This is a genomic window from Nocardioides malaquae, from assembly GCF_015070385.1.
Lineage (GTDB): Bacteria > Actinomycetota > Actinomycetes > Propionibacteriales > Nocardioidaceae > Nocardioides > Nocardioides malaquae.
On the sequence record NZ_JADCSA010000002.1, the window covers coordinates 57,672 to 281,506 of the forward strand.

The window sequence follows — 223,835 nt, forward strand, 5'->3', positions numbered from 1 at the left end:
ATGGCCGAGGTCCGCGACGCCGTCCTCTCCACGATCAGGAGCAACTGATGAACCTCGACCCGGCCCTGCTCGACATCATCGTCTGCCCGGCCTGCCACGCCGACCTGGCGGTCGAGGGCGAGGAGCTGGTGTGCACCGGCTGCCGTTACGCCTACCCGGTGAAGGACGACATCCCCGTGCTGCTGGTCGACGAGGCCCGCAAGCCTTCCTGACGCCCTCGAAGGGACGACGCGATGACCCCGTGGTTCGACGAGTCCCGACTCGACGACGAGCGCGCGCTCGCCGCCGCTGACCCCCTCCTGCGCTCGCTGGCGGAGGCCGGGGCGCGCGTGCGGCGCGACCGGGTCGAGGCCGACCAGGCGCTCGACGAGGTCGTGGCCCGGGCCGCGACCGCCGACCGGCCGCGTGCCGTCGTGGCCGCCGGCCCCGACTCACGCCTCCTGCGCGCCGTGCTCGAGCCTTGGTGCCCGGTGCCCTTCGTGGCCTGGCCCAACCCCGGCCTGCCCGGATGGGTCGGCAGCCTGGACCTGGTCGTCGTGCTGGAGCCCGTCGGCGCCGACGAGCGGTCGGCGCTCGCCGTCAGCGAGGCGCTGCGTCGCGGAGCCCAGGTCGTCGTGGCGACCCCTGCCGACTCCCTCGTCGCCCGACACGCCGAGGGCCGCTGGTGCCAGGTGCTGCCGTTGGTGACCGGTGACCAGTCCGCGGCCGCGGTCGTCATGCTCGAGTTCCTCGACCGCGTGCACCTCGGGCCGCGCACCGACGTCGAGGACGTCGCGCGCGCCCTCGACCACGTCGCCACGCTCTGCTCGCCGCACCGCGACCTGTCGGTCAACCCCGCCAAGATGCTCGCCATCTCGCTGGCCGACCGGACGCCCGTGGTGTGGGGCGGCTCCGTGCTCGCCGCCCGGGCGGCCCGACGCGTGGCGGAGTCGCTGCGTCGGGCCTCGGGCGTGTCGGCGATCGCCGGCGACGCCGAGCACCTCGTGCCCGTCCTGGAGTCCGCGCCCGTGCGGGACCTCTTCGACGACCCGCTCGAGGACGAGTCGGCGACCCTGCCGCCGGTCCTGGTCGTGCTCGACGACGGCCACGACGACCCCGCCGTGCACGAGCAGCGCGACCGCCTTCTCCGCACGGCGCAGGAGCGCGGGGTGAGGGTGGAGACCCTGACCTGCGAGCAGGGGGCCGAGAGCGAACTGGCACGCTACGCATCCCTGCTCCTGCAGGGGCGGTACGCGGCCGCGTACCTGCAGATCGGACTGACGGGGGGAGTGACGCGATGAGTGGTGGCCTCTTCGCCCTGCTGGACGACGTGGCGGCGCTGGTGCGGTTGGCGGCGGCCTCCGTCGACGACGTGGGTGTGGCGGCCGGTCGAGCCGGCACCAAGGCGGCGGGCGTCATCATCGACGACGCCGCCGTGACCCCGCAGTACGTCCAGGGGCTCGCGGCGAAGCGCGAGCTGCCGATCATCAAGCAGATCGCCGTCGGGTCGCTGCGCAACAAGCTGTTGCTCATCCTGCCTGCGGCGTTGGTGATCAGCCAGTTCGCCGAGTGGCTGCTGCCCTACATCCTGATGCTGGGCGGCGCCTACCTCTCGTTCGAGGGCGCCGAGAAGATCTGGGAGAAGCTGCGCGGCGCCTCCCACGACAAGGCCGAGGACGCGCCGGCGATCCTCGACCCCGACCACGAGAAGAAGGTCGTCGCCGGGGCCACGCGCACCGACCTCATCCTGTCGGCCGAGATCATGGTGATCGCGCTCAACGAGGTGAAGGAGGAGCCCTTCCTCACCCGCGCGATCATCCTGGTGGTCGTCGCGATCGCCATCACCGTGCTGATCTACGGCGTCGTGGGCCTGATCGTGAAGATCGACGACATCGGACTGGCGCTGACCCGCAAGGCCCGCTCGCAGTTCGGACGCTCCTTCGGGCGCGGCATGGTGAAGGCCATGCCCTACGTCCTGATGGTCATCGGCGCGGTCGGCACCGCGGCGATGCTGTGGGTGGGTGGACACATCCTGCTGGCCCAGTCGGCCGAGGCCGGGTGGCACGCCCCCTACGACCTCGTCCACGACCTCGAGCACGCCGTGCACGAGTGGGCCCCGGCCGCCGCAGGGTTCGCTGCGTGGCTGGCCAACACCCTCGTCTCGGCGGTGGTGGGACTCGTCTTCGGTGCCCTGCTGGCGGTCGTGGTGCACTTCCTGCCCTTCGGTCACCACGGGGCGGAGGAGGAGCAGGGCGAGGCTCGAGAATTGCGCGATTGAACCGCGCGAGTCCTACGCTCGTCGTCGGAGGGACGCCCGCCCATCGGGGCGGAGCATGCAACAGCCACTGACGAGGGGTAGTGATGGACTACAAGGTCGCAGATCTGAGCCTGGCCGACTTCGGCCGCACCGAGATCGAGCTCGCCGAGCACGAGATGCCCGGCCTCATGGCGATGCGCGAGCGTTACGGCGACTCCAAGCCGCTCGCCGGTGCGAAGATCGCCGGTTCCCTGCACATGACGATCCAGACCGCGGTGCTGATCGAGACCCTCGTGGCTCTCGGTGCCGACGTGCGCTGGGCCTCGTGCAACATCTTCTCGACCCAGGACCACGCCGCCGCGGCCGTGGTGGTCGGCCCCGAGGGCACCGTCGAGTCGCCCGCCGGTGTGCCGGTCTTCGCCTGGAAGGGTGAGAGCCTGGAGGAGTACTGGTGGTGCACCCAGCAGATCCTGCAGTGGCCCGGTGGCGAGTTCGCCAACATGATCCTCGACGACGGTGGTGACGCGACCCTGCTGGTCCACCTCGGTGTCGAGGCGGAGAAGACCGGTGTGGCCCCCGACCCGGCCTCCGCCACCTCCCACGAGCAGCGGATCATCTTCGAGACCCTCGTCGCCTCGCTCGCCGAGTCGAAGGACCGCTGGACCAAGATCGCCAACGAGATCAAGGGCGTCACCGAGGAGACCACCACCGGTGTGCTGCGTCTCTACGACATGATGAAGGAAGGCTCGCTGCTCTTCCCGGCCATCAACGTCAACGACTCGGTCACCAAGTCGAAGTTTGACAACAAGTACGGCTGCCGCCACTCGCTCATCGACGGCATCAACCGCGCCACCGACGTGCTCATCGGCGGCAAGGTCGCGGTCGTCTGCGGCTACGGCGACGTCGGCAAGGGCTGCGCGGAGTCGCTGCGTGGCCAGGGTGCCCGCGTCATCGTCACCGAGATCGACCCCATCTGCGCGCTCCAGGCCGCGATGGACGGCTACCAGGTCGACACCCTGGAGAACGTCCTCGGCATCGCCGACATCATCATCACCGCGACCGGCAACAAGGACGTCGTGATGGCCGAGCAGATGAGCCGCATGAAGCACAACGCGATCATCGGCAACATCGGTCACTTCGACAACGAGATCGACATGGCCGGCCTCGAGTCGTGGGACGGCATCGTCCGCAAGAACGTCAAGCCGCAGGTCGACCTCTTCACCTTCCCGGCCGGCAACGCGGTGATCATCCTGTCCGAGGGTCGCCTGATGAACCTCGGCAACGCCACGGGTCACCCCTCGTTCGTGATGTCGAACTCGTTCACCAACCAGGTCCTCGCGCAGATCGAGCTGTTCACCAAGCTCGAGGAGTACCCGGTCGGCGTCTACGTGCTGCCCAAGCACCTCGACGAGGAGGTCGCACGCCTCCACCTCGACAGCCTCGGCGTCAAGCTCACCGAGCTGACCGCCGACCAGGCGGCCTACCTGGGCGTCGACGCGGCCGGACCCTACAAGTCCGACCACTACCGTTACTGACGACCCACCCGGGGACCGTGTGGCTGGCACAATGGCCGGTATGACCCAGCAGATCCAGGAGGCCCCTGCCCGGGGCCGCGTCCTGGTGGTGGACGACGACGCCTCGTTGGCGGAGATGTTGACCATCGTGCTGCGTCAGGAGGGTTTCGACTCCCACATGGTCTCCCGGGGGGACCAGGCGGTGGCGGCGTTCCGCGAGTACCGCCCCGACCTGGTGCTGCTCGACCTGATGCTGCCGGGTCGCGACGGCATCGACGTGTGTCGTGAGATCCGCGCGGAGTCCGGCGTGCCCATCGTGATGCTCACCGCCAGGGGCGACACGCTCGACGTCGTGCTCGGGCTGGAGAGCGGCGCCGACGACTACGTCGTCAAGCCGTTCAAGCCCAAGGAGCTCGTGGCGCGGATCCGGGCCCGCGTCCGTCGACTCGAGGCCCCCGGCACCGAGACGTTGGTCGTCGGCGACCTGACCATCGACGTGCCCGGCCACCAGGTCCTGCGGGGGGAGCAGGAGATCAACCTGACCCCCCTGGAGTTCGACCTCCTGGTCTGCCTGGCCCGGGCGCCGTGGCAGGTCTTCAGTCGCGAGGTCCTGCTCGAGAAGGTGTGGGGATACCGCCACGCGGCCGACACCCGGTTGGTCAACGTCCACGTCCAGCGCCTGCGGGCGAAGGTCGAGCACGACCCGGAGAACCCGGAGATCGTGCTCACCGTGCGGGGCGTGGGCTACCGGGCCGGCAAGTCCTGACCGGTGACGACACCCGCGCGCAGAGCTCTGGCCCGGCTGGCGGGCGGGATGCGCCGCTTCCTGACGGCCTGGCGCCGCTCGATCCAGGCCCGGGTCGTCACCAGCACCGTCCTGCTCTGCCTCGTGGTGGGTGGCGCCACCGGATGGTTCCTGCTGCGCACCACCCGTGACGGCCTCGTGGAGCAACGCGTCGAGCGGGTCCTGGCCGAGGCGTCCGCCGAGACGGCCCAGGCCCGCAACCGGCTGAGCTTCGCCACCGGCACCGACGTCGACGCCTCCGGGCAGCGCGACGACCTGATCGCGCCGATCATCGCGCGGGGTGCGGCGAGCGGCTTCGCCGTGGTGCTCTCCCCGCCGGTCGGCGAGCGGACCGGGTTGCGCGCCGGTGGCGTGCGCTTCACCCAGAACCTCGACGTGGCCAGCGTGCCACCGAGCCTGGCGCGGCAGTTCGACCGGGTGGCACCCACCGCGTGGACCTTCACCGAGATCCGCACCCGCGGTCCCGTCTCCCGCGTCGACCCCGGCCCCGGCATCGTGGTCGCCTCCCAGGTCACCCTGCCGGCGGACGGCCGGACCTACACGCTCTACTACCTCTACCCCCTCAGCGAGCAGGAGGCCACCCTCGGCCTGGTCAGCCGCGCCCTGCTCGGGGCGGCGGCCTTCCTCCTCGTGCTGGTCGCGGGTGTCACGTGGCTGATCACCCGTCAGGTGGTCAACCCGATCCGTCGGGCCCGCCGGGTGGCCGAGCGGCTCGCCTCCGGGCACCTCCAGGAGCGACTCCGGGTCACCGGCGAGGACGACCTCGCCAGGCTCGCCGTCTCGTTCAACCAGATGGCCTCCAACCTGCAACGCCAGATCCGTCAGCTCGAGGAGCTGTCGCGGCTGCAGCGCCGGTTCGTCTCCGACGTCTCCCACGAGCTGCGTACGCCCTTGACCACGGTGCGGATGGCCGGCGACGTGCTGCACGACGCGCGGGACGAGTTCGACCCGGTCACGGCGCGGGCCGCGGAGCTGTTGCAGACCGAGCTCGACCGCTTCGAGGGGTTGCTCGGCGACCTGCTGGAGATCAGCAGGTTCGACGCCGGCGCCGCGGTGCTCGACGCCGACGACGTCAACCTGGTCGACGTGGTGCACCGGGTCGCCGACACCACCCGGGTGATGGCCGAGCGGCGCGGCACCCGTGTCGTGGTCCACGAGCCCGACCAGCCCTGCCTGGCCCAGGCCGACGCCCGCAGGGTGGAGCGCATCGTGCGCAACCTCGTGAGCAACGCCATCGACCACGCCGAGGGCGGTGACGTCATCATCCGCCTGGCAGCCGACCAGGAGGCCTCGGCGCTGACGGTGCGCGACCACGGCGTCGGGCTCAAGCCGGGGGAGTCGGCCATGGTGTTCAACCGCTTCTGGCGCGCCGACCCCGCCCGCGCCCGTACCAGCGGAGGCACCGGCCTGGGGCTCTCGATCGCCCTGGAGGACACCCACCTGCACGGTGGCTGGCTGCAGGCGTGGGGACGCCGCGGCGCCGGGGCGCAGTTCCGCCTCACGCTGCCGCGTACGCTCGGGCGACCGCTGCGGCACAGCCCCCTGCCGCTGGTGCCGGAGGACGCGGAGGTGGGGACGTGAGGTGTCGACACCGTCGGTGGGCCGGCGGCCTGCTGGTCGCCCTGGCGCTGGCTCTGGTGACCGGTTGCGTGCGGATGCCCACGCAGGGGCCGGTGGTGCAGGCCGACCCGTTGGTGACCGAATTCGACGACTCCGCCGCCTACTACGACCCCCGGCCTCCCGAGCCGGGTGCCGACCCCGAGGAGATCGTGCTCGGCTTCCTCGAGGCGATGAAGGCCACCCCGGTGCGCACCAGCGTGGCCGCGGGCTTCCTCTCCGAGCAGGCGCAGCGGGCCTGGCGACCGGAGGACGCCACCCTCACCTACGTCGACCACGGCACGCCCACGGGGGCGACCCAGCTCGAGCTGCAGCTCGTCGGCGCCCAGTCCTACGACACGCGGGGCAGGTGGCTCACTGAGCTGGAGCCGGAGGAGGCCACCCTCGACTTCCCCATGACCCTCGAGGGGGAGGAGTGGCGCATCGACGCCGCGCCCAACGCCCTCGTGGTGCCCCGGACGTGGTTCGAGGAGTGGTTCGAGCGGGCCTCCCTGCACTTCCTCGACCCCACCCGCAAGCTGCTGGTGCCCGAGCCGGTGGTCGTGCCCAGCGGCGACCAGATGGCGACCGCCCTGGTGCGGGGCCTGCTGGCCGGTGCGCCGCGACCGCGCCTGTCGCGCAGCGCCTTCCCCCAGGGCGTACGCCTGGCCCTCAACTCGGTGCCCATCGAGGACGGGGTTGCCGACGTGGTGCTCGAACGGATGCCCGGGCGTCCCGACGAGGTGGCGAGCGGCGAGATGGTCGCGCAGCTGGCGTGGACGCTGCGGCAGGTGCCGCGCCTCACCCACTTCCGGCTCACCGTCGACGACCGACCGGTCACGCTCTCGGAGGGGCCCCCGGAGATCTCGCTGACCGCCGGTCAGGACCTCAGCCCGTTGGGGCCGACCCCCGAGCGTGACCTCTTCGCGCTCTCCGACGCTCGCCTCCTGCGCGGCGGCTTCTCGAACTTCAGCCCGGCTGGGGGTCCGTGGGGCACCGATGCGCCCGCGCTCCGCTCCCTGGCCGTCTCCCTCGACGGCTCGACGGCCGTGGGAGTCAGCGAGGACGGGACCGGGGTGCTGCGCGCCCCGGTCGACGACGAAGGAGAGACCGTCACCCTGGTCTCCGGGGCCAACGACGTGCTGGCGCCGTCGGTGGACTTCGCCGGCCGCACCTGGCTGGTCGACCGCACCGCCGCGGGGGCCAGGGTGCTCCTGGCCGACGCCCGGGGTGTCGTCGAGGTCGAGGTGCCCGGTGTCTCGGGACGCAACGTCGTGCACGCGTTGGTCTCGCGTGACTCCTCCCGGCTCGTCGCCGTCGTGCGCGGCCCGGGCCGCGACCGGCTCATGGTGAGTCGCATCGCCCACCGAGCCACCGGAGGTCGCCCGCGCCCCCTGCCCGCTCGTGAGGTCGACGCCGGGATCGAGCCTGCCCGCCGCATCGTCGACCTCGGATGGCGCTCGCCGGTCACCCTGGCGGTGCTCAGCAACGTGACCCCCGAGGTGGCCCAGGTGCGGGTGGTGCCGGTCGACGGCTCACCCGGAGAGGTCGACGGGCCCGGCACCACGCGGATCAGGGGGCGCGCGCTCGACCTGGCGGTCTCGCCGGCCGAGGGCGACGGCATCTACGTGGTGACCCGCGGCGAGATCCTCGACCTGACCCGCCCCAGCCGCGAGCTGCCCACCCCGGGCGAGGAGCTGACCTGGCTGGGGTTCGTCGGCTGACCCGGTCGAGTCCCCAGCCCAGTCGCGTCCCCAGCCCGCCCGGTCCCCACGTCCTCCCCAGGCGCGCGTCGCCGCAGTGGCGGTCGCGGTGGCGTTGCGCTGGAGTCGTGGGGTGCGACCCGATCCCCAGACACCCGCGGCGGCCTGGCTCGACCTGGTGCTCGGCAGCGCCTGCGCAGGGTGCGGTCGGCCGGGGGCGGGGGTGTGCCGCGCATGCCGCTCCGGCCTGCCGTCGGCCGGTGAGGCCCGGCCCTCGCCCGCGCCTCCCGGGCTCGGTCGCTGCTGGGCCTCGGGGGAGTACGAGGGCGTCCTCGCCCACGCCGTGGTGGCCCACAAGGAGCGAGGGCGTACGTCCTTCGCACCGTTCCTGGGCGACCGCCTCGCGCTCGCGGTGGCGGCGGCCCTCGACGGCTGCGGAGCCCCAGGCGGGGCGCGGGTCGTGCTGGTGCCCGTGCCGTCGCGCCCCGGTGTGGTCCGGGCGCGGGGCGACGACCCGCTGGCACGGGTGGTGCGCGTCGCGGCCGCCCGTCTGCGACGCGAGGGCCGCGACGTGCGCGTGCAGGCCGTCCTGCGCAGCCGCCGCGGGGTGGTGGACCAGGCCGGGCTGGGGGTGGCCGCACGGGCGGCCAACCTCGCGGGCTCGATGACGTGCCCGTCCCCCCGGTTGCGCCGGCTGGCACGCTTGGGGCCGGTGCTGGTGGTGCTCTGCGACGACGTGATGACCACCGGCGCCACTCTCGCGGAGGCGGGCAGGGCCCTGCGCGCCGTCGGCGTCCGGCCGCAGGCGTCGGCGGTCGTCGCGGCGGTGGCCCGCCGCTCCGTGGGCGGTGCCGAGCAGGCCAAGCAGGGGCGCCGGGCACCGATGTGACCAACGGATCGCGGTGGGAACCCGGGTGTGCCTTACGCCGTCACCGGAAGAGGGCTAACGTCTGTGCATGGAGTCCGTTCGGGTCCGTGGTTGCGTCGTCCGGGTCATCCCCGGCGACAAGCCGATGCCAGTCGCAGGCAAAACGGCCCACGTAAGGTGCGCCCTCGTCGAGGGCGGGCTGATCACGGTGCGGCTTAGGAGTAAGTCCTGCCTCGACCCCGTCGTCAGACACGACGGACGTCGGGAGAAGGTGGGTAGTGGCACTGAGCTGCGAGAGCCTCAGCAGGCGGCTGTGGGGACGAAGACCAGGTCGGCCGGACGGACTCCACCTCATGCCCATCCCCGTACCCGTCAGGGTCCGGGGCACTGGGCGTCATCGCAGGGTGCAGCCAACTGAATCGGGAGGTTCACAATGGACGTAGTGGTCACAGGCCGGCAGATCGAGGTCTCGGATCGATTCAGGGAGCATGCCCAGGAGAAGCTGTCCAAGCTCGAGAAGCACGACCACCGGATCATCCGCGTGGACGTCGAGGTCTCCCGCGAGCGCAACCCCCGTCAGGTGGAGCGGGCCGTCAAGGTCGAGCTCACCGCCTTCTCCAAGGGGCCCGTCATCCGGGCCGAGGCGGCGGCCGAGGACAAGATGGCCGCCCTCGACCTGGCTCTCGACAAGATGGCCTCCCAGATGCGCAAGGCGGCCGACCGGCGCCGCGTGCACCGTGGCCGGCACACCCCGGTCTCCGTGGCCGAGGCCCTGGCCGACGCCACCCCGCCGGAGCCGCAGGAGGAGTCCGAGGAGGTCGTCGAGCGTCAGGTCGGACCCATCACGGTCACCGGTGACGGTCCGCTGGTGGTCCGGGAGAAGTCGCACGACGCGACCCCCATGACGCTCGACCAGGCCCTCTACGAGATGGAGCTCGTGGGCCACGACTTCTACCTCTACGTCGACAAGGAGTCGGAGCGTCCCTCGGTCGTCTACCGGCGTCGCGGCTACGACTACGGAGTGATCGCGCTCAACGTCGCCGACTGACCAGGAGATCTCCCCCGGGGCGTCGGACAACGCCTCGGGGGAGATCTGTGTCTGCCATGATGGCTCCTGTGAGTGCCGAGTCCACGCAAGCAGGAGCCGTCCGCGTCGTCGTCGCCGACGACCAGGAGCTCTTCCGTCGCGGCCTGACGATGCTGCTCACCCAGGAGCCCGACATCGAGGTGGTGGGGGAGGCCGCCGACGGCATCGCCGCCACCGACCTCGCGGTCGAGCTGGCCCCCGACGTGGTGCTGCTCGACGTGCGGATGCCACGGCGCACCGGCATCGAGGCCTGTCGGGCGATCAAGGAGGCCGCACCCACCGCCAAGATCATCATGCTCACCGTCTCCGACGAGGAGTCCGACCTCTACGAGGCCGTCAAGGGCGGCGCCGCCGGCTACCTGCTGAAGGACTCCTCGATCGAGGAGGTCGCCCAGGGAGTGCGCGTGGTGGCCGAGGGCCAGAGCCTGATCTCGCCGTCGATGGCCGTCAAGCTCATCGACGAGTTCAAGCAGATGTCACGGCCCGACCACCAGCAGGGCCCGCGTCTGCGCCTCACCGAGCGTGAGCTCGAGGTGCTGCGCCTGGTGGCCCGCGGGATGAACAACCGTGAGATCGCCAAGGAGCTCTTCATCTCCGAGAACACGGTCAAGAACCACGTGCGCAACATGCTCGAGAAGCTGCAGCTGCACTCCCGGATGGAGGCCGTGATGTATGCGGTCAAGGAGAAGATCCTCGAGCTTCCGTGACGTCACGGTCGCTCTCCCTCCCCGAGGCTCGTCGGGTCGCGCTCGCCGCACAGGGCTTCGCCGACCGCCCGCACGCGGTGCCCACGCTGCGCACCCTTGACCGGACCCTGCGGCGGGTGGGGCTGCTGCAGGTCGACTCCGTCAACGTCTTCGCGCGGGCCCACCTGATGCCGCTCTACTCCAGGATGGGGCCCTACGACCCCGAGCTCCTGCGTCGGGCCGCCAGCGGTCCGCGGCGACGGCTCGTCGAGTACTGGGCGCACGTGCAGGCGTTCATGCCGGTCGAGCTGTGGCCCCACATGCAGCACCGCCGCGACCACTACCGGGCCCGGCGCGGCAAGTGGGGGATCAGCGTCGACTCCGACCTGGTGCCCCGGGTGCTGGCGGCAGTGGCCGCCGACGGTCCGTTGACCGCCCGCGACCTCGACGCCGAGCTGGGGGCCGCGCGGACCCGCGAGCACTGGGGCTGGAACTGGTCGGAGGCCCGCAAGGTCCTCGACTTCCTCTTCATGGTGGGTGACGTCGCGATCGAGGGACGCACGCCCTCCTTCGAGGTCCGCTACGACCTGCCCGAACGCGTCCTTCCGGCGGCCGTGCTGGCGCTGTCCACGCCGTCGCAGGAGGAGGCGGAGCGCGAGCTGGTGCGCCGCGCCTGCGTGCACCACGGTGTCGCGACGGTGGCGACGCTGGCCGACCACCACCGGATGTCGGTGGCCGCCACGCGCCGGGCGGTGGCGTCGCTCGTCGAGGCCGGTGAGGTGAGCGAGGTGCAGGTGCAGGGATGGTCCCGGCCGGGGTTCCTGCACCGGGAGGCACGTCTGCCGCGGCGGGTGGTGGCGACGGCGCTGCTGAGCCCCTTCGACCCGGTGGTCTGGCACCGCGAGCGTGCGCTGGAGCTCTTCGACTTCCACTACCGGATCGAGATCTACACGCCGGCCGCGCAGCGCGTGCACGGTTACTACGTGCTGCCCTTCCTGCTGGGCGACCGGATCGTGGCGCGGGTCGACCTCAAGGCCGACCGGGCGCGCCGCGTGCTCGTGGTCGCGGGCGCCTTCGCGGAGGCGTACGCCCCGGCGGAGACCGCGGAGCAGCTGGCCGTCGAGCTGGTGCGCGCCGCGCGGTGGGTCGGGTGCGAGCGCGTCGAGGTGCGACCTCACGGAGACCTCGCCCAGCCGTTGGCCGCTGCGACAGCGGTCCTCGGGGCCGGTGGGTAGCATGGCCGACGGTCCTCGGACCGGTTGACCCGCACGCTCCGCCCACCCGCCCGCCTCGTCCCCTGGGAGTTCCACCCCGTGCCTGCCATCTTCGACAAGCTCCTCCGTCTCGGCGAGGGCAAGATCCTGCGCCAGCTCGAGACCATCGTGAAGGCGGTCAACGCCATCGAGGACGACTTCGTCGCGATGAGCGACGACGAGCTGCGGGCCATGACCGAGGAGTTCAAGGAGCGCCTCGCAGCGGGCGAGACGCTGGACGACGTCATGCCCGAGGCGTTCGCGACGGTGCGGGAGGCGGCGAAGCGGGTCATCGGCCAGCGCCACTACGACGTGCAGATCATGGGTGGCGCTGCCCTGCACCTGGGCAACATCGCCGAGATGCGCACCGGTGAGGGCAAGACGCTGGTGGCGACGCTCCCGGCCTACCTCAACGCCCTGTCGGGCAAGGGTGTCCACGTCGTCACGGTCAACGACTACCTGGCCAAGTACCACGCCGAGTGGATGGGTCGCATCTACTCGTTCCTGGGTCTCACCACCGGCGTCATCGAGCCGTCGATGCGACCCGCGGAGCGGCGGGCGGCCTACGCCTGCGACATCACCTACGCCACGAACAACGAGCTCGGGTTCGACTACTTGCGCGACAACATGGCCGACGCGCTGGAGGACTGCGTCCAGCGGGGCCACAACTTCGTGATCGTCGACGAGGTCGACTCCATCCTCATCGACGAGGCGCGGACGCCGCTGATCATCTCCGGCCCCACCCAGGAGGAGGTGCAGTGGTACGGCGAGTTCGCCCGGATCGCGCGCACCATGGTGCGTGACACCGACTACGAGGTCGACGAGAAGAAGCGCACCATCTCGGTGCTGGAGCCCGGCATCACCAAGGTGGAGGACCAGCTCGGCATCGACAACCTCTACGACTCGGTCAACACCCCGTTGATCTCCTTCATGAACAACTCCATCAAGGCCAAGGAGCTGTTCCGCAAGGACAAGGAGTACGTCGTCATGAACGGCGAGGTGCTCATCGTCGACGAGCACACCGGCCGCATCCTGTCGGGACGTCGCTACAACGACGGCCTGCACCAGGCGATCGAGGCCAAGGAGGGTGTGCAGATCCGCGAGGAGTACCAGACCCTCGCCACGATCACCCTGCAGAACTACTTCCGCCAGTACACCAAGCTCTCGGGCATGACCGGTACGGCCATGACCGAGGCGAGCGAGTTCGACAAGATCTACAAGCTCGGCGTGGTGCCGATCCCGCCCAACAAGCCGCTGGCGCGCATCGACCAGCCCGACCTCGTCTACCGCACGGAGGAGGCGAAGTACGAGGCCGTCGTCAAGGACATCGCGGAGCGGCACCGCAAGGGCCAGCCGGTTCTGGTCGGCACCGTCTCGGTCGAGAAGTCCGAGCTGCTCTCCGGTCTGCTCAAGAAGGCGGGCGTGCCGCACAACGTGCTGAACGCTAAGGTGCACGCCGACGAGGCGAAGATCGTCGCCATGGCCGGCCACAAGGGTGCGGTCACCGTCGCCACCAACATGGCGGGTCGAGGCACCGACATCATGCTCGGTGGTTCGGTGGAGTTCCTCGCCGACCTCGAGCTGCGCAACGCCGGCCTCGAGCCGACCGGTGAGACCGCCGCGGAGTACGAGGCCAAGTGGGACGAGACCGTCGCCCGCATCAAGCACCAGGTCGCCGCGGAGCACGACGAGGTGGCGGCCGTGGGTGGCCTCTACGTCATCGGCACCGAGCGCCACGAGTCGCGCCGCATCGACAACCAGCTGCGTGGTCGTTCCGGTCGTCAGGGAGACCCCGGTGAGAGCCGGTTCTACCTCTCGCTCCAGGACGAGATGATGCGCCTCTTCAAGGGCGAGATGATCGACCGCATCCTCACCGCGATGAAGGTGCCCGACGACGTCCCGATCGACTCCAAGCGGGTCACCAACTCGATCGCCGGCGCCCAGGCCAACCTGGAGTCGCAGAACTTCGAGTCCCGCAAGAACGTGCTCAAGTACGACGACGTGATGAGCCGTCAGCGTGAGGTCATCTACGCCGAGCGGCGTCGGGTCCTCGAGGGGGCCGACCTGGAGGAGCAGATCCGCGGCTTCATCGACGAGGTCATCACCGGCTACGTCAACGGCGCCACCGCCGAGCACGCCGAGGACTGGGACCTGCCGGCGCTGGAGACCGCCCTCAAGCAGCTCTACCCGATGAGCTTCACCCTCGAGGAGTACGTCACCAAGGTCGGTGGTCGTGCGGGTCTCACGCGCGAGGCCCTCGCCGAGGAGCTGCGCAAGGATGCCCACGCCGCCTACGACGCGCGTGAGGCGGAGTTCGGTGAGGAGGTCGTGCGCGAGCTGGAGCGGCGCGTGGTCCTGTCGGTGCTCGACCGCAAGTGGCGCGAGCACCTCTACGAGATGGACTACCTGCGCGAGGGCATCTACCTGCGGGCGTACTCCCAGCGCGACCCCCTCGTGGAGTACCAGCGCGAGGGCTTCGACATGTTCTCGGCGATGATGGACGGCATCAAGGAGGAGTCGGTCGGCTTCCTGTTCAACCTCGACGTCGAGGTCGAGGAGGAGGTTCCTGCGGTGGAGGTCGTCGCCGACCCGGCCGCGCCGATCGACATGGACGTGGCGGCCGCGCACGCTCCCCACGTGAAGGCCAAGGGTCTCGACGCTCCCAAGAAGCCGAAGAACCTCACCTACACCGCCCCCTCGGAGGACGGGGAGGTCGAGGTGACCGCTGCCCCGGCCGAGGCCGACCCCTACGCCGGCGTGGGCCGCAACGCCGACTGCCCGTGCGGCTCGGGCAAGAAGTTCAAGAAGTGCCACGGCGCCCCCGGTGGCGCCTCGGGGCACACCGCGCGCATCGGCTGACCTGCTCCGCGCCGCCCTCAGCAGAACTCGAGGGCGGTGCAGATCCACCGACCGCGGTGCACCTCGAAGCGGGCGGCGAGTGCCCTGGAGCGCTCGCCGTGCCGCAGGTGCACCGCGGCCTCCACGGTGGTCGCCGACAAGAAGCTGAGGCGTACACCGTGGACGCGCGGCCGCGTCACGCCCGGCGGACGACCGCGACCCGGTTCGCGGCGCCCGGCCCGAGCCACCAGGACCGCGCGTCGCACCAGGTCCTGGTGCACGTCGGCGTGGTTCCAGCGCACCAGCTGGGTGGCCGGTCGGTCACCGGCCACGATCTCGACGGCCGCCTGCGCGTGCCGTTCCACCCACCGCTCGAGCTCCTCGCGTGCGGACGAGGTGACCTCGACGAGGTCGCAGCCCTGCCGCGCCGGTGCCGTCCGGGGTCGGGGCGGAGCCAGGCAGGGAGCGAGCGTTCCGCTGCGCCGCGTGGTGGCGGACGGTGCTGGGGGAGCCATGGAGCTCATCGAGGGTCCTCTCGGTGGGTGGTGTCGTCCAGGGACAGGTCGAGACGTTGGCCGGGCACGATCAGGTCGGGGTCGGCCCCGATGACTGCGCGGTTGGTGCGGTGCAGGTGGGCCACCGCGGCCGCGACGTCGCCGTCCGGCGCGTCGGACTCGGCGAGGGCGGAGGTCGCGAGCGACCACAGGGTGTCGCCGGGGCGTACGAGATGGGTGCTCTGGGGCGACGTCGTGGCGGCGACCGGACCGCTGACCGGTGCGGCAGGGGGTGGCGCCCCCGCGGCCGCGCGGTCGGGGTAGGGCAGTCCGTGCAGCAGTGACAGGGAGGCGACGTCGGGCCGCTCCGGGGCCCGGGCCGTGTCGGCGTGCGCCGGCAGGGCGACCGAGAGGCTCACCGCGCACCCGCAGGCAACCATGGTCAACCGACGCCAGCGGCCGGCCTCCCGCGGGACGACCGTGCCACGCAGGGCGTCGGCGACGCCCCAGGTGGTGAGCACCCAGAGCCAGGCGCAGGCCAGGGCGGCGCACAGCCCGGCCAGCCCGACCAGGGCCTGCTCGAAGGGCATCGTCCCCGGCGAGGCCGTGGCCGCGTCGAGCGCCGCCTGGATGCCGAGCGCCCCCACCGCTGTTGCGGCTGCAGTGCTGGCCGTCCAGACCGCCAAGCAGCGCCACCGGGGCGCACGTCGAGAGTCGGCCCGTGCCATTGCTGATCCCTTCGTTTGCGTTTGTTTGCTTCATTCAAGAGAGGTTTGGTCGTCTTGGCCATCCTCAAATGAGGGCAAACGCAGGCAACTGCACCCCGACCGGCTTGTCGCGGGGCGCGCTGTCCGCTTGGCTGTCGTCGGGATCGTCCGGACGTGGCGACGAGGAGGGTGCGGGTGGACGAGTCAGGACGCTGGGCTGAGCACGAGGTCTTCGACGTGCTCGCCGACCTGGAGGCCCAGGCGGAGACGGTCCACCACTGGGCTCGCCTGGCCGAGGTCGACGACCGCAGCCGCGCGGAGTACCACGAGGTCACTCTCGACGCTCGGCTCATGGCCTCGACGGGCCTGCCCGTCGTGCTGGCCGTGCGTGGGGCGGGCCACGTGCGTGGCCGTCTCGTCGGAGTCGGCGAGGGCTGGTGTCGTCTCGAGGACGACCGGCGCGCCTGGGTCGTGCGTACCCCGGCGGTCACCACGGCCCAAGGGCTCTCCTCACGCGCGGTGCCACGGGTGGCGTGGAGCCGCCTCGACGCGGTGGGGCTGCGAGCCCCCCTGCGTCGCCTGGCCGACGCCGCGGCGAGATGCGACCTCGTCCTGGCCGACGGCTCTGCGGTCGCGGGCCGGGTGGCGCGCGTGGGTGCTGACTTCGTCGAGGTGGAGCAGTCGTCGTCGCCCGGGGCGGAGACGAGGCACGTGCTCGTCGCTCTCGACGCGCTGGCCGTGGTGCGTCACGAGCTCTGAGTCGGGTCCGGAGGTGCTCCGGGTCAGGTGGCCTCGGAGTCGTAGGGCGGCACGACCCCGGCCGGCAGACGCGGCGCCGGGCGGAACGCCGCCTCGTCGGCCTTCGGGTCAGCGTCGTCGTCGGCCTCGGCCAGCACCTCGCTGATGTGCTTGCGCACCAGCGCCCGCGGGTCGAGGTCGCGCAGCTCCAGGTCGGCGTACTCCGGGCCCAGCTCCTCGCGCAGCTCGTCGCGCGCCGCGTGGGCGAACTGACGCCCCTTGCGCACCATCTGCCCGGCCTGCTTCGCCAGCTCGGGCAGGCGGTCGGGGCCGAAGACGAGCACCGCGACCAGCGCGATCACGGCAAGTTCTGTCAGCCCCATTCCGAACATGGTCAGAACCTACCGAAGATCCTCAGAACTTGTTGCTGGGTGTCAGACCCAGCTGCATGCCTGCGAGTCCACGGCCGCGACCGCTCAGGTGGCGCGCGATGTCCTGCAGCACCTTGGCCGCCGGCGAGGTCGGGTCGGACTCCACGATGGGCTTGCCGGCGTCTCCGCCCTCGCGCAGGCTCAGGTCGAGCGGGATCGAGCCGAGCAGCGGCACGTCGTGGCCGAAACGCTGCGACAGGGTCCGGGCGACGCGCTCACCACCGCCGGATCCGAAGACCTCCAGGCGGTGCTCCTTGCCCTCCTCGGTGCAGTGCGGGCAGGGCAGGTAGGCCATGTTCTCCACGACCCCGACGACGCGCTGGTGCATCATCGACGCCATGGTGCCGGCGCGCTCGGCCACCTCGGCGGCGGCCTCCTGGGGCGTGGTGACGACGACGAACTCCGCGCCGGGCAGGTGTTGACCCAGCGAGATCGCCATGTCGCCGGTGCCCGGCGGGAGGTCGATGAGCAGGTCGTCGATGTCGCCCCAGAAGACGTCGGCGAGCATCTGGACCAGCGCCCGGTCCAGCATCGGGCCACGCCAGGCGACCACCTGGTCGCGGCGGGGCTTCAGCATGCCGATCGAGATCACCGAGACACCCGAGGCGGTCGGCACCGGCATGATCAGGTCGTCGACCTGCGTGGGACGGGTGTCGGCCAGGCCGAGCATGGCGGGCACGGAGTGGCCGTAGATGTCGGCGTCGACGATGCCGACCCGGCGGCCCTGGGCGGCCAGGGCCAGCGCCAGGTTGACCGTGACCGACGACTTGCCCACGCCGCCCTTGCCCGAGGCGATCGCGTAGACCTTGGTGAGGTTGCCGGCCTGGGCGAAGGGGATCTCGCGCTGGGCCTGCCCGCCGCGGAGGGTGTCACCGAGGGCCGAACGCTGCTCGGGGGTCATCACGCCGAGCTCGAGGTCGACTCCGCTCACCCCGGGCACGGCCGTGACGGCCGCGGTCACGTCGCGGTTGATGGTGTCCTTGAGGGGGCAGCCGGCGACGGTGAGGAGCACCTTGACCTCGACCAGACCCTCGGGGCTGATCTCCACGCTGTCCACCATCCCCAGCTCGGTGATGGGGCGCTTGATCTCCGGGTCGTTGACCTGGGCGAGTGCGGCGTGGACCTGCTCGAGGGAGGGGGTGCTCATGGCATCCGAGTCTACGGACTGCCCGGCCAGGTCACGATTCCGGCTGCTCGGCGCTCTCGGCGACGCCCTCGACCGGCGGTGCCGCGATCGAGCGACCCGACTCCTCGAGGTCGTCACGCAGTCCGCGCAGCTCCGAACGGATGAAGTCGCGGGTGGCCATCTCGCCGGTGGTCATCCGCAGCGAGGCCACCTCGCGGGCCAGGAACTCCATGTCGGCGTGGGCCCGGGCGTTCGCGCGGCGGTCCTGCTCGGCGATCACCTTGTCCCGCTGCTCCTGACGGTTCTGGGCGAGCAGGATCAACGGTGCGGCGTAGGAGGCCTGGAGGCTGAGGATCAGCGTCAGGTACATGTACGGGTACTGGTCGAACTGCCACTGCTCGGGCGCGGCCCAGTTCCACACCACCCAGAAGACCACGAAGAGGGTCATCCAGATCAGGAAGCGGGCCGTGCCCATGAAGCGGGCGAACCGCTCGGCGAAGACGCCGAAGCGGTCCTCGTCGCGGCCCCGCCGACGACGCAGGGAACGCCGGTGCTCGCGCGGCTGGTCGAGCCGGTCGCGGGTCTCGCTCATCCGACACCGTCCGTCCGGCGGGCCGCCTGGTCACGCCACCCGTCGGGCAGCATGTGGTCGAGCAGGTCGTCCACGGTGACGGCGCCGAGCAGGCGCCCGTCCTCGTCGACGACCGGAGCGGCGACGAGGTTGTAGGTGGCCAGGTGGGCCGCCACCTGGTCGATGGAGGCGTCGGGACGCAGCGGGTCGAGGGAGTCGTCGATCACGGCGCTGACCAGCGTCGAGGGCGGTTCGCGCAGCAGTCGCTGGATGTGCCCCGCGCCGAGCAGGCGCCCGGTCGGGGTCTCCAGCGGTTGGCGGCAGACGTAGACCAGCGCCGCCAGCGACGGGGTGAGCTCGGGGTTGCGCACGTGGGCCAGGGCGTCGGCCACGGTGGCGTCGGGCGGCAGGATGACCGGCTCCGGCGTCATCATCGCGCCTGCGGTGTGCTCGGCGTACGACATGAGTCGCCGCACGTCCTCCGCCTCGCCGGGGTCCATCGCCGCCAGCAGCGTGGCCGCGGTCTCCGGGCTGAGGTCGGCGATCAGGTCGGCAGCGTCGTCGGGCGACATCTCCTCCAGCACGTCGGCGGCGCGCTCGGTGTCCAGGAGCTGCAGGATCTCGACCTGGTCCTCGTCGGGCAGCTCCTCGAGCACGTCGGCCAGACGCTCGTCGTTCAGGCCGGCGATGACGGCGGTGCGTCGCTCGGCGGGCAGGTCGTGGATCACGGCGGCCGCGTCGGCCGGCCGCAGGTCGGTGAGGGCCGCCAGCAGGTGGGTCGCCCCCTGGGTGTCCTCGCGACGGGTCAGCCCGTCGACGTCGCGCCACTCGACGATGTGGGTCTGGCCACGGCGACGCAGCCCCTTGCCGGGCTCCTGGATCGCGACCCGCGAGATCACCCAGTCGCGGTTGCGGGCCTGCTCCATGCCGACGTCGTAGACGACGCCACTGATGCCGGTGGGGCGGATGGTCACCTGCCGGTCCAGCATCTGGCCGATGACCAGGGTCTCGGCCTGCCTCAACTCGAAGCGGCGCATGTTGAGCAGGCCCGTGGTGTGGACCTGGCCACCCTCGATCGCGGTCACGCGCGTCATCGGCACGAAGATGCGCCGTCGACCGAGCACCTCGGCGACCATGCCGAGGACGCGTGGCTGGTTCGACTCCGAACGCAGGGCGACCACGATGTCGCGCACCTTGCCGACCTGGTCGCCCCGAGGGTCGAAGACGGGCAGGCCCACCAGTCGGGCCACGAAGACGCGGTGTGGGGTGGCGCTCACGCGGCAAGGTTAGCGTGCGCCGGTCTGTATGATGCCGCACATGGGTGCTCTCTCGTGGCTGCGTCGTCTGACGTCGGGACTCGTGGCCGTCGGCGTCGTCACGCTCGCCGGCTGCGGCGAGGAGAGCTCGTCCGAGGGGTCGGCCACGCCCGAGCCCAGCGTGGCGAGCAGTCCCACCGCGTCCGGCAGCCCGACCGAGTCGGCAGGTCCGGGCCTCCCCGCCTGCGACGAGGTGTGGCAGACGGGCGAGACCCTCCGCCGCGGCTACGCCGGGTGCGAGCAGGACGGCGAGACCGTCCCGGTGGACGCCCTGCGCTGCTCGTCGGGGCAGAAGTTCGTCACCTTCCTCTCCAGCCACTACGCCGTCGTCGGTGGCCTGGTGCGGGAGGTCGAGGGCGACATCGACTCCGACGAGAAGTACCGCGCGGCCGTCGAGAGCTGCCGAGCCTGACCCAGCGTCGGGGCTGAGCGCCACGTGCTGCTGTCCCACGCCCGCCCCACCACTGACCAAGGGAACTTCTTCATGCTTGCCAGGACCGTGTGCGTCCGCGTCGTCGCGGTGCTGATGGTCGCCGCCGTGCTCTCCGTGCCCCACGAGCGCGTGACCCCCGAGGCTGCGGCAGCCAACCGATCCTTCACCCCCGCCCGGGGCGTGACCTTCAACAACCCGATGGGTGACGGCGCGACCAAGCGGCGCATCGTCACGAAGCTGATGAAGTCGATCCACCACAGCCCACGCGGCTCGGAGATCGACATCTTCAGCTGGAACTTCCTCACTTCGCAGGGCACCCGCGCGCTGCTGAAGGCGCAGCGGCGCGGAGTCCGGGTGCGCGTCATCATGGACGACGCGAACCTCGAGAACATCGACAACCGCCCCTTCCGTCAGCTCCGCAAGGGCCTCAAGGCCGGCAACAAGGGGCGTGCCAAGGCGCGGCGCAGCTGGGCGCGGGTCTGCGTCGGCACCTGCCGGTCGAAGGGCGGTGCCGCGCACTCGAAGTACTACCTCTTCTCGAAGGTCGGCAAGGCCCGCTGGGTCTACATCCAGGGGTCGGCCAACTTCACCAACGCTGCCGCCCACAACCAGTGGAACGACATCTACACCCACCGCGGCAACAAGAAGATCTACCGCTGGGCCCTGCGCTCGTTCAACCAGGCGGCCAAGGACAAGCCGATCCGGCCGCCCTACCAGCGCAAGAAGTTCGGCAAGGTCGAGCTCATCATGTTCCCCGCGACCGGTCGCAAGACCAAGGACCCCGTCATGGGGCTGCTCAACGGCGTGAAGTGCACCGGCGCGACCAACACCGCCAGCAGGCGTACGGTGATCCGCCTCGCGCCCGACGTGATGCGCCAGGCTCGCGGCCTGCGGTTGGGCAAGAAGCTCCGGTCGTTGTGGGAGCAGGGCTGTGACGTGAAGATCGGCTACACCGTGATGGGCATCGACGTCGGCCGCATGCTGCGGGCGCCCGGTGGCCGCGGCCCCGTGCCGGTCAAGCACCTGGCGATCGACTCCGACTACGACGGCCAGTTCGACAAGTACTTCCACCTCAAGGCCATGACGATCGTGGGCAACGTGCGCGGCAAGCGCAACAACCACGTGGTGCTCAACGGCTCGGCCAACTGGTCGGGGTTGGCCAAGGTCAGCGACGAGAACCTGGGCATCTACTGGCAGAAGCGGCTGACACTGCGCTACGAGGAGCACCTCAACTACTGGTACGACAACTTCGACCGCCACGCGGCCGCGGCCCGCAGCGCCAACTCCCGGTTCAACACCCTCGGCGTGAGCCCGGAGCGCGACCAGCGGCTCGTCTTCGGTTCGGGTCGCAACGCCGTCTACGAGGACGGCGAACCGGTCAGCACCGACGGCACCGACCCGTTCGCCCTGGTCGAGCACTGAGGCCGGGGGCGCGCGGGAGCATGGCGAGAGGCATCCACGTCCACCGGGTGGACGACACCGGAGTGCGGCTGGTCGCGCTGAAGGACCTGCCGCTGGACGTCCGGATCGACGGCCGTCGCGTGTGGACCTTCTGGTCGCGTCGCGACACCCGGGAGGTCGCGCTGGGTCCCGCCAGCCCGGTGCGGCACGTCGCGTGGCCCAAGCAGATGGTCAAGCACCTCGACGGCACGGCCCGCATCGAGGTGGCCGAGTCGGCGACGGGCGCGGTCCGCTTCGACGCGCGCGTCGCCCTGGGCTCCGGCCAGGGTGAGATCCAGGTGCGCAACGCCCAGGGCGTCGAGCTCGGCATCGACAAGTCGGGCAACCTCGTGCCGACCTTCGCCGGACGTTCGGAGGCGGACATCGCCGACCTCCTGAACGCGACCGAGTCCGCGCTCGAGGCGCTCCGGTCGGTCGGTGTGGAGGCCTTCATCGCCTACGGCACGCTGCTCGGCGCGGTGCGCGAGGGACGGGTCCTGGGCCACGACTCCGACGCCGACCTGGGCTACGTGAGCCGGCACAGCAACCCCGTGGACGTCGCCCTCGAGTCCTTCCGCATCCAGCGACGCCTCAGCGAGCAGGGGTGGAAGATCACCCGCCACAGCGGGGGCGCCTTCAAGATCAGCGTGACCGAGGGAGGCATGACCCGAGGGCTCGACGTCTTCGGTGGCTTCCTCGACGACGGCATGCTCTACCTCATGGGCGAGATCGGCGTGCCCTTCCGTGAGGAGTGGATCTTCCCCCTCGGCACGGCCACCCTGCACGGCCGCGAGATGCCCGTGCCGGCGAAGCCGGAGAAGCTCCTCGAGGTGACCTACGGCCCGGGGTGGCGAGTGCCTGACCCGGCCTTCCAGTTCACCACCCCCGCGCGCACGGTGCGAGCCTTCAACGACTGGTTCCGCGGCAACCAGCCCAACATCCGTCACTGGCACCGGCAGATCAAGCCCAACCGGTCCCGCCCGCTGCCCGAGCACTCCCCGCTGGCCGAGGTGGCGCTCACCGAGGCCCGGGCGCTGGGCGCCGAGGTGCTGGACGTCGGCGCGGGCCGGGGCCAGGACAGCCTCTGGCTGGCCCGGCAGGGCGTCGAGGTGACCGCCCTCGACTACGCGCCGGAGAACCTGGTCCACCTCGAGGGTCCGGCGGCCGAGGAAGGGCTGCCGCTCACGGTGCGGCACCTCAACCTGACCGACCGACGGGTCCTGCTCGCGGAGGGCGCGCGAGTGGCCCACATGCCGCGTCCCCGGGTCGTCCTGGCCCGCCACCTGCTCGACTCGACCTCGTTCGAGGGTCAGCAGGGGTTCGCCCGGTACTGCTCGATGGCGTTGCGGGCCGGGGGAGTGGTGCTCGCCGAGGTCGCGCTGCGGGGCGAGCTCGACCCCGACGAGCGGGTGCCGGCCTGGATGGTCGGGCGTACGAACGGCAATCAGGTCGCGCGTCTGCTCACCGAAGCGGGCGCGACTAAGGTGCAGGTGCAGCGGATGGGTGGGCGCGGACGCCCCGTGGCCCGGGTCCGCGCGGAATGGTCAGAACGGTGAGGTCCAAGGTGAAGAAGTCTTTGCGGCAGTGGTCGCCCCGGCGCATGGCGCAGCTGGAGCAGCGGGTGACGGACCTGGAGGCCGACCTGGCCCAGGTGCGTCGGCACAACCTCCGGCTGGCCGAGCTGACCGACGTGGTGCAGGAGCTCCTCGTCCCGATGGCCTCGCGTGACGAGGCCGCGATCGAGGCGGCCCTCGAGCGTTTCCGCGAGAGTCTGTAGTGGTCGAGCGCACGATCGTCCACATCGGTCTGCCGAAGACGGCGACCACCTACCTGCAGACGATCTTCTGGGGCAACCGCGACCTGCTCGCCACCCGTGGCCTGGTGATCCCCGGCGTCGAGCGTCGCGACCACCTCTGGGCCTCGCGCACGGTCCGTGAGGACCCGAACCACGCCAAGGCCTCCGCCCACCAGCGCGGCGCCTGGCGGCGGGTGCTCGACGACCTGCGTTCCCGCCCGGGCACCGGGCTGGTGAGCCACGAGTTCTTCGCCGCTGCCTCCGCCGAGCAGGCCAGGGCGATGGTCGAGGCGTTGCCGGGGCAGGTGGAGGTCGTGGTGACCGCCCGCGAACCGTTGGGACTCTTCGCGGCGAGCTGGCAGGAGAGCCTGAAGAACGGTGCCACCGCGCCGATGCCCGACTACGGACGCACCGAGTCCGACCGCTCCACCGACATCTGGGACTGGCGCACGCTCGACCTGCGCCTGGTGCTCGAGCGGTGGGGTGCGGCCGTGCCGCCGGAGCGTACGCACGTCCTCGTGCTCGACCCGACGGCCCCCCGCGACGACGTGTGGCACCGGTTCGTGGAGATCCTCGGTGTCGACGCCAGCGGCGTCGACCTCTCCGGGTCCTTCGCCAACAGCTCCATGGGGGTGGTGGAGGCGGAGGCGCTGCGCCGCGTGAACATGCACCTCAAGGGCTTCCGCAAGGCCTTCGACAAGGGGGTCTACATCCGCACCTACCTCGCCGACGAGCGGCTCGTGCCCCGACGCGGAGCCCGTTTCTGGCCCGAGCCCGACCAGGTCGAGGACTGTCGCCGCCGGGGGGAGCTGGCGGTCGAGGCGGTGCGCAGCGGCGGACACGTGGTGCATGGCGACCTGGCCCACCTGTTGGTGCCCGACGAGCTGGAGGAGCGTCGTTCGACCCTGTCGGTGACCGACGCGGAGGTTGCCGACGTCCTGGCGTCCCTGACCGCCACGATGCTCGGCGACGTGCGGCGCCTGCGCCGTCAACGACGCGGCGCTGCGGAGCAGGCAACCGAACCCGGGGTGCGGGAGGCCGCGGCGACGCTCGTCCGGGCCCTGCGTCGGGGTGCACGCCGTTCCTGACCGGTCGACGAGCCGGAGCGGAGGGCCTCAGTCGAGGTCCTCGACCTCCGGGTGCGGTGCACCGTCGCCGCGCAGCACCCGGCGAGCCTGCTGGCGCACCCGCCGGCCGAAGGGCACGACGATCTTCGGGTCGGCCACGTAGTAGTCCCGCTTCTCCAGCGGGCGCATCTCGCGCATCCGCGCGGCCATGGCCTTGCGCCCGCCCGCCGGGAACTTCGTCGGGGTGCGGGGCGAGGCGAGGGGGTCGACGTCCACGAGCAGGCCCAGGTCGGAGAGCGTGGCGATGTCGTCGGCCACGGTCGACTCGTAGATGCGGCGCAGGTAGTCGGCGCGCACCTCGGGCGCAAGGTCGCTGTTGACCAGCAGGGTGAGCGCGCGGGCCGCCGGCATCCGGGAGGCGCGGAAACGCGGCTCGCCGGCGGTGGCGAGGGCCTCCCACTTGCGCACGAACTGGGCGCCGGAGACCGCGTCGTAGTGGAGCAGGGACAGGCGCTCGTCGGCGTGCAGGTGCACGGGGTGGCCGTCGGTCGCGATGGCGTTGTGCAGGGCGAGCGCCACCGGGGCGGAGGGGCGTACGCCCACCTTCCCGAGGACGTGGCCGTGGAAGTAGTGCTGGTTGCTGGGCTCGTCGACCACACCGAGCACGTGCAGCAGGTTGAGCTCCTCCTCGTCGAGCAGCCGCTTGAACCGCGTGGGCCGCGGGCTCTCCGGCTCCAGCTCGCTGACCGACTCCAGCGGTCGCAGGGCGACGGTCGAGGCCTCCGCCGGCACCGCGGCCAGGGCGTCGTCGTCGATGCGTACGACCTCGTCACCGTCGATGTGGAAGAGCCACTCCGCGAAGTCGAGCGGAGCGAGCAGCTCGCGCACCCAGTTGGCGTTGATGCGCTGGCGCACGTTGAGCTTCGACGGACGTCCGGAGACCCACCAGGAGCGCCCGGCCCTCAGGCAGGTGACGTTGCGATGGGCGCCCAGCATCTCGGCCACCTCGTCCTGCCCTGGCTGGCTGGGTGCGTCGAGCAGCACGAACATGTGGTCGATCCCCGAGGCCAGGTTGGCGCGCACGAAGAAGTCGACGTTGTCCGCGGTGTCCTTCACGGTGGAGACGGAGAAGCGCATGGTCGAGAGCCTAGACGTCGCCGGCCGTGGGTGGGTGTTCCGGGAGTTCACGGGTGCCTGCAACAAGTCGTGGGGGAGCGGTGCTGCGTGCTAGCGTGCGCGACGTGGCTGGGGCACACAGGCAACCACCTCGGCGTCGGGCGGCAGTGTCGCCAGCACGGCGCTGGTTGCCGCGCGCCGTCTCGGTCTCGCTGGTCGTCGTCTTCGTCCTGACCGGTCTCGTGCTGTCCGACCTCCGGGCCCCGAGTGACAGCAGCGACAGCAGCACCACCGACGTGCCGGTGGTCCCGGCCGTGGCCGAGCGAGCCACCGTGGCCGTCCAGGAGACGGCGACCGAGGTCTCCACCCGCCGGGTGCAGAAGCACGCAGTGAAGCTCATCGAGCGCCGCGAGCGGATCCAGCGTCGTGCCCAGGCGCGCGCGGCCCGGCTCGAGAAGGAGCGCCGCGAGGCGCGCCGCCTCAAGAAGCTGCAGTCGACGCCCTTCACGTTCACCATCGGCTCCTTCAACGTGCTGGGCTCGCAGCACTCCACCAAGGGTGGGCAGAAGCCCAGCTATCCGTCGGCCTCGGTGCGCACGCCGCGGGCGGCCAGCCTGGCCCGGAGCCACGGGGTCCACATCCTCGGCACGCAGGAGCTGCAGGAGGACCAACTCAACGGGCTCACGGCCCAGACCGGGATGAAGGCCTACCCCGGTTATGCGTGGGGCGCGGCGGAGACCGACAACTCGATCCTCTACGACCCGGCGGTCTTCGACTTCGTGTCGGGCGACAGCTTCCACATCACCTTCATGGGGCGCTCGCGACCCCAGGCGGTGCTGCGTCTGAAGCACAAGAAGACGCAGCGCGAGCTCTACGTGGTCAACGCCCACCCCTCCGCCGGTGGCGGCAAGTACGCCGCGGAGCGGGCAGCGGGTCACCACACGATCGCGGCGAAGGTCCGTGAGCTCCGCGCCACCGGCCTTCCCGTCCTGCTGACCGGCGACATGAACGACCGCGAGCAGTTCTACTGCCGGGTGGTCGCCACCACCGACCTCACGGCCTCGAACGGCGGTGGCACCGGGTGCGCACCGCCCCCGCAGCCCATGCCCGTCGACTGGGTCGTCGGGGCGGGCGTCTCGTGGAGCAACTACCACCGTGACACGACTCCGGTCGACCAGAAGACCTCCGACCACTTCTTCATCAGCGCGACCGCCACAGTCGACTGACGACGTGTGCTGGGGGCCCACGAATTACAGTCGTGTAGTTCACCGGACCCGGTTGCGTGGGGTAAATGTGAATGATGTGATGCGTGGGACTTCCCCCGCACCACCCCCCAGGAGAGCTCTGTGAAGCCGTCCCTGCGCCGCACCGCGCGACCCCGCCCCGTCCTGCGACTCACCGCTGCTGCGGCCGTCGTCACCGGACTGGCCCTGGTCGCGGCCTCGGTGGCCCACCCCGCCGGCGAGGGAGCCCGGGCGACCCTGGCCGCCGCCCCCGTGGCGGCCGCAGAACCCACGGTCGTGCCGACGCCCGCGCCGACGAGCGAGCCCGTGCCTGAGGTGCCGGGCGAGGAGCCCGGTCTGGGGTCGGTCCGCCTCGTCCAGGCCAACATCAAGACCGGGATGGCGGTGCGCAAGTTCAACGCCGACGTCGCCACCGTGATGGCCGAGCAGCCGGACTTCATCACCTACAACGAGGTCCACCACCGCAGCGACGACCTCGTCGTACCACCCACGTCGGGCTACAGCATGTGGCGCGACACCTCCAACCGCTACCGCGCCGAGACCCCTGTGGCATGGCGTACGGACCGCTGGACGCCCGTGGCGCAGGGCACCCAGATGCTCACCAACTGGCGCGGAGTGCCCAAGGGCAAGAAGGTGGAGCTGGGCCGTCGGTTCGCCAACTGGGTCACCCTGACCGCTGCGGACGGTCGCGCCGTCTCCGTGGTCTCGGTGCACCTCGCCCCGCCGACGCGGGGCATGCCCGAGCTGCGGCGACTCGGTGTCGAGCGGCTCGTGACCCTGGTCTCCACGCTCTCCGCGCAAGGGCCGGTGCTCGTGGGCGGTGACTTCAACTTCCACTACGGCGCGGCCGCCTACCCGGCTGACCTCTTCGACGCCGCGCAGCTGGAGCCGACCTTCAAGACCCTCGGCACCGTCTTCCCCACGGGCGACAAGCGCGGCGCCACCATCGACTTCATCTTCAACCACGGCGCCGGACAGCTGACGGCCACGTCGCACCACCCCCTCGAGCTGCACTCCGACCACGACGCGGTCGTCGCCGACCTGGCCTGGACCGTCGACGCCCCCGTCGCCGCTCCCGAGGTGATCACCAGCAATCCCTACGGCACCGGGGCCGAGCGACGTCGCGCCGCCCGCGAGCTGCGGCGTACGGTGCTGGCCGCCCAGCCCGGAGGCATGGTCGAGGTGTTTGCCGCCGACCTGCGCCACGCGGCGCTCTTCCGCTCGTTGCGCGACGCGGCCACTCGCGGCGTGGCGGTGCACTTCGTCACCAGGACCAACCGCCTGACCGGTCGTGAGAAGAAGCTGCGCAAGCACCTGCGTGCGGCGACGACCCCGGTGGGCAGCAGCTTCGCCCGCTGCCGCACCGCCTGCAAGGCCGCCTGGCGCTCGAACGGAGCGCCGCAGGGCACCATGCTGGTCACCGAGCCGGGGCAGGTCGAGCCCTCGCTGCGGCTCGATGTGGACCGCCGCCTCAACGCCAACCTCTTCAAGCAGCCGACGACCGTGGTGCGGCACACCGGGCCGCTGGCGATCGCGGAGGCCGTGCAGTCGATGCCGCGGCGCCGCAACCGCTGAGCGTCCTCAGCGGGCGAAGGCTCCGCGGGCGCGGGCCCAGACCTTCTGCGCGAGTCCGCGCGGGGCGACGGGGTCGGCCTCGGCGAGAGGCCGGGGCAGTGCCGTGCGGCGACGGGCCTGGGCGAGCTCGTCGCGCAGGTCGCGCAGCTCCCGTCGGCGCGCCACGTCGGTCTCCACCAGCCGGGCGATGACCGCAGGCGCGAGCGCGGCCGTCTCGGCGTCGCTCACCACGTCGGGCACACGTCCGGCCGGCGGCTCGGCCGGCACGAGGAGGTCGTCGAGGTCGCCGACGACGTGCAGGTCCATGGCCCGCAGCTCGTCGACCATCCGCTGGCTACGGCGCACGAGCCACTCGGTGGCCTCGGCGGGCAGCGTCAACCGCTCGCGCCGGGTCTCGTCGGCGAAGACGCCGGCGCCGATCAGGGAACGCATGGCGCGCTTGGTGGCGAGCTCGCTGCGGCCCTCGCCCATGGCGAGGTTCATGCGGCGGATCAGCTCGACCTGCACCGCGTCGAGCGACTCGTTGGTGCGGGCCACGGGGCCGAGGAAGTCGGGCTCGATGCCCAGCACGCTGCACATGTTCAGCCAGAGCTCACTGTGGGGGGTGCCCGGCCGCCCGTGGACCACCACGTGCACCCGCTCGCCCGGCAGGCTGCCGCCCCACCGCTGCAGCAGAGTCGGAAGGTCCTGGTGGAACCAGAACGTGGTGCGCTCCTTCTCCGCCAGGTTGCGCCAGAACTCGTCGAAGGTGCTCACGCTGCCCTGCTTGACGGTCTGCTGCCAGTCGGCGGGGATCTGACGGGCCAGGTCGCGGGCGCCGGCGAGGAGGTGCACCTCGTCGGCGACGGCGTGCAACCGCTCCATGATCGGCGCCACGGCGGCGGTGCGTCCCAGCGCGTAGTGCTCGCTGCTGAGGAGGGCGTCGCCCTCCCACTGCTCGATGCGACGGGTGAGGCGGTCCCAGGCCCGCAGGCCCTCCGGCCGCATCTGGTCGACGACCGTGCGCTTGCCGACGGCCACGGCGCACGCCTGGAACTGCTCCTCCCGCGCGACGCCGGGGTAGAGCAGCCCTCGCTCCGCCATGTCGGACCGGTGCTGGTACCACGCCTGCTGGAGGAACGAGGTCCCCGTCTTCGGGGGTCCGATGTGCAGGAAGACACGACGAGCCATCAGGCAGGATCCTTTCGATCAGCGCCCACTGTAGATGACCTCTCCTGTGTGGTTCGCGTCACGGCCCCTGCCTGTCGACGGCCTTTGTTACTGGACAGTAGTGTGGGGCGCACTTCCGTGCGTGGTCGGGCCGTTCCTACACTGTCCCGGACCTCGCCCCGGGAACAGACACGCCCGCCCGACGGCACTCACGACCGAAAGGGATGCCCCATGCCCCGCCTTGCCCAGACAGACGGCCTCACCGAGGACCAGCAGGAGATCCTCAAGGCGGTGCGCCAGTTCGTCGACGAGAAGATCATCCCGGTCGCCCAGGAGCTCGAGCACGCCGACGAGTACCCGACCGAGATCGTCGAGGGCCTCAAGGAGCTGGGCATCTTCGGCCTCATGATCCCCGAGGAGTACGACGGCCTCGGCGAGTCGCTGCTCACCTACGCGCTCTGCGTGGAGGAGATCGCCCGCGGTTGGATGAGCGTCTCCGGTGTCATCAACACCCACTTCATCGTGGCCTACATGCTGATGAAGCACGGCACCGAGGAGCAGAAGCGCAAGTACCTCCCGCGCATGGCGACCGGCGAGGTCCGTGGCGCGTTCTCGATGTCGGAGCCCGGCCTCGGCTCGGACGTCTCCGCGGTCTCGACCAAGGCGGTCAAGCAGGACGACGGCTCCTACTCGATCACCGGTCAGAAGATGTGGCTGACCAACGGTGGCTCCTCGACCCTGGTGGCGGTGCTGACCAAGACCGACGAGGGCGCCGAGTCCGTCTACAAGAACATGACGACCTTCCTGGTCGAGAAGACCCCCGGCTTCGGTGAGGTCGGCCAGGGCATCACCGTGCCCGGCAAGATCGACAAGATGGGCTACAAGGGGATCGACACCACCGAGATGGTCTTCGAGGACCACAAGATCTCGGCCGACCAGATCCTCGGCGGCGAGCCCGGCAAGGGCTTCTTCCAGATGATGGACGGCGTCGAGGTCGGCCGCGTCAACGTCGCCGCCCGCGCCTGCGGCCTGGCGATCCGTGGCTTCGAGCTGGGCATCGCCTACTCGCAGCAGCGCGAGACCTTCGGCAAGCCGATCGCCCAGCACCAGGCGATCCTCTTCCGCCTCGCCGAGATGGCCACCAAGGTCGAGACCGCCCACCAGATGATGGTGCGCGCCGCCCGCCTCAAGGACACCGGCCAGCGCATGGACGTCGAGGCCGGCATGGCCAAGATGCTCGCGAGCGAGTACGCCAACGAGGTCGTCGAGGACTCCTTCCGCATCCACGGTGGCTACGGCTACTCGAAGGAGTACGAGATCGAGCGCATCATGCGTGAGGTCAAGTTCATGCTGATCGGTGAGGGCACCTCGGACATCCAGAAGATGATCATCGGTCGGGCGCTCCTCAAGGAGTACGCCCAGCGCTGAGTGCGAGATCGTGGTGGCCCGGACCGACGGTCCGGGCCACCACGGCATTTGGGGGAGTCGAGCAGGCGGCGGATCGGCCGTGCGAAGGTGGTGGGATGAGCGTGGGCGGTGACGGACGACGACTGGTGCTGCACGTCGGGACGATGAAGTCCGGCACCAGCCACCTCCAGGGGCTCCTGTTCACCAACCAGGAGCTGCTGGCCCGCCGCGGCGTGCTGGTGCCCGGCCAGGTCTGGCGCGACCAGGTGGACGCGGTGGCGGAGGCTCTCGGGTGGACCGGACGCCGCGCCGAGCGACGCGGCGGTGTCTGGCCCGCCATGGTCGAGCAGGTGCGCAGCCACCCGGGCACCTCGATCATCTCGATGGAATACCTGGCCCGCATTCCGGTGGCGCGGATCGAGGAGCTCGTCGCCCACTTCCCCCAGGTGCGGGTGGAGGCCGTGCTGACGGCGCGCGACCTCGGGCGCAACGTGCCGGCGATGTGGCAGGAGCGCGTCAAGAACGGCTCCACGACTTCCTTCGACGACTACGTCCGAGCCGTCCGTGAACGCAGCGAGGGTGAGGGCAAGGCCTTCTGGCGTGAGCAGAACGTGGTGGCCGCCACCCGCCGGTGGGTCGAGGTCCTGGGGCCGGACGCGGTGACGGTGGTGACCGTCCCGGCGCCGGGCGCTCCCCGCGACGTGCTGTGGCGGCGCTTCGCCGAAGCGGTGGGGGTCGAGGCCACTGGTCTCGAGGACCCGCCGCTGGGCAACGAGTCGCTGGGGGCGGCCTCGGCCGAGCTCCTGCGGCGGCTCAACACGCGGTGGGACCCGTCGGCCGGACCCACTGCCGCCGAGGTGCTCAAGCACCGTCTGGCGCGGGGCATCCTCGGCCCCCACCGCAGCCTGGAGCCGGCCATCGGCTTCGAGGTGCCCGACTGGCTGGAGGAGATCAGTCGGCGCACCGTCCGCCGCCTGCCGGAGCTGGGCGTACGCGTCGTGGGCGACGCTGCTGACCTCCGTGCCGTCCCGTCCCCGGGCACTGCGCCCCACGAGGTGGCCCTCGCCGACCAGCTGGAGGCGGCCACCGTGGGGCTGCAGGGGTTGGTCCTGAAGGTGGCCGACCTCCGCGAGGAGCTCCGGCAGGAGCGTGCCCGCGCCGGCCACGGCCCGAAATCCTGCTGACACCAGCCCCCGTGCCGTGACATGGTGGCCCTCCGGCTACGTGAGGGAGGTCACCATGACGAACGAGGACCTGAAGGCGAAGATGCGCGAGGCGCTCGAGCGCAAGAACGACCACGAGCAGGGCGTGCACACCGATGGGCCGACCCGGGAGAAGGCCCACGGGTCGGAGGTCGCCGAGCGCAACGTCGGCACTCCGATGCACCGGCGCAAGGCGGGTGGCGGGGGCTCCTGACACCACCCCGGCCCCGCCCGCCCCGATCCGCCGCGGCGTCCGGCCCGCGACGTTCGCCGGCGCTGGCTACCCTGTGGCCGTGCGCATCGACCTGCACAGCCACAGCACCGCGAGCGACGGGACCCAGAGCCCGACGCAGGTGGTGCGTGCCGCTGCGGATGCCGGTCTCGACGTGCTGGCGCTGACCGACCACGACACCGACCGGGGGTGGGCGGAAGCTGCCGAGGCGGCTGCGGAGGTCGGCATCGAGCTCGTGCCCGGCATCGAGGTCAGCACCCTGCACCACGGGCGCAGCGTGCACCTGCTGGCCTACTGGCCCGACCCCGACCACCCGCCGCTCCGGGATGCCCTCGAGGAGATCCGGGCGTCGCGTCGGGCCAGGGTCCCGGTGATGCTGGCGCTCCTGGCCGAGCACGGCATCGAGCTCTCCGAGGACGACGTCGCGCGCGCGTCGGTCGGGACCTCCGCGCCCGGCCGCCCCCATGTGGCCGACGCCCTCGTCGAGCGCGGCGTCGTGGAGCACCGGGGTGAGGCGTTGGCCCGCTACCTGCAGCCCGGTGGCCCGGCCTGGGTGCCGCGCACGGGCATCGAGCTGGTCGACGCGGTCAGGTGGATCCGCGAGGCCGGCGGCACCAGCGTCGTGGCCCACCCCTGGGGGCGCTCCGCGCGCGATGTGCTGGGTCGTGACACCTTCGCGGCCCTCGCCGCCGAGGGGCTGGCCGGCATCGAGGTCGACCACCAGGACCACTCCGAGCAGGATCGCCGCGACCTGAGGCGCCTCGCCGACGAGCTCGACCTGGTGGTCACCGGGGCCAGCGACCACCACGGCCGCGGCAAGCGGGGCCATGCCCTGGGGTGCCACACCACGCACCCGGAGGAGTACCAGCGCCTGCGTGCCCGCGCCCGCCGACTAGGGTGAGCCCCGTGCGCGCCCGGGTCGTCCTCCACGTGGGGTTGATGAAGTCCGGCACCTCCTTCCTGCAGCACACTCTCTTCGAGCACAGGTCCGAGCTCGGGACGCACGGGATCCACGTGCCCGGGCGCAGCTGGCGCCACCAGTTCAACGCCGCCCTCGACGTCCTGCGCCACGGCGCCCACGCCCCGGAGTGGCGAGAGGTGGTCGACGACGTCGCCGCCGAAGGCACCAGCGTCATCTCCTCGGAGTTCCTCGCCCCCGCCCGCCGCGAGGCGGTCGAGGCGGTGGTCTCGTCGTTCCCCGACCACGACGTCGAGGTCCTCCTCACCGTGCGTGACCTCAACCGCAACCTGCCAGCGATGTGGCAGGAGACCGTGCAGAACGGACGGACCTGGACCTGGCACGACTACCTCGCGGGCGCGTACGCCCAGCGACCGGGCGCCGCCGAGGCATCCCAGCCCCACGACGCGGGCCGCCGCTTCTGGCGTCAGCAGAACGCGCTGCGTGTCGCCCGACGGTGGAGCGCCGCGGTGGGTGTCGACCGGGTCACCGTGGTGACCGTGCCGGGCCCCGGAGCGCCGCGCGACGAGCTGTGGCGTCGCGTCGCGTCAGTCCTCGGCGCGCCGTCCCGGCTGTCGCCGCCGACGCCCGGCCGGGCGACGACCACGACCGGGGCCAACGAGTCGGTGGGCCTCGCCTCGGCGCTGGTGCTGCGCCAGATCAACGAGGTGATGGCCGAACGGGGGCTCTTCCTGCCCGGGGGCCAGAAGCAGCGCAAGACCTACCTGGCCAAGCGGGTGATGGCGACGCGTCGAGGCAGCGAGCCGACCCTCGGGCTCGAGGTGCAGCCCTGGGTGCGGGAGCAGGCGGAGCGTCAGGTGCACGGCCTGCAGGCCCTGGGCGTACGCCTCGTGGGGGACTGGGCGGACCTGGAGCCCGTGCCGGTGCCGGGAGTGCAGCCCGACGACGTCGACGACGCAGAGGTGGCGCGCGCGGCCACCCTCGCGCTGGCCGACGTCATCACCGACCTCGTCCAGCGCGACCTGCGCCCCTACGACGACCGGCCGGCCACCGCCACCTGACCGGGGGCGCTGCTCACTTGCGTCCGAGCGACTGGAAGAGCTGGAGCACCCGAGGCGGCACCACGCGCACCAGCGCCACGACGGCGCGGTATCGCCGGCTCGGCACCGAGATCGCCTTGCCGGCGTCGTGGTGGGCGAGGGCCTCGCGCACGAGGGCGTCGGCGTCGAGCCACATGAAGCGCGGCGCGGAGCCGCGGGAGACGTCCATGCGGGCGTGGAACTCGGTGCGGGTGAAGCCGGGACAGACGGTCGTCACGGTCACTCCGCGCGGGCGGTACTCGTTGGCCGCCCAGCGTCCGAAGGAGTTCACGTAGGCCTTCGCGGCCGAGTAGGTGCCGCGGGGGAGGAAGGCGGCCACGCTCGAGACGTTGATGATCCCGCCATGCCCGCGCTGCGACATCGGCCCCAGGGCGGCGTGGCTCAGTCGCATGACAGCGGTGACGAGCACGTCGAGCATCGCCTGCTCGGCCTCCACTCCGTTGTCGGCGAAGCGCCCCTTCAGCCCGAAGCCCGCGTTGTTGACGAGCAGGTCCACCGGGCGGTCGGGGTCGGCCAGGCGGGCCTCGACGCGGGCCAGCTGCCCGCGGTCGGTCAGGTCGGCAGCGAGCACCTCGACGTCGACGCCGTGGCGCCGGCGCAGATGGTCGGCCTCCTCCTCGAGCCGGGCGGCGTCGCGCGCCACCAGGACCAGGTCGTGGCCGCGGGCCGCCAGCTGGCGGGCGAACGACCGCCCGATGCCTGCGGTGGGGCCGGTCACGAGCGCGGTGGAAATTCCCATGGTCACCTCTCGGGTCTGCGTGGAGTCTCCTCGGGGCTCCGACGTCTCTCGGGCATGATGTCAGGACCATGACCACGACACTTGCGCTGGCCAACCAGAAGGGCGGGGTGGCCAAGACCACCTCCGTCGCGACCCTCGGGGCGGCCCTGGCGGAGATGGGCCACTCCGTCCTCCTCGTCGACCTCGACCCGCAGGCGTGCCTGACCTTCTCGCTCGGCATCGACCCGGAGGACCTCGAGACCTCGCTGCACGACGTCATGGTGGGCGGTGCCACCGCGGCCGACGTCCTGGTCGGCACCGAGGACGGGCCGGACCTGATGCCGGCGGCCATCACCCTGGCGCGGGTGGAGACGGAGTTCGCCCAGGTCGCGGGACGCGAGCGTCTGGTGGCGACCGTCCTGGACACGCTGGCCGCCCAGGGGCTGGACTACGACTGGGTGCTTCTCGACTGCCCGCCCACGCTGGGCGTGCTGACGGTCGCTGCGCTCACCGCCGCCGACGCGCTCGTCGTGCCGCTCCAGTGCGAGACGCTGGCCCACCGCGGCGTCGGCCAGCTGCTCGACACCGTGCACGACGTGCTGGAGCACACGAACCCCGACCTGGAGGTGTGGGGGGTGCTGCCGACGATGTTCGACGGGCGCACCACCCACGCCCGCACGGTCCTGGAGACGATCGCCGAGACCTATGACCTCGACGTGGTCAGCCCGCCGATCCCGAAGACGATCAAGTTCGCCGAGGCCCCGGCCGGGGGTCGGTCGATCCTGACCACTGCGCGCACCAGCAAGGGCGCGAACGCCTACCGCGAGGTGGCGCAGTGGCTGGAGCGTCGCCGGGTCAGGCGCTGACGGGAGCGCTCGGGGCGCCGCCGTCGGAGCCCTGACCCCCGCCGCCACCGGAGCGACGACGCCGGCGACGACGCGGCTTCGAGGCGCCGCCCTCGGCGGGTGCTGAGGTGTCGGACTTCTCGGCAGGGCCGTTGCCCGACGCCTCGCCGGCGACGACCGCGCCGCCGCGGGTGCGCGTACGCGAACGCTCGCGGTTGCGCGGAGCGCGCTCGCGCGGCTTGTCGTCGCGCTTCTCGCGGGGCTGCTGCGGGGCCGGGTCGACGATGCGTCCCTTGGTGCCCGGGGCGATCCCCTGCTCGTGGTAGAGGTGCTCGGAGGAGGAGTAGGTCTCGACCGGCTCGTCGAAGGGCAGGTCGAGGGTCTTGTTGATCATCTTCCAGCGGTGCAGGTCGGCCCAGTCGACGAAGGTGATCGCGATGCCCGAGGCGCCGGCGCGACCGGTGCGGCCGATGCGGTGGACGTAGGTCTTGTCGTCCTCGGGGCAGCTGTAGTTGATGACGTGGGAGACGCCGCGCACGTCGATGCCGCGGGCCGCGACGTCGGTGGCCACCAGGACCTGCAGCTTGTCCTCGCGGAACTTGGTCAGCGCCTTCTCGCGCGCCACCTGGGCCATGTCACCGTGCAGCGGGGCGGCCTTGAAGCCACGCTCGGCCAGGTCGTCGGCCACTCGCTGGGCCTGACGCTTGGTGCGGGTGAAGACCACCATCTTCTCGATGGTCTCCGACTGGAGGATGCGGCCGATCATCTCGGGCTTGTCCAGGTCGTGGGCCTGGTAGACGAACTGCGCGGTCAGCGGCACGGTGGCGTTCTCGTAGGAGGACTCCGCGCGGATGTTCATGGGGTGGCGCATGTGGGTGCGCGCCAGGGCCACGATCGCCGAGGGCATGGTGGCCGAGAAGAGCATCGTCTGACGCGTCTCGGGGGTGAGCTTGAGGAGGCGCTCCACGTCGGGCAGGAAGCCCAGGTCGAGCATCTCGTCGGCCTCGTCGAGCACGAGCGCGTGCACGTGGGAGAGGTCGAGCACCTTGCGGTTGGCCAGGTCGATCAGGCGACCCGGGGTGCCGACGACCACGTCGACGCCTGCCTCGAGCGCCTCGAGCTGGGGCTCGTAGCCGACGCCGCCGTAGACGGTGAGGATCCGCAGGCCGCGGTCCTCGCCGGCGACCGTGAGGTCGGAGGAGACCTGGAGCGCCAGCTCGCGGGTCGGCGCGACGACGAGGGCCTGGGGCTTGCCCTGGGGGATCTCGGCGTAGTCGGGGTCCTTGGGGGAGATGCTGCGCTGCAGCACCGGGATGCCGAAGGCCAGAGTCTTGCCGGTGCCGGTACGGGCCTGGCCGATGAGGTCGGTGCCCATCAGGGCGACCGAGAGGGTCATCTCCTGGATGGCGAACGGGGTGGTGATGCCTGCGCGCTCGAGGGAGTCGCAGATCTCGGGGTGCACCCCGAGGTCACGGAAGGTGGTCACGCGTGTGTCGCTTTCGTCGAAGTTCTCGCACTTGCGGCTGACTCGACTGGGCCGGGACTTCTCCTGGCGCCGGCGATCTGCCGCGCACATGCCGGGCGGCGGTTGACCGCCCCGTGAAACTGCGGTCCGGCGCGCTCTGGCGCGCACGGATCACCTCCACTGTATCGGTAGGGTCTGGCCATGACCGAAACTCAGCCGGGAGCGTCGCAGCCGGACGCCTCCCAGGGTGCCTTCGCCGACCCCGACTACCGCGCTGCCGTGGTCGACCTGCTCGGAGCGATCGCCTACGGCGAGCTCGCTGCCTTCGAGCGGCTGGCCGACGACGCCAAGCTCGCTCCCGGGCTTGCCGACAAGATCGCGCTCTCGGCCATGGCGGCCGGCGAGTTCTCCCACCTCGACGACCTGCAGCGCCGGATCTCCGAGCTGGGCGCCGACCCCTTCGCCGCGATGGAGCCCTTCCGTCAGGCGCTCGACGACTTCCACTCCCACACCGCGCCCGCGGACTGGTACGAGGGACTCGTCAAGGCGTTCGTGGGCGACGGCCTCGCGCGCGACTTCTACCGCGAGATCGCGGCCTACCTCGACCCGGAGACCCGGGCGCTGGTCACCGACGTGCTCGACGACTCCGACCGGTCCTCGTTCGTCGTCGACCGGGTGCGGGAGGCCATCCGCGCCGACCACCGACTGGGTGGGCGACTGGCCCTGTGGGCGCGGCGGCTGATGGGGGAGGCGCTGATCCAGGCGCAGCGGATCGCTGCCGAGCGGGACGCGATGACGGCCCTGGTGGCCGGCGGTGTCGACCGGCCCGGGCTCGACCTCGCGGCCATCGGGCGCATGTTCACCCGGCTCACCGAGCGCCACGCCGAGCGCATGGGCGAGCTCGGGCTCGACCCGTGACCGCGCCCTGACGTACGCGACGGCCCCACCCGCCTCGGCGAGTGGGGCCGTCGTCGTGCGTACGGACGTACGGGCGTGTCAGCGGAAGCCGACGGCGCCGACGGTGGCGTTGCCGACCTCGACGTAGGCGATCTTCTCGCCCGGCACCAGGACCATGCGGCCCTTGGTGTCGGTGAGGGAGAGCGCGCCGCCCTTGAGCGCCGCCTCGACCTTCTGGGTGATCTCGTCGTGCGACGCGGTGACGTCGACGACGAGCTCGCGCGGGGCGTTCTGGATGCCGATCTTGACCTCCACGGGAGGCTCCTTCCGTACGGGGTGCCGGTCGGGCCGGCGTGGTGGTGGTGCGTGGGGGAGTCAGGACTCCTTGGGGTAGCCGCGGATGCCGCGCCAGGCGAGGCCCGCGACCAGGGCGGCTGCGTCGTCCTGCGTGATGGTGCCCTCGGTGCCGGCGCCCGAGAGCCAGAACCGCGCGCTGACCTGTCCCATTCCGACGAGGGAGACCGCGAGCAGGAGGCTGGCCTCACGGGGGAGCCCGGTGTCCTGCTGGATCACCTCGGCGATGGCCGCGGCGCAGTCGTCGGTCACCCGGTCGACGCGGGACCGGACGGCAGGCTCGTTGGTCAGGTCGGACTCGAACACCAGGCGGAAGGCGCCCGTCTCGTTGGCGACGTAGGCGTAGAAGGCCGCGATCGCGGCGGCGACGCGCTGCTTGTTGTCGCTGGTGCTCGCCAGGGCGTCGCGGATGGCGTCGGTGACCGCCTCCGCCGACTGGTCGAGCAGCGCCATGTAGAGCTCGAGCTTGCCGGGGAAGTGCTGGTAGAGAACGGGCTTGGAGACGCCCGCCCGGTCAGCGATGTCGTCCATGGCCGCGGCGTGGTAGCCATGGGCCACGAAGACCTCCAGGGCGGAGGAGAGGAGCTGGGCGCGCCGCTCGCGCCGCGGCATGCGAGCACCCTTGGCGCGGGGCTCCACGTCGTACCGTCCAACGCTCACAGGCTGTCCTCCTTGAAGTCTGGGGGCGATGTTACTGGTCCGGAACCCCCGGTGCCTCTCCGGCGGCTCCCGGTGGCCGTGTGTCGCTGTCACCGGAGGCGGGGAACAATGGCCCACGGCGCGGCGTTGCCCGACCGATGGGTGGCGCCGTCGCGCCCCCGCCCCCGTATTCCGAGCCGAGGAGCCCCCGTGTCCGTCCCGCCGCTGGTCGAGCCGGCAGCCGACCTGACCGTCGACGAGGTCCGTCGCTACAGCCGTCACCTGATCATCCCGGACGTGGGCATGACCGGGCAGAAGCGCCTCAAGAACGCGCGGGTGCTGGTCATCGGTGCCGGTGGTCTCGGCTCACCCGCCCTGCTCTACCTGGCCGCGGCGGGCGTCGGCACGATCGGCATCGTCGAGTTCGACGAGGTCGACGAGTCCAACCTCCAGCGTCAGGTCATCCACGGACAGTCCGACATCGGGCGGCCCAAGGCCGTCTCGGCGAAGGAGTCGATCGCAGAGATCAACCCGCTGGTCGAGGTGGTCGTCCACGACACCCGTCTGGACAACGACAACGTCAAGGAGATCTTCTCCGGCTACGACCTGATCGTCGACGGCACCGACAACTTCGCGACGCGCTACATGGTCAACGACGCGGCCTACTTCCTCGGCATCCCCTACGTCTGGGGTTCCATCTACCGCTTCGACGGGCAGGCGTCGGTCTTCGCCCCCCGGCTGCGCCGGAAGGAGGACGCCGGGTTCGACGTTGTCGCTGACGCTCCCTGCTACCGCTGCCTCTACCCCGAGCCCCCGCCGCCGGGCATGGTGCCGTCGTGCGCCGAGGGCGGCGTGCTGGGCGTGCTCTGCGCGTCGGTTGGGTCGATCCAGTCCACCGAGGCGATCAAGCTGCTGACCGGGGCCGGCGAGCCGCTGGTGGGCAAGCTGATGATCTACGACGCCCTGGAGATGGAGTACCGCAAGCTCAAGGTGCGCAAGGACCCGAGCTGCGCTCTCTGCGGCGACAACCCGACGGTCACCGACCTGATCGACTACGAGACCTTCTGCGGCGCGATCTCCGACGAGGCCGCCGAGGCCGCGGTCGACGCCACCGTCTCCGTGCGCCAGCTCGAGACGATGCTGGCCGAGCGTGAGGCCGGCGCGCGCGACTTCGAGCTGATCGACGTCCGCGAGCCCAACGAGCGGGAGATCAACGAGATCCCCGGCTCGGTGCTCGTGCCGCGCGGCGACTTCCTCACCGGTGCCGCGTTGGAGCGGCTGCCGGAGTCCAAGCAGGTCGTCCTCTACTGCAAGACGGGGGTCCGCTCGGCCGAGGTGCTCGCGATCGTCAAGGGCGCCGGACACGCCGACGCGATCCACGTCGGCGGCGGCGTCGCCGCCTGGGTCAACCAGGTCGACCCGAGCCAGCCCGCCTACTGACGGACGCGCCGCGTGCCAGACCTCGACCCGAAGGACTTCGCGGGCCCGGAGGGGTACGCCGAGCTGGTGCTGCGGTGCGTCGAACGTGTCCCCCGCGGTCGCGTCACGACCTACGGCGCCGTGGCGGACGCGGTCGGCGCGGTGCTGGGCCGGGGCGGGCCACGGGTGGTCGCGTCGGTGATGCGGCGCGACGGCGTCTCGGTCTGCTGGTGGCGGCTGGTCCGGGCCGACGGGTCGATGGTCGCCCACAAGGCCGACCTGGCGCGCGCTGCGTGGTTGCAGGAAGGCACTCCGCTGAGGTCCGACGGGCGCGTGGACATGGCCCGGGCGCTGGCTCCCGTCACCCTCGCGTGAGCTCCGTCGGGCGCCCGGGTGAGAATGGCGCCATGCTCTACGAGGCGCTCGCCCGCGTCGTCCCCCCGCTGGCCCGGGCCGTGTGGCGCCCGGAGGTGGTCGGCCTCGAGCACGTGCCCGCGAGCGGCCCGGTGATCCTCGCCAGCAACCACCTCAGCTTCGTCGACTCCGTCGTGATCCCCGTGCTGGTGCCCCGCCGGGTGGTCTTCCTGGCCAAGTCGGACTACTTCGACGGCCCCGGCCTCAGGGGCGCGGCGAGCCGCGTGTGGTTCGAGAGCCTGGGCATGCTTCCGGTCGACCGTGACGACACCAAGGCCGCTCTGTCGAGCCTGGACACCGCGCTGGAGGTGCTGGGCCGGGGGGAGGCGTTCGGCATCTACCCCGAGGGCACCCGCAGCCGGGACGGGCGGCTCTACCGCGGGCGTACGGGGGTGGCCCACCTCGCGCTCACCGCCGGCGTCCCCGTGGTGCCGGTGGGCCTGCGCGGCACGGAGCGGATCCAGCCCGTCGGGGCGAGGTTGCCGCGCCTGGCCAAGGTGCAGGTCGCCTTCGGCGAGCCGATGGACTTCACCGACCGGGTCGGCACGGCGCCGACCGGCCGGCTGCGTCGCCAGGTGACCGACGAGATCATGGCGCAGGTCCAGCGGCTCAGCGGCCAGGAGCCGGCCGGCGTCTACAACGAGCGTCCCGTCGAGGCGTGAGGCACCCGATCCGGGCGCGGACCGAACATGTCGGAGCCCTGTGATGGGGTGGTCGGCATGAGTTCCTCCGTCCGTCTCGTCCGGCCGCCCGTCGTCACCACGCCGGTGCCGACGCTCGACCCGGCGCAGCAGGCGGTGGTCGACCACGTGGCCGGCCCGCTGCTGGTGCTGGCCGGCCCCGGCACGGGCAAGACCACGACGCTGGTGGAGGCGATCGTCGACCGGATCGAGCGCCGGGGCGCCGACCCTGCCTCCGTGCTGGCGCTGACGTTCTCCCGCAAGGCCGCCGAGCAGTTGCGTGACCGGGTGACGGCCAGGCTGGGGCGCACGGTCGCCAGCCCACTGGCCATGACGTTCCACTCCTTCGCCTACGGGTTGGTCCGGCGGTTCACCCCCGCAGAGCTCTACACCGCGCCCCTGCGGTTGCTGACCGCGCCGCAGGCCGACGTGATGATGCACGAGCTGCTCGAGATGCACCGTGACCGGCTGGGGTGGCCGACGAGCCTGGGGGAGGCGGTCCACACCCGCGGGTTCGCCCGCGAGGTCGCCGCTGTGCTGGGGCGCGCGCGGGAGAAGGGCGCGGACCACGAGGAGCTGATTCGACTGGGGCGTGAGCACGACGCCGCGCCCGAGCTGCTCGCGGCCGGGCTCTTCCTCGAGCGCTACCTGGAGGGTCTCGACGACCACGCGGCCACCGACTACCCGGACCTGGTGCGGCGGGCGGTGATCGAGGCCCGGGCCCACGGCCACGACCTGCGTCGGGAGTTCCGCCACGTCTTCGTCGACGAGTACCAGGACACCGACCCCGGCCAGGTCGAGCTGCTGCGGGCCGTCGCCGGTGACGGCGCCAACCTGGTGGCCGTCGGTGACCCCCACCAGTCGATCTACGGCTTCCGCGGCGCCGAGGTGCGTCACATCCTCGACTTCCCCGAGACCTTCACGACCCGGTCGGGGGAGCGTGCCCCGGTGGTCGTCCTCGACACCACCCGTCGCTTCGGTCCGGCCGTCCTGGAGGCGGCCGGTCGGGTGGCGGCCAACCTCGCCCTGCCGGGGGCGCTGCCCGCGCAGGCCCGGGAACGGTTCGCCCGACCCCGGGCGCTGCCCGATGCCACCGAGGGGCGCGTCGAGGTCCTCACCTGCGACACCGAGCGTGCCGAGGCCGAACGGATCGCCGACCTCCTGCGGCGTGCCCACCTCGACGACGGCGTCGCGTGGTCCGACATGGCGGTGCTGGTCCGGTCGGGCCGCAGCACCCTGCCGGTGATGAGGCGCCTGCTCGCTGCGGCCGGAGTGCCGGTGGAGGTCGCGGCCGACGAGATCCCGCTCGGTCAGGAGCCGGCTGCCGAACAGCTGCTCGCAGCGCTCGAGACCGTGGTGCATGCCGAGGAGGACGAGTCCTGGGCGCCCACGCAGGAGCGGGCCGAACAGCTCCTGCTGTCGCCCCTGGGTGGGTTGGGGGCCACCGAGCTGCGCACCCTGGCCCGGACCCTGCGCCAGCGCGAGCTCGCCGAGGCGGCGACCGAGCGACGCTCCGCCCGCTCCTCCGGGGAGCTGGTGGCCCGGGCGCTCGTGGCTCCGGGCGCCCTCGACGGCCTCGAGGCCGCCGGGATCGACAAGGCCCGGACGTTGCGGACACTGCTCGACGACGCCCGCGAGGCGTTGCGTGGCGGCGAGGACGTGGAGTCGCTGCTGTGGCGGCTGTGGGCCGGCACGGAGTGGGGGCCCCGGCTGCGGGCAGCGGTGCTGCGCGGGGGTGCTGCGGCGCGTCGTGCCCACCGCGACCTCGACGCCGTCTGCGCGCTCTTCGACACCTCCGCCCGCCGCGAGGAACAGCGGGGACGGACCTCGGCGCGCACCTTCCTCGAAGAGGTGCAGGCGCAGCAGATCCCGGCCGACACCCTGGTCGACAAGGGCGTCCGCGGCGACGCGGTGCGACTGTTGACGGCGCACCGGTCGAAGGGGTTGGAGTGGCGCCTGGTCGTGGTCGCCCACGTCCAGGAGGGCAACTGGCCCGATCTGCGGCGACGGGCGACGCTGCTCGGCGCCGACCGCATCGGTGCCATCGACTACGGCCGGCTCACGCTTGTCGAGGACTCCTCCCGGGCGGAGATGCTGGCGGAGGAACGGCGCCTCTTCTACGTCGCCTGCACCCGGGCCCGCGAGCGGCTCGTCGTCACCGCCGTCGCGTCGGTGCACGAGGACGGAGAGGTGGCCTCCCGGTTCCTCGACGAGCTCTGCCCGACCCCGGACGAGGTGGCGGCGGGGGCCCGCCCCGTGGCGGTGCAGCACCTGCAGGGCCGGCCCAGTCGTCCCCTGACCCTGGCCGGCGTCGTCGCCGACCTGCGCCGCACCGTCGCCGACCCGACGCTGGCGGAGCCCTTGCGGGACGCCGCCGCGCGCCGACTCACGGCGTTGGCGCGCGAGGAGCACGAGGGGCGTCGCCTCGTGCCGGCGGCCGACCCGCGCCACTGGTGGGGCACCCACGGCGCCACGGCCGCCGCCACGCCGGTGCGTGACGCGGAGGCTCCGGTGAAGGTGTCGGCCTCGACCGTGCAGTCGATCGCGGAGTGTCCGGCCAAGTGGTTCCTCGAGCACGAGGCGGGCGGGGCGACCTTCTCGGGGCAGGGCGCCGCCTTCGGCAACGTGGTGCACAAGATCGCCGAGCACGTGACGCGTCCCGAGGTGGGGGAGGCATCCATCGACGACTTGATGGAGCTCGTCGACGGGGTCTGGGACCGCCTGCCCTTCCGTACGCCCTGGTCGCGGGAGAAGGAGCGGGAGGAGGCGCGCAGGGCCATCGAGCGTTTCCTCAACCACCACCGGTCGAGCAGTCGTCGCCTGGTCGGCACCGAGGTGCCCTTCTCGTTCACCGCGACGCTGCCCGACGGCTCCCAGGTGCACCTGCGCGGCTTCGCCGACCGCCTGGAGATCGACGGTGACGGGCGGGTCGTGGTGGTGGACCTGAAGACCGGCAAGTACCCGCCGACGGACAAGTCCTTGAAGGAGAACCCGCAGCTCGGGATCTACCAGTACGCGGTGGAGCGCGGTGGCTTCGCCGACGTCCTGGATCCGGGCGCCCTCTCGGGGGGAGCGGAGCTCTGGCAGCTGCGGGCCTCCACCAAGGACGTGCCGAAGATTCAGGCACAGGCTCGCCAGGATGCCGACGCCGACGGGTGGGTGCTGGCCGAGCGCCAGCTCGCCGAGACCGTCGACGTGATCCGCCGGGAGGACTTCGCCGCGGTCCCCGGCAAGCACTGCGACTTCTGCGCCTTCGCGGCGCTCTGCCCGGCCGTCACCACCGCGGGAGTGATCAGTTGAGCGCCATCGCCACCACCACGCCGCCGACACCCCGCATCGGGTCGCCCGAGGACCTTCGCGCCGTGACCGGCGCCAGCTTCACCGTCTCCGACCAGCAGTGGGCGGCGATCAGCGCACCCCCAGCTCCCGGCGTGGTCATCGCGGGCGCGGGGTCTGGCAAGACCGAGCTGATGTCGGCCCGGGTCATCTACCTGGTCGCCAACGGGTCTGTGGCGCCCGACGAGGTTCTCGGACTCACCTTCACCACCAAGGCGACGGCGGAGCTCTCGCACCGTATCCGCGGAGCGTTGGCCCGCGCCGGACTCGACCGGGGCGTGGTGCCCGACGACGGTGGGCCCACCGAGCTGCTCGAACCCACCGTCTCGACCTACAACGCCTACGCGGCCGGCCTCCTGGCCGAGCACGGACTGCGCATCGGGCACGAGTCGGACGTGCGGATCATGGGCGACGCCTCCCGGTTCCAGCTCGCGCAACGGGTCATCGCCGAGCACCGTCGCGAGGTCCGCCACCTCTCCGACCACCCGCCCACGGTGATCCAGTGGCTGCTCGCCCTCGACGGGGCGATGAACGAGCACCTCGTCAGCCCGGACCGGATCCGTTCCTGGCAGGCCCACGAGCGCCCGCTCTTCGAGACCGAGCTGCGCGACCTGATGCTGCAGAAGCGCACCAAGGGCAAGCAGGACCTGGTGCGCACCGTGCTGGAGAAGATGGACCAGCGCCGCGAGCTGCTCGACCTGGTGGTGGCCTACCGCGAGATGAAGGCGCGCTACCGCCTCATGGACTTCTCCGACCAGATCGCCGGCGCGTGCCGGATCGCCGAGGAGTTCCCCGAGGTCGCCGCGGCCGAGCGGGCCGCGTACAAGGTCGTGCTGCTCGACGAGTACCAGGACACGTCGGTGGCGCAGGCGCAGCTGCTGGCGCGCCTCTTCAGCGGACCGGACGCGGCGTCGGGCCGGGGCCATGCGGTGACCGCCGTGGGCGATCCCAACCAGGCCATCTACGGCTGGCGCGGCGCCTCGGTGGCCAACATCGCCCACTTCCGCGAGCAGTTCCCCCAGGCCGACGGCACCCCCTCGGCCCGGTTCTCGCTGACCGTCAACCGTCGCTCCGACCGGCGCATCCTCGACGTCGCCAACGCCCTCGCCCAGCCGCTGCTGCGGGAGCAGGCCGGTCTCGTCGAGCCCCTGGAGTGGAAGCCCGACGCCGAGGAGGGTGTCGTGCGCTCGGTGGTGCACCGCACCGCCGCCGACGAGCTGGCCTGGCTGGTCGACGAGGTCCGTGCTGCCCACGAACGGATCCGTGACCAGGCGCTGGCCGGCGCGCGGCAGGCGCGACTCGAGCGCCGCTTCGACGACGCCCGGGCGCTCGACGAGAAGGCCGAGGCCTGCTGGAAGGAGGTCGGCGTCCTCGTCCGCACCAACAAGGAGGGTGCGGCCGCCTACGACGCACTCAGCGCCGCAGGTGTTCCGGTGGAGATCGTCGGACTCGGAGGGCTGATCCGGCTGCCGGAGGTGGCGCAGGTGGTCGCGACCCTCTCGCTGCTCGAGGACCTGACCGACAACGCCTCGTTGCTCACCTTGTTGGCCGGACCCCGTTGGGAGATCGGCGTCCGCGACCTCGCCCTGCTCGGACGCCGGTCGGTCGAGCTGGCCCGCGGACAGTGGCGCGACGCCGACGACCGCAGCATCACCGAGCAGCTCTCCGACTCCGTCGCCGGTGTCGACCCGACCGAGCTGGCCTCGCTCAACGAAGCGCTGGAGTCGCCCGGCGACCTGCCCTACTCGCCCGAGGCACGAGAGCGGTTCGCCCGGTTGGCTGACGAGCTGGCCCACCTGCGTTCCTACGTCGGTGAACCGCTGCTCGACCTGCTGCGGCGCATCATCGACGTCACGGGGCTCGACACGGAGCTGGCCTCCTCGACGTCCCCGGCGGCTGAGGCGCGTCGGGAGAACCTCGACCTCTTCGTCAAGGCGGTCGCCGACTTCCAGGCGGTCGACGGCACCGTCACCCTGCCGGCGCTGAACGCGTGGTTGGCCGTGGAGGACGACAACGCCGGGGGGCTCGACCTCGCGCCGCCCAGCGAGTCCGACTCCGTCAAGCTGCTGACCGTGCACCGCTCCAAGGGGCTGGAGTACGACGTGGTGCTCATGATCGGCGTTGCGGAGGAACGGTTCCCCAGCAACCGGGCCCGCTCCCAGTGGACGAGCGTGTGCCACGAGCTGCCGGGCCGGCTGCGCGGCGACGCCGACTCGGTGCCCCAGCTCGAGGAACGCAGCGCCGATGGCATCGTGGCCCTCAAGGACGAGGTGAAGACCCACCATGCGATGGAGGAGCTGCGTCTCGGCTACGTCGCCTACACCCGCGCGCGCCACGAGTTCGTCGTCAGCAGTCACGTGTGGGGCTCCCGGCAGAAGCCCCTGAAACCGTCTCCCTACCTGCTCACGGTCCGTGAGATGGAGCGCCGCTGGGGGGCTGACCTGGCGCCGTGGCACGTCCCCGGTGACGACGAGACGCACCCGGCCGAGGAGGAGGCCACCCGGGTGGAGTGGCCCTCGACGGAGCGCAGCGAGGAACGTCTGCGACGTGAGGAGGCCGCCCGTCGGGTGCTGGCCGCGGACCCCGGCCGTGCCGACGACCGCGAGGCGCTGGCCTGGGCGGTGACCCCGGACGGCGAGTCCGCAGCCGACCGGGTGGCCCGGTGGGACGACGAGATCGAGCGTCTCCTGCTCGAGGAACGCGCCCGCCGCAGCACCACGTCCGAGGTGGCGGTGCCGTCCTCGCTCTCGGCCACCGCCCTGATGCGGCTGCGCGAGGACCCGGACGGCTTCGCCCTCGACCTGCTGCGCCCGATGCCGCGTCCGCCCGCGCCGGCGGCCCGCTTCGGCACGCGGTTCCACGCGTGGGTGGAGGCGCGGTTCGGTCAGCAGGGCCTGCTCGACCCCGACGACCTGCCAGGGCGGTTCGACGACGACATCGACGACGACGCCGACCTCGAGGCTCTGCAGAAGGCGTTCGAGTCCGGGGAGTTCGCCGACCTCGCCCCACATGCCGTCGAGGCGCCGTTCTCTTTGGTGCTGGACGGCACGGTCGTGCGCGGCCGCATCGATGCCGTCTACGTCGAACCCGGGGAACACCTCGGCGACCCGCCGCGGTTCCTCGTGGTCGACTGGAAGACCCACCGCCACGAGACGGCCGACCCCACGCAGCTGGCCCTCTACCGTCTGGCCTGGGCCGAGCTGGCCCAGGTGCCGGTGGATCAGGTCTCGGCGGCCTTCCACTACGTGCGCAGCGGCAGGACCGTGCGGTACGACGACCTGCCGGGCCGCGACGAGCTGACGGCGCTGTTGCACGGGGACGCAGGAACGGCCGAGGAGGTCGAGGGGTCCTCGTAGGGTCGACCCATGGAGCCACGAGAGATCGTCAGCAGCGTCGGGCTGCCGCTCGGAGCGGCCGCGCTCGGTTCGGTCGCGACCGCCTCAGGCACGCGGAGCCTGTGGTACGAGCGGCTGGAGAAGCCGGCCTTCCAGCCGCCGCCGATCGTCTTCCCGGTGGCGTGGACCGTGCTCTACACCCACATCGGGATCGCCTCCGGGATCGCCCAGGCCCACCTGGACGAGGAGGCCGCGGCGGCCTACCGGCGCAAGCTCATGGTCAACATGGCGCTCAACGCCGGGTGGTCCTGGTCGTTCTTCCAGGCCCGGCAGCTGGGCGGGTCAGTCGTCGTGGCTGGGGCGCTGGCTGCCAGCAGCATCGACCTGGCCCGCACGGCAGGGCGTGCCCACCGCGCTGCCGGCGGCTTCCTCGTGCCGTACGCCGCGTGGACGACCTTCGCGACCGTCCTCACCGCTGCCATCTGGCGCAAGAGCACCCGCCGCGACTGAGGTCCCGGCTCGTGGTCTCGCTCAGGCGCGCCGTCGCGCGAGCAGGGTCGAGTCCTCGATCTCGAAGGTCTCGCCCTCTCGGGTGACCGTGCGCGGGCGCTGCTCCACCACCAGGGCCTCGAAGTCGGGCGTGAGCCCGGGGCGCAGGTCCTCGGCCACGAACAGGGCCCGCTGCTTCTCGGGGTCGCCGTGCATCAGCCGGTCCGAGGGGGCGTGCCCCACCACCAGCAGGTGTCCACCCGGCGCCACCGCCGAGCAGAGCCGGCGCGTCACCTCGACCATCCCGCCCGCGGGCGGGTGCAGGAAGTGGGTGGTCACCAGGTCCCAGGTGCGGCCGTCGGCGTCGAACGTGCGGGCGTCGACCTGCCACCACTGGGTCCGCTCGGCCACCCCGGCCTGCTCGGCGTGCCGTGCGGCCCGGGCCAGGCCGGCAGGCGAGAAGTCGGCACCGGTCGTCCGCCATCCCTGCTGGGCCAACCAGATCACGTCGGCGCCCTCACCGCAGCCGACGTCGAGGGCCGTGCCGGGGGTCAGCGCGGAGACCTCCGTGACGAGTTGAGGGTTGGGCTGCCCACTCCACATCTGGCCCTCGCCGGCGTAGCGCTCGTCCCAGGCGGGTTGCTCGAACATGTCGGTGTCGCCGCTGGCGGCGTCCTGGTGCTCTCCGTGGCTCATGGCGCCACCCTGCCCCTGCCGCCGTCCGGAGGCAACGGCGGGGTGTGGTCAGTGCGCCGGGTTGCCCTCAACGCCCCAGACGTGTCCCCACTCATCGACCTCCAGGCGCACCCGGTCCTGGGTGCGGGCCAGGCACATCGCGATCCAGACCACGGCCCACATCCCCAGGGTCAGGAGGGTGAGGAGCGCGTGGACGAGGTGGGAGACCCGTCGCCTGCGACCCACCACGGTGGTGACCGACCCGGGGAGCACCACGTCGGCGCCGCTGGCGACCTCGGCGGCCACGGCCTGGGCGAGCAGGTGCTCACGCCGGCTGTGAGGGATCGTCGGATCCTCGCGCAGAGGCGTCGGCAGGGTCAGACGCATGCGGTCGGGGGAGTAGAGGGCCTTCGCCCACCGTCGGCCGTTCCACCGACGCCACGCCTTGCCGTCCCAGCGCAGGGCGCCCACTGTCCTCTGTCGAAGTGCCACGCAGGAAAGTATGGCCGCACGGGTGTCCCGGGGGCGGGGTTTCTCGGTGGTCGGGCCACCCCAGTGGCAGAGTTCAGGGGTGTCCCGTCTCTGCCTCTCCCGTCTGCCGGGCGGACGCGTGCTCGTCACGGGCGAGGGCAGCGGCACCGAGATGGACCTGGCCGAGCTGCCGGCGTACGTCTCCGCACGCGAGGTGGGCCAGCCCCGGTGGGTCTGGGACGACACGAGCCGCTGGTACCCGCCGCTGCTGGCTGCGGGCGTACGCGTGGAGCGCTGTCACGACCTGCGCCTCGCGCGCCGCATCCTGCGCCACGCGCCGGCAGTGGCGCCCGGGTGGGAGCAGGGAGAGCAGTCGGAGGCCTGGGACCAGCTCCGGCCCTCCACCTCGGCCGGGGATGACGACGACGGGGGCCTCTTCGCCGCCGACGACCTGACCGAGCACCTGCGCGCCGACCTCGAGGACGCCCGCCAGCAGGCCGCGGCTGCCGCCTCGTCGGAGTCGGGTCGCCTGCGGTTGCTGGTGGCGGCGGAGTCGTCCGGAGCCCTGGCGGCGGTCGAGATGACCCACGCCGGGGTGCCCTGGCGCAGCGACGTGCACGAGGCGATGCTGACCGACCTGCTCGGCCCGCGACCGCCCCGCGGCGCCCGCCCCGCCAAGCTGGAGGCGGCAGCCGAGCAGGTGCGTCGCACCCTCGGCGCCCCGCGGCTCCACCCCGACTCGCAGGCCGAGGTGCTGGCCGCGCTGCGCCAGGTCGGAGTCGAGCTGCCCAGCCTGCGGGCCCACGCGCTGCAGGCGGTGGACCACCCGGCGGCGGAGGCGTTGCTGCGCTACAAGCAGCTGGTCCGTCTCTTCACCACCAACGGCTGGGCGTGGAGCGACGACTGGGTCCGCGCCGGCCGGTTCCGTCCGCACTACCAGCCGGCCGGTTCGGCGACCGGGCGCTGGTCGTCCAACGGCGGAGGAGCGCTCTCCTTCCCGGCGGTGGTCCGACCCGCCGCCGTCGCCGACGACGGCTGGGTGTTGGTCGTCGCCGACGTCGCCCAGCTCGAGCCTCGGGTGCTGGCGGGCATGAGCCGCGACCGGGCGTTGGCCCACGCGGCGCGCGGCGCGGACCTCTACCGCGGCATGGTCGTCGACGGCGCGGTCCCTACCCGCGAGGAGGCGAAGTTCGCGCTGCTCGGTGCGATGTACGGCGCCACCCGCGGGCAGGGCGGCCAGCTCGTGGCCGGCCTGACCCGGCGCTACCCCGCGGCCTTCGGGCTGGTCGAGGAGGCGGCGCGCACCGGCGAGCGCGGGGGCACGGTGCGTACGCTCCTGGGCCGCGGCTCCCCGCCCGTCGACGCCCACCAGGAGGCGGACGAGGCGGGCGACGCGAGCGGCAACCGGGAGGCGGAGGCGGCGCGTTGGCGGGCGTACGGCCGCTTCACCCGCAACTTCGTCGTGCAGGGCACAGGAGCGGAGTGGGCCCTGTGCTGGGTGGCCGACCTGCGCAACCGGCTGTGGCGGCTCGCCCCGAGCGGACCCGTGGAGGACCGCCCGCACCTGGTGCTCTTCCTGCACGACGAGGTGGTGATCCACGCGCCCGCCGCGCAGGCCGACGCCGTGGTCGAGGCGGCCCACGGCGCCGCGGCGACCGCGACCCGGCTCCTCTTCGGCGACTTCGACGTCGACTTCCCGTTGAGCACGTCGGTGGTCCGGTCCTACGCCGAGGCGGGCAAGTCGGCACCCGTGCCTACGCTTTCGGAGTGACTTCCCCCCACGTCCTCGCGGTCAGCCGCGACACCACCCACCGCTTCAGCAAGGTGCCCGAGCCGTCGATCCACCTGATCGCCGGGATCGGCGTGCTCGGCGACGCCCACGCGGGCACGCTGGTGCAGCACCGCTACGCGGCGCGCAAGGACCCCAACCAGCCCAACCTCCGGCAGGTGCACCTCATCGGGGCTGAGCTCTTCGACGAGGCCCGCGAGCGCGGCTTCGAGGTCGGCCCCGGCGACCTGGGGGAGAACGTCACCACCGCGGGCATCGACCTGATCTCGCTGCCGACCGGCACGCTGCTCGACCTGGGTGGCCCGGTGGTGCGCCTGACGGGACTGCGCAACCCCTGCGTGCTGATCAACCGGTTCTCACCCGGCCTGCTCAAGGTGGTGCTGGCGAGGGCCGACGGCACGCCGTTGGGGCGGGCGGTGCCCGACGAGCCGCGCGATGACCGGCCCGCACCGCAGGTCATCCGCAAGGCGGGCGTCATGTCGGTCGTGGAGCGCGGTGGCGAGGTCGTGCCCGGCGCCGCGATCACCGTCACTCTGCCCGACGGACCGCACGTGGCGATGGAGCCCGTCTGAGTGGTTGCAGCCCGCGGACCTTGGCGTCAGGCGCCCAGCGCGGCGGCGACCACGGGGCGTACGCCCACGGGCACGTTGGAGCGAGGCGGGAAGGCCGCCAGTGGCTGGAGTCCGTGCTCCTGCACGACGGCGGAGACGTTGGCCATGAGTGCCTCCACCTGCGCCTCGCTCCGACCGGTCTCGGCGGCGACCTGGGCGACGGCGGCGCGACCGCCCACCGGCTGCCCGGCGCCGGCGGCCCGGAGCAGCGCGAGATAGGTACGGACCGCGACGGCCACCTCGTCCTCGTGCCAGCCGCGTCGCGCGGTGCGGGCGGCGTCGGGCAGGGCCCAGGTGTCGGTGTCGACGACCAGCTCGCCCCGCTCCGCCATCGCCTCCGCGGTGGCGTGGAGGTCGACCTGCCAGGTGTAGAGGAGGTCCCCGCCCGCGAGGATCTCCGTCTCGTGGGCTTGCCACACGGCCTTCAGCACCTCGAGCGGGGGACGCGGCCCGCGGCCGGCGAGCGCGTCGGTGATCCATCGGGTCGGAAGGGGCACGACCCCAGCCTGCCGCACGGGGCGGCAGGTGCGCACCACGGGTGCCGGCCTGTGCCAGCATGTCGTGCCATGACGTCGCTCCAGCCCACCCGGGTCGGTCCCACGCCCTTCTTCCACGGGGTCGTGTGGGTCGGGCTCCCGCTGCTGGGTGCCCTGGCCGGGGGACTGCTGGCCTGGGGCCTTGACTGGGCGCTGGGGATGCCCTGGGTGCCCCTGCAGGGCCCGCTGGAGCTGGTGGACGAGGTCACCGGCGACTGGACGCTGTGGGTCCTGCTCGGTCTGGGGGTCGTCGTGGGGCTGGCGCTCGCGGCCTCCGCGGAGCACGACGCCGCCCGGATCGCGGTGGACGCGACCGAGGTGAGGGTCACGCAGGACGGCGAGGAGCGCGTCGTGCCGGCAGGGGACGTGGCCGTCGCCTTCCTCGACGAGGGCCTGCTCGTCCTGCAGGACGCGGCGGGGCGGCGCCGGGCGCTCGTCCGCATGGAGGACCTCCCCGAGGACCGGGTGCGCGCGGCGCTGGTCGAGCACGGCTACGCGTGGGCGGAGGAGGACCCGCGCGCCGGGGAGTTCTCTCGCTGGGTGCCCGACGCGCCGGCATTGCCCACGGGCGCCAACGCGGTGCTGGTCGCGCGGCAGAAGGCGCTGGAGGACAACCAGGGCAAGGACGCCGAGGAGCTTCGCCTCGAGCTCGAGAAGCTGGGCGTGGTCGTCCGCGACCGCGGCGACCGTCAGTACTGGCGGGCGATCACACCGGGACGGTGACCGGACGCCCACCTCGGCGCCGGACGGTGTCGTCCAACGCCGGCCGCAGCTCGGGCCACGCGAACTCGAACCCCGCGTCGGTGAGTCGCTCGGGTAGCACCCACCGGCTCTTCAGCAGCAGCTCCGACTCCTTGCGCAGCGCCCACATCCCGACCTCAAGCATCCAGCGCGGCGCCGGAAGCCCGACCGGCATGCCGACGAGGTCACGCAGCTCGGCCATCAGGGTGCGGTTGTCGGTGGGGTGCGGCGAGGAGAGGTTGACCGGGCCCTCCAGCTCCGGGTGCTCCTGCAGGAACTGCACCGCTCGCAGCACGTCGTCGACGTGGATCCACGAGAACTTCTGCCGCCCCGCGGTGCGCTGCGTCGGCACCGGGCCGCCGGTGGGGCGCTCCCCGATGCCCCGGTAGCGCCGGTGCTGCGGCCACCAGCCGTCGAGCTGTGGGCCGCCGAGCCCGAGCCGGGCAGCCAGGGCGAGCTGGTCGGAGGCCGGCCCGCCGAGCACGATCGCCATGCGCAGCGCCACCCGCCGGGTGCCGGGCAGGTCGCCGGCGAAGAGCTCGCGCTCCCAGCTGGTCGCCACGTCGGCGGAGAAGCCGGTGGCGAGCTCGCCGTCGGACTCGGTCTGCGGCCGGTCCATCGCGTCGCGGTAGATCGTCGCGGTACTGGCGTTGAGCCACAGCGGCGGCGGCGCGTACGCCCTCGCGACGGCCTCACGCAGCTGGCGGGTGGTCTCCACCCGCGAGCGGAGGATCTCGTCGCGGTTGCGGTCGGTGTAGCGGCACCCGACGCTCTTGCCGGCCATGTTGACGATCAGCTCGGCGCCGTCGACCAGTCGCGTCAGCGCGTCCGGGTCGTCCCAGCGGCCGTCGGGCCCGGTGCGACCGACGCGGGCGACGTCGTAGCCACGTTCGGTGAGGTCGGCGGTGAGGCGGTGTCCGATGAAGCCGTTCCAGCCGGCGACGACGGCAGGGGGTCGTGAGGTCATGGAGCGAACCTAGCAGCACTTTGAGCATATGCTCAAACCGTCGCGGGAACCGGAAGGACGCGCGCCGCGTCACACCGTCATGAGGACTCTTCACTCCGCCCTGCGGACCGGCTGCGTCATGGCCCTGCTGATCGCCACCGCCGCCTGCGGTGACCGCACCGCAGATGCGCCTGAGCCGGCGCCCGAGGTCACCTCAGGGGACTCGGCGGTCCGTCTCGTCGAGGAGGAGGACGCTGACCTCGTGCTCTGGGTCAGCAACCAGTCGTTCGACGACGAGACGGTCACCCTCGTGGTCGAGGTCGACGGCGTCACCGTCGTCGACGGTGACTTCGCGGTGGAGGGCCAGCACAACTGGATCAAGTTCCCGCTGGCGATGCCGGCCGGTGAGCACGAGATCACGGCGGAGTCGGACACCGGAGCCACCCTCACGGAGACCTTCCGGGTGCCCGGCGACGCACCCCGTTACGCCGTCATCGACCACTGGGGAGAGAGCGGGAGCGCCGAGCTGACGTGGCTCTTCCGGCGGCAGGAGATCGCCTTCGCCTGAGCCACGCCCCGCAGCGATCCCTCAGCGCCGCACGCGGTGACGCAGGTTGACCACGCCGCTGCCGAAGGTCCGGGTCGACACCAGCTCCAGGTCGACCTGCCCGGTGCCGAGGGGGAAGTAGCTGCGGCCCCCGCCCACCAGGACCGGGTGGACCGTCACCCGGTACTCGTCGAGCAGGCCCAGGTGGGCCGCCTGCCCCGCCAGGTCGGTGCCACCGACGGCGATGACGCCACGCTCCGGTGCCTCGCGCAGCCGGGCGATCTCCTCGGCCAGGGAGCCCGTCGCCAGCCGGGCGTTGCCGCTGACCTCGCGCAGCGTGGAGGAGAAGACCACCTTCGGCAGGGCGCTCCACCGCGCCGCCCACTCGCGCTCGGCCTCGCTCCAGCCGGGGTCGTCCTCCTCGCGCTCCCAGTAGAGCATCGTCTCGTAGAGCCGGCGGCCCATCAGGTGGACGCCCGTCTCGCGCAGGTCGTCGAGGTGCGCGTCGAAGACGTCGTCGTCGGGCACGCCCCAGGCGAAGTTGCCGTCCGGGTCCTCCATGTAGCCGTCGAGCGAGGTGCTCATCGAGTAGGTGACCTTGCGCATGGCTGTGCTCCTTAGCTGGGCGGTCAACTGGGGGCGAACGGCCCTCCGTCGCTGAAGGCCGTCGCCGCGAACCGGCGGGCCATCTCCTCGTGCGTCTCGGCGACCGGGTGCAGGGCGTCCGGCAGGGGACGTACGTCGAAGTCGTCGCGGCCGTAGAGGTGCAGGCCGTCGAGGTGGTGCAGGTGGGGATCGGAGTGCTGGCGCTGCTCGACGATCGCCGCGAGGTCGCGGCGGATGACCTGCAGCGTCAGCTTGCCAGCCGGTACCTCGTCGGGGTCGCCCATGGCCCGGAAGACGAGCCGACCCTCGGCCAGCGCCTCGGCGTCGGGGGCGCCGGGCCCGGGCGTCTCCTCGTGGATCGGGCAGAGGATGGGGGAGACCACCAGGAGCGGCGCATCCGGGTGGCCCTCGCGGATCGTGTCGAGGAAGCCGTGGACGGCGGGGACGAACGCCCGCAGCCGCATCAGGTCGAGGTTGACCAGGTTGATCCCGACCTTGACGCTGACCAGGTCGGCGGGGGTGTCGCGCATCGTCCGGGCGGTGAACGGGTCCAGCAGCGCGCTGCCGCCGAACCCCAGGTTGACCAGCTCCACGTCGCCGTGCGCGGCGGCCAGCGCGGGCCAGGTGCGCGACGGGCTGGCGGCGATCGAGCCGTGGCTGATCGAGCTGCCGTGGTGGAGCCAGGTCCGCCGCGGGCTGGGTGGTGCCGGCGCGACGGGAGCGTCGGTGCGCAGCTCGACCAGCTCGGTCATCTGGTCGTGGGGAAGCCAGATCTCGATGTCCTTCTCGCCCGGCGGAAGACCGGTGAAGACGACCGTGCCGGCCGGACCGAAGGTGGTCTCGGAGGAGCCCGTCATCATGTCGATGGTCATCGTCCGGCCGCCGCCGACCGACCCCTGACCGACCAGCCGTCCGGCGACGACGAGGTCGTAGAGCCCACCCGGGCGGGCCGGTACGCCCGTGTAGACCCGGGTGGTGGCGACCGCGGTCAGCTCGACGTGCGTGGCGGCGGTGCGCAGCGCGAGGCGTACGCCCGAGGGCTGCGACTCGACCATGTGCAGCTGAGGGTCCTGCGTCTGGGCGCGGGCCCACTCCGGCAGCCGATGAGGCAACAGGCCGTCCGGCGTCCGCTCGGTCTCGAGGCAGCCGCGCAACAGGGCCGGGGTGACCGGCGTGGTGAGCAGGTCGGCGGTCATCGGCTGCTCGGGACCGGGGTCGCGTGGGTGCCCATGGGAGTCAACGTAGCGCTACGTTGGTGCGAACGCCCCGGAGCGGTGGACCGCTCCGAGCGGTGGAGGAGGACCCATGACCTACGACCCAGCGCTGGCTGCACGGGTCCGTGCTGCGGTGATCGACGCCTCCGGATGGGACGGCTACCGCGAGATCGCGATGTTCGGTGGGCTCTGCTGGACGGTCAACACCCACATGGCGGTGGGGGTGGGTGAGGGAGACCTGATGGTCCACGTGGGTGCCGACGGCGTCGAGTCCGCGCTCGCCCGTGGTGCCCGACGGGCGACGATGGGGGAGCGGACCATGGGCGGCGTCGTCCTCGTCTCCGCTGCCGACCTGCCCGATGCCGCGGCGATGGAGGCCTGGGTGCGCCCCGCCGTCGAACGGGCGCTGGCCCGTCCGCCGAAGCCCCGACGCCCCGCGGAGCCCTGACGGCTCATTGGACTCCGTGCTCAGTGCCGCGCGCTCTGTGCGGCAGCCTGGTGTCACCACGTGACACCTGACTGCCGCACAATCGGCGCATGGCTGGAGTGACGTCGCGGCGTACGACCGTGGGTGCGGCCGCCGCTGCGCTGGCGTTGGCGCTGGCGGGATGCGGGCAACCGGGGAGCGTGGCGCCTGCCCCGGAGCCCGCCCCCACTCCGTCCGTCGCGCCACCGATCCTGTCGCAGACGCCGATCCCGTCGCAGACACCCACGCCCGCCCAGACGCCCACGCCCGCCTCGACGCCTCCGCCCACACTCAGGCCGCGGGTCGACACCTCTGCTGCCGCCCTCCTGGAGACCTTGGCGGTCAAGGGTCGTGCTCCCATGACCGGCTACGCGCGGGAGCGTTTCGGTCCGGCTTGGCTGGACGCCGACCGCAACGGCTGCGACACCCGCAACGACGTGCTCCGCCGCCACCTGAGCGACCAGGTGATCGACCCGGCCACCCGCGGCTGCGTGGTGCTCGCCGGCCGCCTCGTCGACCCCTACACCGCGACGACGATCGACTTCGTGCGCGGCGACGGCTTCCTCGTCGACGTCGACCACGTCGTCGCAATGGGCAACGCCTGGGCCACCGGTGCCGCCCGGTGGGGCGTGCGGAAGCGGGCGGCCTTCGCCAACGACCCGCTCAACCTGCTGCCTGTCGACGCGTCGGCCAACCGGCAGAAGGGCGACGGGGACGCCGCGACCTGGCTGCCGCCGCACCGGGCCTTCCGCTGCGCGTACGTCGCCCGGCAGGTCAGCGTGAAGGCGAAGTACGGCCTCTGGGTCACTCCCGCGGAGCGGAGCGCGATGGAACACGTGCTGGATGCGTGCCCGCGGCGCCGCCCCGTGCCGGACTCCGGTGCGCCGGTCCGGGTCGACCACGACATCACCGACCCGGGCCCTCCGGCCTCCTAGAGTGGCCGCGTGACCGACGCCGAGCAGCCCCACGCCACCGACGCGGCCGCGCGGGGGTCGCGGCGCCGCGAGCGCACGCGTGCCCGGGTGCTCGACGCCGCCGAGTCGCTGGTGTCGGAGCGGGCACCCGAGCAGATCCGGGTCGAGGACGTCGCGGCGCGGGCGGGCATCTCCGCGGCCTCGGTCTACGTGCACTTCGGCACGAAGGACGCGCTGCTGGCGGCGGTGACCGAACGCGTGCTGAGCGTGGCCACCGATGCGCTGCGGGCGGCGTACGCGGCCGACACCTCGCCGTTGGAGCGGTTCGCCGGCGTCGGGACCGCCTACCTGCGGTTGATCCTCGACCACCCCGCGGTGGTGAAGTACCTCGGAGTCACGGGGGAGAGGGGGCCGGCCACGCCGCTCGACGACCAGGTCGTGGAGCGCTTCAGCCAGCTGCGTCGGGAGTTCGAGGCCAGCATCCGTGAGGCCGTCGACGCCGGTGCGGTCCGGCCGGTGGACCCCGAGCAGATGTCCTGGTTCCTGTTCGGAGCCTGGAACGGGGTCGCCGCCCTCGCGCTGCGCCGCGACGCACTCGCCCTGCCGTCCGAGCGTGTCGAGCAGGTCGTCATCGAGGCGGGGTTGGTGCTGCTGGAGGGTCTGATCGTCGACTCCTGAGGGGGTGCAGAGTTGGCTCAGGGGGCGGTCGGTGCTGGCGTGAGTGGCTCCGGCAGAGTTAACTGGAGTCAGACTCCAGATCAACTCCGTGAAAGTGGCGCCATGACCCAGACCGTGACGACCGAACCTCCTGCCTCCGACGCCGGTCAGGAGGTCTGGGACGCCGTCGTGGTCGGCGCCGGGCCGGGTGGACTCACCACCGGTGCCTACCTCGCGGCCAACGGCCAGAAGGTGCTCGTGCTGGAGGCCAACCAGGTGGTCGGTGGCAGCACCCAGGTCTTCCGCCGGGCGGGCAACAAGTTCGAGTTCGACGTCGGCACCCACTACGTCGGCGAGTGCGGCCCCGGTGGACGGATGCAGACTGCCCTCTCGGGCCTCGCGCTGACCGAGCGCATCAAGTGGGTGCGCCAGAACCCCGAGGGTCACTGCCGGATCATGGTCCCCGGCACGACCTTCGAGACGCCGACCGGCTGGGACACCTACCTCGAGCGCCTCATCGCCGCCTTCCCCGACGAGGAGGCGGGACTGCGCCGCTGCGTGCGCATCCTGCGGATCATCTCGGCCGGCGAGGAGCCGCGCCTCAAGCCGTGGATGCTGCTGCGCTGGGGCATCCGCCCGATCACGAAGCTGATGGACGCCTGCGGGCTGAGCGCCGACGCGCAGGCGGTCATCCTCGCCGAGAACGGCGACTACACGTGGCCGCCCTACCGCACCCCGGCCGTCATGCACGGCGGTCTGCTCCACCACTACCTCCAGGCCGGCGCCTACTACCCGCGCGGCGGAGGGCAGGTGATCGGCGCGCACCTGACCGACGTGATCCAGTCCTACGGCGGGACCGTGCGCACCAAGGCCCGCGTCGACCGCATCCTGATCGAGGACGGCCGTGCGGTCGGCGTACGCCTGCGGGGCGGCGAGGAGGTCCGGGCGGACGTCATCGTCGCTGCCGGTGACTACAAGAAGACGTGGACCGAGCTGGTCGGCGACGAGCACCTGACCCGGAGGCTGCGGCGCCGGCTCAAGGACCTCGAGATGACCCAGCCGATGTTCGCCGTCTACGTGGCGCTCGACGTCGACCTGCGCGAGCGCGACACCCCGCCGTTGGCCTGGGTGTGGCCGAACAACGACGTCGACGGCTACTACCGCGAGGTCGAGGCCGGTCGCTGCCCCGAGCAGATGCCGGTGGGCATCAGCTGCCCGACGGCGAAGGATCCCCTCGGCACACACTCGGCGCCCCCCGGCTACTCCACGCTCGAGCTGGTCAGCTGGGCGCCCAAGGAGCACGCCTTCTGGAACGTCGGCAGCGACCCGATGGAGGGCGCCGAGTACGGGCGCGACGAGAAGTACCGGGCGTTGAAGGACGAGCTGACCGAGCGCGTGCTCGACACGGCCTCGTTGATGATCCCCGACCTGCGCGAGCGGATGGTGTTCTGCGAGGCCTCGACGCCGATGACCCAGGAGCGCTTCACCCTGACCTCCGACGGCTCCTGCTACGGCATCGCTCCGCTGCTCAAGAACCTCGGCCCGTTCCGCCCGAAGGTCACGACCCACATCCCCGGTCTGTACCTCGGTGGCGCGAGCACCGAGCACATGTTCGGCATCAACGCCACGATCTGGGGCGGCATGAAGACCGCCGGCACCATCCTGGGCCGTGACCTCGAGCAGGAGGTCAAGGACGGCGCGGTCTTCGTCGAGGAGTCGAAGCTGACCGAGATCACCGACGACTGGGACCCGCTGCTCGCCTCGAAGCCGGGGTCGACGATCCGCCGCGCCGCGCGTCGGCGGCCGCAGGCCACCGCCTGACCCACCCGCCACGCGCACGGGAGCGGATCCGACCGCTCCCGTGTACGTGCCACCACCCGTGGGTAGGGGCTCGGGAGCGGGCTCGTCGCGAGCCTGCTCCCCGATCCTGAAGGTGGTAGATCATGAAGGCAGTGACGTGGCAGGGCGTGCATGACATGCAGGTCACCGACGTCCCGGACCCGCGCATCGAGGAACCCACGGACGTGATCATCAAGGTCACCTCCACCGGGCTCTGTGGCTCGGACCTGCACCTCTACGAGACGCTCGGGGCGTTCATGGAGCCCGGCGACATCGTCGGCCATGAGCCGATGGGCATCGTGGAGGAGATCGGCTCCGAGGTCACCCAGCTCGCGGTGGGCGACCGCGTGGTCGTGCCGTTCAACGTCTCTTGCGGCTCGTGCTGGATGTGCGACCGGCACCTCTACAGCCAGTGCGAGACCACACAGAACCGTGAGCACGGCACCGGGGCCAGCTTCTTCGGCTACTCCAAGCTCTACGGACAGGTGCCCGGCGGGCAGGCGGAGTACCTCCGCGTGCCCTTCGGCAACTTCCTGCCCGTCAAGGTGCCGCAGGAGCACCCCGACGACCGCTTCCTCTTCCTCTCCGACGTGCTGCCGACGGCCTGGCAGGGCCTGAAGTACGCCGACGTGCCCGACGGCGGGACCCTCCTGGTGCTCGGCGCCGGACCGATCGGTGACATGGCCGCGCGCATGGGCGTACGCGCCGGGCACCGCGTGATCAGCGTCGACCGCGTGCCCGAGCGGCTCGCCCGGGTCCAGGCGTTCGGTGCGGAGGTGCTCAACCTCGATGACCTCAAGGGCGGCGGTGCCGTGGCCGAGGTCGTGCGCGAGATGACCGACGGCCGAGGCGCCGACTCCGTCATCGACGCGGTCGGGATGGAGGCGCACGGGTCGCCCGTCGCGCAGGGCGTGCAGAAGTTCGTGGGGCTGCTGCCCGACGCCATCGCCGAGCCGATGATGAAGAAGGCCGGCATCGACCGCCTCGCCGCGCTCCACACGGCGCTCGATGCCGTACGCCGCGGCGGCACCGTCTCGCTCTCGGGCGTCTACGGCGGCGCGGTGGACCCGATGCCGATGTTCCAGATGTTCGACAAGCAGGTGCAGCTGCGGATGGGGCAGGCCAACGTGCGTGCCCACACCGACGAGCTCCTCGAGATGCTGCTGGAGGACGACCCGTTCGGTGTCGACGCCTTCGCCACCCACCACCTCCCGCTGGCTGAGGCCCCGGACGCCTACAAGCACTTCCAGAAGAAGGAGGAGGGCATGGTCAAGGTGGTCTTCAAGCCCTGAGTCGTGGCCTCTGAGGGTTGTGGGCGCGAACCCCGACGACACGCCTTGTCCCGGTGCGGTTCGCGCACACAGCCGGAGGGCGTCAGTCGCGCAGGCGCCGCCGCATGGTCCACACGTTCTTGTCGCCCTCGTGGGCGTAGTGGAGCTCGTCCAGCGCCGCCTGGGCCAGGGCGATCCCTCGGCCCGACTCGGCCAGCGGGTCGGGCATCAGCGCGCTGAGGTCGCCCTCGTACCTCTGTCCGTCGTCGGCGAGCACGCCCTCGACGTGGTCGGGCCTCATCCGGAGCGTGAACGACCACCACACCTGACCCGGGGGCAGGCCGTGCTCGACGACGTTGCCGGCGATCTCGATGGCTGCGGTCTCCAGCATCATGAAGGCGGTCTCGTCGACGTCGGGGTGGGCGACCCTGGCCCGCTCGACGAGGTCGTGGAGGTCGGCGAGCCCCTCCGGAACCGCCCACCCCTCAAGGGTGAAGGTGTCACCATCCATCGGTGGCCTCCCCGACGTCGGCGTAGGGCTTGAGCACGCGGTCGAGGTTGGTCAGCTGGAGCACCGACCGCACCTGTTCCGGGGCGCCGGCGATCCGAAGGTCGCCGCCGGCCACGCGGGTCGCCTTGAGCCCGTTGACCAGGGCGCCCAGCCCGGAGGAGTCGACGAAGGTCGTGGGGGAGAGGTCCACGACGACGCGGGGGTGGCCCTCGGCCACGCAGTTCTCCACGGTCGAGCGCAGCGAGGGGGCCGCGACCATGGTGAGTCGGCCCTCGCACCGGACGACCACGTGGTCACCGTGGACGGTCGTGTCGATCTGCATCAGCTCTCCTGCTCCTCTGGTTGGTCGACGGGTCGGTAGAGGGCCGCCCGGAAGATGATGCTCATCACGAGCAGGTCGTAGGCCACCCACACGACGTTGACGGTCGTGCCGATGGTGCTGGTGGCGGCCCCGGTCCAGAGCCGGACGACACCGATGACGCAGGCGGCGACGAGGACGACCGTGGCCAGCAGCTGCGGCCAGATCAGGCGCCACGGGAAGCTGCCGCCGGCCTGCCGGGTCTTCGGGGTCACCACGAAGCCGAGCGGCCGGTGGAGGAAGACATTGGCCAGCGCCGTGGTGCAGGCGCGGATCCAGAGCGGGAAGAGCGCGAGGCTGTACTGGTGACCGCGCCACGTCTTCACGCCGTAGCCGACGACGAAGAAGAGCAGCTGGTTGAGCACGATGTAGGGCAGGAAGCGCTGGAGGAACTCCATCCCGTAGGCGTGCACCGGCAGCACCCCGAAGCACAGGTAGAACACGGGCGCAGCCATGAAGATGACGGCGGCGAAGCCGGAGAGATAGCTCCACATCGTGGAGAAGTACATGAGTCGTTGCGCGAGGCTGAGGCCACGCTGCACGAGCGGGTTCTCCTTGAGCAGCACCTGCAGGGTGCCCTGCGCCCAGCGCAGCCGCTGCTGCAGCATCGTGCGCAGGTCCTCCGGCGCGAGGCCGTGGGCCAGCACCTCGTGGTGGTAGACCGACTTCCACCCGAGCGCGTGCAGCCGCATGCAGGTGGCCATGTCCTCGGTGACCGAGACGGTGGCCAGCGGCATCATCGGCTGGGCCTCGTCGCCCCGGTCGACGTCGACGGCGCGCACCAGCTGGCGTACGGACTCCAGTGCTCCGAGCGGGGACCAGTCCCGGTCGGCGAGCTGGTCGAGGGCCACCTCGTCGACCACCAGCACCCCCACCTCCTGGTCGAGCGCGACGGGCAGCTCGCCGATGGACTCGAGGTCGGCCTGGATGGCGGCGAAGTCGCGGGCGACCGCGCCACGACTCACCGACTCGACGGCCTTCTGGAAGGCGTAGGTCACCTCGGCCACCGGGGTGCCGGCCCGCAGGTCGCGCGACGCCTGCTGGGCTGACGTACGCAGCATCTCGAGGTCTCCGGCGACCTCGGGGTGGGTGCGCCGAGCGGAGCGCGCGGCGCGGGCAAGGATCGTGCGGGAGGCCCGCAGGGCGTCCTCGACGGCGGCCTCGACCTCGCGCACGTAGCCCACGATGCCCAGCTGCATCAGGGCGTCGCGTCGCAGCACGGCGTTGGAGCCGCAGAAGAACGCGGCGTTCCAGCCGTCCTTGCCCTGTTGGATGGGGCCGTAGAAGAGCGGGGCCTGGCTGCCGAGGGGGTCGGAGTCGGTGACGTTGGTGAACCACTGAGGGGTCTGGACCAACGCGACCTCGGGGTCGTGGAACCAGCCCAGCGTGCGGTCCAGGATGGCGGGATCGGGGATCTGGTCGGCGTCGAGGATGAGCATGAACTCACCGTCGGTGGCGAAGAGAGCGTTGTTGAGGTTGCCGGCCTTCGCGTGGCGGGGCCGGTCGGTCCAGTCGTCGCTGCGGGTGAGGTAGCCGACGCCGAGCTCGGCGGCGGCCGCGGCGAGCTCGGTCCGGTTGCCGTCGTCGAGGATCCAGGTGCGGTGCGGGTAAGTGATCTGCTCCGCAGCCCGGGCGGTGGTCATCACCATCTCCACAGGCTCGTTGTAGGTCGTGATGAAGACGTCGACCGTCGCGCCGTCCGGAGGGGGTGGGGCGTCGCCGCGCACCTTGATCCGCCACACCGTCAGGCCGAAGAGGTAGGCGTCGATGAGGGCGTAGGTCTCGGCCACCGCCAGCGGCACGGCGATCCACCAGTTGTCCCAGTTGACCGACCAGCCCCACCGCCACACGACGTACCAGGTCCCGGTCAGCAGGGTCAGGACCACGAGGATCCGGACGGCGAGCTGTCGCATCATGAAGGCAGCCTCCTGACCACCACGACGGTGAGGTCGTCCTCGAGCTCGTTGGCGCGGACGAACTCCTCCACTCGGGCGACGATGGCGTCCGGGGAACCGAGGTCTCGCACCAGCCGAGTGGCGGCCTCGATCACCGCTGCCTGCTCGGGGAGCACGTCCAGGACCCCGTCACTGACGATGAAGAGCGTCTCCCCGGGCCTGAGTGCCTCCAGGTGCGGGGTCCACGAGTCGTGGGGCAGCGTGCCGAGAGGCAGGTCGCTCGAGGCGAGCTGGCGGGCCGGGCCCTCCGGCGGCACGACGAGCGCCAACCCGTGCCCGGCGTCGACGTACTCGATCTCGCCGGTGGCGGGAGTGATCCGGCAGGCGAAGAGTGTCGCGAAGGTCGAGGTCTCCGTGAAGTCCTCGTCCATGCCCACCGCCGTGCGACGCACGGCCTCGGCCAGAGGGTTGAACGACGACGAGACGCGCATCATCGACCGGATGCCGGCGGTGAGGGCTGCGGCGGTGAGCCCCTTGCCCATGACGTCGGCGACCACCAGCTGCAGGCGGCCGTCGAGCTCCATCCAGTCGAAGTAGTCACCACCCACGTGGCGGGCGGGCAGGCAGCACCCCGCGAGCTCGTAGCCCGGCACCTCGATGCGGCGGTAGGGGAGGAGCCGGCGCTGGACCTCGCGGGCCTGCACCTCGTCGGCGTCGAATGCGAGCTCGCGCTCCACCCAGCGGGCCAACCCGGCCAGCAGGTCGAGCTCCTGCTCCGACATGGCGCGGGGCGTGTCGTCGACCAGGCAGAGAGCACCGACGACCTCACCGCCCGGCGCCGACAGCGGGTGGCCCACGTAGAAACCGATGGTGCCGTTCTCGACGTCCGGGTGGTCGGCGAACCTGGCGTCACCCGCGGGGTCCGTCACGACCAGGGCATCGGCCTCAGCGACCGTGTGGGTGCAGAAGGAGAGCTCCCGAGGAGTGTCGCCGAGGTCGAGGCCCACCGCCGACTTGGTGAACTGCCGGTCGGTGTCGACGAGGTTGACTGCCACCTTCGGCACGTCGAAGAGCCGCTGGGCGAGCCGGACGACCTGGTCGAACCGCTCCTCCGGCCCGGTGTCCAGCAAGTGCAGCTCTCGCAACGCCTGCACCCGGGCCTGTTCCTGCGACTCGTCCACGCACCCCTCCTCACGATGGGTCCGACCCTACCCACTTCGGGGGACGTCCACCCTTGGCTCGCCGGAGCTCGCCACCACGCACACCTCAGGTGGCGAGGGCCGCGCGCAAGGCCATCTCCACCATCGCGCCGAAGGTCTGTTCGCGCTCCTGTGACGTGGTCTCCTCGCCGGTGACGATGTGGTCGGAGACGGTGCAGATCGCCAGGGCGCGCCGCTCATGCTGCGCCGCCAAGGTGTAGAGGGCGCTCGCCTCCATCTCGACGGCCAGCACCCCGTGCTTCACCTGCGCCTCCATCAGCTCGGGCCTGGGGGAGTAGAAGGAGTCGCTGGAGAAGATCAGGCCCACGTGGCTGGTCACGTCCTCCATCGACTCCGCGGCCTCGACCGCGGCGCGCAGCAGGCCGAAGTCGGCGACCGGGGCGTAGTCGTAGCCGCCGAAACGGTGCGTGTTCATCGACGAGTCGGTGCAGGCCCCGGACGCGATGACGACGTCACGGATGGCCACCTTCTCGGTGAGGGCGCCGCACGAACCGACCCTGATGATCGTCGTGACGCCGTACTCCTCGAAGAGCTCGTTGGCATAGATCGCCAGTGAGGGCTGGCCCATGCCCGAGCCCTGCACCGAGACGCGCCTGCCCTGCCACGTGCCGGTGAAGCCGAGCATGCCGCGGACCTCGGTGTAGCACTCGACGTCGTCGAGGAAGGTCTCCGCGATCCACTTGGCTCGCAAGGGGTCTCCGGGCATGAGGACGACGGGGGCGACCTGACCGGCAGCAGCGCCGATGTGAATGCTCATGCGGAGCAACCTATCCCCGCTAGTCTCGCCCCGTGACGCGACTCGACCCGTCCCTGATGCCGCACGTGGCGCTGTCCGTACGCGCCCACAACCGCGAGGCCCTGCACCGCACCGACGAGGCGTGGCTGGCCGAGCAGTGGTCGCGCGACGACACGCGTGTCCTCGTCGTGAGCGGGGGGCGCGTCGCCTTCCGCGACGACGCGGTTCCGTGGCTGACACCGGCCGAGGCGCACGCCCTGGCCCCGGGTGGCGAGCGGATCCTGCTGGGGCAGCGCGACGGGCGTACGCGGTTCGCCGTGCTCGCCGGACGCGACGAGGTGGTCGGGGGCACCGAGGACTGGGTCGGGCTGCGCGGCCTCTTCCCGATGCTCGCCGTCGCTGACGACCGGGCCTCGGAGGAGGCGCCGTGGCTCTTCCACGCCGTCGGGTTGGCGGAGTGGCGTCGCTCGACCCGGTTCTGCCAGCGCTGCGGGGGCGACCTGTCGCCGCGCGCGGCCGGTCACGAGCTCGTGTGCGACGGGTGCGGCCGCTCGCAGTTCCCGCGCACCGACCCCGCGGTGATCATGGCGATCACCTCCGGCGAACCGGGCAGCGACGACGAGGCGATCCTGCTGGGCCACCAGTCCTCGTGGCCGGCCTCGCAGTGGTCGACGCTGGCGGGTTTCTGTGAGCCGGGAGAGACGCTGGAGGACGCCGTGCGCCGCGAGACCTACGAGGAGACCGGCGTACGGGTGGGCGAGGTGTCCTACTTCGGCTCCCAGCCGTGGCCACTGCCGGCCAGCCTCATGGTCGCCTTCTTCGGGCGGGCGACCACCCGGGAGATCGACGTCGACGGTGCCGAGATCACCGAGGCGCGATGGTTCACCCGGGCTGAGCTGCGAGCCGGCCTGGAGGACGGCACCCTCACCGTGCCGCGCAGCGTCTCGGTCTCGGCCTCCCTGCTGACGGCCTTCCTCGGGACGGTCCTGCCGGGCCGGGACTTCTGGCGGAGCTGAGGGGAGTCAGCCGAGCTCGGCGAGCTTCGCCTTGACCTGCGCCAAGCTGGGGTTGGTCTGTGCGGAGCCGTCGGAGTAGACGAGCGTCGGCACGGTCTGGTTGCCGCCGTTGGCCTGCTCGACGAGCAGCGCCGCCTCGGGCACCTGCTCGATGTCGACCATCTCGAAGGGGATGCCCTCGCGGTCGAGCTGGCTCTTGAGGCGGTGGCAGTAGCCGCACCACGGGGTGCTGTACATCGTGAACTGGGCGGCGACGGTCACGCGGACTCCTCTGTCAGGGGATGAGGAGCGGGTCCCGGGTCCTTCGACCCGCTCGTCTGGTGGGAACAGTACGTCGCCTCCCACCATTCCCCCGGGGCGCTGCCGCCATGCCGCAGCGCGGGCACGTACCGTACGCCGGTGCTCTCCACGATCCTCGTCGAACACCCGTGGCTCACGACCACCACCCTCGTCGCGCTGGTGGTCGTCGGCCCCCTCCTGGGGGCGTGGCTCGTCGGGCGACAGCGGACCACGGCCGTGCTGCTGGCGCTCGCCCTCCTCGTGGTGGCGGCGCTCACGCTGGTGCCGACGAGCCGCGACCTGGAACGGGGCTGCTGGGTCGAGTGGACGGTGCCGACGCCGGGCGCCGTGGAGCTGGTCGCCAACGTGATCCTCTTCGTGCCCGTGGTGTTGCTGCTCGGCGTGCTGCTCCAGCGCCCCCTCCTCGCCCTGCTGACGGCCAGCGCGGGCTCGCTCCTCGTGGAGACCGTCCAGGCGCTCGCGCCTGCCCTGGGGCGCTCCTGCTCCACCAACGACTGGCTCTCCAACACGATCGGCGCGGCGCTGGGCGCCCTGCTCGCGGTCCTGGCGCTGGTCCTCCACAGGCGTCTGCGTGGCGTCGGTGCTGCGGTCTAGGCTCGGTGAGACCTGTCGACCCTGAGGAGACGTGACCGCGTGACCCCCGAAGCCCTGCTCGACGCGCTCGACCCCGAACAGCGTCGGGTGGCCGAGGCGTTGCGGGGGCCCGTGCGGGTGCTCGCGGGGGCGGGCACCGGCAAGACCCGCGCGATCACCCACCGGATCGCCCACGGGGTGGCGACCGGCGTCTACGCGCCCACCGAGGTGCTGGCCGTCACCTTCACCACACGCGCGGCAGGGGAGATGCGCACCCGCCTGCGCGACCTCGGTGCCCCCGGTGTCCAGGCGCGTACGTTCCACTCCGCCGCCCTGCGCCAGCTGCGGTTCTTCTGGCCGCGGGTGCACCAACGCGAGCTGCCGGAGCTGACGCAGTCGAAGATCGGGATGCTCGCCACCGCGGCGCGTCGCCAGCGGCTCGCGCCCAACCAGGCGGTGCTGCGCGACCTGGCCGCGGAGATCGAGTGGGCGAAGGTCTCCAACGTCTCGGCCGACGGCTACGCCGTGGCGGCCATCCGTCGGGGCCGCGAGGTCAACGACGTCGACCCCACGACCGTCGGGCACGTCTACGAGGCCTACGAGGAGGTCAAGCGCGCGGCCGGGCGCATGGACATGGAGGACGTCCTGCTCTGGACCGCCGGCCTGCTCGCCGACGACGAACGGGTCGCTGCGCAGGTCCGCCGGCAGTACAAGTGGTTCGTCGTCGACGAGTTCCAGGACGTCTCGCCGTTGCAGTCGGCCCTTCTCGACCTCTGGCTCGGTGGGCGCGACGAGATCTGCGTCGTCGGCGACCCGGCCCAGACGATCTACTCCTTCGCAGGCGCGGACGCGACCTACCTGCGCACCTTCACCGACCGGCATCCCGGCGCCACCTCGGTCGAGCTGGTGCGCAACTACCGCTCCACCCCCGAGATCGTGCAGGCGGCGAACGCGTCGCTGGCCGGCAGCTCGAGCCAGGGGGTCGAGCTCCGCGCCCAGCGCCCGTCGGGCCCGGCGATCACCGCCACCGGCCACAGCGACGAGGTGGCCGAGGCGACCGCGGTGGCTCACCAGGTCTCCGCGCTCATCGCCCAGGGGGTGCCGGCGAGCGAGATCGCGGTGCTGCTGCGCATCAACGCCCAGTCGGAGAACTTCGAGGACGCCTTCGCCGAGCTGGGTGTGCCCTACGTGGTCCGTGGCGCGGCCCGCTTCTTCGACCGGCCCGAGGTGCGCAAGGCCGTCACGCTGCTGCGCGGGGCTGCCCGGTCCGGCCAGTCGGACGAGACCCCGTTGGAGACGGTGCGCGCGACCCTGTCGGGCCTCGGGTGGTCGGCGGCCGCCCCCACGGCCCGTGGCCAGACCCGTGACCAGTGGGAGTCGTGGCAGGCGTTGGTCGACCAGGCCGCCGCCTTCCTCAAGGAGGGGGCCGACCTGGGTGCGTTCGTCGACGAGCTCGACCGGCGTGCCTCCGAGCAGCACGCGCCCGTGGCCGAGGGCGTCACCCTGGCCACCCTGCACACGGCCAAGGGCCTGGAGTGGGACGCGGTCTTCCTGGTCGGACTGGTCGAGGGCACCCTGCCGATCGTCTACGCGAAGACGCCGGCGGAGGTGGAGGAGGAACGCCGCCTCTTCTACGTCGGCCTCACCCGTGCCCGCGAGCACCTGGCGCTGAGCTGGGCGTACGCCCGCAACCCCGGCGGCCGGGGCAGTCGCTCCCGCTCCCGCTTCCTCGACGCCGTGGTGGGCGAGGGCGACGAGGGGGCACCCGAGCGTCAGCGGGCGGGGCGCAGGAAGGGGCCGGCGAAGGGGCGGCACTGCCGCACCTGCAACCGTCCCCTGAGCACGGCCGCGGAGAAGAAGGTGGGGCGGTGCGCCGAGTGCCCCATCACCTACGACGAAGAGCTCTTCGAGGAGCTGCGGGAATGGCGTCGGGCGCGCGCCGCCGACGACGAGGTGCCGCCCTACGTCGTCTTCAGCGACACGACCCTTCAGCTGATCGCCGAGCACAAGCCCCAGGACGAGGCGGGCCTGCTCCGGATCTCCGGTGTGGGCCCCACCAAGGTGGAGCGCTACGGCGACGACCTCCTCGAGAGGTTGACCTCGCGCTGACCGGGGGCTGGTGCCGTGGCCGGACGAGGCGGCCGCGCCGGGAAAGACTGGATGTTACGGATCCACGCAAACTTTTCGTGAGATTCCCCGGAAAATGATTTGCCGCCCTTCTGGCGGCGGCGCTAGGTTCGTCCGCGTACCTGTCACGCGCATCACGGCCCCACGAGGTCGGCGCCCGAGAACGACGAGGAGGTGGAACCGATGGACAAGAACGTGATCTTCACGGCCCCGCAGCCGTGCCAGCGCGCCCTGCCGTCGGCCCGCGTCCTCACCACGACGTGGCGTCGCGATCTTGCTGCCCAGGGAGCGCTCCGTCTGCGTGACGAGCGCATCGTAGCCCTTGCCTGCGCCGCCAAGGCCCCGAAGGCCGCCGAGCTCGCCGCCAACGTGACGGGACCCGTCGCCTGGAGACCACCGCCCTGTTGACTCAGGACGGCACCTCCGGGCCGCGGACTCCCACCAGGGAATCCGCGGCCTTCTGCATTTCCACTGCTCGACGCTTCACCACCACCGAAGCACCCACCGTTTCCCGCACACCAGCAGAAGAGGAGGTGACCGATCCGTGACCAGCGCACTCCTGTCGCCACCACGACCCAGGACCCCTGTCAGCGCATCGGTCGTCCCGGCGCACGCCGCGACACCCCCGTGCCACACCGCCGACCCCGAGCTCTGGTTCGCCGAGTCCCCGGAGGACGTCGAGACGGCGAAGGCGCTCTGTCGGGCCTGCCCACTGCGCTCCCGCTGCCTCGAGGAGGCCCTCGGACGCCGCGAGCCCTGGGGGGTCTGGGGCGGCGAGCTGCTGCTCCAGGGCGTCGTGATCCCCCGCAAGCGACCCCGGGGCCGCCCCCGCAAGGACGCCGGCGTCGCCGCGTGACCAACCACCATCCATCCACCCGCACCGCGGGACATCCGTCGAGGGACGGACCACACGAACGGACACCGAACAGACATGATCCTCAGACCTGAAGAACTGATACGCACCCACCAACAGCTTCGCCTGGCCGAGGCCGAGCTCGTGCGGCGCGACCGGCGGCTGACCGTCGGACGCGTGGGCAGGGCCGCGGAGCGCGCCGCACTGCGAGCCCGACTGGCGGTCGCCCGAGCCCTGTGAACCGGTCGGCGGGAGAGGTGCCGCCCGGTCCCCGGCAGGGCTACGGTGACGACATGTGGACCTGCGACCGGTGCGGCGCCACCACCACGTCACCGACCCAGGCGTACGGGTGGACCACCTCCGTCGAACAGGGCCGCCGCCTGCGGTTCTGCGTGCCCTGCTCGCGTGAGCACCTGCGCGAGATCGAGGGCAAGCTCGACAGCGACCTGTGGTGACTCAGCCCGTCATCGCCCAGCAGCACCCGCAGTGCGGGTGCTGCTGCCACGTCTCGCGCTCGACGTCGTGGGCGCCGCGCATCCACACCGACGCCGACCACGTCGAGGGTTGACGCCCTTCCGCCCAGGCGCACAGGTCGCTCACAGCCGCGACCAGCGCGCGCTCGAGCACCAGCGAGCACAGGTCCTCCGGTAGGGGCGGTGGGGCCTCCGGCGGTCGGGGGAGGGGGCGCACGCCCTGGGCCTGTGCCTCGGCGCACCGCAGGCAGGCGGTGGCGCCCGGGGCGACGAAGGGCCCCACGCGTACCCGTGTGGGCAGCACACTGGTGTAGAGCGCCGGCCGGTCGTGGGCCAGCAGGTCGTCGTGGGTCTCCCAGGAGGGCGGGCCGGGGGTGAGGACCCACGTCAGCTCCGCGTCGCTGCCGCTGCGTCGGGCGGCGACGGTGAGGCCCGCCTGCTCCAGCAGCGTCGTCGCCCTCTTCCGCCAGGCGGCGGGAGCCAGGAGGGCCACCCTCGTGGCGGCGCGTGCGGCCGCCAACAGCTGGTGCTCCTCGACGTCGATGAGGAGACCGGCCCGGTCCAGGGCGTCGGCGACCGCCCCGTCGGTGCCCGTGGAACCTCGCCGCGGCAGCCCCCGGCGCAGCTGCACCAGGACCTGACGCACCGCGGTGGTGTCGGGCAGCACCACCTGGTGGGCGGGGTCGGCGCCGACCAGGAGCAGGCCGCGGTCGTTCGCGTCGACGACGACGCCCCGACGCAGCCGCACGGTCGAGGAGCGCGCCGACGGGGTGGCGGGGAGGGTGGCTGACTCGCTCATGCGCTCACCTTGGCAGTCGGCCTGCGGGTCGTGTGGCGCTCATCCACAGGCCGGGGGAGTGCTGGAGACAGCGACACGGCGCCGTCCCCGAAGGGACGGCGCCGTGTCGAAACCGCTCAGGGGCGTGGTGTCACGCCTTGCCGAGGATGCGGTTGAGGTTGGTGCCACAGGTCGGGCAGACGGCCTTGGCCATCCGGGTGCCCTTCTCGTTGACCTTGACCTCGCCCGACGCCTCGCGCTTCTCCTTGCACTTGACGCAGTAGAACTCGCCGCTCCAGGTCTCCGCCATGACGGCCTCCTTGCTGGTTGTGATTCTCGGTCGTCGCGACGGGGATTCGGGGAAGCCCGCCGGATCGGGGCCACGGGGCCCCAGACGTTGGAAACCCTACGGCACGCTCACGCTGAGGCAAGCGTGGCGCACCGTCGGCGTGGCGCGTGCGTACGCTGCTGGCCATGACTGCCGACGACACGACCCTGACCCACCTGCGTCTGGAGCGCCCCGCCGAAGGGGTCGCGGTCCTCACCCTGGACAACCCCGAGCAGCGCAACGCGATGTCCGACGAGATGACGTCGTCGTGGGTGCGAGCGGTCGACGCCCTGGCCGGTGACTCCACCGTGCGGGCCGTCGTGGTCACCGGGGAGGGGAGCGCGTTCTCCTCCGGCGGTCAGCTGGACTGGCTGGCCAGCGAGCCCGACGCGAGCGTCGATCGGCTGCGCGGACGGATGATGCCCTTCTACCGGGCGTGGCTCTCGATCCGTCGACTCGAGGTGCCGACGATCGCGGCCATCAACGGTCCCGCGATCGGTGCCGGCCTCTGCCTGGCGCTGGCCTGTGACCTGCGCGTCGCCGCCCGCGGCGCGAAGATGGGCGTGCCCTTCCTCAAGCTCGGTCTGCACCCGGGGATGGCTGGCACGTTCCTGCTGCCCGACGCGGTGGGTCCGGCGGTGGCCCGCGACCTCTTCCTGACCGGTCGGCTCGTCGAGGGCGACGAGGCTCTCCGGCTGGGGCTGGTCTCCCGGGTGCTGGAGTCCGACGGCTTCCGTGAGCAGGCGGTCGCGGTCGCGGCAGAGGTGGCCGCGACCGCGCCCGTCGCCGCCAAGCTGACCAAGGCCGCGTTGCGCGACGGCGGCCACGGCAGCTTCGACCATGCCCTGCAGTGGGAGGCGTTGGCGCAGCCGGTCACGCTGGCCACCGCCGACCTGCAGGAGGGGATCCGTGCCGTGCAGGAGCGTCGCTCGCCCCGCTTCGAGGGGCGCTGATCGAGGGGCGCTGATCGAGGGGCGCTGACCGAAGAAGTGAAGAGGCCCCCTGCCGTCCACGGCCGCTAGCCTTCCCCTTGCGAACGTCCGTGGATGGGGCCGGGGGCCTCATCTGCGCACACGCTATGAGCACTCTCGCGCTGCGGTCAACAGGTTCGCTGGCAGCGAAACTCACATCTTGTGCACAACCTTGTGGAAAGACCTGTTCATGACGAGGGGTGACCGGTGGATGACGGGGTGTCGGTTGGGGAACAAGGTGTGCAGGACACGCCGGGGACGGAGCGCCGCGATCGGGCTCCCACCTGCGACGACGACGCATTGAGGCCTGTGGAGGAGCACGACTGTGGGGGACACGCCGTACGACGCCGGGCCAGTGGCTGCCCTGAGACGCATCGCGTTCCTGCTGGAGCGTGCCCGCGAGGACACCTACAAGGTGAAGGCCTACCGCGCGGCGGCCGCCACGATCCTGCCCCTGCAGGAGTCCGAGCTCCGGGCGCACGTCGAGGCGGGCACGCTCACGACCCTGCCCGGAGTCGGGGCCAGCACCGCGGCCGTGGTCACCGAGGCGCTCAGCGGACAGGTGCCCGAGCGCCTCGCCAAGGTCGAGCGGCAGCACGGCGGACCCCAGGTCGAGGGTGGGCAGGAGCTCCGCGCCGCGTTGCGGGGTGACCTGCACTCCCACTCCGACTGGTCAGACGGCGGGTCGCCCATCGAGGAGATGGCGTTCACGGCCATGGAGCTCGGGCACGACTACCTGGTGCTGACCGACCACTCACCCCGGCTGAAGGTGGCGCGGGGACTCTCCGCCGAGCGACTGGCGCGCCAGCTCGACGTGGTCGACGCCGTGAACGCTCACGTGGCCGACCAGGGCTTCACCCTGTTGAAGGGCATCGAGGTCGACATCCTCGACGACGGCTCCCTCGACCAGAGCGAGGAGATGCTGGGGCGCCTCGACGTACGCGTGGCGAGCGTGCACTCCAAGCTCCGGATGGACTCCGCGCCCATGACGCGCCGCATGGTCGCCGCGGTCGCCAACCCGTGGGTCAACGTGCTCGGGCACTGCACCGGACGGCTGGTCACCGGCTCGAGAGGCACCCGCCCTCCCAGCCAGTTCGACGCGCGCGCGGTCTTCGAGGCCTGCGCGGAGCACGGTGTCGCCGTCGAGATCAACTCCCGACCCGAGCGCCGCGACCCTCCCACCCGCCTGCTGGAGCTGGCGCGCGACGTCGGTTGCCTCTTCTCGATCGACAGTGACGCCCACGCCCCGGGGCAGCTCGACCTGCTCGATCACGGTTGCGCCCGCGCCGAGGCCGCGGGCATCGATCCTGCACGCATCGTGAACACCTGGCCGCTTTCGCAGCTGCGGGAGTGGGCGACCCCGTAGCCTCGTCACCCATGGAGCCGGGTGTGGCGGTCGAGGTGCGACGCAGCAAGCGTCGCCGTCGCACCGTGTCGGCGCACCGTGAGGGCGACACGGTCGTCGTGCTGATGCCTGCGTGGATGAGCAAGCGCGACGAGCAGAAGTGGGTCGACGAGATGGTGCGCCGCCTCGAGCGTTCCGAGGCGCGCACCCGACCGAGCGACGAACAGCTGCTGCTCCGTGCCCGCGCGCTCAACGACGAGCTCTTCGGTGGCCTCGCGGCGCCCGCGTCGGTCCGGTGGGTCGACAACCAGCGCTCCCGCTGGGGCTCGTGCACCCCTGCCGACCGGTCCATCCGCCTCTCGTCGCGTCTCCAGGGCATGCCGACGTGGGTGATCGACTACGTGCTCGTGCACGAGCTGGCCCACCTGCTCGTCCCGGGCCACGACGACGAGTTCTGGGGCTGGGTCAACCGTTTCCCGCGCACCGAACGCGCCCGGGGCTACCTGGCCGGCTGGTCGGCTGCCCAGGTCGACGGGGGCAGTGCCCACGTCGATTGACGTCGACCATGGGCTCCGTGACTGACGTGTCAGCGGTCGCGGCCTGAGCTCCACCGGGCGCGGGCGGTGGCGACGAGCTCGTGCATGTCGTCGTCGAGGTCGTCGGGGAGCGCGGCGACGGGCCACCACCGGACGTCGATCGACTCGGCGCTCGTGTGGTGGATCGCCCCGGTGGGGGCCAGGGCGGTGAAGCGCACGTCGAGGTGGTGAACGGTCACCCCGGGGTGGCAGAAGGCCACCTCGTGCTCGTCGAGGTGCACCGGCACCGGGTCGAGCTCGAGGGCGGTGAGCCCGGACTCCTCAAGGCCTTCCCGCAGGGCCGCTCCGGCCACGGTCCTGTCGTCCCGCTCGCAGTGACCACCGAAGTGGAACCACCGCCCGGCCTTGCGGTGCAGGTTGAGCAGGACGTGGTCGAGGTCGGCGGAGAGGACCAGCACGCCGGCGGTGACGTGGTCGGTCAGGCAGGCGCGCTCCATCCCGTCGGGTCGCTGGTCGAGGTGGGTGAGGAAGCGGTCCTTCAGCCGGGCCTGCCGGCCGGGGATCGGGTCCCACGCCGAGAGTCGGGCGACCGTGTCGTCACGCAGGGTGGAGCCCACCCGCTCGGGGGCCCCGCTCACCCGGCGTCGGGGCGGTCGTCGCCGCCCAGGAGATCGCGCAGGCCGGCCTCGAACTCCTCGTCGGTGAGCGCTGCCGTCGCCTCGGCGCCCTCACGGAAACCGAGCGGGTCGTCGAGGTCCGCCGCGGTGGGCAGCAGGTCCGGGTGCATCCAGACGCCGTCGCGGGCCTCGATGCCCTGGCGGGTTCGCAGGGATCCCCACAGCGTGGAGGCGTCCCGCAGCCGGCGCGGTCGCAGCTCCAGCCCGACGAGGTTGGCGAAGGTCTGCTCGGCGGGACCACCCGCGGCGCGCCGACGGCGTACGGCCTCCTGGAGCTTGGCCGCGGTGGGCATGCGCTCGTTGGCCGCCTGACCCACGACCTCGTCGACCCATCCCTCGACGAGGGCGAGGGTCACCTCGAGGCGCTGCAGCGCCGCCTGCTGCGCCGGCGAGGGCTTGAGGTCGAACAGTCCGCCCTCGAAGGCCTGCTGCATGGAGGAGAGGTCGTTGAGGTCGAGACCGCGCATCTGCTCCTCGATGCCGGCGGTGTCGACCTCGATGCCGGCGGCGTAGTCGGAGACCGCTCCCAGCAGGTGGGCGGAGAGCCAGGGCACGTGGGCGAAGAGTCGGTGGTGGGCGGCCTCGCGCAGCGCGACGTAGAGCAGCACGTCGTCCTCGCTGACGTCGAGGCCCGCGCCGAAGTCAGCCAGGTTGGCGACCACCAGCGCGGCCCGACCGGGCGCGGCCAGGGGGAGCCCGACGTCGGTCGAGCCCCAGACCTCTCCGGCGAGGGTGCCCAGGGCGGAACCGACCTGGTTGGCCAGCATCGCGCCGGTCACCTGGCGCAGCATGCCGAGCAGTGGCGCGGCCATCGCGCGCGCCTCCTCGGGCAGGGCCTTGGTCAGCGCCTCGCCGGCCGATCCGGCCATCGGCTCGACGAGCTTCTTCCACACCTCCACCGTCTCCACGATCCACTCCGCGCGGCTCCACGCGGTCGCGGTGACGACGCCGGTGCCGAAGGTCGTGGTGGGGTCGAGCCAGAGATCGGCCAGACGTACGGCGTCGGCCACCGCATCCTTCTGCCGCTGGGTGGGGCTGGGGTCCGGCTGCTGTGCGACGGTGCGTCGGGCGGTGTCGACGGCCAGCTCCCAGTTGAGGGGCCCGTCAGAGGGCGCCATCATCCGCTGGAACTGGGCCATCAGGGCGCCGAGGTCGGGCATGCCTCCCGGCATGGGGCCGCCGTCGCCCATCGCCGAGAAGAACTGCTCGAAGGGGGTGCCCTTGAAGGGGTTCTGCTCGCGGTCGTCTCCGGGTCCGGGGCCGCCGGGGCTGTCGCTCATGGTGTCGAGCCTACTGGCCGGGGCGATGGCCACGCGGTGCTGCTGCTCCCTACACTGCGACAGGTGACCCCGATTCCCAGCACCGACGTCGTCCGCCTGGTCGCCCTGCGGGAGGACCCGCTCGACGTCGCCGAGGTGATCGACTCCCTGGGCGACGCGGCGGCCGGTGCCCTCACCCTCTTCGTCGGACGGGTGCGCGACCACGACGGAGGGCGCGGCGTCGACGGCCTCGACTACTCCGCCCACCCGAGTGCGCTCGAGCGGCTGCGGGAGGTGGCCGACCGGGTGGCCGCCGAGCACGACGTGCTGGGGGTGGCCGCCGTGCACCGGGTCGGCACGCTGCACGTCGGTGACGTGGCGGTGGTGGTCGCCACCACCTCGGCGCACCGGGCCGCCTCCTTCGCCGCGTCGCGGGCCCTGATCGACACGCTCAAGGCCGAGGTGCCGGTCTGGAAGCACCAACGCTTCGACGACGGGTCCGACGAGTGGGTCGGAACGCCCTGACTGCACCTGCCTGACCCGTGCGTACGGCGTGGGTCCGGCCCCTGCGCCCCGGCGCCGCCTACGGTGGTGACCGTGGAGATCCTGTGGTGGTTGGCCCCGAGCGGGGTCGTCGCGCTGCTGGCGATGGCCTGGGTGGGCTGGGCGGGTCGTGAAGGCCGCGGAGAGGTCGACCGCGAGGTAGCCGTCGCGCGCCTGGCGCGCGCCCTGGAGCGCGACGTCGCCACCCCTCGTACGCCCGAGCCCCGGCAGCGTGACCGGAGCACCGGGATCGCGGTCCGTCCACCGCGTGAAGCAGGCGATTCCCACGGTCGCACCCGCTCCTCCGGCTAGTTGCCGGAGTCTGAGAGGCTTGGCGCCATGAGTCAGCGGACCCTCGCGGGCATCCTTGCGTTGCCCCTCGTGGTGGGGCTCTGGCTCGTTGCCGTGTTCGCGCCGCTGCCCTACGTGACGTACGCCCCCGGAGTCACCGTCGACGTGCTCGGCGAGCGCAGCGGTGTGGAGCTCATCGAGATCGAGGGTCGTGAGACCTACCGCGACGAGGGCGAGCTCCTGCTGACCACCGTCTACGTGAGCCGTCCCGGCACCCGGGTCAACCTCTTCGAGGTCATGGAGGCCTGGATCGACCGCGACACCGCGGTGCTGCCCTACGGCGCGGTCTACGCCCCCGAGCAGACCCGCGAGCAGGTCGAGCAGGAGGGTGCGGTGCAGATGGCCTCCTCCCAGGACATCGCGGTCGCGGTCGCCCTGCAGCACCTCGGCGTGGAGGTGCCCCAGCAGGTCAAGGTGCTCTCCGTCGCGGAGGGCCTGCCGGCCGAGGGGGTCTTCGAGGTCGACGACGTGCTCCGCACGGTCAACGGGAAGCCGGTCGCCACGGCCCAGGACGTGGTCGACGCCGTGGACGCTGCCCAGGACGGGCAGGAGCTCGTGTTCACGGTGGTGCGTGCCGGTCAGGAGCAGGAGCTGCGGGTGACCCCGGCCATGGTCGACGGTGACCGGCGGATCGGCATCACCCCCGGCACCGCCTACGTCCTGCCCGTCGAGGTGGAGATGGCCGTCGATCCTTCGATCGGCGGGCCCAGCGCCGGCCTGGTCTTCGCGCTCGCGGTGCACGACACCCTGACGCCGGGCTCCCTGACGGGCGGCGCGACGGTTGCCGGCACCGGCACACTGGCCGCTGACGGTGCGGTCGGCCCCATCGGCGGCGTGGCCCAGAAGATCGCCGCGTCCCGCGAGGCGGGCGCCGACCTCTTCCTCGTGCCCGGCGCCAACTGCGACGAGGCGCTGGGCGCCCGCAACGGTGACATGCGCCTCGTGCGTGTCGACAACTACAAGGACGCCATGGCGTCGATCGAGGCGTGGGTCGAGGACCCCGACGCCTCACTACCCACCTGTGAGAGGACCGAGGACCAGTGACCCAGGAGCCGATGGAAGGCGCCGAGCCGATGGAGGGCGCCGAGCCGATGGAGGCCACGCTGCCCGATCCCGCACTCGCCTCAGCGGTGCTCGAGGTCGAGGCCCACGTGGGCCGCGAGGGCTGGGACCAGCCCGCCCGTCTGTACGCCCTCGTCGACACCGAACGGTTCGTCGCGGCCGAGCCCCGCATGGCGGAGGCGATGGGCATCGCCGAGACGGTGGTGCCGGGGTCGCTGACCGCGATCGAGCAGGAGCAGTATCCCGCCGAGCAGCCGGTGGAGCAGGTGCTCGAGACCATCGTGTGGCCGCCCACCGTCGACGGTTGCTGCGTCGTCGTCGAGCGACTCGTGCTGCCGCCGGAGGTCGACGCCGAGATCCCCGAGGACCCCGCCGAGGCTGCGACTTTCGCGCGTGAGCACCCGCTGCGCCAGGAGGTGCGGATGGTGGCCGGTGCTACGCGCGCGGGCGCGACCTACTGCGCGTTGCGGTTGAAGGCGCACGACAACGAGGAGTCGGTCGTCGACGGCACCGACCTCGTCCCCGGTCTGGTCGAGCTGGTGCTCGCCACCCTGCACGACGCCGATGACACGGGGGTGCAGGCATGAGCGGCCTCTTCGGTCCCTCCGGACCCGGACGTCCGCCCGGAGGTCGTCCGGCTCCGGTGGCCCCGGGGCCTCCGCAGAAGCGCTCGCGTGCCCTGGTCGTGACGGCCGTCGTCCTGCTCGTCGGCTTCCTGCTGCTCACCGCCTTCTCGTCGTTCTGGACCGAGCGGCTCTGGTTCGCCTCGGTCGACTACTCCGGTGTCTTCACGACGTTGGTGCTCACCCGGGTGGGGCTCTTCGTCGTCTTCGGTGCGTTGATGGCCCTCGTGGTGGGTCTCAACGTTCACCTGGCCTACCGGTTCAGGCCCCTGTTCCGCCCGAGCTCCTTGGAGCAGGAGAGCCTGGATCGTTACCGCGAGGCCATCAACCCGGTGAAGGGGTGGGCGCTGGCGGCGGTCGCCGTGCTGATGGGTGTCTTCGCAGGCGCCTCGGCGGCGGGTCGCTGGCGGGAGTACACCAGCTGGCGCAACCGCGTGCCGTTCGGCAGCGAGGACCCCTACTTCGGCCGGGATGTGAGCTACTACGTCTTCGAGCTGCCGTGGTTGCACTTCATGGTCGACTTCGTGCTGGCGCTGGCGGTCGTGGGCCTCATCGCCGCGCTGCTCGTGCACTACCTCTACGGCGGCATCCGGCTGCAGGCGCAGAGCGACAAGGTCAGCCCGGCCGCGCAGGTCCAACTCTCGGTGCTGCTCGGCATCGCTGTGCTCGCCAAGGCGGCCGACTACTGGCTGGACCGCTACGACCTGCTCACCGAGTCCGGGTCGCTGATCACCGGCATGAACTTCACCGACGACAACGCGGTCCTGCCGGCCAAGAACATCCTGGCCGGCATCGCGGTCGTCTGCGCGATCCTCTTCTTCCTCAACGTGTGGCGTCGCACCTGGATGCTGCCGTCGGTCGGCATCGCCCTGCTGGCCCTCTCGGCGATCTTGCTGGGCATGCTCTGGCCCGGTCTCGTCCAGCGTTTCCAGGTGGCACCGAGCCAGCCCGACAAGGAGGCCGCCTACATCGAGAAGAACATCGAGGCGACCAGGGCTGCCTACAACCTCGACGACATCGAGATCAACCGCTACACCAGCGCGCCCGACCTCGGCGCGGCGCTGGCCCAGCTCGAGACCGGCACTTCCTCGGTGCCGCTGGTCGACCCGCAGCTGGTCAGCCCGACCTTCGAGCAGCAGCAGCAGGTGCGTGCCCACTACTCCGTGGCCGACGTGCTCGACACCGACCGTTACGTGATCAACGGGGAGGAGCGGGCGCTGGTGCTCGGCGTGCGCGAGCTCGACCAGGCCGGCCTCGCCGAGGGTGACCGCAACTGGTCCAACCTGCACACCGTCTACACCCACGGCCACGGCATGATCGCCGCCTACGCCAACCAGCGTCCTGGCGACAACAAGAGCCAGGCATCGGCGATCCAGTGGGCCGAGGGCCAGGAGAGCAGCCAGAACGCGTTGAGCAGCCTCAGCGACGAGCCCTTCGAGCAGCGGGTCTACTTCGGTGAGACCTCGCCGCTCTACTCGGTGGTCGGCCAGGACGAGGAGAATCCCCGCGACGTGGAGCTCGACCTGCCCCGGCAGGAGGAGGGCTCCAGCCCGACCTCGACCTACGACGGCGACGGGGGAGTGCCGGTCGGCGGCCTGGTCAACAAGCTGCTCTTCGCGGTGAAGTACGGCGAGCCCAACTTCCTGCTCTCCAACCGCGTCTACGACAACTCCAAGATCCTCTTCGACCGCAACCCCCGCACGATGGTGGAGAAGGTCGCGCCGTGGCTCACGGTCGACTCCGACCCCTACCCGGTCGTGGTCGACGGACGGATCCAGTGGGTGCTCGACGGCTACACCGCCACCGACAAGTACCCCTTGTCGCAGAAGGAGTCGTTCGAGGACATGATCGACGACTCGCTGCAGGACAACCTGGGCTTCCAGACCCTGCCGACCGACGAGGTCAACTACGTGCGCAACGCCGTCAAGGCGACGGTCGACGCCTACGACGGCACGGTCAAGCTGTACGCGTGGGACGAGGAGGACCCGATCCTCAAGGTCTGGCGCAAGGTCTTCCCCGACACCGTCCTCGACAAGGACGAGATCCCGGAGTCGATCACCCAGCACCTGCGCTACCCCGAGGACCTCTTCAAGGCGCAGCGCTACCAGCTGGCGCGCTACCACGTGACCGACCCGAAGGACTGGTACGCGGGCAACAACCGCTGGGAGGTGCCGGAGGACCCCAACTCCGAGGGCAGCCTGCAGCCGCCCTACCGCCTGTTCGTGAACCCGCTGGGGGAGGACGCGGAGGTGACCGAGCAGACCTGGTCGTTGACGTCGGTCTACGTCCCGCGCAACAAGAACAACCTGGCGGCCTTCGTCTCGGTCAACTCCGATGCGACGAGTGAGGAGTACGGCAAGATCCAGGTGCTCCAGCTCTCCGACGAGCGGACCGACGGCCCCAGCCTGGTGGCCAACAAGATCGGCGCCGACGAAGACGTGCGTGACGAGATCTTCTCGTTCACCCAAGGTGGCATCGACCCGAGGTACGGCAACCTGCTCACCGTCCCGGTGGGCGACGGGTTGATGTACGTCCAGCCGCTCTACGCGCGCCGCGACCAGTCGGAGTCGAGCTACCCGATCCTCAGCTTCGTGCTGGTGGCCTACGGCGACAAGGTCGGCATCGCGCCGACGCTGCGAGGCGCGATCGCCGACGTCCTCGGCGTCGAGGACAACGCCTCCTCCGGCGGTGGAGGCGACGACGGCGAGGGTGGCGACCAGGGAGACGGCGACGGTGGCGAGGCGCCGAGCGGCACCGTCAACCAGCGCATCCGTGCCCTGCTCGCCGAGGCGGAGGAGCAGTTCGAGGCGGCCGACGCGGCCCAGCGTCGCGGCGACACCGTCGCCTGGGCGGAGGCCATCGAGGAGGCCAAGGCCCTGATCAACGAGGCCGTCGAGCTCTCGGCGGGCAACGACTGACGGACGACAGGCCGCCGGCGCCCGGGACATCTCGGGCGCCGGCGGTCCTCCGCCAGCCTGATTTTGGGCACTGGGGGCAGTCGGGTAACGTGAGGTTCACCGACGCGGGGTGGAGCAGCTCGGTAGCTCGCTGGGCTCATAACCCAGAGGTCGCAGGTTCAAATCCTGTCCCCGCTACCAATCAGATGGTGCACCACATCTGAATCTCCCGGACCCGCCACTGGTGGGTCCGGTAGTTCTTCATTCCGGATGTCCTCAGGTGCCGGGGGCCGCTCGACGATCGGATGCACATGCGCAGCGCTCTCCACCTGGGTCACTTCCTGTTGGTGGTGGCCGTGGTCCTGGCGGGCTTCGACCTGCTGAGCGGGCGTGACGGCCTCAACCCCCTCATGGTGGCGCTGCTCGTCGCGGGTGGGTCCCTGACCATCGCGGAGTCCCGAGGCGGAGGCCGCGGAGCCTGACTCGATCCCGCGCGTCTCCGGGTCTCGCGACATGGGACCTGGTGGCACCCAGCGCGGGCCACCACCACGATGTGCGGGTGACCACCTCCGACGTCGACGTGTCGTCGGCCCAGCGTGTCGCCCAGGTGCGATCGGGGCGGAGCCTCACGCCTGACCTTGCGCGCGGCCTGGGCATGGCCGGGGTGGTCCTCGTCAACGCCTCGATGGTCACCGTCGTGCCCGTCCGCTCGACGCTCGACGCGATCGCTGAGTTCGTGGTGACGCTCCTGCTGGAGGGTCGCAGCTGGCCGATGTTCGCGCTCATGTTCGGGTGGGGTCTGGCCGCCTCCGCCGCCAGCCTGGAGCGCCGCGGACTGACGCGACCTCTGGTCCTGCGTACGCTGCGCCGCCGTGGGGGCTGGCTCATCGTCTTCGGCCTGGTGCAGTCGGTGCTCTACTTCAGCCTCGACATCCTGGGCATCTACGGCCTCACCGCGGTCGTGCTGGCCGGCATGGTGTTCTGGTCGTCGCGGGCCCGGTGGACGCTGGTCGCCCTGGCGCTCGTGCCGTGGCCGTTCTTCACCGCCATCGGCGAGGTGTGGCTCGACGACGGTGAGGACACCGGGTGGGAGGCCACGACCTACCTGCTCTCCGTGGCCGAGCGTCTGGCGATCGTCCTCGGCGGCATGTCGGCGGCCACCCTGGCGCTGGCGGTGGTGCCCCCGATGGTGGTCGGCCTCGAGCTCCACCGCCGCGGCGCCCTCCGGCGCCCGGAGGACCACCTCGCCCTGCACCGGCGTCTGGTCGCGTGGGGCCTGCCCCTCGGCCTGCTGGGCGGCCTGCCGTGGGCGCTGGTGGACGCGGGCTGGTGGGGCGCGGGGCAGGGATGGAGCGCCGTCGCCCTCTTCGTGCACCTGGAGACCGGCGTGCTGCAGGGCGTCGCCTACGTGAGCCTCCTGGCTCTTTGGCAGGTGCGCGCAGCGGGGCGACCCGGACGGGCCGGGAGAGCGCTGGCGGCGGTGGGCCAGCGGTCGCTCACCGTCTACCTGGTCCACGCACTGCTGCTGTCGCTGACGCTCTCGCCATGGGCGCTCGACCTCACCTCCAGCCTGTCGCTCGCCGGCACGTACGCCTGGGCGACGGCGGTCTGGCTGCTCTGCGCGGCCCTTGCGCTCGCGCTGCACGCGGCCGGCAGGAGCGGGCCGGCGGAGACAGCCCTGCGACACGTCGTCGCACGGAAAGTTGACTGATTCAAGTTAAGGACTAGGGGTTGTCCCCCTGCCACGACGCCCGACTCGCTGCCGAGCTGCGGAGCGCGTCGTTGCGGGTGACTCGCCCCGCTGCCGGCTCCGGCGGCAGTGAGAGCGAGAACCCGCGATCCCCTCGCCCGAGCCCCAGGTGGCCCGCCCCCGCGGCAACCGCGACTGGTGGCCCAACCAGGTCGACCTCTCGGTGCTGCGCACCAACCAGCCCGGCACCGCTCCGCTGCCCGACGGCTTCGACTACGCCGCCGAGTTCGCGAAGCTGGACCTCGAGGCCTGAGCAACGACTTCTTCTCCACCCTGCTCGACATGGGGACGGAGTGGAAGGCCACGGGCGACGGCACCTACGAGGGCCGCGACCGCGCCACGGGTGAGGTCGTGCGCACCGCCACCCTGGTCGACCTGGTCTTCGGGCACCACTCCGAGCTGCGGGCGCTGGCGGAGGTCTACGCCAGCGACGACGCGCAGGAGACCTTCGTGCACGAGTTCGTCGAGGCGTGGACCAAGGTCATGGAGCGCGACCGCTTCGACCTGCACCGCACGCTCGCCTGACCTGAGCACCACCGGAGCCCCGGTCGCCGTCCCCACGGTGACCGGGGCTCCGGCGCGTCGTGGGGGCGTACGCTCTCAGTCGCGGCTGCGACGGACCGGCCACACGTACGGCAGGTCGTCGGGCACGTCGCCGAAGAGCGGTCCGTAGTGGTCGGGGTCCTTGCGCAGCAGCGACGAGCGGTGGCTGCGGTGGAAGTCCTCGTCACCGAGCCACGGCGGGAGACGGCCGGCCCGGGCGAGCTCGCCCTGGGTGCGCACCCGGGTGATGCCTGCAGCCGCGAGGTCGGCGGCGATGGTGTCGGCACAGGTGTCGGCGTGGCCCCGCCCCGTCCACACCTCGCAGCAGGTGAGGCCGTAGCGACCGACGGCCTCCTCGTAGCCCTTCCACATCAGCACCGCGGGGTGGCGGGCCCACCCGTACCCGGGTCGCAGCAGGCCACGGACGACCTGGATGGCCTCGACGCGCTGCTTGCCGAGGCGCTTGTCGTCGAGCGCGTGGGCCGAGGCCTCGAAGTCGGGGTGGGGCAGGAAGGTCTGCACCTCATTGAGGGTAGAGGGACACCCCCAGCCCGGCGCCCGAGCCGGGAGGTCACGACGACGCGTACGCGGGGAGTGCGCGGGGGTGTACCTCGCGTTGGGGATCTCGGCCTCCAGCACCCAACCGGGGGAGTGGGCGCGACGAACCACCTGTGAGGACCGCACCGGGCGGCCCTGAACTTTCGGGAGGAACCATGAAGATCCGCACCCTCGCAGCGACCCTGGCCAGCGCCGCGCTCCTCGGCACGGGACTGCTCGCCCCCGGCGCCGCCTCCGCCGCGGAGCCCACTGGCGACCGCGACCTCGCCACGGTGCTCACCGGCGACGGCAACCGGTTCGACCGCAACTTCACCGACTACGACATCGTCACCGAGGCCGTGCTGGCCGTCCTCGCCGCCAAGCCCGACAGCGCGGTGTCGGTGCTCACCGACGGCGACGTCGCCCTGACCGCCTTCCTGCCCAACGATGCGTCGTTCAAGCTGCTCGCCAAGGACCTCACCGGTCGCTACCGCTGGTCGGAGAAGGCGACCTTCCAGGCCCTCGTCGACGCGGTCGGCGTCGACACCATCGAGCAGGTCCTGCTCTACCACGTCGTGCCCGGGGCGACCATCGACTCCGCCACGGCCCTGGGCTCCGACGGTGCGGCCCTCGCCACCGCGCAGGGCAGCGAGGTGACGGTCGACGTGCTCTCCAAGCGCTGGGGCATCGTGAAGCTGCGCGACCAGGACCGCAACGACATCGACCCGCTGCTGGTGCCGGGCAAGCTCGACATCAACAAGGGCAACAAGCAGATCGCGCACGACATCTTCCTGGTGCTGCGCCCGATCGACGTCTGAGCGTCCTCGTTCCACGCCAAGAGGCGGTCGCCGGCCATGCCGGTGACCGCCTCGCTGTGTTGGGACGGGGTGAGGGTGGGGGAGAGGTGGCTCAGGCGAGGGAGAGGAAGAGCTTCTCCATCTTCTTGGCGTCGACGCCGTCGAGTCCCTCGTCGCTCTCGGCCAGGCACTGCTGCAGCCCGGTCGCCACGAGGGCGTAACCGGCCCGCGAGAGCGCCTTGTTGACCGCAGCCAGCTGCGTGAGGGCCGACTCGCAGTCCGAGCCCTCCTCGAGCATGCGGATCACGCTGGCCAGGTGACCGTTGGCCCGCTTCATGCGGGTGATGATCGCCTTGATGTCGGTGGGGTCCAGGTCCATCAGTCAGTTCCTTCTTCCAGTCGCGCCAACATGGCGCTGAGTCGTTCGCGGGCGTCGGTGGCGACCTCGCGCAGGGCTTCGCCGGCCTCGTCGCCCCCGCCGAGGGTGACCATGGCCCGCGGGTCGAAGGCCTCGACCACGGTGGTCTCCTCGTCGAGAGCTCGCACCACCACGTTGCAGGGCAGGAGGGTGGCGATCGCGGGCTCCACCTGCAGGGCCTGGTGGGCCAACTGTGGTCGGCAGGCCCCGAGGATGACCTGCGGGGCGACGTCGACGTCCAACTTCTTCTTCAGGGTCGCGCGCAGGTCGACCTCCGTCAGGACCCCGAATCCTGCCTCGACGAGCTCGTCGCGAACCCGGGCGACGGTCCCCTCGTAGGGGCGGCGGACGGTCGTACGCATGGTGTAGTCCGGCACTGGGGACCCTCCTCTGCAGTGATGTGGGCGCGCCTGACGCGCCTTGTCTCCGACAACTGTACAACCCCCTGGGGGGTTCTGCTACTGTATGCGACATCCCCCTGGGGGGTTGATGACAGCAAGAATGAGGAGACGACCCGGAATGCGTGAGATCGACATCGACCGAGCAGCCGCGGTGCACGCAGAGGGCGGCGCGTTCGTGGACGTACGCGAGCCCCAGGAGTTCCGTGAGGGCCACGTCCCGGGTGCGGTCAACCTCCCGATGGGGCGGCTCACGAGCCGCCTCGACGAACTCGACCGCACCCAGCCCGTCCACGTGGTGTGCGCCTCGGGCAACCGCAGCTCTGCCATGACCGACGTCCTGTCGGCCGCTGGCTTCGACGCCGTCAACGTCGCGGGCGGGACCAGTGCCTGGATCCGCGCCGGCCACCCGATCGAGAAATGAGGAACGAGATGAACCCCGACATCGACACCTTGGCCACCGACACCGAGGAGCACCCCTCCGGTGCTCGACTCACCGTCCGCACCCTCGAGACCCCGTCGCTGGGCGACCGCACCTATCTGGTGCACGACGGCGAGGTCGCCTTCATCGTGGACCCGCAGCGCGACATCGACCGGGTCCTGGCCCTCCTCGAGGCCGACGGGGTCCGTCTGACCCACGTCTTCGAGACCCACATCCACAACGACTACGTCACCGGCGGGCTCGCGCTGGCCCGTGAGACCGGTGCCGCCTACCTGGTCAACGCCGCGGACGACGTCGCCTACGACCGCACGCCGATCAGCGACGACGAGGTCGTCGCCGTCGGTGAGACGATGAAGGTCCGTGCGATTGCCACGCCGGGCCACACCTTCACCCACCTGTCGTACGCGCTCAAAACCACGGGCCCCGACGGCGACCAGCCGTACGCCGTCTTCACCGGTGGCTCGTTGCTCTACGGCGCCACCGGGCGTCCCGACCTCCTGGGCCCCGACCACACCGACGCACTGGTCCGCCACCAGCACGCCTCCGCCCACCGGCTGGCCACCGAGCTGCCCGACTCCGCGGAGGTCTACCCGACCCACGGATTCGGCTCCTTCTGCTCGGCCACCCAGTCCGAGGCCACCTCCTCCACGATCGGGGACGAGAAACGCTCCAACCCGGTGCTGACGCAGGACGAGGAGACCTACGTCCGCGAGCTGCTCGACGGACTCGGCGCCTGGCCGGCCTACTACGCCCACATGGGACCCGCCAACGCCGCCGGACCTGACGCGCCTGACTTGTCACCGGTGCAGGAGGCCGACGCGGGCGAGCTGCGCCGCCGCATTGAGGCGGGGGAGTGGGTCGTCGACCTGCGCACCCGCACCGCCTTCGCGGCCGGCCACGCGCCGGGCACGCTCAACTTCGGTCTCGACGGTGCCTTCTCCACCTACCTCGGGTGGCTGATCGAGTGGGGCACGCCCGTGACCCTGCTGGGTGAGACAGCCGACGACGTCGCCGAGGCCCAGCGTGAGCTGGTGCGCATTGGGATCGACCGCCCGGCCGCCCAGGCCACCGGTGGTCCCGAGCGGTGGAGCGACCGGGAGCTGCAGAGCCACCGCACCGCGACGTTCGCCGACCTGGCGCAGGTGCGCCACCACCGCGACGTCGTGGTGCTCGACGTGCGCCGCTCCGACGAGTTCGAGAAGTCCGCCATCGAGGGCGCGGTCAACATCCCCATCCACGAGTTGCCGCGCCGCCTCGACGAGGTGCCCGCCGGTGAGGTCTGGGTCCACTGCGCCGGTGGCTACCGAGCCTCGGTGGCGGCGTCGTTCCTCGCGGCCGCGGGAGCCGAGCTCGTCGCGGTCGACGACTCCTTCGACAACGCAGCCGCGGCGGGACTGCCGCTCGTCGGCAGCGAGGCCGAGGTCGACGCCTGACATGACCGTCGCCCTGGCCGTCGTCGCCGGCGTGCTCATCGGCCTCTCGCTGGGCGCGCTGGGCGGCGGCGGATCCATCCTCGCGGTGCCGGTCCTGGTCTACCTGTTGGGCCAGGACGCGGCGCAGGCCACCACCGGTTCGCTGGTCGTGGTGGGGGTGACGGCGGTGATCGGTGCCGTGACCGCCCACCGCTCCGGCAACGTCAGGCTCGGCCAGGGCCTCGTCTTCGGCATGGTCGCGACCGGAGGTGCGGTCCTCGGGGCGGCGATGTCGACGCGCGTCTCCGGCGACGTCCTGCTGGCGGCCTTCGCGGCGCTGATGCTGGTCGTCGGGGCGATGCTGGTCGTCAAGCAGGTCCGTGGACGCCGCGGCCGGCCGACGGAGTCGGACGTGCCACCCACGGACGACCCGATCATCACCTTCAGTCCGACGTTCGCGTGCCACTGCCCGCGGGCGCTCAAGATCCTGGTCACCGCGACCGTCGTCGGTGCCTTGACCGGCTTCCTCGGTGTGGGTGGCGGGTTCGTCGTGGTGCCCGCCCTCGTGCTGGCGCTCGGCCTGCAGATGCGTCACGCCGTGGGTACGTCGCTGGTCGTCATCGCCGTGACCAGCGCCGTCGCCCTGGCGGTGCGCGCCGGGGCGGACGTACGCCCGGACTGGGGTGCCGTCCTCACCCTCACCGTCGCCTCTGCGCTCGCCGCCGTGGTGGGCGCGCGGCTGGCAGCCCGGATCGACACCGGGAAGCTCCAGGCCGCCTTCACCGTGCTCGTGCTCGCCGTGGCCGTGTTCATGGCTGCGCGGGCGTTGCCCGGACTCGTCTGACACGGCGAGCCGACCCCGTAGGACCCACTGCAAGACCCACTCGTAGAACCCCCAGGAAAATCAAGGAGAAACCCATGTGCCGACCCGTCACCTGCAAGACCTGCCAGAAGACCACGTGGGCCGGTTGCGGCCAGCACGTCGCCCAGGTCAAGGCAGCCGTGCCCGCCAACCAGTGGTGCTCCGGGCACGCTCCCGAGGAGCGCGCCGGCGGGGGCGGCTGGTTCGGTCGCCTCTTCGGGCGCTGAGCTTTCACCAGCCCCGAAGGTAGACATGCCGCTGCCGCCCGGATCACTCCGGGCGGCAGCGGCGTTCGTCGTACGGCGGTTCAGGCCGTCGCGGTTCAGGCGTCGCGGGCCGCACCGATCATCTGCTCCCGGGTGGGAAGCTTCACGCGCAGACGCTGCTCGGCCTCACCCAGGGAGATCTCGTGGGCGTCGATCCGCTCCCAGTCCTCGATCGTGATGAAGTCGACGCCGCGCTCGCGCAGGAAGGCGTCGACGTCGTCGGTGGTGCGGGCCGTCGCGGTCTCGGTGGTGTCGGCCAGGACGTGGCCGACGGTCTCGGCGGCGTCGGACTTGGTGTGGCCGATGAGGCCGACCGGGCCGCGCTTGATCCACCCGGTGACGAAGGTGCCGGGGATCGGGTTGCCGTCCAGGTCGAGCACCCGGCCACCCTCGTTGGGGATGACCAGGTTGCGGCTGTCGAACGGCACGTCGGGCAGGGCGGAGGAGGCGTAGCCGACGGCGCGGTAGACCGACTGCACGGGCCAGTCGGTGAACTGACCGGTGCCGCGCACGGAGCCGTCGCCGACGAGCTCGGTGCGCTCGGTGCGCAGGCCAACGACCTCGCCGTCCTCACCGAGGATCTCGGTGGGGGACTCCATGAAGTGGAGGTGGATGCGGTGCGGCTTGCCCTCGAGGTCGCGGCCGACCCAGTTGGCGAGGATGTCGAGCACGAGCTTGTGGGTCTTGTGCTTGGCGATGTGCTCCATCGAGTGGTCGTCGACCTCGAAGCCCTCGGGGTGCACGATGACCTCGACGTTGGGCGAGTGGTTGAGCTCGCGCAGCTCCATCGGGGAGAACTTGGCGTAGGCCGGACCGCGACGGGCGAAGACGTGGACGTCGGTGATCTTCTTCGACTTCAGGCCGGCGTAGACCTGCGGCGGGATGTCGGTCACCAGCATCTCGTCGGCGGTCTTGGCGAGCACGCGGGCCACGTCGAGGGCGACGTTGCCGACACCGATCACGGCGGTGTGGGTGCCGTCGCCGAAGTCCCAGGTCTGGGCGACGTCGGGGTGCGAGTCATACCAGGAGACGAAGTCGGCGGCGCCGTAGGAGCGCTTCAGGTCCTCGCCGGGGACGTTGAGGTCGCGGTCGGCCATCGCGCCGGTGGCGATGATGACGGCGTCGTAGAACTCGCGGAGCTCCTCGACCTTGAGGTCGTTGCCGAGGTCGACGTTGGCCAGGAGGCGGACCTCGGGCTTGGCGATGATGCGCTGCAGCGCCTTGATGATCTCCTTGATGCGCGGGTGGTCGGGAGCGACGCCGTACCGCACCAGTCCGAACGGCGCGGGGAGGCGCTCGATGAGGTCGACGGAGACGTCGGCCTCGGACTTGGTGAGGATGTCAGCGGCATAGATACCGGCGGGGCCAGCGCCCACCACGGCAACACGAAGAGTCATGGCTCAAGCCTGCGTGATCGTTCAATGGCTCACAACGAGGTCACGCTTGGGTCGTCACAAGATACTCTTGTGAGAGTGTTGTCACCCCACGTCCCGGACCTGCGCGCGCTGGAGCTCCTGCTGACCGTTGCACGCACCCGCAGCATGGGGGCGGCGGCCATCCAGCTGGGCATCACCCAGCAGGCGGCGAGCTCGCGGATCCAGACGATGGAGAGCCTGGTCGGTGAGCCCCTGCTGGTGCGCAGCAAGCGCGGCTCGGAGCTGACGCGCATGGGTGAGCTCGTCGCGCAGTGGGCCGCCCGCGTCGTCGAGGCCGCCGAGGAGCTCGACACGGGGATCGCCGCCCTGAAGATCAACCGGCGTGGTCACCTGGCCGTCGCCGCCAGCCTGACGATCGCCGAGCACCTGCTGCCGGGGTGGATGGTCGCCCTGCGTGCGGCCCGCGTACGCGCGGGGCAGGAGGCGCCGGAGCTGACCATGACGGCGACGAACTCCGCCACTGTGGTCGACCTCGTCCGCTCCGGCACGGTGGACCTCGGCTTCGTGGAAGGACCGGAGGCCCCGCAGGGCCTGCGCTGCCGCCAAGTCGGCGTCGACGAGCTCGTGGTCGTCGTCGGCCCGTCGCACCCGTGGGCCCAGCGGGGTCGGCGCCCGGTCTCGGCGCGGCAGCTGGCGTCCACGCCGCTGGTGGTCCGGGAGGTGGGCTCCGGCACCCGCACCGTGCTGGAGCGGGCGTTGGCCGACCACCAGATGGCGCCGCCCGTGCTCGAGTTCTCCAGCACGATGGCCGTCCGGTCCGCGGTGGCGGCGGGGGCCGGCCCCGCCGTGCTGGGGCGGCACGCCGTGCGTGACGACATCGCCACCCGGCGGCTGGTGGCCGTGCACGTCGCCGGCGTCGACCTCACCCGGGTGCTGCACGCCGTTTGGAACGGCGGCGCCCAACCCCCGCAGGGCCCGGCGCGCGACCTCGTCGCACTCGCCGCGCGGACCGCAGGGTGAGGCGTACGCTCGCGCCGTGACCTCCGACGCCGATCCGCGGCAGCTGCTCGGGACCTGGGCCTTCGAGCGGGTCGTCGACGACCGACGCGCCGGTGAGGCGGTCCACGTCACGGGCTCCACGCTCCTGTCGGAGGACGGGCACGGCATCCGCTGGTCGGAGGAAGGCGTGATGCGCCGCGGAGGTCTCGAGCTGCTGGTGAGCCGGGTGCTCCGACTGGTGCCGGGGGACGAGGGCTGGGTCGTCACCTTCGAGGACGGGCGCGACTTCCATCCGTGGCAGCCCGGGGGAGAGGTGGTCCACCTCTGTGGCGCGGACACCTACCGCGGGACGGTCGAGCTCGGCCTCGACGCGGATGGTGCCTGGAGCGTGACCTGGCGGGTCAGCGGACCGACGAAGGACTACGAGATGGTGACCCGGCTGCGTCGGGCCTGAGGCCCGGTTCCGAGATCGACACCCCCCGGATTTGGACCTGTGGGGGTGACCCCGTACTGTTGGTCTCACGACGCGGGGTGGAGCAGTTCGGTAGCTCGCTGGGCTCATAATCCAGAGGTCGCAGGTTCAAATCCTGTCCCCGCTACCACGACGAAGGCCCGGATCCTCAGGATCCGGGCCTTCGTGCTTCTCCGATCGGACCGCGCGCTTCATGGGGTGGGTAGCGTCGCTGCTATGCACCGCCTCCGCTTCGAGGGCCACATCGCCGGCGTCGGCACGACCAGCGGACTGCGCGCGGTCGTGGGGCGGTGGTCCGCGTCGCCGCTGGGCGCGTTCGCCGACGTGATGGTGGAGACGGCCACGGGCCACCGGCTGCTGCTGGCTCCCAGCGAGCAGGTCGCGCACTTCGTGGCCACGACCTACCACTTCGACGAGGTCCGGGTGGAGTCCGTCGTGGTCTCCGACTCCCCGACGGGGTGGGTCGTCGAGACCCCGTCGCTGCGGCTGCGCCTCACCGTGGGAGGCCGGACGCCGCTGGGGCGGTTGGTGCGTCTCGTCCCGCCCCGCCTGGCCACGGCGCCGGCGTGGTCCCGGGTCACCGACCCGGTGGCCCGGGTCGTCATGCGTGGTGTACGCACGCGCGGCAGCGCCGGAGGAGGGCGTACGGAGATCTACGGTGCGACCGACGTCCGACGGATCACCGCGGCCCACGGGTGCTTCGCCGGCGCGGACCTGGGCTCGCTGGCGCCCGTCGACCCGGCGTGCCGCTTCGGGTTCAGCTCCTCACCTCGCACGCCGGCGGTGACCACGGTCGTGACGACGATCCTCACCGACCCGCGTGGTCGCGCCACAGCTGGTCCACCGCGGTGACGACGTCGTCGCGCAGCTGTGTGCCGCCCGCGCGAGGGTGCCAGTTCTGGCCGGGCGCGACCTCCTTGAGCGCTGCAAGCGGCAGGGGGTCGTCGGCGGCCACCGCGGTGGTCCATCGGACCTCGACGTAGTTCGCCAAGCCCTGGTCCTCGTCCCAGTGCTTGTCCTGCTGCACCTCTGAGACCACCTCGCCAGACGCAATGATTCCCCTCGGTTCCGGTCCCTGGCGCAGGAGGTAGACCTCGTCGCCCGGGCCGATGCGACGGGGATGTGGGCCGGCGGACCAGCGATGGAGGAACCCTCGGGACTTCGAGGTCTGGATCGCCCTGAGCGTCTCCTCGCGGTCGGTCCAGTCCCAGCGGGTGGGGTTGTAGGTCAGAAGGAAGGTCTGGGGCATGGGTTGAGAGTAGGGCGAGCTGAGCGGAGTCGTCCGTGGTCATCCACAGCCCTTGCGGGTCGAGGGGAGGCGTGGTGCGCTGGGACGCCGCAGACCAGGAGGTCGTCCGTGTTGCTCTCGCCCCAGTCCCGACTCGCGCAGAACTACCACCCGCTCCCGGTCGTTGCCTCCACTGCGGAGGGGGCGTGGGTCACCGACGTGGAGGGGCGCAGGTTCCTCGACATGCTGGGCGCCTACTCGGCGATGAACTTCGGGCACGCCAACGCCTCGGTGCTCGCCGCCGCGCGTCAGCAGCTCGAGCGCCTGACGCTCGTCAGCCGGGCGTTCGACCACGACCTGCTGGAGGAGTTCGCCACGGCCCTCACCGACCTCGTGGGCAAGGACATGATGGTGCCGATGAACACCGGCGCCGAGGCCGTCGAGACGGCGATCAAGGTCGCACGCAAGTGGGCCTACGAGGTCAAGGGGGTGCCGGCCGACACCGCCGAGATCATCGTGATGTCCGGCAACTTCCACGGGCGCACGACCACGATCGTCGGCTTCTCCGACGACCCCGACGCGCGCGGGGGCTTCGGTCCCTTCGCTCCCGGCTTCGTGACGGTGCCCTTCGGCGACGCCGCGGCGCTGGAGGCAGCGATCACGCCACGCACCGCGGCGGTCCTGCTCGAACCGGTGCAGGGCGAGGCCGGTGTCCTCATTCCGCCGCCCGACTACCTGCCCCGGGTGCGCGAGCTCTGCACTGCCCACGACGTGCTGATGGTGGCTGACGAGGTGCAGTCGGGGCTGGGCCGCACCGGCACCACGCTGGCGTGCGAGGTCGTCGGGGTGGAGGCCGACCTGTACGTCCTCGGAAAGGCCCTGGGCGGCGGCGTCGTCCCGGCCTCCGCGGTGGTCGGGGACGCCGCCGTGCTCCGGGTGCTCCGGGCCGGACAGCACGGTTCCACCTTCGGCGGCAACCCGCTTGCCTGTGCAGTGGGTCTGGCGGTGGTCGAGATGCTGCGCACCGGCGAACCGCAAGACCGGGCGGCCAGCCTCGGGCGGGTGCTGGCCGAGCGGCTGGAGCCGCTCGTGGGGCGCGGCCTCACGCAGGTGCGTACGCAGGGCCTCTGGGCAGGGCTGGACGTCGACCCCCGGCTGGGGACCGGACGCGACGTCTGCGAGGCACTGGTGGCGCGCGGGGTGCTGGCGAAGGACACCCACGGATCGACGTTGCGGCTCTCGCCGCCGCTCACGATCGACGAGGCAGACCTGCACTTCGGGCTCGATGCGCTGGAAGGCGCCCTCGCTGGCCTGGGTGCCTGACACCTGTCGCGGCTGCGGGGCCGGCACAATTGGAAGACCCCGCCGGCGTCTCGGGTCGCCAGCGGGGTCTGGTCCCAGTGTGCAACACGACCGGCTGCCGATGACATCAAATGTGGAAGAAGTCTCATTCGTCGGAGGAAGTGGTCTGGTCCACCCCGACGTCGACAGGAGCCGAAGCGCGGCGGGGCTCTGGTGTCGCCACCCATAATGGGGAACATGTCGCTGACTCCGCCCGACCCTGCCGTCACCGGCGACGTCTACGGGCCGCTGGGGGTGCTGGCCGGGGTCGACGCCACCGGCCGGGATCCCAACGAGGTGGTCCGCGAGGTCCACACCCGGCTGTCGACCTTCATGATGGAGTACAAGTTCGCCCTCGACGAGGTCGAGACGAAGATCAACATCCTGCGCGAGGAGTTCGAGCTCGTCCACGACTACAGCCCGATCGAGCACGTGAAGTCGCGCCTGAAGTCGTTGGAGTCGCTGGCCGAGAAGGCGCGACGCACCGGCTGCGGTCCCGACCTCGAGACGATTCGCGAGGAGATCCGTGACGTCGCCGGCATCCGCGTGACGACTGCCTTCGTCGAGGACACGTACCGCTTCGCGGAGATGATCGTCGGGCAGCGCGACGTCACGTTGCTGGCTCGCAAGGACTACATCGCCGACCCCAAGCCGAACGGCTACCAGAGCCTCCACCTCGTGGTGTCGGTGCCGGTCTTCCTCTCCGACCGCACCGTCGACGTGCCGGTGGAGGTCCAGGTGCGCACCATCGCCATGGACTTCTGGGCGAGCGTCGAGCACAAGATCTACTACAAGTACGACGGTGACGTGCCCGAGCACCTGAGCCGCACCCTCAGCCAGGTCGCGGCGACGGCTGCGGCCCTGGACGTCCAGATGGACCAGCTGCGCTCCGAGGTCCACTCGCTCGCCGACAGGAGCCACCCATGACCCTCACTTCTGGCGGCGGCGACGGCCTGTACGTCCTGCTCAAGACCGAGGAGGAGGCCGACGGCACGGTCGTGGAGACCTTCTCCTCCAGCGAGGGTGTGCTGAGCGCGTGGGGTCCGATCCAGCACGGCGGACCGGTCTGCGGCATCCTGACGCGTGCGATCGAGCGCTGCCAGCCGCGGGTGGGCACCCGGTTGAGTCGGATCGCCGTCGAGATCCTCGGGCCGGTGCCGGTCGACGAGGTCCGGGTGCAGGCGCGCGTGGTGCGCCCCGGCCGTCGCATCGAGCTCGTGCAGGCGAGCCTGGAGGCGCGCGACGAATCGGGGGAGTGGCGTCCCGCGGCGACCGCTTCCGCCTGGCGTCTGGCGACCCAGCCCACGGACGACGTGGAGCGGCACGCCGACCCCGTCATCGCCGTGCCTGACGACGTGGGAGTCGTGGACACCGGCCTCCACCTGCCGGACATCTGGCCGCGCACCGGCTTCATCTCCTCGGTCCACTGGCACATCACCGAGAGTGGCGACGAGCCCGGTCAGCCCACCATGGCGTGGATCAAGCTGCTGAGACCCTTGGTGGAGGGCGAGGAGACCACGCCCACCGTGCGGCTGATGACGGTGGCCGACGTGGCCAACGGCGTCGGTGCCCGGCTGGACCCGCTGGTCCACACCTTCCTCAACGCCGACGTCACGGTGCACCTGCACGCTCAGCCGGCGGGGGAGTGGACCGGTATCCGAGCCGAGACGTCCGTCGGCCCGGACGGCATCGGGCTGAGCGCGGCCTCGTTGCACGGGAGCAACGGGCCGGTCGGCCGGATCGCGCAGACCCTGCTGGTGGAGCGCCACGGGCCCTTCGACGCCTGAACCGACCATGGCTTGCGATTCGAACTGGTGTTCGATAGGTTGGTCGTAGGTCGTCACTCAGGACACCGGCTCCCGCTCGCGTGGGGGATCCGGAGACGGTGGCGCCAGTTGCGAGGGTGACGTGATCGTCCCGGGTGTCCGGGCCTCCAGGAGCAACGACGTGCAGACCGCTGTGGAGTGGTGTCGTCGAAGCAGGCTGGGGGTGGCTCGGGTGTCGCGAGTGTTGGCTGCGTGTGCGGTGATCGAGGCCGAGCTGAAGGCGTTGGCCGAGGTGAACCCGATCTTCATGAGCACCGAGGAGAAGGCCGAGGCGTTGCGGCGCTCGGTGGCTCTGGAGAGCCAGTTGACGGAGCTCCGGTTGCGGGTGATGGCGTCCTCGCAGGACGTCGCTGAGGCCCAGGGGTTCCACTCGGTTGCGCCGTGGCTGGCCCACCACGCCCATGTACGCCGCGCTGACGCCACGACCGACCTGAAGCTCGCGGTCGCGCTGGAGGAGCTGCCGGTGCTGGCAGCCGGGCTGCGGGAAGCACGGGTCAACGTGGCTCAGGCGCGCGTGATCGCTGGCGCGTTGGGTGAGCTACCGGACGGCATCGAGCCCGAGGTCGCGGCGCTCGCGGAGGCCGAGCTCGTGCGACTCGCCGAGGTCCACGACCCGGCCGACCTGGCCAAGCTCGGGCGCCGGATCCTGGAGCTGGTCGACCCTGACCGGTTCGAGGACGAGGAACGCCGCAAGCTCGAAGAAGCGGAGAAGCACGCCGCTGAGAAGCAACGCCTGAAGATGCGAGCCCTGGGCGACGGACTCACCCGCATCAGCGGGGTGGTGCCCGATGCGGTCGCGGCCCGGTTGTCGACCTACCTGCACGCCTTCACCAACCCCCGGTTGTCCGACGGAGCGGTCCGTAGCACCACCGACGAGCAGGCCCAGGCCGAGAAGCAGGGCACCGGGCAGCAGGGCACCGGGCTCGTGGTCAATCACCCTCGTCGGTTGGCCGAGGCGTTCGGACAGCTGTTGGAGACCCTCGACCCGGCACGGTTGCCGCTTCATGGCGGTGACGCCACCAACGTCACCGTCACCATCAGCTTCGACGCGTTGAAGACCGGCCTCGGGGTCGCGTCGCTGGACAACGGCACCCCCGGTGACGGGTTCGACACCCTCACCGCCGCCCAGGCCCGCCGGCTCGCGTGCAACGCCCGGATCATCCCCGCGGTGCTCGGCACCGACTCCGAGGTCCTGGACCTCGGCCGCGGCGCCCGGTTGTTCACCAAGGCCCAACGTCGGGCCCTGTTGCTACGGGACGAGACCTGCCGCGCCGAGGGATGCACGATCCTCGGCACCTGGACCGAAGCCCATCACCTCATCCCGTGGTCACACGGCGGCGCGACCGATCTCGACAACGCACTGCTGCTCTGCTCACGGCACCACCACCGCGCGCACGACGACACCTACGACATGACCCGACTCGCCTCCGGCGACTACCGCTTCCACCGACGGAGGTAGCGGGTCGTGTCAGGCCGGCGCCGTGTGGTGCCGACTAGGGTTTCGACGTGACTTCTCCCCGTGACGGCGACGCTCCGGTGAGCCTTCCCGTCGCGATGGTCGTCGGCCGGGGGCCGTGGGGCGACGCCACGGCGACGATGCTGACCGAGCACGCGATTGCCACGCCCGACCGGGTCGACGTGCGCGAGGCGGTGGCCCGGGTGGGGGTCGAGCCGCGCCCGGCCGTCGCCGTGGTCACCGATGCCGACCCGGACGACCGGGTGCTGGTGGCGTGTCTCGCATCCGGAGTGCCTGTGGTCGACGTGCATCGGTCGATCGCCGCGGTCGACCGGGCCCGGACCGCCATGAGGGCCGGCACGCTGGTCGCCGCTTCGGGCTGGGGCGGAGGGGCGGCTGCCGTCGTCGTGGCTGCAGCGTGCCAGGAGGTGGGTGGTCCGCCCGCCGACCATGTGGAGGTCGCCGCCCTGCTGGCGCCCGGCGATCGTGCTGGGGACGCATGGTGGCGCCGGTTCGCTGGGCTGCACCGCAGCTTCATGGTCTACGAGGGTGGGCAACGACGTCTGGTGCGAGGACTCGGTGAGCCGCGTGCCGTCGACTTCGCGCACGGACGACGCCGGGCCCGACGCGTCGCCAGCCCCGAGCAGGAGACCCTGGTGGAGACCGGGGCGAGTCGTTCCGCAGCGGTGCGGGTCGCCTTCGCCGAGGGCCGGACCAACGTCTGGCTTGCGCTGCTCGTCGGATCAGGCGCCTGGCGCTTCCTGCCCGCCGCCTGGCGTGCCCGCATCCTGCGGCCCCGAACCGGGCAGCGCTCCGGCGGTCACGAGGTCGACGTGGTCGTCGCCCACGCTCAGGGTGTGGTCCGCGCCCGGATCGTCGCCGTGCACGGTCTGGCCCACCTGGTGGCCGCTGGCGCCTGCGTGCAGGTGGGTCGTCTGCTCCGCACGCCAGCGGATGACGACGCCGCGACCCCGCCCGCCAACGTACTCACGTCCCAGCGGGTCAGCCATCCTGAGGAGAGCGACGACCCGTGCGCGGACCTCGCGACGCTGCGCGCACTCGGGATCCAGGTCGACCTGGAGGTTCGCCGCTCCCCATGAGCGCGGTTGCCGCGCAACCGTCGGTGCTCGGCGTTACCGTCGAATCCAGACAGCTGGAGGGAGCGGGGCCATGGCTGGAACGACACGGGGTGACGACCCCACCGACCCGCGCGGCGCCGACCGGGACCCTGCTGACGTCGCCTCGTGCCCCGACCCCACCGTCGAGGCGCGGTGGAGCGACCTCGAGAGGCGGCTGGCTGCCCAGCTGCTCCGCATGGACGACGACGAGGAGTCCGACCTGCTCATCGTCGAGGTGCCCGGCTTCGACGACGAGGGCCCCGGCAGCGCCCCCTACGTCCTGTTCGCCGGCGCCGACGGAGGCGCCCGGCTCCACACCGAGGCGTCCTCCAACGACCAGCTCACGCCCCAGTTCCTGCTGGACGAGACCGCCTGTCGGAGCATGCGCGCCGCCGGATGGCACGGAGCTGACGCACCCGAGAAGAACTGGTTCCGCGACGACGGGCTCGCCGCCGCGCCCGAGGTCGCCCGGAGTGTCGTCGTCGCCCTGCGGGAGCAGTTCGGAGTGGCGCACCCGGAGCTCCTCACCTACCGGGCGTGGGGGCGCGCGGCGGGGGCGGCCGGGCTGCTCGGTCTCGTGGCCAGCACGGCTGTGCCGGTCGACCGGGTCGATCGCATCGGCCCGGACGCGTCCTCGGGCACGTCCTTGAGCACGGTCTCGGGCGACGACGAGGCAGACGAGATGACCAGCTTCCGTCGCGAGTTCACCAGACCGAAGGACCTGACCGACGTCGTCATTCGCTTCATGCGGAAGAACTTCGACGACGTGGTCGTCGACGACACCGGTGCCCTCGTGGTGCGCCACCTGGGTCACCTGGTCTTCGTGGACATCCTGAACGAGGAGCCTGCCGTGCACGTCTCCGCCCGGGTCGTGCACAACGCGCGCTCACGTGCTGCGACGGCCGTCGAGGTCGAGCTGCTCAACCGTGACGACCTCTGGATGAAGTGGACGGTGCGCAGGCGCACGATCTGGCAGGAGGTCACGATCCCGGCGCTTCCGTTCGCCGAGCTGCACCTGGCGGTGCTGATGGACATCTTCCTGCACACGCTCGAGCGCACCCGCGACGACCTGGCGCTGCGGACCGGGGGAGAGGTCGGCTAGCTGCCGGGCCGTCACGGGTGACGCGGGTCGAGCGGGTCGAGTGGATCAGGGCAGGCGGGCCGCCGAGCTGCAGTTGCCGCTGGTCCGCACGTCGTTGAAGCGGTCCACGATCCAGTCACGCGCCGCGCCCTGGTGGCTCAGCAGGGGGCCGAGGTGGCTGAGCATCAGGCCGCCGGACCCGACCAGCTGGATGACCGGCTTGTAGGTGACGTTGGCGCCCTGGGCGCACCAGTCCAGCGCGAGCTGCTTGGCCTGGGCGTGCGGCACGATGTCGTCCTTCGTCCCGGTGAGCACCTGCACCGGGATCGTCGGCTTCAGGCGACCGATGCGCTGATCGGCGACGGCCTGCATCAGCACCGGCTCCGCGGCCACGTCGACCGAGGCGGGGTTGCCCGAGCGGGTCCACTCCGAGGTCTTCTTCGTGCCGAAGGCCAGGAGGGTGTCGACGATGCACTGCTCCTTCGAGGTGTGGATGGCCTCGATGCCCTTCTGCGTGACGAGCTGGTCGAGGTAGGGCGTCAGCTCGGGCCGGTAGGCGTGCATCGCGTTGATGGTCCAGGGGATCGCGCCGGTCAGCAACGTGCCGTCGATCGTCTTCATGACCTCGAAGAGGTTCGCCGGGGGACCACCCACATAGGCGCCGGCCAGGTTGAGCTCAGGGGCGTACGTCGGCGCCAGCTCGGCCGCGGCGCCGGCCGCACCACCGCCCTGGGAGTAGCCGTAGAGGCCGATCTTCGAGCGCTCCGTGACGGAGGTGCCCGGGAGGGAGAGGGCGGCACGGGCCGCGTCGAGCACGGCGTGGCCCTGGTCGACCCGGTTCATGTACGTGTGCACCCGGTCGGTGGTGCCCAGCCCGATGTAGTCGGTGACCACGACGGCCACGCCGTCGTTCAGGAAGCCGTAGATCGACGGCACCTCGTAGCCGACCATGAACTTGCCGTCCTCGACGTTGAGGAAGCTCTCCAGGGTCTTGGAGGGTGCGCAGGCGTCGGCAACGCCCTGGGTGCCCACGGAGAAGGAGACCAGCGGTCGGTCGCCCTTGCCTCGCCACCGCTTCGACGGCTCGATGTAGACACCCGAGACCGCGGCCTGGTCGCCGCCCTCGTCAGTGGTCGTGTAGAGAATGCGGGTGGCGGTGCCCGGCAGTCGGGTCTGGCGACCCAGCAACGGGAACGAGATGCCCAGCTTCATCGGCTCCGAGCGCACGACGGTCCCGTCCGTCGCGGGCAGGTCGGTGGGTGGGGTGTAGAAGTCGTCGTATCCGGTGGCGGTGGCCGACGCGGTGGCCGGGGTGGTCGTCGGCGCGGCAGTCGCCGTGGTGACGGTGCTCAGCAGGCTGAGCACGAGGGCGCTGCCCGCGGCAGCGGCCAGCGTTCGGGTGGTGCGGGTCATCGGTTCTCCCTGGTGGTGCGGTGTCGAGCGAGCCGAGGCTCGCAAACGAGACGCGTGTCTCCCTTCCAGGGTCAACCGTGACGGAGGTGGCAGGCGGCTGGTTGTCCGATCGCGACGAACTCTTGTCGGATCACGACAACTGTGCGCCATGCCTCACACGCATTGGCGTGGTGCCCCACCATGCGTGGGCCCGTCGGGTGAAGGTCGCCGCCTCGGCGTAGCCCACCCGCTGGGCCACCTGGGCGATCGGCAGGTCGGTGCCCACCAGGAGCTGACGGGCGTTGTGACGGCGCAGGTCGTCGAGCACCTCGGCGAAGGACGTGCCGGCGGAGGCCAGGAGCCGCTGCAGGGTGCGCGGGTGCACGCTCATCTGCCGGGCCACCGCACCCAGCGTCAACGGCGCCTGTCCCATGGCGTGGGAGAGCGCCGTACGCACCTGCTGGACGACGTCGTCGGCGGGGTTGCGGCGGTGACGCGCCAGCATCGCGCCGGCCAGACGCTGCAGCTCCTCGTCGTGCTCACGCAGCAGCAGGCTGGCCAGGGAGCCGGTGATCCGGATGACCGCGGAGGCGCGGCCCCCGCGCACGGGACCCTGGAAGTAGGCCGCGTAGGCCTCCGGGTCCGGGGGATCGTGCGGCAGCTCGACGCTCCGCAGACCGTAGGGACCCCCGACCAGCTCGACGGCGGCGCGGTGCGCGAACCCGAGCACCAGCGCCGTGCTCTGCGGTGTCGGCACCCGTCCCGGCCCGGCGTCGAACTCGACCCCCGCGACGTCTGGTGACCCGAGTGGGTCGGGCACGGCCCAGATCCGCAGCCCCTCGGCGTGCACGAAGAGGAAGTCGCTCACGTAGCGCAGGGCGGTCGCGAGCGACTCGGAGTGCTTCACCGCCAACCCCAGGGGCCCCAGCAGGTTGAGGTCCTGGCGACGCGCCATCCTCAGGCCGAAGTCGGGGCACGAGAGCTCGTGGGCCGCGGTCTCGAGGGCCACGGCGACGGCGGCGTCGGAGACGAGCATTTGGTTGCTCTCCAGAGCTGCGGTCGGCAGGCCCGAACGTACGGCAATGTCCCCGGCGTCGCCGCCCAGCTCCGCCACGAGGGCACGGAAGCCGTGCAGTCCCGCGGACCGGATCATCGCCATGCACGCGAGAGTCCGTGCTGGAGGCGGGTCTGTCAAGGCCGGTCGGCCACCCGCCGGACTCTCTGGGATCCTTGGTCAGGTCAGTCGAGTGTGCCTGGGATGTCGCCAGCGGGTCAGTGTGGAGGTCATCGGTGGGCGGTAGCCATGCACACACGTCGCACCCGGAGACGCGGCGGATGCGCCGCTGGGCCGTGGCAGTCGTCGCGCCCTTCGTGGTGGTCACGTTGGTGGCGCTCGCGCTGCTGTGGCCCGGCGCGGTCGAGCGCGAGACGCCTGAGGTGGCCGGCGCCGGGCAGGCCGGTGGCACCGTGGTCGCCGTCGACCGCGAGGAGTGCCCCGAGCCGCTGCCCGACGACGTCAACGGGTGCGGCAGCGCGACCGTCGAGGTCGACGAGGTCGACGGAGCCCCGGTCGAGGTCGGTGCCCGCGTCGAGACGACCCTGCCCAACGGCACCGGCGCCGCCCGCATCGAGGTCGGACACTCCGTGGTGCTGCTCCACATGTCGACACCCGACGGCGGCACCTTCAGCATCGTCGACCACCGCCGCGCCACCGGCATGTGGATCCTGGCTGCCGCGTTCGTGCTGGCCGTCGTGGCCTTCGGCCGCTGGCGCGGGGTGCGCTCACTGCTGGGTCTGGGGGTGACGTTCCTGGTGCTGCTGTACTTCGTGGTCCCGGGCATCCTGGAGGGCTCCTCGCCCGTGGCGATGGCTCTCGCCGGGTCCGCGGCCATCGTGCTGTCGGTCATGTACCTGACCCACGGGCTGACGCTGTCGACGACCGTCGCGCTCGTCGGGACGCTGGTCAGCCTGGCGTTGACGGGCCTCCTGGCGTGGATCGCGGTGGCAGGGCTGCACCTCACCGGCGTCACCGACGACGTCTCGACCACCGTCGGCATGGACCTGGGCGTCGACATGGGCGGACTGCTGCTCGCGGGCATCATGGTGGGCTCCTTGGGCGTGCTCGACGACGTGACGGTCACGCAGTCCGAGACCGTCACCGAGCTGGCCCGGGCCAACCCGGCCTACCGTGCGGTCGACCTCTACCGGGCCGGCGGTCGGGTGGGGCGCGCCCACATCGCCTCGGTCATCAACACGATCATCCTCGCCTACGCCGGTTCGACGTTGCCGCTGCTCGTGCTGATCGTGGCCAACAACCCGACGCTGGGCGCGGTGGTGACCGACCAGGTGCTCGCCCAGGAGATCGTGCGCAGCGGCGTCGCCACCTTGGGCCTGATCGCCGCCGTGCCGGTGACCACCGCGCTCGCGGCGCTGGTGGCCGCTCGCGCGGTGCGCGGGGAGGAGACGGCCTCCTGAGGGACTCGTGACCCGCGGGTGGGCCTCAACGCAGACGGTCGAGGGCGGTGTCCACCGCGGGGCGGTCTGACAGCGGCACGCCGTCGAGAGCAGTCAGGTGGGTCAGTCGTCCGTCGGGCGCGACGCAGAGCACGGCGTCGAGGTCGTGCGGCAGCTCACCGCTCCAGGCGTCAGCCTGCAGGCGGGCACAGGCGCGCTCCCACAGGTGGTGGGGCACCGTGCCGTCGTGGGGCACGGGGTGCAGCCAGCCTCGGGGCGTACGCAGGAGCGGCGCGCCCGCGGTCGTGTCGACGAGGGCGGTCGTGGCGGAGGACCAGATGCCCACCTCACCCGGCCGCAGCCAGGCTTCGGCACGCGCTTCGTGGTGGCCGGAAAGGGCGGGCAGTCCGGTCAGCGGCGAGGCGATGTTCACCTGCCAGGGCAGCGTGACGCCCGGCGCCGGGGCGGAACTCGACCCCTCGGTGCCGGGAAGCGCCGTGGGCGCCGTGGGCACGGTGGGCGCCGTGGGCACGGTCCACGCCGTGACGCGCGTGCTGCAGGGGCCCGAGGACGCCCGGAAGCGATGCGTCCAGCCGCCCACCACCTCGAGGGCCGAACCTGAGCCACTGCCCCCACCAGGGCCCGGGTCGCGGACCTCGCTCGCGAGGTGGCGCCACGGCGTCTCGTCGAGTCGGGTGCGCAGACGCTCGGCCACGCGGGCGGCGAGGTCGCGAGCGCGGGCAAGCGCCGCGGGACGGTCGGGACCGGAGGGGACCACCACTCGGAAGCCCGCCCCGAGGAACCCGGCCCGCAGTGCCGCCCACTCGTCGTCGGAGCAGTCGACGGCGACGCCGTCGGTCCAGGTGCGCGTCACGTCACCCGTCACGTGGCCGCTCGGGCGGCGGCACGGAAGGCCGCCGAGCGTTCGGTGTAGTCGTTGAACTCGTCGTAGCTGGGCGCCCCGGGGGAGAGCAGCACCACGTCGGCCGGGTTGGCGGACGAGCCCGCCCAGGCGACCGCCTCGGCGAAGGTGTCGAAATGGCGGGCGGCGAGGTCAGGTTGCTCCTGCGCGATCCGGGCGCCCGCCGGGCCGATGAGCAGCGGCGTCAGCTCGGGGTGGGCGCGCAGGTGGGTGGTCAGGGGTGTGAGGTCCAGGCCCCGGTCCTCGCCGCCCACGACGACGGCAACGCGCTCGCCGGCCAGGGCGGAGAGGGAGGCCACCACCGCCTCGGGGGCCGTGGCGAGGCTGTCGTCGATCCAGCGGCGCCCGTCGCCCGAGGGCACCGGCTCCATCCGGTGGGGCAGGGGAGCGAAGTCGCGCAGGGCGTGGACGAGGTCGGCCGGGGCGACTCCGTGCAGCCCCGCCAGCCTCAACGCCAGGGCGATGTTGCCGGCGTGGTGACGGCCCGGGAGTGGCAGGTCGGCGGCGGCCACGCGGGTGCCGTCCGGCCACACCACGTCGCCCGCGGCGTCCACGTGCACGTCGGACTCGTCGGTGAGCAGCAGCTGCGTCCCGGGACCCAGCCGCTCCCGCACCCGGCGTACGACCTCGGACGCTTCTGCCGGCACGACGACGACCTCGGGGGCGTGGGCGACCGCGTTGAGCTTGTCGCGGTAGTAGGCCTCCAACGACCCGTGCCACGTGAGGTGCTCGGGAAACAACGAGGTGACGGCGACGACGCGGGGCGAGCGGGTCAACGACTGGGCCTGGTAGCTGGAGAGCTCCATCACCACCACCTCGGCCGGTGGGTCTGACTCCTCCAGCACGCTGGTGCCGATGTTGCCCCGCAGCGAGGAGCGGATGCCGGCGGCCAGGAGCAGGTGGTGCAGCAGGCTGGCGGTGGTCGACTTGCCCTTCGTGCCCGTGACGGCAACGACGCGGTGGGCGTGCTCGCTGACCCACAGGTCGGTGAGGCTGGTGACCGGGACCCGGGCCGACCGGACCTCGGCGAGGAGGGGGTGGGTGGCCGGGACCCCCGGCGACTTCACGACGACGTCGGCAGCCAGCAGCTCGGCCCGGCCCTCGGCCGCGTACGCGACGCCCGCGACCACGGGGCTCTCCGGGCGGGGCCGGTCGGGCTCGGCGACCACGACGGTGACACCGCGGGCGCGCAGGTGCTCGGTCACCGAGCTGCCCTCGCGGCCCGCGCCCCACACGACGACGCGTCGACCGTCGAGGTCAGAGAAGCGCACGCGCGGCCTTCTCGTAGGAGGCGGGCAGCAGGTGGTCGTCGTGGAAGGCGAAGGCGCGCTCCACAACCACGTCGTCGACCAGGCAGGCCGCGACCTCCGGGTCGGCGAGGAAGGGGTGGCCCACCCAGTCGGGGTGGCGCTGGGTCAGCGTCAACGCGGCCCGGCACTCGTCGGGCTCGCCGACGCACTCGAAGGGCTTCATGCGTCCGCCGGCGTTGAGCAGCTCCATGAAGCCCTCGCGCTGCGCCGGGTCGGCGAAGAGGTCGCGGCCCCCGAAGATCGCCTCGAGCTCCGCGCGGGGCACGAAGGGGGAGAGGCAGAGGAAGACGAAGTGGCACTTGGGGCACTCGCCGCACCACAGCCGCCGCCGGGAGGGGTCGAGGTGGAAGGCGCGGTTGCAGCTCGTGAAGACCGGGTGGTAGTCGCGCAGCTGGCCGAAGCGGCGCATGATCGCCAGCTCGGTCAGCGGGCGGAGGAAGGAGAAGTAGCGGGCCGCGCCCCCGGCGGCGGCCTCGGCCAGGAGACGTTCGAACTCGATGCCCTTCGACCACTGGTGGTTGACCTCGACGCCCTGCCAGGTGACGTTGCCGAAGGAGGAGGAGGCCTCGTTGCTGAAGACCACCGCGTCGAGCCCCAGACGCTCGGCCACGAGCAGTCCGACGACCGAGTTCACGGCGGTGACCGGGACGTGACCGTTGAGGGCCCCGGCGTCGTTGAGCGCGAAGAGGGCGGGGTCGAGACGTCGGCGCGCCACCACCAGGGGCAGGCCGGCAGCCCGGGCCGTGGCCTCGATGGGGGCGTAGGAGTTGACCGAGAAGAGGGTGGGCTCCACACCGGTGGCCGGGCCCATCGCGCGCAGCGCCTCGATCGTCACCACCGAGTCCTTGCCTCCCCCCACCGCGACCAGCGGCCGGACCGGGTCGCCGGCGGAGTCCTCCACCGGTGCGACCTCGTCGAGGTCGGGTGCCTCGATGGTGGGGGTGAGCGCGCGGGGCACGTCGTTGCGGAAGGCGAACTCGCCGAGGCCGTGGCCGATCACCGCGGTCAGGAAGCGCCGCTCGAGTGGGGTGAGGCCGTCCGGCACGGCGATCGTGGCAGGCACGCACGCCTTGTAGTAGCTCGGCGCCGCGGCCAGCGCGAGCAGGCGCAGCAGCCGCGCGGAGGGCGTACGCGCCCCGTCGGCGTCGCTCGACCCGGCTGACTCGTCCGGCCCGTGGGGGCTGTCGGGCAGCGTGACGTGCTCGGTGAGCTCGAGCGTGCGGTCACCGTCGAGCTCGCGGTAGCGGTAGCGCAACGCGATCTCTCCGGACGCGTCGGCCTCGGGCGTCAGGACCTCGAGGACGAGCGACTCCGGGGACGTCGACAGGACCCAACTCATGGGCGCCAGCATACGACCGGGGCATCGGCGGCCCTCGGGCCTTGGGCACAATGGCGCCCATGCCCACGACTGCCAAGACCAACGCCGGCAACTTCTTCGAGGACTTCACCGTCGGACAGGTGATCGAGCACGCGACGCCGCGCACCGTCACCGAGGGTGACCGCGCGCTCTACGGGGCGCTCTACCCGACCCGTTTCGCCCTGCCGTCGTCGGCGGAGTTCGCCGCCTCCGTCGGTCTGCGCGGCGCTCCGGTGGAGGAGCTCATCGCCTTCCACGTCGGCTTCGGCAAGACCGTGCCCGACGTCTCGCTCAACGCGGTGGCCAACCTGGGCTACGCCGAGTGCCGCTTCCGCGAGCCCGTCGTCGCCGGCGACACCCTCTCGACCACCTCCGAGGTGATCGGGCTGAAGGAGAACTCCAACGGGCGGACCGGCGTCGTCTACGTGCGCTCCACCGCGAAGAACCAGCGTGACGAGGTCGCCGTCGAGTGGTGCCGCTGGGTGATGGTGCACAAGCGCGACTCCTCCGCGCCGGCCCCCGAGCCGGTGGTGCCCGACCTGGCCAAGGTCGTGGCCGTCGACGACCTCGTGGTGCCGGAGGGGCTCGACTTCACCTCCTACGACTTCACCGCGGCGGGCGAGCCGCACCGGTTCGACGACTACGCCGTCGGCGAGAAGATCGACCATGTCGACGGGGTCACGCTGAGCGACGCCGAGCACATGATGGCGACCCGGCTGTGGCAGAACACCGCGAAGGTGCACTTCAACACCCAGGCGCGTCCCGACGGCAACCGCCTGATCTACGGCGGCCACATCATCTCGATGGCCCGCGCGCTGTCGTTCAACGGCCTGGCCAACGCGCAGCTGATCGCCGCCATCAACGCCGGCGCGCACACCGCCCCGGCCTTCGCCGGCGACACCGTCTACGCCTGGTCGGAGGTCCTCGACAAGGCCGAGACGTCGGCCCCCGGCGTGGGCGCCCTGCGTCTGCGGCTGGTCGCGACCCGCGGCCGCGACGAGTCGATGACCCTGCGCGGTGAGGACGGCAAGTACGCCGAGGGCGTGCTGCTCGACCTCGACTACTGGGCGTTCGTGCCGCGGTGACCACGGGGGCCGAGTGGAAGGACATGTTCCACGCCGCTCGTGACGGCGACGTGGAGATGGTCCGCTTCCAGCTGGACGCGGGTGTCGACGTCGACTACGCCCACCCCGAGATGCAGTCGACCGCGCTGGTGGAGGCCTGCCTGGGCGGCCACCGCGAGGTCGCCCACCTGCTGCTCGACCGCGGCGCCGACCCGACGTTGGCCTCCGACATGGAGGAGTGCACGCCGATCGAGGCGGCGCGGCGCAGTGGCCTCGACGACGTGGTCCTGAGGCTGCGCTCCCTGGGCGCGCAGGAGCCGCCGCCTCCCGCGAAGCCCAGGGGACCGGTCGTCCGGTGGCTGTCCCGGATCTCGGGCCGGTGACCCGGTGACCCGTGCCGCAGCCGCACCTGTGACCATGGCCCCATGACCGACGAGAAGGCCCTCGCCGAGCTGCACCGCCTGCGTGCCAGCATCGACAACCTCGACGCTGCGCTCGTGCACCTGCTTGCCGAGCGGTTCAAGTGCACCCAGCGGGTGGGCGAGCTCAAGGCCTCCGCCGACATGCCGCCCGCCGACCCGGCGCGCGAGGAGTTCCAGATCCAGCGGTTGCGTGGGCTCGCCGAGAGCTCGGGGCTGGACCCTCAGTTCGCGGAGAAGATCCTGGGGCTGATCATCGAGCAGGTCATCCGCAACCACCAGTCGCTGCGGGAGAAGTGAGGGGTCACACCTCGATGTGGTCCTGGGGTGACTCCATGTCACCCGCCTCGTACTCGTCGAGCGCTCGCTCGGTGTAGGCGCGGCCCACCTCGACCATCTCGGCGCCCCGGTGGAAGTCGAGGGTGCGGCAGATGTCCTTCGGCATCGTGATCATCACGTCGGGCGGATAGCTGGCCATCCGGTAGCGGGTCACCACACTCTGCAGGGTGTCGAGCGAGAGCTCCATGACGCTCAGCATGCCCAGGTCCGGCGGCAGGCTGTCGAACCCCTCGTCGGCCGTCTCCGGAGCCGGGACGCCGGCGGGTTCGTCGGTCGCCTCCGGGTCGTGGTCGGCCTCGGAGCGTCGGGCGCTCAGCCACGACGTGAGCCGTCGACCGGTCTCGTTGTCGAAGACCTGCGAGGCGGTACGCCGCAGGCGCTCCTGCCACTCCGCGACGGGACGGGGGTCGGCGGACTCCCGCACCCGCCCGAGCCGGGCGGAGGGGTCGCGCGGCGTGCCGTTGACGTTGACGGCGACGACGAGGTCGACGTCCAGGCCTGAGAGCGGGGCGATCGGCACGGGGTTCACCATGGCGCCGTCGGCGAGCAGTCGGCCGTTGAGCATGACCGGGGTGATGAAGCTCGGCAGCGCGATCGACGCGCGCACCGCCATGTCGACCGGCCCCTCCTGGAACCAGACCTCCTTGCGGTTGAGCAGGTCGGTGGCCACCGCGGTGAAGGGGATCGGGAGATCCTCGATGCGCACCCCGTCGAGCAGCTCCGAGACGCGCGCCATGACCCGCTCGCCCTTGATCGCCCCGGGGGAGCGCAGGGCTGGGTCGAGCAGGCGGATGACGTCGCGCTGGGTGAGGGCGGTGACCCACTGCTCATACTCCTGGAGCCTGCCCTTGGCGTAGAGCGCCGCGATGACCGACCCCATCGAGGTGCCTGCGATGCCGACGACCTCGTAGCCCCGCTCCTCGAGCACCCGCATCACTCCCATGTGGGCATAACCGCGGGCTCCGCCTCCACCCAGGGCCAGCGCGACACGGGTGGGGCGGGCTTCGTCGTCCATGGTGCGATGCTAGCCAGCGGGCGGCGACGCCGGCGCCGCCGAGTAGGTTGGAGCCGACGCGAAGCCTCCGCGTCGCGCCGTCAGGAAGGTCTCCGATGAACCACCCCGCCCCGGCCTGGGCCCAGTCGTACGCTCCCGGTGTCCCGCTCACGCTGACCTACGGGGAGCGCACGGTGCTCGACCTCTTCGAGGGATCGGTGCGTGAGCACGGCGAGCGTCCGGCGCTCGACTTCTTCGGTCGCACGACCACCTACGCCGACACGCACGCCGCCGTGCTGCGGGTGGCCGAGGGGCTGCGACGCCTCGGCGTGGGCCCCGGCGACAACGTCGCCCTCGTGATGCCCAACTGCCCGCAGAACGTGATCGCCTTCCTGGCGGTGCTGCGACTGGGGGCGACCGTCGTCGAGCACAACCCCCTCTACACCGCGAGCGAGCTCCGCGGCCCCTTCGCCGACCACGGCGCCACGGTCGCGGTGGTCTGGGACAAGGTGGCCGACGTCGTCGGCTCGTTGAAGGGCGACTGCGCCCTCGAGCACGTCGTCTCCGTGGACATGACCCAGGAGCTGCCGCTGACCAAGCGCCTCCTGCTCCGCCTGCCGATCGCGAAGGCGCGAGCCTCCCGGGCCCAGCTGCACGCGCCCGCCCCGGGCACCGTGCCGTGGCGGGACCTGCTCGCCTCCGCACCGTTGGACGAGTCGCACCCGCGCCCGGTCGCCGACGACGTCGCCCTGATGCTCTACACCTCCGGCACCACCGGCACCCCCAAGGGTGTGCCGCTGCGCCACCGCAACCTGGTCGCCAACGTCGTGCAGGGACAGGCGTGGGTCTCCGGCATGGTGCCCGGGCAGGAGTCGGTCCTCGTGGCGCTGCCGCTCTTCCACGCCTACGGGGTGACGGTCAGCGTGCTGCTCGGCCTGTCGGTGGCCGCCAAGCTCGTGCTGCTGCCCAAGCCGGAGATCCCGCTGGTCATGGAGGCGATCAAGCGCGAGGTGCCGTCGTTCGTGCCAGCCGTGCCGCCGCTCTACCAGAAGATCGTCGACGAGGCGGAGCGCAGCGGCGTCTCCATCCGAGGCATCAAGTGGTCGCTCTCGGGCGCCATGGCCCTGCAGGCGCCGCTGGTCGAGCGCTGGGAGGCCGCGACCGGCGGGCTGCTGGTGGAGGGTTACGGCCTGACCGAGACCTCACCGGTCGTCGTGGGCAACCCGATGTCGAAGGGACGGCGTCCGGGGTCGATCGGCGTCCCCTTCCCCGACACCGAGGTCCGCATCGTCGACCCCGAGGATCCTGCCCGTGAGGTGCCGCTGGGGGAGCGCGGCGAGCTGCTCGTGCGCGGCCCGCAGGTCTTCGATGGCTACAAGGACCTGCCCGAGGAGACTCGTGCGGCGTTCCACGACGGATGGTTCCGCACGGGTGACATCGTCACGATGGCGCCCGACGGCTTCCTCACCGTGGTCGACCGGATCAAGGAGGTCGTCATCACCGGCGGCTTCAACGTCTACCCCTCCGAGGTCGAGGCCGCGCTGCGGCGCCACCCGTCCGTCGGTGACGCGGCGGTCGTGGGCGTGCGTACGCCGGAGGGCGCCGAGGAGGTCGTCGCCGCGGTCGTGGTGGCCGACGGCGCCGAGCTCGACCCCGACGACGTACGCCGGTTCCTGCGCGGGGAGCTGACGCCCTACAAGGTGCCGCGCCGCGTGGTGGCGGTGGAGGAGCTGCCGACCAACCCGATGGGCAAGGTGCTGCGGCGCGAGGTCGCGGAGCTGCTCCAGGGCTGACGGCCGGTCAGAGCGGTCAGGGCAGGAGGCGGGCGCGCAGTCGCACCCGCAGGGCGCCCACCGGGTCGCCTCCGCACGACCACCCGCTGTTGCCACCGCAGTTGCGGTGGGCGGCCCCGCTGTGACTGGTCAGCACCACGACGTGGCGCACGCGTCCGCCCCGCACGTTGACCCGCACGACGGCGCGTCCGGCCCGGCCGACGGGCACCCGACGCAGCCCCACCCGACCGTCCTTGCGGTGCACCAGCACCTGGATGCGCGCATGCTGGCGCCGAGTGGTGCGCAGGTCGAGCCGGAGCAGACGCTGCGACCGGTCCCGCGCGCCGACGCGGAGCCGGAGGCTGTGGGAGCTCAGGTGCGGCAGCCAGGCCGCGCGCCGCACCGAGGGCGTACGCCGCCCGACGTGGGCGCGTGCGGTCACGGCCGCCCGGGGGAAGGACGCCCCGCCGGTGTAGTGCCGCGCGGGCCGGAAGTTGGCGCGCACGAAGTCGGCGTAGAGCCGGGGCCAGGCGTCGCCGCGGGCGGCGAAGTGGCGTCCCACGCCCTGGACCGACCACTCGTCGCGAGCCCCCGGGGAGGCGTCGAGACGTTCCCAGATCTGGCGCACGGCGTCGATCCCGCCGCGTTGGGCGAGGAACTGCACGAAGATCCAGTTGCCGTAGCTGGAGGTGACCGAGTCCAGGGGCAGCGTCGGGCGTCCCACCTGGCCCTGGGCGAGGAACTGGCGGTTGTCCCGCACGCGGGCGAAGACCTGGGCCTCGGCCCAGGTCGCGGACGCCTCCATGAACCACCGGTCCTCGCCCACGTCGTAGTTGAACTGCACGGCGTGGAAGAACTCGTGCGCCGCGGTCGCCGCCAGCGCGTCGCTGGGGGAGGCGCCCAGCTGCGCCATGTCGTTGTCGAGGACGCAGAAGGCGGTCGCGCGGGCGTGGTGGCCCGGCGCGAGCTCCTCGGGCGCGCAGAAGCCGTAGAGCTCCCCCTGGGAGGAGAGGTCGGCGAGGTAGACGTCGAACCGGGCGTCGCCGCCTGCGGAGCCGTCCGGGGCGGGAGCCCGGTAGCCCAGCTGCTCGACCAGACGGGTCCACGCCGCCTCGACCGCGGTGAGGGTCGCCGAGGCCCAGGCGGGCGCCGCGGCGTGGCGTCCGGTCTCGACGTGGGTGACGCAGAGGCGTGCGGTGCAGGATCGGCGCGGGGTCAGCTCGCCGGGGTAGCGCCACGCCTCCGGGGCGTGGGGGTCGGACGGGCGGGCCAGCAGGCCGCGGGCCCGGCGTCGGTCGGTGGCCGCCAACGCGCTCCGTGAGAGCCACAGGTCGCGCAGCGCCAGGGTCAGGTCCTGCTCGTCGCGGTGGGCGTGGGCACCCGGGGTCGTGGCAAGGCTCGACTCGACTGCCGCCAGCACGCTCGGCGCGGGGCGGCCCTCCCCGGGCGCGCCGGCCGCGGGCCCCGTCGTCGGGGCGGGCAGGAGCAGGGCGACGAGCAGCAGGGCGAGGAGCGTGACCCCCCGGTGGTTCACCTCAGAGCTCGGCGATGTGCTCGATGATCGCGGTGGTGGAGATCGCCGGGGTGCGGGGCAGGTAGACCACCTCGCACACGTCCTCGAACTCGTCGAACCTGCCGGCCCAGTCGTCGCCCATCACGAGCACGTCGGCGCCGTGCTCGACGATGTAGTCCCGCTTCTGCTCCAGGCTCTCCTCGACGAAGACGTCGTCGACGACCCGCAGCGCCTTGACGATGGCCAGACGCTCGGCCTCGCTGAAGACGGGGGTGCGTCCCTTCTTCCGCATGTTGAGCTCGTCGGCGGAGACACCCACCACCAACCGGTCGCCCAGGGCAGCGGCCCGCTCGAGGATGCGCAGGTGGCCGACGTGGAAGACGTCGAAGGTGCCGAAGGTGAGGACGGTGCGAGGCATGACGGGCATTCTGGCATGCGCAGGGCAGGATGGAGACGATGAGAGAGACCGCCACGCCCCCGCTGCAGATCGTGACCCCTGCCCCGGAGGCAGACGCCCAACGTCGCCGAGGCCTGAACCGGATGCGTGCCGTGGCCACCGGTCTGCTCGCCTTCGCCGCCGTGGTCTACCTGGCCACGCTCGGGCAGGAGGGGTTCTGGGGCTACGTCAACGCGGGCGCCGAGGCCTCGATGGTCGGGGCGATCGCCGACTGGTTCGCCGTGACGGCGCTCTTCCGGCACCCGTTGGGCCTGCCGATCCCGCACACCGCGCTGGTGCCGCGCCGCAAGGACGAGCTGGGGCGGGGCCTGCAGGAGTTCGTGGGCGAGAACTTCCTGCAGGAGGAGATCGTCCGCGACCGGGTCGGGGCGGCGGAGATCTCGATGCGGGTGGGGGAGTGGCTGGGCGAGGAGGCGCACGCCCGCCGGGTGGTCGACGAGGTCAGCGAGGTGGCAGCGCTGGGGCTGGCGAAGGTGCGGGACGAGCACGTCGTCGAGCTGGTCACCCACGGACTGATCCCGCGCTTCCGCGACGAACCGATCGCGCCGCTCGCCGGCAGCCTGCTCACCGAGGTGGTGCGCGACGGCGTCCACAACGGACTGGTCGACCTGGGCGTCGTCGAGCTGCACCGCTGGCTGGTGGAGAACCCCGACACCTTCGAGGAGGTGCTCGCCGAACGGGCCCCGTGGTGGGCGCCGCAGCGGGTGAGCGAGTTCGTCACGGCGCGCGCACACATCGAGGCGCTGCGGTGGCTCGAGGACATCCGCGACGACCCCCACCACCACGCCCGTGAGGCGTTGGACTCGATGCTCACGCAGCTCGCCCGCGACCTGCTGGAGGACCCGGCCACCCAGGAGCGCGCCGAGGGCCTGAAGAACCGCCTGCTCGAGCACCCCCAGGTCGCGACCACGGTGGTGTCACTGTGGAACGCGCTGCGGCGGGCCACCCTAGCGTCGCTGCGCGACCCGGACGGAGCCGTACGCCAGCGCGCGTTGACCGAGCTGCTGCGTCTCGGTGGTCTGCTGCGCACCGACGCGAGCGTGCGCGAGCGTCTCGACACCATGGCCGCGGACGCGGCGGTCTTCCTGGTGGGGCGCTACGGCGCCGAGGTGACGGAGGTGATCACCCACACCATCGAGCGGTGGGACGGCAAGGAGGCCTCCGACAAGATCGAGCTCCACGTGGGCCGTGACCTGCAGTTCATCCGCATCAACGGCACCGTGGTGGGCGGCATCGTGGGCCTGCTCATTCACGCCGTCAGCCAGCTGCTCGGCCACTGATCCGGCCTGCGGGGCCCGTCGGAGAGGCCCACCTGCGAGACTGGCCCCATGAGCGCCGCCGCTGACCCGATGGACGTGGGCATCCGCGACGAAGTGATCCGGCTGGGTCAGTTCCTCAAGCTGGCGAGCCTGGTCGAGCACGGGGGAGAGGCCAAGGAGCGGGTCGCCGAGGGACAGGTCCGGGTCAACGGCGAGGTCGAGACCCGTCGCGGCCGTCAGCTGCGCGACGGCGACGTCGTCGAGCTCGGCGGCCAGGCCGCTCGGGTGGTGCACGGCGAGGTGACCGACAACCTCCCCTGGTGACTGTCTGGTGACTGTCTGGTGACTGCCCCGGAGCTTGTTCTGGGGATTGTCCTGGCGCTCACCCCGCTCGGCGTCCAGTCACCCGCGCACCTACCGAAATGGTCGTCAGATCGTCAGATCGCGACCATTTCGGTAGGTGCGTGAGGGGTCACTTCACGGCGAGGAGGTCCACCACGAAGATCAGGGTCTCGCCGGGCTTGATCACGCCACCGGCACCGCGCTCGCCGTAGCCCAGGTGGGGCGGGATGACGAGACGACGGCGGCCGCCCACCTTCATGCCCTGGACGCCGGTGTCCCATCCGGAGATGACCTGGCCGATGCCGAGGCGGAACTGAAGCGGGGTGCCCCGGTTGTAGCTGGCGTCGAACTCCTCACCCGAGGAGTGGGCCACTCCGACGTAGTGGACGGAGACGGTGTCGCCGGACTTGGCCTCGGCCCCGTCCCCCTCGACGAGGTCGGTGATCTCCAGGTCGGCGGGCGCGTCGCCCAGGTGCGGGTCGACTTCGGGCTTGTCCATGAGGTCCCTCTCGTTGTGCTGAGCGTGCTGAGCGTGCTGCGCGGGTCCGCGCACCCGATCCATCCTATGCAGCGGCGGTGGCCGGGTCGTGGGACGAGCACCCCGTCGGCCCCGTATCCTGCCGCGGGGCGCAGATCCCAGCCCGACCACCAGGAGACGCCATGACGCAGCCCGTGACCTTCCACCTCGCCGACGACGAGCGGCCCACCTCCTGGTACAACGTCGTGGCCGACCTGCCCACGCCGCCCCCGCCGCCGCTGCACCCGGCCACCCACGAGCCCGTCGGCCCCGACGACCTCTCCGCGCTCTTCCCGCCGGAGCTGATCGCCCAGGAGGTCACGACCGAGCGCTGGGTGGAGATCCCCGAGGCCGTGCAGGAGGTCTACGCGCAGTACCGTCCCGCGCCGTTGATCCGCGCGCGCAAGTGGGAGGAGCGCCTCGGCACCAAGGCTCGCATCTACGTGAAGTACGAGGGCGTCTCGCCCGCGGGGTCGCACAAGGTCAACACCGCGGTGCCGCAGGCCTACTACAACAAGCTCAACGGCATCACCCGGCTGACCACCGAGACCGGGGCGGGCCAGTGGGGCACGGCGCTGGCCTACGCCTGCGCGCTCTACGACATGAAGTGCGAGGTCTGGCAGGTCGGACACTCCTACGACACCAAGCCGCAGCGCCGCACCCTGATCGAGGTCTTCGGTGGCACCGTGCACCGTTCCCCGTCGCAGATGACCGAGTCGGGGAAGGCCTTCGAGGAGGGGCACCCGGGCTCGCTGGGCATCGCGATCTCCGAGGCCGTGGAGCTCGCGGCCCAGGACGAGGGCGCCAAGTACGCCCTGGGGTCGGTGCTCAACCACGTGCTGCTGCACCAGACCGTGATCGGCCAGGAGGCCGTGAAGCAGCTGGAGAAGGCCGGCGAGGACGGTGCCGACGTCGTGGTGGGCTGTGCGGGTGGCGGCTCCAACCTGGCCGGACTGATCTTCCCGTTCCTGCGCGGCAACCTGACGGAGGGGCGTACGACCCGGCTCGTCGCGGTCGAGCCGTCGTCCTGCCCCACGATGACGCGCGGCACCTACGCCTACGACTTCGGCGACACCGCCGGCCTCACGCCGTTGATGAAGATGTACACGTTGGGCCACGACTTCGTGCCCTCGCCGATCCACGCCGGTGGTCTGCGCTACCACGGCATGGCGCCGCTGGTCAGCCACGTCGTGCACGAGGGACTGGTGGAGGCCGTCGCGCTCGACCAGGACGAGTGCTTCGCGGCGGCGGTGGAGTTCGCCCGGGCCCAGGGCATCGTGCCGGCACCGGAGTCGTCCCACGCCCTCGCGCAGGCCCGACGCGAGGCGCTGGCGGCCGACGAGGCCGGCACCGCGCCGGTGATCGTGGTCGGTCTCTCCGGCTACGGCCTCCTCGAGCTGGGAGCGTTCGACTCCTACCTCAAGGGCAACCTGACCGGCGACTCGCTGCTGTCGGACGAGGAGCTCTCCGCGTCGCTCGCGACGCTGCCCGCCGTGGAGTGAGCCACCTCAGGGGCCCTCGGGTGGCCCCTCAGGTGGCGTGGACGTACTGGTCGAGCTGGTCGCGCTCGAACTCCAGCTCCTCGATCCGGCTCTTCACCACGTCGCCGATGCTGATGACCGAGGTGAGGGCGCCGTCCACGACGACCGGCACGTGACGCACGCGCTGGTCGGTCATCAACCGCGCCAGCTCCTCCAGCGACTCCGTGCCGTCGCAGGTGTGCACCGCCGCGGTCATGATCGACGAGACCGGCCCGCGGAGCACGTCGACCCCCTGTGGCAGACGGCGGACGACGTCGCGCTCACTGACGATCCCGTCCAGCGACGAGCCGTCGGCACTGACGACGACCGCGCCGATGTTGTGCTGTGCCAGCAGGGCGATCAGCTCCTCGACGGTGGCGTCAGGGGCGATCGTCACGACCTGCTGGATCTCCTTGCTCTTGACGACCTCGTTGACACGCATGGCTCTCCTCCTGGTCGATCACCGTTGCCGTCACCGTAGTGGGCCGCAGCGACAAAGAACAGGGTCGAGTGTGAAACAGGTCACGCGACCTGTTCCGGGGTCAGCGACGTCGCAGCTCCGTCACCGACCCGGGGTGGCGGCGGCCCTGGTCGGGGTCGGAGCCGTCGTGCTCGGCGCTCCCGAGGAAGGCGAGGGCGGCGTCGTGCAGGTGGCCGTTGGTGGCCACGGCGTTGCCGCCCCAGGGGCCGTTGGTGCCGTCCAGCGAGGTGAAGCGTCCGCCGGCCTCACGCACGATGATGTCGAGCGCGGCCATGTCGTAGAGCTCGAGCGAGGGTTCGGCGGCGATGTCCACGGCACCCTCGGCCAGCAGCATGTAGGACCAGAAGTCGCCGTAGGCGCGAGTGCGCCACACGCGGCGGGAGAGCTGCACGAAGGCGTCGAGCTGGTCGCGCTCCTCCCAGCCCGACAGCGAGCTGTAGGAGAACGAGGCGTCCTCGAGGCGGCGTACGTCGGACACCTCGATCTTCTGGCCCTTGAGCAGGTTGCGGCCGGTGAAGGCCCCGCCGCCCTTCACCGCCCACCAGCGACGCTGCAGCTGGGGCGCGGAGACCACGCCGACCACGACCTCACCCTCGACCGCCAACGCGATCAGGGTCGCCCAGACGGGCACGCCGCGCACGAAGTTCTTGGTGCCGTCGATCGGGTCGATGATCCACTGCCGCGACCCGTGGCCGGTGACGCCGTGCTCCTCGCCGAGGATCGCGTCACGGGAGCGCACCTTGGCCAGGGTGCGCCGCATGCCCTCCTCGACGTCGCGGTCGGCGTCGGTGACCGGGGTGAGGTCGGGCTTGCTCATGACGTGCAGGTCCAGCGCCTTGAAACGGGCGGTGGTCAAGGAGTCCGCGTCGTCGGCCAGGACGTGCGCCAGACGCAGGTCGTCGGTGTGGTCAGTGCTGCCCGGGCCGGTGATCGACATGGCCCAAGGCTATGCCCACAGCGCAGGTGGTCAGTACTCCTGCCCGCCCTCGCGCGCCGCGAGCAGTCGCCGGAACGACTCGACGCGGTCCGGGTCGACGTCCCCCTCGGCCAGTGCGTCGTCGAGCTGGCACTCCGGCTCGCTCTCCCCGTGGCTGCACCCGCGCGGGCACTCCTCGGTCATCTCGTCGAGGTCGGGGAAGGCCTCGATCAACCGCTCCGGGTCGACGTGGGCCAACCCGAACGACCGGATGCCGGGAGTGTCGATGATCCACCCGGCGCCCTCGGGCAGCGCCAGCAGGTAGGCGGAGGTGGAGGTGTGCCGACCGCGGCCGGTGACCGCGTTGACGTGGCCGACGAGACGGTCGGCGTCGGGCACCAGGGCGTTGACGAGGGTCGACTTGCCGACGCCGCTGTGGCCGACGAGCACGCTCGTACGCCCGTCCAGGGCCGCGCGCACCTCGGTGAGGTCGCCGCCGCGTTCGGTGACCACCCACGGCACCCCCAGCGAGCGGTAGGTGCGCAGCAGCGGCTCGGGGTCGGCGAGGTCGGCCTTCGTGAGCACGAGCAGCGGCGCCATCCTGGCGTCGTAGGCCGCCACGAGCGCTCGGTCGATGAGGCGCGGACGTGGCTCGGGGTCCGCGAGGGCCGTCACCACCACGAGCTGGTCGGCGTTGGAGACGATGACGCGCTCGACCGGGTCGTCGTCGTCAGCGGTGCGTCGCAGCACGGTGGTCCGTTCGCGGACCTCGACGATCCTGGCCAGTGACCCGTCGCGCCCCGAGACGTCACCGACCACCCGCACGCGGTCGCCGACGACCACCCCCTTGCGACCCAACGGCCGCGACTTCATCGCCATCACCCGGCGGCCCTCGACGAGCAGCGTGAACCGTCCGCGGTCCACGGTGATCACCCGACCGTCGACTGCGTCGTCGTAGGAGGGCCGCTCCTTGGTGCGGGGGCGGGTCCGACGGCGAGGACGCTCGTAGCTCTCGTGGTCGGTCTCGTCGTAGCGGCGACTCATGGCGTGGTCGGTCCTCTCACCGCTGCGCCCAGAGGCCGGACCAGAAGGCGGCGAAGTCGGGGAACGTCTTCGAGGTGGTGGCGATGTTCTCCACCGTGACCCCTTCCACGGCGGCGGCGAGGATCACGCCGGCGTGGGCCATCCGGTGGTCGGCGTAGGTGTGGAAGACGCCAGGTCGCAGGGGTGACGGGTGGATCTCGAGTCCGTCCGGCAGCTCGGTGACGTTGCCGCCGAGGCGGTTGATCTCGGTGGCGAGCGCGGTGATCCGGTCGGTCTCGTGGCCGCGGATGTGCGCGATCCCGGTGAGTCGCGACGGTCCCTCGGCCAGGGCGCAGAGCGCGGCCACAGCGGGGGCCAGCTCGCCCACGTCGTGCAGGTCGGCCTCGATGCCGGCCAGCCGGTCGGGCCCCTCGACGCAGAGGCCGTCGGCGACCCGGGTGACCCGGCACCCCATCCGGGTCAGCAGCGGCACCAGCTCGGCGCCGGCCTGGGTGGTGCTCTCGGGCCAGTCGCGCACCACGATGCGGCCACCGGAGACAGCCGCCAACGCGAGGAAGGGGGCGGAGTTGGAGAGATCCGGCTCCACGAGGTGGTCCCGGGCGTGGACCGGACCCGGCGCCACCGCCCACCGGTCGGGGACCGAGTCGTCGACGTCGACCCCGTGGTGGCGCAACAGGTTGACGGTCATCTCGATGTGCGGCAACGACGGCACGGGAGCACCCTCGTGCACGACTTCGACACCCTCGTCGAAGCGGGCGCCGGCGAGCAGCAGCGCCGAGACGAACTGGCTGGAGGCCGAGGCGTCCAGGACGACCCGCCCGCCCCGTACGTGGCCGGTGCCGACGACCGTGAACGGCAGGGCTCCGCGCCCGTCGTCTTCGACGCGTACGCCCAGGGCACGCAGTGCCTCGAGCATCGCGGCCACCGGTCGCGTACGCATGTGCGGGTCGCCGTCGAAGGTGGTGGCACCGGCGGCCAGGGCGGCCACGGGCGGGACGAAGCGCATGACGGTGCCGGCGAGTCCGCAGTCGACGTGGCCCCCGGCCGCGAACTGGCTGGGGGTCACGCGCCAGTCGTCGCCGTCGGTGTCGACCCGGGCCCCCACGCTGCGCAGCGCGCCGGCCATCAGCAGGGTGTCGCGGGAGCGCAGAGCACGGCGCACGACCGACGGGCCGTCGGCCAGCGCCGCGAGGATCAGCGCCCGGTTGGTCAGCGACTTGCTGCCGGGCAGGTCGACGACGAGGTCGACGGGTGCGGCGGCGTGCGGAGCAGGCCAGGGATCGAGGGTCTCGGGGAGCAGGCGCACCCGACCACCCTAGTCGCCGCCCTGGCTCAGCTGCAGGCCGAAGGTGTTGTTGCCGAGGTTGGGGTCGTCGAGCTCGGGCGCGGTGACGCCGATGGTCAACCGCGGTTGACCGAACACGTGCACCGCCGTGAAGGAGAGCGTCAGGGGGCTGCCGGTCCCGGTCACCGTGCAGGTGAGCGAGTTGTCGAAGAGACCGGTGTCGCAGCCCGGCGACGGCCGCGAGAAGAGGTGGTAGCCGATGCCGTCGACCTGGACGGTCGCACGGACCCCGGCGGGGAGTCCACGCACCGTGGTGGTCACTGCGAAGGTACGCGGCAACACCTGCGTCGCATCGGCGGTCACGGCCACGTCCGCGGTCGGGACGGGGGCAGGCGTGGGCGAAGGAGTCGGCGTGGGCTCAGGCGTGGGTGTGGGGGTTGGAGTCGGTGTGGGGGTCGGCGTGGGCGTCGGGGTCGGCTCCGGAGAGGGCTCCGGGCTGGGCGACGGCGACGGTTCCGGGGTGGGCTCGGGCGAGGGCTCCGGGCTGGGCTCGGGCGAGGGGGTCGGTGACGGCGACGGCTCCGGGCTCGGCTCGGGCGAGGGGGTCGGTGACGGCGACGGCTCCGGGCTCGGCTCGGGCGAGGGGGTGGGCGACGGTTCGGGGGTCGGCTCGGGCGAGGGCTCCGGGCTGGGCTCGGGCGTCGCGGTCGGCGTCGGCTCCGGCGAGGGGGTCTGCGACGGCTCGGGCGTCGGCTCGGGCGACGGGGTCGGCAAGGGCTCGGGGGAGGGGGTCTGTGACGGCTCGGGCGTCGGCTCGGGCGACGGGGTCGGCGAGGGCTCGGGGGAGGGGGTCTGTGACGGCTCGGGCGACGGGCTCGGCGAGGGCTCCGGAGTGGGCTCGGGGACCAGGGTGGGCGCCGGCGAAGGAGCCGACGTGGGTTCGGGGGAGGGCGTCACGCTCGGCGTCGGCGCAGCGGTCGGGACAGGCCTGGTCGGCTCCGGGGACGGGGTGGCCGAGGGCTGCGGGGTCGGGGACGGCCGCTCGGTCTCGCTGGGGACGGGCGGCTCACTGTCGTCCGGGTCGGAGTCGCCCGGGTCCGAGTCACCCGGGTCGGAGTCCTCGCCGGGCGGGAGGGGCGGGACCGGGGGCAGGGGCGGCACCGCATCAGGCGCGGCACCGGGGGCGGGCACCGGGTCGGGAGCCGGGGCGGGCGTCGGTGCGCCCGTGGGCAGGGGCAGGTCGGCGTCGGCATCGCCGCGCGCCATCTCCTGGCCGGGGCCGTCGGGCAGTCCGGGTTGGGGGGCCGAGGCGGCAGGCGGGTCGGAGGCCAGCGCCGGAGGGTCGACAGAGTTGTTGCCCACCATCACGACGGCTGCTGCGGCGACCCCCGCAGCCGCCACCCCGACCGCGCCGACGGCCGCCGAGGCCGCGGTGTTGCCGACCACGGTGTCGCGGATCCGCCCGACGAGCACGGAGAAGGAGCCCAGGGCAGCGCCGCCCGCGGCGGTGGAGCCGAGGTAGCCGGTGGCCAGTCCACCCAGCAGCAGGGGAGCGATGATCCCGGCCAGGTTGCTGTTGACCTCGGTCAGCTCCAGGAGGATGGCCGTGCAGCGGGGGCAGTCGTCGAGGTGCTCCTGCATCTTTGCGGAGTCGCGCCGCGAGGTGGCCTGTCGGATGTAGGCGCCCATGTTGTGGTGGGCCCACCGGCAGGTGTCCTGCTCCATGTCGTTGGCGTGCTGGTTGATGAAGGCCTGCCGCAGTCCTTCGCGCGCGCGGTAGGCGAGCGCCGAGACGGAGTTGGGGCTCATGGCGAGCAGGGGAGCGATGTCGGCGGGCTTCTGCCCCTCGACCTCGGTGTGCCAGAGCACGAGTTGCCACCGCTCGGGCAGCGAGGCGAACGCGCGGGCGGCAGCGGCGTTCTCGAACCCCTCCACGGCGGTGTCGCGGAACGGGGTGCCCGGGTCGAACGGCTCGAGGTCGTCGGTGGGCTGGACCCGGCCTCCCGCGCGGTGGCCGTCGACGCGCAACCGGCGTACGGCGGTGAGCAGGTAGGCGCGGAACGCCACGTCCGGGCCACCCCCGCGCTGCAGGACCTGAAGCACCTTGGCGAAGGCGTCGGCCACCAGGTCGTCGGCGTCGGGCCCCTGGGCGAGCTGGCGCGCGAGCCTGCGGGCCGCGTCGACGTGACGGCTGTAGAGCAGGCCGTAGGCGTCGACGTCACCGCCCCGGACCGCCGAGATCAGCTCGGCGTCCCCGGGTTCGTCGATGAGCGGCAGCGCTGAGGTCACGGGCTCTCACATCCGAGATAAAAGGGTCTTCGTCAGCGTAACGGTCCAGACCGGTGCGCACCCCGTCTCAGGAAAATTTCCTCGGTCTGCGTCATACGACCCCCTCTGAGCCGTCTCATCTTCGACGGCACCGGTGGTGGGTCCACCGATCGACGGGGGGAGGGCACGTGTTCAACCTCAGGCGTGCGCTGACACCTCTCCCCGACGAGGCTCGACGCCAGTCCGATGCCCTCGCGCCGGCTGGGCAGATGGGCGACGTCCCGCGCGGATTCGAGGCGGTCGCCGAGGCCGTGGCCGAGGAACGCTGCCCGCTGGGTGCCTGTGAAGCCCTGGGGCGCGAGCTCGCCCTCGACGGCAGCTCGGCCGACGAGGCCCTGCGGGGTCTGCGGGCCACCTGGCGGGCAGTGGCCGGCGAGGACCCCACCTTCGACGCCCTGGCCGCACTGGTCGCCGCGTGGAGCGACGCCACCTTGGCGGTGGTCAACCACATCAGCTGCGAGGACCCCATGACTGGCCTGGCCAGCCCGGCGCACCTGCGCAGCAGCCTGGCGGCGCTCTTCCGCGGCGAGCGCGCGGCCGGCATGCATCCCCGCGACAGCCACGCGCTGGTGATGGTGGAGCTCGCGGGCGCCGACCATGCCCCGTCGGGTCAGGACCCCATCGGGCGCGCCATGCGCATGGCGGCACTGGGTGAGTCGGCCCGCACCGTCTTCCCGGGCGGCGAGGTCGTGGCCCGCCTCGGCGCCCACCGGGTGGCCGTGCTGGCCAGCCGGGACGCGCGGCTGGGGGTGCGGGTGCGGCTCCTGCGCCGCCTCCTGGAGGGGGCGCAGGATCCCGAGCTCACGCCGCGGGTCTGGATCGAGGGCCTGCCCGCGAGCGACCTGGGGGCCGGGGTGCTGCTCGACGAGCTGGCGCGCGGCTGACTCGACGGCATCGCGCGACCCGCCTTCGCAGCGACAGCACGGACGTACGCCGCGGTCTAGGGTGGACGCATGTGCGGCCGCTACGCGTCGAGTCGACGCCCCGAGGACCTTGTGGAGGAGTTCGAGGTCGTCGAGAACCGGGTGCCGGCTCCGTTGGCGCCGGACTGGAACGTGGCCCCCACCGACCCGGTGTACGCGGTGCTCGAGCGACCGGCACGCAGCACGCCCGAGGGGGAGGAGGCGCCGCGCCGTCAGCTGCGCACCCTCACGTGGGGCCTGGTGCCCTCCTGGGCCAAGGACCCCTCGATCGGCTCGCGGATGATCAACGCGCGTGCGGAGACTGCCGCCGAGAAGCCGGCGTTCCGCAAGGCGTTCCGGGCGCGGCGCTGCCTCGTGCCGGCCGACGGGTACTACGAGTGGTACGCGTCGTCGTCGCTGGACGCGAAGGGCCGCCCGGTGAAGCAGCCCTACTTCATCCGTCCGCGCGACGGAGGCGTGCTCGCCATGGCGGGACTCTTCGAGATCTGGCGTGACCCGGACCGGCCCGACGACGACCCCGACTGCTTCCGGTGGACCTGCACCGTGCTGACCACCGAGGCCGAGGACGACCTGGGCCACATCCACGACCGGATGCCGCTGATGGTGGAACCCGAGCGGTGGGACGCCTGGTTGGACACCACCCTGACCGACGCCGACCGGGTGACCGCGCTGCTCACCCCAGCCTCGCCGGGCCTGCTGGAGGCCTACCCCGTCTCTCGCGCGGTCGGCAACGTGCGCAACAACGGACCCGAGCTGGTCGAACCCTTGGCGCTCGAGGGCGTCCCCACCCCGAGGAGCACCCGATGAGTGTCGAGCGACTGGTCCAGACCCCCCGCGGGGAGGGCCGCCTGGTGGTGCACGAGGCCCAGCACCCCGTGGCGGTGCTGCTGCTGAGCCACGGGGCAGGGGGTGGGATCGACGCCCAGGACCTGGTGGCCCTCGCCGAGGCGTTGCCCGCCGAGGGCGTGACGGTCGCGCTCTTCGAGCAGCCCTGGCGTCGCGCCGGGCGGAAGGTCGCGGCGCCGCCTGCCCACCTCGACGATGCGTTCGTGGTGGCGGCGCAGGAGGTGGCGGCGCACGGGATGCAGGGTGGCCTTCCGCTGGTTGTGGGGGGTCGCTCCGCAGGCGCCCGCTCGGCCGCCCGGACGGCGCTGGCCGTCGGGGCCAGCGGATGCCTGGCGCTGGCGTTCCCGCTCCATCCCCCGGGCCGACCGGAGAAGTCACGGCTCGGCGAGCTCCACGGCGCCGACGTCACCACGCTCGTCATCCAGGGCGAGCGCGACGCGTTCGGTTCTCCCTCCGAGTTCCCTGACGAGGTCGACGTCTGCGTCGTGCCCTTCGCCGACCACTCCTTCCGCGTGCTCAAGCGGGCGCTGGTGGCGCAGGAGGACGCCCTGGCCATCGTGGTGGAGGCCACCCTCGAGTGGGTGGTGCGTGAGGCCGCCGGGGTCGAGACCTCCGCGCACGCCGGCACTGGCGCTGGCGCGCGCACTGGAACTGCCGGCGAGGGCGGGGACCGAGCGGCCGGGAATCAATCGTGACGAGGCGCTGTTCCCCCCTACGTGCTGGCAACACTGGACGACACCGCGACGGTAGTGTGGGACCCGATGACTGACTCCCTCACTGAAGAGACGCCTGCCCAGCGTGCGGAACGCTTCGAGCGCGACGCCCTGCAGTACGTCGACCAGCTCTACTCCGCGGGGCTGCGGCTGACCCGCAACGCCGCCGACGCCGAAGACCTGGTGCAGGAGACCTACGCGAAGGCCTTCGCCTCGTTCCACCAGTTCAAGCCGGGCACCAACCTCAAGGCGTGGCTCTACCGGATCCTCACCAACACGTTCATCAACGTGTACCGCAAGAAGCAGCGACAGCCGCAGCAGTCGATGACCGAGGACGTGGAGGACTGGCAACTCGCGCGTGCCGAGTCGCACACCTCCTCCGGCCTGAAGTCCGCGGAGACGGAGGCGTTGGAGCACCTGCCCGACTCCGAGGTGAAGGACGCCCTGCAGAAGCTGCCGGAGGAGTTCCGCCTGGCGGTCTACCTGGCCGACGTGGAGGGCTTCGCCTACAAGGAGATCGCCGAGATCATGGAGACGCCCATCGGCACCGTCATGTCGCGGCTCCACCGCGGGCGCCGACAGCTGCGTGACCTCCTCAGTGACTACGTACGGGCCAACGACCTGCTGCCGCGGTCGGCGACGGAGAAGGGCCAGGACGCATGAGCGACCCGCACGGCGACGAGTGCGCCGACTACCTCGAGCGCATCGTCTACTTCATCGACAACGAGCTCGACGGCGCCGACTGCAGCGCGGTGCAGCAGCACCTCGACGAGTGCGGGCCCTGCCTGCAGAAGTACGACCTGCAGCGCACGGTGAAGTCGGTCGTCGCGCGGTCCTGCCGCGAGTCCGCGCCCGAGGGTCTGCGTGAGCGCGTCATGGTCCAGATCCGCGAGGTCCAGATCCGCATCAGCGAGTCCTGAGCCCCTGCTGCCGGGCTCCGGCCGGGAGGCGATTGGCGCCGCCCCGGCCTCGTTTGAGAAGATGGCACGCACTGACATCCAGGAGGACACCATGGGCAAGACCGGTCGCAAGCGCCGCGCTCGCAAGAAGAAGGGCGCGAACCACGGCAAGCGCCCCAACGCCTGAGCTCACCAGCTCAGCGTGATCGAGCACCAGGACCCCCGAGCCTTTGGCCGGGGGTCCTCTGCATGGCTGACGTCTGCAGGGGCGTCCTGCTGCTCAGGTCACCTTCGCCATGAACTGGGCCCCGTCGACGACCACCCGGGTGATCTCGCCCGAGGCGACCACCTTGCCCGCGGCTCCGTCGACGACGTTGCGGGCGCCCACGGTGAAGCGGCGCAGACGCCCGTCCTCGTGCACGACGGAGACCTGCACCTCCACGACCTGGCCCACGCCGCTCGGGGCGAGGTGCTCGATCGCGACCCGCGTGCCCACGCTCGTGCCGCCTGAGGGCAGCGAGGGCGCCAACGCCTCGCAGGTCACCGCCTCCATCCAGGCCAGCAGGCACGGTGTGCCCAGCACCCGCAGGCTTCCGCTCCCGACGGCGGCCGCGGTGTCGTCCTCGCCGACGGTGAACCTGCGGGTGTGTGACGTGGGCTGCTCCATGTCGTCTCCTGGGGGTGCGGGGGGTGCGGTGGTGGGGGTCAGATGCCGAAGGTCGCGCGGGGGTACGCGGCCTCGACGTCGGTGATCACGTTGAGGAGGTAGGGCACTCCCGACGCGTACGCCCGGTCGAGCGCCGGGCCGATGTCGCGGGGGTCCGTCACGGTCTCGCCGGCGCCCCCGAGCGCGCGGACCACCTCGTCGTAGCGGGTGCGCTCGGCGAGGTCGGCCACCACGTCGTAGCCGTAGAGCATCTGCATCGGGCCCTTCTCCAACCCCCACGCCGAGTTGTTGCCCATCACCATCACCACGGGCAGGTCGTGGCGCACCAGCGTGTCCACGTCCATCAGCGAGAACCCGGCCGCTCCGTCGCCGAGCAGCAGCGTCACCTGCGCCGACGGGCGCGCCAGGCGAGCGGCCATGGCAGCGCCCATCCCGGCGCCGAGGCAGCCGTAGGGACCGGGGTCGAGCCAGCCGCCGGGACGGGCGGGCTCGACGAACTTGCCGGCGAAGCTGACGAAGTCTCCGCCGTCGCCGATCACCACGGCGTCGTCGGCCAGACGAGGCACGAGCTCGCCGTAGATCCTGGCGGGGTGGATCGGGTCGGCCTCGGCGCTGAGCAGCTCCCGGTCGCGCGCGGCCGCGGCGGCCACGCGGTCAGCCAGGTCGACGGTCCACCCGGTCCAGTCGGGGCGGCGACCGGCGCGCTCGAAGGCGTCGCCGATGCCGTCGAGGGCCAGGGTGAGGTCGCCGGCCGCCGAGGCCGCCAGCGTCGCGTGGGTGGAGACCTGACCGGGGGAGTCGGCCACGTGGACCACCGCCGCCGGTGGCGCGCCGTCCTTCCCGCCGAAGGCGCCGTAGCCGAGGCGGAAGTCGAGCGGGGTGCCCACGACGACGACGAGGTCCGCCGTGCCCAGGGCATGGCCCCGCGCCTTGGTGACGAGCAGCGGGTGGCCGGCGGGCACCACGCCACGCCCCATGCCGTTGGTCAGGGCCGGGACGCCGAGTCGGTCGACGAGCCGCAGCGCCGCCTCCTCTGCCCGGTCGGCCCACACGTCGGTGCCGAGCACGAGGACGGGGCGACGCGCCTCGGCCAGCAGGTGGGCGATCCGCTCCAGCGCCTCGGGGTCGGGCTCGCGCGGCGGCAGCGGGTCACCGGTCGGCAGCGGGCCCTCGGCGCTGCCGAAGAACTCGTCCATCGGGACGTCGACGAAGACCGGTCCGCGGTGCGGGCTCGCGGCGGTGCGGAAAGCGTCGTCGACCCCTCCCAGCACGTCGGCAGCGGTGGCGAGCGTCCGCGCCGACTTGGCCACGGGGGCGATCAGGGGTGGCTGGTCCAGCTCCTGCAGGCTGCCGGTGCCCCACCGGTTCTGCGGGGCACGCCCCCCGAGGACGACCATCGGGGAGCCGTTGAACTGCGCCTGGGCGATCGCACTGATCCCGTTGGTCACGCCCGGCCCGGCCGTGAGGACGGCGAGCCCGGGGGTCCGGGTGAGCTTGCCGGTCGCCTCGGCGGCAAAGGCCGCGGTCTGCTCGTGGCGGACGTCGAGGAGCCGCATCGGGGGATCGGCCTTGACGGCTCCGTCATACATCGGGAAGACATGGGCACCCGACAGGGTGAACATCGTCTCGACACCGTGGGCGCGTGCGGCGGTCACCGCCAGTTCGCCGGCATGTCCGGACGTCGTGGTCGTCATGTGACGCAGGTTACTTCTCGGTCACCGATCTGGGCAGGTGCTGTCCGTTAGTTGTCCGGAGCGCGTCGCCGACCACGAGCACCAGGTCGGCGCGGGTGGGGGGCCGGTGCGGTCCCAGCAACAGCTGGAGGTGGAGCGAGCGCAGGAACGACTGCGTGTTGCGCACGTGCGTCCAGGGGTCGACGCCCGGTGCGGCCGACTCGGGATCCGCGTGCACCGCAATCCGGGCGACCCAGGGCTCCACCACGTCGAAGGGGACCCGGTCACGCAGCAGCACCGCGATGGTGGCGGCCGCGAGGTGGTCGGGCTCGTTGTGGTCGAGCGCCAGCCCGCCGACCAGGCGGTCGGCGATGACGTCGAGCAGCACGGTGAGCTCCAGCGGTCCGAGGTGGCGCGAGCTCGCCAGCGCGGTCAGGGCGTCGGCGCCGTGGGCGAGGGCCCGCGCGCTGCCCTGGCCGGGGATGAAGCCGCGCACGTCCTGCTCGCGCAGGAGGTAGGTGGTGAGCCGGTCGCCCCACCGCAGGACGTCCTCGGCCGGCAAGAGCTGCTCGTCCTGGTCGCGGTGGAGCACGTGGGCCAGCACCCGCGCCGACCACCCCCGTCGGAAGACGGTGGAGGTCCCGGTCTCCCCGATGCCGACCCGGAGGCCGGCGGCCATGCCGTCGCCCAGGCCGGCCAGCAGGTCGTCGTAGACCCCCCGCCCGATCCACACCGTGAGCACCTGCAGCGCCACGCCGTCGCGGACCTCGGGATCCGGCGACCCGAGCATGGTCGTGAGCTCGGCGGTCAGGTCGCCGAGGGTGCGGTCCTCAGGCACGCGTACGCCGTCGCGCACGACTCCGCGCCAGTAAGCCACACCCATGGGGCAATCCTGCCAGCGGAGTCAACGGGGTGGGAGCGGTACGGGTCAGGTCGTGCCGACCTAGGCTGGTCCGGTGCCCTCCCTGAACGAACTGGTGCGAGCCCACACCGACCTCGACGACGCCGACGTCGACTGGTTGCTGCGGCTGATGGCCGACTGGCAGATCATCGCCGACCTCTCCTTCGCCGACCTCGTGCTGTGGTTGCGTGACCGCGACGGCCGCGGCTTCTGGGCGGCGGGGCAGATGCGGCCGACCACCGGCCCGACGGCGTTGGTCGACGACGTCGTGGGCACCTTCCTGCCCCACGGGCGCCGGCCGATGCTCGACGTGGCGTGGGCGAACAAGCGCCTGATCCGCGAGGGAAACCCGGAGTGGAGCAACGACGTGCCGGTGCGGGTCGAGGTGATCCCGGTGCGTCGCGGCGACCGGGTGATCGCCCTGATCGGGCGCAACACCAACCTGTTGGGCGTCCGCACGCCGAGCCGCCTGGAGCTGGCCTACGTGCAGACGGCCGCCGACCTGACGCTGATGATCTCCCACGGCCACTTCCCGCCCGAGGGCCAGCGCAGCGACGAGGCCGACGCACCGCGCGTCGGCGACGGCTTCATGCGCGTCGACGCCTCGGGGCGCGTCACCTACGCCAGCCCCAACGCGCTGTCGGTCTACCGCCGCCTGGGGCACACCGGCGACCTGGCCGGTCTCGTGCTCGGCGAGCTCACCCGGCGGCTCGTGCCGCCCCGACGGCGCCCCGACGAGGAGACGTTGAGCGCCGTCCTGGGAGGGCGGGCCGCCCGTGCCGCAGAGGTGACGACCGATGACGCCTCGGTCATCGTGCGCGCCATCCCGCTGCGTCCCCGAGGCGAGAGGATCGGTGCGCTCATCCTGTTGCGCGACGTCACCGACCTCCGCCGTCGCGAGCGGGAGCTGATGACTAAGGACGCCACCATCCGCGAGATCCACCACCGGGTGAAGAACAACCTGCAGACGGTGGCCGCGCTCCTGCGGCTGCAGGCGCGCCGCATCGACGTGCCCGAGGCGCGCTGGGCGCTCTCGGAGGCGGAGCGTCGGGTCGGCACCATCGCGGTGGTGCACGAGACCCTGAGCCACGCGGTCGAGGAGCACGTGGTCTTCGACGAGATCGCCGACCGGCTGGCGGCGATGGTGAGCGACGTCGGTGCCACCGGCCGTCGGGTCGCGATCCGGCGTGAGGGCTCCTTCGACGAGCTCTCCTCCGAGGTGGCCACGGCCCTGGCGATGGTCGTGACCGAGCTGCTGCAGAATGCCGTCGAGCACGGGTTCCCGACCGACGAGGAGGCCTTCGTGGCCCACGGACGGGAGGAGACCTCCGACGCGGAGGTGACGTTGTCGGTGCGGCACCGGGACCGTCGGCTGCAGGTCTCGGTCGCCGACAACGGGGTCGGCCTGCCCGAGGGGTTCGACGCCGTAGGATCGACCAACCTGGGGTTGTCGATCGTGCGCACCCTGGTCGAGTCAGAGCTCGGAGGTCACCTGGCCATCGGTCGCAACCCGTCGGGGCGCGGGACCCTGGTCACCGTCGACGTGCCGCTCGACTGACTCCCCCAGTCGGGCCACGGCGCGGTCGTCGGATCAGGCAGGCATCCGGTTCAGGCAGTACGCACGCGGGCGCGCGCGTTGCGACGCTTCAGGGCGCGTCGTTCGTCCTCGCTCAGGCCGCCCCACACGCCGTGGTCTTGGCCAGCCTCCAGCGCCCACTGCAGACAGAGCTCCCGCACGTCGCAACGACGGCACACCTGCTTGGCCTCCTCGATCTGGAGGATGGCCGGACCGGTGTTCCCGATCGGGAAGAAGAGCTCGGGGTCCTCGTCGAGGCACGCTGAACGGTGGCGCCAATCCATGGCTGAGGGTTCCTCATTCCTGGGGGTGGGGAGTGTGGGCCGAACGACGGGTCGGTGGATCGTCGTAGTGAGGCAGTAGGCAAACGGCCCCGTCCGGACGTCCGAGGCGTCCTCGACAGGGCTTGTCCCAATCTCCCAAGAGTTCGGCGTTCGCACAACCCCTTCGGAGCGTCACATCCGTCACAACTACAGTGGGAGGCGTGAGTGCCCCCGCAGACCCCGCCGGTTCGGACCCCACCCCCGCTGCCACCCCCGGTGTTGATTCCGGCGCTGCCGCGCGGAGGCCGCTGCCGCTGGCCGTCGCGGTGTTGACGGTCCTGCTGGAGTCCGCCGTGCTGGTGGTGCTGGGAGTCGCCGAGCTGGCGTCCCTGGACAGCCAGCGGCTGGCCATGGGCCTCTCCACCGCAGCCTTCTTCCTCGGCTACGGCGCACTCCTGGCTGTCTGTGCCCGGAGCGCTTGGCGGGGCGAGGCGTGGCCGCGCAGCATCGTCGTCATGGGACAGCTCATCCAGCTGGGCACTGCCTGGAGCAACCGCGACGCCAACCCGACGCTGGCCGCGCTGGCAGCCATGGCGGCCCTGGTCGTGCTCGTCGGCGTGTTCCACCCCGCCAGTCTGCGGGCGCTCGAGGACGCCTGAGGCACCTCCCTGAGGCACCCGTCGAACCCGTCGGCCGGCGACGAGGTCACCGGCTGACGGGTCCGGAGGTCGTCACACCTCGAGCGACTGACGCAGCTGCTCGAGGGTGCGGCTCAGGAGTCGGGAGACGTGCATCTGGGAGATGCCGACCTCGGCCGCGATCTGCGACTGGGTCATGTTCTTGAAGAAGCGGAGCAGGAGGATCTTCTTCTCCCGGGCCGGCAGCTGGTCGAGCAGCGGCTTCAGCGACTCGCGGATCTCGACGTGCTCGATGTTGTCGTCCTCGACGCCCAGCGAGTCGGCCAGGCGTGGGGTGCGCTCGTCGTCGTCTCCGGCGTCGAGCGACAGGGTGGAGTAGGCGTTCGCCGAGGCCATGCCTTCGACGACCTCCTCGAGGCTGCAGCCGATGGCCTCGGCGAGCTCGCGCGGCGTGGGGGAGCGCCCCAGCTGCTGGGAGAGCTCTCCGGTCGCGGTGGAGATCTGCATGCGCAGCTCCTGCAACCGTCGCGGCACGCGGATCGCCCACCCCTTGTCACGGAAGTGGCGCTTGATCTCGCCGATGATCGTCGGGGTCGCGTAGGTCGTGAACTCCACGCCCCGCTCCACGTCGAAACGGTCGACCGACTTGATCAGGCCGATGGTCCCGACCTGCACGAGGTCCTCCAGCGGCTCCCCGCGGTTGCGGAAGCGCCGGGCGCAGTGGTCCACCAGGGGAAGGTGCAGCCGCACCAGCTCGTCGCGCAGCGCGAGGGCGGTGGGGGAGTTCGGTTCGGCGGCGGTCAGCTCGTCGAACAGCTCGTGGCTGCGGCGTCTGATCGCCTCGAAGGGACGCTCGCTCTCGGTCTCGGGAGGTGCCCCGGAGTCGGTGGTCTCCACAGTCAGTCCTGCTCGCCGACCGCCGGTGCGTCCTCGGGGTCGAGGATGGAGCGCACTGACAGGGTGATGGTGGTCCGGCCGTCCTCGTGGGAGTGGGCGCACGAGGCCGTCAGCGTCGAGAGCACCTGCCACGCGAAGGAGTCGGCGTCGACGTCGAGCGGGCCGGCGCTCTCCACCGTGAGGGTGGCCTCGGCGTCGGAACGACCCAGGTCGAAGGAGCAGTCGAGGTCGGCGTCGCCCGAAGCGGTGGAGACGAGGAGCGAGGCGGCCTCACCGATCGCGATGCGGAAGTCCTCGACGTCGTCGACGGTGAACTCCAGGCGCGAGGCGAGGCTGGCGGCGGTCGTCCGCAGCACGTACACGAAGGCGCCGTCGGCCGGCACCGTGAGGCGGACCTGGGAGCGAGAACCCTCGGCGGGAGCGGGGGAGAGGTTGACCATGTGCGGCACGTCCGTCCTGGGTGGGCCCGGGGTCGTGCCCGCGGGCCGGGTGGCAAGAGCTGGGGGCGCCCGCCGAGGGCGGGCAGACACCAGGTGGGCCCGCGTTGCGGGCCCACCTGCGCGTGGGGACTCAGGCCTTCTTGGTCTCCCAGAAGATCTCGGCGATCTCGTCGATCTTGGCGAGCAGCTGATCGGCCGCGTCGGCGTCGAGGGTGCCCTTGGTGCCACCGGCGCCGGCGAGCTTGGTCGCCTCGTTGAAGAGGGTGTGCAGCTGCGGGTACTTCTCGAAGTGCGGCGGCTTGAAGTAGTCGGTCCACAGCACCCACAGGTGGTGCTTGACCAGCTCGGAGCGCTGCTCCTTGATCAGGACGGCGCGCGTGCGGAAGTCGGGGTCGTCGCTGTCGGCGACCTTCGCGATGATCGCCTTGACCGACTCGGCCTCGATGCGGGCCTGGGCGGGGTCGTAGACACCGCAGGGCAGGTCGCAGTGGGCGGAGACGGTGACGGTCGGGGCGAAGAAGCGGGAGAACATCGTGTTCCTCTCGGTCGGCGGTGCCTGACTGGTGACTGCGACACTACCCGCATGGGACGACCGTCATTCATGGGTGGGCGCCGCGTCGGACTGGCTCGGGTCGAGGGGGACTCGATGCGTCCGCTGCTGCGTGCCGGAGACCTCCTCGTGGTCCTCCACGGCGCCCGCGTGCGCCCGGGGGCCGTGGTGGTGGCCCGGTTCGTCGACGGCACCTGGGTGGTGAAGCGTGCGACGGGGGCCCGCCGCACCCGCGCCGGCGACGCAGGGTGGTGGCTGCTCAGCGACGCACCCGAGGTCGGGGTCGACTCCCGCCACCGTGGCGTCGTGCCGGAGCGCGACGTCCGCGCCGTGGTCGTGGCCCGTCTGTGGCCCCGGCCCGGCCGGGTGCCCCGGGTTCGCTGAGGCAGGCGAGGCCGGCGTGAGCCCGGTCACCTTGCGTTCGCGGTCGGGGACGACTGCCGGGCAGAAGTCGGTCACGTGTCAGAATCCTTGGCATGTCGAGCGCCCCCCACTCCGTTTCCCACCCCCACCACGGTGACCCGGTCTTCGACCTCCACGTGGGCGGCAAGCTGGAGACGGTCTCCCGGGTGGCCCTGGCCGGCGCCGAGGAGCTCTCGCTCGCCTACACCCCGGGCGTGGCCCGCGTCTGCGAGGCGATCGCGGCAGACCCCACCATGACCCAGGAGTACACGTGGGTGCCCAACGTGGTGGCCGTGGTCACCGACGGCACCGCGGTCCTCGGTCTGGGTGACATCGGCCCCGCGGCCGCCATGCCCGTGATGGAGGGCAAGGCCGTGCTCTTCAAGCAGTTCGGCGGGGTCGACGCCGTGCCGATCTGCCTCGACACCACCGACACCGAGGAGATCATCGAGACCGTGGTGCGTCTGGCGCCCAGCTTCGGTGGCATCAACCTCGAGGACATCTCCGCGCCCCGGTGCTTCGAGATCGAGGACCGGTTGAAGGAGCGCCTCGACATCCCGGTCTTCCACGACGACCAGCACGGCACCGCGGTCGTGGCCCTGGCCGCCCTCAAGAACGCACTGAAGCTCACCGGTCGTACGCCCGAGGGCACGCGCGTCGTGGTCTCCGGCGCCGGCGCGGCCGGCGTGGCCGTGGCCCGCATCCTCCTGGGGGCCGGCATCCGCGACATCGCTGTCCTCGACCGCAAGGGCGTGCTCAACTCCGAGCGCAGCGACCTGACCGACGTCAAGGCCGGCCTGGCCCGCGACACGGCCGACAACTTCGGTCGCAGCGGCAGCCTGGCCGAGGCGATGGACGGCGCGGACGTCTACATCGGCGTCTCGGGCGGCACGGTGCCCGAGGAGATCGTCGCGACCATGGCGCCCGACGCCATCATCTTCGGCCTGGCCAACCCCACGCCGGAGGTGCACCCCGAGGTCGCCCACCGCTACGCGCGGGTGGTGGCGACCGGCCGCTCCGACTTCCCCAACCAGATCAACAACGTGCTCTGCTTCCCGGGCATCTTCCGGGGCGCCTTCGACGTGCACGCCACGAAGATCACCGAGGGCATGAAGCTGGCCGCGGCCGACGCGCTGGCCGCGCTGGTGGGCGACGCCCTGGCCGAGGACATGGTCATCCCCTCGCCGTTCGACCCCCGCGTCGGACCTGCCGTCTCCCGCGCCGTGGCGGAGGCCGCACGGCGAGACGGCGTTGCCCGCAAGTAGAGGTTCGCGAAGTAGGGTTGCACCGTGTTTGCCGTCTACGCCTCGTCCTTCGCGCCCCGTGACGCCGCCGACCCCTTGGCCGGCCTGGTCGTGGGAGAGCGTCCCGACCCCGTGGCGCCCGAGGGATGGACCACCGTCGAGGTGAAGGCGGCCTCCCTCAACCACCACGACCTGTGGTCGCTGGCCGGGGTGGGCCTGCGCGAGGAGGCCCTGCCCATGATCCTGGGGTGTGACGCCGCCGGGCTCGACGAGGACGGCAACGAGGTCGTCGTGCACGCGGTCATCTCCAGCCCCGACTGGCGGGGGGACGAGACCCTCGACCCGCGCCGCTCGCTGCTCTCCGAGCGCCACCAGGGCACGTTCGCCGACAAGGTCGTGGTGCCGCGGCGCAACGTGGTGCCCAAGCCGGCGTCGATGAGCTTCGCGGAGGCCGCCTGCCTGCCGACGGCCTGGCTCACCGCCTACCGGATGCTCTTCACCCAGGGCAACCTGAAGCCGGGCGACACCGTGCTGGTCCAGGGAGCTGGAGGCGGGGTGGCGACCGCCCTGATCACGCTGGCACGCGCCGGTGGCCTCACGGTGCTGGCCACCTCGCGTGACGAGGCGAAGCGCACGCGTGCCCTGGAGATCGGTGCCCACGAGGTCTTCGAGAGCGGTGCGCGCCTGCCCGTCAAGGTCGACGCGGTCATGGAGACCGTCGGCGCCGCGACCTGGTCGCACTCGGTGAAGTCGCTGCGGCCCGGAGGCAAGATCGTCATCAGTGGCGCCACCTCCGGCCCGAACCCGGCCGAGGCCGAGCTGACCCGCATCTTCTTCCTCCAGCTCGAGGTGGTGGGCTCCACCATGGGCACCCGCGACGAGCTGGCCGCCCTGGTCAACCTCCTGGAGGCCACCGGCACCCGACCGCTGGTCGACCGTACGCTCCCCATGGAGCAGGCCCGGGAGGGCTTCGCTGCCATGGCTCAGGGCGACCTGTTCGGAAAGATCGTCTTCACTCGATGACTCGGACCCACGTCGTCACCGGCGCGGGAGCGGGGATCGGTCTCCAGCTCGCGCGGCGGCTCAGCGACCGTGGTGACACTCTCGTCCTGCCCGTACGTTCCGCCGAGCGCGCCGCCGAGGTGCTGGCCGAGCTGGGGGAGCGGCACCATGCCGTGGTGGCCGACCTCGGTGACCTCGAGCAGGTGGCGGCGGGCGCTGCCCGGATCGCCTCGCAGTTCGACCACCTGGACTCGCTGGTCCACTGCGCCGGGGTGGTCGACCTCGCCCCGGTCGCGACCCAGGGCGTGGAGGCGTGGCAGCACCAGATCGACGTCAACCTCACCGCGCCGGTGGTCCTGACCCGGGACCTCCTGCCGGCCCTGCGGGCAGCTCGAGGCACCGTGCTCTTCGTCAACTCGACGTCGGGAATCGTCGCCAACCCGCACTGGGGCGCGTACGCAGCCTCGAAGCACGGCCTGCGGGGGCTGGCTGACGCGCTACGGGCGGAGGAGGCTCCTCACGGCGTGCGCGTCACCAGCGTGCACCCGTCCCGGACCGCCACGCCCATGCAGGAGCGGGTCCACGCGCAGGAGGAGCGGTCCTACCGGGCCGAGGAGTGGATGAGTGCCGACACCGTGGCTGCCACGCTCCTGCACGTCCTTGACCTCCCCTCCGACGCCACCATCACAGACCTCACGATCCGGACGTCACCGTCGCCGTCCTGATCCCCTTCCCATCCGCACGCGTGGAGCCCTACTTTGCGCGCTGACACCGAAGAGATCCCATGAAGTCCTTGCATCCCGCCCTGACGTCCGTCTATGACGACGTGCTGCGTCGCAACCAGGGCGAACTCGAGTTCCACCAGGCCGTCTACGAGGTTCTCGAGAGCCTCAGCCCGGTCGTCCAGAAGCGCCCCGAGTACGTCGAGGCCTCGATCATCGAGCGCATCTGCGAGCCGGAGCGCCAGATCATCTTCCGCGTGCCGTGGGTCGACGACGCCGGCGTCGTGCAGATCAACCGCGGCTTCCGTGTGGAGTTCAACTCCGCGCTCGGTCCCTACAAGGGCGGCCTGCGCTTCCACCCCAGCGTCTACCTCGGCATCGTGAAGTTCCTCGGCTTCGAGCAGGTCTTCAAGAACGCCCTCACCGCCATGCCGATCGGCGGCGGCAAGGGTGGCTCGGACTTCGACCCGAAGGGTCGCTCGGACGCCGAGATCATGCGGTTCTGCCAGTCGTTCATGACCGAGCTCTACCGCCACCTCGGGGAGTACACCGACGTCCCGGCCGGTGACATCGGCGTGGGGGGACGCGAGATCGGTTACCTGTTCGGCCAGTACAAGCGCATCACCAACCGTTACGAGTCCGGCGTGCTCACCGGCAAGGGTCTGAGCTGGGGCGGGTCGCAGGCCCGCACCGAGGCCACCGGCTACGGCACCGTCTTCTTCGCCCGCGAGATGCTCAAGGCGAAGGGTGAGTCGTTCGAGGGCAAGAAGGTCCTCGTCTCCGGCTCCGGCAACGTCGCCATCTACGCCACCGAGAAGGTCCACCAGCTCGGCGGCACCGTCATCGCGATGTCCGACTCCTCGGGCTACGTGGTCGACGAGCAGGGCATCGACCTCGACCTCATGCGTGAGGTCAAGGAGGTGGAGCGTGGCCGTGTCTCCGACTACGTCGCCAAGCGTGGCAGCCACGTGAAGTTCGTCGAGGGCGGCTCCATCTGGGACGTGCCGGCCGACGTGGCGCTGCCCTGCGCGACGCAGAACGAGCTCGACAAGGACGCCGCCGAGACGCTGGTCGGCAACGGCCTGCGCCTGGTCGCCGAGGGCGCCAACATGCCGTGCACCCCGGCGGCGGTCCAGGTCTTCCAGACCGCGGGCGTGCTCTTCGCGCCCGGCAAGGCCGCCAACGCCGGTGGTGTCGCGACCTCCGCCTTGGAGATGCAGCAGAATGCCTCGCGCGACCGTTGGTCGTTCGAGCACACCGAGGAGCGCCTGGACCACATCATGACCGGCATTCACGAGCTGGTCCTGACCACCGCGGACGAGTACGGCATCCCCGGTGACTACGTCGCCGGCGCCAACATCGCGGGATTCACCCAGGTCGCCGACGCGATGCTCGCCATGGGTGTCATCTGACGCACGAAATCGCTTGCTGCGGAGGCGTCGTTCCCCACCGGGGGACGGCGCCTCCGTGCGGTCTGGGCCGTACTCTTCCTCGTCCTGAGTTGCTGGACCATGCCGTGTCTACCTCCGACGGTGGAAGCGGTAGTCGCCGGAGGCGAGTCGGGTCATGTCGTAGGTGTCGTCGTGGGCGCGGTGGTGGTGGCGCGAGCACAGCAACAGTGCGTTGTCGAGATTCGTCAGGCCGCCGTGGGACCAGGGCATGAGGTGGTGGGCTTCGGTCCAGGTGCCGGGGATCGTGCATCCCTCGGCGCGGCAGGTCTCGTCCCGTAGCAACAGGGCCCGACGTTGGGCCTTGGTGAACAACCGGGCGCCGCGGCCGAGGTCCAGGATCTCGGAGTGGGTGCCGAGCACTGCGGGGATGATCCGGGCGTTGCACGCGAGCCGGCGGGCCTGGGCTGGGGTGAGGGTGTCGAACCCGTCCCCGGGGGTGCCGTTGTCCAACGACGCGACCCCGAGACCGGTCTTCAACGCGTCGAAGCTGATGGTGACAGTGACGTTGGTGGCGTCCCCGCCATGAAGCGGCAACCGTGCCGGGTCGAGGGTCTCCAACAGCTGTCCGAACGCCTCGGCCAACCGACGCGGGTGGTTGACCACGAGCCCGCTGCCCTGCTGCCCGGTTCCCTGTTTCTCAGCTTGGGCCTGCTCGTCGGTGGTACGGCGGACCGCACCGTCGGACAGCCGCGGGTTCGTGAAAGCGTGCAGGTAGGTCAACAACCGGGCTGCGACCGCATCGGGCACCACCCCGCTGATGCGGGTGAGTCCGTCGCCCAGCGCCCGCATCTTCAGGCGCTGCTTCTCCGCGGCGTGCTTCTCCGCCTCGTCGAGCTTGCGACGCTCTTCGTCCTCGAACCGGTCAGGGTCGACCAGCTCCAGGATCCGGCGCCCGAGCTTGGCCAGGTCTGCAGGGTCGTGGACCTCGGCGAGTCGCACGAGCTCGGCCTCCGCGAGCGCCGCGACCTCGGGCTCGATGCCGTCCGGAAGCTCACCCAACGCGCCAGCGATCACGCGCGCCTGAGCCACGTTGACCCGTGCCTCCCGCAGCCCCGCTGCCAGCACCGGCAGCTCCTCCAGCGCCACCGCGAGCTTCAGGTCGGTCGCAGCGTCAGCGCGGCGTACATGGGCGTGGTGGGCCAACCACGGCGCAACCGAGTGGAACCCCTGGGCCTCAGCGACGTCCTGCGAGGACGCCATCACCCGCAACCGGAGCTCCGTCAACTGGCTCTCCAGAGCCACCGAGCGCCGCAACGCCTCGGCCTTCTCCTCGGTGCTCATGAAGATCGGGTTCACCTCGGCCAACGCCTTCAGCTCGGCCTCGATCACCGCACACGCGGCCAACACTCGCGACACCCGACCCACCCCCAGCACGCCTCGACGACACCGCCCCACGGCGGTCTGCACGTCGTTGCTCCTGGAGGCCCGGAACCACCGGACGATCACGTCACCCTCGCAACTGACGCCACCGTCTCCGGATCCCCCACGCGAGCGGGAGCCGGTGTCCTGAGTGACGACCTACGACCACCCTAGTCGAACACCAGTTCGAACCACAACCCCGTAGTTGCTGTTTCCGGCTCGCAAAGTAAGACCCTTGTCACATTCCCGCGACCTCCCTAGGGTGCTGAGAAAGTCCAGGGTCGCAGCGACCGTCGGCTCCGGCGCCGTCCGAGGAGTGCGTATGGCCCGCGGTAGCACCGTCTCGCCCGAGTCCACCGCCGAGTGGCGTGACCGCAAGCGCTACCTGTGGCTCATCGGCCTGGTGGTGCCCTCCCTCGCCTTCGTCGGGTATGCCGGCTACGGCGCGACCGGGTGGGGGATCTGGCTGTGGCTGGGGCCGATCGTCATCCTCGGCATGGTGCCGGTCATCGACCTCGTGGCCGGGCTCGACCGCTCCAATCCACCCGATGACGTGATCGAGGCACTGGAGAACGACAAGTACTACCGGTGGATCACCTACCTCTACCTGCCGATCCAGTACACCGCCTTCATTCTGGCGATGCACCTGGCGATGCGAGGTGACCCGCTGGGCTGGGCGCCCGAGCTGGGCCCGGTCGACAAGATCGGACTGGCGATCTCCATCGGGTGCGTCGGCGGCATCGGGATCAACACCGCCCACGAGCTGCGGGAGAAGGTGGACTTCGTGCCGTGCGAGCCTGAGCTCAGGAGCGCGGCGTCGTGGCCTGGAGCACCGCCTCGCTGAGGGCGCGGGTGCGCAGTTCCGTCACGGTCTGGTACTCCGGGTCGGAGACCATGGCCAGGAACGCCTCGCGCGACGGGTAGCGCACCAACGCCGCCATGTCCCACTCCTGACCCGACTCCGCGACGAGAGCGGTGGACCCGTCGCCCGCGTAGAGGACCTCCCCGCCGTAGCGCGGAAGGAAGGTGGTGACGAGTGCCCGGGCGTACTGGTCGTAGAGCTCGCGTCCGCCCTCGGCGAACCGCAGCAGGTTGAGCATCACCACGGGACCGCCGGTGTCCTCCTCGAGGTAGCGCTTGAGGTCCTTGCCGTGTGGGTCGATGGCCATGCCGTGATCGTGGCATACGGCGGCAGGCGTGTCGCCGTGCGCCGGCACCAACGAGCCACGTGCGTTCCAGCCCGCGGTGTTCCGCTACCACATCACCCACGCGTCGACTGCCTGATTTCACGGGCGTGAGTGCGGCCGGAGGCCGAGTGAAGCCTCGCAAGGATGGCGCCGGACGTCAGCAGCAACGCGGGCGCCACTGTCTTGGGGGAGACGATGAGCCGACGAACGAGCACGGACGCTGAGCGACGACCGAAGCTGGGCGACTACCGGGTGCACAGGTTCGGGGAGTCCGCCCGGCCCGCGCTGGCGTTCAGGGCCCAGCAGATCCAGGGCGAGAGCTATGTCGCCGAGGGCTTCCTCCTTCCTTCAGCCCTGACCCCCGACGGACGCCTGCGCGAGGGCCTGGACCACACACGAGGTCCGCACGTGACCTACTTCCTCGCCGAGTCCTTCGCGCGCCCCGGTCGCTTCGAGGCGGCGGCACGACGCGTGCCCTCGAGAGGAGACCTGGAGAGCCTCCCAGCCGTGCGCAGGGTTGCTGTCGCCCTCGACCGGCACGGCCACGCGCTCCTGGAGTCGGTGGCCCCCGAGCGAGTCGTGGAGGTGGCGGCGCTCGCCAGGACGCAGACCGCGCGGCCCGTGGCGTGTTTCGAGGTGATGCGGGCCATGTGGCAGCGGGCAGTGGTCCGCGACTCGGAGGACCTGTGGCTCAGCAGCGTCTCACCGCGCGCCTTCGCCTCGATGCGACGCCAGTTCGGTCCTCACTGCGTACGCCGGGTGGGACGCCCCGTGCCCGTGCGGTCCGGCGACCGCAGGGTGAACGAGTCGTTGGCGTTGACGCCGATGGCGATCGAACCACCGCGCGTGCTCGACGCGCTGACGAGGACCCTGGGGGAAGCCACGACGACGGCGCAGCGCTGGCGCTACGCCCGCTCGTTGGCGTTCCTGTGCGACGGGCTCCCGGCCGATCTCGTGCCCGAGGCCACCAGGCGTACGCTCCACGCGCGGCGCGAGCTCGTGTCGGTGGACTCGTGACCACGGCCACCGTGCCGTCGAGACGCTCAGGGGTCTGGAGCGCGCCCGAGGTGCTGGACCCCTTGGTGCCTCACCAGGCGCGTCGGTTGGCCCAGCTCGTCCGCGACGGCGTGGCGGTGCACGACGCGTCCGCCGAGATCGTTGCCTGCCTGGACGAGCTGCGCGGACTCGGTGCGCTCGACCTGCTCGAACCCTTCGACCGGGAGTCCGCGGTGGTGTGGGTTCATCTTCCGTGGGCACGCCGCCTCGTCACCTATCCCTCTCGCGACCTGCACCGGTTGGTGCGGACCTTCCGCAACAGGAACCTGGTCACCCCGCGGGAGCAGGCAGCGGCCGGGGCGGGACGGATCGCGGTCTTCGGGCTGAGCGTCGGCAGCAACGTGGTCGACCAGCTGGCCCAGGACGGTGTGGGTGCTGCCTTCCTCCTCTGCGACGGCGACACCGTCGACCCGACCAACCTGAATCGCCTGCGCTCCACCATGGCGGCGGTCGGACTGCCGAAGGTGACGGTTGCGGCCCAGAAGCTGAGCGAGGTGGACCCGTGGATCGAGCAGCGACACCTGCGGGGGTGCTTCACCGCCCGGGAGGTGGGTGCGCTCGAGGAGTTCGGTCCCGACGTCGTCTTCGACGAGGTGGACGACCTGGGCACGAAGGCGTTGCTTCGTCTGGAGGCCGCCCGACTCCGGGTCCCGCTGCTGATGGTGAGCGACCTCGGTGAGACGTCCGTGGTCGACGTGGAGCGCCATGACCTCGGTGCCGTGGCCCCGTTCAACGGCCGCGTGAGCGCGCGGCTCTTCGACCAGATCCTTGCGGGAGACCTGACGGAGCGTGAACGGCGTGTGGCGCTGGTACGCGTGGCTGGCGCACGCCACCTGCGGACGCGATTGCTGGCTTCGGCCCTCGAGGTCGGGCGCAGCTTGGGTGGCATGCCGCAACTCGGGTCCACCGCGGCGAGCGGCGGCGCCCTGGCGAGCGTGGCGGTGCGCGCTGTCCTCGCTGGTGAGCGCCTCGCCTCAGGCACCTACAGCAGCTCTTCACGCCGGGTCCTACGACTGGGGTCCCAGGCGTCGGTGCGCGAGACGCTGTCTGCGGTGCGCGGTCTCCGGGGCGTCCGCTGACTCGACAGGGGCCGGACACCTCTCGGTGTCCGGCCCCTGGCGGCCTACGTGCGGTGCGCTCAGTCCTCCGGGTCGTCCTCACGGGCGAGCCAGGTGGCCAGCCGCTCGACGGCCACCTCGAACTCGGGGTGCAGGTCGGTGAACTCCTGGAGACGGTCGGCGAGCCACGCCAGGGTGACCTCCTCGTCGCCCCGACGCTTCTCGAGCTCCTCGATGCCGCGGTCCGTGTAGTACATCCGTCGTCCTCGTGAGGCTCAGCGGTGCCGGGCGAAGGCGTCGGCGAGGAGGGCCTTCTGCTCCTCCACGTGACGCTTCAGGGTGCCGACGGACGGCGAGGCCGACGCCGGCCGCGTGACCGGCTCGACCTCGAGGCCGAGCTGGTCCCACACGTTGAGCGCGTAGTGCGGCCACGGCCCGTTGTTGCGCGGCTCGTCCTGGACCCAGCGAACCGTCTTGAGGTTCGGGTACTTGGCGAGCTCGGCCTGGATCTCCTTCACCGGGTTGGGGTAGAGCTGCTCGACGCGCCCGATGGCGAACTTCTCGCCGTCCTCGCGCTTCGACCGCTCCACGACCAGGTCCCACGTGACGCGGCCCGAGCAGAGCAGCAGGGTCTCCACCTTCTCCGGGTCGGCCTCGTCGTCGCCGATGAACGGACGGAACGTGCCCGTCGTGAAGTCGGAGGGCTGCGAGGCAGCCTCCTTGCGCTTCAGCATCGACTTGGGGGTGAAGATGACGAGGGGACGGTGCTCCTCCCCCAACGAGTGGGCCCGCAGCAGGTGGAAGTGCGACGCGGGCGTCGAGGGCTGCGCCACGACCATCGCGTCCTCCGCCGACATGGTGAGGAAGCGCTCGATACGAGCCGAGGAGTGGTCCGGTCCCTGACCCTCGTAGCCGTGGGGGAGGAGCAGGACGACGCCGGACTGCTGGCGCCACTTCGTCTCGCCGGAGGAGATGAACTCGTCGATGACGGTCTGGGCGCCGTTGACGAAGTCACCGAACTGCGCCTCCCACAGCACCAGGGCGTCGGGACGGGCCACGGAGTAGCCGTACTCGAAGCCGAGCGCCGCGTACTCGCTGAGCAGCGAGTCGTAGACGTAGAACTTCGCCTGGTCCTCGCTGAGCGTCGTCAGCGGGGTCCACTCGTCGGCGTTCTTGCGGTCGATGATCGTAGCGAAGCGCTGCACGAAGGTGCCGCGACGCGAGTCCTGACCGGCCAGGCGGACCGGGCGGCCCTCCATCAGCAGGGAGCCGAACGCCAGGATCTCGCCGGTGCCCCAGTCGATCGGGCCCTCGAGGATGGCGGCCGCGCGGCGCTGCAGCTGCGGCATCACCTTCGGGTGCACCGTGAAGCCCTCTGGCGGGGTCAGGTAGGCGTCGGAGATCCGCTTCATGACCTCCTGGGTGACCGAGGTGGTCGCGTCGCCGGCGGACTTCTCCGGGTAGTCCGGCACGGTCGTCCACTGCGACGGCTGGGAGGTCGCCTCGCGCACCTCGGTGAAGACCCGCTCGAGCTGCTGCTGGTAGTCGCGCAGTACCTGCTCGGCTTCCTCGACCGTGATGTCGCCGCGGCCGATGAGGGACTCGGTGTAGAGCTTGCGCACCGAGCGCTTCTGCTCGATCAGGTCGTACATCAGCGGCTGGGTGTAGCTGGGGTCGTCGCCCTCGTTGTGGCCGCGACGGCGGTAGCAGACGAGGTCGATGACGACGTCCTTGTTGAACGCCTGGCGGTACTCGAACGCCAGTCGCGCGACACGGATGCAGGCCTCGGGGTCGTCGCCGTTCACGTGGAAGATCGGTGCCTGGACCATGCGCGCCACGTCGGTGCAGTAGAGCGAGGAACGCGACGAGCCGGGCGAGGTGGTGAAGCCGACCTGGTTGTTGACGACCACGTGGATGGTGCCGCCGGTGCGGTAGCCACGCAGCTGCGAGAGGTTGAGCGTCTCGGCGACGACTCCCTGACCGGCGAACGCGGCGTCACCGTGGATCAGGAGCGGGAGCACCGGGAAGAACTCGCTGCCCCGGTCGAGCACGTCCTGCTTGGCGCGGGCAATGCCCTCCAGGACGGGGTCGACCGCCTCGAGGTGCGAGGGGTTGGCCGCGACGGAGACGTTGATCGTCTCCCCGCTGCCGGCGACGAACTCGCCCTCGGCGCCGAGGTGGTACTTCACGTCGCCCGAGCCCTGGACGGTGCGCGGGTCGATGTTGCCCTCGAACTCGCGGAAGATCTGCGAGTACGACTTGCCGACGATGTTGGCGAGCAGGTTCAGGCGACCGCGGTGGGCCATGCCGATGGTGACCTCGTCGAGGTCGGCCTCGGCCGCGGCCTCGCAGATCTCGTCGACCAGCGGGATGGTGGTCTCGCCGCCTTCGAGGGAGAACCGCTTCTGGCCGACGAACTTCGTCTGCAGGAAGGTCTCGAAGGCCTCGGCCTGGTTGAGCTTGAGCAGGATGCGCAACTGCTCCTCGCGCGGGGTCTTCTCGTGCGGGACCTCGATGCGCTCCTGGATCCAGCGGCGCTGCTCGGGGTCCATGATGTGCATGTACTCCACGCCGATGGTGCGGCAGTAGGAGTCGCGCAGGATGCCGAGGATGTCGCGCAGCTTCATGAGCCGCTTGCCCTCGCCGCCGAACGAGCCGGTGGCGAACTCCCGGTCGAGGTCCCACAGCGTCAGGCCGTGCGACTCGATCTCGAGGTCGGGGTGGGTGCGCTGGCGGTACTCCAACGGGTCCGTGTCGGCCATCAGGTGGCCACGCACGCGGTAGGCGTGGATCAGCTCGAGGATGCGCGCCTGCTTCGAGATGTCCTCGTCGTGGGAGGTCGCGATGTCCTTGCCCCAGCGGATCGGCTGGTAGGGGATGCGCAGCGACGCGAAGATCTCGTCGTAGAACCCTCCCTCGCCCAGCAGCAGCTGGTGCACCCGACGCAGGAACTCGCCCGACTGGGCGCCCTGGATGACGCGGTGGTCGTAGGTCGAGGTGATCGTCATGATCTTGCTGACCGCGTTGCGGGTCAGGGTCTCCTCGGAGGCGCCCTGGAACTCCGGCGGGTACTCCATCGAGCCGACGCCGAAGATGGCGGCCTGGCCGGCCATCAGTCGGGGCACGGAGTGGCTGGTGCCGAGTCCGCCGACGTTGGTCAGCGAGATCGTCGTGCCGGAGTAGTCGTCCATGCCGAGCTTGTTGTCGCGGGCCTTCTTGACGATCTCCTCGTAGGCCGTCCAGAAGCCGGCGAAGTCCATCGACTCGCAGCCCTTGATGGAGGGCGCCACGAGCTGGCGGGTGCCGTCCTTCTTCTGCTGGTCGATGGCCAGGCCGAGGTTCACGTGGGCCGGGCTCACCATGGTCGGCTTGCCGTCGACCTCGGCGTAGGTGTTGTTCATCTCCGGCATCTCGCGCATCGCTCGGACGATGGCGTAGCCGATGAGGTGGGTGAACGAGACCTTGCCGCCGCGCGCACGCTTGAGGTGGTTGTTGATGACGGTGCGGTTGTCCCACAGGAGCTTGACCGGCATGTTGCGCACCGAGGTCGCCGTCGGCACGGACAGGGAGATGTCCATGTTCTTGGCGGTGGCGGCCGGGATGCCGCGCAGGGTGGTGTAGGTCGGCTCGTCCTTCGCCTCGCTCTTGGGGGCGGGGGCCGGGTCCTTGGCGACCGGGGTCGCGGTGCCCTTGGCCGGCTCGGCGGCAGCGGCCGTCGGGCGGGGCTTGGCGACCGGCACCGGGCCGGTGGCGGGGGAGGACGCGACGGGGGCCGGCGCGGGCTTGCTCGCGGGCTTGCTGGGGGCAGCCTTGGAGGACGGGGCTGCCGGGGCGGAGTCAGGGGTCGCCTGACTGCTTCCCCCACCGGCGCGCTTCGCGAAGTAGTCGGCCCACTCGGGGCCGACGCTCTTCGGGTCCTTCTGGTACTGCTCGTACTTGTCCTCGACCAGCCACTCGTTGGCCCCGAAGTCGGTGCTCGGGGCGGTTGATGACGGCTGGTCGGAGCTGGGGGACTGCGGCACGGCTTGGTTCGCCTCTTCCGGGTATGCGCGCTGGATGGTGCGGGTGGGTCGGAGTCAAGGCTAGACCCACCCACCTGCAAATGCCGGGTGCAGGGTGTTGTTTCCGGCAGGCTGGGGCCTGACACACGCGATACCCCATGTGGGAGGAGTGCAATCCATGGGTCCTTCGGGCCACTTCCGAGGTCGCCGACGCGCAGGCGTCGCCCTCGTCACCACTGCACTGCTGCTGGCCGGTGCCGCCGGCTGCACCGACGGTGAGCCGGAGACGGAGGAGGGGGCTGAGGCTCCGGAGCCGACCTCCCAGGCGCCCACGGTGGAGACCCGGGCCTCGGTCGGCGAGGTCGCCGGTCGACTGCCCCGACCGGCCCGCCGGACCGCCGTGCGCGACGTCGTCGAGGTGGTCGACGGCTGGATCGACGACGCCCACGTCGGTGGCGAGTGGCCGCGCGCGATCGGCGCTGAGGCGTACGACGGCTTCACCCCTGCCGCTGCCCGGGCCGCCGAGCAGGACGCGGCCCTCACCTCCGCAGCGGAGATCTCCGAGCAGGTCGACTCCGTCGCCGTGAAGCGCCGGGTGGTCCGCGTCGACCTGGTCGGCGCCCGGGGTCGGGCCGTCGGCGCGACCGCTCGGGTGGTGCTGACCTACGAGACGCAGAGTGGCGAGGGAGAGGGTGAGACGCAGACCGTACGCGTGCGCGGGCGGCTGCTGCTCACGCCGACGAAGCAGGGCTGGAAGGTCTTCGGCCACGACCTCACCGAGGAGACCCGATGACGACCACGACGACGACCTCGAGCAGTGCCCCCGTGCGTACGCCCCGGGCTGGCCGCCGCCGGTTCCGCACGGTGGTGCGGGTGCTGGCGCTGGCTGCGGTGCTGGCCGTCACCGGCCTCGTCGTGCCCGACTCCGAGGTGGCCTCCACCCGGGTGGCGCTGGTCAAGGTGGAGCGGTCCCACGCGGTCGACCTGAGCCCCGACGTCGTCTGGATCCTCGGCATCGGCTCCGACGCGCGGCCGTGGGAGGACATGACCCGCACCCGCGGGGACGCGCTCCAGCTGGTCGGCATCCACACGAAGACTGGTGCCGCGACCGCGATCGGTATCGCCCGGGACTCCTGGGTCGACATCCCCGGTCACGGCCGCAACCGGATCAACGCGGCCCTCACCTTCGGCGGTCCGCAGCTGCAGGCGCGCACCGTTGCGGGCCTCGTCGGGATCGAGCCCGACTACGTGATGGTCACCCGCTTCGAGGGCTTCGAGGGGATGGTGCGCGAGATCGGGCCCATCGAGGTGAACAACCCCTACTTCTTCGCCGACGCGAACCTCAAGCGTGAGGGCTTCCGCGCCGGACGCATCAAGCTCGGCTGGTACGACGCGATGGCCTACTCGCGGATCCGCAAGGGACTGACCAACGGCGACTTCGGCCGTTCGTCCAACCAGCAGAAGGTGATCCGCGGCATCCACCGCCGGATCCTGGAGAAGCAGCGTGAGCCCGGCTTCGTCGAGCGTGGCGTCGCCGCCGTGCTGAGGCACACCGACACCGATGCCTCGCCGGTCGAGCTCTACCGCATCGCCCAGGCGATCGGGAAGGTGAAGCCCGGCAAGGTCTCGACCTGCGTGGTCCAGGGGAGCCTCGGGCAGGCCGGCGCCGCGAGTGTCGTCTTCCCCGACGTCGCCGCCGCTCGCCGCTACGGCGACGACGCCCGCAAGGACGCGACGATCGACCGCTGCTGAGGTCTTCGACGGGCCTGGAAACGACGAAGAGCCGGACCCAGGAGGGTCCGGCTCTTCGTGATGTCGGCCGACATCACCGTGGCACCCCCGGCAGGATTCGAACCTGCGCTCCCGCCTCCGGAGGGCGGTGCTCTATCCCCTGAGCTACGGGGGCCCGTAGCGGTGGAAACACTACCGCCGATGACGACGGGGTGTGAAACCGCCCCGGTCGCTGGTGTGTCCTGCGTCGCCCGGCGATCGCGAGGGATGAAACCGGTGCGGGGGTGCGGCGCGGTCGCGGATAGGCTTGCCGGGTGACCCCCGAGCATCTCTCCACCCTGATCGTCGACGCCCTCGCGGCCCTCGTGGCCGACGGCACGATCGCCCTGCCCGACGGCGTGCCGGCAGCGGTGACGGTGGAGCGTCCGCGGCAGAAGGGGCACGGCGACTACGCCACCAACGTGGCCCTGCAGCTGGCGAAGAAGGCCGGCAGCAACCCGCGCGCCTTCGCCGAGCTGGTGAAGGCCCAGCTCGAGGCGACCGACGGCGTCGAGGCGGTCGAGATCGCCGGCCCGGGCTTCCTCAACATCACGGTCGCTGCGGGTGCGCAGGGCCAGGTCGCGGCCGACATCGTCGCCGCCGGCGCTGCCTACGGCCGCAACGAGGCGCTGGCCGGCGAGCGCGTCAACGTCGAGTTCATCTCCGCCAACCCCACCGGCCCCTTGCACCTGGGGCACACCCGCTGGGCCGCCGTCGGTGATGCGCTGGCCCGCGTGCTCGACGCCGCCGGCGCCGAGGTCGACCGCGAGTTCTACATCAACGACCGCGGCAACCAGATGAACCTCTTCGGCGCCTCGGTCCTCGCCGCCGCGCTGGGGGAGGAGGCGCCCGAGGACGGCTACCGCGGTGCTTACGTCAAGGAGCTCGCCGCTCGCGTCGTCGCCGAGAACCCGGGCATCCTCGACCTGCCCTCCGAGCCGGTCGACGAGCGCCTCGTCGCCTTCCGCGAGGCCGGCTACGCGGTGCAGCTCGCCGAGCAGCAGGAGCAGCTCAGGGTCTTCCGCACCGAGTTCGACACCTGGTTCTCCGAGCGTTCGCTGCACGAGAACTCCGCCGTCGACGAGACCCTGCTGGGTCTCAAGGACCGCGGCCACGTCTTCGACGACGGCGGCGCCGTGTGGATGCGCACCACCGACTTCGGCGACGACAAGGACCGCGTCCTCATCCGTTCCAACGGTGAGCTGACCTACTTCGCCTCCGACACCGCGTACTACCTCAACAAGCGGGAGCGCGGCTACGACCGCTGCATCTACCTGCTCGGTGCCGACCACCACGGCTACGTCGGGCGCCTCAAGGCGATGGCGGCCTGCGCCGGCGACGACCCCGAGAAGAACATCGAGGTCCTGATCGGCCAGCTGGTCAAGATCATGAAGGACGGCGAGGAGATGAAGCTCTCCAAGCGCGCCGGCACGATCGTCACCCTCCAGGAGCTGACCGACGAGATCGGCGTCGACGCGTTGCGCTACACGCTCGCGCGCTACCCGGCCGACTCGCCGCTGACCCTCGACGTCGCCCAGATGACCAAGCAGTCGAGCGACAACCCGGTCTTCTACGTGCAGTACGCCCACGCCCGGGTCTCCTCGATCCTGCGCAACGCGGCCGACCTGGGGCTGGCCCCGGCCTCGCACCCCGAGCTGCTGACCCACGAGAAGGAGGGCGACCTGCTGCGTGCGCTCGCCGAGTTCCCGCGGGTCGTGGCCACGGCCGCCGAGCTGCGCGAGCCCCACCGGGTGGCGCGCTACCTCGAGGACACCGCCTCGAGCTACCACAAGTTCTACGACAACTGCCGCGTCCTGCCCCAGGGCGACGAGGAGGCCGGCGACCTGCACGCCGCGCGCCTGCTCCTGGTCGCCGCGACCCGCACGGTGCTGGCCAACGGACTGGCCCTGCTGGGCGTCTCCGCCCCGGAGCGGATGTGAGCACCACCCACGAGGCCGGTTGGGCCCACGCCTCCGGCGCGCTGCGCGGACCGTCATGGCTCCGCGAGCCGGCCGACCCCAATGCCCTGGTCCCCGAGCTGTGGTCGTCGGGCGCACGCAAGGTCGACGGTGTCCTCGAGGTCGCCGGCGTGAAGGTGCCCGACCTGGTGGCCGAGCACGGCTCCCCGGCGTACGTCCTCGACGAGGCCGACTTCCGGGCCCGGGCGCGCGCCTTCCGTGACGCCTTCGCCGACTACGACGTCTACTACGCCGGCAAGGCGTTCCTCAGCGTGGCGGTCGCCCGGTGGGTGGCCGAGGAGGGCCTCTGCCTGGACGTCTGCAGCGCCGGGGAGCTGCTGGTGGCCGAGCGGGCCGGCGTGCCGATGGCCCGCGTGGGCTACCACGGCAACAACAAGACCGCCGCCGAGCTGGCGCGCGCCGTGGAGCTGGGCGTCGGTCGCATCATCGTCGACTCCTTCGACGAGGTCGACCGGATCGCGGCCCTGGGGGCCGCCCAGGCGACGACCGGCGCTGCCCCCGTACGCGTGATGGTGCGGGTGACCGCGGGCGTCGAGGCCCACACCCACGAATACATCGCCACGGCCCACGAGGACCAGAAGTTCGGCTTCTCCATCACGTCGGGCGACGCCCTCGAGGCCGTGCGACGCCTGCAGGCGTCGCACGGGGTGGAGATCCTCGGGCTCCACTCCCACATCGGCAGCCAGATCTTCGACTCCTCCGGCTTCGAGGTCGCGGCCCGCCGGGTGCTGGCCCTGCACGCCCGGATCGCGCGAGAGCTCGAGCTCTCCCTGCCCGAGATGGACCTCGGCGGCGGTTTCGGCATCGCCTACACCACCCAGGACGACCCCTCGACCCCCGAACGCCTGGCGAGGGAGATGACCGAGATCGTCGCCCACGAGTGTCGTGCGCTCGGCATCGAGTCGCCCCGGCTCTCGATCGAGCCCGGACGCGCGATCGTCGGCCCCTCGATGTGCACCGTCTACGAGGTGGGCACCGTCAAGGAGGTCACCCTGGACGGCGGCGCCACCCGGCTCTACGTGAGCGTGGACGGCGGCATGAGCGACAACATCCGGACCGCGCTCTACGACGCCGACTACTCGTGCACGATGGCCAACCGGCCCTCGGGGGCGGCTGCGCGACTGGCTCGCGTGGTCGGCAAGCACTGCGAGGCCGGTGACATCGTGGTCAAGGACGAGTTCTTGCCCGGTGACGTCACGGCCGGCGACCTGGTCGCGGTCCCCGCCACGGGGGCCTACTGCCGGTCGATGGCCTCGAACTACAACCACGCGCTGCGACCGCCGGTCGTCGCGGTGCGCGACGGAGTGGCACGAGTCATCGTGCGCCGTGAGACCGTGGAGGATCTGTTGGCAACCGACGTGGGTGAGGCATGAGCAACAAGCCGCTGAAGGTGGCGCTGCTGGGCTGCGGCTCAGTGGGGTCGCAGGTGGTCCGGCTGCTGCAGGAGCAGGCCGCTGACTTGGAGGCCCGGGTGGGCGCACCGGTCGAGCTGGCCGGCGTCGCCGTACGCCGGTTGGACGCGCCGCGCGAGGTGGAGGTGCCGGCCGAGCTGCTGACCACCGACGCCCACGCCCTGGTGACGCGCGACGACATCGACGTCGTCGTCGAGGTGATCGGCGGCATCGAGCCCGCGCGTACGCTCATCCTCGCCGCCCTCGAGCACGGCGCCTCGGTGGTGACCGCCAACAAGGCACTGCTCGCCGAGGACGGTCCGACCCTCTTCGAGGCCGCCGCGAAGGCCGAGCGCGACCTCTACTACGAGGCCGCGGTGGCCGGTGCGATCCCGATCCTGCGTCCGCTGCGCGAGTCGCTGGCCGGCGACCGGGTCACCCGGGTGCTGGGCATCGTCAACGGCACCACCAACTTCATCCTCGACAAGATGGACACCTCCGGTGCCGGCTTCGAGGAGGCGCTGGAAGAGGCCCAGGAGCTCGGCTACGCCGAGGCCGACCCGACGGCGGACGTCGAGGGTTTCGACGCCGCCGCGAAGGCCGCGATCCTGGCCAGTCTGGCCTTCCACAGCCGGGTGAAGGCCGAGGACGTGCACCGCGAGGGCATCTCGGAGGTCTCCGCCGCCGACGTCGCGTCGGCCCGCGACATGGACGCCGTCGTGAAGCTGCTCGCCATCGCCGAGCTGCGTGACGACCAGGTCTCCGTGCGCGTGCACCCGGCGATGATTCCCCGCTCGCACCCCCTCGCCAGCGTGCGCGAGGCGTACAACGCGGTCTTCGTCGAGTCCGAGGCGGCGGGCCAGCTCATGTTCTACGGACCCGGCGCCGGTGGTTCTCCCACCGCCTCCGCCGTGCTCGGTGACCTCGTCACCGTCGGTCGCCACCGCCTGACCGGCACCACCGGCGTGGGGGAGTCCGCCTACGCCGACCGGGTGGTCCGCCCGATGGGGGAGACCCTCACCCGCTACCACGTCGCCATCGACGTGGAGGACCGCGCCGGCGTGCTCGCCGCGGTCGCCCAGGCCTTCGCAGACAACGACGTCTCGATCCAGATCGTCCGGCAGGAGGGACGCGGCGACGACGCCCAGCTCGTCGTCGTCTCCCACCAGGCCACGGACGCCCAGTTGAGTGCCACCGTGGAGCAGCTGCGGGGCATGGAGATCGTCCGCGAGGTCACCTCGGTGATGCGCGTGGAAGGAGAGTCGGAATGACCGTGCACCAGTGGCGAGGCGTGATCGAGGAGTACCGCGCCCTGCTCGACATCCCCGAGGGCACCCCCGCGGTGACCCTGCGCGAGGGCGGCACGCCGCTCGTCGACTCCGGCTGGCTCTCCGGCCTCACCGGCGCCGAGGTCTGGCTCAAGGTGGAGGGCAACAACCCCACCGGCTCCTTCAAGGACCGCGGCATGACCACCGCGATCTCCGTGGCCGTGCACGAGGGCGCGAAGGCCGTGGTCTGCGCCTCCACCGGCAACACCTCGGCCTCGATGGCGGCCTACGCCGCGAAGGCGGGCCTGAAGCCGCTCGTGCTGGTGCCCGAGGGCAAGATCGCCGCCGGCAAGATGGCGCAGGCCATCATGCACGGCGGACAGATCATCATGGTGCGCGGCAACTTCGACGACTGCCTGACGATGGCGCGCGAGCTGAGCGAGAACTATCCCGTCGCCCTCGTGAACTCGGTCAACCCTGCGCGTCTGCAGGGCCAGAAGACCGCTGCCTTCGAGATCGTCGACTTCCTCGGCGACGCTCCCGACCTGCACTTCCTGCCGGTCGGCAACGCCGGCAACATCTCGGCCTACTGGATGGGCTACACCGAGTACGAGAAGCGCGGGAAGTCCACCCACCGTCCGGTGATGCGTGGCTTCCAGGCCGAGGGCGCTGCCCCGCTCGTGCACGGTGCCCCCGTCGCCGACCCCGAGACGAAGGCCACCGCGATCCGCATCGGCAACCCCGCCTCGTGGGACCTCGCGGTCGCCGCGAAGGAGGAGTCGGGTGGTTCGTTCACCGCGATCAGCGACGCCGACATCCTCTCGGCGCAGGCCCAGCTGGCGGCTCACGACGGCGTCTTCGTGGAGCCGGCCTCGGCCATCGGTGTGGCCGGGCTGCTCCGCGCCGTCGAGGCGGGCGAGGACTTCTCGGGCAAGCGGATCGTCATCACCGTGACCGGCAACGGTCTCAAGGACACCGCCACCGCCCTGGAAGGCTTGGGTGAGCTGGTCGAGGTCGTCGTGGACGCCGACGTCGACGCCGCCGCCCGCGTCGCTGGACTGGCCTGAGGGTGGCGACCTTCGTCGAGGGGCCGGTGCGCGTCACCGTCCCCGCCACCTCCGCGAACCTCGGACCCGGATTCGACACCCTCGGCCTGGCGCTCGGACTGCGCGACGAGCTGGTCGCCGAGGTGACCAGCGGGGGCATCGAGGTCGACGTGCACGGCCACGGGTCCGACGAGGTGCCGCGCGACGAGTCGCACCTGGTCGTGCGCGCGATGCGGATGGGTTTCCGGGCCATGGGTGCCGAACCGCCCGGGTTCACCCTCGCCTGCACCAACGCCATTCCCCACACGCGTGGTCTGGGTTCCTCCTCGGCCGCGATCGTGGGCGGCCTCGTGCTGGCGCGCGCGATGGTGGCCGGCGGCCAACTGTTGCTCGACGACGACGCGATCTTCCGGCTCGCCGCAGGGCTGGAGGGTCACCCCGACAACGTCGCCCCGGCGATGTACGGCGGGTTCACGATCGCGGGCCACGACGGCACCCGGTGGTTCGCGGTGCAGGCCCCGGTCGACCCGAGGATCACCACCGTCGTCTTCGTGCCGACCGACCCCGTCTCGACCAAGGTGGCGCGCGGCTTGCTGCCCGCCGAGGTGCCCCACGCCGACGCTGCCTGCAACGCGGGTCGTGCGGCGCTGCTGGTGGCCGCCCTCGCCGGTCGACCCGAGTGCCTCCTCACCGCGACCGAGGACCAGCTCCACCAGGACTACCGCGAGGAGGCCATGCCGGAGTCCCTGGCGCTGGTCCGGTCGCTGCGGGCCGACGGCTTCCCGGCAGTCGTCTCCGGTGCGGGCCCCACGGTCCTCGTCCTGGCCGACGTCTCGTCGGTGGCCGACCTGCTCGCCCGCAGCCCCCAGGGCTGGGCGGCGCACCACCTGGCCGTCGACCAGGAGGGCGCGCGGGTCGAGTGATCCCGCGCGGGCCCGGGCCGGGTGGTAGCGTGAAGTTGCGCCACTCGGCGCACCCACCCGCCTCCGGCGTCCGCCACCGCGGGTGACCCTTGCTCCCGCCTCGTCGTCCCAGCACGACGCGGGGAGGGCGAAGTCGAGACCGTGCCGGCCCGGCGGGCCGAGGCACCATTCTGGGAAGGGCTCCCGTGAGCGAGACTGGCGACACCGGCACCGTGCCGAAGAAGAAGGCCACCAGCATCAACTCGATGCTCTTGGCTGACCTGAAGGCCGTGGCCCAGGGGATGGGCATCACCGGCGCTGGCTCGATGAAGAAGGCCCAGCTCATCGATGCGATCCGGGCGCGCCAGGACGCCCACGCGCAGAGCGCCGCTTCCTCGAGCGCCGCGTCCGGTGCAACCTCGTCCAACGCGGCCCCTGCCGACGCGACCGGTGGCGGCGATGCCCCGGCGGCCCCGGTCGTACGCACCCGCACCCGCGGGCAGCGCACGGCACGCGCTCAGGCCGCGACTCCCGACGGCAGCGCGTCCGCTGGCAGTGCACCCGACGTCAGTGCGCCCAACGCCGGCGTCCAGGACGCTGGTGGTCAGGACGCTGCCCCGCAGCCGGGCGCGCAGGCGCCGGAGTCGGACAGCCAGTCGAAGGACGGCTCGAAGAAGAGCGGCAAGCAGGACGCCCCGAAGCAGGGCGGCAAGCAGGACAGCCAGAAGCAGGACGGTCAGAAGCAGGACGGCCAGAAGCAGAAGGACTCGCGCAAGAACGGCCAGTCCCGCAACGACCAGTCGAAGAACGACCAGTCCAGGGACGGGCAGGCGAAGAACGACCAGTCCAAGGACGGCGAGCGGCGTGGCGGCAAGGGCCAGAACCAGGGCCAGAACCAGAACCAGGGCCAGAACCAGAGTCAGGACGACCGGAACCGCCAGGACCGTGACCAGGACCGGAACCAACAGGACCGGAACCAGCAGGACCGCGGCCGGCAGGATCGCGACGGTGGCCCCGACGACGACGGTGACGACGAGGCCGGTGGTCGGCGCAGCCGGCGCCGCCGTGGGCGCGACCGCAGCAGCGCTGGCAGACCCGGGCGCAGCGAGCCGGACACCACGATCCTCGAGGACGACGTCCTGGTGCCCGCCGCGGGCATCCTCGACGTGCTGGACAACTACGCGTTCGTGCGCACGAGCGGCTACCTGCCGGGCTCCGACGACGTCTACCTCTCGCTCTCGATGGTGCGCAAGTACGGCCTGCGCCGTGGCGACGCGCTGGTGGGCCAGGTGCGGCACCCGCGTGAGGGCGAGCGCCGCGAGAAGTTCAACCCGATGGTGCGCATCGACTCCGTGAACGGCATGGACCCCGAGGCGGCGGCCGAGCGACCCCACTTCGCCGACTTCACGCCGATCCACCCGGCCGAGCGGTTGCGCCTGGAGTCCGACCGGGACAACCTGCTCGGACGCGTCGTCGACGTGGCCGCCCCCATCGGCAAGGGACAGCGCGGCCTGGTCGTGGCGCCGCCCCGCTCGGGCAAGACCGAGGTCGTGGGCGAGATCGCGAGCTCGGTGAGCCGCAACAACCCCGAGTGCCACCTGATGGTCGTGCTGATCGACGAGCGCCCCGAGGAGGTCACCGACTACCAGCGCTCCGTGCGCGGGGAGGTCATCGCTTCCACCTTCGACAGGCCGGCCGGCGACCACATCCTGATCGCCGAGCTCGCCGTGGAGCGCGCGAAGCGCCTCGTGGAGCTGGGGCACGACGTGGTCGTGCTGATGGACTCCCTCACCAGCCTCGGGCGGGCGTACACGTCCCTGGCCCCCGGGCAGGGCAAGGTCATCGGCGGGGGAGTCGACGCGGCCGCGCTCCACCCCGCCAAGCAGCTCTTCGGTGCGGCGCGCAACGTCGAGGACGGCGGCTCGCTCACCATCCTGGCCACGGCCATCGTCGAGACGGGCTCGTCCTCGGACGCCGCGATCTTCGAGGAGTTCGCGGGCACCGCCAACATGGAGCTGGTGCTGCGTGGCGAGCTCGCGCGGCGACGGATCTTCCCGCCGGTCGACGTGGCGGCCTCCTCGACCCGCCGCGAGGAGCACCTGCTCGGGGCCGAGGAGCAGGAGATCCTTCTCAAGCTGCGCACGGCCCTGATGGACGTCGAGCCGCTGACCGCGCTGGAGGCCGTCCTGGCCCGGATGAACGCGACGCAGTCCAACGTCGAGTTCCTGACCCAGGTCCAGAAGGCGTCGGCCAGCGACCTGGTCCGCCGCTGAGGGCTACCTGAAATGCGGTAAGCGCCTGCGTGGTCAGTCACTGCTTGCCGCATTCGGCGGCGTACGGCGCCGGAGTTTCCTAGGCTCGTGGCACCACCCCTCTGTTGAAGGAGCACCTTCGCCCATGGCACACATCCTCGTCGCCGATGACGACGTCGACATCCGTGAGCTGGTGGAGTTCAAGCTCTCGATGCTCGGCCACGAGGTGGTGGCTGTGGCTGACGGGACCTCCGCTGTCGAGGAGGTGCGTCGACGTCGTCCCGACCTGGCCGTCCTGGACGTGATGATGCCCGGCATGTCGGGCCTGGAGGCGGTGCGGGTGATCCGCGAGGACCCTGACCTCAACGACCTCCCCGTCATCCTGCTGACGGCCCGCGCCCAGGAGTCCGACCGGGAGACCGGGCTCGGCTCCGGTGCCGACGACTACGTCACCAAGCCCTTCAGCCCGCGCGAGCTCGCCTCACGTGTGGAGGCGCTCCTCAACCGTTGAGGGGTCGGATTCGCGAGCCTGCCCGTCGCAGTGGCAGAATTGATCCTTGGTACCGGCTCACGTACGTGCACAAGGCAGTGCGACCCGGCGACCACGAGAGGAAACCATGAAGAAGGACATCCACCCGGAGTACGTCGAGACCCAGGTGACCTGCACCTGTGGCGCGTCGTTCACCACCCGCAGCACTGCCACGTCCGGCACCATGCACGCCGACGTCTGCTCGCAGTGCCACCCGTTCTACACCGGCAAGCAGAAGATCCTCGACACCGGCGGTCGCGTCGCCCGCTTCGAGGCCCGCTACGGCAAGAAGTGATCGTCCGGCGGACGCCGGTCACCACGTGTGGGTGACCGGCGTCCGTCCATTTGCCCGACCGGTGACGGCTCGGGTCGCCCGTCCCGCAGGAGTGTCCGTTGTTCGAGGCCGTCGAAGGCATGTTGGCTGAGCACGCCGAGCTCGAGGAGCGTCTCGCCGCGCCCGAGACGCACGCCGACCAACGGCTGGCCAAGCGCCTCAACCAGCGCTACGCCGAGCTCTCCGCGGTCATCGCGAGCTGGCGCGAGTGGCAGGGGCTGGTCGACGACCTCGCCGCTGCCCGCGAGCTGGCCGACGACCCCGAGCTCGCCCGCGAGGCCGACAGCCTGGCCGAGCGCATCCCGGTGGCCGAGGAACGGCTGCGTCGACTGCTGGTGCCGCGTGACCCCGCGGACTCCAAGGACGCCCTGCTGGAGATCAAGTCGGGGGAGGGCGGCGAGGAGTCGGCGCTCTTCGCCGCCGACCTGCTGCGCATGTACTCCCGCTACGCCGATCGCGCCGGCTGGAGCGTCGAGGTCCTCGACTCCACGGGCTCAGACCTCGGCGGCTTCAAGTCCGTCACGGTCGCTGTCAAGACCCGTGGCGCGGTGGAGCCCGGGGGCGCCCCGTACGCCCAGCTCAAGTTCGAGGGTGGTGTGCACCGTGTGCAGCGGGTCCCGGTCACGGAGTCCCAGGGCCGGGTGCACACGTCGGCCGCCGGCGTCCTGGTGATGCCGGAGGCGGAGCAGGTCGACGTCAGCATCGACGACAACGACCTGCGCATCGACGTCTTCCGCAGCTCCGGACCCGGAGGTCAGAGCGTCAACACGACCGACTCCGCGGTCCGCATCACCCATCTGCCGAGCGGCATCGTGGTCAGCTGCCAGAACGAGAAGAGCCAGCTGCAGAACAAGGAGCAGGCGCTGCGCATCCTGCGGGCCCGGTTGCTCCAGGCCGCGCAGGACGCCGCCGCGGCCGAGGCCTCCGAGGCGCGCCGCTCCCAGGTGCGTACGGTCGACCGCTCCGAGCGGATCCGCACCTACAACTTCCCGGAGAACCGCGTCTCCGACCACCGCACCGGCTACAAGGCGCACAACCTCGACCAGGTGCTCGACGGTGATCTCGGTCCGGTGCTCGAGTCCTGCGTCTCGGCCGACCTCGCTGCCCGACTCGCCGCCCTGGAGGAGTGACGTGCTGCTCCGTGACGGTCGCCGGAGATGGGGGAGCAGGCTCGCCGAGGCGGGCGTGGAGTCCCCGGACTCCGACGTGACCCTGCTGCTCTGCCACGTGCTGGACACCTCGCCCGGCCGTCTGGTCCTCGTCGACGACCTCTCCGACGACCAGGTCGCCGAGATGGAGCGTCTGGTCGCCCAGCGCGCCGAGCGGGTTCCGCTGCAGCACCTCACCGGACGGGCGTTCTTCCGCCACGTCGAGCTCGAGGTGGGCCCCGGTGTCTTCGTGCCCCGTCCGGAGACCGAGCTGCTGGCCGGGTGGGCCGTGGAGGCCTGCGCCGAGCTGGCCGAACCCGTCGTGCTCGACCTCTGCACCGGCTCCGGTGCGATCGCCCGGGCGGTGGCCGACGAGGTGCCCACGGCGCGCGTGCACGCGGTCGAGCTCGACCCCGACGCGCACCGGTGGGCCGAGCGCAACCTGGCCGGCACCGGGGTCGACCTCCGGCTCGGCGACATGGCGACCGCCTTCGACGACCTGCTCGGCACGGTCGACGTGGTGGTGTGCAACCCGCCCTACATCCCCTTCGAGGCGTGGGAGTCGGTCGCCGTGGAGGCCCGTGACCACGACCCCCACCTCGCGCTCTTCTCCGGGCAGGACGGGCTCGACGCGATGCGTACGCTCGAGCGGCGCGCAGCCGAGCTGCTGCGTCCGGGGGGAGTGGTGGGCGCCGAGCACGCCGACGTCCAGGGCGAGAGCGCCCCGGGCGTCTTCGTGTCCACCGGCCGGTGGAGCGACGTGCGCGACCACCGCGACCTTGCCGGTCGTGCGCGTTTCGTCACGGCGCGACTGGCACGATGAGCACCATGCGACTGACCACGACCACCGAGTCCGAGCGCGACGCCGCCGTCGAGGCAGCCACCCTGGCGGTCAACCAGGGCCAGCTCGTGGTGATCCCCACCGACACCGTCTACGGCATCGGCGCCGACGCCTTCGCGCCTGAGGCGGTCGCCGGGCTGCTGGCGGCCAAGGGCCGGGGGCGCGAGATGCCGCCGCCGGTGCTGGTCAGCAGCGCCCTCACCCTGGACGCGCTGGCCGCCGACGTCCCGGAGTGGGCGCGCGCCCTCGTCACGGAGTTCTGGCCGGGACCGTTGACGCTCGTCTGCCACCAGCAGCCCTCCCTCCAGTGGGACCTGGGGGAGACGCACGGCACGGTGGCGGTGCGGATGCCGGACCACGAGGTCGCCCTGGCCGTCCTCGAGCGCACCGGGCCGTTGGCGGTCAGCTCCGCCAACCTCAGCGGTCGGCTCGCGGCGCTCGACGTCGACGAGGCGGAGGAGATGCTCGGCGAGAAGGTGCAGGTCTACGTCGACGCGGGGCGTACGCCCGGCTCCGAGGCCTCGACCATCGTCGACGTCACCGGTGAGCGCTGCCACGTGCTGCGTCTCGGGGTGGTGAGCCTCGACCGGCTTCGGGCGGTGCTGGACCCGTGGGGCGTCACCCTCAGCGGTGAGGGAGTCAGCGGTGGCGAGGGAGCCAGTGGCGAAGAAGCCAGCGCCGTGGAGGCGCCGACCGACGACGACGGCCGGGCCTGATGCGTGAGTTCCTCCTGGTCTTCCTGGTCGCCGCAGCGACCACCTACCTGCTGACCGTCCTCGCCCGTGAGGTGGCGATCCGCACCGGCGCCGTGGCCGCGGTGCGGGACCGCGACGTGCACGCCGAACCGATTCCCTACCTCGGTGGCGTCGCGATGCTCGGCGGGTTGATCGCGGCCTACGTGGTGGCCCAGCACCTGCCCTTCCTCTCGTTGAGTGACCCGCTCGTCTTCCAGGACGCGCGGGCCGTGCTCGTGGCCGGGGCCCTGATCTGCGCGGTGGGGGTGCTCGACGACATCTTCGACATCGATGCGTTGACCAAGCTGGGGGGCCAGGTGCTCGCCGCCGGCCTGCTGGTCGTCTTCGGTGTGAAGTTCTACTTCTTCCCCAACGGATCGGGGTCCCAGTTCGCCCTGACTCCGGAGGAGAGCGCACTGCTCACCGTGCTGCTGGTGGTGACCACCGTCAACGCGGTCAACATGGTCGACGGCCTCGACGGCCTCGCCTCCGGCGTGGTCGGCATCGGCGCCGGTGCCTTCTTCCTCTTCTGCTACCAGCTGTCCGACTTCAACGGCGTCACCCTGGCCACGACCGGCGCACTCCTCAGCGCTGCGCTGGCGGGGGCGTGCGCGGGCTTCCTGCCGCACAACTTCCATCCCGCCCGGCTCTTCATGGGCGACTCGGGCTCCATGCTGATCGGACTCGTCATGTCGGCCAGCGCGCTGACCCTGACCGGCCAGTTCGACGGCTCGGAGATCACGTTCGGCGCCGAGGGGAGCAGCCCCGGGTGGGCGGTGCTCCTGCCCCTGCTGCTGCCGGTCTCGCTGCTGGTCGTGCCGATGGCGGACCTCTTCCTGGCCGTCGTGCGGCGCACGCGGGCGGGGCGCTCGCCGTTCGCCCCCGACAAGGAGCACCTCCACCACCGTTTGCTCGAGATCGGTCACTCCCAGAGGCGTGCCGTCTTCATCATGTGGCTCTGGGCCGCCCTCATCAGCTTCGGGGCCGTCCTCATCAGCCTCTACAGCGGACCCGTGCTGACCATGACGCTCGTCGCCGCGACGGTGGCGGTCGTGCTGCTCACGTTCCTGCTGCCCCGGGTGCCGGCTCCCGGCGCCAAGGGCGTGGCGGTGCCGGTCGAGGAGTGACGTTTTCGGCCTCGGAGGGGCCTTGTGATAACTTTCACGAGCCCGACGGAGGTTGCGTCGGGCCACAGCCCCACCACTCCCAGGACGGCCGCCCGCATGACGACCGAGACCCCCGAGCGTTCCGCTGATCCGGGGACCCGTGTCCTCGGCGGCGCGATGCTCGTGGCGCTGGGCGTCTCGGTCGTGGTCACGGCCGCAGCGGCGCTGCTCGGCGACTCCTCCGCGATCGCGGGAGCCGCCGTGGGTGGGGTCTCCCTCACGGTCGTGATGGCCTTCGGGACCTACGTCGTGCACGTGGCGTCGAACGCCGTCCCGGCGCTGTCACTGCTCGTGGCGATCATGACCTACGCCCTGCAGATCGCGACGATGGTCGCCTTCTTCCTCGTGCTGGAGCGCTCCGGCGCCCTGGGGGAGAGTGTGGCCGGAGGCTGGTTGCTGCTGGGCGTCGTGGCGGCCAGCCTGACGTGGAGCACGGCCCAGATCTGGTTCAGCACGCGTGCCCGCATCCCTATGTACGACCTCTCCCGCTCGACGGCGTCCCGCGGGCAGGAGGCGGGTGCGTGATGACCACCCACGACTGCTATTGTCACGACCGCGATGGCCACGGAGAACACACCTCACGGCCGCGCCGAGGAACCCCACGTCGAGACACCGCGCCAGGACCCCTGGAACGCCTTCGGCTACATGGTCTCCGGCGTGGCGGTCTACGGACTCGTGGGTTGGGGCCTCGACCAGTGGTGGGGCACCAACTTCATGGTGGCCATCGGCATCGTCGTGGGCGCGGGCCTGGGGATCTACATGACCGTGAAGGCCTTCCCGGCAGCCAAGGCCCCCGATGACGACAAGAACTGACAGCAGCAGTGCGGCAGACACAGGAGACAGCGTGAGTGCGATCGCGATGAACGCGATTCCGGCCGAGGGTTTCACCCCTCCGGGTCCGGCCGACTTCAACCTCCCCCCGGTCGGCTACACCCAGGAGACCGCGCCGACGTTCGAGTTCCTGGGGCAGACGATGTACCTGGGCGTGACCAAGCCGATGCTGCAGCTCGCGCTGTCGGTCATCCTGATCTTCGCCTTCTTCTACTACGCCTCGCGCAAGCGGGCGCTGGTCCCGGGCAAGCTCCAGTACGTCGGTGAGGCCGGCTACGGGCTGGTGCGCAACAGCCTGGCCCGCGACAACATCGGCAGCCAGCACTTCCTGCGCTTCGTGCCGTTCCTGGTGTCGATGTTCTTCTTCATCATCGTCAACAACTACTTCGGGCTCATCCCCGTCATCCAGTTCCCGACGGCGTCACGCTCCGGCGTGGCCTACTCGCTGGCGATCATCGCCTGGCTGGTCTACAACGCGGTCGGCGTGCAGAAGCACGGCTTCATCGGCTACCTCAAGCACCAGACGGTGCCTGCGGGCGTCAAGGGCCCGGTGCTCGCGCTGCTGATCCCGCTGGAGTTCTTCTCCAACATCCTCGTCCGCCCGGTCACGCTGGCGCTGCGTCTCTTCGCCAACATGTTCGCCGGCCACATCCTGCTGCTGCTCTTCGCCCTCGGTGGTGAGTACCTCATCGCGGAGATGGGTGGCATCTACATCGGCGCCGGACTGGTCTCGTTCGTGATGTTCCTGCTGATCTGCGTCCTCGAGATGCTGGTCATGTTCCTGCAGGCCTACGTCTTCGTGCTGCTGACCGCCATGTACATCGCCGGCGCCATCGCCGACGAGCACTGATCCACCCCCGGCCCAGCTGGGCCACCTGAACGAACCGAACACCATCACACTCCCGAATCCGTCGGGAACTACGAAAGGAAGAAGCCGTGGTTGGCTCTCTCAACATGATCGGTTACGGCCTCGCGACGATCGGCCCCGGCCTCGCCGTCGGTCTGATCTTCGCCGCGTACATCAACGGTGTGGCGCGTCAGCCGGAGTCGCAGGGTCGCCTCCAGCCGATCGCCATCCTGGGCTTCGCCCTCGCCGAGGCCCTCGCCATCATCGGTATCGCGCTCGCCTTCGTGCTCCAGGCCTGAGCCTGACTCCCGCTGATATCCGACTGCCGAACTGAAGGACCTGCCCATGCAGACTGAGGTCATCCGGGCCGCGGCGGGGGAGCTCAACCCCCTCATCCCGCACCCGATCGAGATCGTCCTCGCCGCGGTCTTCTTCGCCATCCTGTGGATCTTGGTGACGAAGTTCATCGTGCCTGCCTTCGAGCAGACGTACGCCGAGCGCACGGCTGCCATCGAGGGTGGTCTGGCCGCTGCGGAGACCAAGCAAGCCGAGGCCGACGCCAAGCTCGCCGAGCTCGAGCAGCAGCTCTCCGAGGCTCGTCACGAGGCTGCTCGCATCCGCGAGGAAGCTCGTGAGCAGGGTGCGGCGATCGTCGTGGAGATGCGCGAGCAGGCCCAGGCCGAGGCTGCGCGCATCGTCGAGACCGGCAAGGCGCAGATCGAGGCGGAGCGCCAGCAGGCCATCACCTCGCTGCGCGCCGAGGTCGGTGGCCTCGCCACCGGTCTGGCCGGCAGCATCGTCGGCGAGAGCCTCGATGACGACGTGCGTTCGAGCCGGGTCGTCGAGCGGTTCCTGGCCGAGCTGGAAGGCGCCAACTGATGACCTTCCGTGGTGCTTCTGCCGAGGCGTACTCCGCCCTCACCTCCACGCTCGAGGGCGCGCTGGGCAAGGCGGACGCCGCACAGGTCGGTCAGGACCTGTTCTCGGTGGCCGAGGTGCTTCGTGCCGAGCCGGCCCTTCGCCGCGTGGCGACCGACGTGTCGGTCGAGTCGACGGCGAAGGCCGGACTGGTCAGCGAGCTCTTCGCCGGCAAGGTCCAGGCGCCTGTCGCCGCGCTGCTCGGAGACGCCGTCTCCCAGCGGTGGACGTACGCGTCCGACCTGGCGAAGGCCCTCGAGCAGCTGGGCGTCGTCGCGACGGTCCGGTCCGCCGGCTCCGACGCGGGGCGGCTCTCCACCGAGCTGTTCCAGCTCGGTCAGCTGCTGAAGGACAACCCGGACCTGCGCCAGGCCCTGTCCGACCCCGCCCGGTCCACGGAGGACAAGCGTGCCCTGGTGCACGGCCTCCTCGCCGGGAAGGCGCTGCCGGCGACGGTGGCCCTGGTCGACCAGTCGCTGGCCGGGACGCACCGCACCGTGTCGGTGGCGCTCGACGCCTACCAGCAGGTGGTCGCCGAGGCGAACGGCCGTGCCGTCGCCACCGTGACCGTCGCCAAGGAGCTGGCCGCCTCCGACCTGGAGCGGATCAATGCGGCTCTGGCGCGTCAGTACGAACGTGAGGTCCAGCTCAACGTCGTCGTCGACCCCGCCGTCATCGGTGGCGTGAAGGTCGAGATCGGCGGCGAGGTCATCGACGGCACCGTCGCCAGCCGCCTGGACGACGCCCGCCGCAAGCTGGCCGTCTGAGTCCCGCTCAGCGTCGGTCAACCCACTAGAACTTCGAGCACACGAAAGTAAGGATGAGGAAATGACGGAGCTTTCGATCCGTCCGGACGAGATCCGGGACGCGTTGCAGCGCTTCGTGTCGGACTACAAGCCCGAGACTGCCAGCCGCGAAGAGGTCGGCACCGTTGCCGAGGCCGCGGACGGCATCGCCCGTGTCACCGGACTCCCGTCCGCCATGGCCAACGAGCTGCTCGAGTTCGAGGACGGCACGCTGGGCATCGCCCTGAACCTCGACACCCGCGAGATCGGTGTCGTCGTCCTGGGTGACTTCGACAAGATCGAGGAGGGCCAGACGGTCCGCCGCACGGGCGAGATCCTCTCGGTCCCCGTCGGTGAGGGCTACCTGGGTCGCGTCGTCGACCCGCTGGGCACCCCGATCGACGGCCTGGGCGAGATCACCGGCATCGAGGGTCGTCGTGCCCTCGAGACGCAGGCTCCCTCAGTCATGCAGCGCAAGTCGGTGCACGAGCCGCTGGCCACCGGCATCAAGGCGATCGACGCCATGACGCCGATCGGCCGTGGTCAGCGTCAGCTGATCATCGGTGACCGCGCCACGGGCAAGACCACCATCGCGATCGACACGATCATCAACCAGAAGCAGAACTGGGAGTCCGGCGACCCGGACAAGCAGGTCCGCTGCATCTACGTCGCCATCGGCCAGAAGGGTTCGACCATCGCCTCCGTGCGTGGCGCCCTCGCCGAGGCCGGCGCCCTGGAGTACACGACCATCGTGGCCTCCCCGGCGTCCGACTCCGCCGGCTTCAAGTACCTCGCGCCCTACGCGGGGTCGGCCATCGGCCAGCACTGGATGTACCAGGGCAAGCACGTCCTGATCGTCTTCGACGACCTGACCAAGCAGGCTGAGGCCTACCGCGCCGTGTCGCTGCTGCTGCGCCGCCCGCCGGGTCGTGAGGCCTACCCGGGTGACGTCTTCTACCTGCACTCGCGTCTGCTCGAGCGTTGCGCGAAGCTCTCCGACGAGATGGGTCGCGGCTCCATGACCGGCCTGCCGATCATCGAGACCAAGGCCAACGACGTGTCGGCCTTCATCCCGACCAACGTCATCTCGATCACCGATGGTCAGATCTTCCTGCAGTCCGACCTGTTCGCCGCCAACCAGCGCCCCGCCATCGACGTGGGTGTCTCGGTGTCGCGAGTCGGTGGTGCCGCGATGACGAAGGCCCTCAAGGCCGTGACCGGTTCGCTCAAGGTCGACCTGGCGCAGTTCCGTGCCATGGAGGCGTTCGCGATGTTCGCCTCCGACCTCGACGCGGCCTCGCGCCAGCAGCTCGACCGTGGTCAGCGCCTCATGGCCCTGCTCAAGCAGCCGCAGTACTCGCCCTACCCGGTCGACGAGATGACCGTCGCCCTCTGGGCCGGTACCACCGGTCGTCTGGACGCCGTCCCCACCGACGACGTGCTGCGCTTCGAGGCCGAGTTCCTCGACTTCCTGCGTCGCTCGCACGCCGGGATCCTCTCCGCCATCCGTGACTCGCAGAAGTTCGAGGACTCCACCGAGGCCGAGCTGGTCAAGGCGTACGACGCCTTCCTCGACCAGTTCGAGACCGCGGACGGTCGCTCGATCAAGCCGGGCAAGGAAGAGCACGTCGCCCTCGAGGACGAGGACGTCGAGCAGGAGCAGATCGTCAAGCAGAAGCGGGGCTGACGATGGCCGTATCGCTGCGTGAGTACCGCGCGAAGATCAAGTCGGTCGAGTCGACCAAGAAGATCACGCGTGCCATGGAGCTCATTGCTGCGTCCCGCATCATCAAGGCGCAGCAGCGGGCTCAGGCGGCGGCGCCGTACGCCCGTGAGCTGACCCGTGCGGTGTCGGCGGTGGCGACGTTCTCGAACGTCGACCACCCGCTGACCACCGAGCCGACGGACGCCCGCCGTGCCCTGGTCCTGGTCGTCTCCAGCGACCGTGGCCTGGCGGGTGCCTACTCCACCAACGTGATCCGTGAGGCCGAGCGTCTCGTGGAGAAGTTGAAGGAGGAGGGCAAGGAGGTCGACCTCTACGTCACCGGTCGCAAGGCCGAGGCCTACTTCAAGTTCCGTCAGCGTGCCATCGAGCGGGCCTGGACCGGGTTTTCCGACCAGCCCACCTACGACGTCGCTGCCCAGATCGGCGAGACGCTGATCAACGCCTTCCTCGCCGAGTCCGGCGAGGACGCTGAGGGCGATGCCACCCGCGGGGTCGACGAGGTGCACGTGGTCTTCACGCGCTTCCGGTCGATGCTCTCCCAGGAGCCCCAGGCCGTCCGCCTCCTCCCGCTGGAGGTCGTGGAGGGCACGGAGCCCCCCGCCGAGGGGGAGCTGCTCCCGCTCTACGAGTTCGAGCCCTCCCCGGGCGAGGTCCTCGACGCGCTTCTGCCGAAGTACGTCCAGAGCCGCATCTTCTTCGCCCTGCTGCAGGCGGCTGCCTCCGAGCTCGCCGCCCGTCAGAAGGCGATGAAGTCGGCCACGGACAACGCCGAGGAACTCATCAAGAAGTACAAGCGAATCGCCAACCAGGCTCGCCAGGCTGGCATTACCCAAGAAATCAGCGAGATCGTCGGTGGCGTCAACGCCCTGGCCGACGCGACCGCCGGGAGTGAGTGAGAGAAATGACTGCCACTGTGGAAGAGACCCAGGCTGCCGGCTCCGCCGGTGGGGTCGGACGCATCTCGCGCGTCATCGGCGCGGTTGTGGACATCGAGTTCCCGACCGACGCGATGCCGGCGATCTACAACGCCCTCGAGGTTGACCGTGAGCTCGACGGTGTGACCGAGACGATCATCCTCGAGGTCTCCCAGCACATCGGTGACGGCATGGTCCGTGCCATCTCGATGCGCTCGACCGACGGCATGGTCCGTGGCACCCAGGTGCGCGACACCGGTGCCCCGATCTCCGTGCCCGTGGGTGACGCCACCCTGGGCAAGGTGTTCAACGTGATCGGTGAGCCGCTCAACCTCGCCGAGGGTGAGACGCTCGACGTCAAGGAGCGGTGGGGCATCCACCGCAAGGCCCCGTCCTTCGACCAGCTGGAGTCCAAGACCCAGATGTTCGAGACGGGCATCAAGGTCATCGACCTGCTCACCCCCTACGTGACCGGTGGAAAGATCGGTCTGTTCGGTGGTGCCGGTGTCGGCAAGACCGTGCTCATCCAGGAGATGATCGCCCGCGTCGCCAAGAACCACGGTGGTGTGTCGGTGTTCGCCGGTGTCGGTGAGCGCACCCGTGAGGGCAACGACCTGATCGTCGAGATGCAGGAGGCCGGCGTCTTCGACAAGGTCGCCCTGGTCTTCGGTCAGATGGACGAGCCCCCCGGTACGCGTCTGCGCGTGGCCCTCTCGGCCCTGACGATGGCGGAGTACTTCCGCGACGTGCAGAAGCAGGACGTGCTGCTGTTCGTCGACAACATCTTCCGCTTCACGCAGGCCGGTTCCGAGGTCTCCACGCTGCTCGGCCGCATGCCGTCCGCCGTGGGTTACCAGCCGAACCTCGCCGACGAGATGGGTCAGCTCCAGGAGCGCATCACCTCGACGCGTGGTCACTCGATCACCTCGATGCAGGCGATCTACGTGCCCGCCGACGACTACACCGACCCGGCTCCCGCCACGACGTTCGCCCACCTGGACGCCACGACGGAGCTCTCGCGTGACATCGCGTCGCTCGGTATCTACCCCGCCGTGGACCCGCTCACGTCGACGTCGCGCATCCTCGACCCGCAGTACATCGGTCAGGCGCACTACGACTGCGCGATCCGCGTCAAGCAGATCCTGCAGCGCAACAAGGAGCTCCAGGACATCATCGCGATCCTCGGTGTCGACGAGCTCTCCGAAGAGGACAAGATCATCGTGTCCCGGGCCCGTCGCATCCAGCGGTTCCTCTCGCAGAACACCTACGTGGCCAAGCAGTTCACCGGCATCGAGGGCTCGACGGTTCCGATCGCCGACACCATCGAGGCGTTCAACAAGATCGCCGACGGTGAGTACGACCACGTCGCCGAGCAGGCGTTCTTCATGTGCGGCGGTCTTGACGACGTCGAGGCCAAGTGGGCCGAGATCCAGAAGAACCTCTGATGGCTGGCACGCTGCAGGTGGAGCTCGTCGCCGCCGACCGCCTCGTGTGGTCGGGGGAGGCGAAGATGGTCATCGCCCGGACCACCGAGGGCGACATGGGTGTCCTGCCCGGTCACACCCCGGTCCTGTCGGTCATCATCGAGGGCGTCGTCGACATCCAGACGCCCGAGGGTGAGACCTGGGTGGCTGCCGTCGACGCCGGCTTCCTCTCCGTCTCCAACGACCGCGTCTCGATCCTGTCGGAGCGAGCCGAGATGTCGCACGAGATCGACCTGGAGAAGGCCCGTCGTGACCTCGAGCGGGCCCACGCGGCCGGCGAGGACGACGACGCGGCCCGCGAGGCCGTCCGTCGGGCCGAGGCTCGGGTGCGCGCCGTCGAGCGGGCTTCCTGACACGATCGCACCACAGCGCCAGTAGGGGGAGCACACGGGTGACCGGGTGCTCACCCTGCTGGCATTTCGGGTCCTGCAGCGTCCGTGCCCCGGGGGTGGTGCACCGGCCCGGCGCCCGACATGGTTGCATCTGCGCAACCAGCGGCGTGGACGAGGAGGACGCATGCACACAGGGTGGCTCTTGGTGCTGGACGTCGTGGGCGTCCTGCTTGTGGTCGTCCTGCTTCTCTGCGTCGCGCTCCTCGTGCGCCGCCGGATCATCTCCCGGACGGGCGGCACCTTCGAGGTCAGTCACCGCTCACCGTCGGCCCACGCCGGGCGGGGCTGGACGCTGGGCGTCGGGCGCTTCACCGGGGAGTCGTTGGAGTGGTTCCGCATCTTCTCCCTGAGCCCCCAGCCCTCGCGCGTGTGGAACCGCAACGAGATCGCCTACGAGGGCAGGCGCGCGCCCGAGGGCCCCGAGGTCCCCGCCTTGTACGCCGACCACGTGGTGGTGGTCTGCGCGACGCCTGAAGGAGAAGTGGAGCTGGCCATGAGCGACTCCTCGCTCATGGGCTTCCAGTCCTGGCTCGAGTCGGGGCCACCGGGCACCAACTGGGACAGCAAGCCGCTGCGCTGAGCGCGCTGGGCGGCGGCGCCCCGCAGCGCTGCGTCAGTCCCGCTCTCCGCCGGGGACCCAGAGCACGTCGCCCTGCTCGCGGTTGGCGTGCCGGGCCAGGATGAAGAGCAGGTCCGAGAGCCGGTTGAGGTAGGTGATCGCCACCTGGTTCATCGTGTCGGCGTGCTCCTCCCACGCACTCCATGCCGAGCGCTCCGCGCGGCGTACGACCGTGCGGGCCACGTGAAGGTGGGCGGCGGCGGGCGTTCCCCCGTTGAGGATGAAGGAGCGCAGGTTCTCCAGCTCCTCGTTGAACTCGTCGCACCAGCCCTCGAGGCGGTCGACGTAGGCCTGCTCGATGCGCAGCGGCGGGTACTCGGGGTTGGCGACCACGGGCGTGCAGAAGTCCGCGCCCACGTCGAAGAGGTCGTTCTGGACGCGGGTGAGGACCGCGCGGACACGGTCCTCGACGCCGTCGGTGGAGAGCGCGACGCCGATGGCGGCGTTGGCCTCGTCGACGTCGGCGTAGGCCGCGAGTCGTCGATCGGTCTTGCTCGTCTCGCTCATGTCGCCGAGGCGGGTGGAGCCGGCGTCGCCGGTGCGGGTGTAGATGCGCGTCAGGTTGACCATGCCACGAAGGCTAGCGGGGGAGCAGGACAGCTCGGCGGCGTCCCAGGCGTCACCCGGCTGCACTGTTGTCTACCGACGGGTCACCCGAGGCGGCGTCCGATTATCGGGCGACGCGTCTCAGTGCGGAGAACAAATGTTTGGAGCAGTGCAACCAAGTGGGATACCAACGTCGTCATAGAGGTTGTGGCGCCGCGAACAGGTCGTGGTCGTCACCGCACTGCTCGGGCCGTCGGGGGATGGTCCGGGTCCGGCGATCGGGAGCCGGGAAGGGGTTGAGGGGCGTGGAGATCTACACCAGCGGTGGTGTGCTTCATCTGGTGGGGGACTTCGACGTCCGTAGCACCGCTGCGGTGCGCGACGCCATCCACGGCGCACTGGGACGCTCCGGCGACGTGGTCGTCGACCTCTCCGGCGTGGAGAGCGTCGACGTCACCGCCCTGCGCGTCCTGGCGGTGGCCACCCACCGGGCTTCGCGCCGGGGAGACCACCTGCGCCTGCGCGGCTGCGGTCCCGCCGTGCGCCGCATGCTGCACATCTCGCGCCTGATCCGCGCCGTCGAGGTCGAGCGGGTCCCCGTCTCGGTCTGACGGTTCGGCCGCCCCAGGGCGACCAGTGGCATATCCCACTTCGAGACCCGTCGCCACGCTCGATCCGTACGCATAGCATCTGCAGCATGACTGAGCCCAAGACCGCCAAGGACCGTCCGTGGGTGATGCGCACCTACGCCGGCCACTCGACGGCAGCCGCCTCCAACGCCCTCTACCGGACCAACCTCGCGAAGGGGCAGACCGGTCTCTCGGTGGCGTTCGACCTCCCGACCCAGACCGGTTACGACCCCGACTCGCCGCTCAGTCGCGGTGAGGTCGGCAAGGTCGGCGTCCCGGTCCCGCACCTGGGCGAGATGCGCCGACTCTTCGAGGACATCCCGCTCACGGCGATGAACACCTCGATGACGATCAACGCGCCGGCCATGTGGCTGCTCGCCCTCTACCAGGTCGCCGCCGAGGAGCAGAACCCCGAGCTCGACCCGGCCGAGGTGGCGCAGCAGCTCGCCGGCACCACGCAGAACGACATCATCAAGGAGTACCTCTCCCGGGGCACCTACGTCTTCGGGCCCGAGCACTCGATGCGGCTGACGGCCGACACCATCGCCTACACGGTCAACCACATCCCCAAGTGGAACCCGATCAACATCTGCAGCTACCACCTGCAGGAGGCCGGCGCCACGCCCGCGCAGGAGCTCGCCTACGCCCTGTGCACCGCGATCGCCGTGCTTGACCGGGTGAAGGAGTCCGGCCAGGTCTCCGACGACGACTTCGAGAAGGTCGTGGGGCGTATCTCCTTCTTCGTGAACGCCGGCGTGCGCTTCGTCGAGGAGACGTGCAAGATGCGGGCCTTCGTCGAGATGTGGGACGAGATCACCCGTGAGCGCTACGGCGTCCAGGACCCCAAGATGCGGCGCTTCCGCTACGGGGTGCAGGTCAACTCCCTGGGGCTCACCGAGGCCCAGCCCGAGAACAACGTGCAGCGGATCGTGCTGGAGATGCTCGGCGTGACGCTCTCCAAGAACGCCCGGGCCCGCGCCGTGCAGCTGCCCGCCTGGAACGAGGCGCTCGGACTGCCGCGCCCCTGGGATCAGCAGTGGTCGCTGCGGCTCCAGCAGGTGCTCGCCTACGAGTCCGACCTGCTCGAGTACGCCGACATCTTCGACGGCAGCCACGTCATCGAGGCGAAGGTCGCCGAGCTCGTCGCCGCGGCCCGCGAGGAGATGGACAAGGTGCAGGCCATGGGCGGCGCCGTGGCTGCAGTGGAGGCCGGCTACATGAAGTCCGAGCTCGTGGCCGCCCACGCCGCGCGCCGCGCGCGGATCGAGGCCGGCGAGGAGATCATCGTCGGTGTCAACAAGTTCGAGTCCACCGAGCCGTCGCCGCTGACCGCCAACCTCGACGAGGCCATCCAGACCGCCGACCCCGAGGCGGAGAAGGCGGCGCTGGCGAGCCTGGAAGCGTGGAAGGCCCAGCGCGACCAGGCCGAGGTCGACGAGGCGCTGGCCCGCCTGGCAGCTGACGCGAAGACGGACAAGAACCTGATGGAGGCGACGCTCGCGGCCGCTCGCGCCGGTGTGACCACCGGTGAGTGGGCCGGCACGCTGCGCGAGGTCTTCGGCGAGTTCCGGGCGCCCACCGGCGTCTCGGGTGCCGTCGGTGCCGCAGAGGCAGGCGAGGCCCTGACCCGGGTGCGTGAGCGCGTGGCGGCAACGGGTGAGGAGCTGGGGGGCCGACTGCGGCTGCTCGTCGGCAAGCCCGGGCTCGACGGTCACAGCAACGGCGCCGAGCAGGTGGCCGTGCGCGCCCGTGACGCCGGGTTCGAGGTCATCTACCAGGGCATCCGGCTGACCCCCGAACAGATCGTCGCCGCGGCCGCCGCCGAGGACGTCCACTGCGTGGGTCTCTCGATCCTCTCCGGTTCGCACATGGAGCTGGTGCCGTCTGTCCTGCAGGGCCTGCGCGACGCCGGCCTCGACGACGTCCCCGTCATCGTCGGCGGCATCATCCCCGACTCCGACGGTCGCGCGCTGACGGAGCAGGGCGTCGCAGCGGTCTACACGCCGAAGGACTTCGGCCTGACCGAGATCATGGACGGCATCGTCGACGTGATCCGGAAGGCCAACGGTCTGGACTGACCGCTGCACCCGTCCCGGCGTCGAGGGGCTCCGCACACGCGGGGCCCCTCGTGCCGTGTCTGGGGGGCACGGCGCCGTTCCACGATTCGAGCAAAGGTTAGGCATGCCTTAGTTCGGCTGTTATGGTCGTCGGCATGGGCAAGGGCAGGTCGACCTCACCGCAGAGTTCGCTGTGCGGTGAGCTGGGCGCGTCTGCTCCCAAGAAGGGCAAGAAGAAGCAGAAGGCCGCCAAGAAGTCGGAGAAGAAGTCCGACAAGCTGGCCGGCAAGCAGCCGACGGTGGCCAAGCTCCCGAAGAAGAAGTGCTGCGAGTCGAAGACCCGTTGCGGACGCTGCCCACTGCGCATGCTCAAGGAGGGCACCCTGCCCGAGGGTTACACCGTGCACCGCCGCAAGCTCGTCAAGGTCTCTGCGGTGCCGCAGCGCGGCGAGAAGAAGAAGTCCGCGGCCTGAGGGCGGACGTACGCCCCCTCGGCGCCGAACGCCCCGCTCGCTCGCGTGGGGTGGGCGAGGCAGCCTTCGGAGGAACCCCTCAGAAGAGGCGGTCCTCCGCGTCGTCCAGGCCTCGCAGTGCGTCGTAGTCGACCACCTTGCACTGGATCCCGCGGTCCTCGGCCAGCACCTTCGCCTGCGGCTTGATCAGCTGGGCCGCGAAGATGCCGCGCACCGGTCCACGACTCGTGAGCAGGGGGTCGCGGTTGAGCAGCTCGAGGTAGCGGGTGAGCTGCTCGACGCCGTCGATCTCCCCACGCCGCTTGATCTCGACGGCCACGGAGAGGCCGGAGGCGTCGCGGCACATCAGGTCCACCGGGCCGATGGCCGTGGGGAACTCTCGACGCACGAGGGTCAGGCCCTCCGCGATCGTCGCCGGGTGGTCGGCCAGCAGCTCCTGCAGGTGCTTCTCCACCCCGTCCTTCTGCAGGCCGGGGTCCAGTCCCAGGTCGTGGGAGGAGTCGTGGTGGATCTCCTCGATGAGGATCCGCAGGGTGTCGTCGGTGCGCGACGTGACCGTCCACTCCACCGCTCCCGCGTCCGTGGTCGACTCCCGCAGGGTGCACGGAGGAGACATCCAGTTGAGGGGCTTGTAGGAGCCTCCGTCGCTGTGCACCAGCACCGATCCGTCGGCCTTGATCATCAGCACGCGGGTGGCCATCGGGAGGTGGGCGGAGAGGCGACCGGCGTAGTCGACCTGGCAGGTGGCAACGACGAGTCTCACGGGTCGGCAATCTACCGGTCGGCCCAGCGACCGGCGACATCGCGAGGGAACCGGCCTCATGTGGTCCACGTCTCGAACCGAATCGTGGTTCCTGCTTGTTACCACTCGGTACGGATGGCATGGTGCCTCCATGAATGAGACCGCGAGCGCTGAGCAGATCTCCCACGACCTCGTCCTGCCCTACCTCAACCACGCCATCCGCATGTACGCCGAGGGTTACGCCTCGCGCGAGGACATCGACGCCGCCATGCGGTTCGGTTGCGGATACCCCGTGGGTCCGCTGACCGCGGTCGAGGAGATGGGCCTGGAGAAGGCACGCGACCTCCTCGCCGCCCAGTTCGCCAGCACCGGTGACGAGCTGCACGAGCCCGCCTCCCTCCTCGAGGAGCGCGTCGCCGCCGGGGCGACCACCCTGGCCGCCGGCGACGACAGCGCCGCTGCGCCGGTTCCCGAGATGCGCCACGACGTGCGCACCGTCGGCGTCGTCGGCACCGGCACCATGGCCGCGGGCATCGTCGAGGTCTTCGCCAAGGGCGGCTTCGACGTCGTCTTCGTCGGCCGCAGCCAGGAGAAGCTCGACGGCGTGGTCTCCGGGATCACCCGCTCCCTCGACCGCGCCATCTCCAAGGGCAAGCTCACCGAGGACGCCAAGTCCGAGGTGCTGGCCCGCCTCAGCGGCGCCACCGAGCGCGAGGCGCTCGGTGAGGTCGACCTGGTCGTCGAGGCGATCGCCGAAGACCTCGACGTCAAGAAGCAGCTCTTCACCGACCTCGACCGCATCTGCAAGCAGGGCGCGATCCTGGCCACCACCACCTCCTCCCTGCCGATCACCACCCTGGCCGAGGTCACCTCGCGTCCGGAGTGGGTCATCGGCATGCACTTCTTCAACCCCGCCCCGGTGATGAAGCTGGTCGAGGTCGTCACCACCTCGTCGACCTCCGCCGAGGTCGACGAGACCACCCGTGCCCTCTGCAAGGTGTTGGGCAAGGTCGCCGTCTCCTGCGGTGACCGCGCCGGGTTCATCGTCAACGCGCTCCTCTTCCCCTACCTCAACGACGCGGTGAAGATGCTGGAGTCGGGTCGCGCCGACATGGCGACCATCGACGCCGCGATCAAGGAGCAGGTGAAGTTCCCGCTCGGCCCCTTCGAGCTGCTCGACGTGGTCGGCAACGACGTCTCCCTGGCCATCCAGAAGGAGCTGCACGCCGAGTTCAAGCACGACGGGTTCGCCCCGGCGCCGATGCTGGAGCAGGTCGTGGCCGAGGGTCGCCTGGGCCGCAAGACCAAGCGCGGCTTCCACGACTACAGCTGAACCACGCCCGCCCCTCGACGCCCCCCCCCCGCCGGGGGTGGGGCGTTGTGCGTGGGGGGACGGGTCACGGCCGCTGCGTAGACTGGGGCGCATGGAGCTCCTCGCGCCCCTCGTCCTCGTCTCCGCCGTCCTGGCGGCCGTGGTGTGGCTGGCCGCCGCGGCCTCCCGTCGCTCGCAGCGACGCGCGGCCGAGCTCGCCGAGGCGGAGCTGGCCCCGGTGCGTCGCCTCGTGGAGGAGGACGTCACCGCACTGGGTGTGGAGCTGCAGGAGCTCGACGTCGACGTCGCAGGACACCCCCTGGACGCCGGCGCCAACGCCGACTACCAGCGCGCCCTCGACGCCTACGAGTCCGCCAAGGTCGCCGCCGCCCAGCTGAGCGCCCCCGACCAGGTGCGTCACGTGACGGAGATCCTCGAGGACGGCCGCTACGCCATGGCCTGCGTGCGCGCTCGGGTGGAGTCCAAGCCCCTGCCCACCCGGCGTCCGCCCTGCTTCTTCGACCCGCGGCACGGCCCGTCGGTGGCCGACGTGCCGTGGACCCCGCCGGGTGGGGCGGCCAGGGACGTCCCGGCCTGCGCTCTCGACGTCGAGCGGGTGCGAGCCGGAGCCGAGCCCGACATCCGCAAGGTGATGGTCGGCTCGCAGCGCGTGCCCTACTGGCAGGGCGGGCGGGCCTACCAGCCCTACGCTGCGGGTTACTACGGCGGCTTCGGGCCGATGCAGTGGATGTTCATGGGCGTGCTCTTCTCCGGTGGGCTCAACGGACTGGGTGAGGCGATCGGCGGCATCGGTGAGGGCCTCGGCGAGGCCGTCGGCGGCATCGGTGAGGGCCTGGGCGACCTCTTCGACGGCTTCGACTTCTGACCGTGGCGCCCGTCGGCGACAATGCAGCCGTGAGCGAGACGTACGAGGAGAAGCTGCACACCACCGTGCTGTCGGAGCAGGGACCCCCGCTGGTCTTCTGCCACGGCCTCTTCGGTCAGGGGCGCAACTGGTCGACGATCGGCAAGGCGTTGGCGCAGGACCACGCCGTCACGCTCGTCGACCTGCCCAACCACGGCCGTTCGCCCTGGACACCGACCGTGGACCTCGAGGCCGACGCCGACCGTCTGGTGGCCCAGCTCGGCGACGGCCCGCCCCTGACCCTGGTGGGCCACTCGATGGGCGGCAAGGTCGCCATGCTCGCGGCCCTGCGCCACCCCGAACGGGTGGAGCGGCTCGTCGTCGTCGACATCGCCCCGGTCTCCTACGGACACCTCGACGAGTTCACGGGCTACATCGACGGCATGCTCGCCCTCGACACCGACGCCCTGTCGAACCGTGGCGACGCCGACGAGGCGCTCAGGGAGGCGGTGCCGTCGGACTTCGTGCGCGGCTTCCTGCTGCAGAGCCTGCGCCGCACCGACGAGGGGTGGCGGTGGCAGCTCAACCTGCCGGTGCTGCGTGAGCGGCTCCAGGACGTCAGCGGGTGGCCGGCATCGTGGTCCGAGCACGAGCCCTACCCGGGCCAGGTGCTGTGGATCGCCGGTGCTGACTCGGGCTACGTCAAGGACGAGTACGCCCCCGCGATGGAGGCACTCTTCCCGCGGGTGCGCCGAGTGACCATCAAGGGCGGCGGGCACTACGTGCACTCCCAGCAGCCCGAGGTCTTCGTCGAGGTGCTGCGTCGCTTCCTCGACTCCCCGGTGCGCTGACGCCGAAGGGGCGCCGGATTCCTCCGGCGCCCCTTCGGTGTCGTCTGCTGGTGTGGCTGGGGCTCAGTCGTCCTCGGCGAAGCCGGCCACGACGTCACGCAGCGCCCCGAGCTGGGCCGTGATCGCCTCGCGGCGCTTCGCCATCCGCTCCACCTCGGCTCGCAGGGCGGCCAGCTCACGCTCAGACTCGGCGTGACCGGCCGCAGCGATCGCCTCGGCCTGGGTCTTCGCAGAGGTCACGATCTGCTGCGCCTCGCGACGGGCCCGGGCCAGCATCGCCTCCGCCTCGGTCTGGGCCTGCTGGCGCTGGGTGGTGGCCTGCGTCGTTGCCTGGCGGGCGCGGTCCTCGGCGGCCGCAGCGCGGTCCTCGGACTCCTTGACCAGTCGAGCTGTCTCAGCGGTGGCGTTGGAGTGGTGCTCGGCGGCTTCCTTGGCGAGCCGCTCCTTCTCCACGGCCAGCGTGCGTCGGGCCTCCTGCACCTCGCGGTCCGCCGCGGCGCGTGCCTGCTCGGCCTCGCGCTTGGCGGTCGTACGCAGGTCCTGCGTCTCCTGCTGGGCCGCGAGCCGCACCTGGTCGGCCTCGCGCTGGGCCGCGGCGCGGAGGTCGGCGGCCTCGGCGAGCGCGAGCGTACGCTCCTGGTCGGCGTCGGCCATGACGCGGGCGCGGCTCTCCTCGAGCTCCTTGAGCTGGACGACGCGCATGTCCTCGGCCTCGCGCGCGGCCTCGGCCCGAATGGCCTTGGCGTCACGGTGGGCCTGGTCGCGGATGTCGGCGGCGTCGCGCTCAGCCACCGCACGCACGTCGGCAGCCTCGTCCTCAGCCAGGCGGAGCATGGAGGCGGCCCGGCCCCCGAGCCCGGCGTAGGTCGGCTTCTCGGCCTCCGCCAGCAGGGCGCGCGTCTGCTCCAGCTCGCTCTCGAGCCCGGAGACCTGGGCCTTGAGGCGCGAGATCTGCTCGGTCATCTGCGCCTGCGCTGCCGAGACGGTCGACAGATGCCGGTCGACGGCGTCCTTGTCGTAACCACCGCGACGGACGAGCGGCAGGGCCGGCTGACTCACGCCCGTGGAGGGACGCGGGGACGTGGCCGGCACGGACTGCGTCCTGGCGGCGCCCACCGAGGTCGAGTTCTGGGGCGTCGTGGCCTGGGGCGCGCGGGCGGGAGCGGGGGAGGAGTCGCTGCCCCGCGAAGCCACACGCACCGGGGTGGCCACGGCCGGCTGGACCCGTGTCTTCTCGGCGGGACTCTCCTCCTGCGTGGGGATCCGCTGAGTCTTCTCCTCGGGAGCCGTCTGCGGCTCCGGCTCGAAGATGGACAGGCCTTCGTCGCGGCTCATGTGTGGGCACGCCCCTTCCGATGTTCTGGCGGATGTCGTGGTCGACGACCCCGACCCCAAGTGTGACCCATCGGGAAAGCGAACACACCCCGGCTCGCGGAACTTCACGCACGTGAAGTTGCCGGCGAACCGGGGTGTGTCAGGACTGGTTTCCCAGACTCCGAGGGAGCGGTCCTCAGACCCCGCGGTGTTGACGTGCGGGGCGTCCTGCGGGGCTCGGCTGCGGTGCCCCTCGCTGCGCTCGGGTCACCTTCGCCTCACTCCTCAGACCCCGCGGAAGCGGTTGATCTCGGTGAGGTGCTTGGCGCGCATCTCGGTGTCGACCACGCCGAGGCCCTCCTCGGGGGCCAGGCAGAGGACGCCGACCTTGCCCTGGTGGGCGTTCTTGTGCACGTCGAGCGAGGCCTGGCCCACCTCGTCGAGGGAGTAGACCTTCGACAGGGTCGGGTGGATGGCGCCCTTGGCGATGAGGCGGTTGGCCTCCCACGACTCGCGGTAGTTGGCGAAGTGGCTGGAGACGATGCGCTTGAGGTTCATCCACAGGTAGCGGTTGTCGTACTCGTGCATGTAGCCGGTGGTCGAGGCGCAGGTGGTGATGGTGCCGCCCTTGCGGGTCACGAACACCGAGGCGCCGAAGGTCTCGCGACCGGGGTGCTCGAAGACGATGTCGATGTCCTCGCCGCCGGTGAGCTCGCGGATCTTGGAGCCGAAGCGCTTCCACTCCTTGGGGTTCTGCTTGGTGCCGTCCTCGTTCCAGAACTGGTAGTTCTCCTCGGCACGGTTGATCACCAGCTCGGCGCCCATGGAGCGCACGATCTTGGCCTTCTCCTCGTTGGAGACCACGCAGACCGGGTTGGCGCCGCCGTTGAGGGCGTACTGGGTGGCGAAGCCGCCGAGGCCGCCGGAGGCGCCCCAGATGAGGACGTTGTCGCCCTGCTTCATGCCGCCGCCGTTCTTGGAGACCAGCTGGCGGTAGGCGGTCGCGTTGACCAGACCGGGGGAGGCGGCCTCCTCCCAGGTGAGGTGCTCGGGCTTCGGCATCAGCTGGTTGGCCTTGACGAGGGCGACGTGGGCGAGGCCACCGAAGTTGGTCTCGAAGCCCCAGATGCGCTGCTCGGTGTCGAGCATCGTGTCGTTGTGGCCGTCGGGGCCCTCGAGCTCGACCGAGAGGCAGTGGGCCACGACGCGGTCGCCCGGGTTCCACTTCTGCACGCCGGGGCCGGTGCGCAGCACGACGCCGGAGAGGTCGGAGCCCACCACGTGGTAGGGCAGGTCGTGGCGCTTGCCGAGGGCGCCGGTACGGCCGAGGCGCTCGAGGAAGCCGAAGGTGGAGACGGGCTCGAAGATCGAGGTCCACACGGTGTTGTAGTTGATGGCCGAGGCCATCACGGCGACCAAGGCCTCGCCCGGGCCGAGCTCGGGCAGCGCGACGTCGTCGACGCGCAGCGACTTGCGGGGGTCCTTGTCGCGGCTGGCGACACCCTCGAACATGTCGACGTCGTCCTTGTGCACGAAGGCGGCGCGGTAGTGGTCGGGGATCTCGAGGTTCGCGAAGTCCTCGGTGGTGGCCTCGCCGGACTGGATGGCGTCGAGGATGTTCTGCACGGTGGCTCCTAGGGAGGATTCAAGGGCGTTCCGGTGAAGGTTACGTGTCAGTAACCAAGGGGGGAAGAGGTGTGCGTGAGGTCACACGATCTCAGTGCTGGGCGTCCGCGGCGGGCTCGACCAGCTCGACGAGGACGCCGCCGGCGTCCTTCGGGTGCACGAAGTTGATGCGGGAGTTGGCGGTGCCGCGCTTGGGTGCGTCGTAGAGCAGGCGCACGCCGCGCTCGCGCAGGACGGCGCTGACCGCCTCGACGTCGGTGACGCGGTAGGCGAGCTGCTGCAGGCCCGGACCCGAGCGGTCGATGAACTTCGCGATCGTGGACTGCTCGTTGAGCGGCGCCAGGAGCTGGATGAAGGAACCGGAGTCGGCGACGGCCACCATGGCCTCGCGCACGCCCTGCTCCTCGTTGGTCTCGGAGTGGGCGACCTCCATGCCGAAGACGTCGCGGTAGAACTCGATCGCCTCGTCGAGGTCGGGCACCGCGATGCCCACGTGGTCGATGGCGACGAAGAGAGGGGAGGGGATCTGCAGAGTCATGGACCTATGGTCGCCGCTCGTCCGGCGGCGCCGCCAGCGGGTCCACATCGGGGACGCCCGACGTCCTGTGGGCAGGGACACCGCACGTGTGGCGGGACACACGCCCCGACTCCACGGTCGGGGACTAGGCTCGTGGCATCTGTTCCCAGCAAGAAGGGCACCCACCCATGTCAGGCACCACTTCCGTCATCGTCGCGGGCGCGCGCACCCCCATCGGCCGTCTCCTCGGTGGTCTCAAGGACCAGAGCGCTGCGGACCTCGGTGGCGTGGCCATCGCCGGCGCCCTCGAGAAGGCCGGCGTCTCCGGAGACCAGGTCGAGTACGTCCTCATGGGCCAGGTCATCCAGGCCGGCGCAGGTCAGATCACCGCCCGCCAGGCCGCGGTCAAGGGCGGCATCCCGATGAACGTCCCCGCGCTGACCATCAACAAGGTCTGCCTCTCGGGCATCAACGCCATCGCGCTGGCCGACCAGCTCATCCGCGCCGGGGAGCACGAGATCGTCGTGGCCGGCGGCATGGAGTCGATGACCCAGGCCCCCCACCTGCTCCCGAAGTCGCGTGACGGCTTCAAGTACGGCGACACCACCCTCGTCGACTCGATGGCCTACGACGCGCTCTACGACCAGTTCACCAGCCAGGCCATGGGTGGCCTCACCGAGGGCTGCAACGCCGCTGGCGCCAACCTCACCCGCGAGGAGCAGGACGCCTTCGCCGCCGAGTCGCACCAGCGCGCCGCCAAGGCGCAGGCCAACGGCCTCTTCGACGACGAGATCGTCCCGGTCGTCATCAAGACGCGCAAGGGCGAGGTCACCGTCTCCCAGGACGAGGGTGTGCGTGGCGAGACCACCGTCGAGTCGCTGGGCAAGCTGCGCCCCGCCTTCTCCAAGGACGGCACCATCACCGCCGGCTCGGCCTCCCAGATCTCCGACGGTGCTGCCGCCGTCGTCGTGATGAGCAAGGCGAAGGCCGAGGAGCTCGGCCTCACCTGGATCGCCGAGATCGGCGCCTCCGGCCAGGTGGCCGGCCCTGACTCCACGCTGCAGCTGCAGCCGGCCAACGCCATCAAGAAGGCGGTCGAGAAGGAGGGCATCTCCGTCTCCGACATCGACCTCTTCGAGCTCAACGAGGCCTTCGCGGCGGTCGGGATCGAGTCTGCCCGCGAGCTCGGCGTCTCGGACGACAAGGTCAACGTCAACGGTGGCGCGATCGCCCTGGGCCACCCCGTCGGCATGTCGGGCGCCCGGATCGTGCTCCACCTGGCGCACGAGCTGAAGCGCCGCGGCGGCGGCATCGGCGCGGCTGCCCTGTGCGGTGGCGGCGGCCAGGGTGACGCCCTGATCATCCGCGTGCCCAGCGCCTGACGGGCTCGATGAACACTCGGACCGGGGGCCGACGCCGTGAGGTGTCGGTCCCCGATCTCGTCGAGCGGGCCCGCGCAGGACAGCACGCGGCGATCGCCCGCCTGCTGACACTGGTGGAGGACGCCTCCCCGCTGCTGCACGAGGTGATGACGGAGCTGGCGCCGTACTGGGGTCGCGCCCATGTCGTGGGGCTCACCGGGTCGCCGGGCGTGGGCAAGTCGACCAGCACCAACGCGCTGGTGCGGGAGCTCCGGCGACAGGGGCAGCGGGTCGCCGTGCTGGCCATCGACCCGTCCTCGCCGTTCTCCGGGGGCGCCCTGCTGGGGGACCGGGTGCGGATGGGTGACCACACCGGTGACCCGGAGGTGTACATCCGGTCCATGGCGTCGCGCGGCCACCTGGGCGGACTCTCGTGGGCCACCCCGCAGGCCGTGCGGGTGTTGGACGCCGTCGGCTTCGACACCGTCCTGGTCGAGACCGTCGGGGTGGGGCAGAGCGAGGTGGAGATCGCCGGCCTGGCCGACTCCACCGTCGTCCTGCTGGCTCCCGGCATGGGTGACGGCATCCAGGCGGCGAAGGCAGGCATCCTCGAGATCGGTGACCTGTACGTCGTCAACAAGGCCGACCGTGAGGGTGCCGACACGGTGCGCCGCGAGCTGCGCACGATGCTGTCGCACTCCGAACGCCCGGAGCCGGCCTGGCGCAGGCCCGTGCTGAAGACGGTGGCCCGCACCGGTGAGGGCATGGAGAAGGTCGTGGATTCGCTGGCCGAGCACCGCGCCTGGCTCTCCACCTCGGGTGACCTGGAGCGACGTCGCACGGCCAGGGCGGAGCGCGAGATCGAGGCCATCGCGCTGGAGCTGCTGCGTCGCAGGTGGGGATCGGTCGGCCAGCGTGGTCTGGTGCCGCCGCTGGCGGCTGACGTGGTGGCCGGCCGCACCGACCCCCACACGGCGGCGGCGACGCTCGTGGGGGAGTGACCGGTTCGAGGCCCATACCCCCGATCGGGGGTATGGGCCTCGACGCGGGCGCGCCTGCGGGGCCTTGGCGGCGACGACTGGTAGCAATGTCTGGTCGTGTGACCTGAACTCGGACGGAGCGCAACCTTGAAGGCCAAGAAGGTGATCCTCATCCTCGTGGTCGGATTCCTCCTCTACTGGATGTTCTCCGACCCCTCCGGCCTGGCTGGAGCCGGTGAATCCTTGGCGCTCAACGTCTGGGACCTGCTCCTGAACTTCTTCCAGGCCGTGCTCGACTTCGTGGGCGCGTTGGCGTGACCCGGGCCGCCCCCCGCCGGTCATGGGTCTGATCTCCGGCCTCCTCGATCCCGACGTCGGCCAGTACCTCCTGCGTGAGGAGGGCGAGGTCGTCGTCGACGAGGTGCGCCACCACTGGGCGGCCTACGTCCGGGCGTCCCTCGAGTTCATCGCCGGGGCCATGGCGCTGGCCACCGTGCCGTTCGCGCGGGTCGAGATCGGCTGGCTGCCGATGGTGGTCTGGATGGGACTCTGGGCGCACGCTGCCTGGTTGGCGCTGACCCAGCACATGGATCGCTTCGTCATCACCAACATGCGCGTCTACCGCGTCAAGGGGGTGCTCGACCGACAGGCAGCGACGATGCCGCTCTCGCGGATCCTGGACATCACTGTCACCAAGCCGATCCTGGGCCGCATCTGCGGCTACGGACACTTCTGCTTCGAGTCCGCCGCCCAGGAGCAGGGGTTGCGCGACATCCGCTTCGTCAGTCGTCCCAACGAACGCGACCAGGCCATCCAGCGCGTGGTGCAGCGCGCCGGACTCCGGGGGCCACGAGCCTCCTGAGCGTCCCGCGCTCGGTGCGTACGCCCCGGGTCAGCGCCGGGGCGTGGTGGCGAGGGTCTGCCCGCTCACGGTCGACGCCCCGCTGCTGGCCAGGAACATGGCGATCGGGGCGACCTGCTCCACCGACACCTCGGCAGCCACCTTCGGGCGGGTCAGCAGCACGCCGCTGTCGGACATGTCGATCACCATCGGGGCCGTCCGCTGCTGGTTGGGCACGCTGACGCGTTGGGGGGCCAGCACGGCGTTGACGCGGCCCCCGAGCCGCGACCAGGCGCGACCGGCCTGGGCCGTCTGGGCCCGGAGCTCGCTCTCGGCGTCGGCAGGGGAGAGCGTGAGCTCGAACCACGCCAACGAGTGGTGGGTGTGGATCACGGCACCGCCGCCCGGCGCGGGGGAGGCGCACAGGCGGTGGCGCAGCTGCTGGGTCAGTCGACCGGGGCCGACGAAGCCGAGGCGTGCCGAGTGGCAGAGGAACTCGCGTTCGTGCTCGTCCATCGTGGCCGAGAGCCGTGCGCCGGCGGCGTTGACCAGGACGTCGAGCGGCCCGATGCGTTCGACGAACGAGGCGATGGCATCGGCGCTGGCCAGCTGCAGCTGGTGGTAGTCGAAGTCGGCCAGGTCCGCGTCGTACAACGACGGCAGGATCTTGGTGCCGGTGACGGAGACGCGCGCCCCCGCCGAATGGAAGGCTCGCGCCACGGCCAGGCCCAGGCCCCGGGTGCCCCCGGTCACCAGGACATGGCGGTCGGTGAAGTCAAAACCTACGTCGATCACAGTCGTCCCCCCATGGACTCACGCCACGACAGTTGCTCAGGCTGTCGGGCCCTGCTGTGCCCGCCGGCGGCAGTCGGCGGACTCCCGAAGTTCTACCACCGCCATCGGTGGTCCGGGAAGGGGGCGTACCACCTACCGACACTCCTGACCGTAAGTGACAGTGACGGGGCGCGGTGATCACCCGCGGGCGGCCGGAAGGGTGAAGCTGAAGTCGCTGCCCACCCCGTCCGGGCCGTCGCCCACACGCAACGATCCTCCGTGCCGGTCCACGATGCGTCCGCAGATCGACAACCCGAGGCCGGTGCCGTCATAACCGGGCCGGTCGATGCGGTAGAGGCTCTCGAAGATGTGGCGGCGGTGCTCCTCGGGCACTCCCAGCCCGTTGTCGACGACGTTGACGCGCACCCACTCGCCGGAGCTCGCGAGCCGGGTCGTGACGCGGACGTGCGGCACGGTGCCGGGTGCGACGTACTTGAACGCGTTGCCCAGTAGGTTGTCGAGCAGCTGGCGCACCAGCACGCGGTCGGCGCGCACGAGGTGAGGGGCCTGCACCTCCACCACCGGGGCGGGAGCGTCCGGGGCGGAGCGTCCGCTGTGGGCCGCGACGACCTGGTCGGTCTCCCGCGCGAGGTCGACGACGTCGAGGTTGAGCACGTGGCCACGCGCGACGGCGTAGTGGAGCAGGTCCTCGATGAGTCCACGCATCGACGCGGCGGCGCGCTGCACCTTGCGGACCATCGGCAGGCCCTCGGCCGAGGGGAGTGCCTCGGCGGCCAGCATCTCGCCCTCGAGCATCTCGCTCCACCCCTCCACGACGGCCAGGGGATTCTTCAGGTCGTGGGCGAGCTCGCCGGCAAAGGCCTGCAGAGCACTCGTCTGCTCGTGCTCGGTGGTCACGTCGGAGAAGGTGAGCAGCACCTGGGTGCCGGGTCGCCCCAGGCCGGAGACCCGGTGGGCGCTGAACCGCAGCACGCGGTCGCCGTGGGTGCTGTCTCCGGGCAGGAGCAGGTCCTCGTGCCACACCGTCCTGCCGCGCCACGCGGTCTCGTGGGGCAGGGAGTGCGGGCGGGAGTCGGCGCGGTCGGGAAGGCGCAGGCGGTCGAGGCCGAGATCGGCGACGACGGCGAACCGGGCGTCGTCGCCGTTGACGCTCGCGGAGCCCGTCAGGAGCCGACTCGCCGTGCGGTTGGCCAGCACGACGTGGCCGGCGTCGTCGACGAGCACGATGCCGTCGCTGGCGGCCGCGAGCACCCCGTCCAGCAGGTCGGCGCGCGCCTGCGCCTCCTGCTCGGTGGCGCGGAGCCGGGTGCTGATCAGGGCTAGCGTGATGACGGTGACGTAGAGCACCGCGAAGTAGCCCTGGGCCAGGAGGGCCGCCAGCAGGCGTGAGTCGACCGACGCGTAGATGCCCCGACCGGTCAGGGTGGCGCTGGTCGTCACCAGACCCACGGCGATGGCGTAGGAGCTGGCGGTCAGGGGGGAGAAGCGCACCGCCATCCAGGCAGCGGGCGCGAAGACGGCGAAGGTGATCGGCACCGAGGGGAAGAAGACGAGCGACACCACCAGCAGGGTGGCCGTGCCGCCCAGGACCAGGGCTGCCTCCGGGCGGCGACGGGCCTGCCGGGGCAGCCCGTAGGAGCGGCGGCGGCGATCCTCGTCGTTGCCGACCCGGCGCCCCAGGGCAGCCAGCAGGAGGACCCAGGTGCTGGTGACGATGAAGACCGCCGTCCAGGAGCGCACCCACCGCAGGGGCGCGGTCTCCCAGCGGGGTTCGTCGCCCAGCAGGGTCAGGATCACCGGGCTGCCGACGGCCTCCACCATGGCGGCCACGGCAGCGCCCACGGCCAGGGCCACGAAGGTGGCGAGGCTGCGTGCGGCGTCCCCCTCCAGTGGGGTGCGTACGCCCGGCACCGCGCTGTGGACGAGCACGCGCATCAGCCAGGCGGCCGCCAGCGTGAGGCAGGCCAGGGCAATGGCGTGACTCCAGGCGCCGCCAGCGGCGATCACGGTGGTGACGCACACGCCCGCCAGGGCGATCAGGTCGGTGGGCATGGAGCGGCGGTTGGCGCTGAGCAGCCAGATGGTCGCGACCCCGGCCGCGGGCCACACCAGGCTCGGCGCCGACCCGGGGAGCCGTGACCCCAGGGAGAGCCAGACACCCAGGAGGTAGAGCGAGCCGAAGCCCAGGGCACGCGCGGCCAGGTGCCAGGGGGAGGTGGGGGTCGTGAGGACGCTGGCGGCGTGGGTCAGGACTCTGGCGGGCAGGGTCACCTCTCCAGTATGGCGAAGCGGAGGAGTGTGCGAGGGCGAGCCGGCAAAGTCGCACCGGGGTGCGTGCCGTTGACCGGATCCGTGACAATGGGGGCCATGACGCAGCAGCCGTTCTCCCGTCCCGGTGCCATCGACCTCTCCGCGTTGAAGCGTCCCGCTCCGCCGGCGCCCACCTCTGCCTCCTCGGCCCCCGGCGCTGCAGCCGCGCCGGCCTCGTCGAGTGCCTATGCCGTGCACGCGGACGAGCAGAACTTCCAGTCGCTGCTCGAGGCGTCGATGACCGCCCCCGTGCTCCTGGTCTTCCACTCCGTCTCCCGCGTGCCGGAGAGCGGGCAGCTCGCGCGCGACATGGAGACGCTGGCCGACGAGTTCGAGGGACGGTTCCTGGTCGGTCTGGTCGACATCGACGCCGTGCCCGCGATCGCGCAGGCCATGCAGATCCCCTCGGTCCCGCTGGTCATCGCCGTGGTCGACGGGCGCCCCATGCCGCTCTTCCAGGAGGTCGCGCCCCTCGACCAGCTGCGCACGGCCCTGACCCAGGTCGTCCAGCAGCTGACCGCCCAGGGCATCACAGGTCGTCACCAGCCCCGGAGCGCTGCCCCGGAGGGCCATGAAGACGAGGGCCCTGCCGTGGACCCGAGGTACGCGGCCGCGCAGGACGCGCTGGCCGACGGCGACATCGAGCGAGCGGTCGCGGAGTACCAGCGCCTCGTCGACGCCAACCCGGCCGACGCCGAGGCAGCGGCCGGCCTGGTCATGGCGCAGCTCCTGCAGCGCACCCAGGGCGTCGACCTGCATGCAGCCCGGGCGGCCGCAGCCGCCGCCCCCGACGACATCGACGCCCAGGTCATGGTGGCCGACCTCGACATGCTGGGCGGCCACGTGGACGACGCGTTCGCCCGCCTCGTGGAGCTGGTGCGCCGCACCTCCGGGGACGACCGCAACCGTGTGCGTGACCACCTCGTGGGGTTGTTCGGCGCCGTCGGCAACGACGACCCGCGGGTGCTGCGCGGACGGCAGAACCTGGCCTCCGCCCTCTTCTGAGGAGAGCGTCCACCCGGGGCCACGGCCCCGGCATCGCCGATCAGCCGGTCGGGTCCACACCCAGGGCCGCGACGTGGTCCGCGACCACGGACGGCTCCACCTGCCCCCGGTCGTGGAGCAGGCCGAGGAGGTAGACCGCGAGGTCGTGGCTGCCGAAGACCGCGTCGGCCAGGATCGCCAGGTGCTTGAGGTGCTCGTCGGGGAGTGAGCCGAGGTCGAGCAGCCCGCGCACGAAGACTGCGTCTCCGTCGACGCCCTGCGAGGTGAACCGGCGCCGCGGCAGGGCCCTCGAGGCGCGGTTCGTCATCCGGACCGACTTCATGAAGAGCAGCTTGTGCAGGTCGAAGCCGAGGTTGCGCAGCTGGCGCATCTGCTCGTCGAGCAGCGGCTGGTCGCGGTAGATCGGGATCATCGCGACCTCGGAGATCACCGCGGCCGCCCCGGAGACCACCCGCTGGCCGTGGGCGAAGACCTCGCACTCGCCTCCCTGGATGTCGATCTTGAGCAGGTCGAAGTCGGGCAGCTCCGCGATGTCGTCGAGCCGGTGGGTCTCGACCTCGACGACCTCTCGCACCCGCGTCGCGCGGCGCCAGTGACCCAGCGCTGCGAAGGTCTCCTCGGCCGGTGCGAGCAGCGACGTGAAGCCGCTGGCCTCGGTCACGTGGAGCCGAGCCGTCCCGCCGGAGCCCAGCGCGTACGGCAGGTAGTGCGCGTGTGGACGTTGCATCGCCCGCAGCTCCTCGTAGGCCTCGGGGTGCGGCTCGAACGCCCAGAGCTCGCACCCGCCCATCCGGAGCAGGTCGTCGTAGGGGCTGACGTTGACCGGGTTGGCGCCGACGTCGACCACCCGCGTGCGGCGTCGGGGAGCCAGGCCGTCGATCAGCCGCTGCACCCGTCGGGGGTCAAAGGCGATCGGCGGCACGGGCGCCCCTCCTCACCGTTCGGTCCGTCCGGTCAGGTGCGCGCGGGCTGCCTCCAGTCGCGCGACCGGCACGCGGAAGGGGGAGCAGGAGACGTAGTCGAGGCCCACCTCGTCGAAGAAGTGGATCGAGTGCGGGTCGCCCCCGTGCTCTCCGCACACGCCGAGGTGGAGGTCGGGGTTGGCGGCGCGACCTCGCTCGACCGCGGTGCGCACGAGCTGGCCCACCCCCTCGACGTCGAGGGACTCGAAGGGTGACACGGAGAAGACGCCCTGCTCGATGTAGGTGGAGAAGAACGCGGCCTCCACGTCGTCACGGGAGAAGCCCCAGGTCATCTGGGTGAGGTCGTTGGTGCCGAACGAGAAGAACTCGGCCGACCGGGCGATCTCGTCGGCCGTCAGCGCCGCTCGCGGCAGCTCGATCATCGTGCCGACCTTGAAGTCGACCTCCCGGCCGAGCTCGGCCTGCACGTCGGCGGCCACCTGCTCGATCCGGCGACGCACCAGGTCGAGCTCACGCACGGAACCGACCAGCGGCACCATGATCTCGGGGCGGGGGTCGCCGCCGGCCCGCACGCGCGCCGCAGCCGCCTCGAGGATCGCGCGCGCCTGCATCTCGAAGAGACCGGGGATCGCGATGCCGAGCCTCACTCCTCGCAGGCCGAGCATCGGGTTCTGCTCGTGCAGCCGTTGGACGGCCTCGAGGAGCTTGCGCTCGCGCTTCTTGCGGTGGCCCTTCGTGTCGGCCAGTGCGAGGTTGACCGAGAGCTCGGTGATGTCGGGCAGGAACTCGTGCAACGGCGGGTCGATGAGCCGGATGGTGACCGGAAGGCCGTCCATGGCCTCCAGGATCTCCTCGAAGTCACCCCGCTGGGCGGGCAGGAGCGCCTCCAGCGCGGCGGCGCGACCGGCCTCGTCGTCCGCGACGATCAGGTCCTCGACGAGCTGGCGACGCTCTCCGAGGAACATGTGCTCGGTGCGGCAGAGTCCGATGCCCTGCGCGCCGAAGCGTCGGGCCCGTGCGGCGTCCTCGCCGGTGTCGGCGTTCGTCCGCACGTCCAGTCGCCGGTTCCGGTCGGCGTGCTCCACGATGCGGGCCGCGGCCTCGACCAGGGGGTCGTCGACCTCCTCGCCCTCGAAGTACCGCACGACGGCGGAGGGGGTGACCGGCACGGCGCCGGCGAAGACCTCACCGGTCGACCCGTCGATGGAGATGACGTCGCCCTCGCGCACCGTGGTGCCGCCGCGCACCACGAACTGTCCGTGCTTGGTGTCCACGTCCAGGGCCTCGGCCCCGCACACGCAGGTGCGGCCCATGCCCCGGGCCACCACGGCGGCATGCGAGGTCTTGCCGCCACGGCTGGTCAGGATGCCCCGCGCCACCACCATGCCGTGCAGGTCCTCGGGTGAGGTCTCCTTGCGCACCAGGATCACGTCCTCGCCGCGCTCGGCCCACTCCACGGCCGTACGCCAGTCGAAGACGGCGCGTCCGACGGCGGCGCCGGGGGAGGCGGCCATGCCGGTGGCGAGCAGGGTGCGGTCGGCCTCGGCGTCGAACCGGGGGAACATCAGTGACGCGAGCTGGGAGCCGGTCACGCGGCGTACGGCCTCGTCCATGTCGATCAGGCCCTCGTCGGCCATGTGGACCGCGATCCGGAACGCCGCCTCGGGGGTGCGCTTGCCCACGCGGGTCTGGAGCATCCAGAGCTTGCCGAGCTCGACGGTGAACTCGATGTCGCACATGTCGCGGTAGTGGCGCTCGAGGGTCGACATGATCTCCAGCAGCTCGGCGTGCGAGGCAGGGTCCACCTGTGCGAAGTCCTCGAGGGAGACGGTGTTGCGGATGCCCGCCACGACGTCCTCGCCCTGGGCGTTCTGGAGGTAGTCGCCGTAGACGCCCTGGTCACCGGTCGCGGGGTCTCGGGTGAAGGCCACCCCGGAGCCCGAGGTCATGCCGAAGTTGCCGAAGACCATCGCCTGCACGTTGACGGCCGTGCCGAGGTCCTCGGGGATGCGCTCCTGGCGGCGGTAGAGCACGGCGCGGTCGGTGTTCCAGGAGTCGAAGACGGCGCGCACGGCGCGGTCGAGCTGCTCACGGGGCGCCTGGGGGAACTCCTCGCCGGTCTCGTCGCGGATGATCCGCTGGAACGTCGCGACGAGCTCACGGAGGTCGTCGACGTCAAGGTCCAGGTCGGCCTGCGTCCCACGGCGCTCCTTGAGGTCGTCGAGCGCCTCGGCGAAGAGGTCGGAGTCCACCCCCATGACGGTGGAGCCGAACATCTGCACCAGGCGGCGGTAGGAGTCGTAGGCGAAGCGCGGGTCCTCGCTGCGCCGGGCGAGGCCGCGGACCGACGCGTCGTTGAGCCCCACGTTGAGGACGGTCTCCATCATCCCGGGCATCGAGAACTTGGCGCCCGACCGGACGCTGACCAGCAGCGGGTCGTCGGCGTCGCCGAGCCCGCGGCCCATCTTCCGCTCGAGGGCGCCGAGGTGGTCGTCGACCTCCGCGGCCAGCCCGTCGGGGTCACCGCCCTGCGCGAGGTAGGCCTGACAGGCACGGGTGGAGATCGTGAACCCCGGTGGCACCGGCAGCCCCAGTCGCGTCATCTCCGCCAGGTTGGCGCCCTTGCCGCCCAGGAGGTCCTTCTGGGCCTTGCTGCCGCTCTCGAAATCGCTCACCCACGTCATGGGCCCATACAACCCCATGGCGTCGGGATTCGGGGCGTGCGACGCCATCTCAGCCGCGAGCGTGGGTCAGCTGTCGGGGAGTGGTCGTCCCGACTCCGTGAAGAGGGGACCGCCCTCCAGGCTGGCCAGGGCCGCCTCCACCCTGCGTGCGGTGAAGTCGGCGCTGTGGGCGCGGATCTCCTCCAGGGTGCAGAAGCGCACCGCCCGGATCTCGCGCTCCTCCCGCACCATGCGGTCGAGCAGGCTGGCGTCGTGCACTCCGCCGTCGAAGACGAGGCACAGCGCGTCGTCCCAACCGCTCCAGGCGGGCAGCCAGTCGGTGAGCAGGAGCCGGTGCGCCGGGATGTGGACCGCCAGCTCCTCCTCGATCTCGCGGGTCACGCCCATCGCGGGAGACTCGCCGACCTCGATGACCCCGCCGGGCAGGTCCCAGTCCGGCTTGTAGGTCAGCTCGCACATCAGCACCCGCCCGGCCCGGTCACGCACGAGCATCTGACCGATGGCCCGCTTGCGGGGCAGGAACGAGTTCAGCAGGGCCCGGAAGCCTCCGGGCGCGGAGAGCGGCAGGTCGGTGGCCAGACGTGCGTGCACGACCAGGTCGCGGTGGGTGCCCTCGATGACGTTGCCGCCGCGCATCACGCCCTCGCGGCGCAGCCCGGCCCAGGTCGCGACCCGCAGCGCCACCTCGTCATCGGGGTCGATCCAGGCCTCGACGCGCCCGTGCTCCTCCAACCCGCGTGCCACGAGTGCGGCCACGCGGCTGGCGGTCTCCCGCAGGTCGCCGCGGCTCCAGTCGGTGCGCCAGTGAAGCAGGGCGACGCCGTCGCGGAGCGTGGAGAGGTCGGGTCGAGGCGGCACGCCGTCACCCTAGCCAGCGCACGATGACGCCCCGCGTCACCCGATCGACTTGGCGGCCAGCTTGGCCTCGAGGGCGGTCTCCTTGGCGAGGTGGCGGGCCTGCCGCCTGGCGTCCCGGCTGGCTCGACGGGCACGCCAGGCCAGGCCGGGGCGGCCCTCGGTGTCGAGGGCGGCGAGGAGCAGGCCTCCGACGAGGCTGGCGTTGCGGGTGGCCTCGGTGACCTTGCGCCGGGAGGCGTCCGGGTCGCCGGAGGCGGTGGTCGCCAATGCCGTCGGCAGCAGGGCGGCGGCGAGCAGTGCCGCGGACGTACGCGGTGCCTTGCCGAGGGCGAGGGCGCCAGCCGCAGCGACCTGGACACCCGCCAGCGCCCGGGCGGCGGTGGCCGGGTCCTGGGGCACGGGGATGCCGCGCGCGCGGGCGGCTGGTCCGACCTTGTCCAACCAGGGGCGGAGCTCCTCGGCGGCGGCGCCGGGCTCGCGCAGCACCTGGGTGCCGGAGGTGATGAAGCCGCTGCTGAGCAGCGGGCGGGCGATGCGTCGTGTCAGGGCCATGACTGCTGGTTACCGCAGGGCCCGGGGTGGTGAAACCTCGTCCGCGTCCGGGGGTCGCCGTCGCGCCGCTCCCACGCCGCTAGGCTCGCGCCGTCACGGTCGGCTCGGTCGGCCACGCCACGAGAGCTGCAGGAGTTGTGTCATGGGTGAGTTCGTCAGTCTCCAGGTCACCGACGGCGTCGGCACCATCCGGGTCGACCGGCCCAAGATGAACGCCCTCAACCGTCAGGTCCAGGAGGAGATCCGCGCGGCTGCGACCGAGGCGACCGAGCGTGACGACGTGAAGGCCGTCGTCGTCTGGGGTGGCGAGCGTGTCTTCGCCGCCGGCGCCGACGTCAAGGAGATGGCCGAGATGTCGCACGCCGACATGGTCAAGCGCTCCGCCGGCCTCCAGTCGGCCTTCTCCGCGGTCGCCCGCATCCCCAAGCCGGTCGTCGCGGCGGTCAACGGGTACGCGCTGGGTGGCGGTTGCGAGCTGGCGCTCTGCGCCGACGTGCGCTTCGCCGCTGAGAACGCCGTCTTCGGCCAGCCCGAGATCCTGCTCGGCATCATCCCCGGCGCCGGCGGCACGCAGCGCCTCACCCGGTTGGTCGGTCCGGCGAAGGCCAAGGAGCTCATCTTCTCGGGGCGCTTCGTCAAGGCCGAGGAGGCGTTGGCCATCGGTCTGGCCGACCGGGTCGTGCCGGCCGAGGAGGTCTACCCCCAGGCGGTGGCCTGGGCCTCGCAGTTCGTGAAGGGGGCCACGCTCGCGCTCAGGGCCGCCAAGGAGGCGGTCGACCGGGGCATCGAGACCGATCTCGAGACCGGGCTGGAGATCGAGCGTCAGCAGTTCGCCGCACTCTTCGCCACCCAGGACCGGTCGCTGGGCATGGACTCCTTCGTCGAGCACGGGCCGGGCAAGGCCGACTTCGTCGGTCACTGAGCTCGGTCACTGAGGTCGGTCACTGAGATGGGCGCTGTCAGCGGGCGGCTGCGCGGTCTGCGCCGAGGGCTGGCCCACGCGGTCTGGGCTCTCGCCGTCCTGGGGGCCCTGGGTCTGGCGGGCGCCGCGCTGCTGGTCGCGCTCCGGGTGGACCCGCAGTCGGTGTGGGGGTGGTGGCTCGAGGCAGCTGACCTCGTGACGCCGGGCTGGTTCGCCCGCCCCGAGGGCTCCGGGGTGGCGGGTGCCGCGGTGCGGGACACCGTCCTGCGGTGGGGGAGCGCGGCGGGCGTCCTGCTGGCAGCGGGGGCCGTGCTGCAGTGGGTCATCAGACCCAGTCGATGAGGCTGGGCGGCCGCGGGGCAGTGGAAGTATCTGCGTCGATTTGGGGGCCGGTCTTCCTCGGACGGCGGTCTGTGACTACAGTCACCCTGACGTTACGCACCGGTAATAAGTTCCGGTGCTCATGATCGACAGTTCCTTGGGAGGGACTTTGATGCGCATCACCCCCATCCGCCGGGCCCTGGCGGCCGGCGCCTCGGTGGCCGTCGCCGCCGCGGGCATGGCTGCCCTGGCGCCGTCGGCGACCGCGGCTCCCACGAGCCTGCTGTTCAACTGCTCCGCCTCGATCCTGTCCGACCAGGAGTTCAGCTTCGACGCTGAAGTCACCGTTCCTGCCACTGCTGTCCAGGGCGAGGCGCTGAACCTCTCGTTCGACGGCACTGTCACCGCGCCCAACACGGTTCGCCAGTCGGCCTACTACCTGCTGAACGGCCGGGAGATCGGCGGCACGGCCGCGATCGACGCCAAGCTGGGCGAGCAGGCCTTCGCGATGACCGCCGACGTCGAGAACACTGTCATCCCGGATGGGGTCGTCCCCACCCCGCTGGTGCTCAACGCCACCGGCGCCGGCACGGTTACGCCGGCCACCCTCGGGGCCCAGACCCTGACGATCGCCGGTTTCGTCGGTGATCTCCAGATGAAGAAGTCCGACGGCACCACGGGTCCCGTCGAAGTCACGTGCGATGCCAAGGATGCCGCCGCCGCTGTGGCCACGATCGAGGTCGTCGCCCCGGAGCCGGAGCCGACCCCGACCCCGACCCCGACCCCGACCCCGACCGAGACTCCGGCTCCGACCGAGACCCCGGCTCCGACCGAGACCCCGGCTCCGACCGAGACGCCCACCACGGAGCCGACCCCGGCGCCCGCGACGCTGGCCTTCAACTGCTCGGCCTCGATCCTGCAGAACCAGGAGTTCCTGCTCGACCTCGAGGTCGAAGCTCCCGCCACCGCTGAGCAGGGCAGCAACGTCGCGGTCGCCTTCACCGGCCTCGTGACGGTCCCCGACTCCGTGCGCGCCACCGCGTACGCCGTCCTCGGCGCCCGCCAGCTTTCGGGCACCGCTGCCGTCGCAGGCAAGTTCGGCTCTGACGTCGTGACCCTGGACGGCGAGCTCCCGCTCACCGACATCCCGGCCGCGACCGGCTCGATGACCGTCCCGGTCTCCGGCTCGGGCAACCTCGTCGCCTCGACGCTGGGTCAGCAGGACCTGACCGTCTCCGGCTTCACCGCCCCCCTGACCCTCGTCAAGGAGGACGGCACGACCGCTCCGGTCAACGTCGACTGCGTTGCCTCTGACGCCACCGCCGTCGTCGCCTCGGTCGAGGTCGTCAAGGCCGCCAAGGTCGCCAAGAAGGCCACCAAGGCCACGGCCAAGGTCAAGGTCTTCAAGAAGGCCAAGCGCGCCAAGGCCACCGTCAAGGTCGTCCAGAAGGGCAAGAAGAAGGCCGCCAAGGGCAAGGTGACCGTCGTCCTCAAGAAGGGCAAGAAGGTCGTCGCCAAGCGCACGGTCAAGCTCAACAAGAAGGGCGTGAAGGTCCTCACCTTCAAGAAGCTCAAGAAGGGCAAGTACACGCTGAAGGTGACCTACAAGGGCACCAAGAAGCTGAAGAAGTCGAAGGCCACCAAGAAGTTCAAGGTCTGACGCTCGCCCCAGGAAACCCTCCCCGCTGCGGCGGGGAGGGGTTCCCTCATTTTGGGGAGTCCGCTTTTCGAGACCCTCGGGGCGCAGCTGGGGCGTTGTGGCTACGGTCACATCAGCGTTACGCAGGGGTAACCTACGGAGGCGTAGCGCAGATTCCTAGGGAGGGAAACCCACATGCGTTCAATCACCAGCCGTTCGGTGGCAGCCGTCGCCGCCGTGGCGATGAGCACCGCCGGCCTCATCGGCCTCGCGTCCGCGGCGCAGGCTGCGCCCGTGTCGCTCAAGTTCAACTGCTCGGCCTCGATCCTGACCAACCAGGAGTTCAGCTTCGACGCTGACATCATCGTGCCCGACGAGGTCGAGGTCGGCGAGTCGGTCGACCTGTCCTTCACCGGCAGCGTCACTGCCCCCGACACCGTTCGTGGCGCGGCCTACGCGTTCCTCGGGTACCGCCAGATCGGTGGTACGGCGGACATCGCCGCGACCATCGGTGCTGACGCCGTGGAGCTCACCGCCGACGTGCCCACCGCGCCGATCCCCAGCACCAGCAACACTCCGTTGGTGCTGCCCGCGACCGGTGGTGGCTCCTGGACCGCCAGCGCCGCTGGTGCCCAGGACGTCAAGATCTCGGGCTTCACCGGTTCGCTGACCGGCGTCAAGGAGGACGGCAGCACCGCTGCCATCGCCGTGACCTGCACCGCGAAGGCCCCTGACACCGTGGTCGCCACGGTCAACGTCGTCGACGTCCCGACCGAGGAGCCGACCGAGGAGCCGACCGAGGAGCCGACCGAGGAGCCGACCGAGGAGCCGACCGAGGAGCCGACCGAGGAGCCCACCGAGGAGCCCACCGAGGAGCCCACCGCCGAGCCGACCCCGACGCAGCAGCCGTCGCCGACCACGTCGCCGACCCCGCCGCCCGCCACGACCAACCCCGACCCGATCAAGGCCGTCGTGGGCGTGATCATCGGCCTGCTCAAGAAGCTGGCGTGCAAGATCTTCAAGTGCTGACCAGCTGAATGAACCTCGCTCGGCGAGCAGGCTGGACCTGACTCGCTGGCGATGTGAGAGACCCCACCGTGGACCCCCGTTCCGCGGTGGGGTCTCTCGGTTGTAACCTCGCGAACACATCCGAGTGCACAGGAGGAGCCTTCGGGCACACCGCCATGAACATTGTTGTCTGCGTGAAGTACGTCCCCGACGCCACTGCCGACCGGCAGTTCGAGTCGGACAACACGGTCGACCGCGTTGGCGTCGACGGTCTGCTGTCAGAGCTCGACGAGTACGCCGTGGAACAGGCTCTCCAGCTGAAGGAGAAGCGTGACGGCGAGGAGATCACCGTGACCGCGCTGTGCGTGGGTCCGGAGAAGGGAGTCGACGCCGTACGCAAGGCGCTCCAGATGGGTGCCGACAAGGGCGTCCACGTGGTTGACGACGCGATCGCCGGCTCCGACTCCGTCGCCACCTCGCTGGTGCTGGCCAAGGCCGTCGAGAAGCTGGGCCCCGTCGACCTCGTCGTCACCGGCATGGCTTCCACCGACGGCGCCATGGGCGTGCTGCCGGCGATGCTCGCCGAGCGCCTCGGTCTGCCGCAGGTGACCCTCGCCTCCGTCGTGGAGAGCCAGGGCGACCAGGTGCGCATCAAGCGCGACGGCGACAACGCCACCGAGGTCATCGGCGCGACCATGCCGATCGTCCTCTCGGTCACCGACCAGTCGGGCGAGGCCCGCTACCCGTCCTTCAAGGGCATCATGGCGGCCAAGAAGAAGCCGCTGGAGACCTTCTCGCTGGGCGACCTCGGCGTCGACGCCGGCCAGGTCGGTCTCGGTGCCGCGTGGACGGCCGTCGAGGAGACCGCCGCCCGCCCGCCGCGCACGGCCGGCGAGATCGTCAAGGACGAGGACGGGTCGGGCGCCACGGCGCTGGTCGACTTCCTCGCCTCGAAGAAGTTCATCTGAGGAGCGTGTGAGCAATGTCTGAAGTTCTCGTTCTCGTCGACCACGTCGACGGTGCGGTCAAGAAGCCGACCTACGAGCTGCTCGCCATCGCCGCGCGCCTGGGTGAGCCGTCCGCGGTCTTCATCGGTGCCGCCGCGCAGGGCGACGCCGTCGCCGAGGCCGTCAAGGGTTACGGCGCCGAGAAGGTCTACGTCGTCGACGACGCGCAGATCAAGGGCTACCTGGTCGCCCCCAAGGCCGAGGCCCTGCAGCAGCTGGTCGAGAAGACCAGCCCCGCAGCCGTCCTCATCCCCTCCACCTCGGAGGGTAAGGAGGTCGCCGGTCGTCTCGCGATCAAGACCTCCTCGGGTCTGATCACCGACGCCATCGACGTCCAGGAGGGGCCGGTCACCACCCAGTCGGTCTTCGCCGGCAACTACACCGTGACCGCCAAGGTCACCCAGGGCACCCCGATCATCACGGTGAAGCCCAACTCGGCCGCTCCGGTCGAGAAGGCCGGCGCCGGCGCCGTCGAGGCGTTCGACGCCGTCATCTCCGACGCCGCCAAGACCGCCCAGATCGTCGCCTCGCAGCCGCGTCAGTCGACCGGTCGCCCCGAGCTCACCGAGGCCGCGATCGTGGTCTCCGGTGGTCGTGGCACCGGTGGCAACTTCGAGCCGGTGGAGAACTTCGCCGACTCGCTCGGCGCTGCGGTCGGCGCCTCGCGTGCCGCCGTCGACTCCGGCTGGAAGCCGCACACCTTCCAGGTCGGCCAGACCGGCAAGACCGTGTCGCCGCAGCTCTACGTGGCGGCGGGCATCTCCGGTGCCATCCAGCACCGTGCCGGCATGCAGACCTCGAAGACGATCGTCGCGGTCAACAAGGACGAGGAGGCGCCCCTCTTCGAGCTCGTCGACTTCGGTGTCGTGGGTGACCTGCACACGGTCCTCCCGGCGGCCACCGAGGCGATCACCGCTCGCAAGGGCTGATCTCCACGCTCGTCCCAGGACCCCGCCACCCGCTCGGGTGGCGGGGTCCTGTGCTCCCCTAGGCTGGGCGCCATGAGCACGTCCGCCTTCACCGCTGTTGCCCAGCGCGCGCGTCGCGCCAGCTTCGACCTGGCGCTGGCCACCCGGGCCACGAAGGACGCGGCACTCCACGCCATGGCCGAGGCCCTGCTGGAGCGGTCGCAGGAGATCCTGACGGCCAACGCCGTCGACCTCGACCGAGCGCGGTCGGCGGCCACTCCCGCCAACATCATCGACCGCCTGCGACTCGACGACGCCCGGCTCCACGCGATGGCCCAGGGGCTCCGCGACGTCGCCGGCCTGCCCGACCCGGTGGGTGAGGTGCTGCGCGGCTCCACCCTGGCCAACGGCCTCGAGCTGCGTCAGGTCCGGGTGCCGTTCGGGGTGGTCGGCATGATCTACGAGGCTCGTCCCAACGTGACCGCCGACGCGGCGGGCATCTGCCTGAAGTCGGGCAACGCGGTGCTCCTGCGTGGTTCCTCCAGCGCCCGCGACTCCAACGCCGCGATCGTCGCGGTGCTCCGCGACGCGGTGGCCACGGCGGGCCTGCCGGCCGACGTGGTGCAGCTCGTGCCGGGGGAGACCCACGAGAGCGTCAAGGAGCTGATGCGCGCCCGCGGCCTGGTCGACGTGCTGATCCCGCGCGGTGGTGCCGGGCTGATCCGCTCGGTCGTCGAGGAGTCGACCGTGCCCGTCATCGAGACCGGGGTGGGCAACTGCCACGTCTACGTCGACTCCGCTGCCGACCTCGACAAGGCGCTCGCCGTGGTGCTCAACTCCAAGACCCACCGCAACAGCGTGTGCAACGCCGCCGAGTCGCTGCTGGTGCACTCCGAGGTCGCGGGGCAGTTCCTGCCGCGGGTGGTGGAGGCCCTGCAGGGCGCAGGCGTGACGATCCACGGCGACGAGACGTTCGCCAACTTCGACGGCGTCGTCACTGCCACCGAGGAGGACTACCGGGTCGAGTACCTGGCCGCCGACATCGCGGCACGGGTGGTCGGCTCCCTCGAGGAGGCGGTCGAGCACATCCGCACCTTCTCGAGCGGTCACACCGACGCGATCGTGACCGAGGACCTCGGCGCGGCCCGGCGCTTCACCGCCATGGTCGACTCCGCGGCCGTCATGGTCAACGCCTCCACGCGCTTCACCGACGGCGGGGAGTTCGGCTTCGGTGCAGAGATCGGCATCAGCACGCAGAAGCTGCACGCTCGCGGTCCGATGGGCCTGCCCGAGATGACCTCGAGCAAGTACGTCGTCACCGGTGACGGGCACGTCCGCTGACCGTCCGGGCCTACCGGTAGGATCCCTGCCATGTCGCTGAACGAGATCATCCTTGCCGCGTCGGAAGAGCCCGAGGTCTGGGCCGGTGCGAACCCCTGGGTCGTCGGCATCGTCGTGCTGGCCTTCTTCCTCGCTGCCCTGGGCGCCCTGGTGGCCTTCGGCAACGGGCGCGAGCACAGCTGAGTCACTTGGCCGGCCCTCGTCGCGTCGGCGTGATGGGCGGGACGTTCGACCCCATCCACCACGGCCACCTGGTCGCCGCCTCTGAGGTGCAGGCGTGGTTCGACCTCGACGAGGTCGTCTTCGTGCCCACCGGCGACCCGTGGCAGAAGGCCGACCGCCAGGTCTCTCCCGCTGAGGACCGCTACCTGATGACCGTCATCGCGACGGCCTCCAACCCGCGGTTCCGGGTCTCCCGCGTCGACATCGACCGCGACGGGCCCACGTACACGATCGACACGTTGCGCGACCTCAGCGCGCAGATGCCCGACGCGCAGCTCTACTTCATCACCGGTGCCGACGCCCTGGCCGAGATCTTCACCTGGCGCGACGCCTCCGAGCTCTTCGAGCTCGCCCAGTTCGTCGGCTGCACCCGGCCCGGCTACGACATGGACGAGGCGACGTTGGCGGCGATCCCGTCCGAGCGTGTGACCATGGTGGAGATCCCGGCGCTGGCCATCTCGTCGACGGACTGCCGTCTGCGGACCGCGCGCGGGGAGCCGGTCTGGTACCTCGTGCCCGACGGCGTCGTGCAGTACATCGCCAAGCACCACCTCTACACCGCCTCCGGAGCGACCGCGTCGGAGCAGAAGGAACCCTCGTGACCGCCACCGACCACGCCCTCGGGCTCGTCCACATCGCCGCCCGCGCGGCGGCGGAGAAGCTGGCCGACAAGATCGTCGCCTACGACGTGAGCGACACCCTGGCCATCACCGACGTGTTCCTGCTCGCCTCCGCCAGCAACGACCGCCAGGTGCGCGCGATCGTCGAGGAGGTCGAGGACCAGCTCCGCGAGCAGGCCGACGAGAAGCCCCTACGTCGCGAGGGCCACCAGCAGGGACGCTGGGTCCTGCTCGACTACGGCGACGTGGTCATCCACGTGCAGCACACCGAGGAGCGTCAGTTCTACGCGCTCGAGCGGCTGTGGCGTGACTGCCCCGAGGTCGCCCTGCCCGAGGACGTCGCCCCGGCCTCCGAGGTGGCCGACCGGGCCGCCGACGAGACGCCCGTCGCGGAGCTGGCCGGCTCCGACGACCAGGAGTGAGCGCCGCGGGCGACGCCCCCCGGCGCCTGCTCCTGCTGCGCCACGGACAGACCGACTGGAACGCCGAGCAGCGCATCCAGGGGCAGATCGACGTGCCCCTCAACGCCACCGGCCTGCTGGAGGCCGAGAAGGTCGCTCCGGTGATCGCCGCGATGGCGCCGGTGTTCGTCCGCTCCTCCGACCTGTCCCGCGCTCGGGTCACGGCCGAGAAGGTGGCCCAGGCAGCGGGTCTCGTCGTGCAGCAGGACCCCCGGTTCCGCGAGTTCGACCTGGGGGAGCGGGCAGGCACCACCCACGCTGACTACGCAGCCACGGCCGCCGACGAGTTCGCGGCCTTCCGGTCCGGGCGCTACGACGTCGTGCCGGGCGGTGAGTCGCGCGAGCAGGTCACCACCCGATTCGTGGCGGGTCTGGAGGAGGCCATGCAGGCCCTCGAGCCCGGCGGGCTCGGCGTGGTCGTGGCGCACGGCGCGGCCCTCAAGGTCTCGATCGCCGAGTGGCTCGGTTGGTCCCCGGAGGTGGCGCTCACCCTGCACGCCTTCGGCAACTGCCACTGGGCGTTGGTCGACGACTCCGGCGACCCCGCCGGCCCTGCCCGGGGCCGTCGCCTGGTGGCCTTCAACCGTCACACCTGACCCCGATTTCGCACCGCTGGAAACGATGTACTACTGTCTTCCTCGTTGCCGGCCGCAAGGCGGGAAACGTTGGGGCTGTGGCGCAGCTGGTAGCGCATCTGCATGGCATGCAGAGGGTCAGGGGTTCGAGTCCCCTCAGCTCCACCGACACGAGAAGGCCGCCTGCGGGCGGCCTTCTCGCATTTCACCTCGGTGCCCCGCATGTCATTCCGACGCTCGGGCGAGGTGCTCCTCGAGTCGCTCCAGCAACGGGCGCTGCCCGGCGAGCAGGAGCAGCCGGGCCCGGGGGAGCGCGCACCACTCAGCTCGGTCGACCTCCGGAAACTCCTGGCGACGCCCGGAGCGAGGAGGCCACTCGACCTCGAAGGTGTTCGAGCGGATCTCGTCCACGGCGACGTCGCCGGCGAGCGCGAACGCCGTCACGACCTTGCCGCTGGCCTGGCGCACCTCGCCCAGCGCCACGACCTCACCGTCGGGGACGGGCAGGCCGAGCTCCTCGGCGAACTCGCGCCGCGCGGTGGTCAACGGGTCGTCGCCCGGGGCGTACTCACCCTTCGGAATCGACCAGGCGCCCTCCTGCTTGCGGGCCCAGAAGGGCCCGCCGGGGTGCACCAGCAGCACCTCCACCGTCCCCTCGGAGCTGCGCCGGTGCAGCAGGAGTCCCGCGCTGAGCTTCGCCACGTCAGGTCAGGACCGTCAGGGGGTCGGTCAGTCGCGCGCGGTCCACGCCGCTGCCGCCTCGACGATCGCTGGGTAGCGCTCGGCCATCCGGGCCGCCAGGGCCTGGGCGGCCTTCAGCGGGCGGACCATCACCATGAAGTCGGTGATCCGCCCCTCGGAGTCGAGCTCCAGGAAGTCGCAGCCGGTGAGCTCCAGCCCGTCGACCGTCGCGGTGAAGACGTAGGCCCCACCGGCGTCGTCGTGCAGCTCGCGGACGTAGGTGAAGTCCTCGAAGACCTCGATCACCTCCCGCAGGATGGCGGCCGTCACCGCCTTGCCCGGGTAGGGCTGGAAGGCGACGGGGCTGTGGAAGACGACGTCGTCGGCCAGCAGGCTCTCGACGCCCGCCAGGTCCCGGCTCTCGACGGCGTGGCGGAAGGCGTCCATGGTTCTCCTCGGGTGTGCGGCTGCTCGGGTGGAGTGCAGGGTGGCACGGGTGGGCCCGGGACGTCGAGCGCGGTAGGCTGGGCGCATGCGTACGACGCTCCTTCTCGGCCAGCCGCACTGATCTCGACGATCGGCGTGGCCACCCTCCTGCCCGGGGGGTTTTTTTGTGCCGGGAGGCGACGAGCGCCCCTTCACGAGGAGAGACGATGAGCGAGCAGGACCAGAACACCCCCGAGCGTGACGAGCAGACGTACGACGCCGCCGCACTGGAGGCGAAGTGGCGCGGTGTCTGGGACTCCCTCGACCTCTTCCGGGCGCACGACGACTCCGAGAAGCCGAAGAAGTATGCGCTGACGATGTTCCCCTACCCCTCGGGTGACCTGCACATGGGTCACGCGGAGGTGATGGCGCTGCACGACGTCATCGCGCGCTACTGGTGGCTGAAGGGCTACGAGGTGCTCAACCCGATGGGCTGGGACTCCTTCGGGCTGCCCGCCGAGAATGCTGCCATCAGGAACGACGAGCACCCGGCCACCTACACCTACGGCAACATCGAGACGCAGTACCAGTCGTTCCACCGCTACGGCGTCAGCTTCGACTGGTCGCGCCGGTTCAACACCTCGGACCCCGAGTACTACCGCTGGACCCAGTGGCTCTTCACAAAGTTCCACGAGAAGGGTCTGGCCTACCGCAAGAAGTCGCCGGTCAACTGGTGCCCCGCCGACCAGACGGTGCTGGCCAACGAGCAGGTCGTCGACGGCGCCTGCGAGCGGTGCGGCGCCGAGGTCACCAAGCGCGACCTGACGCAGTGGTACTTCAAGACCACCCACTACGCCCAGGAGCTGCTGGACTCGCTCGACGACCTGGCCCCCACGTGGCCCAGCAAGGTCGTCAACGCCCAGCGCAACTGGATCGGTCGTTCCGAGGGAGCCCACGTCACCTTCGACGTCGCTCTCGACTCCGGCGACGTCGAGCCGGTGACCGTCTTCACCACCCGCCCCGACACCCTGTGGGGCGCCACCTTCATGGTGGTGGCCGCCGACGCCGACCTGGCCCAGCGTCTGGTCGCCGCCGACCGTCGTCAGGCGCTGGAGGACTACCTGGTCGAGGTGCGCAAGGCCTCCGACATCGACCGGCTGGCCACCGACCGACCCAAGACCGGCGTCGACCTGGGTGTCACGGCCACCAACCCCGTCACCGGGGAGCAGGTCCCCGTGTACGCCAGCGACTACGTGCTCGCCGACTACGGCACCGGCGCGATCATGGCCGTGCCCGCCCACGACCAGCGCGACATCGAGTTCGCCCAGGCGATGGGGCTGCCGGTGCGCCGCGTCGTCGACACCGGCGAGGAGAACCCCGAGGAGACGTACGTCGCGACGACGGGGAACGGCACGTACGTCAACTCCGGCCCGCTCGACGGCCTCGACGACAAGGAGGCCGGGATCCGCAGGGCCATCGAGATCCTCGAGGCCGACGGGCGCGGCACCGGCACCGTCAACTTCCGCCTGCGCGACTGGCTGCTGAGCCGCCAGCGCTACTGGGGCGCACCCATCCCGATCGTGCACTGCCCCGTCGACGGCGAGGTCGCCGTGCCCGCCGACCAGCTGCCCGTGGTGCTGCCCGACCTGAAGGGCGCTGCCCTCAAGCCCAAGGGCACCTCGCCCCTGGGCGGCGCCGCCGACTGGGTCGCCACCACCTGCCCGACCTGCGGAGGTCCGGCCGAGCGCGACACCGACACGATGGACACGTTCGTCGACTCGTCGTGGTACTTCTTCCGCTACGTCTCGCCGCACGACGAGACCCAGGCCTTCGACCCGGCCCTGGCGGACGCCTGGGGACCGGTCGACCTCTACATCGGTGGCGACGAGCACGCCGTGCTGCACCTGCTCTACTCCCGCTTCTTCACCAAGGCGCTGCGTGACATGGGGCTCGTCAGCTGGGACGAGCCGTTCTCGGCCTACCTGAGCCAGGGCAAGGTCATCAACCAGGGCCGCAAGATGAGCAAGTCGTTGGGCAACGGCATCAACCTGGGTGAGCAGCTCGCCGAGTTCGGCGTGGACGCCGTGCGCCTCACGCTCGTCTTCGCCTCCCCGCCGGAGGACAACATCGACTGGGCCGACGTCTCCCCGGACGGCTCGCTGCGCTTCCTCAAACGCGCCTGGCGCCTCAGCGGCGACGTCACCTCCGAGCCGGGCGTCGACGTGACGACCGGTGACCTGGCGCTGCGGAAGGTCACCGCGAAGGTGCTCCACGAGGCCGACCAGCTGATCGCATCGCACCGCTTCAACGTGATGGTGGCGCGCACCATGGAGCTGGTCAACGCGGTCCGCAAGGCGATCGACTCCGGTTGCGGGGGTGCCGACCCGGCGGTGCGTGAGGCCACGGAGGCCGTCGCGATGCTGCTGTCGCTGGTCGCTCCCTACACCGCGGAGGAGATGTGGGAGCGCCTGGGCCACCAGCCGTCCGTCGCCCAGGTCTCCTGGCCGGAGGTCGACGAGGCGCTGCTCGTGGAGGACCAGGTCACCTGCGTGGTCCAGGTCAAGGGCAAGGTGCGCGGTCGTCTCGAGGTGGCACCCGACATCTCCGAGGCTGACCTGGAGGCGTTGGCGCTGACCGACCCGGGCGTGCAGCGGGCCCTCGAGGGGCAGGCGGTGCGCAAGGTGATCGTGCGTGCGCCCAAGCTGGTGAACATCGTCGTGTGACACCACTCCTCGGCGTCGCGGTGTGACACGATCCACGCCTCGCCAGGCGCCCCGGGGCATGGACCGGAGGCCTCGTCGGGGCTGCCCGCGAGTAGGGTGCGGGGCATGACGGCGCGCACCGTGGTGGTGACTGACTCGACCGCCTCCCTGCCGGTGGAAGTCGCGCGCGAGCGCGGCATCCGGGTGGTGCCGCTCCAGGTGGTGATCGGCTCCCAGGTCTACGACGAAGGCTCACCGGGCGCCACCCCGGAGGCGGTCGCCGAGGCCCTCAAGTCGTTCGTCCCCGTCTCGACGTCGCGGCCCAACCCGGCCGCCACGCTCGAGGTGTACGAGGAGCTGGTGCGCGAGGGCGCCGAGTCGATCGTCGCGGTGCACCTGTCGGCCGACATGAGCGGCACCTTCGAGTCGGCCCAGCTGGCCGCCCGCCAGGCATCCGTGCCGGTCGTCGCCGTGGACGCCCGACAGGTCGGCGCGGCGACCGGCTATGCCGCCCTCGCTGCCCAGGACGTGCTCGACGCGGGCGGCGACGCCGAGGAGGCGGCTGCCGCAGCGCGCGCCCGGGCCACGGCGTCGAAGTCCTACTTCTACGTCGACACCCTGGAGTACCTGCGCCGGGGCGGTCGGATCGGCGCAGCCGCCGCCGTGCTCGGTGGTGCCCTGTCGGTGAAGCCGCTGCTGGAGATCCGCGACGGCCGCGTCGAGTCACTGGAGAAGGTACGCACCGCCGGACGCGCGCTGGCGCGCCTCGAGGACCTGTTGGTCGACGCCGCCGGCGACCGCCCCGTCGACGTCAACATCTCCCACCTGGCCAACCCGGAGCGGGCCGAGGCCCTCGCCGCCCGGCTGGGGGAGCGCCTCGCCGCCCAGCTCGAGGGCAGGCCGGTCGAGTGTGCCGAGCTGGGGGCCGTGCTGGGCGCCCACGTCGGGCCCGGGATGGTGGCCGGGGTGCTCTCCCCGCGTCTCTGAGGGGTTCTCCACAGGCAGTCGTTCCTCGGCCGACGCCACCCGTCGATCTTCCCTACGGTCGACCCATGCGCACTCGACGTCCCTCTCCCGAGCACGAGCAGGCGGTGGCCCGCCGACTGGCCGCCCTCAGTGCGGAGTGGGATGCCGCACGGGCGGGGGAGGAGTCGTCGTGGACCGACCACACCCACGTCCGGGGCTGGGAGCCGGTCCCGGACGAGACGGAGCCACCCACGGCTGAACCGGACAGTGCTCAACCGTCCAGTGCTGCACCGGCCACAGCAGCAGGGGACCCGGCAGCTGGGGACAGGGCTGAGCCGGACGGGGCTGCACCGGCAGGGTCGGTGTCGACGGCCCCGGTGCCGGGTCGGCACGCGGCCCGGCGTTCGTCGGCCGCGCTGCGCCCGCAGGACGCGTTGCTGGACAGGGGCGGTCCGCTGGCCGAGGCCCTGCACGCGGTCCACCTGCGCGGCGTCCACCTCGTATGGGTGGCGCTCTTCGCCTCGGTGGTGCTCGCGGCGAGCGCCTGGTGGGTCCTGCAGTCGCGCGAGGTGGAGATGGTGCCGGTGGCGGCGTCGCGCCAGGAGTCCTCCGGCGAGCTGCCGGTGCCCGGTGCGCCCGTGGGTGCGCCCAGCGGGTCACCTGCCGGGTCACCGGTGGGGGCCTCGCCCTCGCCGGTGGGGGAGGTGGTGGTCGACGTGACCGGCAAGGTGCGTCGACCGGGCATCGTCGTGCTGCCCGTGGGCTCTCGGGTGGTGGACGCGATCGACGCAGCGGGGGGCGCGCGCCGGGGAGTCAGTCTGAGCTCCCTCAACCTGGCGAGGTTGCTGCAGGACGGGGAGCAGATCGTGGTCGGCGCTGCTGCCGGAGCCGGTACGGTGCCGGGAAGTGGCGGGGCCCCGCCGTCGGGAGCATCGTCGGGGGCGCTGGTCAACCTCAACAGTGCCGACGTGGCAGAGCTGGAGACCCTACCGGGGGTGGGTCCGGTCACGGCCGCGGCCATCGTGGAGTGGCGCACCCGGCACGGCGGCTTCACGTCGGTGGAGGACCTGCTCGAGGTGCACGGCATCGGTGAGGTCACGCTGGAGCGTTTGGCGGCCCTGGTGACCGTGTGAGACCCCTCGAGTCGTCGGGGCAGGTCGACCTGAGGTTGCCGGTGCTGGCCGGTGTCGCGTGGTTGGCGGCCCTGGCCGGCACCCTGCGGCCCGAGGCGGCCCTGCCGGGGGCCGCGCTGGGTGCCGTCGCGACGCTCGTCGTGGCGACGACGCTCGTCCGTCTCGTGGTGCGACCCCGTCCGGGTGGGATCCCTGGAGGGCCATCCCGTCCGCACCCGGCCTGGGTGACGGCCGGGGCCATCGTCCTCGTGCTCACGGCGGTGCTCGCCTCGGCCGGCCTGCGTTCTCACCAGCGCGCCTCCGGCGTGGTGGTGGATGCCGCGCAGCGCGCCAGCCCCGTCACCGTGGTCGCCACCGTCGCGGGCGACCCCCGTCCTGTCCGCAGAGCGGGGTTGGGTGAGGCCACCGGGGCGACCACCGTCGTGGTGCGGGTCCGGGTTGAGGAGATCACCGTTCGGGTCGGCACCGGGACGGCCGCGGGGGAGCGGGTGCGCGAGACCGGCTGGCGCACCGCGGCCGACGCCGTCGTGCTCGGCGACGGCGACTGGAGCGGCGTACGCCTGGGCTCGCGGATCACCTTCCGGGCCTTGCCGACGTCGGCGGACGGCGACGTCGCGGCGCTCCTGCGACCGCGGGGGTCGCCGCGGGTCCTGGCCCCGCCGGACGTGTGGTGGCGGGCCGCCGAGGTGGTCCGGGCGGGCGTGCGTACGGCCGTGGAACCGCGCCCTGCCGACCAACGGGCCCTGGTGCCCTCGCTGGTGGTGGGTGACGACAGCGAGTTGGACCCACGCCTGGCCGACGACTTCCGGACCACGGGACTGACCCACCTCCTGGCGGTGAGTGGCACCAACCTCACCCTCGTGCTCGCATTCGTGCTCCTGCTGGGGCGGTGGGCGGGGGTGAGGGGTCGGTTCCGGCTGCTGCTGGGCGCGCTGGCGATCGTGGGCTTCGTGCTGGTCGCGCGGGGTGAGCCGAGCGTGGTGCGGGCCGCCACGATGGGGGCGGTCGCCCTGTGGGCCTTGGCGCACGACGGCCGAGACCGGGGCATCCGCACCCTGGCGGTGGCCGTGCTCCTGCTGCTGGGCTGGCAGCCGGCGATGTCGGTCAGCGCCGGGTTCGCGCTCTCGGTGCTCGCAACGGCCGGGATCCTGCTGGTCGCGCCGCTGTGGCGCGACGCGCTGGCGCGGTGGATGCCCCGGTGGGCCGCAGAGGCCATCGCCGTGCCGGCGGCCGCCCAACTGGCCTGCACTCCCGTGGTGGCGGGTCTCTCCGGAGAGGTCAGCCTGGTCGCGGTGCTCGCCAACCTGCTCGTGGCGCCGGCCGTCGCCCCGGCCACGGTGCTGGGGCTCGTCGGAGGACTCGTGGCGATCGTGATGCCACCCGTCGGCCAGCTGGTCGCGTGGCCCGGCGCCTGGGCGGTCGGATGGATCGTGCTGGTGGCCCGTTGGGGCGCGGGACTGCCGGTGCCCGCGGTGGCGTGGGGCACGAGCGCGTGGTGGTTGGCCGCGCTGACCTTCGCCTGCCTCGTGGCGGTGCGCGTGGCGCCGGCGGTGCTGGCCCGTCCCGGTCGCTGCGTGCCGCTCGCGGTGCTGGCGCTGGTGGTCGTGCTGGTGCCCGTGCCCACCCCGGGGTGGCCGCCGCGAGGTTGGGTGCTCGTCGCCTGCGACGTGGGCCAGGGCGACGCCCTCGTGCTGAACGCCGGAGGGGGAGGCGCCGTGGTGGTCGACGCAGGTCCGGACCCCCGCTCGGTCGATCGGTGCCTGCGACGACTCAGGGTGCGCGAGGTCCCCCTGCTGGTGCTCACCCACTTTCACGCCGACCACGTCGACGGCCTGCCGGGAGTGCTGCGCGGGCGTCAGGTGGGCGCGGTCGAGGTCTCCCCGGTGGCGGAGCCGGCCCCCGCTGCGGCGGAGGTGGGCCGGCTCCTGCAGGCCCACGGCGTCTCGCCCCACGTGAGTGAGCACCTGGTGCCCCGTCAGGTCGGGGAGGTGACCCTCACCCGCCTCTGGCCCGAGGTGCGCGCAGGTTCCACCGCCCCGGTCGGCGGGGGTGACGGGGCCAACGACTCCAGCGTCGTCCTGCTGGCCACCGTCGGGTCCACCTCGGTGCTGCTGACCGGCGACGTCGAGCCGCCGGCGCAACGCGCGATGGCGCGGTTGCTGGGCCCGGTGCGCGTCGACGTGCTCAAGGTGCCCCACCACGGGAGTCGCCACCAGTCCGATGACTGGCTGACGTCGACCGGGGCACGGGTCGCCGTCGTCTCGGCGGGGCGCGACAACACCCACGGGCACCCGGCGCCCGAGCTCGTCGCGTTGCTGGAGGGGGCGGGCATGGTCCTGCTGCGCACCGACACCGACTCCGACGTCGCGGTCGTGGAGCGCGACGGGCAGCTGGGCACCGCGATGTCGTCGGTGGGGTATGGCAGGCTGGGCGCACCATGGCTCAGGGTCCCAGCGCACGGCAGGTCCTCGGTCGCGTCACCCTGGTGACCGGCAAGGAGGAGTTCCTCAACGAACGCACGGTGACTGCGGTGCGTCTGGCGGTGCGCCAGCACGACCCCGAGGGGGAGTTCTCCGAGGCGGCCGCCTCCGAGCTGACCGCTGCCTCCCTCGAGGAGATGTCGGCGCCTTCCCTCTTCTCCTCCACCCGGTGCGCCGTGGTCCGCGGGCTGGAGGACCTGCCCGACGACCTGCACGACCGGGTGCTCGACTACGCCCGGGCCCCGGTCGACGACGTCGCGCTGGTGCTCATGCACGGCGGTGGTCCGAAGGGCAGCGGCCTGCTCACCAAGCTGCGCAAGCTCGACCTGGTCACCGAGGTCAAGGCCGCGGAGGTGAAGTACGCCTCCGGCTTCCAGGAGTTCACCCGGTCGGAGTTCGACCGCCACGGCGCCAGGATCGCGCCGGAGGCCGCTGAGTTCCTGGTCGTGGCCGTGGGGCAGGACCTTCGGACGTTGGCCGCGGCCGCCCACCAGCTGACCAGCGACTTTCCGGGCGAGCAGATCACCGTGGAGGTCGTGAAGCGTTACTTCGGCGGCCGGGCGGAGGCCAAGTCCTTCGCCGTCGCCGACGCGGTCATGTCTGGCCACACCGCCCAGGCGTTGGAGGAGCTGAGGTGGGCCCTGGACAACGGCACCCCCGGAGTCCTGGTCACCTCGGCGGTCGGTGGCTCGGTGCGCAGCGTCGCCAAGTTCTTGGGCAGCGCCACTCGCGGCGGACGGGACGCCGACCTGGCGCGCGACCTGGGTGTCCCTCCGTGGAAGGTCAAGAGCATCCGTGCCCAGGCGCGGGGATGGGACGACGAGGGGATCAGCGCCGCGCTCGGCGCCGTGGCTCGCGCCGACGCCGACATCAAGGGCGCGGCCCACGACGCCGACTACACGCTGGAGCGGCTCGTCCTGACCCTTTCCGGGTTGCGCCGCTCCGCGCGCTGACGACCCGCTGACAGCTCACCCACGGCTCTTCCCGTAGGCGCTCTGCCCCTACGTCGTCGACGGATGCTGGCCTGTCGTTGGTCTGGAGTTCAGGTGAGGGGCGGATCGGCGGCTCAGGATCGGGGCATGGCGTTGCTCGACGCAGATCCCGTCCCGCAGGATCCCTCCGGGCTCGTGCCGGCTCCAGCAAGGGTCGAACCGTCCTCCCCGGCCAGCGACGCGCCCCCGCCGGAGCGCACCGGGCGCGGACTGGTGCTCGCGGTGGCCCTTGGCTGCGTCCTGCTCCGGCTGGCGTACGCCGGGCGCACGGTGGGGCGTGACGAGGCCGGCTTCCTGCTCGTCGGCAGCCAGTGGAGCGAAGGAGGCGGCAGCCTCTACGGCTCCTACTGGGTGGATCGTCCGCCCTTGCTGATCACGCTCTTCTGGCTTGGCGACCAGCTCGGTGGCCTGGTCGCGCTCAGGGTGCTCGGCGCCCTGGGGGCCGGTCTGGCGGTGCTCGCCCTGGCGGGTGCCGCGCGGACCCTGTGGGGGACTCGGGCCGCCGTGCCCACGGCCGTGGTGGCCGCTGCCCTGCTGAGCTCGCACCTCCTGGCCTCCCTGGAGGTCAACGGTGAACTCTTGGCTGCTCCCTTCCTCGCGGGCGGCATGCTCGCGGCCGTCCGCGCGGCGCAACGGTTCGAGTCGGCGTCCGGACCGGACCAGGCGGGCCTCGCGTGGGCGGCGGTGACCGGGGTCTGCGCCGTCGCGGCGTTGTTGGTGAAGCAGAACATGGCCGACGTGGTCGTCTTCGGCCTCGTCCTCGGTCTGGCCCTGGTCCGGTCCGGCAGGGTGGTCACCGCCCAGATCGGACCTGCGCTGGCAGCTGCGGCCGCCGGTGTCCTCGCGGCGCTGGTCGCGGCCTCCGTCTGGAGCCTGACATGGGGCACGTCGCCGGTCGACGTCTTCGACGCGATGTACCCCTTCCGGCTGGAGGCATCTCGCGTGATCGCCGGCGACGAGGGGGCTGGGGAGTCGCTCGAGCGGTTGGTCCGGCTGCTCGGGGGGTTCGCGGCCAGCGGACTGGCCCTCCTCGTGGTAACTGCCACCGGCCTCGCACTGGCCCGGGGGCGGCGCGAGCCGGTGCTCGTCGCGTTGGCGGCGACGCTGGGCTACGGCGTCTTCTCGATGTTGGCGGGCAGCGTCTACTGGCTCCACTACCTCATCGAGCTGGTGCCGGCGGCCTCCCTGGTCGCCGGGTACGTGCTCTCCCGTCCCGCTGAAGCGGTGGGCCGTCGCCTCCGTGCCGGGGTGGTCCTGGCCTGCGTACTGGCCGTGCTCTCAACCGGAGTCTCGCTGGTGCGGGCGGCCGTGGTCGAGCCGCGGGGCGACCAGCGGGCCGTGGGCGAGGCCTTGGCCGGCGCGGCGCGCGCGGACGACACCCTCGTCACCCTGTACGGCGACTCGGACCTCAACTACCGCGCCGGGCTGCCCTCGCCCTACGAACACCTGTGGAACCTGCCGATCAAGGTACGCGACCCGCAGTTGCGGGGGCTCGTGGACGTGCTCGAGGGCCGGCGTGCCCCTGCGTGGGTGGTGAGCGGTCGTTCGCTCGAGACGTGGGGACTGGAGACACGACGGACTCGCCGGCTGCTGGAGCAGCGCTATCGGCTCGTTGCCCGGTGCGCCCGCTACGACGTGCACCTACGGGTGGGGCTCGACCGCCCTGCGCCCGCCTGCGAGTCGGTCGTCGGCTGACCTGTCCCCGGCCACGAAGGACGAAGGCGCCGCACCCCCAGGGGGTGCGGCGCCTTCAGGGTCGAGGTGCGGCTCAGAGGCCGGCAGCCTGCTTCGCGATCGACGACTTGCGGTTGGCCGCCTGGTTCTTGTGGATGACGCCCTTGGAGGCGGCCTTGTCCAGCTTGCGCATCGCGTCGCGCGCGGCGGTCTGGGCGGCGTCCTTGTCGCCGGCCGCAGCGGCCTCGCGGAACTTGCGGACGGCGGTCTTCAGGCCGGTCTTGACGGCCTTGTTGCGCTCACGGGCCTTCTCGTTCTGCCGGTTGCGCTTGATCTGCGACTTGATGTTCGCCATGAGGATTCCTCGTCTCTACTGGAAAGGTCTGTGCCCGGCACCTCGAGGTGCGCCGCTCCGGGAAGAGCGGTGCTGAGGAGGGCCGGACGGGCCAGCCGGGTCTGCTCCTGGCCGGCACGGAGCCGGTCGGGTGCAACGACGGTTGTCACCACCTGCGGCGTTCTGCCAGCCAGAGCCAGCAGACCGTTCCCGTCCAGTGCTGGTGGTCACGCACGTGCGGTGAGTTCGGCGGGACCGACTCACACCCTGCCCGGAGAAAATACCCCGCCATGAGGGCCAGGAGCGAATCGACGGCCTCGTCGGGTGCCTCTTGCAGCAGCGGACGACTCGCGACGACCGCGTCGACATCGACCCCGTCGCCCCAGGCCTGGACCAGCAGCATCCAGGAGTCCAGCCATGCCGGTCCGGTGGCGGGCCAGTTCCAGTCGCACAGCAGCGCGCGCCCGGTGCGGTCCATGACCACGTTGTCGGCTCGGACGTCGCCGTGCACGAGGCAGTCGCCGGCCAGCAGCTCCGCGGCGCGCGTGGCGAGGTCGCGCGCCTCCGCGCGCCTCTCCGGGTGGACCGGGGGCCTCAGTGCGTCCCAGGCCCGTGGCCAACTCGCGGTCTCGTCGACGAACGACGGCAGTCCCATGGCCGCCGGCGCCGGGGTGAAGCGAGCAGCCACGACGGCCAGGGCGTCGAGGCAGGCGTCCAAGGTCTCGCGGGTCCAGGGGCGGGCGACGGGCACCGCCTCGACGTGCTCGGTGGAGAAGACGATCCACTCGCCGTCGTCATCGACCCACTGCAGGGCAGGTGCCGGGGCGGTGGGCGGCAGCGTACGCAGGTGCCGCACCTCCTCGGCGTACGAGGCGGCGAAGGTGCGCTGGGCGCGGTGGGAGGCCGCCTTGACGAAGTGGCGCGACCCGTCGGCGCAGGTCAGCACCGATGCCATGCCGGGGGTGAACCCGGCCTCGATCGAGTGGGCGTCGACGACCGGGGAGCCGAGGCGACGCTCGACGTCCGCACGCAGCATCGGTGGCAGGTGGGCCCACTCGAGGCGGCGCGCGCTGTCCAGGGGTGGGACCGGATAGGGGGGAGGGGTGGCCACCCGGTCATCCTGCCGGACGTCGGCCGCTGCAGGCCGCAGGAGCGGCGTCGCGTCGCCCACGCCGGGGTTCGGCACCGCACCGGGCGCCGTGGGACAATGCCGAGAACCCGTCCGCGTCCGTGAGAAAGCAGCAGATGAGCCCCAATCCTGCGCCGAAGCCGGGGTCGACCCCGGCCTCGATCATCCGCAACTTCTGCATCATCGCCCACATCGACCACGGCAAGTCGACCCTGGCCGACCGGATGCTGCAGCTGACCGGCGTGGTGGGGGAACGTGAGGCTCGCGCCCAGTACCTCGACCGGATGGACATCGAGCGCGAGCGCGGCATCACCATCAAGTCCCAGGCGGTGCGGATGCCTTGGACCGTGACCGAGGAGGCTGCCGCCACCCACGAGGTCGAGTCGGGTGCGGGCACCTACGTGCTCAACATGATCGACACCCCCGGTCACGTCGACTTCACCTACGAGGTCTCCCGGTCGCTGGAGGCCTGCGAGGCCGCGATCCTGCTGGTCGACGCCGCCCAGGGCATCGAGGCGCAGACGCTGGCGAACCTCTACCTGGCGATGAGCGCGGACCTGCACATCATCCCGGTGCTCAACAAGATCGACCTGCCCAGCGCCAACCCCGAGAAGTACGCTGCCGAGCTCGCGGGCCTGGTGGGTTGCGAGCCCGACGACGTGCTGCGGGTGAGCGCCAAGAGCGGTGTGGGCGTCGAGGCGCTCCTCAACGAGATCGTCAAGCAGACCCCCGCCCCGGTGGGCGAGGAGGACGCGCCCGCCCGGGCACTGATCTTCGACTCCGTCTACGACACCTACCGCGGGGTCGTCACCTACGTGCGCGTCGTCGACGGCGAGCTGACCCACCGCGACCGCATCAAGATGATGTCGACCAACGCCACCCACGAGCTGCTCGAGATCGGTGTGATCAGCCCCGAGCAGGTCAAGGCCGACAAGATCGGTGTCGGGGAGGTCGGCTACCTCATCACCGGCGTGAAGGACGTCCGCCAGTCCCGGGTCGGTGACACGATCACGACCCAGTCCCACGGAGCGACGGAGTCGCTGGGCGGCTACAAGCACCCGAACCCGATGGTCTACTCGGGTCTCTACCCGCTCGACGGCGACCAGTTCGGCGACCTGCGCGAGGCGCTGGAGAAGCTCCAGCTCAACGACGCAGCCCTGACCTACGAGCCGGAGACCTCGGGTGCTCTCGGCTTCGGGTTCCGCTGCGGCTTCCTGGGTCTGCTCCACATGGAGATCACCCGTGACCGCCTCGAGCGCGAGTTCAACCTCGACCTCATCTCGACCGCGCCCAACGTCGTCTACGACGTGGTCATGGAGGACGGCACCCAGTTCGAGGTGACCAACCCCAGCGAGTTCCCCGAGGGCAAGATCCACGAGGTCCGCGAGCCGGTCGTGAAGGCGACGATCCTGTCGCCCTCGGACTACATCGGCACGATCATGGAGCTCTGCCAGACCAAGCGCGGCACGCTCGGCGGCATGGACTACCTCTCCGAGGACCGCGTCGAGATGCGGTACACCCTGCCGATGGGTGAGATCGTCTTCGACTTCTTCGACCAGCTGAAGTCGCGCACCAAGGGCTACGCCTCCCTCGACTACGAGCGCTCCGGCGACCAGGCCGCCGACCTGGTCAAGGTCGACATCCTCCTGCAGGGGGAGCCGGTCGACGCGTTCTCCGCGATCGTGCACCGCGACGCCGCCTACGGCTACGGCGTGATGATGGCCGCCAAGCTCAAGGAGCTCATCCCCCGCCAGCAGTTCGAGGTCCCGATCCAGGCCGCGATCGGTGCCCGCGTGATCGCCCGCGAGAACATCCGCGCCATCCGCAAGGACGTGCTCGCCAAGTGCTACGGCGGCGACATCAGCCGCAAGCGCAAGCTGCTCGAGAAGCAGAAGGAGGGCAAGAAGCGCATGAAGATGGTGGGCCGGGTCGAGGTGCCCCAGGAGGCGTTCGTCGCCGCCCTCTCCACCAGCGGTGGTGGCGAGACCAAGAAGTAGGGAAGTCGTCGGTTTCGACGGCCCCGAGACGCAGGACCCCCGGTGCACACCGGGGGTCCTGCGTCGTGTATGGAGCGACGAATTTCCAGACCAAGGCGTGGAATGGCTACCGGTCGGTTGCGGAGTGATCTAGGTTACGTTCCACCAGTCAGCAGGGCGCCGGTCGCGCCCGATCGGCAAGAAATGCAGGGGAGACGCATGTCCACCACGTTTGACACCAGTTTCATGAGCACCATGCCGGCGAACACCGCCGTGCAGTTCTGGGACCGGGTCGCCAAGTCAGCGGACAAGGAAGCCTTCCGCTACCCCACGAAGGACGAGTCCTGGGAGTCCGTGACGTGGGCCCAGGCCGGTGAGATGGTCAGCAAGCTGGCCGGCGGCCTCCTCGCCCTCGGCCTGCAGCCCGAGATGCGCGTGGGCATCTCGTCCGGTACGCGGTACGAGTGGGTCCTGGCGGACCTCGCGATCGGTTGCGCGGCTGGTGCGACCACCACCGTCTACCCGACCACCAACGAGGAGGACACCTCCTACATCCTCGCTGACTCCGAGTGCCGCGTCGTCTTCGCCGAGGACGACGAGCAGATCACGAAGTTGCGCAACCGCAAGTCCGAGCTGCCCTACGTCGCCAAGGTCGTGACCTTCGAGGGCACCACCGACGGTGACTGGGTGATCAACCTGGAGGAGCTCGCCGCCCTCGGTGAGGCCCACCTGGCCGCCAACCCGGGCCTGCTCGAGCAGAAGGCGGCGGGCATCCGCCCCGAGCAGCTCGCCACCCTCGTCTACACCTCCGGCACCACGGGTCGCCCCAAGGGTGTCCGCCTGCGTCACAGCTCGTGGGTCTACGAGGGCAGCGCGATCGCCGACCTCGGCATCCTGAGCGAAGACGACCTGCAGTTCCTCTGGCTGCCGATGGCCCACGTGTTCGGCAAGGTGCTGCTCTCCACGCAGATGGCGTGCGGCTTCGCCACGGCGATCGACGGTCGCGTCGACAAGATCGTCGACAACCTGGCCGTCGTGCAGCCCACGTTCATGGGTGCGGCCCCCCGCATCTTCGAGAAGGCTTACGGTCGCATCGTCACGATGCAAGAGGCTGAGGGCGGCCTCAAGGAGAAGATCTTCAACAAGGCCTTCGAGGTCGGTCGCGAGTACGAGCGCCGCAAGGAGGCCGGTGAGAAGATTCCCGCCGGCCTGAACTTCCAGCACAACCTCTTCGACAAGCTCGTCTACTCCAAGATCCGCGCCCGCTTCGGCGGCCGGGTGCGCTTCTTCATCTCCGGCGCCGCGGCCCTCAACAGCGACATCGCTCAGTTCTTCAACGTCGCCGGCATCCAGATCCTGGAGGGCTACGGCCTGACGGAGACCTCGGCCGGCACGTTCGTCAACCGCCCGGACACCAACAAGTTCGGCACGGTCGGCCAGCCCTTCCCGGGCACCCAGGTGCGGCTGGGTGACGGCGACGAGGTCCTGATCAAGGGTCCCGGCGTCATGGAGGGCTACCACAACATGCCCGAGGAGACCCAGAAGTCCCTGGACGCCGACGGTTGGTTCCACACCGGTGACAAGGGGGCCCTCGACGAGGAGGGTCGCCTGATCATCACCGGCCGCATCAAGGAGCTGTTCAAGACCTCCGGCGGCAAGTACGTCGCCCCGCCGGCGATCGAGGCCAAGTTCAAGGCCGTCTGCCCCTACGCGAGCCAGTTCATGGTCTTCGGCGCCGAGCGTCAGTACTGCGTCGCGCTCGTCACGCTCGACCCCGACGCGATCGCCGGCTGGGCCGCGGAGAACGGTCACGAGGACAAGAGCTACACCGAGCTCGTCAACCTGCCCGAGGTGCAGGAGATGATCGAGGGCCACGTCCAGGAGACCAACTCGCAGCTCAACCGCTGGGAGACCATCAAGAAGTGGCGCATGCTCGACCACGACCTGACCATCGAGTCCGGGGAGCTGACCCCCTCGATGAAGGTCAAGCGCAACGTCGTCCAGGCCAACTACCAGGACCTGATCGACTCGATGTACTGATCCACATGTACTGATCCACCCAGCCCGAGGGGCGTCGACGCGATCCGCGTCGGCGCCCTTCGGCGTTGTGCCGTCGCCCACCCCCCGTCCCGCGGCATTTGGGGCGCCCGCGGGGCCGTGGTGGGATTGACCCGTGCCTTCAGCCCTGCCCGACGGAGTCCCCGCCCCCGATGACGGGGCCCTGCCCGACGCGGCGCTGGTCGGGGCGGCGGATCGTCCGCTGGCCTTCTACCTGCACGTGCCCTTCTGCCGGGTGCGGTGCGGCTACTGCGACTTCAACACCTACACCGCTCCTGAGCTGGGCGACGTCGCCGGGGCCTCGATCGCGTCCTACGCCCAGGCGGCCGTGAGTGAGGTCAGGTTGGCGCGCCGGGTGCTCGCCGGCGACCCACGGCCCGTCGAGACGGTCTTCTTCGGCGGCGGTACGCCGACCATGCTGCCCTCCGCCGACCTGGTGGCGATGCTGCACGCGGTGGCCGACGAGTTCGGGTTGGCGCCGCGTGCAGAGGTCACGACGGAGGCAAACCCTGACTCCGTCACGCCAGAGAGCCTCCGGGAGCTCCGCGAGGGCGGCTTCACTCGACTCTCCTTCGGCATGCAGTCGGCGGTGCCCCACGTCCTGGCCGTGCTGGACCGCACCCACGACCCCGAGCGCGTCCCGCGGGCCGTGGAGTGGGCGCGGGAGGCGGGTTTCGACGAGGTCAGCCTCGACCTCATCTACGGCACTCCCGG

At 71.3% G+C, this 223,835-nt stretch carries 229 protein-coding genes and 4 tRNA genes (2 of these 233 cut by a window edge); 159 read left to right on the plus strand and 74 right to left on the minus strand.

Features of this window, described 5'->3' with window-relative positions; translation table 11 throughout:
• The 13 genes from IEQ44_RS02170 to secA form a co-directional block, all read left to right on the plus strand.
• Positions 1–48, plus strand: the final stretch of a protein-coding gene (locus IEQ44_RS02170) for a phosphomannomutase/phosphoglucomutase (RefSeq protein WP_193636800.1). The gene continues 1,332 nt to the left of window position 1, outside the view; 48 of the gene's 1,380 nt are visible here — the last part of the coding sequence; the start codon falls outside the window, past its left edge; its stop codon occupies positions 46–48.
• Positions 48–212 (plus strand): Trm112 family protein, encoded by a 165-nt coding sequence (locus IEQ44_RS02175; protein WP_193636801.1) that lies wholly within the window; start codon positions 48–50, stop codon positions 210–212. The genes IEQ44_RS02170 and IEQ44_RS02175 overlap by 1 nt, the downstream gene beginning before the upstream one ends.
• 21 nt (positions 213–233) lie before the next feature.
• Positions 234–1,280, plus strand: a complete 1,047-nt coding sequence (locus IEQ44_RS02180; RefSeq protein WP_193636802.1) for an SIS domain-containing protein — start codon at positions 234–236, stop codon at positions 1,278–1,280.
• Positions 1,277–2,257 carry a DUF808 domain-containing protein gene (locus IEQ44_RS02185; protein WP_193636803.1) on the plus strand — a complete coding sequence of 327 codons (981 nt, stop codon included), beginning with the start codon at positions 1,277–1,279 and terminating at the stop codon, positions 2,255–2,257. The genes IEQ44_RS02180 and IEQ44_RS02185 overlap by 4 nt, the downstream gene beginning before the upstream one ends.
• A gap of 83 nt (positions 2,258–2,340) precedes the next feature.
• On the plus strand, positions 2,341–3,771 hold the full coding sequence (gene ahcY, locus IEQ44_RS02190; protein ID WP_193636804.1) for an adenosylhomocysteinase: 1,431 nt from the start codon (positions 2,341–2,343) through the stop codon (positions 3,769–3,771).
• A gap of 40 nt (positions 3,772–3,811) precedes the next feature.
• A complete protein-coding gene (mtrA, locus tag IEQ44_RS02195) occupies positions 3,812–4,516 on the plus strand; it encodes an MtrAB system response regulator MtrA (protein WP_193636805.1) in 705 nt (234 codons plus the stop codon).
• 3 nt (positions 4,517–4,519) lie between these two features.
• Positions 4,520–6,136, plus strand: a complete 1,617-nt coding sequence (mtrB, locus tag IEQ44_RS02200; RefSeq protein ID WP_319804441.1) for an MtrAB system histidine kinase MtrB — start codon at positions 4,520–4,522, stop codon at positions 6,134–6,136.
• Complete coding sequence (locus tag IEQ44_RS02205) at positions 6,133–7,875, plus strand: LpqB family beta-propeller domain-containing protein (RefSeq protein WP_193636806.1); 1,743 nt, start codon at positions 6,133–6,135, stop codon at positions 7,873–7,875. Before mtrB ends, IEQ44_RS02205 begins: the two co-directional genes overlap by 4 nt.
• A gap of 76 nt (positions 7,876–7,951) precedes the next feature.
• A complete protein-coding gene (locus tag IEQ44_RS02210; RefSeq protein WP_319804442.1) occupies positions 7,952–8,743 on the plus strand; it encodes a ComF family protein in 792 nt (263 codons plus the stop codon).
• A gap of 412 nt (positions 8,744–9,155) precedes the next feature.
• Positions 9,156–9,770 (plus strand): ribosome hibernation-promoting factor, HPF/YfiA family, encoded by a 615-nt coding sequence (gene hpf / locus IEQ44_RS02215; RefSeq protein ID WP_193636807.1) that lies wholly within the window; start codon positions 9,156–9,158, stop codon positions 9,768–9,770.
• Between the two features lie 68 nt (positions 9,771–9,838).
• Positions 9,839–10,516 (plus strand): response regulator, encoded by a 678-nt coding sequence (locus IEQ44_RS02220; protein WP_319804443.1) that lies wholly within the window; start codon positions 9,839–9,841, stop codon positions 10,514–10,516.
• On the plus strand, positions 10,513–11,730 hold the full coding sequence (locus IEQ44_RS02225; protein ID WP_193636809.1) for a winged helix-turn-helix domain-containing protein: 1,218 nt from the start codon (positions 10,513–10,515) through the stop codon (positions 11,728–11,730). The genes IEQ44_RS02220 and IEQ44_RS02225 overlap by 4 nt, the downstream gene beginning before the upstream one ends.
• A 78-nt stretch (positions 11,731–11,808) precedes the next feature.
• Positions 11,809–14,607: a preprotein translocase subunit SecA gene (secA, locus tag IEQ44_RS02230; RefSeq protein ID WP_193637032.1), complete on the plus strand. Its 2,799-nt coding sequence runs from the start codon at positions 11,809–11,811 to the stop codon at positions 14,605–14,607.
• Positions 14,608–14,624: 17 nt separating this feature from the next.
• Here the strand turns inward: secA and IEQ44_RS02235 are convergent, their stop codons facing one another.
• Both IEQ44_RS02235 and IEQ44_RS02240 read right to left on the minus strand, forming a co-directional pair.
• Positions 14,625–15,101, minus strand: a complete 477-nt coding sequence (locus tag IEQ44_RS02235; RefSeq protein ID WP_227486778.1) for an Rv3235 family protein — start codon at positions 15,099–15,101, stop codon at positions 14,625–14,627.
• A gap of 5 nt (positions 15,102–15,106) precedes the next feature.
• Positions 15,107–15,808: a LysM peptidoglycan-binding domain-containing protein gene (locus IEQ44_RS02240; protein WP_193636811.1), complete on the minus strand. Its 702-nt coding sequence runs from the start codon at positions 15,806–15,808 to the stop codon at positions 15,107–15,109.
• A 174-nt stretch (positions 15,809–15,982) separates the two neighbouring features.
• Between IEQ44_RS02240 and IEQ44_RS02245 the strand changes: the two genes are divergently transcribed.
• Positions 15,983–16,546 carry a hypothetical protein gene (locus IEQ44_RS02245; RefSeq protein WP_193636812.1) on the plus strand — a complete coding sequence of 188 codons (564 nt, stop codon included), beginning with the start codon at positions 15,983–15,985 and terminating at the stop codon, positions 16,544–16,546.
• A 23-nt stretch (positions 16,547–16,569) separates the two neighbouring features.
• Here IEQ44_RS02245 and IEQ44_RS02250 read toward each other — a convergent pair whose 3' ends face one another.
• Genes IEQ44_RS02250 through IEQ44_RS02265 form a run of 4 tightly spaced genes read right to left on the minus strand, consistent with a single transcriptional unit; the run spans position 16,570 to position 19,930 of the window.
• Positions 16,570–16,908: a sec-independent translocase gene (locus IEQ44_RS02250; RefSeq protein ID WP_227486779.1), complete on the minus strand. Its 339-nt coding sequence runs from the start codon at positions 16,906–16,908 to the stop codon at positions 16,570–16,572.
• 31 nt (positions 16,909–16,939) lie between these two features.
• Positions 16,940–18,103 (minus strand): Mrp/NBP35 family ATP-binding protein, encoded by a 1,164-nt coding sequence (locus IEQ44_RS02255; protein ID WP_193636814.1) that lies wholly within the window; start codon positions 18,101–18,103, stop codon positions 16,940–16,942.
• Positions 18,104–18,134: 31 nt separating this feature from the next.
• The gene (locus IEQ44_RS02260; RefSeq protein ID WP_193636815.1) at positions 18,135–18,674 is read right to left on the minus strand and encodes a DUF1003 domain-containing protein; all 540 of its coding nucleotides are present in this window, start codon (positions 18,672–18,674) and stop codon (positions 18,135–18,137) included.
• A complete protein-coding gene (locus tag IEQ44_RS02265) occupies positions 18,671–19,930 on the minus strand; it encodes a magnesium transporter MgtE N-terminal domain-containing protein (RefSeq protein WP_193636816.1) in 1,260 nt (419 codons plus the stop codon). The genes IEQ44_RS02260 and IEQ44_RS02265 overlap by 4 nt, the downstream gene beginning before the upstream one ends.
• 40 nt (positions 19,931–19,970) lie before the next feature.
• On the opposite strand from IEQ44_RS02265, the gene IEQ44_RS02270 reads away from it, so the two are divergent.
• From IEQ44_RS02270 to IEQ44_RS02290, 5 genes are all read left to right on the plus strand, one after another.
• Positions 19,971–20,381 (plus strand): hypothetical protein, encoded by a 411-nt coding sequence (locus IEQ44_RS02270; protein ID WP_193636817.1) that lies wholly within the window; start codon positions 19,971–19,973, stop codon positions 20,379–20,381.
• A 72-nt stretch (positions 20,382–20,453) separates the two neighbouring features.
• Positions 20,454–21,824 carry a phospholipase D-like domain-containing protein gene (locus IEQ44_RS02275; RefSeq protein WP_193636818.1) on the plus strand — a complete coding sequence of 457 codons (1,371 nt, stop codon included), beginning with the start codon at positions 20,454–20,456 and terminating at the stop codon, positions 21,822–21,824.
• A gap of 20 nt (positions 21,825–21,844) precedes the next feature.
• Entirely contained in the window at positions 21,845–23,398 is a 1,554-nt protein-coding gene (locus IEQ44_RS02280) for a class I SAM-dependent methyltransferase (RefSeq protein WP_193636819.1), read from the plus strand.
• A gap of 8 nt (positions 23,399–23,406) precedes the next feature.
• Positions 23,407–23,619 (plus strand): DUF6752 domain-containing protein, encoded by a 213-nt coding sequence (locus tag IEQ44_RS02285; protein ID WP_193637066.1) that lies wholly within the window; start codon positions 23,407–23,409, stop codon positions 23,617–23,619.
• A complete protein-coding gene (locus IEQ44_RS02290; RefSeq protein WP_193636820.1) occupies positions 23,619–24,725 on the plus strand; it encodes a hypothetical protein in 1,107 nt (368 codons plus the stop codon). Before IEQ44_RS02285 ends, IEQ44_RS02290 begins: the two co-directional genes overlap by 1 nt.
• Positions 24,726–24,752: 27 nt before the next feature.
• On the opposite strand, the gene IEQ44_RS02295 is transcribed toward IEQ44_RS02290, so the two are convergent.
• Positions 24,753–25,841: a glycosyltransferase family protein gene (locus IEQ44_RS02295; RefSeq protein ID WP_193636821.1), complete on the minus strand. Its 1,089-nt coding sequence runs from the start codon at positions 25,839–25,841 to the stop codon at positions 24,753–24,755.
• Positions 25,842–25,945: 104 nt separating this feature from the next.
• Between IEQ44_RS02295 and IEQ44_RS02300 the strand changes: the two genes are divergently transcribed.
• Together IEQ44_RS02300 and IEQ44_RS02305 are read left to right on the plus strand one after the other, a co-directional pair.
• On the plus strand, positions 25,946–27,046 hold the full coding sequence (locus IEQ44_RS02300) for an endonuclease/exonuclease/phosphatase family protein (protein ID WP_193636822.1): 1,101 nt from the start codon (positions 25,946–25,948) through the stop codon (positions 27,044–27,046).
• A 120-nt stretch (positions 27,047–27,166) separates the two neighbouring features.
• Entirely contained in the window at positions 27,167–28,639 is a 1,473-nt protein-coding gene (locus tag IEQ44_RS02305; RefSeq protein ID WP_193636823.1) for an endonuclease/exonuclease/phosphatase family protein, read from the plus strand.
• A 6-nt stretch (positions 28,640–28,645) separates the two neighbouring features.
• On the opposite strand, the gene IEQ44_RS02310 is transcribed toward IEQ44_RS02305, so the two are convergent.
• Positions 28,646–29,809 carry a hypothetical protein gene (locus IEQ44_RS02310; protein ID WP_193636824.1) on the minus strand — a complete coding sequence of 388 codons (1,164 nt, stop codon included), beginning with the start codon at positions 29,807–29,809 and terminating at the stop codon, positions 28,646–28,648.
• Positions 29,810–30,019: 210 nt separating this feature from the next.
• On the opposite strand from IEQ44_RS02310, the gene IEQ44_RS02315 reads away from it, so the two are divergent.
• The 5 genes from IEQ44_RS02315 to IEQ44_RS02335 all read left to right on the plus strand — a co-directional run bounded on the left by IEQ44_RS02315 (position 30,020) and on the right by IEQ44_RS02335 (position 34,609).
• Positions 30,020–31,216 carry an acyl-CoA dehydrogenase family protein gene (locus IEQ44_RS02315; protein WP_193636825.1) on the plus strand — a complete coding sequence of 399 codons (1,197 nt, stop codon included), beginning with the start codon at positions 30,020–30,022 and terminating at the stop codon, positions 31,214–31,216.
• Between the two features lie 95 nt (positions 31,217–31,311).
• Positions 31,312–32,379 (plus strand): hypothetical protein, encoded by a 1,068-nt coding sequence (locus IEQ44_RS02320; protein ID WP_193636826.1) that lies wholly within the window; start codon positions 31,312–31,314, stop codon positions 32,377–32,379.
• A 55-nt stretch (positions 32,380–32,434) separates the two neighbouring features.
• Positions 32,435–32,611, plus strand: coding sequence for a DUF5302 domain-containing protein (locus IEQ44_RS02325; RefSeq protein WP_193636827.1), 177 nt, complete (start codon positions 32,435–32,437; stop codon positions 32,609–32,611).
• Entirely contained in the window at positions 32,595–33,530 is a 936-nt protein-coding gene (locus IEQ44_RS02330) for a PHP domain-containing protein (RefSeq protein WP_319804444.1), read from the plus strand. The genes IEQ44_RS02325 and IEQ44_RS02330 overlap by 17 nt, the downstream gene beginning before the upstream one ends.
• A 5-nt stretch (positions 33,531–33,535) precedes the next feature.
• Positions 33,536–34,609, plus strand: coding sequence for an NACHT domain-containing protein (locus IEQ44_RS02335; protein ID WP_193636828.1), 1,074 nt, complete (start codon positions 33,536–33,538; stop codon positions 34,607–34,609).
• Between the two features lie 13 nt (positions 34,610–34,622).
• Here the strand turns inward: IEQ44_RS02335 and IEQ44_RS02340 are convergent, their stop codons facing one another.
• Positions 34,623–35,387, minus strand: coding sequence for an SDR family NAD(P)-dependent oxidoreductase (locus IEQ44_RS02340; RefSeq protein WP_193636829.1), 765 nt, complete (start codon positions 35,385–35,387; stop codon positions 34,623–34,625).
• Between the two features lie 68 nt (positions 35,388–35,455).
• Between IEQ44_RS02340 and IEQ44_RS02345 the strand changes: the two genes are divergently transcribed.
• Positions 35,456–36,232, plus strand: a complete 777-nt coding sequence (locus IEQ44_RS02345) for a ParA family protein (protein ID WP_193636830.1) — start codon at positions 35,456–35,458, stop codon at positions 36,230–36,232.
• Here IEQ44_RS02345 and IEQ44_RS02350 read toward each other — a convergent pair.
• The gene (locus tag IEQ44_RS02350) at positions 36,222–37,844 is read right to left on the minus strand and encodes a DEAD/DEAH box helicase (protein WP_319804445.1); all 1,623 of its coding nucleotides are present in this window, start codon (positions 37,842–37,844) and stop codon (positions 36,222–36,224) included. The two genes, IEQ44_RS02345 and IEQ44_RS02350, sit on opposite strands and share 11 nt — an antisense overlap.
• Before the next feature lie 33 nt (positions 37,845–37,877).
• Between IEQ44_RS02350 and IEQ44_RS02355 the strand changes: the two genes are divergently transcribed.
• A complete protein-coding gene (locus IEQ44_RS02355; protein WP_193636831.1) occupies positions 37,878–38,594 on the plus strand; it encodes a ferritin-like fold-containing protein in 717 nt (238 codons plus the stop codon).
• 78 nt (positions 38,595–38,672) lie between these two features.
• Here IEQ44_RS02355 and IEQ44_RS02360 read toward each other — a convergent pair whose 3' ends face one another.
• Both IEQ44_RS02360 and IEQ44_RS02365 read right to left on the minus strand, forming a co-directional pair.
• On the minus strand, positions 38,673–38,888 hold the full coding sequence (locus IEQ44_RS02360) for a DUF3107 domain-containing protein (protein WP_193636832.1): 216 nt from the start codon (positions 38,886–38,888) through the stop codon (positions 38,673–38,675).
• Positions 38,889–38,948: 60 nt separating this feature from the next.
• Positions 38,949–39,539, minus strand: a complete 591-nt coding sequence (locus tag IEQ44_RS02365; protein WP_193637035.1) for a TetR/AcrR family transcriptional regulator — start codon at positions 39,537–39,539, stop codon at positions 38,949–38,951.
• 237 nt (positions 39,540–39,776) lie between these two features.
• Here IEQ44_RS02365 and moeZ point away from each other — a divergent pair, with 237 nt between their 5' ends.
• From moeZ to IEQ44_RS02395, 6 genes are read left to right on the plus strand one after another with little or no spacing between them, the layout of a single operon-like run.
• Positions 39,777–41,006 (plus strand): adenylyltransferase/sulfurtransferase MoeZ, encoded by a 1,230-nt coding sequence (moeZ, locus tag IEQ44_RS02370; protein WP_319804446.1) that lies wholly within the window; start codon positions 39,777–39,779, stop codon positions 41,004–41,006.
• A gap of 12 nt (positions 41,007–41,018) precedes the next feature.
• The gene (locus tag IEQ44_RS02375) at positions 41,019–41,360 is read left to right on the plus strand and encodes an MGMT family protein (RefSeq protein ID WP_193636834.1); all 342 of its coding nucleotides are present in this window, start codon (positions 41,019–41,021) and stop codon (positions 41,358–41,360) included.
• 32 nt (positions 41,361–41,392) lie between these two features.
• Positions 41,393–42,061 (plus strand): lysophospholipid acyltransferase family protein, encoded by a 669-nt coding sequence (locus IEQ44_RS02380; protein WP_193637036.1) that lies wholly within the window; start codon positions 41,393–41,395, stop codon positions 42,059–42,061.
• A 57-nt stretch (positions 42,062–42,118) separates the two neighbouring features.
• A complete protein-coding gene (locus tag IEQ44_RS17590) occupies positions 42,119–45,379 on the plus strand; it encodes an ATP-dependent helicase (protein WP_193636835.1) in 3,261 nt (1,086 codons plus the stop codon).
• Positions 45,376–48,771 (plus strand): ATP-dependent helicase, encoded by a 3,396-nt coding sequence (locus IEQ44_RS02390; RefSeq protein WP_227486780.1) that lies wholly within the window; start codon positions 45,376–45,378, stop codon positions 48,769–48,771. The genes IEQ44_RS17590 and IEQ44_RS02390 overlap by 4 nt, the downstream gene beginning before the upstream one ends.
• 9 nt (positions 48,772–48,780) lie before the next feature.
• A complete protein-coding gene (locus IEQ44_RS02395) occupies positions 48,781–49,260 on the plus strand; it encodes a TspO/MBR family protein (RefSeq protein WP_193636836.1) in 480 nt (159 codons plus the stop codon).
• A gap of 21 nt (positions 49,261–49,281) precedes the next feature.
• Here the strand turns inward: IEQ44_RS02395 and IEQ44_RS02400 are convergent, their stop codons facing one another.
• Together IEQ44_RS02400 and IEQ44_RS02405 are read right to left on the minus strand one after the other, a co-directional pair.
• Entirely contained in the window at positions 49,282–49,935 is a 654-nt protein-coding gene (locus tag IEQ44_RS02400) for a class I SAM-dependent methyltransferase (protein WP_193636837.1), read from the minus strand.
• Positions 49,936–49,983: 48 nt separating this feature from the next.
• Positions 49,984–50,406: a DUF8108 domain-containing protein gene (locus IEQ44_RS02405; protein WP_193636838.1), complete on the minus strand. Its 423-nt coding sequence runs from the start codon at positions 50,404–50,406 to the stop codon at positions 49,984–49,986.
• A 79-nt stretch (positions 50,407–50,485) separates the two neighbouring features.
• Between IEQ44_RS02405 and IEQ44_RS02410 the strand changes: the two genes are divergently transcribed.
• Together IEQ44_RS02410 and IEQ44_RS02415 are read left to right on the plus strand one after the other, a co-directional pair.
• On the plus strand, positions 50,486–52,156 hold the full coding sequence (locus IEQ44_RS02410; RefSeq protein WP_319804447.1) for a bifunctional 3'-5' exonuclease/DNA polymerase: 1,671 nt from the start codon (positions 50,486–50,488) through the stop codon (positions 52,154–52,156).
• Positions 52,153–52,746, plus strand: a complete 594-nt coding sequence (locus IEQ44_RS02415; RefSeq protein WP_193636839.1) for an MOSC domain-containing protein — start codon at positions 52,153–52,155, stop codon at positions 52,744–52,746. The genes IEQ44_RS02410 and IEQ44_RS02415 overlap by 4 nt, the downstream gene beginning before the upstream one ends.
• Positions 52,747–52,772: 26 nt before the next feature.
• Here IEQ44_RS02415 and IEQ44_RS02420 read toward each other — a convergent pair whose 3' ends face one another.
• Complete coding sequence (locus IEQ44_RS02420) at positions 52,773–53,282, minus strand: hypothetical protein (RefSeq protein WP_193636840.1); 510 nt, start codon at positions 53,280–53,282, stop codon at positions 52,773–52,775.
• 69 nt (positions 53,283–53,351) lie between these two features.
• Here IEQ44_RS02420 and IEQ44_RS02425 point away from each other — a divergent pair, with 69 nt between their 5' ends.
• The gene (locus IEQ44_RS02425) at positions 53,352–54,044 is read left to right on the plus strand and encodes a YqeB family protein (protein ID WP_193636841.1); all 693 of its coding nucleotides are present in this window, start codon (positions 53,352–53,354) and stop codon (positions 54,042–54,044) included.
• On the opposite strand, the gene IEQ44_RS02430 is transcribed toward IEQ44_RS02425, so the two are convergent.
• The gene (locus IEQ44_RS02430) at positions 54,028–55,029 is read right to left on the minus strand and encodes an epimerase (protein WP_193636842.1); all 1,002 of its coding nucleotides are present in this window, start codon (positions 55,027–55,029) and stop codon (positions 54,028–54,030) included. The genes IEQ44_RS02425 and IEQ44_RS02430 overlap by 17 nt on opposite strands.
• A gap of 79 nt (positions 55,030–55,108) precedes the next feature.
• Here IEQ44_RS02430 and IEQ44_RS02435 point away from each other — a divergent pair, with 79 nt between their 5' ends.
• Positions 55,109–55,576: an Ig-like domain-containing protein gene (locus tag IEQ44_RS02435; RefSeq protein WP_193636843.1), complete on the plus strand. Its 468-nt coding sequence runs from the start codon at positions 55,109–55,111 to the stop codon at positions 55,574–55,576.
• A gap of 21 nt (positions 55,577–55,597) precedes the next feature.
• Here the strand turns inward: IEQ44_RS02435 and IEQ44_RS02440 are convergent, their stop codons facing one another.
• Positions 55,598–56,161: a dihydrofolate reductase family protein gene (locus tag IEQ44_RS02440; protein ID WP_193636844.1), complete on the minus strand. Its 564-nt coding sequence runs from the start codon at positions 56,159–56,161 to the stop codon at positions 55,598–55,600.
• 23 nt (positions 56,162–56,184) lie between these two features.
• A complete protein-coding gene (locus IEQ44_RS02445) occupies positions 56,185–57,357 on the minus strand; it encodes an SGNH/GDSL hydrolase family protein (protein WP_193636845.1) in 1,173 nt (390 codons plus the stop codon).
• Between the two features lie 109 nt (positions 57,358–57,466).
• On the opposite strand from IEQ44_RS02445, the gene IEQ44_RS02450 reads away from it, so the two are divergent.
• The 5 genes from IEQ44_RS02450 to IEQ44_RS02470 all read left to right on the plus strand — a co-directional run bounded on the left by IEQ44_RS02450 (position 57,467) and on the right by IEQ44_RS02470 (position 62,543).
• Positions 57,467–57,823 (plus strand): TfoX/Sxy family protein, encoded by a 357-nt coding sequence (locus IEQ44_RS02450; protein WP_193636846.1) that lies wholly within the window; start codon positions 57,467–57,469, stop codon positions 57,821–57,823.
• Positions 57,824–57,912: 89 nt separating this feature from the next.
• The gene (locus IEQ44_RS02455; RefSeq protein ID WP_193636847.1) at positions 57,913–58,776 is read left to right on the plus strand and encodes an HNH endonuclease family protein; all 864 of its coding nucleotides are present in this window, start codon (positions 57,913–57,915) and stop codon (positions 58,774–58,776) included.
• Positions 58,777–58,785: 9 nt separating this feature from the next.
• Positions 58,786–59,433 carry a TetR/AcrR family transcriptional regulator gene (locus IEQ44_RS02460; protein WP_193636848.1) on the plus strand — a complete coding sequence of 216 codons (648 nt, stop codon included), beginning with the start codon at positions 58,786–58,788 and terminating at the stop codon, positions 59,431–59,433.
• A gap of 102 nt (positions 59,434–59,535) precedes the next feature.
• Positions 59,536–61,233: a phytoene desaturase family protein gene (locus IEQ44_RS02465; protein ID WP_193636849.1), complete on the plus strand. Its 1,698-nt coding sequence runs from the start codon at positions 59,536–59,538 to the stop codon at positions 61,231–61,233.
• 122 nt (positions 61,234–61,355) lie between these two features.
• Positions 61,356–62,543 carry a zinc-dependent alcohol dehydrogenase gene (locus IEQ44_RS02470; RefSeq protein ID WP_193636850.1) on the plus strand — a complete coding sequence of 396 codons (1,188 nt, stop codon included), beginning with the start codon at positions 61,356–61,358 and terminating at the stop codon, positions 62,541–62,543.
• Positions 62,544–62,625: 82 nt separating this feature from the next.
• On the opposite strand, the gene IEQ44_RS02475 is transcribed toward IEQ44_RS02470, so the two are convergent.
• From IEQ44_RS02475 to deoD, 5 genes are all read right to left on the minus strand, one after another.
• On the minus strand, positions 62,626–63,033 hold the full coding sequence (locus IEQ44_RS02475; protein WP_193636851.1) for an ATP-binding protein: 408 nt from the start codon (positions 63,031–63,033) through the stop codon (positions 62,626–62,628).
• Complete coding sequence (locus tag IEQ44_RS02480) at positions 63,023–63,355, minus strand: STAS domain-containing protein (protein WP_193636852.1); 333 nt, start codon at positions 63,353–63,355, stop codon at positions 63,023–63,025. Before IEQ44_RS02480 ends, IEQ44_RS02475 begins: the two co-directional genes overlap by 11 nt.
• Positions 63,355–65,307: a glycosyltransferase family 2 protein gene (locus IEQ44_RS02485; protein WP_193636853.1), complete on the minus strand. Its 1,953-nt coding sequence runs from the start codon at positions 65,305–65,307 to the stop codon at positions 63,355–63,357. Before IEQ44_RS02485 ends, IEQ44_RS02480 begins: the two co-directional genes overlap by 1 nt.
• The gene (locus tag IEQ44_RS02490) at positions 65,304–66,467 is read right to left on the minus strand and encodes a PP2C family protein-serine/threonine phosphatase (protein WP_193636854.1); all 1,164 of its coding nucleotides are present in this window, start codon (positions 66,465–66,467) and stop codon (positions 65,304–65,306) included. The genes IEQ44_RS02485 and IEQ44_RS02490 overlap by 4 nt, the downstream gene beginning before the upstream one ends.
• 85 nt (positions 66,468–66,552) lie before the next feature.
• A complete protein-coding gene (gene deoD, locus IEQ44_RS02495; protein WP_193636855.1) occupies positions 66,553–67,263 on the minus strand; it encodes a purine-nucleoside phosphorylase in 711 nt (236 codons plus the stop codon).
• 32 nt (positions 67,264–67,295) lie between these two features.
• On the opposite strand from deoD, the gene nudC reads away from it, so the two are divergent.
• The gene (gene nudC / locus IEQ44_RS02500) at positions 67,296–68,258 is read left to right on the plus strand and encodes an NAD(+) diphosphatase (protein WP_319804448.1); all 963 of its coding nucleotides are present in this window, start codon (positions 67,296–67,298) and stop codon (positions 68,256–68,258) included.
• A gap of 6 nt (positions 68,259–68,264) precedes the next feature.
• On the opposite strand, the gene IEQ44_RS02505 is transcribed toward nudC, so the two are convergent.
• Positions 68,265–68,495, minus strand: a complete 231-nt coding sequence (locus tag IEQ44_RS02505) for a mycoredoxin (protein ID WP_227486829.1) — start codon at positions 68,493–68,495, stop codon at positions 68,265–68,267.
• A gap of 162 nt (positions 68,496–68,657) precedes the next feature.
• On the opposite strand from IEQ44_RS02505, the gene IEQ44_RS17805 reads away from it, so the two are divergent.
• The 6 genes from IEQ44_RS17805 (at position 68,658) to IEQ44_RS02535 (ending at position 72,566) form a co-directional block, all read left to right on the plus strand.
• Positions 68,658–69,152 carry a VanZ family protein gene (locus tag IEQ44_RS17805; RefSeq protein WP_193636856.1) on the plus strand — a complete coding sequence of 165 codons (495 nt, stop codon included), beginning with the start codon at positions 68,658–68,660 and terminating at the stop codon, positions 69,150–69,152.
• Between the two features lie 39 nt (positions 69,153–69,191).
• Complete coding sequence (locus IEQ44_RS02515; protein WP_193636857.1) at positions 69,192–71,240, plus strand: ATP-dependent DNA helicase UvrD2; 2,049 nt, start codon at positions 69,192–69,194, stop codon at positions 71,238–71,240.
• A gap of 201 nt (positions 71,241–71,441) precedes the next feature.
• The gene (locus tag IEQ44_RS02520; protein WP_193636858.1) at positions 71,442–71,666 is read left to right on the plus strand and encodes a hypothetical protein; all 225 of its coding nucleotides are present in this window, start codon (positions 71,442–71,444) and stop codon (positions 71,664–71,666) included.
• A gap of 136 nt (positions 71,667–71,802) precedes the next feature.
• Complete coding sequence (locus IEQ44_RS02525; RefSeq protein WP_319804449.1) at positions 71,803–72,114, plus strand: WhiB family transcriptional regulator; 312 nt, start codon at positions 71,803–71,805, stop codon at positions 72,112–72,114.
• Positions 72,115–72,147: 33 nt separating this feature from the next.
• Positions 72,148–72,351 (plus strand): putative WhiB-interacting protein, encoded by a 204-nt coding sequence (locus IEQ44_RS02530; protein ID WP_498371221.1) that lies wholly within the window; start codon positions 72,148–72,150, stop codon positions 72,349–72,351.
• A 17-nt stretch (positions 72,352–72,368) separates the two neighbouring features.
• A complete protein-coding gene (locus IEQ44_RS02535; RefSeq protein ID WP_193637067.1) occupies positions 72,369–72,566 on the plus strand; it encodes a hypothetical protein in 198 nt (65 codons plus the stop codon).
• A 1-nt stretch (position 72,567) separates the two neighbouring features.
• Here IEQ44_RS02535 and IEQ44_RS02540 read toward each other — a convergent pair whose 3' ends face one another.
• Positions 72,568–73,383 (minus strand): hypothetical protein, encoded by an 816-nt coding sequence (locus IEQ44_RS02540; protein ID WP_193636860.1) that lies wholly within the window; start codon positions 73,381–73,383, stop codon positions 72,568–72,570.
• A 130-nt stretch (positions 73,384–73,513) separates the two neighbouring features.
• Complete coding sequence (locus IEQ44_RS02545) at positions 73,514–73,672, minus strand: DUF5679 domain-containing protein (protein WP_170213509.1); 159 nt, start codon at positions 73,670–73,672, stop codon at positions 73,514–73,516.
• Between the two features lie 164 nt (positions 73,673–73,836).
• On the opposite strand from IEQ44_RS02545, the gene IEQ44_RS02550 reads away from it, so the two are divergent.
• The 3 genes from IEQ44_RS02550 to IEQ44_RS02560 all read left to right on the plus strand — a co-directional run bounded on the left by IEQ44_RS02550 (position 73,837) and on the right by IEQ44_RS02560 (position 76,563).
• Positions 73,837–74,643: an enoyl-CoA hydratase/isomerase family protein gene (locus IEQ44_RS02550; protein WP_193636861.1), complete on the plus strand. Its 807-nt coding sequence runs from the start codon at positions 73,837–73,839 to the stop codon at positions 74,641–74,643.
• Between the two features lie 343 nt (positions 74,644–74,986).
• Complete coding sequence (locus IEQ44_RS02555; RefSeq protein WP_193636862.1) at positions 74,987–76,027, plus strand: PHP domain-containing protein; 1,041 nt, start codon at positions 74,987–74,989, stop codon at positions 76,025–76,027.
• Positions 76,028–76,038: 11 nt separating this feature from the next.
• Positions 76,039–76,563: a M48 metallopeptidase family protein gene (locus IEQ44_RS02560; protein ID WP_193636863.1), complete on the plus strand. Its 525-nt coding sequence runs from the start codon at positions 76,039–76,041 to the stop codon at positions 76,561–76,563.
• A gap of 29 nt (positions 76,564–76,592) precedes the next feature.
• Here IEQ44_RS02560 and IEQ44_RS02565 read toward each other — a convergent pair whose 3' ends face one another.
• Together IEQ44_RS02565 and IEQ44_RS02570 are read right to left on the minus strand one after the other, a co-directional pair.
• Complete coding sequence (locus IEQ44_RS02565; RefSeq protein ID WP_319804450.1) at positions 76,593–77,180, minus strand: NUDIX hydrolase; 588 nt, start codon at positions 77,178–77,180, stop codon at positions 76,593–76,595.
• Entirely contained in the window at positions 77,177–78,499 is a 1,323-nt protein-coding gene (locus IEQ44_RS02570) for a zinc-dependent metalloprotease (protein WP_193636864.1), read from the minus strand. Before IEQ44_RS02570 ends, IEQ44_RS02565 begins: the two co-directional genes overlap by 4 nt.
• Before the next feature lie 63 nt (positions 78,500–78,562).
• Between IEQ44_RS02570 and IEQ44_RS02575 the strand changes: the two genes are divergently transcribed.
• The 10 genes from IEQ44_RS02575 (at position 78,563) to IEQ44_RS02620 (ending at position 86,229) form a co-directional block, all read left to right on the plus strand.
• Positions 78,563–79,003 carry a molybdenum cofactor biosynthesis protein MoaE gene (locus tag IEQ44_RS02575; RefSeq protein WP_319804451.1) on the plus strand — a complete coding sequence of 147 codons (441 nt, stop codon included), beginning with the start codon at positions 78,563–78,565 and terminating at the stop codon, positions 79,001–79,003.
• Between the two features lie 72 nt (positions 79,004–79,075).
• Positions 79,076–79,333 carry a hypothetical protein gene (locus IEQ44_RS02580; RefSeq protein WP_193636865.1) on the plus strand — a complete coding sequence of 86 codons (258 nt, stop codon included), beginning with the start codon at positions 79,076–79,078 and terminating at the stop codon, positions 79,331–79,333.
• Positions 79,334–79,360: 27 nt separating this feature from the next.
• Entirely contained in the window at positions 79,361–80,416 is a 1,056-nt protein-coding gene (locus IEQ44_RS02585; protein ID WP_193636866.1) for a YlbL family protein, read from the plus strand.
• Positions 80,413–81,021, plus strand: a complete 609-nt coding sequence (locus IEQ44_RS02590; protein WP_319804452.1) for a PPA1309 family protein — start codon at positions 80,413–80,415, stop codon at positions 81,019–81,021. The genes IEQ44_RS02585 and IEQ44_RS02590 overlap by 4 nt, the downstream gene beginning before the upstream one ends.
• Positions 81,018–83,975 (plus strand): UPF0182 family membrane protein, encoded by a 2,958-nt coding sequence (locus IEQ44_RS02595; protein WP_193636867.1) that lies wholly within the window; start codon positions 81,018–81,020, stop codon positions 83,973–83,975. The genes IEQ44_RS02590 and IEQ44_RS02595 overlap by 4 nt, the downstream gene beginning before the upstream one ends.
• 103 nt (positions 83,976–84,078) lie before the next feature.
• A tRNA-Met gene (locus IEQ44_RS02600) sits at positions 84,079–84,155 on the plus strand.
• Positions 84,156–84,265: 110 nt separating this feature from the next.
• On the plus strand, positions 84,266–84,436 hold the full coding sequence (locus IEQ44_RS02605; protein ID WP_193636868.1) for a hypothetical protein: 171 nt from the start codon (positions 84,266–84,268) through the stop codon (positions 84,434–84,436).
• Between the two features lie 77 nt (positions 84,437–84,513).
• Positions 84,514–85,665 (plus strand): DUF418 domain-containing protein, encoded by a 1,152-nt coding sequence (locus IEQ44_RS17810; RefSeq protein WP_193636869.1) that lies wholly within the window; start codon positions 84,514–84,516, stop codon positions 85,663–85,665.
• A gap of 148 nt (positions 85,666–85,813) precedes the next feature.
• Positions 85,814–85,957, plus strand: coding sequence for a hypothetical protein (locus IEQ44_RS02615; RefSeq protein ID WP_193636870.1), 144 nt, complete (start codon positions 85,814–85,816; stop codon positions 85,955–85,957).
• A gap of 29 nt (positions 85,958–85,986) precedes the next feature.
• A complete protein-coding gene (locus IEQ44_RS02620; RefSeq protein WP_319804453.1) occupies positions 85,987–86,229 on the plus strand; it encodes a hypothetical protein in 243 nt (80 codons plus the stop codon).
• Positions 86,230–86,304: 75 nt separating this feature from the next.
• Here the strand turns inward: IEQ44_RS02620 and IEQ44_RS02625 are convergent, their stop codons facing one another.
• The gene (locus IEQ44_RS02625; protein WP_319804454.1) at positions 86,305–86,931 is read right to left on the minus strand and encodes an MSMEG_6728 family protein; all 627 of its coding nucleotides are present in this window, start codon (positions 86,929–86,931) and stop codon (positions 86,305–86,307) included.
• 29 nt (positions 86,932–86,960) lie between these two features.
• On the opposite strand from IEQ44_RS02625, the gene IEQ44_RS02630 reads away from it, so the two are divergent.
• Entirely contained in the window at positions 86,961–87,602 is a 642-nt protein-coding gene (locus IEQ44_RS02630; protein ID WP_193636871.1) for a fasciclin domain-containing protein, read from the plus strand.
• Between the two features lie 91 nt (positions 87,603–87,693).
• Here the strand turns inward: IEQ44_RS02630 and IEQ44_RS02635 are convergent, their stop codons facing one another.
• Both IEQ44_RS02635 and IEQ44_RS02640 read right to left on the minus strand, forming a co-directional pair.
• The gene (locus tag IEQ44_RS02635) at positions 87,694–87,960 is read right to left on the minus strand and encodes a metal-sensitive transcriptional regulator (RefSeq protein ID WP_193636872.1); all 267 of its coding nucleotides are present in this window, start codon (positions 87,958–87,960) and stop codon (positions 87,694–87,696) included.
• On the minus strand, positions 87,960–88,376 hold the full coding sequence (locus IEQ44_RS02640) for a DUF302 domain-containing protein (RefSeq protein ID WP_319804455.1): 417 nt from the start codon (positions 88,374–88,376) through the stop codon (positions 87,960–87,962). Before IEQ44_RS02640 ends, IEQ44_RS02635 begins: the two co-directional genes overlap by 1 nt.
• Before the next feature lie 142 nt (positions 88,377–88,518).
• Between IEQ44_RS02640 and IEQ44_RS02645 the strand changes: the two genes are divergently transcribed.
• The 4 genes from IEQ44_RS02645 to IEQ44_RS02660 all read left to right on the plus strand — a co-directional run bounded on the left by IEQ44_RS02645 (position 88,519) and on the right by IEQ44_RS02660 (position 91,340).
• Complete coding sequence (locus tag IEQ44_RS02645) at positions 88,519–88,821, plus strand: rhodanese-like domain-containing protein (RefSeq protein WP_193636873.1); 303 nt, start codon at positions 88,519–88,521, stop codon at positions 88,819–88,821.
• Positions 88,818–90,272 (plus strand): MBL fold metallo-hydrolase, encoded by a 1,455-nt coding sequence (locus IEQ44_RS02650; protein ID WP_227486781.1) that lies wholly within the window; start codon positions 88,818–88,820, stop codon positions 90,270–90,272. Before IEQ44_RS02645 ends, IEQ44_RS02650 begins: the two co-directional genes overlap by 4 nt.
• Before the next feature lies 1 nt (position 90,273).
• A complete protein-coding gene (locus IEQ44_RS02655) occupies positions 90,274–91,095 on the plus strand; it encodes a sulfite exporter TauE/SafE family protein (protein ID WP_193636874.1) in 822 nt (273 codons plus the stop codon).
• A 74-nt stretch (positions 91,096–91,169) separates the two neighbouring features.
• Complete coding sequence (locus tag IEQ44_RS02660) at positions 91,170–91,340, plus strand: DUF8730 family Cys-rich protein (protein ID WP_193636875.1); 171 nt, start codon at positions 91,170–91,172, stop codon at positions 91,338–91,340.
• Between the two features lie 95 nt (positions 91,341–91,435).
• On the opposite strand, the gene IEQ44_RS02665 is transcribed toward IEQ44_RS02660, so the two are convergent.
• Complete coding sequence (locus tag IEQ44_RS02665; protein ID WP_193636876.1) at positions 91,436–92,776, minus strand: FAD-dependent oxidoreductase; 1,341 nt, start codon at positions 92,774–92,776, stop codon at positions 91,436–91,438.
• A gap of 75 nt (positions 92,777–92,851) precedes the next feature.
• Here IEQ44_RS02665 and IEQ44_RS02670 point away from each other — a divergent pair, with 75 nt between their 5' ends.
• The 4 genes from IEQ44_RS02670 (at position 92,852) to IEQ44_RS02685 (ending at position 95,078) form a co-directional block, all read left to right on the plus strand.
• On the plus strand, positions 92,852–93,775 hold the full coding sequence (locus IEQ44_RS02670; RefSeq protein WP_319804456.1) for a LysR family transcriptional regulator: 924 nt from the start codon (positions 92,852–92,854) through the stop codon (positions 93,773–93,775).
• Positions 93,776–93,791: 16 nt separating this feature from the next.
• A complete protein-coding gene (locus tag IEQ44_RS02675) occupies positions 93,792–94,208 on the plus strand; it encodes a DUF6314 family protein (RefSeq protein ID WP_193636878.1) in 417 nt (138 codons plus the stop codon).
• A 71-nt stretch (positions 94,209–94,279) separates the two neighbouring features.
• Positions 94,280–94,356 (plus strand) — tRNA-Met (locus tag IEQ44_RS02680).
• A gap of 86 nt (positions 94,357–94,442) precedes the next feature.
• Positions 94,443–95,078: a hypothetical protein gene (locus tag IEQ44_RS02685; RefSeq protein WP_193636879.1), complete on the plus strand. Its 636-nt coding sequence runs from the start codon at positions 94,443–94,445 to the stop codon at positions 95,076–95,078.
• Here IEQ44_RS02685 and IEQ44_RS02690 read toward each other — a convergent pair.
• Positions 95,035–95,475, minus strand: coding sequence for an EVE domain-containing protein (locus IEQ44_RS02690; protein WP_193636880.1), 441 nt, complete (start codon positions 95,473–95,475; stop codon positions 95,035–95,037). The genes IEQ44_RS02685 and IEQ44_RS02690 overlap by 44 nt on opposite strands.
• Positions 95,476–95,583: 108 nt before the next feature.
• On the opposite strand from IEQ44_RS02690, the gene rocD reads away from it, so the two are divergent.
• The 6 genes from rocD (at position 95,584) to IEQ44_RS02720 (ending at position 102,297) form a co-directional block, all read left to right on the plus strand.
• Positions 95,584–96,777 (plus strand): ornithine--oxo-acid transaminase, encoded by a 1,194-nt coding sequence (gene rocD, locus IEQ44_RS02695; protein ID WP_319804457.1) that lies wholly within the window; start codon positions 95,584–95,586, stop codon positions 96,775–96,777.
• Between the two features lie 216 nt (positions 96,778–96,993).
• Positions 96,994–97,722 (plus strand): GTP pyrophosphokinase, encoded by a 729-nt coding sequence (locus IEQ44_RS02700; RefSeq protein ID WP_193636882.1) that lies wholly within the window; start codon positions 96,994–96,996, stop codon positions 97,720–97,722.
• Entirely contained in the window at positions 97,719–98,582 is an 864-nt protein-coding gene (locus IEQ44_RS02705) for a thioesterase family protein (RefSeq protein WP_193636883.1), read from the plus strand. Before IEQ44_RS02700 ends, IEQ44_RS02705 begins: the two co-directional genes overlap by 4 nt.
• 121 nt (positions 98,583–98,703) lie before the next feature.
• Positions 98,704–100,080: an HNH endonuclease signature motif containing protein gene (locus tag IEQ44_RS02710; RefSeq protein ID WP_319804458.1), complete on the plus strand. Its 1,377-nt coding sequence runs from the start codon at positions 98,704–98,706 to the stop codon at positions 100,078–100,080.
• Between the two features lie 47 nt (positions 100,081–100,127).
• Entirely contained in the window at positions 100,128–101,177 is a 1,050-nt protein-coding gene (locus tag IEQ44_RS02715; RefSeq protein ID WP_193636884.1) for a hypothetical protein, read from the plus strand.
• A 70-nt stretch (positions 101,178–101,247) separates the two neighbouring features.
• Positions 101,248–102,297 (plus strand): TY-Chap domain-containing protein, encoded by a 1,050-nt coding sequence (locus IEQ44_RS02720; RefSeq protein WP_193636885.1) that lies wholly within the window; start codon positions 101,248–101,250, stop codon positions 102,295–102,297.
• 45 nt (positions 102,298–102,342) lie between these two features.
• Here IEQ44_RS02720 and IEQ44_RS02725 read toward each other — a convergent pair whose 3' ends face one another.
• Both IEQ44_RS02725 and IEQ44_RS02730 read right to left on the minus strand, forming a co-directional pair.
• Positions 102,343–103,689: an alpha/beta fold hydrolase gene (locus IEQ44_RS02725; protein WP_193636886.1), complete on the minus strand. Its 1,347-nt coding sequence runs from the start codon at positions 103,687–103,689 to the stop codon at positions 102,343–102,345.
• Positions 103,690–103,819: 130 nt separating this feature from the next.
• Positions 103,820–104,827 carry an AraC family transcriptional regulator gene (locus IEQ44_RS02730; protein WP_193636887.1) on the minus strand — a complete coding sequence of 336 codons (1,008 nt, stop codon included), beginning with the start codon at positions 104,825–104,827 and terminating at the stop codon, positions 103,820–103,822.
• 131 nt (positions 104,828–104,958) lie between these two features.
• Here IEQ44_RS02730 and IEQ44_RS17815 point away from each other — a divergent pair, with 131 nt between their 5' ends.
• On the plus strand, positions 104,959–106,143 hold the full coding sequence (locus IEQ44_RS17815) for a YibE/F family protein (protein WP_319804459.1): 1,185 nt from the start codon (positions 104,959–104,961) through the stop codon (positions 106,141–106,143).
• 25 nt (positions 106,144–106,168) lie between these two features.
• Here the strand turns inward: IEQ44_RS17815 and IEQ44_RS02740 are convergent, their stop codons facing one another.
• The 3 genes from IEQ44_RS02740 to IEQ44_RS02750 are packed head-to-tail and all read right to left on the minus strand — an operon-like array spanning position 106,169 to position 109,693.
• Positions 106,169–106,996 (minus strand): hypothetical protein, encoded by an 828-nt coding sequence (locus IEQ44_RS02740; protein WP_193636888.1) that lies wholly within the window; start codon positions 106,994–106,996, stop codon positions 106,169–106,171.
• 8 nt (positions 106,997–107,004) lie between these two features.
• On the minus strand, positions 107,005–108,315 hold the full coding sequence (gene murD, locus IEQ44_RS02745; RefSeq protein ID WP_193636889.1) for a UDP-N-acetylmuramoyl-L-alanine--D-glutamate ligase: 1,311 nt from the start codon (positions 108,313–108,315) through the stop codon (positions 107,005–107,007).
• Positions 108,302–109,693 (minus strand): MurL-like N-terminal domain-containing, encoded by a 1,392-nt coding sequence (locus IEQ44_RS02750; RefSeq protein ID WP_193636890.1) that lies wholly within the window; start codon positions 109,691–109,693, stop codon positions 108,302–108,304. Before IEQ44_RS02750 ends, murD begins: the two co-directional genes overlap by 14 nt.
• Before the next feature lie 59 nt (positions 109,694–109,752).
• Here IEQ44_RS02750 and IEQ44_RS02755 point away from each other — a divergent pair, with 59 nt between their 5' ends.
• Genes IEQ44_RS02755 through IEQ44_RS02765 form a run of 3 tightly spaced genes read left to right on the plus strand, consistent with a single transcriptional unit; the run spans position 109,753 to position 111,494 of the window.
• Positions 109,753–110,796: a MaoC family dehydratase gene (locus tag IEQ44_RS02755; RefSeq protein ID WP_193636891.1), complete on the plus strand. Its 1,044-nt coding sequence runs from the start codon at positions 109,753–109,755 to the stop codon at positions 110,794–110,796.
• Complete coding sequence (locus tag IEQ44_RS02760; RefSeq protein ID WP_193636892.1) at positions 110,793–111,158, plus strand: ankyrin repeat domain-containing protein; 366 nt, start codon at positions 110,793–110,795, stop codon at positions 111,156–111,158. The genes IEQ44_RS02755 and IEQ44_RS02760 overlap by 4 nt, the downstream gene beginning before the upstream one ends.
• 42 nt (positions 111,159–111,200) lie before the next feature.
• Positions 111,201–111,494, plus strand: coding sequence for a chorismate mutase (locus tag IEQ44_RS02765; RefSeq protein WP_193636893.1), 294 nt, complete (start codon positions 111,201–111,203; stop codon positions 111,492–111,494).
• Between the two features lie 4 nt (positions 111,495–111,498).
• Here the strand turns inward: IEQ44_RS02765 and IEQ44_RS02770 are convergent, their stop codons facing one another.
• Positions 111,499–112,548, minus strand: coding sequence for a patatin-like phospholipase family protein (locus IEQ44_RS02770; RefSeq protein ID WP_193636894.1), 1,050 nt, complete (start codon positions 112,546–112,548; stop codon positions 111,499–111,501).
• Between the two features lie 95 nt (positions 112,549–112,643).
• On the opposite strand from IEQ44_RS02770, the gene IEQ44_RS02775 reads away from it, so the two are divergent.
• Entirely contained in the window at positions 112,644–114,320 is a 1,677-nt protein-coding gene (locus tag IEQ44_RS02775; RefSeq protein WP_193636895.1) for a long-chain-fatty-acid--CoA ligase, read from the plus strand.
• 16 nt (positions 114,321–114,336) lie between these two features.
• Here IEQ44_RS02775 and IEQ44_RS17820 read toward each other — a convergent pair whose 3' ends face one another.
• Positions 114,337–115,833: an MXAN_6640 family putative metalloprotease gene (locus IEQ44_RS17820; protein ID WP_193636896.1), complete on the minus strand. Its 1,497-nt coding sequence runs from the start codon at positions 115,831–115,833 to the stop codon at positions 114,337–114,339.
• Between the two features lies 1 nt (position 115,834).
• On the minus strand, positions 115,835–116,230 hold the full coding sequence (locus tag IEQ44_RS02785) for an FAD synthase family protein (RefSeq protein ID WP_193636897.1): 396 nt from the start codon (positions 116,228–116,230) through the stop codon (positions 115,835–115,837).
• Between the two features lie 38 nt (positions 116,231–116,268).
• Between IEQ44_RS02785 and IEQ44_RS02790 the strand changes: the two genes are divergently transcribed.
• Together IEQ44_RS02790 and IEQ44_RS02795 are read left to right on the plus strand one after the other, a co-directional pair.
• On the plus strand, positions 116,269–117,549 hold the full coding sequence (locus tag IEQ44_RS02790; protein ID WP_193636898.1) for a DUF445 domain-containing protein: 1,281 nt from the start codon (positions 116,269–116,271) through the stop codon (positions 117,547–117,549).
• A 48-nt stretch (positions 117,550–117,597) separates the two neighbouring features.
• Positions 117,598–117,852, plus strand: coding sequence for an RNA-binding S4 domain-containing protein (locus IEQ44_RS02795; protein WP_193636899.1), 255 nt, complete (start codon positions 117,598–117,600; stop codon positions 117,850–117,852).
• Between the two features lie 148 nt (positions 117,853–118,000).
• Here IEQ44_RS02795 and IEQ44_RS02800 read toward each other — a convergent pair whose 3' ends face one another.
• Positions 118,001–118,369 (minus strand): FKBP-type peptidyl-prolyl cis-trans isomerase, encoded by a 369-nt coding sequence (locus IEQ44_RS02800; protein WP_193636900.1) that lies wholly within the window; start codon positions 118,367–118,369, stop codon positions 118,001–118,003.
• A gap of 161 nt (positions 118,370–118,530) precedes the next feature.
• Here IEQ44_RS02800 and IEQ44_RS02805 point away from each other — a divergent pair, with 161 nt between their 5' ends.
• The gene (locus IEQ44_RS02805) at positions 118,531–119,889 is read left to right on the plus strand and encodes a TrpB-like pyridoxal phosphate-dependent enzyme (protein WP_193636901.1); all 1,359 of its coding nucleotides are present in this window, start codon (positions 118,531–118,533) and stop codon (positions 119,887–119,889) included.
• A 28-nt stretch (positions 119,890–119,917) separates the two neighbouring features.
• Here IEQ44_RS02805 and IEQ44_RS02810 read toward each other — a convergent pair whose 3' ends face one another.
• The 5 genes from IEQ44_RS02810 to IEQ44_RS02830 form a co-directional block, all read right to left on the minus strand.
• Positions 119,918–120,349: a CBS domain-containing protein gene (locus IEQ44_RS02810; protein WP_193636902.1), complete on the minus strand. Its 432-nt coding sequence runs from the start codon at positions 120,347–120,349 to the stop codon at positions 119,918–119,920.
• Positions 120,350–120,449: 100 nt separating this feature from the next.
• The gene (hisN, locus tag IEQ44_RS02815; RefSeq protein ID WP_193636903.1) at positions 120,450–121,325 is read right to left on the minus strand and encodes a histidinol-phosphatase; all 876 of its coding nucleotides are present in this window, start codon (positions 121,323–121,325) and stop codon (positions 120,450–120,452) included.
• Between the two features lie 30 nt (positions 121,326–121,355).
• Complete coding sequence (gene rsgA / locus IEQ44_RS02820; RefSeq protein WP_193636904.1) at positions 121,356–122,348, minus strand: ribosome small subunit-dependent GTPase A; 993 nt, start codon at positions 122,346–122,348, stop codon at positions 121,356–121,358.
• Positions 122,349–122,364: 16 nt separating this feature from the next.
• Positions 122,365–123,654: a 3-phosphoshikimate 1-carboxyvinyltransferase gene (aroA, locus tag IEQ44_RS02825; protein ID WP_193636905.1), complete on the minus strand. Its 1,290-nt coding sequence runs from the start codon at positions 123,652–123,654 to the stop codon at positions 122,365–122,367.
• A gap of 9 nt (positions 123,655–123,663) precedes the next feature.
• Complete coding sequence (locus tag IEQ44_RS02830) at positions 123,664–125,922, minus strand: sigma-70 family RNA polymerase sigma factor (protein ID WP_193636906.1); 2,259 nt, start codon at positions 125,920–125,922, stop codon at positions 123,664–123,666.
• A 167-nt stretch (positions 125,923–126,089) separates the two neighbouring features.
• Here IEQ44_RS02830 and IEQ44_RS02835 point away from each other — a divergent pair, with 167 nt between their 5' ends.
• The 6 genes from IEQ44_RS02835 (at position 126,090) to IEQ44_RS18480 (ending at position 129,529) form a co-directional block, all read left to right on the plus strand.
• Entirely contained in the window at positions 126,090–126,845 is a 756-nt protein-coding gene (locus IEQ44_RS02835; RefSeq protein ID WP_193636907.1) for a hypothetical protein, read from the plus strand.
• A gap of 69 nt (positions 126,846–126,914) precedes the next feature.
• Positions 126,915–127,691, plus strand: coding sequence for an SOS response-associated peptidase (locus tag IEQ44_RS02840; protein ID WP_193636908.1), 777 nt, complete (start codon positions 126,915–126,917; stop codon positions 127,689–127,691).
• Positions 127,688–128,425 (plus strand): alpha/beta hydrolase family protein, encoded by a 738-nt coding sequence (locus tag IEQ44_RS02845; protein ID WP_227486783.1) that lies wholly within the window; start codon positions 127,688–127,690, stop codon positions 128,423–128,425. The genes IEQ44_RS02840 and IEQ44_RS02845 overlap by 4 nt, the downstream gene beginning before the upstream one ends.
• Before the next feature lie 66 nt (positions 128,426–128,491).
• Entirely contained in the window at positions 128,492–129,106 is a 615-nt protein-coding gene (locus tag IEQ44_RS02850) for a sigma-70 family RNA polymerase sigma factor (protein ID WP_193636909.1), read from the plus strand.
• Complete coding sequence (gene rsrA, locus IEQ44_RS02855; protein ID WP_193636910.1) at positions 129,103–129,363, plus strand: mycothiol system anti-sigma-R factor; 261 nt, start codon at positions 129,103–129,105, stop codon at positions 129,361–129,363. The genes IEQ44_RS02850 and rsrA overlap by 4 nt, the downstream gene beginning before the upstream one ends.
• 91 nt (positions 129,364–129,454) lie before the next feature.
• Positions 129,455–129,529 carry a 50S ribosomal protein bL37 gene (locus IEQ44_RS18480; protein ID WP_369759046.1) on the plus strand — a complete coding sequence of 25 codons (75 nt, stop codon included), beginning with the start codon at positions 129,455–129,457 and terminating at the stop codon, positions 129,527–129,529.
• A 93-nt stretch (positions 129,530–129,622) separates the two neighbouring features.
• Here the strand turns inward: IEQ44_RS18480 and IEQ44_RS02860 are convergent, their stop codons facing one another.
• Genes IEQ44_RS02860 through IEQ44_RS02870 form a run of 3 tightly spaced genes read right to left on the minus strand, consistent with a single transcriptional unit; the run spans position 129,623 to position 132,565 of the window.
• A complete protein-coding gene (locus IEQ44_RS02860) occupies positions 129,623–130,009 on the minus strand; it encodes a thioesterase family protein (protein ID WP_193636911.1) in 387 nt (128 codons plus the stop codon).
• Positions 130,010–130,047: 38 nt separating this feature from the next.
• Positions 130,048–131,703: an acetolactate synthase gene (locus IEQ44_RS02865; protein WP_193636912.1), complete on the minus strand. Its 1,656-nt coding sequence runs from the start codon at positions 131,701–131,703 to the stop codon at positions 130,048–130,050.
• 10 nt (positions 131,704–131,713) lie between these two features.
• Positions 131,714–132,565 (minus strand): DUF2785 domain-containing protein, encoded by an 852-nt coding sequence (locus IEQ44_RS02870; protein ID WP_193636913.1) that lies wholly within the window; start codon positions 132,563–132,565, stop codon positions 131,714–131,716.
• A gap of 73 nt (positions 132,566–132,638) precedes the next feature.
• Between IEQ44_RS02870 and IEQ44_RS02875 the strand changes: the two genes are divergently transcribed.
• Complete coding sequence (locus tag IEQ44_RS02875) at positions 132,639–134,141, plus strand: sensor histidine kinase (protein ID WP_193636914.1); 1,503 nt, start codon at positions 132,639–132,641, stop codon at positions 134,139–134,141.
• A 50-nt stretch (positions 134,142–134,191) separates the two neighbouring features.
• Here IEQ44_RS02875 and IEQ44_RS02880 read toward each other — a convergent pair whose 3' ends face one another.
• On the minus strand, positions 134,192–134,443 hold the full coding sequence (locus IEQ44_RS02880; protein WP_068113543.1) for a WhiB family transcriptional regulator: 252 nt from the start codon (positions 134,441–134,443) through the stop codon (positions 134,192–134,194).
• Positions 134,444–134,643: 200 nt separating this feature from the next.
• Here IEQ44_RS02880 and IEQ44_RS02885 point away from each other — a divergent pair, with 200 nt between their 5' ends.
• Positions 134,644–135,081: a hypothetical protein gene (locus tag IEQ44_RS02885; protein WP_193636915.1), complete on the plus strand. Its 438-nt coding sequence runs from the start codon at positions 134,644–134,646 to the stop codon at positions 135,079–135,081.
• A gap of 72 nt (positions 135,082–135,153) precedes the next feature.
• Here the strand turns inward: IEQ44_RS02885 and IEQ44_RS02890 are convergent, their stop codons facing one another.
• The 3 genes from IEQ44_RS02890 to sodN are packed head-to-tail and all read right to left on the minus strand — an operon-like array spanning position 135,154 to position 136,929.
• Positions 135,154–135,957 carry an RNA polymerase sigma factor SigF gene (locus IEQ44_RS02890; protein ID WP_193636916.1) on the minus strand — a complete coding sequence of 268 codons (804 nt, stop codon included), beginning with the start codon at positions 135,955–135,957 and terminating at the stop codon, positions 135,154–135,156.
• A 2-nt stretch (positions 135,958–135,959) separates the two neighbouring features.
• Positions 135,960–136,487, minus strand: coding sequence for an ATP-binding protein (locus IEQ44_RS02895; protein WP_227486784.1), 528 nt, complete (start codon positions 136,485–136,487; stop codon positions 135,960–135,962).
• 40 nt (positions 136,488–136,527) lie between these two features.
• On the minus strand, positions 136,528–136,929 hold the full coding sequence (sodN, locus tag IEQ44_RS02900; RefSeq protein ID WP_193636917.1) for a superoxide dismutase, Ni: 402 nt from the start codon (positions 136,927–136,929) through the stop codon (positions 136,528–136,530).
• Positions 136,930–136,980: 51 nt separating this feature from the next.
• Here sodN and IEQ44_RS02905 point away from each other — a divergent pair, with 51 nt between their 5' ends.
• The 5 genes from IEQ44_RS02905 to gdhA all read left to right on the plus strand — a co-directional run bounded on the left by IEQ44_RS02905 (position 136,981) and on the right by gdhA (position 141,729).
• Positions 136,981–137,331 carry a S24 family peptidase gene (locus IEQ44_RS02905; protein WP_227486785.1) on the plus strand — a complete coding sequence of 117 codons (351 nt, stop codon included), beginning with the start codon at positions 136,981–136,983 and terminating at the stop codon, positions 137,329–137,331.
• Between the two features lie 92 nt (positions 137,332–137,423).
• Complete coding sequence (locus tag IEQ44_RS02910; RefSeq protein WP_193636918.1) at positions 137,424–138,614, plus strand: NAD(P)-dependent malic enzyme; 1,191 nt, start codon at positions 137,424–137,426, stop codon at positions 138,612–138,614.
• Positions 138,615–138,638: 24 nt separating this feature from the next.
• Entirely contained in the window at positions 138,639–139,616 is a 978-nt protein-coding gene (locus tag IEQ44_RS02915) for a zinc-binding dehydrogenase (RefSeq protein WP_193636919.1), read from the plus strand.
• Positions 139,613–140,320 (plus strand): SDR family oxidoreductase, encoded by a 708-nt coding sequence (locus IEQ44_RS02920; protein ID WP_193636920.1) that lies wholly within the window; start codon positions 139,613–139,615, stop codon positions 140,318–140,320. The genes IEQ44_RS02915 and IEQ44_RS02920 overlap by 4 nt, the downstream gene beginning before the upstream one ends.
• 68 nt (positions 140,321–140,388) lie before the next feature.
• Entirely contained in the window at positions 140,389–141,729 is a 1,341-nt protein-coding gene (gene gdhA, locus IEQ44_RS02925) for an NADP-specific glutamate dehydrogenase (protein WP_264674429.1), read from the plus strand.
• A 108-nt stretch (positions 141,730–141,837) separates the two neighbouring features.
• Here gdhA and IEQ44_RS02930 read toward each other — a convergent pair whose 3' ends face one another.
• Positions 141,838–143,214 (minus strand): HNH endonuclease signature motif containing protein, encoded by a 1,377-nt coding sequence (locus tag IEQ44_RS02930; protein WP_319804460.1) that lies wholly within the window; start codon positions 143,212–143,214, stop codon positions 141,838–141,840.
• 235 nt (positions 143,215–143,449) lie between these two features.
• On the opposite strand from IEQ44_RS02930, the gene IEQ44_RS02935 reads away from it, so the two are divergent.
• Positions 143,450–143,971 (plus strand): fatty acid desaturase family protein, encoded by a 522-nt coding sequence (locus tag IEQ44_RS02935; protein ID WP_227486786.1) that lies wholly within the window; start codon positions 143,450–143,452, stop codon positions 143,969–143,971.
• Here the strand turns inward: IEQ44_RS02935 and IEQ44_RS02940 are convergent.
• Positions 143,931–144,296 carry a DUF1330 domain-containing protein gene (locus tag IEQ44_RS02940; RefSeq protein WP_193636922.1) on the minus strand — a complete coding sequence of 122 codons (366 nt, stop codon included), beginning with the start codon at positions 144,294–144,296 and terminating at the stop codon, positions 143,931–143,933. The two genes, IEQ44_RS02935 and IEQ44_RS02940, sit on opposite strands and share 41 nt — an antisense overlap.
• A gap of 213 nt (positions 144,297–144,509) precedes the next feature.
• Between IEQ44_RS02940 and IEQ44_RS02945 the strand changes: the two genes are divergently transcribed.
• Together IEQ44_RS02945 and IEQ44_RS02950 are read left to right on the plus strand one after the other, a co-directional pair.
• Positions 144,510–145,331 (plus strand): hypothetical protein, encoded by an 822-nt coding sequence (locus IEQ44_RS02945; RefSeq protein ID WP_193636923.1) that lies wholly within the window; start codon positions 144,510–144,512, stop codon positions 145,329–145,331.
• On the plus strand, positions 145,328–146,449 hold the full coding sequence (locus IEQ44_RS02950; RefSeq protein ID WP_193636924.1) for a ThiF family adenylyltransferase: 1,122 nt from the start codon (positions 145,328–145,330) through the stop codon (positions 146,447–146,449). Before IEQ44_RS02945 ends, IEQ44_RS02950 begins: the two co-directional genes overlap by 4 nt.
• Positions 146,450–146,508: 59 nt before the next feature.
• Here IEQ44_RS02950 and IEQ44_RS02955 read toward each other — a convergent pair whose 3' ends face one another.
• Positions 146,509–146,685, minus strand: coding sequence for a DUF6104 family protein (locus IEQ44_RS02955; protein ID WP_170970333.1), 177 nt, complete (start codon positions 146,683–146,685; stop codon positions 146,509–146,511).
• Positions 146,686–146,703: 18 nt separating this feature from the next.
• The gene (locus IEQ44_RS02960) at positions 146,704–150,450 is read right to left on the minus strand and encodes a multifunctional oxoglutarate decarboxylase/oxoglutarate dehydrogenase thiamine pyrophosphate-binding subunit/dihydrolipoyllysine-residue succinyltransferase subunit (RefSeq protein WP_193636925.1); all 3,747 of its coding nucleotides are present in this window, start codon (positions 150,448–150,450) and stop codon (positions 146,704–146,706) included.
• Positions 150,451–150,607: 157 nt separating this feature from the next.
• Between IEQ44_RS02960 and IEQ44_RS02965 the strand changes: the two genes are divergently transcribed.
• Together IEQ44_RS02965 and IEQ44_RS02970 are read left to right on the plus strand one after the other, a co-directional pair.
• Complete coding sequence (locus IEQ44_RS02965; RefSeq protein ID WP_193636926.1) at positions 150,608–151,222, plus strand: hypothetical protein; 615 nt, start codon at positions 150,608–150,610, stop codon at positions 151,220–151,222.
• Positions 151,219–152,181, plus strand: a complete 963-nt coding sequence (locus IEQ44_RS02970) for an LCP family protein (RefSeq protein WP_193636927.1) — start codon at positions 151,219–151,221, stop codon at positions 152,179–152,181. The genes IEQ44_RS02965 and IEQ44_RS02970 overlap by 4 nt, the downstream gene beginning before the upstream one ends.
• 79 nt (positions 152,182–152,260) lie before the next feature.
• Here IEQ44_RS02970 and IEQ44_RS02975 read toward each other — a convergent pair.
• A tRNA-Arg gene (locus tag IEQ44_RS02975) sits at positions 152,261–152,335 on the minus strand.
• A gap of 139 nt (positions 152,336–152,474) precedes the next feature.
• Here IEQ44_RS02975 and argS point away from each other — a divergent pair.
• The 23 genes from argS to IEQ44_RS03090 all read left to right on the plus strand — a co-directional run bounded on the left by argS (position 152,475) and on the right by IEQ44_RS03090 (position 174,266).
• Entirely contained in the window at positions 152,475–154,139 is a 1,665-nt protein-coding gene (gene argS / locus IEQ44_RS02980) for an arginine--tRNA ligase (protein WP_193636928.1), read from the plus strand.
• A complete protein-coding gene (gene lysA, locus IEQ44_RS02985; protein WP_193636929.1) occupies positions 154,136–155,551 on the plus strand; it encodes a diaminopimelate decarboxylase in 1,416 nt (471 codons plus the stop codon). Before argS ends, lysA begins: the two co-directional genes overlap by 4 nt.
• On the plus strand, positions 155,548–156,840 hold the full coding sequence (locus IEQ44_RS02990; protein ID WP_193636930.1) for a homoserine dehydrogenase: 1,293 nt from the start codon (positions 155,548–155,550) through the stop codon (positions 156,838–156,840). Before lysA ends, IEQ44_RS02990 begins: the two co-directional genes overlap by 4 nt.
• Positions 156,837–157,904 carry a threonine synthase gene (gene thrC, locus IEQ44_RS02995; RefSeq protein WP_193636931.1) on the plus strand — a complete coding sequence of 356 codons (1,068 nt, stop codon included), beginning with the start codon at positions 156,837–156,839 and terminating at the stop codon, positions 157,902–157,904. The genes IEQ44_RS02990 and thrC overlap by 4 nt, the downstream gene beginning before the upstream one ends.
• 2 nt (positions 157,905–157,906) lie before the next feature.
• Entirely contained in the window at positions 157,907–158,806 is a 900-nt protein-coding gene (gene thrB / locus IEQ44_RS03000) for a homoserine kinase (RefSeq protein WP_193636932.1), read from the plus strand.
• A 185-nt stretch (positions 158,807–158,991) separates the two neighbouring features.
• Positions 158,992–161,058 carry a transcription termination factor Rho gene (rho, locus tag IEQ44_RS03005; RefSeq protein WP_319804461.1) on the plus strand — a complete coding sequence of 689 codons (2,067 nt, stop codon included), beginning with the start codon at positions 158,992–158,994 and terminating at the stop codon, positions 161,056–161,058.
• Between the two features lie 124 nt (positions 161,059–161,182).
• Positions 161,183–161,548: a response regulator transcription factor gene (locus IEQ44_RS03010; protein WP_193636933.1), complete on the plus strand. Its 366-nt coding sequence runs from the start codon at positions 161,183–161,185 to the stop codon at positions 161,546–161,548.
• 106 nt (positions 161,549–161,654) lie between these two features.
• On the plus strand, positions 161,655–161,861 hold the full coding sequence (gene rpmE / locus IEQ44_RS03015) for a 50S ribosomal protein L31 (protein ID WP_193636934.1): 207 nt from the start codon (positions 161,655–161,657) through the stop codon (positions 161,859–161,861).
• Between the two features lie 98 nt (positions 161,862–161,959).
• Complete coding sequence (gene prfA / locus IEQ44_RS03020) at positions 161,960–163,030, plus strand: peptide chain release factor 1 (RefSeq protein ID WP_193636935.1); 1,071 nt, start codon at positions 161,960–161,962, stop codon at positions 163,028–163,030.
• Position 163,031: 1 nt separating this feature from the next.
• Complete coding sequence (gene prmC / locus IEQ44_RS03025; protein ID WP_319804462.1) at positions 163,032–163,871, plus strand: peptide chain release factor N(5)-glutamine methyltransferase; 840 nt, start codon at positions 163,032–163,034, stop codon at positions 163,869–163,871.
• A complete protein-coding gene (locus IEQ44_RS03030; RefSeq protein ID WP_193636936.1) occupies positions 163,868–164,605 on the plus strand; it encodes an L-threonylcarbamoyladenylate synthase in 738 nt (245 codons plus the stop codon). Before prmC ends, IEQ44_RS03030 begins: the two co-directional genes overlap by 4 nt.
• Positions 164,605–165,750, plus strand: coding sequence for an MraY family glycosyltransferase (locus IEQ44_RS03035; protein ID WP_193636937.1), 1,146 nt, complete (start codon positions 164,605–164,607; stop codon positions 165,748–165,750). Before IEQ44_RS03030 ends, IEQ44_RS03035 begins: the two co-directional genes overlap by 1 nt.
• Positions 165,751–165,846: 96 nt before the next feature.
• On the plus strand, positions 165,847–166,314 hold the full coding sequence (locus IEQ44_RS03040; RefSeq protein ID WP_193636938.1) for a hypothetical protein: 468 nt from the start codon (positions 165,847–165,849) through the stop codon (positions 166,312–166,314).
• Between the two features lie 33 nt (positions 166,315–166,347).
• On the plus strand, positions 166,348–166,602 hold the full coding sequence (locus tag IEQ44_RS03045) for an AtpZ/AtpI family protein (RefSeq protein WP_193636939.1): 255 nt from the start codon (positions 166,348–166,350) through the stop codon (positions 166,600–166,602).
• Positions 166,603–166,633: 31 nt separating this feature from the next.
• Complete coding sequence (gene atpB / locus IEQ44_RS03050; protein WP_319804463.1) at positions 166,634–167,470, plus strand: F0F1 ATP synthase subunit A; 837 nt, start codon at positions 166,634–166,636, stop codon at positions 167,468–167,470.
• Positions 167,471–167,556: 86 nt separating this feature from the next.
• Positions 167,557–167,766, plus strand: coding sequence for an ATP synthase subunit C-like protein (locus IEQ44_RS03055; protein ID WP_319804464.1), 210 nt, complete (start codon positions 167,557–167,559; stop codon positions 167,764–167,766).
• 46 nt (positions 167,767–167,812) lie between these two features.
• Positions 167,813–168,346: a F0F1 ATP synthase subunit B gene (locus tag IEQ44_RS03060; RefSeq protein ID WP_193636940.1), complete on the plus strand. Its 534-nt coding sequence runs from the start codon at positions 167,813–167,815 to the stop codon at positions 168,344–168,346.
• A complete protein-coding gene (locus IEQ44_RS03065) occupies positions 168,346–169,152 on the plus strand; it encodes a F0F1 ATP synthase subunit delta (RefSeq protein ID WP_193636941.1) in 807 nt (268 codons plus the stop codon). The genes IEQ44_RS03060 and IEQ44_RS03065 overlap by 1 nt, the downstream gene beginning before the upstream one ends.
• A gap of 61 nt (positions 169,153–169,213) precedes the next feature.
• A complete protein-coding gene (gene atpA, locus IEQ44_RS03070) occupies positions 169,214–170,857 on the plus strand; it encodes a F0F1 ATP synthase subunit alpha (protein WP_193636942.1) in 1,644 nt (547 codons plus the stop codon).
• A gap of 2 nt (positions 170,858–170,859) precedes the next feature.
• A complete protein-coding gene (locus IEQ44_RS03075) occupies positions 170,860–171,792 on the plus strand; it encodes a F0F1 ATP synthase subunit gamma (protein WP_193636943.1) in 933 nt (310 codons plus the stop codon).
• 5 nt (positions 171,793–171,797) lie between these two features.
• A complete protein-coding gene (atpD, locus tag IEQ44_RS03080) occupies positions 171,798–173,255 on the plus strand; it encodes a F0F1 ATP synthase subunit beta (RefSeq protein ID WP_193636944.1) in 1,458 nt (485 codons plus the stop codon).
• The gene (locus tag IEQ44_RS03085; protein WP_193636945.1) at positions 173,255–173,647 is read left to right on the plus strand and encodes a F0F1 ATP synthase subunit epsilon; all 393 of its coding nucleotides are present in this window, start codon (positions 173,255–173,257) and stop codon (positions 173,645–173,647) included. Before atpD ends, IEQ44_RS03085 begins: the two co-directional genes overlap by 1 nt.
• Before the next feature lie 163 nt (positions 173,648–173,810).
• A complete protein-coding gene (locus IEQ44_RS03090) occupies positions 173,811–174,266 on the plus strand; it encodes a DUF2550 domain-containing protein (RefSeq protein ID WP_193636946.1) in 456 nt (151 codons plus the stop codon).
• A gap of 33 nt (positions 174,267–174,299) precedes the next feature.
• Here the strand turns inward: IEQ44_RS03090 and IEQ44_RS03095 are convergent, their stop codons facing one another.
• Positions 174,300–174,875, minus strand: coding sequence for a cob(I)yrinic acid a,c-diamide adenosyltransferase (locus IEQ44_RS03095; protein ID WP_193636947.1), 576 nt, complete (start codon positions 174,873–174,875; stop codon positions 174,300–174,302).
• Between the two features lie 281 nt (positions 174,876–175,156).
• Here IEQ44_RS03095 and IEQ44_RS03100 point away from each other — a divergent pair, with 281 nt between their 5' ends.
• The 3 genes from IEQ44_RS03100 (at position 175,157) to IEQ44_RS03110 (ending at position 178,010) form a co-directional block, all read left to right on the plus strand.
• Entirely contained in the window at positions 175,157–175,462 is a 306-nt protein-coding gene (locus tag IEQ44_RS03100; RefSeq protein WP_193636948.1) for an STAS domain-containing protein, read from the plus strand.
• 86 nt (positions 175,463–175,548) lie between these two features.
• Positions 175,549–177,558 (plus strand): protein meaA, encoded by a 2,010-nt coding sequence (locus IEQ44_RS03105; protein ID WP_193636949.1) that lies wholly within the window; start codon positions 175,549–175,551, stop codon positions 177,556–177,558.
• Positions 177,559–177,692: 134 nt separating this feature from the next.
• Positions 177,693–178,010 (plus strand): hypothetical protein, encoded by a 318-nt coding sequence (locus IEQ44_RS03110; RefSeq protein ID WP_193637068.1) that lies wholly within the window; start codon positions 177,693–177,695, stop codon positions 178,008–178,010.
• Between the two features lie 79 nt (positions 178,011–178,089).
• Here the strand turns inward: IEQ44_RS03110 and nucS are convergent, their stop codons facing one another.
• On the minus strand, positions 178,090–178,833 hold the full coding sequence (nucS, locus tag IEQ44_RS03115; RefSeq protein ID WP_227486788.1) for an endonuclease NucS: 744 nt from the start codon (positions 178,831–178,833) through the stop codon (positions 178,090–178,092).
• Between the two features lie 70 nt (positions 178,834–178,903).
• Between nucS and IEQ44_RS03120 the strand changes: the two genes are divergently transcribed.
• The 3 genes from IEQ44_RS03120 (at position 178,904) to IEQ44_RS03130 (ending at position 181,780) form a co-directional block, all read left to right on the plus strand.
• Positions 178,904–180,085: a 3-hydroxyacyl-CoA dehydrogenase NAD-binding domain-containing protein gene (locus IEQ44_RS03120; RefSeq protein WP_193636951.1), complete on the plus strand. Its 1,182-nt coding sequence runs from the start codon at positions 178,904–178,906 to the stop codon at positions 180,083–180,085.
• Between the two features lie 91 nt (positions 180,086–180,176).
• Positions 180,177–180,950, plus strand: coding sequence for a hypothetical protein (locus IEQ44_RS03125; RefSeq protein WP_193636952.1), 774 nt, complete (start codon positions 180,177–180,179; stop codon positions 180,948–180,950).
• A 29-nt stretch (positions 180,951–180,979) separates the two neighbouring features.
• A complete protein-coding gene (locus IEQ44_RS03130) occupies positions 180,980–181,780 on the plus strand; it encodes an alpha/beta fold hydrolase (protein ID WP_193636953.1) in 801 nt (266 codons plus the stop codon).
• A 63-nt stretch (positions 181,781–181,843) separates the two neighbouring features.
• Here the strand turns inward: IEQ44_RS03130 and IEQ44_RS03135 are convergent, their stop codons facing one another.
• The 3 genes from IEQ44_RS03135 to mce all read right to left on the minus strand — a co-directional run bounded on the left by IEQ44_RS03135 (position 181,844) and on the right by mce (position 185,258).
• The gene (locus IEQ44_RS03135; RefSeq protein WP_193636954.1) at positions 181,844–183,115 is read right to left on the minus strand and encodes a hypothetical protein; all 1,272 of its coding nucleotides are present in this window, start codon (positions 183,113–183,115) and stop codon (positions 181,844–181,846) included.
• Positions 183,116–183,379: 264 nt separating this feature from the next.
• Positions 183,380–184,720 carry a crotonyl-CoA carboxylase/reductase gene (ccrA, locus tag IEQ44_RS03140; RefSeq protein WP_193636955.1) on the minus strand — a complete coding sequence of 447 codons (1,341 nt, stop codon included), beginning with the start codon at positions 184,718–184,720 and terminating at the stop codon, positions 183,380–183,382.
• Positions 184,721–184,811: 91 nt separating this feature from the next.
• A complete protein-coding gene (gene mce / locus IEQ44_RS03145; protein WP_193636956.1) occupies positions 184,812–185,258 on the minus strand; it encodes a methylmalonyl-CoA epimerase in 447 nt (148 codons plus the stop codon).
• Between the two features lie 167 nt (positions 185,259–185,425).
• On the opposite strand from mce, the gene IEQ44_RS03150 reads away from it, so the two are divergent.
• From IEQ44_RS03150 to IEQ44_RS03165, 4 genes are all read left to right on the plus strand, one after another.
• Positions 185,426–186,619, plus strand: coding sequence for an acetyl-CoA C-acetyltransferase (locus IEQ44_RS03150; RefSeq protein ID WP_193636957.1), 1,194 nt, complete (start codon positions 185,426–185,428; stop codon positions 186,617–186,619).
• 8 nt (positions 186,620–186,627) lie between these two features.
• A complete protein-coding gene (gene meaB / locus IEQ44_RS03155) occupies positions 186,628–187,599 on the plus strand; it encodes a methylmalonyl Co-A mutase-associated GTPase MeaB (RefSeq protein WP_193636958.1) in 972 nt (323 codons plus the stop codon).
• A gap of 126 nt (positions 187,600–187,725) precedes the next feature.
• On the plus strand, positions 187,726–187,896 hold the full coding sequence (locus IEQ44_RS03160; protein WP_193636959.1) for a hypothetical protein: 171 nt from the start codon (positions 187,726–187,728) through the stop codon (positions 187,894–187,896).
• Between the two features lie 22 nt (positions 187,897–187,918).
• Positions 187,919–188,440 carry a PH domain-containing protein gene (locus tag IEQ44_RS03165; RefSeq protein ID WP_193636960.1) on the plus strand — a complete coding sequence of 174 codons (522 nt, stop codon included), beginning with the start codon at positions 187,919–187,921 and terminating at the stop codon, positions 188,438–188,440.
• Between the two features lie 30 nt (positions 188,441–188,470).
• Here the strand turns inward: IEQ44_RS03165 and IEQ44_RS03170 are convergent, their stop codons facing one another.
• A complete protein-coding gene (locus IEQ44_RS03170; protein WP_193636961.1) occupies positions 188,471–189,214 on the minus strand; it encodes an SDR family NAD(P)-dependent oxidoreductase in 744 nt (247 codons plus the stop codon).
• 177 nt (positions 189,215–189,391) lie between these two features.
• Entirely contained in the window at positions 189,392–191,485 is a 2,094-nt protein-coding gene (locus IEQ44_RS03175; protein WP_193636962.1) for a sensor histidine kinase, read from the minus strand.
• A gap of 96 nt (positions 191,486–191,581) precedes the next feature.
• Here IEQ44_RS03175 and IEQ44_RS03180 point away from each other — a divergent pair, with 96 nt between their 5' ends.
• Positions 191,582–192,529 (plus strand): co-chaperone YbbN, encoded by a 948-nt coding sequence (locus tag IEQ44_RS03180; protein WP_193636963.1) that lies wholly within the window; start codon positions 191,582–191,584, stop codon positions 192,527–192,529.
• A gap of 40 nt (positions 192,530–192,569) precedes the next feature.
• On the opposite strand, the gene IEQ44_RS03185 is transcribed toward IEQ44_RS03180, so the two are convergent.
• The 4 genes from IEQ44_RS03185 to IEQ44_RS03200 form a co-directional block, all read right to left on the minus strand.
• On the minus strand, positions 192,570–193,451 hold the full coding sequence (locus IEQ44_RS03185; RefSeq protein WP_193636964.1) for an FkbM family methyltransferase: 882 nt from the start codon (positions 193,449–193,451) through the stop codon (positions 192,570–192,572).
• Between the two features lie 12 nt (positions 193,452–193,463).
• Positions 193,464–196,136 (minus strand): pyruvate, phosphate dikinase, encoded by a 2,673-nt coding sequence (ppdK, locus tag IEQ44_RS03190; protein ID WP_193636965.1) that lies wholly within the window; start codon positions 196,134–196,136, stop codon positions 193,464–193,466.
• A 66-nt stretch (positions 196,137–196,202) separates the two neighbouring features.
• On the minus strand, positions 196,203–196,994 hold the full coding sequence (locus IEQ44_RS03195) for an NUDIX hydrolase (RefSeq protein ID WP_319804465.1): 792 nt from the start codon (positions 196,992–196,994) through the stop codon (positions 196,203–196,205).
• 36 nt (positions 196,995–197,030) lie between these two features.
• Complete coding sequence (locus tag IEQ44_RS03200) at positions 197,031–197,546, minus strand: DoxX family membrane protein (protein ID WP_193636966.1); 516 nt, start codon at positions 197,544–197,546, stop codon at positions 197,031–197,033.
• A 142-nt stretch (positions 197,547–197,688) separates the two neighbouring features.
• On the opposite strand from IEQ44_RS03200, the gene IEQ44_RS03205 reads away from it, so the two are divergent.
• The 12 genes from IEQ44_RS03205 to IEQ44_RS03260 all read left to right on the plus strand — a co-directional run bounded on the left by IEQ44_RS03205 (position 197,689) and on the right by IEQ44_RS03260 (position 206,735).
• Positions 197,689–198,468 (plus strand): enoyl-CoA hydratase/isomerase family protein, encoded by a 780-nt coding sequence (locus IEQ44_RS03205; RefSeq protein WP_193636967.1) that lies wholly within the window; start codon positions 197,689–197,691, stop codon positions 198,466–198,468.
• Between the two features lie 27 nt (positions 198,469–198,495).
• Positions 198,496–198,810 (plus strand): hypothetical protein, encoded by a 315-nt coding sequence (locus tag IEQ44_RS03210; protein ID WP_193636968.1) that lies wholly within the window; start codon positions 198,496–198,498, stop codon positions 198,808–198,810.
• A gap of 151 nt (positions 198,811–198,961) precedes the next feature.
• Complete coding sequence (locus IEQ44_RS03215; protein WP_193636969.1) at positions 198,962–200,449, plus strand: DUF6801 domain-containing protein; 1,488 nt, start codon at positions 198,962–198,964, stop codon at positions 200,447–200,449.
• Between the two features lie 174 nt (positions 200,450–200,623).
• Positions 200,624–201,457, plus strand: a complete 834-nt coding sequence (locus tag IEQ44_RS03220) for a DUF6801 domain-containing protein (RefSeq protein WP_193636970.1) — start codon at positions 200,624–200,626, stop codon at positions 201,455–201,457.
• 173 nt (positions 201,458–201,630) lie between these two features.
• Positions 201,631–202,404: an electron transfer flavoprotein subunit beta/FixA family protein gene (locus IEQ44_RS03225; protein WP_438861835.1), complete on the plus strand. Its 774-nt coding sequence runs from the start codon at positions 201,631–201,633 to the stop codon at positions 202,402–202,404.
• Positions 202,405–202,418: 14 nt separating this feature from the next.
• Positions 202,419–203,372 carry an electron transfer flavoprotein subunit alpha/FixB family protein gene (locus IEQ44_RS03230; protein WP_193636972.1) on the plus strand — a complete coding sequence of 318 codons (954 nt, stop codon included), beginning with the start codon at positions 202,419–202,421 and terminating at the stop codon, positions 203,370–203,372.
• A 72-nt stretch (positions 203,373–203,444) separates the two neighbouring features.
• Complete coding sequence (locus IEQ44_RS03235) at positions 203,445–204,692, plus strand: glutamate-5-semialdehyde dehydrogenase (protein ID WP_193636973.1); 1,248 nt, start codon at positions 203,445–203,447, stop codon at positions 204,690–204,692.
• Between the two features lie 30 nt (positions 204,693–204,722).
• Positions 204,723–204,875: a hypothetical protein gene (locus tag IEQ44_RS03240; RefSeq protein WP_193636974.1), complete on the plus strand. Its 153-nt coding sequence runs from the start codon at positions 204,723–204,725 to the stop codon at positions 204,873–204,875.
• 5 nt (positions 204,876–204,880) lie between these two features.
• Positions 204,881–205,516, plus strand: coding sequence for a nicotinate-nucleotide adenylyltransferase (gene nadD / locus IEQ44_RS03245; protein ID WP_227486789.1), 636 nt, complete (start codon positions 204,881–204,883; stop codon positions 205,514–205,516).
• Positions 205,513–205,956 carry a ribosome silencing factor gene (gene rsfS, locus IEQ44_RS03250; RefSeq protein WP_193636975.1) on the plus strand — a complete coding sequence of 148 codons (444 nt, stop codon included), beginning with the start codon at positions 205,513–205,515 and terminating at the stop codon, positions 205,954–205,956. Before nadD ends, rsfS begins: the two co-directional genes overlap by 4 nt.
• Positions 205,953–206,591 carry a histidine phosphatase family protein gene (locus IEQ44_RS03255; protein WP_193636976.1) on the plus strand — a complete coding sequence of 213 codons (639 nt, stop codon included), beginning with the start codon at positions 205,953–205,955 and terminating at the stop codon, positions 206,589–206,591. The genes rsfS and IEQ44_RS03255 overlap by 4 nt, the downstream gene beginning before the upstream one ends.
• Before the next feature lie 71 nt (positions 206,592–206,662).
• Positions 206,663–206,735: transfer RNA gene (locus IEQ44_RS03260), tRNA-Ala, on the plus strand.
• 60 nt (positions 206,736–206,795) lie between these two features.
• Here the strand turns inward: IEQ44_RS03260 and IEQ44_RS03265 are convergent.
• Together IEQ44_RS03265 and IEQ44_RS03270 are read right to left on the minus strand one after the other, a co-directional pair.
• Positions 206,796–207,272, minus strand: a complete 477-nt coding sequence (locus tag IEQ44_RS03265; RefSeq protein WP_193636977.1) for an NUDIX hydrolase — start codon at positions 207,270–207,272, stop codon at positions 206,796–206,798.
• Between the two features lie 27 nt (positions 207,273–207,299).
• Positions 207,300–207,785 (minus strand): nuclear transport factor 2 family protein, encoded by a 486-nt coding sequence (locus tag IEQ44_RS03270; protein WP_227486790.1) that lies wholly within the window; start codon positions 207,783–207,785, stop codon positions 207,300–207,302.
• Positions 207,786–207,904: 119 nt separating this feature from the next.
• Here IEQ44_RS03270 and leuS point away from each other — a divergent pair, with 119 nt between their 5' ends.
• The 6 genes from leuS (at position 207,905) to IEQ44_RS03300 (ending at position 217,645) form a co-directional block, all read left to right on the plus strand.
• Entirely contained in the window at positions 207,905–210,400 is a 2,496-nt protein-coding gene (leuS, locus tag IEQ44_RS03275; protein WP_193636978.1) for a leucine--tRNA ligase, read from the plus strand.
• Positions 210,401–210,505: 105 nt separating this feature from the next.
• Entirely contained in the window at positions 210,506–211,366 is an 861-nt protein-coding gene (locus IEQ44_RS03280; RefSeq protein ID WP_193636979.1) for a DegV family protein, read from the plus strand.
• A 65-nt stretch (positions 211,367–211,431) separates the two neighbouring features.
• The gene (locus IEQ44_RS16735; RefSeq protein ID WP_227486791.1) at positions 211,432–212,478 is read left to right on the plus strand and encodes a ComEA family DNA-binding protein; all 1,047 of its coding nucleotides are present in this window, start codon (positions 211,432–211,434) and stop codon (positions 212,476–212,478) included.
• Entirely contained in the window at positions 212,475–214,967 is a 2,493-nt protein-coding gene (locus tag IEQ44_RS03290) for a ComEC/Rec2 family competence protein (RefSeq protein ID WP_193636980.1), read from the plus strand. The genes IEQ44_RS16735 and IEQ44_RS03290 overlap by 4 nt, the downstream gene beginning before the upstream one ends.
• Positions 214,916–215,911 carry a DNA polymerase III subunit delta gene (gene holA, locus IEQ44_RS03295; RefSeq protein WP_193636981.1) on the plus strand — a complete coding sequence of 332 codons (996 nt, stop codon included), beginning with the start codon at positions 214,916–214,918 and terminating at the stop codon, positions 215,909–215,911. The genes IEQ44_RS03290 and holA overlap by 52 nt, the downstream gene beginning before the upstream one ends.
• A 126-nt stretch (positions 215,912–216,037) precedes the next feature.
• Positions 216,038–217,645 carry a hypothetical protein gene (locus tag IEQ44_RS03300; protein ID WP_193636982.1) on the plus strand — a complete coding sequence of 536 codons (1,608 nt, stop codon included), beginning with the start codon at positions 216,038–216,040 and terminating at the stop codon, positions 217,643–217,645.
• Positions 217,646–217,718: 73 nt separating this feature from the next.
• Here IEQ44_RS03300 and rpsT read toward each other — a convergent pair whose 3' ends face one another.
• Both rpsT and IEQ44_RS03310 read right to left on the minus strand, forming a co-directional pair.
• Positions 217,719–217,979: a 30S ribosomal protein S20 gene (gene rpsT, locus IEQ44_RS03305; RefSeq protein ID WP_193636983.1), complete on the minus strand. Its 261-nt coding sequence runs from the start codon at positions 217,977–217,979 to the stop codon at positions 217,719–217,721.
• Positions 217,980–218,124: 145 nt separating this feature from the next.
• The gene (locus IEQ44_RS03310) at positions 218,125–219,144 is read right to left on the minus strand and encodes a phosphotransferase (RefSeq protein ID WP_319804466.1); all 1,020 of its coding nucleotides are present in this window, start codon (positions 219,142–219,144) and stop codon (positions 218,125–218,127) included.
• 59 nt (positions 219,145–219,203) lie between these two features.
• On the opposite strand from IEQ44_RS03310, the gene lepA reads away from it, so the two are divergent.
• The 3 genes from lepA to hemW form a co-directional block, all read left to right on the plus strand.
• The gene (gene lepA, locus IEQ44_RS03315; protein ID WP_193636984.1) at positions 219,204–221,084 is read left to right on the plus strand and encodes a translation elongation factor 4; all 1,881 of its coding nucleotides are present in this window, start codon (positions 219,204–219,206) and stop codon (positions 221,082–221,084) included.
• A 225-nt stretch (positions 221,085–221,309) separates the two neighbouring features.
• The gene (locus tag IEQ44_RS03320) at positions 221,310–223,103 is read left to right on the plus strand and encodes an AMP-dependent synthetase/ligase (protein WP_227486792.1); all 1,794 of its coding nucleotides are present in this window, start codon (positions 221,310–221,312) and stop codon (positions 223,101–223,103) included.
• A 133-nt stretch (positions 223,104–223,236) separates the two neighbouring features.
• Positions 223,237–223,835: the start of a radical SAM family heme chaperone HemW gene (gene hemW, locus IEQ44_RS03325; protein ID WP_193636986.1), read on the plus strand. Its footprint extends 619 nt past the window's final position; 599 of the gene's 1,218 nt are visible here — the first part of the coding sequence; its start codon is at positions 223,237–223,239; the stop codon falls past the right edge of the window.

Bases quoted from the DNA above. Each gene is read 5' to 3' on its own strand.
- hisN (WP_193636903.1), bottom strand. From the start codon at position 121,325: ATGTCGATCACCGGCCCGGGCAGCACTGACCACACCGACGACCTGCGT.
- IEQ44_RS03320 (WP_227486792.1), top strand. From the start codon at position 221,310: ATGAGCACCATGCCGGCGAACACCGCCGTGCAGTTCTGGGACCGGGTC.
- IEQ44_RS02940 (WP_193636922.1), bottom strand. From the start codon at position 144,296: ATGGCCATCGACCCACACGGCAAGGACCTCAAGCGCTACCTCGAGGAG.
- IEQ44_RS03240 (WP_193636974.1), top strand. From the start codon at position 204,723: ATGTCGCTGAACGAGATCATCCTTGCCGCGTCGGAAGAGCCCGAGGTC.
- leuS (WP_193636978.1), top strand. From the start codon at position 207,905: ATGAGCGAGCAGGACCAGAACACCCCCGAGCGTGACGAGCAGACGTAC.
- IEQ44_RS02840 (WP_193636908.1), top strand. From the start codon at position 126,915: ATGTGCGGCCGCTACGCGTCGAGTCGACGCCCCGAGGACCTTGTGGAG.
- IEQ44_RS02660 (WP_193636875.1), top strand. From the start codon at position 91,170: ATGTGCCGACCCGTCACCTGCAAGACCTGCCAGAAGACCACGTGGGCC.
- IEQ44_RS02520 (WP_193636858.1), top strand. From the start codon at position 71,442: ATGGACAAGAACGTGATCTTCACGGCCCCGCAGCCGTGCCAGCGCGCC.
- IEQ44_RS02255 (WP_193636814.1), bottom strand. From the start codon at position 18,103: ATGAGCACCCCCTCCCTCGAGCAGGTCCACGCCGCACTCGCCCAGGTC.
- IEQ44_RS02470 (WP_193636850.1), top strand. From the start codon at position 61,356: ATGAAGGCAGTGACGTGGCAGGGCGTGCATGACATGCAGGTCACCGAC.
- IEQ44_RS02770 (WP_193636894.1), bottom strand. From the start codon at position 112,548: ATGGACGACGAAGCCCGCCCCACCCGTGTCGCGCTGGCCCTGGGTGGA.
- IEQ44_RS02845 (WP_227486783.1), top strand. From the start codon at position 127,688: ATGAGTGTCGAGCGACTGGTCCAGACCCCCCGCGGGGAGGGCCGCCTG.
- IEQ44_RS02175 (WP_193636801.1), top strand. From the start codon at position 48: ATGAACCTCGACCCGGCCCTGCTCGACATCATCGTCTGCCCGGCCTGC.
- rpsT (WP_193636983.1), bottom strand. From the start codon at position 217,979: ATGGCGAACATCAAGTCGCAGATCAAGCGCAACCGGCAGAACGAGAAG.
- rsrA (WP_193636910.1), top strand. From the start codon at position 129,103: ATGAGCGACCCGCACGGCGACGAGTGCGCCGACTACCTCGAGCGCATC.
- IEQ44_RS03040 (WP_193636938.1), top strand. From the start codon at position 165,847: ATGACGACCGAGACCCCCGAGCGTTCCGCTGATCCGGGGACCCGTGTC.
- mce (WP_193636956.1), bottom strand. From the start codon at position 185,258: ATGACTCTGCAGATCCCCTCCCCTCTCTTCGTCGCCATCGACCACGTG.
- IEQ44_RS02635 (WP_193636872.1), bottom strand. From the start codon at position 87,960: ATGGACCTGGACCCCACCGACATCAAGGCGATCATCACCCGCATGAAG.
- IEQ44_RS02970 (WP_193636927.1), top strand. From the start codon at position 151,219: ATGACGACCACGACGACGACCTCGAGCAGTGCCCCCGTGCGTACGCCC.
- IEQ44_RS03120 (WP_193636951.1), top strand. From the start codon at position 178,904: ATGAATGAGACCGCGAGCGCTGAGCAGATCTCCCACGACCTCGTCCTG.
- IEQ44_RS02990 (WP_193636930.1), top strand. From the start codon at position 155,548: ATGAGCAACAAGCCGCTGAAGGTGGCGCTGCTGGGCTGCGGCTCAGTG.
- IEQ44_RS02310 (WP_193636824.1), bottom strand. From the start codon at position 29,809: ATGGCTCGTCGTGTCTTCCTGCACATCGGACCCCCGAAGACGGGGACC.
- IEQ44_RS02665 (WP_193636876.1), bottom strand. From the start codon at position 92,776: ATGACTCTTCGTGTTGCCGTGGTGGGCGCTGGCCCCGCCGGTATCTAT.
- IEQ44_RS02235 (WP_227486778.1), bottom strand. From the start codon at position 15,101: ATGGCTCCCCCAGCACCGTCCGCCACCACGCGGCGCAGCGGAACGCTC.
- IEQ44_RS03065 (WP_193636941.1), top strand. From the start codon at position 168,346: ATGACCTTCCGTGGTGCTTCTGCCGAGGCGTACTCCGCCCTCACCTCC.
- IEQ44_RS02380 (WP_193637036.1), top strand. From the start codon at position 41,393: ATGCTCTACGAGGCGCTCGCCCGCGTCGTCCCCCCGCTGGCCCGGGCC.
- ppdK (WP_193636965.1), bottom strand. From the start codon at position 196,136: ATGACGTGGGTGAGCGATTTCGAGAGCGGCAGCAAGGCCCAGAAGGAC.
- IEQ44_RS03150 (WP_193636957.1), top strand. From the start codon at position 185,426: ATGTCAGGCACCACTTCCGTCATCGTCGCGGGCGCGCGCACCCCCATC.
- IEQ44_RS02750 (WP_193636890.1), bottom strand. From the start codon at position 109,693: ATGAGTTGGGTCCTGTCGACGTCCCCGGAGTCGCTCGTCCTCGAGGTC.
- ahcY (WP_193636804.1), top strand. From the start codon at position 2,341: ATGGACTACAAGGTCGCAGATCTGAGCCTGGCCGACTTCGGCCGCACC.
- IEQ44_RS03200 (WP_193636966.1), bottom strand. From the start codon at position 197,546: ATGGCCCTGACACGACGCATCGCCCGCCCGCTGCTCAGCAGCGGCTTC.
- IEQ44_RS16735 (WP_227486791.1), top strand. From the start codon at position 211,432: ATGCGCACTCGACGTCCCTCTCCCGAGCACGAGCAGGCGGTGGCCCGC.
- IEQ44_RS02690 (WP_193636880.1), bottom strand. From the start codon at position 95,475: ATGCCCCAGACCTTCCTTCTGACCTACAACCCCACCCGCTGGGACTGG.
- IEQ44_RS03090 (WP_193636946.1), top strand. From the start codon at position 173,811: ATGCACACAGGGTGGCTCTTGGTGCTGGACGTCGTGGGCGTCCTGCTT.
- atpA (WP_193636942.1), top strand. From the start codon at position 169,214: ATGACGGAGCTTTCGATCCGTCCGGACGAGATCCGGGACGCGTTGCAG.
- hpf (WP_193636807.1), top strand. From the start codon at position 9,156: ATGGACGTAGTGGTCACAGGCCGGCAGATCGAGGTCTCGGATCGATTC.
- IEQ44_RS02965 (WP_193636926.1), top strand. From the start codon at position 150,608: ATGGGTCCTTCGGGCCACTTCCGAGGTCGCCGACGCGCAGGCGTCGCC.
- IEQ44_RS02720 (WP_193636885.1), top strand. From the start codon at position 101,248: ATGGCTGGAACGACACGGGGTGACGACCCCACCGACCCGCGCGGCGCC.
- IEQ44_RS03215 (WP_193636969.1), top strand. From the start codon at position 198,962: ATGCGCATCACCCCCATCCGCCGGGCCCTGGCGGCCGGCGCCTCGGTG.
- IEQ44_RS02445 (WP_193636845.1), bottom strand. From the start codon at position 57,357: ATGACCGCCGACCTGCTCACCACGCCGGTCACCCCGGCCCTGTTGCGC.
- atpD (WP_193636944.1), top strand. From the start codon at position 171,798: ATGACTGCCACTGTGGAAGAGACCCAGGCTGCCGGCTCCGCCGGTGGG.
- IEQ44_RS02920 (WP_193636920.1), top strand. From the start codon at position 139,613: ATGACTCGGACCCACGTCGTCACCGGCGCGGGAGCGGGGATCGGTCTC.
- IEQ44_RS03035 (WP_193636937.1), top strand. From the start codon at position 164,605: ATGCGTGAGTTCCTCCTGGTCTTCCTGGTCGCCGCAGCGACCACCTAC.
- deoD (WP_193636855.1), bottom strand. From the start codon at position 67,263: ATGAGCATTCACATCGGCGCTGCTGCCGGTCAGGTCGCCCCCGTCGTC.
- IEQ44_RS02475 (WP_193636851.1), bottom strand. From the start codon at position 63,033: ATGGATGGTGACACCTTCACCCTTGAGGGGTGGGCGGTTCCGGAGGGG.
- IEQ44_RS02450 (WP_193636846.1), top strand. From the start codon at position 57,467: ATGACCTACGACCCAGCGCTGGCTGCACGGGTCCGTGCTGCGGTGATC.
- IEQ44_RS03060 (WP_193636940.1), top strand. From the start codon at position 167,813: ATGCAGACTGAGGTCATCCGGGCCGCGGCGGGGGAGCTCAACCCCCTC.
- IEQ44_RS03110 (WP_193637068.1), top strand. From the start codon at position 177,693: ATGGGCAAGGGCAGGTCGACCTCACCGCAGAGTTCGCTGTGCGGTGAG.
- IEQ44_RS02790 (WP_193636898.1), top strand. From the start codon at position 116,269: ATGAGAGAGACCGCCACGCCCCCGCTGCAGATCGTGACCCCTGCCCCG.
- IEQ44_RS02395 (WP_193636836.1), top strand. From the start codon at position 48,781: ATGGAGCCACGAGAGATCGTCAGCAGCGTCGGGCTGCCGCTCGGAGCG.
- IEQ44_RS03220 (WP_193636970.1), top strand. From the start codon at position 200,624: ATGCGTTCAATCACCAGCCGTTCGGTGGCAGCCGTCGCCGCCGTGGCG.
- IEQ44_RS02910 (WP_193636918.1), top strand. From the start codon at position 137,424: ATGTCGAGCGCCCCCCACTCCGTTTCCCACCCCCACCACGGTGACCCG.
- IEQ44_RS02570 (WP_193636864.1), bottom strand. From the start codon at position 78,499: ATGAGCGACAGCCCCGGCGGCCCCGGACCCGGAGACGACCGCGAGCAG.
- IEQ44_RS02270 (WP_193636817.1), top strand. From the start codon at position 19,971: ATGGGTGCTCTCTCGTGGCTGCGTCGTCTGACGTCGGGACTCGTGGCC.
- IEQ44_RS02700 (WP_193636882.1), top strand. From the start codon at position 96,994: ATGTCGCTGACTCCGCCCGACCCTGCCGTCACCGGCGACGTCTACGGG.
- IEQ44_RS02480 (WP_193636852.1), bottom strand. From the start codon at position 63,355: ATGCAGATCGACACGACCGTCCACGGTGACCACGTGGTCGTCCGGTGC.
- IEQ44_RS02860 (WP_193636911.1), bottom strand. From the start codon at position 130,009: ATGGAGCAGCCCACGTCACACACCCGCAGGTTCACCGTCGGCGAGGAC.
- IEQ44_RS02505 (WP_227486829.1), bottom strand. From the start codon at position 68,495: ATGTACAGCACCCCGTGGTGCGGCTACTGCCACCGCCTCAAGAGCCAG.
- IEQ44_RS02355 (WP_193636831.1), top strand. From the start codon at position 37,878: ATGACCGAAACTCAGCCGGGAGCGTCGCAGCCGGACGCCTCCCAGGGT.
- IEQ44_RS02630 (WP_193636871.1), top strand. From the start codon at position 86,961: ATGAAGATCCGCACCCTCGCAGCGACCCTGGCCAGCGCCGCGCTCCTC.
- IEQ44_RS02645 (WP_193636873.1), top strand. From the start codon at position 88,519: ATGCGTGAGATCGACATCGACCGAGCAGCCGCGGTGCACGCAGAGGGC.
- IEQ44_RS02365 (WP_193637035.1), bottom strand. From the start codon at position 39,539: ATGCCGCGGCGCGAGCGGCGCGCCCAGCTCCTCTCCTCCGCCCTGGAG.
- sodN (WP_193636917.1), bottom strand. From the start codon at position 136,929: ATGTTCTCCCGCTTCTTCGCCCCGACCGTCACCGTCTCCGCCCACTGC.
- IEQ44_RS03270 (WP_227486790.1), bottom strand. From the start codon at position 207,785: ATGCGCCCAGCCTACCGCGCTCGACGTCCCGGGCCCACCCGTGCCACC.
- IEQ44_RS02250 (WP_227486779.1), bottom strand. From the start codon at position 16,908: ATGGGGCTGACAGAACTTGCCGTGATCGCGCTGGTCGCGGTGCTCGTC.
- IEQ44_RS02325 (WP_193636827.1), top strand. From the start codon at position 32,435: ATGACGAACGAGGACCTGAAGGCGAAGATGCGCGAGGCGCTCGAGCGC.
- IEQ44_RS17590 (WP_193636835.1), top strand. From the start codon at position 42,119: ATGAGTTCCTCCGTCCGTCTCGTCCGGCCGCCCGTCGTCACCACGCCG.
- IEQ44_RS02935 (WP_227486786.1), top strand. From the start codon at position 143,450: ATGGCCCGCGGTAGCACCGTCTCGCCCGAGTCCACCGCCGAGTGGCGT.
- IEQ44_RS02315 (WP_193636825.1), top strand. From the start codon at position 30,020: ATGCCCCGCCTTGCCCAGACAGACGGCCTCACCGAGGACCAGCAGGAG.
- IEQ44_RS03030 (WP_193636936.1), top strand. From the start codon at position 163,868: ATGAGCACCATGCGACTGACCACGACCACCGAGTCCGAGCGCGACGCC.
- IEQ44_RS03105 (WP_193636949.1), top strand. From the start codon at position 175,549: ATGACTGAGCCCAAGACCGCCAAGGACCGTCCGTGGGTGATGCGCACC.
- IEQ44_RS02440 (WP_193636844.1), bottom strand. From the start codon at position 56,161: ATGCGCAAGGTCACCTACTCGATGAGCACCTCGCTCGACGGCTACATG.
- IEQ44_RS02795 (WP_193636899.1), top strand. From the start codon at position 117,598: ATGAGCGCCGCCGCTGACCCGATGGACGTGGGCATCCGCGACGAAGTG.
- rsgA (WP_193636904.1), bottom strand. From the start codon at position 122,348: ATGAGTCGCCGCTACGACGAGACCGACCACGAGAGCTACGAGCGTCCT.
- IEQ44_RS02870 (WP_193636913.1), bottom strand. From the start codon at position 132,565: ATGGGTGTGGCTTACTGGCGCGGAGTCGTGCGCGACGGCGTACGCGTG.
- IEQ44_RS03300 (WP_193636982.1), top strand. From the start codon at position 216,038: ATGGCGTTGCTCGACGCAGATCCCGTCCCGCAGGATCCCTCCGGGCTC.
- IEQ44_RS02785 (WP_193636897.1), bottom strand. From the start codon at position 116,230: ATGCCTCGCACCGTCCTCACCTTCGGCACCTTCGACGTCTTCCACGTC.
- IEQ44_RS02550 (WP_193636861.1), top strand. From the start codon at position 73,837: ATGACTGCCGACGACACGACCCTGACCCACCTGCGTCTGGAGCGCCCC.
- nucS (WP_227486788.1), bottom strand. From the start codon at position 178,833: ATGAGGCCGGTTCCCTCGCGATGTCGCCGGTCGCTGGGCCGACCGGTA.
- thrC (WP_193636931.1), top strand. From the start codon at position 156,837: ATGACCGTGCACCAGTGGCGAGGCGTGATCGAGGAGTACCGCGCCCTG.
- rpmE (WP_193636934.1), top strand. From the start codon at position 161,655: ATGAAGAAGGACATCCACCCGGAGTACGTCGAGACCCAGGTGACCTGC.
- IEQ44_RS02485 (WP_193636853.1), bottom strand. From the start codon at position 65,307: ATGATGCGACAGCTCGCCGTCCGGATCCTCGTGGTCCTGACCCTGCTG.
- IEQ44_RS03280 (WP_193636979.1), top strand. From the start codon at position 210,506: ATGACGGCGCGCACCGTGGTGGTGACTGACTCGACCGCCTCCCTGCCG.
- IEQ44_RS02595 (WP_193636867.1), top strand. From the start codon at position 81,018: ATGAGCGGCCTCTTCGGTCCCTCCGGACCCGGACGTCCGCCCGGAGGT.
- IEQ44_RS03165 (WP_193636960.1), top strand. From the start codon at position 187,919: ATGGGTCTGATCTCCGGCCTCCTCGATCCCGACGTCGGCCAGTACCTC.
- IEQ44_RS02650 (WP_227486781.1), top strand. From the start codon at position 88,818: ATGAGGAACGAGATGAACCCCGACATCGACACCTTGGCCACCGACACC.
- IEQ44_RS02655 (WP_193636874.1), top strand. From the start codon at position 90,274: ATGACCGTCGCCCTGGCCGTCGTCGCCGGCGTGCTCATCGGCCTCTCG.
- IEQ44_RS03045 (WP_193636939.1), top strand. From the start codon at position 166,348: ATGGCCACGGAGAACACACCTCACGGCCGCGCCGAGGAACCCCACGTC.
- IEQ44_RS02455 (WP_193636847.1), top strand. From the start codon at position 57,913: ATGGCTGGAGTGACGTCGCGGCGTACGACCGTGGGTGCGGCCGCCGCT.
- IEQ44_RS02540 (WP_193636860.1), bottom strand. From the start codon at position 73,383: ATGAGCGAGTCAGCCACCCTCCCCGCCACCCCGTCGGCGCGCTCCTCG.
- IEQ44_RS02955 (WP_170970333.1), bottom strand. From the start codon at position 146,685: ATGTACTACACGGACCGCGGCATCGAGGAGCTCGAGAAGCGTCGGGGC.
- IEQ44_RS02685 (WP_193636879.1), top strand. From the start codon at position 94,443: ATGCACCGCCTCCGCTTCGAGGGCCACATCGCCGGCGTCGGCACGACC.
- IEQ44_RS02810 (WP_193636902.1), bottom strand. From the start codon at position 120,349: ATGCGTGTCAACGAGGTCGTCAAGAGCAAGGAGATCCAGCAGGTCGTG.
- IEQ44_RS02905 (WP_227486785.1), top strand. From the start codon at position 136,981: ATGGGACGACCGTCATTCATGGGTGGGCGCCGCGTCGGACTGGCTCGG.
- IEQ44_RS02560 (WP_193636863.1), top strand. From the start codon at position 76,039: ATGGAGCCGGGTGTGGCGGTCGAGGTGCGACGCAGCAAGCGTCGCCGT.
- IEQ44_RS02755 (WP_193636891.1), top strand. From the start codon at position 109,753: ATGCCCACGACTGCCAAGACCAACGCCGGCAACTTCTTCGAGGACTTC.
- lepA (WP_193636984.1), top strand. From the start codon at position 219,204: ATGAGCCCCAATCCTGCGCCGAAGCCGGGGTCGACCCCGGCCTCGATC.
- IEQ44_RS03235 (WP_193636973.1), top strand. From the start codon at position 203,445: ATGAGCACGTCCGCCTTCACCGCTGTTGCCCAGCGCGCGCGTCGCGCC.
- IEQ44_RS03135 (WP_193636954.1), bottom strand. From the start codon at position 183,115: ATGAGCCGCGACGAAGGCCTGTCCATCTTCGAGCCGGAGCCGCAGACG.
- IEQ44_RS02880 (WP_068113543.1), bottom strand. From the start codon at position 134,443: ATGGATTGGCGCCACCGTTCAGCGTGCCTCGACGAGGACCCCGAGCTC.
- IEQ44_RS02240 (WP_193636811.1), bottom strand. From the start codon at position 15,808: ATGGCACGGGCCGACTCTCGACGTGCGCCCCGGTGGCGCTGCTTGGCG.
- IEQ44_RS02185 (WP_193636803.1), top strand. From the start codon at position 1,277: ATGAGTGGTGGCCTCTTCGCCCTGCTGGACGACGTGGCGGCGCTGGTG.
- IEQ44_RS02705 (WP_193636883.1), top strand. From the start codon at position 97,719: ATGACCCTCACTTCTGGCGGCGGCGACGGCCTGTACGTCCTGCTCAAG.
- IEQ44_RS02865 (WP_193636912.1), bottom strand. From the start codon at position 131,703: ATGACGACCACGACGTCCGGACATGCCGGCGAACTGGCGGTGACCGCC.
- IEQ44_RS02800 (WP_193636900.1), bottom strand. From the start codon at position 118,369: ATGGACAAGCCCGAAGTCGACCCGCACCTGGGCGACGCGCCCGCCGAC.
- IEQ44_RS03085 (WP_193636945.1), top strand. From the start codon at position 173,255: ATGGCTGGCACGCTGCAGGTGGAGCTCGTCGCCGCCGACCGCCTCGTG.
- IEQ44_RS03125 (WP_193636952.1), top strand. From the start codon at position 180,177: ATGGAGCTCCTCGCGCCCCTCGTCCTCGTCTCCGCCGTCCTGGCGGCC.
- IEQ44_RS02400 (WP_193636837.1), bottom strand. From the start codon at position 49,935: ATGAGCCACGGAGAGCACCAGGACGCCGCCAGCGGCGACACCGACATG.
- IEQ44_RS03230 (WP_193636972.1), top strand. From the start codon at position 202,419: ATGTCTGAAGTTCTCGTTCTCGTCGACCACGTCGACGGTGCGGTCAAG.
- IEQ44_RS02545 (WP_170213509.1), bottom strand. From the start codon at position 73,672: ATGGCGGAGACCTGGAGCGGCGAGTTCTACTGCGTCAAGTGCAAGGAG.
- IEQ44_RS02730 (WP_193636887.1), bottom strand. From the start codon at position 104,827: ATGGCGATGATCCGGTCCGCGGGACTGCACGGCTTCCGTGCCCTCGTG.
- IEQ44_RS02260 (WP_193636815.1), bottom strand. From the start codon at position 18,674: ATGAGCGAGACCCGCGACCGGCTCGACCAGCCGCGCGAGCACCGGCGT.
- IEQ44_RS03010 (WP_193636933.1), top strand. From the start codon at position 161,183: ATGGCACACATCCTCGTCGCCGATGACGACGTCGACATCCGTGAGCTG.
- IEQ44_RS03075 (WP_193636943.1), top strand. From the start codon at position 170,860: ATGGCCGTATCGCTGCGTGAGTACCGCGCGAAGATCAAGTCGGTCGAG.
- IEQ44_RS02280 (WP_193636819.1), top strand. From the start codon at position 21,845: ATGGCGAGAGGCATCCACGTCCACCGGGTGGACGACACCGGAGTGCGG.
- IEQ44_RS03180 (WP_193636963.1), top strand. From the start codon at position 191,582: ATGACGCAGCAGCCGTTCTCCCGTCCCGGTGCCATCGACCTCTCCGCG.
- meaB (WP_193636958.1), top strand. From the start codon at position 186,628: ATGAACACTCGGACCGGGGGCCGACGCCGTGAGGTGTCGGTCCCCGAT.
- holA (WP_193636981.1), top strand. From the start codon at position 214,916: ATGGCTCAGGGTCCCAGCGCACGGCAGGTCCTCGGTCGCGTCACCCTG.
- IEQ44_RS02765 (WP_193636893.1), top strand. From the start codon at position 111,201: ATGACCGACGAGAAGGCCCTCGCCGAGCTGCACCGCCTGCGTGCCAGC.
- IEQ44_RS02345 (WP_193636830.1), top strand. From the start codon at position 35,456: ATGACCACGACACTTGCGCTGGCCAACCAGAAGGGCGGGGTGGCCAAG.
- IEQ44_RS02275 (WP_193636818.1), top strand. From the start codon at position 20,454: ATGCTTGCCAGGACCGTGTGCGTCCGCGTCGTCGCGGTGCTGATGGTC.
- IEQ44_RS02775 (WP_193636895.1), top strand. From the start codon at position 112,644: ATGAACCACCCCGCCCCGGCCTGGGCCCAGTCGTACGCTCCCGGTGTC.
- mtrA (WP_193636805.1), top strand. From the start codon at position 3,812: ATGACCCAGCAGATCCAGGAGGCCCCTGCCCGGGGCCGCGTCCTGGTG.
- IEQ44_RS03095 (WP_193636947.1), bottom strand. From the start codon at position 174,875: ATGGTCAACCTGACGCGCATCTACACCCGCACCGGCGACGCCGGCTCC.
- IEQ44_RS02425 (WP_193636841.1), top strand. From the start codon at position 53,352: ATGACGTCGCTCCAGCCCACCCGGGTCGGTCCCACGCCCTTCTTCCAC.
- IEQ44_RS02850 (WP_193636909.1), top strand. From the start codon at position 128,492: ATGACTGACTCCCTCACTGAAGAGACGCCTGCCCAGCGTGCGGAACGC.
- IEQ44_RS02430 (WP_193636842.1), bottom strand. From the start codon at position 55,029: ATGACCTCACGACCCCCTGCCGTCGTCGCCGGCTGGAACGGCTTCATC.
- IEQ44_RS02805 (WP_193636901.1), top strand. From the start codon at position 118,531: ATGACGCAGCCCGTGACCTTCCACCTCGCCGACGACGAGCGGCCCACC.
- IEQ44_RS02180 (WP_193636802.1), top strand. From the start codon at position 234: ATGACCCCGTGGTTCGACGAGTCCCGACTCGACGACGAGCGCGCGCTC.
- IEQ44_RS02620 (WP_319804453.1), top strand. From the start codon at position 85,987: ATGGGGACGGAGTGGAAGGCCACGGGCGACGGCACCTACGAGGGCCGC.
- IEQ44_RS02945 (WP_193636923.1), top strand. From the start codon at position 144,510: ATGAGCCGACGAACGAGCACGGACGCTGAGCGACGACCGAAGCTGGGC.
- IEQ44_RS02320 (WP_193636826.1), top strand. From the start codon at position 31,312: ATGAGCGTGGGCGGTGACGGACGACGACTGGTGCTGCACGTCGGGACG.
- IEQ44_RS02585 (WP_193636866.1), top strand. From the start codon at position 79,361: ATGAGTCAGCGGACCCTCGCGGGCATCCTTGCGTTGCCCCTCGTGGTG.
- IEQ44_RS02465 (WP_193636849.1), top strand. From the start codon at position 59,536: ATGACCCAGACCGTGACGACCGAACCTCCTGCCTCCGACGCCGGTCAG.
- IEQ44_RS02605 (WP_193636868.1), top strand. From the start codon at position 84,266: ATGCGCAGCGCTCTCCACCTGGGTCACTTCCTGTTGGTGGTGGCCGTG.
- IEQ44_RS03205 (WP_193636967.1), top strand. From the start codon at position 197,689: ATGGGTGAGTTCGTCAGTCTCCAGGTCACCGACGGCGTCGGCACCATC.
- IEQ44_RS02725 (WP_193636886.1), bottom strand. From the start codon at position 103,689: ATGACCCGCACCACCCGAACGCTGGCCGCTGCCGCGGGCAGCGCCCTC.
- IEQ44_RS02340 (WP_193636829.1), bottom strand. From the start codon at position 35,387: ATGGGAATTTCCACCGCGCTCGTGACCGGCCCCACCGCAGGCATCGGG.
- IEQ44_RS02435 (WP_193636843.1), top strand. From the start codon at position 55,109: ATGAGGACTCTTCACTCCGCCCTGCGGACCGGCTGCGTCATGGCCCTG.
- IEQ44_RS03210 (WP_193636968.1), top strand. From the start codon at position 198,496: ATGGGCGCTGTCAGCGGGCGGCTGCGCGGTCTGCGCCGAGGGCTGGCC.
- IEQ44_RS02295 (WP_193636821.1), bottom strand. From the start codon at position 25,841: ATGCGCTTCTCCGTCTCCACCGTGAAGGACACCGCGGACAACGTCGAC.